Below are 163,949 nucleotides of genomic sequence, written 5' to 3'. Positions count from 1 at the left end.
TGGCGGAGCGGACGGGACTCGAACCCGCGACCCCCGGCGTGACAGGCCGGTATTCTAACCAACTGAACTACCGCTCCACATAATCGAGATTGCGCTGTATAACTAAATGGCGGAGCGGACGGGACTCGAACCCGCGACCCCCGGCGTGACAGGCCGGTATTCTAACCAACTGAACTACCGCTCCGAAGACCTTTTAGTTATACCATTGAAAGAGTGGCGGAGCGGACGGGACTCGAACCCGCGACCCCCGGCGTGACAGGCCGGTATTCTAACCAACTGAACTACCGCTCCACATCTTCAATGTTATCAGTGAGTTGACTTGGCTGTTGTTGCCCTGTCCCCTGACTGCGGCGCAGATAATACGTATTCCCCTATGTGGAGTCAACGCTTTTTATTAATAAAATTGTCATCTGCGGTTTGTTTGCCTGTTAAATAGGCATTATGTCGAAATAAAATTCAAACTGAACAAATTAGCGACGCCTTAAACTGAAGCGCTGGTCTCCCTGCTATTCCTTGTCAGCTTTTTCACGCTTTTTGAATAGCCCTAGCAGTTTTTTAAACCCCTTAGGTTCAGATTCCATAGTAAGGTCAGCATCGGTGGTTTCTCCCGATGGCTTTGCAGTACTATTTGCTTGCTTAGGCGCAGACGCCTTTTTTCGCATAATAATAATTACAGCAGCAGCGATTACTCCGATGAGCACTATAGACCCATTTACGGCCACCAGAATGAGGGTTAGCGTCCCATCATCCATTTCATCTTCTACCGAATTTGGCTGCATATCGTCTTGTGGCACTTCAGGTTGCGTTATTAAGGGTGCACTGCCATCAACGATAGGATCTTTTCCATTGATTAAAGGGTCTTCAACCTCAGGCTCGGCTGGTCCCTCTGCCACAAAACTATATTCAGGGACATCTAATATAAAATCGCGCCCATCCATTGTCGTGCCGTAAGCAGTGAGTTTTACCCTAAAAATTCCTTCTTCGTAGGCGACAATTAAGTGCTCTCGAGGATCCACACCGCCTTCTGTTAGCGAAAAATTCTGCATATCGGAATTAGGAAACTTCACTTTGCCATCGACTAGCAATGACTCGATGTCGACTAATTCACGGTCTACATCAATGATAATTTTATGATAGCCCTCTCCGCCTCCATCCATTTCAACATCAATAGACACGGGATTTTCATGTAAGACGATAAGTTCGCCTATTTGCTCGCGGGTGTACATTGGTGTGCTTACGCGAAAAATAGGCTTCCATTCACCAGCCGGTATTTTCAAGTTGAACTGGCCAGTAAAAACGCCATCTCCTGGTCGCTCATCCATCCCTCGCCCATCGTCTTTAAATGTCGCTATGCGCTGGTCATTTGTACCAAAGTTGCCGTAGTTAGGGTTATTGGTACTCTTAAACTCAATTTCTAAGTCGACGACATCTCTGAACTGTTTGTTTTCTATAGGCTTGCCGTTGTTGGTTAAATAGGCTGTGGATTTGAGTATTTCGCCGGCAAACAGCACATTCGGTAACGGCTCAGCATGAAGTTCAACATTAGACAAAACCATTACACGGCTTTGCGGTAATACTTGACCTACAGCTTGCCAAGGCCCGGGCACAGGATCTTTGATGGTGATCATGTCAAAGGTATCAGCGTCGTACCACTGCACCTTTTCTTCGTCGACGCGTCCTTGAAATAGCTTTGAACCATCGGGTCTAACCAGCACTACAGGGGCAGAACCGTACTCCCTAAAGAAAACCATGGTGATTTCTTTAACGTTATAGTCAACGCGAAAGCGGTTTTGTAACAGTTGAATGGAGTTGGTGTATTCATCACCAAGTTCTGTAAGAGGAGATGTATCTATTGTTGTGTTGCTTGATTGAGCATTTTGTACAGCGCTATCAGTAAGCTGCCTTGCAGCGTCGCGTTCGTCTTCTTGCGACTGAGCACCAGCGCTTAAGTGTATAAACAATGATAAAAAAATTACCCAATAAAACCACACTCTCACGCTACGCTGCTCCTGCATTGTTTGGCTATTTTAGTTCTGTTTGATTATGTTCTGCTAAGACACCTCTTCAGGCTGAGGACGCCATAAACATTTGCCACCCGCTTTTTCGACAATATCCAAGCGGGCCTCATGCTGTGTTATTTCATCGGCGGAGGCTTTAATAACCTTTAATTTATTTGCGCTTCGGTTAATTCTACGAATGGCAGTTGAGTCTGCGTCGCTGCCAGAGCTAGACGCCAGTTTAAGCTTGGTTTGCCCACCGGTCATCAACAGGTAAACATCTGCCAGGATTTCCGCATCCAGCAAAGCGCCGTGCAGGGTACGATGACTATTGTCTATACCATAACGCTTACACAATGCATCGAGGTTGTTCTTTTGGCCTGGGTGCATTTGGCGAGCAAGAGTAAGTGTATCTAGAACATCGCAAATTTGGTTAGTAATAACGCCTTTGGTAGACGCTTCCATGCCAAACTCGTGATCCATAAACCCAACGTCGAAGGGCGCGTTGTGAATGACTAACTGTGCCCCTTTGATAAAGCTCACAAACTCCTGAGCCACTTGAGAAAAGGTAGGCTTGTCGGCAAGAAATTCATTGGTTATACCGTGGACTTCAATTGCCTCTTGTTCAATGTGACGGCCCGGATTGATGTAAACGTGAAAGTGATTCCCCGTCAATCGGCGGTTAACAACTTCAACACACCCTATTTCGATAATGCGGTGGCCTTCTTTGGGGTCAATACCTGTGGTTTCAGTATCGAGAACAATTTGGCGCATGGAACCTCTACTATAATTACACTTTCATTTTTTGATAGTATATCAACCCCTTCGCAATCCGCTAAGGGAAAAGACAATATAAATTAAGCCAGTTAAATCAAAGGAAACGCTGTGGCTCAAAAGACCATTCATATATACACCGACGGCTCGTGCTTAGGCAACCCTGGACCGGGCGGGTACGGAGCTGTACTGATTTACAAGCAGCATAGAAAAGAGTTGAGCGACGGCTTTGCCCACACAACTAATAACCGTATGGAACTATTAGCCCCTATCGAAGCGCTTAATAGTTTAAACGAACCGTGCAACGTTGAATTAACTACCGACAGCCAGTACGTAAAAAACGGTATTAATCAGTGGATCCATAACTGGCGCAAGAACGGTTGGCGCACGGCAGATAAAAAACCCGTCAAGAACGCAGATTTGTGGAAGCGACTAGATGAAGCGGTAAAAAAGCATCAGGTAAACTGGCATTGGGTAAAAGGCCATTCGGGGCACCCTGAAAATGAGCGCTGTGACGACCTGGCCCGCAATGCGGCAGAAGCCAATCCAACGAAACCCGACGAAGGCTTCGTTGGCAATTAGATAAGCGTACTGCAAAGCTCATTTACCAAGAAAGAACCAACTTGCCCTGCGTATCGTTGTTTTCCAAACGCACGTGGGGTTCGCCGATATCTTCAATACTATAGTGAGTATCGATATTTACCCTAAGCTCTTTATTCTCAAAAGCGGGCAAGCATACGGTAGTAAAGTCACGAATTAGATCAGCTTTATAATCGTCGCTTCGATTTCTAAGTGTCGTGCCAATAATGGACGCCCTTTTACCTAACAGCATAGCCATATCGAGGTTATCAGCATATCTCCCTGCCAGCATCGCTAAGTAAACCACTTTTCCATCTTGCTTCAGTATTTTAAGGTTACGGTTGAGGTAGTCGCCACCTACCATATCAAGCACCATATCAACCCCTTCAGGCCAGACTTTTTTAAGCACATCATCAAACTGTTGCTGCTTATAATTGATAAGATACTCTGCGCCATTGCTTTCACACAACGAAAGCTTATCTTGACTTGAAGCCGTTACCGCACTGTGTACGCCCCAATATCGACAAAGTTGCGTGGCAGCCAGCCCTACACCGCTTGCACCGCCATGAATTAACGCCCGTTCAGCCGGCTTTACATGCGCGATTGTGCGCAAACACTGAAATGCCGTAAGAAACACTTCGGCCAAACCCGCGGCTTCAAAAAACGGCATGCCTTTGGGAATGGGCATTAAATGGGCTGGATTAACCATCACTTCAGTGGCATAGCCGCCACCTGCAACCAAACCAAATACTTCGTCACCTTCTTTAAATGCAGTAACGTCACTGGCAACCTCTGACACCACGCCAGCTATCTCTAATCCAAGAATATCGCTCTCGCCTGGTGGAGGTGGGTAATTCCCCTGGCGTTGCAAGGTATCCGCACGATTCACCCCAAACGCTTTTACGTCAACTTTTACTTTCCCTGGTGCTAGCGACAGCCCTTCACATTCCTTTACAACAAGTTCGCTTGGGCCGCATCCTTTTTCAAAATCGACATATCGCATAATTTACATCCAATCCTAGTCTTAAATTTTAATCGTAATTTGGCTACGTACTTTTATATCAAACAGTTTGGGTTTGTTTTGTGTTTATACCAGTCCGGATAGAGCATTTTAACTCTCGCTGAGTGGGTAATTATCTATGCAGATTGGTATTATTAACACAGAACTTATGAAATTGCGTATAATCGCGACCATTCTCATAAGCGAGTAAAATCGCTTAACTCTGTTTCACATTTATTAAATTAGTACGAGAGCCTTCATGTCAGCACAGGTCATATTACAGCCATCCAGAGACAAATCACTTCGCCGCAAACACCCTTGGGTATTCGAAAGCGCTGTGGCTGAACTAAAGGGCCGCGCGCGAGTTGGCGATACGGTAGACGTATTTGACTCTGAAGGCGACTGGTTAGGGCGAGGCGCTTACTCTCCAAATTCAAAAATTCGCGTTCGTATGTGGACATTTAAAAAAGACGAAAGCATTGATAACGGATTTTTCCTACGCCGTTTAGAAACTGCACTAGCCCTTCGCAAACGCTTGTTTGACCCAAACAAAACCAACGCGTTTCGCTGGATAGCGTCTGAAAGTGATGGCCTTCCAGGGATCACTATAGACCTATACGACAATGTTGCAGTACTTCAGCTTTTGAGCGCGGGCGGCGAAAAACACAGAGATAAGATAGTGTGGGCAATTACTAAGCTAATGCCTAATGTACACATATACGAGCGAAGCGACGTGGACGTGCGCAAGAAAGAAGGTTTAGAGCCTGTAACTGGTGTACTGCATGGTGAACCACCTATGCAAGTTACAGTAAAAGAAAACGGCATCAACATAGTGGTTGATATCGAGAACGGCCATAAAACCGGTTTTTACCTTGATCAGCGAGACAGTCGCGCGGCGGCTGCGCACTACGCGAAAGATGCCGACGTACTCAACTGTTTTAGCTACACAGGTACGTTTTCATGCTACGCACTTGCTGGCGGTGCTAAATCAGTGACTAACGTTGATGTATCTCAGCCTGCTCTTGATTTGGCTAAGCACCATGTAGCCATCAATGGTTTAGACGAAAACAAAGCCAATTACGTAAACCAAGACGTGTTTAAGGCACTCAGGGAGTATCACGAGCAGGGCAAACAGTTTGATATGGTGATACTCGACCCGCCAAAGTTTGTCGACAGCAAGGCAACATTAAACCGTGCTGCCCGCGGCTATAAAGATATCAATATGTACGGCATACATGCTGTTAAATCTGGTGGACTGCTGCTTACATTTAGTTGCTCTGGCCTTATGCCGGCAGATTTATTCCAGAAAGTTGTGGCAGATGCTGCACTTGATGCAGGTCGTACTATCAAAATTATCGCAAGGCTTAATCAAGCCTCAGATCATCCTATCATTGGCGGCTATCCAGAAGGCTATTACTTGAAAGGTCTAGTGTGTGAAGTCACCGACGACTAGCGATTAAAAAAGCGCCCTTTTTGATGTATAGGGCGCTTAACGAAATCAATTGAGCTAACATTACGTTGTGCGAAAAGCTTACGAAGGTAAATCCATCCCCCTAAGATGCAAAGGTTATCTCATTGTTAGAAAAGCGACTTGATAACTGTTGTGAACTGTCATCTGATTGTTCCTTTACAACACCCTCTTTTTCTTCAACTTTCTTCCACACCATCTCGTGAAAATAAAACGCCACGGTATTAATGGCTGGCTCAACCAACGCTACAGCACCGCCTACTACCACACTTCCTGTCAGTAAGTAGGCAACCGTAAAGGCCACTGAAAAGTGCATCACTGCAAAGGTCATCGTCTTTTTCATAGTCATCGCTCTCTCAAAATATTAAATCAGTTTGCTTTCGCATTAATGAGAATTATTAGCAATTAAGACTGAGAGTTAAAATAGAAAAAACTGAACGGCCTATTCGGTTTAGTATATGAAAGCTGAAAGACTGTTTTCAAACCACAACGGGCTGGTCAACATAGGAGTGTAAAGAAAGAAGCAACACCGCGAGGATGTCATTGCTGTAGACCCTGACGCTTTGTGCTTTTTAGTTAGACACGAAAAGGCGAAGCTTTTACCCCGCCCTAACACATTAGATTAGACTATTTCATCTGAGAAATTTCGACGCCTATAATACAGCTTGACTCGGATTCAGGTTCACAGCGCACAACAGTCGCTAATGCTGCCAAAGATGGGATTTGCGAACTAGATGACTCTATTGCAACACTCACTTGTGTACCCACCTCAATTGAGGGTTCATCGACTTCCAAAGACATACCTGTAGCACTGATATCTCTACACATTGCCTGCATGGTGCGGCTCGACTCATCATCAGTAATTTGCAACTGACAAGGCGAATTTACCATCATCCTGAAAAAATTTCGCTTATCGTCGTATCCCAACATGTCTACTTCTCCTGATTTTTAGCGTTACGCTGACGACTACATCTGATGTTATAGGGCGATGCCGGTAACTTGTCAATCGAACTGTATAATATTTATTCAACAATTATTAAAAGTGTACTTTGGTCTAATTTCGACTACCTTCCCACTTAAATCAACGACTCAGCCGTTTCTGCCCGCTGTTTTGTTTGCGATAACAAATATGTGCCCTCATGCCCTAGCCTAGCTCATTGATGCTACCTTACACCTAACGCCCTTTTTTAAAAGTCAGCAAGGTGCAAAGTAATACGCTTAGCCGAAATCGGGTAAGCCGTCCCAAGCTGCTGCGCAAACAACGAAACCCGTAATTCTTCTATCATCCAGCGCACATCATTAAGAGCTTGAGGTACTTTACCTTTGGGGTATTTGCTGCACGCCTTTTCCCATTCTTTAATCGACTTTTCTACCGTGACCTGATGCATTCTGTCTTTGTTGGGATCAATGGGGAGCTTCTCTAGCCGACGAACTAAACCTTTAATGTAACGATTCCAATCATCTAATCTGCTCTCGCCAATTTCAGAAACAAAACCAGGAAAAACTAACGATGCCAAGTGGGCTTTACAGTCACCTAGGGCGTTTATCATCGTCAGCGGTACATTACCTTTCATTTGCTTTTGGCACTGGTGCGCAAGGGTAAGCCCCTGCTCCACTTGCGTGGCAATTTCTAACACCCTGTCATTAATGTTTGCACGAGCAATCTCTAAACAGGCCTCAAAATCGGCTTTGCTGCGAATGTCGGTGTTATTGGTTTTGCAGTAATCACTGACAATGGCGTCGATACCCGCAAAAATACAGTCATCAATTAGCGCCTTCACTTGTCCAAATGGGTTGAAATACAAACCCAGTTTGGCTTTATTAGGTAATTTGCTTTGCAAATAATTAAGGGGCGACGGCATCGCGTTTTTAATCAATACATTCACGCCTTGCTTGTGCAGCACTTGGGCTTTATCCGCTTCTTCAATTAGCGCAATATCTACCTTATCGCCCTTTTGAACCAGAGCCGGGAACGCCTGAACTTCAAACCCACCAACTTTCTGCACAAAGGTTTCTGGCAAGCTTTCGAAATCCCACTGTTCGATGTTATTTCGCTCTAATTCCGGTGTTGCGGCTTTCTCAAAGGTTTGCTTCACCTGCCCTGCACACTGCTGTTTAAGCGCGTGCAGGTCGTCACCTTTGGCAATATCATCACCATTGTCATTAACTACTGCAAAGTGCATTTTTAAATGCTTATCAAGCTGATCTAAATTCCACTCTTCGCTTTCAATAATAACGCCTGTCATTTTGCGTAACTTATCGGTTACAGCTTCAAGCAGCGGCACTGGACGGTTGTTTTTATCCGTTTCACTGATATCAGCAAGGCATGCTTCAGCAAAGTTTGGCGCAGGCACAAAGTTACGACGCAAGCGTTTAGGCAAGGTTTTAATTAAACCCACAATGAGGTCGTGCCTTAGCCCCGGCACCAGCCAATCAAAACCTATATTGTCGACTTGATTGAGCACAGGCAGCGGAATCACCACAGTTACGCCATCGTCTTCAGCGTTAGGTTCGAAGTTATAGCGAAGCGGCAGCGTAATATTGCCTTGGCGCCATACATCAGGAAATGCGTTTGCTACCGACTGCCCAGGTTGCTGACGATATACGTCTTCTTCTTTAAACGTTAAACTGTCGTAACTTCCGTGTTGCTTAAACCACTTCTTAAACGCCGCGTCGTTATTGGCTTCAACCGGAATGCGCTTGGCGTAAAAGCTTACCAGTTCTTCATCATCGACTATCAAATCGCGACGACGGGTCTTTTGTTCAAATTCATCAGCTTGTTCAAGCAGCGCCTGATTTTCCTGTAAGAAGCTGTAATTGAGCTTAGTATTGCCCTCAACTAACGCTTCGCGGATAAATAGTTCGTGGCAAATTGGCGGGTCGATAAGGCTATAAACCTTCGCACGCTTCATCACTATGGGTAGCCCGAACAAAGTAACCTTTTCAAAGGCAATCACCGCGCCGCGCTTTTTAGACCAATGGGGCTCTGAATAGCTTCGTTGCACAACATGCTCGGCCAAAGGCTCTACCCATGTTGGGTCTATTTTTGCCACCATACGAGCAAATAGCTTAGAGGTTTCTACAAGCTCAGCTGCCATTACCCATTTTGGCTGAGATTTTGATAATCCCGAACCTGGGAAAATAAGAAAGCGCGAATTACGCGAGCCCATATACTCCCGTTCTTTATCTTTAAAGCCCATGTGAGACAGCAAGCCGCTGGCGATGGCTTGGTGAATAGCCTGATAGTCGGCTTCTTGTTTTGAAATGCCAAAGCCCAGCTCAGCAATAGACTTTTTAAGTTGGCTGACAATGTCCTGCCACTCACGCATACGTAAATAGTTGATGAAGTTTTGCTTACACCATTTGCGCAATTGGTTTTGACTGAGTGCGTTTTGCTGCTCTCTAAACGCCACCCACAAGTTGTAAAGACTGATAAAGTCAGAATCCTTATCGTGGTATTCGCTGTGCTTCTCGTCTGCTTGCTGGCGTTTTTCCTGTGGGCGCTCCCGCGGATCTTGAATTGAGAGCCCCGCTGCAATCACCATGACTTCGCTTAGCGCATTAGTGCGCTCGGCTTCAATCACCATGCGTGCATAGCGAGGGTCGATAGGCAAACGTGCTACTTGACGACCTAACGGAGTAAGCTGCATTTTGCCGCTTTGCTTGGTTTTCCGGTTATCTTTGCCTTTCGCAATAGCTTGAATTTCTTCAAGTAAACGGAAACCGTCGTTGATATTGCGGTTATCAGGCGGCTGAACAAATGGAAACGCAGCGATATCGCCTAACCCTAAAGCAAGCATTTGCAAAATAACCGACGCTAAGTTGGTTCGTAGGATCTCTGGGTCGGTAAATTCTGGGCGGCCTAAATAGTCATCTTCACTATAAAGACGAATACAAATACCGTCAGACACACGGCCACATCGCCCTGCTCGCTGATTCGCTGACGCTTGAGAGATGGGCTCAATAGGTAAACGCTGTACTTTACTTCTAGCGCTGTAGCGTGAAATACGGGCAAAGCCCGGGTCAATGACGTATTTAATGCCGGGGACCGTGAGCGAGGTCTCTGCCACGTTGGTGGCAAGTACAATGCGCCTACCGCTGTGAGACTGAAATATGCGGTTTTGCTCTGCCGCCGACAACCTCGCATACAGCGGAACAATTTCAGTGTTGCGATAATGCTGTTTGCTCAAAGCATCTTGGGTGTCGCGTATCTCGCGTTCTCCGCTTAAGAACACTAAGATATCGCCCGGTGCTTCACGCATTAGCTCGTCGACAGCATTTACGATGGCGTCGCTTTGATCAATATCGTCATCATTGTCTTCTGGCGCGTGGTAGCGAATTTCTACCGGATAGGTACGTCCGCTCACTTCGATAATAGGCGCATTATTAAAATGCTTAGAGAATCGCTCTGGGTCAATAGTAGCTGATGTTATGATGAGTTTTAAATCAGGGCGCTTATCTAAAAGCTGACGCAAATAGCCTAACAAAAAGTCGATATTAAGGCTTCGCTCGTGGGCTTCATCGATGATGATAGTATCGTATTGATTTAAAAAGCGGTCTTGCTGCATTTCAGCTAGCAGCATACCGTCGGTCATAAGCTTAACGTAGCTTCGCTCGCTTACCTGATCGCTAAAGCGAATTTTAAAACCCACCTTTTCGCCAAGCGGCGTGTTGAGCTCTTCGGCTATACGGGTGGCTACACTTCGCGCCGCTAATCGTCTTGGCTGGGTGTGGGCTATCATGCCGTTTACACCGCGACCTAACTCTAAGCATATCTTAGGTAGCTGCGTAGTTTTACCCGACCCAGTCTCACCCGCAACGATAACCACTTGGTTATTCGCAATCGCTTCTTTAATGTCTTCTTTTTTATCGCTAACCGGCAGCGGTGGGTATTCAACTTTGGGTAGGTTGTTCTTACGCCAATTACGCTTTTCTACCGATGCATCGATGTCGCCTTCAAGTTTTTCAAACTGCGCTTTTAAGCTTTCTTCGCTAACCGCGCTGTTACGTTTTGAAACTTTGGGATTAGCAGCTTTTTTCTCCGCGCCTTTTCCTTCAACACCCGATTTATCATTCACTTTTTGTGCAAGCTGCGTAATGCGGCGCTTCAAGCGAAATTTATCTGCGCTCAAACAATCATCTAGTTTGTTGTAAAGAGGTTTTATTGCAAGTGTTGAAGACAAAGTGACATCCTAAAGCGTGTTTCTAATCATCAATAAAATTCGGGCGGTGATCCTAGAAGATACCGCCCTAAAAAGCCAGCGTGTTAAGCGTTACGAGAATTTAAGCGCTTTGGGTTAATTCATCGTCTTGGGGCGTTTTAAAACGGGGAAAACCGAACCAAATGGCCGCCACACCAAACACGAAAATCAGCATGGGATACCAGCAGTACGGTGTAATAGCTAACGGTGAAATACCTACTACGGCCGCGGCACTTAAAAGCTGCGCACCGTAAGGGACTAAACCTTGGAAACTGCACGAAAAGATATCCAAAAGTGATGCGGTACGACGAGGGTCAACACCGTATTTTTCATTTAAGTCTTTAGCAATTGGACCTGCGGTAACAATCGCAATAGTGTTGTTCGCCGTTGTAATGTCCAAAAAGCTAACCAAACCAGCAATACTGAACTCAGCGCCTTTCTTTGACGTGACCTTACGAGTTAAGCGCTCGATTAACCATGTTATACCGCCGTTAGCGTGCATAAGCGCCACAATACCGCCTATGGTTATGGCGATCATCGCTAAGTCTTGCATCCAGCCCATCCCTTTTTGGATGCTCTGCATCATTGAAAGTGGCGTAAAGCTTCCTTGTAGCAAGCCTACTACGCAGGCACTGGCAATACCCACTGCAAGTACGCTAATGACGTTAAACCCTGTTAGCGCAAAAGCAATAATGCACAAGTAAGGCACTATGCGCCAAAAATCGTAGCTGCCGCCTTCAACGATGCCAGAAGTATCAACATCTACCATAAGCAGCAACGCCATGGTGACGCTGCATGCCGGCACAGCAACCATTAAGTTTGCCTTGAACTTGTCTTTTAGCTGAACGCCTTGGGTACGGGTTGCGGCAATGGTGGTGTCTGAAACAAACGAGAGGTTATCACCGAACATTGCGCCCCCCACCACAATACCCAGCGCCATTTCCACCGGCAGCCCTAAACTTGTGGCAAGACCTGCACCTATGGGCGAGAGCGCGGTAATGGTGCCCATAGACGTGCCCATTGAAAATGATATGAAACAGCAAATCAAAAAGAGGCCTGGCAGTATAAGCGCCGAGGGCACAAATTGTAGTGCCATATTCACCGTGGCATCCCGAGCGCCAATATCTATAGTCACCGCATAAAACGCACCGGCTAACAGGAAAATAAGCACCAAAAGAATAATGTTTTTATCGCCACCGCCTTTGCAAAAGGTTTGTACTTTTTCAGAGAAGCTGACCTTTTTCCCTTTCGGGTTTAAACATAGCCCATAGCCAGCGCTGATAAAAAACGCAACCAAAATAGGCATCGCAGTGATGTCGTTTGTAGTAATGCCGGTTACCACAACAAGGATCACAAAAAGCAAAATAGGCGTTAAACCTAGCGGGTTAGGTGCAATAGAATTTGGTGCAATGTCTTTATTTTCGTGCACAGAAAACTCTCTTTTTGGGTTTTATTGCCTGCTAGCAACAGTTTAAAGGCTACGCGGAAAAGCCACCTGCCGGTTGCGAATGCGTAAGAAAAAGCTTCAACGAAACCATATTTTGACGGTCTTGAACGGTGAAAAGCTAAAGCTGCAAAGGATAAAAGGTTTTTAAAGCATTGAAAAGAAATTTACTTTCCAATAATTAACTCATCTGCACTGTGCCAGACGCTACGATTAGATTTCGAGTTATTACACGAGTGAAGCTACAACCATTTAGCCGTAGAACGCGACTGCCGCCTAGCTATTTTTCATAGCAGTGTTGCATAAATGTTTGGCATAAGTGTGTGGCATAGCTCTGTTACGTAGAAATATGGACAGGCGCTATCAGTCATTCACGTTAAATTCTAAGCTCGCTAGGGGTTTTACCTGTAAGCCGTTTTACCGTTCGTCGAAAGTTAGGTAAATCGTTAATGCCCATTGCATTGGCCGCCGTCTCGTTACTCACTTTGTGCACCGAAAGAAGTAAAAGTGCATGATTGCGCTGTACTTCCTCGCAGAGCGCGCGATAGCTAGTGCCGTACTCTTTTAGTTTCCGCTTTAGCGTAGCCACACTGACGTTTAAGGTTTCCGCTAATTCAGGAAATCCGATATTTGCTGCCTGTGTGTTGGAGGATGCATAAACATAACGCCTCACAAAATCAGGCAAAGACAAACGGTTTTGCAATTCAATAGAAACCCCTTCTTTTTTTTGCGTTGCGCTATTACTAACGATACCTTCCAGAGAAACATGTGACTCAGCAGAACAATCCGACTGAGCTGTTAGCTCCAAAGGTTGGCGTAATACGTCTTTCTCAATGCAAATACTGTTAAAAGCGCGATTAAACGATAACTTAAGCCCAAGGTGGGTTTCGTAATCAGCAATATTTCTTGGTCGACTCTCGGTAAAAGAGAAAGATAAACGAATTCGCTTATTCGCTATACTTTTCATAAGTGCAACAACGCTTGCGAATGCCATTTCAATGGAGAACTGAAGCTGTTTGCTGCTTACCACTGTAAACTGAGGCACTAACATTATTTGGTCTGCGTTTTCAAAACGCTGAAACTGACAGAGCGGTAGGCTACACCACCGGTATGTTTGGCGTTGAGTCAGCTGTAAAAGTAGCTGCTCTACATTTTCACATGCTTTGAGCGCATTAAGTGGACTAGATAGCCACTGCGAGGCGAAAGCTCCCCCCAGCAAAAAACTAACGTCGCCGCCTCTCGCCTGGCTTTGAACATTCACTAACAGCGATGAATATTGATTTATGCTTAATAGTGATTGGTGTTGCAACGCATCTTCAAAAATTCCTGTACCGCGCAAGAGCTTATTTTTATTCGCGCCACGAGAGAGCGCCACATTAAGAGCTGCCCTCACTAACCAATACCCAACTATTACTTTATCTTGGCTAGACATCACTACATGAGCACTACCAGCACTATCGATGACATCCATGCCTAGCTCATTAGCGTCATCTTTTACAGTGACACCCATGTGAAGCATATCAGCATCGCTTTTTACAGAGACACCCATGCCAAGCTCTTTAGCATCATCTTTTAGAGAGAAACCCACTCCAGAAAGACGAGTTGAATGACGGTACTCAGCACCTGCAATTGCAGCTTCGTCCTCAGAGTCTCGTAGTGCGTTTAGTCTTGGTAACATTAAATCCATAAGTTACTCGCTGCAGGCATCTTCATTCATCTTCACCCGTTACCCCTACCAATTACTATCGCCAAATACACTGACCAAACCGGCCTAATTACGCTGCGCTACCATGGGCACGCTCAAGTTCTAAGAGCATGGTGTTAAGCACTGTCGCAAGGCGTTGATTAGGTAACAAAGTCACTTGAGTACTGCGAGCGGTAGTGTAAATAGCGTTTGCATTTTGGCTGTGTCTAAACGCAAGGTGCTGAATGCTCACTTTGATATCGTTGAGGATAACGTCAGCCTGCATGGGCGAGACGTCAGGTATAAGAATAGCAAACCTATCACCGGCATAGCGGCACGCTAAATCTTGCTGACGCAAATTCATAATCACCAATTGCGCAATATCGTGCAGATACCTATCGCCTTCTGTATACCCATGCTTTTGGTTGAACAAAGAGAAGTTATTGATATCGATAATGGCGATGACAGCTGACTTGCCAGACTGCTGTAATTTATTAATTTGTGTTTTCCAATACTCTGCGCGGTAAAGCTGAGTGATGGGGTCGATAGCATCGTGATCGCGAAAGTCCCATTCTCTGCGTCGTAATTGCAAGTTTAACGCGCGCTGCTCTAGGTGCCACTGATACAGTGCCGCGGTCATTACTACCATACCCACAGCCGCAGGATAAGACTCAATCATGCTAAGCCAATAAGCCTCTTCAGGATAATGAAAAAACTCATCCAAAAAATCTAAACTAACTGAAAATAGAAAGAAGCCGAGCCCTACCGTGAGAAGGCTCGTTACTTTACCTGGGGGACGGCTGGCAAGCGCAGCTAGCATCCACGCCAAAGTTAAAAAAGCAATGCTTCCCTCTCCCACAATATCGAGGCCTGATATCACGGTGCTTTCTTTTGCATTGCCAAACATAAAAGCTAAACAAACCGCTAACGCCACTACGCAAAATGTAAATGCTAGCCAAAGCTTGTGATGCCTAAATTGTGTTGAATTTGTAAAGGTAAACATAGTGCTCTCTTTGGAAATCTCTTGAATTGGATACATCACGCGTTAGTCCGGCCACCGCCAGCGCTCATAACAAAACGAGAGTCTTGCCCAAATCTGATGAAACTGTCGAGGGTCAGTTTGGCTCAGCAATGTGACATCTTGATGGCAGCGAACTTTAGGAGCATAAAAAAAGACACACAAACCAAACAAAATCAGTAATTTAAGCAAGGGTCAATTTAGCTCAGCCAATTGCAAATAGGCGACAATTACCGATTGTGTACCGCTTGTTCCATCAAATCGTCATATAACTGTCATGCAGGATTCTTAGGGTACTCATTCACTTACTTAGCACTTATTCAAAACGCCTTTTTACTGCTTAATTAATTGGAAAATAAATGAAAATTAAAACCGCGTACTCTTCTCTAACACTTGCCTGCATAGCGGCAATGGGCCTTAGTGTCGCTATACCTGCTTCAGCTGCTGATGGCGTAATTATCGGTTCAGTAAAAGACGCCGCACAGACGCGCAGCTATACCGGTGCTCAAATTAAGCTTAAAGAATTAGGACTGGTTACTGAAGCAGGCACAGACGGTACATTCCGGTTTCCCTCTATTCCAGAGGGTACTTACACGCTAGAAATTTCTTATCTTGGTGAGGAAACGGTTACGCAAGCGATAAAAGTGACGGACAACGGCATTGCGCGCGCAGCCGTGGAGTTTGGCGGCGGCGATACCATCGATGAAATCTTGGTACGTGGTCAACGAAGCGGTCAGGCAAGTGCCATAAACCAGCAGCGAACGTCAGATCGTATTTCGTCTATTGTATCCGCAGATGCCATTGGACAATTTCCAGACCAAAATGCTGCTGAGTCGTTACAGCGTTTACCTGGCTTGTCAATTGAGCGAGATCAGGGTGAAGGTCGTTTCGTCGGCATACGCGGTATCGACCCCAACTTGAATAACGTAACCATTAACGGCTTGAATATTCCCTCGCCTGAATCAGGCGTACGTTCAGTAGCCCTTGACGTCATTCCCTCTGAACTCATCCAAACGTTAGAGGTATCTAAATCGGTAACGCCCGATATGGACGGAGACGCCATTGGTGGTTCAGTCGCGGTGAAAAGCGTGAGTGCGTTTGATAAGGCTCGAGATACCGCGAGCGTAACCGTGCAAGCCAGTCAAAATGATTTACGCGATGAAACCAGTCCAAAGCTTTCTGGTACGTTTACTAAGAAGCTTTCGCCCGAATGGGGGGTGGCTGGCGCCATTTCCTACTTTGACCGAGATTTTGGTTCAGACAATGTTGAAAGTAACGGTGACGATGAGCTTGAGCAACGTCACTACACGATCACTCGCGAACGTTTGGGTAGTGCGTTAAATATCGATTTTCGTCCTGACTTCAACAACCAATACTTTCTTCGCACACTTTACAGTGAGTTTTCTGACGACGAATACCGTCAAGGTAATATATTCACGTTCGATGGCGAAGACTCAGAAATAGAAAGAGAAAGTAAAGACCGCTTTGAAAGTCAGAGTATTTTTACTGTGGCGTTAGGTGGTGAACACCAATTAGATACCTGGAAAGCAAACTGGCAGCTCGGTTATGCAAAGTCTGATGAAGACGAGCCAGATGCACTGTATTACGTATTCAAAACCGAAAATGACAGTATCGACGCAGACTTAAATACTATGCGTCCAACCGTGTCACAAAACGCTGATGCCATGGACTTATCAACCTATGAAGTCGATGAGATCAGCTTTGAAGATAACTACACGAAAGATACCGAAACCAGTATTAAATTCGACGCCGCCCGCCCCATCAACCTTGGTGGCTATATCGGTGAGTTAAAAATTGGCTCGAAATACCGAAGCCGAGAAAAAGACCGCGACAGCAGCATCGCTATTTTTGATGGAGAATTCGACGACCTAGACGCTTCGCAATTCGGAGCTGCCAGTCCAGACTACTCTCATGATGACTTTGGGCCTGGGCTTAATCGAAGTGAAATGCGTAACTACTTTAACGAAAACCGCAAGAGCTTGGAATTAGACAGCCTAAATTCTGAAGTAGAGTCTCGTGGCGCGACCTATGTGAATGAAGAGGATATTTTTGCCGCTTATATCATGGGCAGTGTAGATATAAATAAACTTCATTTGGTAGCAGGGGTTCGCTATGAACGTACTGACTTTTCTACATCGGGTATGCGAGTAGAGCTTGTAGAAAACGAAGAAACTGACGTAGAAGAAGTGGTAAATACGCCATGGGAAGCAGAGCGCGACTACGATCATTGGTTACCCAGTGTAAATGCCAGATACACTGTTTCAGATAGACTTCAGCTTCGCGCTGCCTACACCCAAACTATTTCAAGACCAAAGTTTGAAGATGTAGCGGCATTTCAAATCATCGAGAGCAAAACAGAAGAAGATGATGGCGTATTTGTGACTGAACGAGAGGCGGAAGTTGGCAACCCTCACCTTCAACCTTACGAAGCACAAAACGTTGATTTGTCGATTGAATACTATCCAGGTGACATCGGTGTAATTTCAGCAGGGCTATTCTACAAGAATATCGATAACTTCGTTGTGTATGCTGATGTTGCAGATACAACCGGTTGGGAAGGTTTTGAAGAAGTCATACAGCCAATTAACGGCGACTCTGCCGATTTAACCGGCTTAGAACTTTCTTGGGTGAAAGCTTTCAATAACGGTTTTATTGTTTCCGCTAACGCTACCTTTACCGACTCAGAAGCAACTACCTTCTTGGATGGCGAAAAATTTGAAACCCAGTTACCAAATCAATCAGACCGTATTGGCAACATCACCATTGGGTACGAAGCGAATGACTTCAGTGTACGTCTAGCCACCACCTATAAAAGCGACAATTTCGAAGAGATTGATGGTGACATGCTCAGATTTGAAGACGACCACGTACAGGTTGATTTCATGGCGCGCTACTACATCAACGACAGCATGCAGGTGTATTTCAACGGCATCAACTTAGGTGACGAACCTTTCTACAACTATTTCGATACGCGCAACCAAAACGCTCAGTATGAAGAATACGGCCGCACGTTCGAACTTGGCTTTACTTGGCAGCTTAACTAGGCAGGTATATCGAAAGTTAATTATCGGGTTTGAAGGCCGTAGGTAGTATGGCCTTCAAACCTGCTCTTAATAATCTGTAAGCCATGTTTTAGTCGATGCGCTATGCATGGTTTGATCTCAGTAAGTTTCAGGACAATAACAACAATGACCAATCAGCGTCACACCAAAACAGTTTTTAAAACCACAATTACCACAGCGGCACTTTCAAGCGTACTTTTGACGTTGTTCGGTTGCGCAGCCTCTCACGATACTAATACCAGCGCAGATACCAGTGCGAATATCAAGTTAGCGCACAGCGAAAGCCAGTTAGTAAAAGCAGAAAGCCAAAGCATCGCATTACCGCTAACAAAGCTAAAAAATGGTTTAGGCCTAACTCTGCACTACCAAACGCACGCCGACCATTCTAACACCCAAAGCGCTTACAAAGACGCTTACAAAGACACCCATGCTAACAACACTAGCAAGGACGCCCGCGCCAACAACAAACATAAAGTTTACGATGACACCCACGCTATCAACATTAATGTTAACGAACATAAGGGTATTTCACTAAGTAACTCTGAAGGAAAAAAACACTTCATTGCGGGACATTACACCTTAGCACGTGCCGAAGTTGTGGAATCTAATTCAAAACAATGGGTGTCTTTAGTAGTGTTCAATAACAACACCCAGTACATAGAGGTGTATCGCATTAACGCCGCGTCTCTTGAGGTTTACCAACCGCAAACCCAGTTGACCAAAGGTTCTGAAGCCATTTGTGCTACAACATCAAGCGCTGGCGAACTGCAAATTGTTAATATCGATGCGACAGGCACATTGAATCAGTATGAATTTTACAACGGGCGCTTTTTATCGCTTAGAGACTTTGCGATAGGTCCAGGCATTAAAAGTTGCGCGATAAATGCCAACACCGAAACGCTATACCTTGCTGACGAATTTGCCGGTGTGTGGCAATTAGATACCGATATTGAAAGTGAGCTAGCAAAAACCCTTATTTTTCACGATCAAGATGTGGCCATTGAAGGTGTAGCCACCCTATCTTCAACAACGGTAGATGGCGTGGATATCGCTGCCTGGGTGAGTCCGGATGCCAGCGGGATATGGCTCAAAGCACCATGTCTTACGCAATTTGTCTCGCTAATAAATACGGCGAACGAAAGTAACTCAGCAGATCGCCAATTAAAAGCAACCGACAAGTCTACTTCTATTCAGCCTGAATTCGTTCACCTGTCGTTAAGTGAAGAAGGCTCACACATTTCTCTTGTTGTTGACGATGACGAATCAGGCGACATGTTTACTGCCGAGCTTCCTTCAAAACTAAGTGCAGCTACACTTAATCGACAATGCAGTACCGATTTTAAAGCTACCTCGCTAAAAGAAAATCACATGGAGAAGGCGTATACAAATAACAGCGCATCCCAACATGCAAACCTCACTATCAAGGTTAAACCCGATGTTGAAACTGACCCTGTGGAAAATCATGGCGACGCTGCTGACGACCCTGCCATATGGGTCAACTCGCACAGCGCTTCACAAAGCCGCATAATCGGCACCGACAAAAAAGGCGCATTAAATAGCTATGACTTAGCCGGCAAGCTAGTGCAAAGCCTTCCTGTTGGCAGAGTGAATAACGTTGATGTGGGATACAAGGTATCTGTGGCAGAAACCAAAGCTCGGCAAAGCGATACGCCACTTATCGATATCGCAGTGGCATCAAACCGGTCGAATAACAGTTTGTCTGTATTTGAAATAGATAAACGCGGTCATATGACTCAGCTTGGCCACATAAGCACTACACTCAATGATATATACGGCATGTGTCTGTTTGTGTCAGGCGGAATAGCTCATGTATTTGCTAACGACACCAGTGGCCGCTTCGAACGATATAGCGTGTCTATCTCCCCAGACAAAGCTGTTGATGGACATTTAACACAGTCCTTTTCACTTCCCTCACAGCCAGAAGGATGTGTTGTGGATACTAAAACGAGCACGGCATACTTAGGTGAGGAAGGTGCTGGGATTTGGGCCTTGGATATTACTTCAAACAGCAATCAGCCTCAGTTCATCGCTGAGATAGAAGCCCCGGTAGAAGCTGATATTGAAGGGCTGGCTCTGTTTGATGTAGATTCACAAACTTACCTAATCGCATCGAGTCAGGGTAATAACAGCTATGCTATCTATCACGTACACACTGAGAACCCTGAAGTCTTGGAACTGATGGGGCTTGTTCAAATTACGGCAGATAAAGCCACGCAAATTGACGGCGTGTCGGAAACAGATGGGCTTGATGTAACCAACGCTAACTTGGGAGGAAGGTTCACCGAAGGGCTTTGGGTAGTACAAGATGGAAGAAACGTCATGCCTAGCGAGACCCAAAACTTTAAGCTAGTTGCTGGTGTGTCACTTAAAGATGCGATCAGAAAATTAGCGAGCGCCAAGCGCGAACGCCACTGACACATGTAACGAATAATACGAAAAGTGAATAAATAAGAAGGAGGCGTTAAGCAAGTTAACGCCTCCTTTCTGGTATATGATAAATGCATGGCGTCGCACTAGCTTCTGGCCGTTCTAACCCAGCGCCGCATCTTCATTCATTACGCAACCTGCAGCGCTAAATCCTACCAAGCTAAATAAAAGTGCGTTATCCCAAACAACGTCTAACCCGCGCGCTGGTATCCATCATTCAATTGAACATCAATAGCCCGTAGCACTGCCGTTCGATTAATTGAGCCTAACAGTACCCCGTCATCATCAACAATGGGGTAAACTCTCGGCTTTTCCTTTAACAGTAATTGGGCTAACTCTATTACCGACATATAAGGTTTGATAGAAATTACAGGGGTTTTCATGATTTCCCCTACTCTACAAATTTGTTCGCGATAGTAGCTTGACGCGATCATTTGAGCGATGCAGTCTTGCTCAGACAAAAAGCCCACCACTCTACCTTTGCTATCGAGTACCGGACCCCCACTCTGCCCACTGGCTAATAACACTTCGACAGCCTGCGCAACGGGCATATCGACATTAAGCTTCACTGGGTGAGTATTCATATAATCACTGACTTGCAACGATTCCATTTTCAATTCTCCAGCCGTGGCGCCTAATGTGACCGATACTGCGACTTAATTGGCGTTACGGCACTTCAATTATTTTTAACCACATGTGAAAGCAATTTTCCCCCACACTTTAAGATTAGACGTTTCGTTGCATACAAGCCAGCAGATTTAACATTAAAATAACAAATAGTTTTTCAGAGATTAGTCTTTGTAAATTGCCACTTTCACTTTACCATTTATGTCAACGCTAGCGCGGTACATACCCGCAGAATTGAACGGCATAGCGACGTTACCTTTAGCGTCAATAGCAATCACACCGCCATCGCCACCGGCTTTAACAAGTACGTCGTTAACTACAGTGTTCGCAGCGTCGTTTAACGTTAAACCCTGGTACTTCATTCGCGCACAAATATCTGCTGCCACGTTGTATCGAATAAAATATTCACCATGTCCTGTGGCCGATACCGCGCAGCTTTCATTGTCGGCATAGGTCCCCGCTCCAATAACAGGCGAGTCTCCAATACGTCCATACCGTTTAGCCGTCATTCCGCCAGTGGATGTTCCCGCGACAATGTTGCCCTCTCGGTCCAATACTACTGCTCCAACAGTGCCAAAGCGCTCATTGCCTTGCTGCGAACCGTAACCACTCGAGACCTGTTGCATACGTGCTTTCGCTTTATCTAAAGCCTGTTTGCGAAACTCGGTATCAAAAACGGTGTTGTCTACCTGTTCAAGGCCGTTTTCTTTTGCGTAATCTTCAGCGCCTCTCCCAGAAAGCATAACGTGTGGAGATTCATTCATTACCAATAACGCAGCCTCTATTGGGCTTCTTATTGTTTTCACCCCCGCAACAGCACCTGCATTTTTACTGCCGCCGTGCATTATCGACGCATCAAGCTCGTGCTCACCGTCGAAGGTATATACCGCACCTATGCCAGCATTAAACAATGGCGAGCTTTCAAGAATTTTGATGGTTTCTACTACCGCAACCTCACCTTTTTCACCTTTCTGCAACAACGCGTAGCCATGCTGCACCGCTTGGGTTAATACGCTTTTATAGTCCGCTTCTTTTTCTGGCGTCATCGATGATTTTAAAATGGTTCCTGCACCGCCATGAATAGCGATAGCTACGGGTGTTTTTCCTAATTGTTTGGAATCATCCGCTAATGCTGGAACACTCGTAATGGCAAACGATGCAGCAAGCGCGCCTATTGCATACAGTGCATGTCGAACTTTATTCGGCTGGCGAAAAATACGAGATGGGTTCAAAAGCTTTACTCCTAATAGCTACGTTTTACGTGCGCGCATAATCTGTGAGATGGTTTGAGTACAGATTTCTAGAATCAATTCAACGCGCTCTGTTGATGCGATTTTTACGCGACCTTAGACGTAAGATGACACAATTAGCTTAGGTAGGCTAGGCTACCTCGAGGATCTCTAAGAAAGTATTAAGATCATCGGTGATGGAAGGGAGTAGCGCTTCAGCGTCTTCCCACTTTTTCGCCTTTGACAATTCCCATAAGCTCTCAAAGTCTCGTTGTAACTGTACGGCACCAATATCTGCAGACATACCTTTGAGCTTCAATGAAAGCACCTGAACCTTTTCGAAGTCTCGACTATCAACAGCCTGCTGCAGTAATTTAAGCTTGTCAGGCGCGCTTCTGGAATACAGGTCGCAGACACGAGAAAATAGCGCTTTATCGCCCATTATCCGAGCAATGGCATCGTCTTTTTCCCAACATCCATCAAGCCCCTCTGAATTGTTTTCATCAACTTGAGTTTGATTGACGTTATCAATTTCAGCCTCCTTCTCCGAGCCCTCGCGAGCGGCAATATCATTAGCTATTTTCGCATTCTGTAACGCGGGATCTATTTCTACTCCAGCCTCTGTTCTTGAATCCGATAGCGTGTCGCAGTCCATTTCTTTTGAGATGGCACTCAACAAACTGTCAACCAGTGGAGGTTCGCTGGCAGTGATTCCGGTACTTGACCTCGTATCAGTATCGTTAAGCTCTGCACTTGCTAATGCCGTTATTTGATGCACTAACCATTGTTTCACTTTAGGAATAAGTACATCGGCCATGACAGGCTTTGTCGCAAAGTCGTCCATACCTGCCTCTAAACATTTCTCTTTTTCGCCGAGCATGGCATTGGCTGTCATGGCAATTATAGGTACATCTTTGTGCATCGCTCCTGCCTTACCTTCTCGTATGGCTCGGGTAGCGTCATAACCATTCATATTAGGCATCTGACAATCCATCAATATGCTGTGAATTCTGCGGCCTTTGCTTTCACATTTCGTCAAGAACGCCACAACTTCCTCACCATCGCTGCAGGTAAACAATTTAACAGGTAAACTTTCCAGCACTCCCTTCGCCACCTCGCGATTGATCATATTGTCATCAACTATCAATAAGTTGGCATTCTCAATAGACAATTGCTGCTCAGTATCGTCTGCTGCCTCTTCACCGTCTGAGATGTCCTCAGCTTTCCCTTTACCCGATGAGATATCTGACTGGTTTAATGTATATCCCGACAGCGCAGCGTCTAACCCTTGTTGGACAATTGCAAAACTCGACCTGAATAATGGCTTTGGCAAGTAAAGCGGCACAAGGTGATTGAAGTGGAAAGGTGTCCCTTCTAGTTTTTGAAGAATATAAACCACAGGTAACGAACCAGCGTCTTTAGTGGCAGCTTGTGCCTGCCATATATCATCTAGCTCACGAATGAGTGAACTGGCCTCATCCACAATAATGGCATTAAATTGCGTCCAAGGTACTGTTCCTAACTCAGAATGCTTACCTATTACTTGCGGCTCTGCACCGACGTGTAAGGCTAAACAACAGATGTTTTCCTCTAAAGGTGGATAACTTGCAGAAACACCGATTGTGATCCCGTTAAGCAGCATACTTTCGTTTTCCACCGCCATTTTATGCTCGAACGCGCTGTCGTAAGTTGTTTCAGGAAGTGTAACGAAAAATGAGAAGGTGCTGCCAATGTCAACTTCAGAGTTGAACGTAATGTCTCCTCCCATAAGCTGGCTCAATTGCTTGCAGATAGACAAGCCAAGTCCGGTACCTCCGTATTGGGTAGCAACAGATGCATCAGCCTGCGTAAACGCGGTAAACAGTTTGGGCTGATTTTCTTGTGCTATCCCTACGCCCGTGTCACATACGCTGAAATGAAGTTGTTGTGTCCCCGCATCTACATCACTTAACGATGCTTGTAGCTTTATATGCCCTTCTTCAGTGAATTTAATAGCATTGTTCAATAAATTACTAAGAATTTGGTTGATTCTGTGTGGATCTGAGTTTATTTCCACGGGGGGAAGACCTGTTGTGTCAACAAGAAGCTGTAGTCCTTTAGAAGCTGCTTTAACGGTAAAGACCTTGGCGATAGACTCGATAAGTGCAAGCGGGTCAAAATATTGATTATTAATATCAAGCTTGCCCGCTTCAATTTTAGACAAGTCGAGAACGTCGTTAATCAGCACGCTGAGATTGTTGCAGCTAATTTCCATCATGGAAACAAGCTGTTCAGCTTTCTCATTAAGGGGCTGACGCTTAAGTAGCGCCAACGAGCCAACTACCCCGTTTAACGGTGTTCTCATTTCATGGCTAATATTAGAAATAAAAGAGCTTTTAACACTGCTCGCTTTTCGCGCCTCTTGCGTCGCTTCAACAAGTTCTTTCGTCCTGCTTACCACTTTTTCTTCAAGCTTCAGGTTTACCCTTTCTATCGCGTCTTTTGCCTTGCGTTCGTCGGTCACATCTCTAATTACAACAGCAACGCCTGAAAACTGTGACTGTTCACCCCAAATGGTAGATGCGGTTATAAGTAGCGTGTGCTCTTCTTTTTCGTCATCGGTGTAAGGGGTTGTAAAGGTACTTTGCTTTCCGCCTTTGGTGAGAACCGATTCAAGCCCTAATAGAGAAAGCTCCTCAAATGACGAATAGTGATGATTTAAAATAAGCTGGCTTGGGATCCCAAAAAGTGACTCGGCTGCCATATTCCAACTTTTCACCACGCCAGCAGAATCTACGCTGAAAATCGCATCTTTAGATATAGCGATAATAGCAACGGACTCACCGCGCACCTTAGCCAGCTCAATGTTTTTACTGTTACTTCGGTGTACGAAGAGTAAAACGCTTACAAAAATTAGCGTAACTACCCCAATTACACTGTAAACGCTAATCCTCTTCTCATTGATAAGGGCTGCCACTTCTGACTGAGACAATGCCGTATGAAGAAAAAACGGGGCGGTTTGCTGATTTCCGTTTATCGTAAAAGCACGAGTGACCGTATACAAAGATGAGTTTGTCTGTGCGGTCTGTTTAATTTTAGCCCTGCCTATTTTCGAAGAGCTTTCGAACTCGCTCGCCCAATTCACCATAGGATTTAAATCTCTGGAGAAGGACTTATCACTGTCTGGATGACTGACAAAAAAGCCTTCACTGTCGGTAACAAATAGCAATTGATTGCCGACAAGCGTTTGTTCCATTTGCGACAGTAGAAACTGGGCGTTTACATTCATGATTATAAAACCATAACGCTCACCAGAGCTGCTGAAGATTGGAAGAGAAAGGCGAATAACGCTTTTATAAGGAAACTCGAGCTTCCCATATTCACGATTCAAATTGATATCTGAAATATAAAACTCGCCCTTATTGCGCTTAACACTCTCTATGAAGTAACTTCTCGCTGCTTTAGGTTGTAAATCGTTGTCCTTAACTACTAAAACACTTCCCCCGTTTCTTTCCACCCGAATAAACTCGCTTCCATCCTCATTGGCTTGAATGATTCTTAATTGGTCGACTTCTTCGTTATTTTCGATAAAAGCAACGAAAATCGTTTCTAGTCGCTGCTTCCACTGTTCCAACGTCGTACCGTCTTTGGGGTCTAGATTTTCATTTTCAGTCGCGCGGACGATGCCGCTTATAGGTGGTGTCTGATGTAGAAAGTTAAGCGCATTGATATACTTTCTCACCTGAGAGTTTGCAGCATTTTCAGCACTGGCGGCACTCTCTTCTAATGCCGTGAAAGTTTGAGATTCAGCCGTCGCTTTGATATTACTTTCGAACAAACCAACAACAAGTACAACAAGCACTGTTGCAAGTACTAACGCTAAGCCTAAAGTACTCTTAGCTTCACTGATGGATGAACTGGATTTAAGGAACGACAAACAGGCAATATCCGTATAAATTTTGATAACTTAAAGCTAGTCATCATTTTGTTAATGCGCAAGTTTCGCGCGATACATCAAAACGCAAAATACTCAAAAAAAGACAATGATTAACGCGTTTTTTTAAGTCTTGCCGATGGCTAACAAATAAATCACTGTTCATATTAACGCCAGCATTTGGTATTCAATTTCTCGCGGTGTACACTGCCATCAATATTTCTCTAACATCGCAATAGTGGTTATGCACGCACCTACGTTTTTGTGGCACGATTTTGAAACCTTTGGCACCAGCCCACAAAAAGATCTCCCCTGCCAATTCGCTGCAGTAAGAACTGATATGGATTTAAATGTGATTGGTAAACCCATAAATATCATGAGCGCCATTGCGAATGATTATTTACCACATCCAGAAGCGTGTTTGGTGACCGGCATAACACCGCAGCAAACCATTCGCGACGGTTCTAACGAAGCTGACTTCGCGGCGCGAATTTATCAGGAAATGTCGACGCCAAATACCTGTAGTGTGGGCTTTAATAGTATCCGATTCGACGATGAAGTTTCCCGCTACCTGTTTTATAGAAACTTTTACGACCCATATTCACGTGAATGGCGAAATGGAAATAGCCGTTGGGATATAATCGATTTAGCGCGAGCGTGCTATGCGCTGAGACCCGATGGTATTAATTGGCCACGCCGAGAAGATGGTGCACCAAGCTTTAAACTTGAGGCGTTAACTGCAGCTAATAATATTGGCCACGAAAACGCTCACGATGCTTTGAGTGACGTCTACGCCACAATAGCCCTTGCTAAACTGATAAAAGAAAAGCAGCCTCGCCTTTTCGATTATGCGCTGTCATTACGCAGTAAACACACGGTTATGCAGCAAATTGATCTCACTAAACCATCGGTATTGCTTCATATCTCGTCTAAACTCCCAGCCTCTCAAGGCTGTTGCACTTGGGTTATGCCTGTGGCAAAGCACCCAACCAACAACAATGCATTTATCGCTATTGATTTATCGCATGACATTGACAGTTTAGTGAATGACACACCAGAAGAGATTAGACAGGCGCTTTATGCCCCGGCAGATACATTTGACGATGCGTTAGAAAGACCAGGGCTTAAGCTCATTCACGTCAACCGCTCGCCGTTTATTACCACAGCTAAAGCAATGACAGAAGACAATGCCGCACGACTAGGACTGGATCGCGAGCGCTGCTTAGACAATTACAAAGTACTTGCCAGTATGCCCGAACTCGCCACTAAAATCGTAGATGTCTATGATGACGACATTCAAAGTGGTGAACTGGATATAGATCACGCGCTATATAGTGGTGGGTTTCTTAATGACGAAGACAGAAGGTGGTGTGAGCGTGTAATTGAAGCACAGCCCGATGATTTAGCCACTCTGAGTGAAAAAACACAGCACGAAGGGCTCAGAAAGCAGCTATTTCGATACCGCGCTAGAAATTATCCTAATACACTGACCGCAGATGAAATGACCAGGTGGCAGCATCATCGCCAAGCTCGCTTGACTGATTCAGCTTTTCACGGCTCAATCACATTAGAAAACTATATGATGCGGTTGGAATCATTGGCGCATGAACACAGCGACAATCCTGAGAAGCAGGCCATATTACGCGCACTTTACCAATATGCCGAAAACCTTTGACGGGCGTTTTAGAACGCCTTAAATTAGTAGATGAAAAAAAAATAGATAGGCCGAGAACAAGTCAACGTCAAGTAATCGATAGATGCCGCCGATAAAAAGAATACACGTGCGCAAGGGAATAAAGAAGTTATGAATGGCGTAACAATAAGCTTCGATAAATCAAGAACCTACATTAACTTACAGTTAAATCCGTCTGATTTCACGTCAGAAGTTGATAGTAGGGAAATAAGAAAGCAACTAGAGAGCGGTGAAACTAAGCGGCTGTATGTTTCTGAAAAAGCGTTAAAGTCGGCCTGTGATACAGCTAATCATTATTTTAAGACGGGTGATAGCACTGTTGTTCAGGAACGCATTGGCGAGCGCAAAAATGCTGAAATTGAATTTCGCATTCCCGAGGATGGGATGCAAGCGAACCTTGTGCTGACCACACCCTATGGCGGTAAACTTCCCTCATTAAGTACCGTTAAATCTCTAGCAGTAAAAAACAGAATCATACGTGGCTTAAGCACCAAAACCATTGAATCTATGCTTACCCAAGCAAGGCAGTCTCCTCCAGGCACAGTACTAGAGCAAATTGTCGCGAAGGGCCTACCAGCTAGAAATGGCAAAAACTCAAAATTTATTCCCCTGGTACCAAACGCACTTGAAAGGGTGTTAAAACCCCAGACGGGTGATGGCGAGCGCGTGGACATGCGTAATTTAGGCGAAGTAATTTGCGTTAAAGTGAACACGCCTGTGCTGAGAAGAACCGAGCCAACTCAGGGCCGTTCTGGCTTCGATATCAAAGGGAATAAAATTCCAGCCGTTGCGGGCGAATGGGTTAACTTTAAAATGGGCAGCGGCACCGTGGTGTCCGACAGCGACGCCAATTTATTAATGTCTGCAATTTCTGGTATGCCGAAATACCGAGACCAGATAATGAACATTGACGATACCTTCATTTGTAGCGGCGTGAACGTAGGCTCTGGGCACGTGAATTACGAAGGTGCAGTATTGGTAAACGGCGACGTTACAGAGAAAATGCAAATCAAGGCCGCTGGTGATGTAACCATTAACGGCTTTGTGGAGTCGGCGTATATCGAGTCTGGCGGCGACATCATCATTACCGAAGGCGCGATGGGAAAAGTTAACGATACCCAAGGTGAATTCCAATGCCAACTAGTCGCAGCCGGCAGTATCCACGTTCAACACGGTCAAGGCATTGATATACAATGTAGCGGTAATATTACCGTTGGTCGTCAGTTGGCGTATAGTCGCCTGCGTTGCGGCGGCGCAGTCATAGTTGGACAAATTGATAAGCCCATGGGAAATCTATTTGCTTGTGACATTATCAGCCAAGATCGCGTTGAAGCTGGCACTTTAGGCGCTGTATCTGGCAGTACGTTGAAAGTTGATTTTAGCCCGGGCTTTAACCAACTGTTAGAGCGCAAAGACTCTTTAGATGAATTGTTGAAGCAAATTCGCGAAAACAATCTTAAACACAAAGAAAAAATTAACCTTATTCAAGGTAAGAAAGTACCTAAAGAGCTTCAACGTAAAGTAGCTGAAGCGTTAGAGCTTTTTAATAATGAGAGCGCATTGCTGGAGTGGCTTGAAAACAAAGCCAACGATGTTAAAGCAGCAAAAGAAAACTACCAATCAGATATAAAACTTATCGCAAACAAACGTCTTTATCCGGGGGTCTCGGCGAAGCTTAATAACCGTAACTGGCGTTCTGAGCGAGAATACGACAGGGCGCAAATTCGTTACGATTCGCACCAATGGCACTACGACCCTTTAATTTAGCCGAACTAGTTCACTGAAGTTACTGTGCTACAGTTACGTTGCCATACCCTTGGCGCTTTGACTGGTACAGTGCCTTCATGGTGCGTTCAAACCACTCTGTGAATTCCTCAGACTCCCTGAGCTCAGATAAACCCATGGCCGTTTTAAAGCTCTCGACAAGCGAGTGATGGGTAGAAATGCAGTCTAACAATCTGTCTGCAAGGTTTTTAGCTGCGTTTAACTCGGTTTGAGGGCACAAGATAATGAACTGTTCACCGCTAAAACGCGAAACAACATCGACTTCTCGAACGGTATTTAGACAATTCGTTGCCACGGCTTTTAGCGCCTCTTCTTTAGCCGAGGGCTCAATTGAATCTCTGTCATCGCTTACAGGGGTTAGTTCGATAACAATTAACGAAGCCGTAGTGTGAAATCGATGGAAACGTGAGATTTCTTCTTCCGCACGCTGGATCATATGATTGCGGTTATATAGCCCAGTTACCGTGTCGTGAGCAGACAAAAAAGCAAGGGTCTTGTTCTTTTCTAACAAGGTTGCTTGTAACGCACCTATTTCCTCGTTTTTCTGGTTAATAATACGCTTGTAGCCGCTAACGTTTCTATTTCTAAAAGTAAAAAGCAAGAAAACTAAAATGACAATTGCGGTGCTCAAAACCATAACGACATAGTTACGACTATAGCGAACTTGGACATTATTCCACTGCTTATAAATTTCTACCTTTCGCGTTTCTGGGATACGCTCAATGGCAAAGTTAAGCTTGTCCACCAGGTGGCCATAGGTTTTGTTCACACCAAAAGCTAATGAGTCGAAGGGCTCGGCGTAACCAACAATATTGAGGTCTTTCAGCTTCAAATTATTGATGTGCATATTCACGCTCATTAATGAGCCCACCATTACATCAAACTCATCATTCGCCAGCTGCTTTAGCCCTTCTTCTTCAGACGGAATAAGCTTTAAACGTAACCCCGGATAGTGTCGTGAAATATATTCAACTTGGCGATAACCCTGAACAATCCCTACTACTCGATTTCCCACTCCAGCGTAGCCTTGTATCATTGGCATACCAGACTTAGCCACCAGCACATTGGGCGCTTCAAAATACGGCACACTAAAGTCGAGGAACTGCTTTCGATAGTCGGAAGTATTTAGCATGGGGATAACTTGGCACTTCCCCTGCTGAACGTACTCTAGGCTCTGTTGCCAGCTCTCAGTGGGCACTAGGGTAAACGTTAACTCAGATATTTCAGCAATAAGCTGCATATATTGGGCAGAAATCCCCACATGGATACCGTTTCTGATTGCTTCGTAAGGCGCCCAGTTAGGATCTATACAGTACGTTACATTATTAGATTGTTCAGATGCCGCCTTTTGACCAGCTTCTGCTTGTAGGAGCGCGCTAAAACAACTCGCTCCTACAAACAACATGGTACAAAGCAGATATTTTCTTATTTTTTTCAACTGCACACCCAAAACATGTGAAGATATCGATGACAACCGCGAAGTATTAAGCGTAAATTCAAAAATTGCAATTATTTAGCTGATAATCTCGCTTTTCAGCTAGGTAACGCTCTGTCTTTGCTGAAACTCATCGTTTTCATAGCGCTTTTCATTCATAATTTTGGTCAGGCTTGCCACCGCTTTTTCAATATCGACGAAACTTAAATACAATGGCGCAAAACCTATTCGCAGAATATTTGGTGCACGGAAATCTGCAATCACCCCCTCAGCGATCCAAGCTTGGCAAATGGCGTAAGCGTGGTCGTGCGCGAAAGCAAGCTGACTACCTCGATTATCGATGCTGGGGCTTACAATGGAAAACTTGTCCAGAAGGCCTGCGCGCTTGGCTTCAGCGATGAAAAATGCCTGTAGCTTTTTGGATTTTTCATCAATAGCTTTAAGTGATACATCTTCAAATACGTCTAATGCCGCATCTAAAATGCTCATTCCAACAATTCCTGGCGTACCGCACAAGTTTTGCTTCACGGAATTGTCGCCAGCGTAATCAGGAGAAAATGAGAAAGGCGAGCTGTGCCCCATCCAACCAGACAAAGGTTGTTGATACTGTGCTTGATGTCGTTTAGCGACATAGATAAACGCTGGCGCACCAGGGCCGCCATTTAGATATTTGTAGGTACAGCCGACTGCAAAGTCCACATTACATGCGTCTAGGCTGACAGGAAATGCTCCAGCACTGTGCGCTAAATCCCACAAAGTTAAAATGCCCTTTTGGTGGGCTTGCTCGGTAATGATTTGCATATCGAGTTTATTGCCACTTCTGAAATTTACCTGTGTCAGCATCAGAACGGCAATATCGTCAGTTAGCTGCGACCCAATGCATGCTTCGTCAACATAGCGAATACTGTAATCGCTGCCGAGTAAGTCAAGCAGGCCTTGCACCATGTATATGTCGGTAGGAAAATTATCGCGGGTAGTCGCTATTACCTTGCGACTTGGGTGCATTTTCAACGCCGCACTTAATACTTTAAACAGATTAATAGAAATGGAGTCACAACAAATAACTTGGCCACTTTTAGCGCCAATCAGGCCGCCAATCTTATCACCCACTATTTGAGGTAGATGGATCCACTGATGCTTGTTCCAGCTTGTAATGAGCCCCTTTCCCCACTGTTCATTGACAACTTCGTCAGCTCGCTGTTTGGCTGCCTTAGGCAGAGGCCCTAGCGAATTGCCGTCTAAATAGACCGTATTAGCGGGAAGCGAAAACGCCTGCGCCTTGTCACGGAGTGGATCTTTAATATCAAGTTGTTCAGCTGAAAAAACCTTATTCATCATGTTCACTAATAACCTCAAGTAAAGCATCAAAGGATGTTGATTCAGGGTGAAGCCAATCGAAATGGCCACCATTTTTAATTATTTTTTGGTTGGTTCCAGATAATACAGCGTGGCGCGCTGGCACAATACTATCAGCATCGCCTTGGAGTAGTGTAATTGGCAAACCGCCATGGGTTGGGCTTGGTGTCGCCCTTTGATACGCGGTTGGAACATTGTCAGGCGTTCCATTCATGAACTTCGCTGTAGCCGACTGGCAACTGTTATGGCCCATGGCATAGGACTGGATGTCCGTAATTGCTGCTAACCCGATAATCCGTTTTATGTTTGCGCGCGATAGGCTCAAGGATGACGAAGAAAGACGTTGCGCAGCAAGCAGAGCTAAGTGCCCACCAGCAGAATGCCCCGCAATGTAAATGTTGGTGTAGCGCCCTTCGTTCTCTATTCGTTTTAAGGCTGTACTTATTGCTTGTGTCACGTCGTCTAAACTACCGGGCCAGCCACCACCTTCATCACCTACACGCCGATACTCTGTTACGTAGACACCCATCCCAAGCTCTGCTAAAGCATGATACATCCCTTTCGCATGTTCGTAACCGTAGGCATTAAGCCAACACCCACCGTGAATAAATATTAACGCTTTATCAGCATACATTGCGTTCGCAGACAAACGTCCGTGCCAAGTATAAATCGTTTGTAATGGGTCATCGCCGTAGCTGAATTGTTCATCAGCTTCGCTTGTTGGCAAGACACCCAACGCTGAATAAGGTACCTGGCTTATTTTCTTGGGGTAGATAGCTGACGATTCACTGTTGGCATGGGCACTGTTGGCATGGGTGTCACCCGAAGTCTTTTTTTCTTCGTTAGTGTGGGTGTCTTCCGAAACAGCGTTGTTAGAAACATCAACGGTTGATTGAGTTTCGTGAAGCGCAGACAGAGTTAAGTCATCGTAGGTGTCTTCATTATTCGATAAAGAACGTGATTCCTCGTAGTGAGTGCCATTGTTACCGTGGGTGTCTGCGTAAGTCGAGTTTACTGAAAACGATGAGTCAGCTTGGACTTTCGCAACAAGCGTTAAAGTGGATAGCGCAACCGCAAGGGTTATAGAATTGATAACGTTAGTCACTGTCTTCATGCTTTTGTATCTTTCTTTATATTGAACCACAGAGCGAAATCAATGTGATTAGGCTCCGTGATTAAATATTTTACATATTAGCTATCTATAGTGGCTTAGAGCAGTGGCTTAGAGCATTTCAACGGCAAGCGCTACACCCTCACCACCACCAATACATAAAGATGCAATACCTTTGCGACCACCGCGTTGCTTAAGCGCGTGAAGTAGTGTTACCAAAATGCGTGCACCAGAGGCTCCAATTGGGTGACCCAACGCACAAGCGCCGCCTTTTACGTTTACTTTACTTTCATCTAGTCCAAGCTTCTTGACAGCCAACATGGTTACCATGGCAAATGCTTCGTTAATTTCGAAAAGATCGACTTCTTCTTTCGTCCAACCTGCTTTATCCAGCACTTTTTCCATAGCGCCAACAGGCGCAACGGTGAAGTTTTCAGGTTCAATAGAATTTGTAGCGTGAGCAACCACGCGCGCAAGCGGTGCTAGACCAAGTTCATTTGCTTTGCTTTCGCTCATTACAACCAGTGCCGCTGCACCATCAGAGATTGAGCTTGAGTTAGCAGCCGTGACCGTACCGTCTTTTTTGAAAGCCGGTCTTAGTGTTGGAATTTTTTCTGGGCGAGCGGAACCTGGGCCTTCATCGGTATCAACAACAGTATCGCCCTTACGAGAAGAAACTGTAACAGGTACTATTTCATCGACGAAAGTTCCGCTGTTTATTGCTTCATGAGCCTTGGAAAGCGAGCTTAGAGCAAACTCATCCATTTCACCGCGAGAAATATTTTCTTCATCAGCAGTATCCTGTGCGAAGCAGCCCATTGCTTTGCCGTCATAGGCATTTTCTAGACCGTCTAACATCATATGGTCAAGTACTTGACCATGACCCATACGATATCCCGTTCTAGCTTTAGGCAACATATATGGCGCATTACTCATGCTTTCCATTCCGCCTGCCACGACTGCTGTCGCACTGCCTGCTTTAATTAAGTCGTGCGCCATCATTACCGCTTTTAAGCCCGACCCGCATACTTTGTTGATAGTTGTCACACCTGCACTTAGCGGAAGCCCCGCCCCCAGTGACGCTTGTCGCGCTGGAGATTGACCAAGACCAGCAGGTAATACACACCCCATGATGACTTCATCAATTACAGAGACATCCATCTCTTCACAGGCTGCTTTAATCGCAACTTCTCCAAGTTTGGTCGCAGCAAGCGAAGATAAATTACCGTTGAAACCACCCATTGGTGTGCGCTTAGCCGCGACAATAACTACTGATTCGTTACTCATAACCGTGCCCTTAAAATTCATTAAAATTATAGAGTTAAGTGAAGAAAGCTACGTAGATGTATACAAAAGTAAACACCCCTAACAGCTACAACGTCTTGCCTTCACCATGAAAAATTGACGTTAGCAAAATGTTACTTTACCTTAACGTAAAATGTAATTAACGTTAACGTAAACCTGTACTAAGTATGTGTCAACCAAACACTACGTTTTAATATAGCGGTATATAAAACCATCTACCTTAAAACGATAGTGCTATTGCAATGACACCCAACCTACTACAGAGAATTTAATTACAAAGACACCCACGTCAAAACAAGGGTGTTAAACAGCGCTGAAATACAAGGTACGTGTAATGAGCAAGTACGACGACGAAACAACATATGCAATAGGCGAACTCGCTCGAGAGTTTGACATTACTCCTCGTTCAATTCGTTTTTACGAAGAACAAGGCCTAATGTCACCGTCAAGAACGGGACAAAATCGCGTTTATCTGAACAAAGATAGAGTGCGCTTAAAGCTGATCTTGCGAGGAAAACGACTAGGATTTTCCCTTGCTGAAGTCAAAACACTGTTCGACATGTACGACACCAACCCCAATTCGGCTATTCAGTTAGAAGCCATGCTCGAAATGACTGAACAGAAAAGAGCGGTGCTTAAACAGCAGCTAGAAGACATCCAGATGTTAATGACTGAACTGGATGATGTTGAAGCACGTTGCCGTGAAGAACTCGCAGAACTCAAACGAGGAAATATCGCATGAACACCTCCTACCCTACTTTAAATTTTGGACTTGGCGAAGACATCGAGATGTTACGTGATCAGGTCTATCAATTTGCACAAAATGAGATTGCTCCTCTTGCTGAACAAGCAGACGCAGACAACCAATTCCCAAACCAATTGTGGACAAAACTTGGCGATATGGGCCTATTGGGCGTTACAGTTTCAGAGCAATATGGTGGCTCTGATATGGGCTACCTTGCGCATACTATCGCAATGGAAGAAGTTAGCCGCGCGTCAGGTGGTATCGGTTTGAGCTATGGCGCGCATTCGAACCTTTGTGTTAACCAGATTTTTAAAAACGGTAACGATGCCCAGCGTGAAAAGTACCTGCCTAAGTTAGTAAGCGGTGAACACATTGGTGCACTGGCAATGAGCGAGCCCAATGCAGGTTCGGACGTTGTTAGTATGAAGTTGAAAGCTGAAAAACGCGGCGACAAATACATCCTAAACGGCAATAAGATGTGGATCACAAACGGTCCTGATGCACATACATTTGTTATCTACGCGAAAACCGACCCTAACGCAGGGCCAAGAGGGATCACAGCGTTTATCGTAGAGCGCGATTTCCCTGGCTTTAGCCGCGCACAGAAACTCGACAAACTAGGTATGCGCTCTTCTAATACCTGTGAATTAGTTTTCGAAGATTGCGAAGTACCAGCTGAGAACATTCTTGGCAAAGAAGGCGAAGGTGTTCGCGTACTTATGAGTGGCCTAGATTACGAGCGCCTTGTTTTATCAGGTGGCCCGCTAGGCATTATGCAGTCGTGCATGGATATCGTAGTACCTTACATTCACGACCGTCAGCAGTTTGGTCAATCAATTGGTCAATTCCAGCTAGTACAAGGCAAAGTAGCTGACATGTACACGCAAATGAATGCCGCACGCGCGTATGTCTACACCGTTGCACAATCATGCGATCGCGGTGAAACAACGCGAAAAGATGCTGCTGGCGCTATTCTTTACTCAGCGGAACTGGCAACCAAAATGGCATTAGATGCCATTCAGCTACTTGGTGGTAATGGCTACATCAACGAATACCCAACGGGACGCTTATTACGTGATGCCAAGCTTTATGAAATTGGCGCAGGAACGTCTGAAATTCGCCGAATGCTTATAGGCCGCGAGCTATTTAACGAATCGAAATAACACGGAGTTCTGGGTGGAAACAAACTTCGTTTGAAACAGGGAAAGCTTAGGCATTCCCTGTGTCATAGAAATTAGGAAGACACCCACCCTACTCTATTTAAAGTAGATTTAGAAACGCTGAACTTTATTAATAGGCTAATGAATTGCAAAGACACCCACCGCAGCGAAAGCGCTTAGCATGGGTGTCTTGCTAATCATCTTGCTAACTAGTGGCTAACGCGACAGCCGTCGCCTAGGCCCAACACAAGGAGGGGTTATGCCCGTTCTTCGCTCAAGTATAAATACTAAATCCGAAACATTTATCGCAAATGCTGAACACATGCAGGCTCAGGTAAATGATCTCCTCGAAAAAATCGAACAAATTTGCCAAGGTGGCGGTGAAAAAGCGGCGGAGCGCCACGTGTCTCGAGGAAAACTTCTACCTCGCGACCGAATCAACGCACTGATTGACCCAGACACGCCCTTTCTGGAAATAGGCCAACTGGCAGCATGGGAAGTCTATGAAGACTATGTACCTTGTGCCGGAGTCGTTGCCGGTATCGGTATTGTTGCAGGTATCGAGTGTATGATTGTAGCTAACGATGCCACTGTAAAAGGCGGGACGTACTACCCCCTTACCGTTAAAAAGCACCTTCGCGCTCAGACTATCGCAGAGCAAAATAACCTACCTTGTATTTACTTAGTAGATTCAGGTGGCGCTAACTTACCTCGCCAAGATGATGTATTCCCAGATAGAGAGCACTTTGGTCGCATCTTTTTTAATCAAGCGAATATGTCTGCTAAGAATATTCCTCAAATTGCGGTAGTAATGGGTTCCTGTACAGCTGGTGGTGCTTATGTTCCCGCCATGGCTGATGAAAGCATTATCGTTAAAGAACAAGCGACTATTTTTCTGGGCGGCCCACCGCTTGTTAAAGCTGCAACAGGTGAAGTTGTTTCCGCAGAAGAGCTTGGCGGTGGTGACGTTCATACTCGAATTTCGGGCGTTGCCGACCATCTCGCCAACAACGACCACCACGCACTCTCATTAGCGCGTAATGCTGTCTCCAGACTAAACCGAAAGAAGCCAGAATGCCTAGATGTGGCCGAGGTAAAACCTCCACGCTACGACACTAAAGAAATTTACGGCATTGTGCCTGCTGATAGTCGTCATACATACGATGTAAGAGAAATCATTGCGCGTGTTGTGGATGACTCAGACTTTGATGAGTTCAAACCGCTTTACGGCACAACCTTGGTTTGTGGTTTTGCGCGCATTTTCGGTTTCCCCGTAGGCATTGTGGCTAACAACGGCATACTTTTCGGTGAAAGCGCGCTTAAAGGTGCTCATTTTGTCGAACTATGCGCCATGCGAAAAATCCCTCTCGTGTTTTTGCAAAACATCACAGGCTTTATGGTCGGTAAGCAATACGAGCATGGCGGTATCGCAAAACACGGCGCAAAAATGGTAACCGCCGTTGCATGTGCGAATGTGCCAAAGCTCACAGTGCTTATCGGCGGAAGTTTCGGTGCAGGTAACTACGGCATGTGCGGCAGAGCCTATGACCCACGCTTCCTTTTCATGTGGCCAAACGCTCGAATTTCTGTAATGGGTGGTGAACAAGCTGCTGGCGTTCTCGCTCAAGTTAAGCGCGACCAAAAAGAGCGCTCAGGCGAATCATGGTCTGCAGAAGAAGAAAAGGCATTTAAACAACCTGTTATCGACACTTACGAAAAACAAGGGCATCCATACTATGCGTCTGCAAGGCTTTGGGATGATGGTGTTATTGACCCTGCGGATACTCGATTAGTGCTTGGCCTATCGCTTTCAGCGGCGCTTAACAAGCCTATCGAAGACACCCAATTTGGCATATTTAGAATGTAGGAGTGCAGGTAATGGAACAATCAGTTATTTACAGCGTAGATGAAAGAAACATTGCCACTGTTACTTTAAACAGAGCTGAAAAACATAATGCCTTTGACGACGAAATGATAAACGAGCTTACTCGCGTTTTTAAAAAAGCGGGGGAAGATAAAAGCGTTAGGGCACTAATCCTGAGAGCTGAAGGCAAAAGTTTCAGTGCAGGAGCCGATCTTAACTGGATGAAAAAAATGGCCAGCTATACCGAAGCGCAAAATGAAAGTGATGCACTTGCATTAGCAACCATGCTGCAGACGCTTTATAAAATGCCGAAGCCCACGATAGCAAGAGTACAAGGTGCAGCTTTTGGCGGTGCTGTTGGTTTAATTGCATGTTGCGATATTGCTATTGGAAGCAAGCTCAGTAAATTTTGCTTAAGTGAAGTTAAAATTGGCCTTATTCCAGCAACCATCAGCCCTTACGTGGTTGAAGCTATGGGCGCACGAGTATGCCGACGCTACTTCCAGACCGCTGAAGTATTTTCTGCGCGCAGAGCGAGACGACTTGGACTTTTGAGCGAATCAGTAACAGAAGACGAACTCGATAGCACTATCGACAATATTTTATCAAACATACTGAAAAACGGCCCCCAAGCAGTGGCGAAAGCAAAAGACTTAGTGCAATGGGTGTCTACGCAAGAGATTAACGATGCCCTTCTCACAAAGACGAGCAAACTTATCGCACAAGTTAGGACATCTCAAGAAGGTCAAGAAGGTCTGTCAGCCTTTTTAGAAAAGCGCAGTGCTTCATGGGTGGAGGTTAAGAATGATAAATAAATTACTAATTGCAAACCGTGGTGAAATTGCATGCCGCGTTATAAGGACAGCCAACGCTCAAGGTATAAAGACGGTAGCCGTTTACTCTGACGCCGACAAAAATGCCCTTCATGTACAAATGGCTGAAGAAGCTGTTTATCTAGGGCCATCACCATCGAAGGAAAGTTATTTACGAGGCGAGTTGATCATTGAGAAAGCGAAGCACCTTGGTGTGGACGCTATTCACCCAGGCTATGGCTTTCTCTCAGAAAATGCTGAGTTTGCGAATCTATGCGCCAAAAACAATATTATCTTCGTAGGCCCACCAGCATCTGCAATTGAAGCGATGGGGTCTAAGTCTGCCGCTAAACACATTATGGAAAAAGCAGGCGTTCCTTTGGTTCCAGGCTATCACGGCGACGATCAAAGTGAAGCGGTATTAAAAGGCGCTGCCGATGAAATGGGCTACCCAGTCCTACTAAAAGCCGCTGCTGGCGGTGGCGGTAAGGGCATGCGCCAAGTGTGGAGTGAAAAAGAGTTTTCTCAAGCATTAAGCGCAGCCAAACGTGAATCTATGGCGAGCTTTGGTGACGACCACATGCTGGTTGAAAAGTACCTGACGCGCCCTCGTCATGTTGAAATTCAAGTTTTCTGTGACACCCATGGCAACGGCGTATACCTTTTTGAACGTGATTGTTCGGTTCAACGCCGACACCAAAAGATTATTGAAGAAGCCCCTGCCCCCAATATGTCTCAGTCAGTGAGAGAAAAAATGGGTGAAGCGGCGATACTCGCGGCGAAAGCCATTAACTACGTCGGTGCGGGAACGGTTGAGTTTTTACTTGATGAAGACGATTCGTTTTACTTCATGGAAATGAATACACGCTTGCAAGTAGAGCATCCTGTGACAGAAATGATCACCCGTGAGGATTTGGTTCACTGGCAATTAACTATTGCCGAAGGAAAGCCCCTTCCTAAACAACAAAATGAACTTACGTTAACAGGACACGCATTCGAAGCGCGCATTTATGCTGAAGATCCAAACAACGAGTTTCTGCCTTCTACCGGCACGCTGTGCCTTTTACGTACGCCAAAAGAAAACGACGTAGTTCGCGTTGATACAGGTGTTGTTGAAGGTGATGAGGTAAGCGTTTTTTACGACCCTATGATTGCCAAGCTTGTGGTTTGGGGAGAGAACCGTGAAATAGCGCTCAAGCGCTTAATTAGTGCACTGGGTGACTACTACATCGACGGTGTAAGCACAAACATCGACTTCTTAAAGCGTGTCGCTACACACCCTGCGTTCGTTGCCGCTGAGCTTACAACTACGTTTGTGGAGAAACACCATGATTCGTTGTTTAGCGCGACAAGTAATGATGCAGCTAGCGATGACACCCAAGTAAACATTCCTGTGATGGCATTGCTTTCACTTTTAAATAGAAAAGTTTCTAGAAGCGATAAAACCCCATCTGTGTGGTCAACCGCCGGTGCGTGGCGCGCTAATGCAAATCATACAGAAACTCTCACCTTGCTTTGCAACCAAGAAGAAGTGCATGTTGGGGTCAAACACCAGCGTCACGGAACTGAAGATGCTTGGGAGCTATCTGTTGGAGACAATTCCTATAACGTTAAAGGCAAGCTGGTAGATAGTGCTTTGCATGCAACAATTAATGGGTACAAATCAACATTTACGTATTCAGATAATGATGGCGTGTTTACACTCTTCAACAAAGACACCCATGCTAAGTTCAGCCTAATCTCAGCATCTCTTGGTGATGATAACGATGATAATGGCGACGCTAATTTCAGTGCCCCGATGAACGGAACCATAGTGGCGCATTTGGTCGAAAAGGGTGTGTTGGTCAAAAAAGGCGAGCCTATACTAGTTATGGAAGCGATGAAAATGGAGCACAGCATCATTGCCCCGCACGATGGTGCAGTGGAAGAGTTCTTTTTCAATCCCGGTGAACTAGTTGACGGTGGCGCAACACTGTTGGCGTTCTCCACTAAAGAAGCTGCCGAGGTTTGATGTGATGTTTCCTAAAGAAGTGAGTATTGTTGAAGTAGGTCCTCGAGATGGCCTTCAGAATGAAAAGCAGGCCTTAAGCGCCGAACAAAAGATTGAACTTATTCAACTTCTTTCTAAAACTGGCCTTAACCGTATCGAAGCAGGAAGCTTTGTATCGCCCAAATGGGTGCCCCAAATGGCGAACTCGGATGCGGTTTTTAAGGCGCTTAGCCCCGAAGACAAGATTCATTATTCTGCATTGACACCCAACCTTAAAGGCTTGGAAGCAGCCATTGAAGCGGGTGCGAAAGAGGTTGCAGTATTCGGTGCTGCCTCTGAGTCCTTTTCACTAAAGAACATTAACTGCTCTATAAGCGAGAGCTTAAAGCGTTTCGAGGCTGTGTTTGACCTGGCAAGCGAAAACAAAATCAAAGTGAGGGGCTACGTTTCGTGCGTAATGGGGTGTCCTTATGAAGGTAAAATTTCACCTAGTGCCGTTACACAGGTGAGTAAGGAACTTATTGACATGGGGTGTTACGAAGTATCCCTTGGCGATACTATCGGCGTAGGTACACCAATGTCTACAAAACTGCTATTAGATGACGTCTTAAATGAGGTTGATGTCAGCAAAGTTGCCGCCCATTTCCATGATACTTATGGACAAGCGCTAGTGAATTTATACACTGCCCTTGGATATGGCATCTCTTCCATTGATTCAGCTGTTGCAGGACTTGGAGGCTGCCCGTATGCCAAAGGTGCAAGTGGGAATGTTGCAACTGAAGACGTCCTATATATGTTAAACGGTATGGGTATATCAACAGGTATAGACATGACGAAGTTGTTAAAAGCGTCTTCTTACATTTCAGAACTTTTAGGCCGCTCTCCCGTGTCGAAAGCAGCTAATGCGCTTCTAGCGAAATAAAAAACTGATGGGGGATGCGGTAATACGCTCCCTCTAAGAAAGACACCCACCCTAATTGTGAAGTTTCACTTGAAATCACCGTTTATGTAATGGGTGTCTTTATAAGTTTGTAGGCACAAACTCAAAAATACATTCTTTCACGCTCAGCAAGTTAGCTTTGCAATGGATGTCTCTCCAAATATTCATTACTTTTCATCGAAAAGTCTTACGTTGGGTGTCTCTTCTAAAACAAAACAAGTCCATCGGTCAGGTCACAACTCAATATTCTCAATGCTAAGGTCACACAATGACTAATTACCTTGCATTTATCTAACATGGCTCAAAGCAGAAAATCTCTCATTAGTTTAAAAGATACACCCTACTATCATTGTATATCTCGCTGCGTGCGCCGTAGCTACCTCTGCGGGTACGACCGAAACAATAGAGTTAGTTACGAGCATCGAAAATCGTGGGTAGAACAACGGCTGTTATTTTTGAGCCGGGTATTCGCGATAGATATTTGTGCTTACGCTGTTATGAGCAACCATGTCCATATCGTTTTATGCGTGAATAAAGAGGCAGCGCTCTCATGGTCATTACAAACTGTGTTACATCAATGGCATAAAATGCACAAAGGAACCGTACTTACTCAAAAGTTTATGAAGGGCGAGATCTTGAGCGAGAGTGAGTATGAGACAGTTAAAAGTACTGCTGATGTGTATAGAAAAAGGCTCTACGACATAAGCTGGTTTATGAGAAATTTAAACGAGTATATTGCGAGAAAAGCAAACGAAGAGGACAATTGTACTGGCAGATTTTGGGAAGATCGCTTCCGTTCACAAGCATTGCTAACAGAAAAAGCCCTACTGTCATGTATGGCATATGTTGACTTAAACCCTATACGCGCAAAGGTCGCAACGGACCTACAAGACTCATATCACACAAGCATTAATAAGAGATTGAACACGAATATTTCACAAAACAAGACAATAAAAGGGTTAATGCCATTAAAGAGCCACCAACGATGTAGAAACACTCGCAGCTTAGATTTCACATTGAATGACTATTGCGATCTTCTTAACCAGTCAATCGAACTGTTGCGCGACACCGATTTGACAGCCGCTCAAACGAGACCCATTCAACATGTAAAACCTCTTGGTGTATGCCAACATCATTGGCATCACATTATCAGTGATTTCGAAAACGTGTTTTCAGTCGCGGCAGGAGACGGTTCATCTATGCGGAAGTTCCAAGCAAATACTAAAAGAAAACGAATGGCCAAAATATCTTCGGCAGCGATATGTTTTGACTAAACCATTCTACTTCTCGTCAGGTAAGATAACAGTAGTGATAATTGCCAGTAACAGCATACCAGCCATAATATAAACCACTGAAAAGGTTAAAACAGGGGTTAATGCAGCGTAAAGTGCACCGAATGCTAATAAAATCATACCTATAGCCGTGTTTGAGAAGCCAACCAGCTCTGTTCTTTCATGGCCTTCTTTAACATCTAAACTATATGTTTTCCGTCCGGTTCTTACGCCAGCATGGGATACGGATAACAAGAAAAACAACAGTGCAGAGGTTACAATCGTCGTCGTTTGCAATGTAAGCAAACCAATGCATGAAATTATTGCGAGTAACCCTGAAATTTGAAGTGTTAACTTTGCGCTTTTGTCTGCAATCTTTCCCCAAATTATTGATGATAAAAGAGCAGCAGTTGCTTCGGCTCCTATATAAATAGGAAGCAGCTCTTTTACATCTCCATTTTTTTCTATCATAAAATAAGGCGCAACCAAGGCTGAGTGAACGAAAAGCCCTCTTACCAAAATGAATTTGTAAACCGTGGCGTCGAAGTCAATACTAAACGCTTTTTCCTCTTTACTACCCACATCTACCGTCGTTTTAACAGGCCATACACATATAAGGGTCAAAACAAATGATAAAAGACTCCCGCACAAGACTATCAGCAGCACGTTCGAAGAAAGAGAGCCGTCGTAAATTGTCAAAGGTATAGCTATAACAAGGGTGACCATGCCTGAAACGGTAGATGCAATTCCGATTAGGTTACCCCGCTCTCCTTTCTTAGCTACGTCAGCCTCCATATCTTTCACGGTAAGAGAACAGGCAGAGCGACCCAGGCTCAAGAAGACAAGGGAAATAAGTATCAAGGTACCCGCCAAGCCCCCTGAAAATGAAATGACCGCGAGCAGCATACAGAAAACTGAAAGCGTTTGTGTGAGCATACCGACACGCCAAACCAAGTGCCGCTGAGTATGTTTTCGAAGATAAATGCTAATAAGTACTTGAGGCAGAAGCGCGCCCGACTCTCTAATTGGAACCAGCCAGCCTATCATCCAAACTGGTGCGCCAATGCTAATAAGAAGTGCGGTCAAGGTTGTTTTAGCAGAGATCAGAAGGTCGGCTAGTTTATTAAGCGAAAGGCCTGTAATAAGTAAATTTTTTTGTTTCATGGAAGGTAAGCATGCACCGCAATTTGATTGAACATATACGGTGCACTTATTCAGTCAGATCAGAAAGTTGTATGCCCTACCCAGCGTTTTCGGCGAGTATTTTGAGATTTTCTAGACCCATTTCGAAATCAGGACCAATCATGCTGTCCATCATCAAAGCAAAATATTTGTTTATTGGGTTATTATCTACCGAACCTTCATCTCTCCAGGTTACAAGAGAACCATTTTCTGTAGGCTCAATTTCTACGACGCCCGATGAACCCATGTCAAAATCGGGAAAATATAATCGGTACATCACACGTCTGTTATGCTCTAGTTGCGTAATCTCCATTTCTCCATTTCCCTCGGTTTCACTTAACCACTCGGAACGCATCCCAATAGCTCTATCAGGCCCTGAATAATCAAGTTTCATATCAGGATCACGCTTGAACCATACGCCCCATTTCTTCCACTCTTTCAAATCAACGACATAGGGATATATTTCTGATGGCTGAGCATCAATATTAATTGTTCTTTCAACGCTGTAATCTTTAGGAATAAAAAAGCTTGTTGCGACAAATAATACGATAACAACACCTACGACCATTAAGAGTTTTTTTAACGCTCCCATCTGAGACTCCATAAAAGAATTGACCCTTCAAATATAACATTTAATTAACATTTGTCACTTAAAGATCTTTCTTGCTCATTTTACTGTTAGATAGACACCCATCCCGTCATGTTTAACGCAGTTGAAAGCAAATTTATACTCAACATAACTATTATGAGCCTTCTCTTTCGCGTTACCGAGAAAGGACACTCAGCAATAAAACCTTATGATGCATGAAGTAACCACTTCGTTTATCGAGCAAAGTGTAGACTAACTTTCTACAGTTTAAAAATGGGTGTCTACACAGTGACTTGCTTTGATCGAGGGTCTTTTCTGGATGCGCATGATGAAATTGAATTGTGTGTCTCGCTAATTTTTTTATCGTCAAATTTACTAAGTAACTAACTCATAGTAGCGATATAGTAGCGATGGGTGTCATGCTAAAATTTTAATTCAAGAATTCTATTCCAGAGTAAGAATAAGAGATAATGGTGGGTGTCTTTGTAAGAGCAACAGTTGAATGCCATTGGATGAGATTAAGGGAATTAGGGTGGGTGTCTCTGTAAGGGCGAGAGCCCCCCAACCTACAATTTTTTAAAAACATTTACCATTTCATCACAAAGCATGAAAATCGCGCTGTCATTCTAAATTATCTTGTGTAATATGGATTTAGGTTATCAAGAAAGCCTGTTCAATCAGGCCTATCATGCATAGCGCAGTCAATCGCAACACTTCGTTTTCTTTTTATATTTCTATCGATACACAGTTGTCGCTTTATTACAGGAGTTTATAGGAAATGGCAGATCAAAGTTCTCGTTACATCAGTAACCTTACTCGCGATACATATGCGCTCATCCTCGCGGGAGGTAAAGGTTCTAGACTACACGAGCTCACTAATTGGCGAGCCAAACCGGCACTTTATTTCGGCGGTAAATTTAGAATTATCGATTTCCCGCTATCAAATTGTGTTAATTCAGGTATCCGTCGAATAGGCGTGGTTACCCAATACAAGTCGCATTCTCTTATTCGTCACTTGGTTCGCGGTTGGGGTCATTTCAAAAAAGAACTTGGCGAATCTGTAGAAATCCTACCCGCTTCTCAACGTTTCTCCGACAGTTGGTATGAAGGAACCGCAGACGCGGTCTTCCAAAACATAGATATCATTCGTGATGAGCTTCCAAAATATGTCATGATCCTTTCGGGCGACCACATATACCGTATGGACTACGGTGATATGTTGGCCAAGCACAAAGAATCTGGTGCAAAAATGACGGTTTCATGTATGTCAGTGCCCTTGGAAGAAGCCGCGGGTGCGTTTGGCGTTATGTCGGTTGATGAAAACTATCGTATTAACGGATTTGAAGAGAAGCCAGCTAACCCGACTCCACTTCCTAATGACCCAACGCGCTGCTTAGCATCTATGGGCAATTACGTGTTTGATACAGAGTTTTTATTCGAGCAATTACGTGTTGATGCTGAAAATATGGGCTCGCAGCGAGACTTCGGTAAAGACATCATTCCATCAATCATCGCCGACCACCCTGTATACGCCTATCCTTTTGAGAAAAGTGGCGGAGACAACGCCTATTGGCGCGACGTAGGTACTATCGATTCATTTTGGGAAGCCAATATGGAAATGGTTGCTCCTGTACCTCAATTGAACCTCTACGATAGAAAATGGCCTATATGGACATACCAAGAGCAACTGCCACCAGCAAAGTTTGTTTGGGAAGACCACGACAGACGTGGTGAAGCGATTAACTCCGTAGTTTCTGGGGGCTGTATAATTTCAGGCTCTACACTTCGTTCATCTATTTGCTTTTCCAACGTACGCGTACATTCCTATGGCCTTATTGAAGACGCCGTAATTCTTCCTGATGTGGAAATTAAACGCCATTGCAAGCTGAAAAAGGTGATTATCGATCGAGGTTGTGTCATTCCTGAAGGTACTACAATTGGTTACGATCACGAGCAAGACAAGGCACGTGGATTCCGCGTATCTGAAAAAGGCGTGGTACTGGTGACGCGAGAAATGTTAGGTCAGCCCGTGGGTGGACTAAGCAAGCCTAGAAAGCACGACTAACTCATTTATCCTAATGTTATGGCGAGATTGATTTTGGCGTTAAAACGCTTAAATCAATCTACGTAATGTTTAATTCGCCTCATTACTCCACTGCGTTAAAGTACGCTCAATAAAGCTCGCTACCTGCTCAGGGTGTTCTAGTGGAAACATATGCCCACCATCGAGCACGCTATGCTCAATAGCATTATGCTTCAGAAGCCGCGAGTACATTTCTGGCTTACACACGTTACTTTTGCTTCCTGTCGCCAATACGGCCGGACACTTAAGCTTTCCTTTATATTTACCCAAATTGTGCGGAACATTGCGAAACAAATCTGCTTCTACTTCTGCACGAAATGTGAGCGAAATATTGTCCCCCTTCAAGGCGGTTACAGATTTTACATAATCGCGCACGCATCGTTTATCCATATCCCTAAACAATGCTTTGCTGTGAAAGTACGCCACCATATCGGTATTGCTTGGCCAACTGGTATTGCGTGTTTGCGCGAGTTTCGCTGGCGTAAGCTTGTTAATTAACGGCGTGTGTTTCGCGAATTTAAAAAAGTAACTTAACGGGCCGACAACAAGTGGCGGATCGAATAAAATGATGCCTCTGAACAGCTCTGGCGCTTCGCAAGCCGCCATGTAGGTAATTACAGCACCAAATGAATGCCCAATACCATACACGCCTCGCGGATCCTTGTTCTCTTTTTTTATATGCTTGATAAGTTCTTGAACTTGATTGCGCCAGTTACCATTCACAGGAAGCTGAGGATCGTGTCCGAAGCGCTCAACATGAAGACGGTGAAAGTGATCAGGTAACGCTGAAAACATCGCATTATAACTACCTGCCGGAAATCCATTTGCATGGGCAAAATGAAAACTCAACTCTGACGACGTCACCAATACACTCCTTTATACTTAAACAACAAAGGGGCTTTAAATCAGCCCCTTAGCATGAAAGTTCGATAATACTATAAGCCTCTGGCTTCTGCCATTTCCCAATCTTTTACAATCTTCGTGCTCGTCCATAAGAACACGGCAATAGAAAGCGCGTAAGGAACTACTAGGTAGATGAGTGCCTGTCTCAATGCCTCCGTCTCGCCTAAAGATGGCACCAATGCTTGGCTAATAATACCCGTCAGCGTTGGGCCACCGCCCAGCGCAATGATGTTCAATACGAAGAAGAACAACGCTGTCGACATGGCTCTTACGTTTATTGGAGCTAGTGTCTGTGCCATCGCAAAACTTGGCCCTAGGTATGAACCACTGGTGAATAACAACAGCGCCATGAGCCCTACTGATAACCACAAATCTTGCACTTGTAACGATGCATAAAATGCCGGCACACCAATAATAAGTGCGATAGCGGGCAATAACGCATAAGCTTTTTTATTGTGCTTACCCCACCTATCAGCAATATAGCCTCCTAGCCATACACCGAGCGCATAGGCGGTGCCATTGATAATGCCAAAAACGATTAGCAACTGTGTAATATCTAAACCCGCAAAGGCGCGAACGTAGTAATCAATTACCCACGTCGATATGGCATAGTTACCGAATGATCCAAAGGAAATACCCAGTGCCATTCCCCACCACGTCGGAATTTTCAGTAGCATCTTGAGGGACGACTTTACACTCGGCTTATTCGCATCATCTGCGCTTGGTAAAGAGACCGTTCTGGCAGGTTCCTTGACCGTGAGCTTAAGCAAAATAGCCAGTAACACCCCTGGAATACCCACGCTGTACATTACCGTTCGCCAGTCGGCAGAACCGCCCTGTAAAAAGAACGCTGATGCAAAAAACGCAAGCATGACGCCAAAAGGAATACCTAAAGAGTATATTGCGAGCGCGCCCGCGCGTTTTTCTTTAGGGAATAAGTCAGAAATAATACTGTGGGACGGTGGACTACCACCCGCTTCACCAATGCCGACACCAATACGTGCTATGGCAAGCTGCATGTAATTGGCAGCTAACCCAGATGCAGCGGTAAATCCACTCCAAAGTGTTAGAGAGATCGCAATGATATTAACGCGGCTGTACCTGTCGGCAAGCCATGCAATTGGGATCCCCATCACGGTATAAAGTAGCGCAAAGTAGATGCCTTTAAGCCACCCAAGTTGGGCGTCATCTAACCCCAAATCGGCTTTGATAAAAGGAGATAGAATCCCAATGATTTGCCTGTCTATAAAGTTAAAGGCATACACCAAGGTTAATATGAATAGAACGTAATTCCGGTAACTTCTAGATGCTCCTGCTTCTGCAGCGGGAATACCTTCAACGTGAGTATGGGCCATAACAGTCCTTTTGAGTGACAATAGCCCAGTCTATGCATTAGGCAAAAAAATAAACAACTAATTGTTACTTATTTGTTAACATAACGAAAATTTCTAACTGAGGCTTTTCGTTCTATAGCGCTTAAGGTACGATGACAAACACTTAACTCATCAGACCAGACAAGCAAATATGACAGTAGATGAATTGCTCAATATTCCTCAATTATCTCAAACTTCGGAAAACACATGGAAAGTTGATGGACTAGTTATCCCCAAGACGTGGGGACAGGGACGAACTGCGTTTGGAGGAATTTCTGCCGGTATGCTTTACACCGCAGTAAAGCAGCAAGTCACCGATAACCGCGTGCTGCGCTCTTTTACCACTAACTTTGTTGGTCCCCTATCTCTTGAAATGCCTTTTTCTATCGAAGTAACGCTACTTAGAACAGGGAAAAATGTCTCTCAGTTCACTGCTCATGCTATTCAAGACGGCAAAAGCTGTGTTTTTTCGCAAGCCTGTTTTGGTGTTGCGCGTCAGTCAGGTATTCAAGTTGAGAATACAGATACACACGACATGCCTCAGCCGAATAAAGCAAAGTTCATCCCGCAAATACCTAAAGTTACGCCTAAATTCTTACGCTATTTTGATTTGGCAATTGAAGATGGCGGCATTCCATTTACGCGCAGAAAAACCAGCCATTATCACGGCTTTATGCGCTTCAAGCAGCCCCCCGAAGCCATCACTGATGCACATATCATTACTATGATCGACGCATGGCCACCTACACTTTTACAAATGATGAAGCTTCCGGCACCAGCCAGTACAGTAAGTTGGAACTTGGAATTTATCCATCCTCACAAGCCGGTAAGCCCGACAGACTGGTTTGCTTATAAAGCTCACACAAGACAAGCTGCAGATGGTTATGGCCATACTGAAGCGACGATTTGGGATAAGGATAATGAAGTGATTGCCATCAGTAGACAAACCGTAGCGATTTTCGACTGATCGCTACGGCATTTCGAAAAGCACGTTATAAACGTTACATTAATACAACATAAACGCGTTAGGGTTAAACAAGGAAATCACCGAAATACACTGCAGATTGGTTATATCTAGCGCGTCTTCTAAATCTTCGCGATTAAGCGACAATGCCTCATGCAATTCTGGCTTTAAGTTGTGATAACTCGGGTAGATCTCAGGGTTAACGTTATCGAGTGCCAACACATACGAGAGTTGTAGAATCTTCTCATCTGTAGAAGCAGACTCCTCCTCTTCTTTGTGGATACTGGCAATTGGCGTATAAATGGAGCTTGGAATATCCCACTTTTCAATTAATCTTGCCGATAATTCCGCATACGTGAACCCTAGCACTCCAAATTGAAGTTCAGCAGGACTTACTCTGGTGTTGAATGCCTGACAACGGGTTGCCGACTCAGGCAAAACCGAAACGGTTACCAGCTCGCCTATGTTGTGAAGCAGCCCCGAAACAAAGAGTCGCTCAGGCTCACGAATATTGCGCATATCCGCAAAGTACTTTGCCAGAAGACCGCACGAAACACTTTGCTCCCAAAACTTGTCGAGATCGATACGTTGACCGTCTACATCACTGAATGCTTGGCTTACGCCATAAGCCAGTGCCAAGTCGTAAGTGGAGCGAGTCCCCACTACCTGGATGGCTCTTGTGACGGTGTCTATTTTATTAGGAAAACGATAGAGCGCTGAGTTTGCTACTCTTAGCAATTGCGTTGCCAATGACGGATCGAAAGCAATAATATCGCCGATGTCGTCAATGCTTGAAGCTTCATCATCCATACAAGCTTTAAGTCGAGTTACCGAATCAGGTAAAACAAAGAGGTTTTCCGCTTTCGAAACTAATTCATCTAAATTCATTCGTGCACTCTCTTTCATGCCGCCTTTGTCAATATAGCGTTGAAGGCACCTCCATTCGCCTTGTGTCCATTAAGGTATAGGCACAAAAATGTAGTTGGTCAATAAGTATCAACTAGTAAAAAAGTATGATTTCTTTACTAATCATTAAGTTAACCTGAATCCTTCATAAGCCGTGATACCGCGGGGCTCATTTTCAATTTGAAAATCTTGCTTTACGCTGAACATCAACAATTCACGCAACGCCGCTGATACGCACTGCCCTCGTGTATTCAGCGCATCTCTGGAAGGCCTGTATTATAGCTTTTTGCCCCTTTTTACATACAAATAATTCTAATACACAGAAAAACTTAGGGTAATTACCTATAAGAATTAGATTTTCTAAGGAACACTTGCTTTTGTAATGACCAATTCAAATTTATGGTAGTATTTGCATACTATTCACTATGCCCTTGATGGCAAAATTCTTAAAGCAAAAGTTGTAATCCATCCATGTTAAATGTCGCTGTTATCGGTTATGTGTGGCCTGAGCCAAATTCTTCGGCCGCGGGCCAAAATATGTTAGCTATTATTAAACGTTGCTTATCTGCCGATTTCAATGTGACATTTCTGACCGCTGCCACCGATAGCGACCATAAAGAAGACCTTACAGCATTAGGCGTTGATGTGCATTCTGTGGCATTGAATTGTAGTTCTTTTAATAGCCAAATAGCGCATATAAAGCCTGACGTTGTTATATTCGACCGCTACATGACAGAAGAGCAATTTTCCTGGCGAGTAAAAGAAGCGTGCCCAGATGCACTTCGAGTTTTAAACACTGAAGATTTGCACAGCCTGCGTCAGGCTAGGCACGAAGCGGTAAAACAGGACAATGATGCTCGCCTTGCTCAGTTAAATAGCGAATTGGCGCAAAGAGAAGTTGCAGCAATACTAAGAAGCGACCTTACATTAGTAATTTCAAAACGAGAAATGGCGCTTTTGACGGAACATTACGGTGTACCTAGAGCGCAGCTCCAATACCACCCTCTTGTTGTAGGAAAAACGCCCCTCGTCACGCTTCCTTTTGAGGAAAGAGCGCACTTTGTTCATATTGGAAACTTTCGCCATGCGCCTAATTGGGACGCGGTTCTGCAACTTAAGCAAAGCATATGGCCTGAGATAAGAAAAGCGCTACCCAAAGCAGAATTGCACATATACGGCGCTTACCCGCCTAAAAAGGCCACCCAACTGCACAACGAAAAACAAGGCTTTTTGGTAAAAGGTTGGGCTGAAAATGTGGAGTCTATAATGTTGAGTGCAAAGGCGCTGATCGCTCCTTTACGATTTGGCGCAGGCATTAAAGGCAAACTAATTGATGCGATGCGCTGCGCTACTCCTAGTATCACCACGTGGGTAGGTGCAGAAGGTATCACCTCAACCAGTTCAATCACTGCTAATAGCAATATACAGGAAATCGATGCTCCAAAGCAGCTAGCGCAATGGCCTGGTGCGCTTTGTAGCGCGAATACAACTGACGCAGCGGTTATTCAAGACTACGTCAGACAAGCTGTGGCACTTCACAATGATAAGTCTACGTGGGATAGCGCTAGTAACTTAACGGCGACAATACTTAGCTCATTTGAAAGCGAACAGCCAGAAGTGCCGTTAATTGAAAGAATCATTGGTTTAAAACAGTCGCTTAACACGCATAGAAACGGTTTATTTATGCAAAGCTTGTTGTGGCATCAAACACTGACAGCGAGCAAGTACATGAGCCAGTGGATTGAAGCAAAAAACAAATAACGGCAGCCACTAGTTTAGCGGCTAGATGCTCTTTAATTTAGCTATTACAGATTTAATCCCGTTTCCACGGGACTGACTTAAGTAGCGTTCCAGCTGACAGCGAGACAAATATCTCTCAAAGTCGAATTCACTGCGCTGCTGCGGGGTTAACTCGTTTGCTTTTTCTAACAATACTGCAAGCACGCCGCGAATCACTTTGCTAGGCGAGTAAGCCATCAAACTGCCTTGTTCGTCAGAAGTGGCGAGCCATACCGGACTTTCACACCCTTCTACTTCTGTTTCAGCCAAACGTTTTTCCGCTGGAAGCGGGACAAGCGATTTACCCGCAAGCATCAGTGTACGAGTAAAATCGTCCCATCCTTTCGCGTTAGCCAATGATGAAGCCAGAGGAAGCAAAGTTTCGAGAGAACTCATGATCTCTATACCTTGCTTAATTTCCGCTAAGCTCTGAGGCTAAGTCATCTGCAGTCATAACTAGGTTTTCAACATCACTCGTGGTGGGGAACATTACTAGCTCAACGCCATTCTTATCAAGGCCTGGCAACCAAGTTTGCATAAACTCATCGAGTGTAATATTCACGCATTGACCTTCAATTTCGTTTATATCTACAAACTTTTGAGCTAAATCGTGATGCGGGAATACTGGTAGCTGAACGCTTTCACCACCTTCAAACATCACAAAACCTTCACTACCTTGCACCATCCAAATTTCATTTGCTTTTGCAATATAGCTCACTACAAGCTCTTGTCGGTCTTCTGCACTTAGCTTCATCGCTTGCTCGATAACCGCATCACTTAATTTGTCTGCAACTGTTTCTGGAAACACGTTATTTCACCTATCTCAAATTTTGCGGCAAGTATACCTGCCCCAGTAATAGGCGCAATGCAATAAGCGTTAAAAAAGTCCCCTCGGCTAACCCACTTACAAAGACACCCATCCATAGCTCTTCTTCATCATCAAAAACATTATTAAGAAGACACCCAAGTTTACCCCTGAAATTACGGGAATCACTCCCGGTTGTAACTCGATCAGCCATTACATTATTAACATTGACATTTTTCGCCCGTTACGAAGACACCCATGATAAAGTTAGAGCAAATCATCCAACGCTGTGAAAGCTTAAACGCAAAGACCTTTACCTCATGCGCAATCTATTTACTGCTCTTAAGCAAGACACCCATGCCAACCACGCTATCTTGGAAAATACCTTTCCCTTCTCTATGTACCACAAAGATAGTGACTTTAACCATGAGGCCTATCTTGCCATCCTTAACATCATGAGGGTGTTTCACCAAACAACAGCAGCAACCGTAAAACAGGCTGCACTCCAGACCCCTTCCCTTAGCCGCATCGCCTCAATGCTCAATAGCGAAGTTGTTCTACTAGCGCTTAACAATGACACCCACGCGTTGTCGTCCGCAACACTGTCTGCTCAACAACGTTACAATGACACCCATGCCAAGCTCGAACCTACTACAAGAATAAAAAACAAAGATGAGCCAGTCTTAAACGCCCAGGCTATCGCACAGTTAACTCCTTGCTCCAATTCAACCACCAGCCATGCCATCGCAGCCATCTATGTATGGTTGGGCTCATCAATGGGCGCCAACATTATTGTTAGGCGGTTACAAGCCATGACGTTAGATATTCCTACCGAGTATTATCAAGCGATGGCGGGATGTGCCAAAGCATGGGTGTCTTTCAAACAAGAAGTAGAAACACTCTTACCCGAGCTCGGCCTAGATAATGAAAGCTTTGTTAAGAACGCGGTGCAAGACGCAAATGCTTGGTTTGAGTTCTTGATTTCACTCGGTAAGCGCACGGCACCAAATGACACTCCCTACCATGAGGCAAACGTGTGATTAAGGGATGACTAAATTTATGCTAATGACGAGCTTTTATACACAGCGATTTCACCATTAGCTATAAATAAACTTAATCTAGCCAATCGACTGAATGCATTAATATAGTGGCAAAACGTCGTTAAGTGGCCGTGCAGTTTCTGGTAAACTCTGGCCAAATTCGAAGCAACCACTAAAAAAGCATGAAAGTAATCTCATTTAATATAAACGGTATTCGCGCTCGTCTACATCAACTTCAGGCGGTTATCGACGCACACCAACCCGATATTATTGGCTTACAGGAAATTAAAGTTCACAACGAACAGTTTCCGGTAGAAGCCGTTGAGGCCATGGGCTATCACGTTTATTTCCACGGACAAAAGAGCCATTACGGCGTTGCTTTTTTGGCGAAGAAAGAGCCGCTTTCTGTGTCGATGGGTTTCCCAACAGATGACGAAGACGCCCAACGTCGCATGATTATTTTAAAAACCACCGATGATGCTGGCGAGCCCGTTACCGTTCTAAATGGTTACTTCCCTCAGGGCGAAAACGAAAAGCATGAAACCAAGTACCCAGCTAAGCGTAAGTTCTACAAAGACTTAATGACTTATTTAGATGATAACCACACACCAGATGACAATGTAATTGTTATGGGCGATGTCAACATCTCTCATACAGACTTGGACATTGGCATTGGTGAAGACAACCGCAAACGTTGGCTGAAAACTGGAAAATGCAGCTTCTTGCCGGAAGAGCGTGAGTGGTTGAACACAGTAATTGACTGGGGCTTTGAAGATAGTTTTCGAACACTCAACCCAGAGACAAATGACAAGTTTTCATGGTTCGATTACCGCTCAAAAGGATTCAACGATAATCGTGGCCTTCGCATAGATTTGATTTTGGCAACAAAACCGCTTCATGCAAAACTACATGACGCCGGTATTGATTATGAGCTAAGAGGCATCGAAAAGCCGTCTGATCACGCGCCTATTTGGGCTGAGTATAAAGGATAAACAGTACTAAATACTGCTCCCCGCCATTAACTAAGGAGTAAAAGTGAGTTCACTACAACTGCTAGCATTGCTGATTTACGGTGTATTTTTACTCGGTGCGGTCAGGCATGTGGACTTTACTCATTTTGCGAGTAACAAGCAGCAGCAACACCTTATTTTTGGAACTGCTGCTTCGCTTTTCGTTCTCTGGTTGTTTAAAGCAGGCATCTTCGAGGGCCTAGATGTTCATTTTCTAGGCCTTTCAGTGTTGACATTAATGCTCGGCTTTAGAAATGCTATTATTGCATCGTTTATCGCGCTATTAGGCGCAAACGCAGTCGGCTACGGAAGTTGGGAAAACTTTGGCGTTAACGGGCTACTCGGCACCGTTCTGCCTATTGGCATAACCTATCTATTTTATATGCTTTCTTTTCACCGTATCCCTCGACAACTTTTCGTGTACATTTTTGTTTGTGCCTTTTTCCCTGCCGCTCTTTCTATTGCATTAAAGACGCTAACGCTCGGTGCGTTTTATTATATTGAGGGTACATACACTTGGGACATCATTTTTGACAACTACGTTTTGCTTATACCACTTTTGGTCTTTCCTGAAGCTCTGTTAAACGGTATGGCGATAACGCTTTTAGTGATCTACCAGCCAACGTGGGTTTATACCTTTCACGACAAGTTTTACCTCGATAATTAAGTTCTCTTCAACACAGTTACTGTAACTCGTGTAACTCTTCAACTAATGTTTAATAAGCTTTTCCTAATTTCAATCTATTATTAAAGAGTATGGTTGAGTGGTAAAGGCCGAATGTATATACAAACATTTTCGTTGGAGTGTAACGACGCACCTAGTATGGCGTCCGAAATAGATAGGTTATTTAGTGAAAATACACCTTCACTCGTTATTGGCTACGGCAATGCAGACTTACCTTTTAACGAGCTTCAACATGGCCTTAGCGCGTTTACCGCGCCTTATTTCATTTCCAGCTCTTGTTTAGGAGCGCTACTTTGCGACGGCAGTACCGTTGACGCGGGGTGCCAGTTAGCGCTTTTTTGTGTGAATGACGATGGTGGAGCCTACGACGTTGGAAGTGCAGACGCCTCCTGCTACAGTGCCTTTGAAGCTGGCGCCATCGCGTTACAAAATGCGCTAAACAATGCGGGAAGACCTTATGAAAGCCCAGCGTTAATTTGGTGTGCGTTGCCGCCAGGAGAAGAAGAAAGAATACTTGAAGGTTTCGCCAGCATTGTAGGGACTCAAGTTCCTATTTTTGGTGGTTCAATGGCAGACAACACGGTTTCAGGCGACTGGACAACCGTTACAAAAGATGCGTGCGGACCACACACTGTGGTAGTTGCAGTTATGTATCCCTCTACTCCATTAGGGGTGAGTTATAGCTCAGGATACAAGCCAACCGATACCCTATTTAAAGCAACGAAAGCGAAAGGACGCCAACTACAACAGCTTAACAATAGCGGTGCAAGCACCGTTTATAACAAAGCGACCAATAACCTTATCGCTCAACAGCTATATGGCGGTCAAATTTTAGGACTAACATCGTCAGCACCGCTAGGCAGACCAGTAGAATTAGACAACGGTGCGGTGAATTACCTTCTGTGCCACCCCGATTCTGTCGATGAAAGTGGTGCACTACATGTTTTTTCAGAAGTAGAAGAAGGTGAAGAGTTGGTGTTGATGGAAGGTAGCATTTCTAGCCTTACGTCTCGTGCAGAGCGTGTGATAAACAATGCGGTTATGTTGCTGCCCGAAAATAGAAAGCCTGTTGGCGTACTAATGATTTACTGCGCAGGATGTCGCTTGATGGTTGGAGACGAAATTAATTTCATGCTGAATTCGCTGCAAGAAAAATTTCCAGCATTACCTATTTGCGGCCCGTTTACTTTTGGCGAGCAAGGGCGCTTTTTAGATGGCAAGAACAGACACGGCAACCTTATGATATCAGCGGTAGTGTTCTCTCAATGAATAAAGATTACGAAAATGTTTTAGAAGATCTAGCGCTTGTTTACCGCCTTAAACAGCAGGCTGAGGCACATAAGAAGGAAAGCGATGCTTTGCTAGAAGGCACTCGTGTGTTACTTACCGCAGAGGACGAACAAGACCTTTATAAAAAAATGTTTAGTGTGTTCAAAGGACTATATAATTATCAAGTTTGCTTTGTTCTCGAGAACGAAAGCGCTGGCAAAATGAGGTGCATTAACAGCACCCATCCACCGCTACTTAACACCGTATGGCAAATCGATGACACACTCTCCCGCGCGGTTAAAAGTGAACCCATAGCACTATTCAACATCAAACAGCAAGCGACGTGGCAACGCCACCTATCCTTATTCGACACGCCCGTCACCTCTGTACTTTATTGTCCATTTAAAGTACATCAGCAACACGCAGTTATTGTGTTTTGCCATCAAGCACTGGGTTATTACACCCAAGAATTTGTGGATATGGCTAACAGATACCGTACCTTTACCGAGCAAATGGCCATGGGGATGCAGGCTAAGTTAATGGCGCTTGAAACGGTGAGGTTGAAAGAAGAAAAAGCCATTGTAGAAAAAAGCCTTATCGATTCAGAAAAAATGGCATCGCTAGGTTTGCTTGCCGCTGGTGTTGCCCATGAAATTAATAACCCTGTTGCTTTCATTAATAGCAACATTCACTTTTTACGGAACGTGCTGCCTGCGCTATCGCAAATGCAAGACATCGTCTTACAATTGGCGGCTAGCGCAACCGACGATGAGAGGCTGAAGGTAGCTGAAGCTGCGAAACAGTGGAAGGTTGAAAATAAGATTGATTCATTAAGCGACGAAATTGCAGATATTTGCAGCGAATCAGAGGAAGGCCTAAATAGAGTTACAGACATTATCACCAGTCTTCGCTCTTTTTCCCACGATGCAGATATTCCCGATGATGAAACCGTAAACGTGAACGACTGCATTGCTCACGCCTTGCGATTAGTAAACAGTGAATTGAAGCACCGAATAAAGATTCAACAGCACCTAAGCGATGTGCCTTTAATTAAGGGAAAAACAGGAAAATTAAACCAAGTATTAGTCAATTTATTCGTAAATGCTGCGCAAGCGATGGAAGATGGCGATAAATTAACTATTTCTTCGTTTGAAGAAAAAGATCACACCGTCATTACGGTAAAAGATACGGGCTGCGGTATAGAAAAGCATGCCCTTCAAAAGCTCTTTGAACCGTTTTACACCACCAAACCAACCGGCAAAGGCACTGGATTAGGACTTTATATCTCGTTCTCCATCGTTGAAGCGATGGGGGGAACCATTAGCGTAGAAAGTGAAGTAAACGTGGGCACCACATTTACCCTATCTTTTCCAACAAAGTTGGAAGATAAAAAAACCGCACAAGCGTGCGGTTTAGATACGTTTGACAGCAACTCCTAGTCGCTTATATCAAGCAATTACTCACTACTTTTTGAACAAAATGTCCATAACGTCAGCCAGCTCGCCTTTGCCTTCACGAATTTCTTCTTCCGACAAACCCGCAATTTCATGAGGGAAAACTAGCCATTCATCACTTTCGTTAACGTAATAATCTGGCACGATGTCTGTTGTGTTGTTTTGCGGCTTGTACCACGGACATGCAATGCGAATATCTTTAGGCATGTTCAAACGCATTAGTTTATTAATTTGCTTAATAAGTGCATCTACGCTGCGGCCTGAATCGAAAACATCATCAACAATCAACAACTTGTCATCAGCATTCGCGTTTTCTACCAAGTAGTGTAATCCGTGTACACGGATCTCTTTCGATTGTTTGTTTATTCCGTAGTAAGACGATGTACGTACTGCGATATGGTCGGTTGACGTATTCTTAAATTCAAAGAATTCTTGAACCGCGATACCAATGGGAGCACCACCACGCCAGATACCAATAATAAAGTCAGGGCGAAAGCCGTCTTCATACACCTTTGCCGCTAGGCGAAAGGAATCCTGTAGAAGCGATTGCGAGGTGATAAAATTCTTGTTCATGACGTCTCACTGGGCAAAATTTAAAAGACCGCGAGTATAGTGAATTTTGCACTAACTTGCACGGTAAATTCAGCGATTTATTCGTTTTGGAGCGCTTGCGATGGTGCAATTTTCATCGCTTTGCGCGCTGGATAAACGCTGGCTAAAACACACAGTAGCAAAGACAGCAAAGCAATGCCTGCAATTTGTACAACGTCCATTTCAATTGGCAGCCCTCTACCGTCTGCCGCTAAGGCTAACGGCGACCCGATAAGGTCCAAAATGTTATTTAATTGGAGCGTAATCACTACGCCTAATACTAGACCAATGCCTGCGCCTTTAATGCCGTTAAACAAACCGTTTAACACAAAAATCCACATTACTGAACTGGGTAACATACCTTGAGTTTGGAGTACTGCGATATCGCCTTGTTTTTCCGTTACCACCATTACCAGTGCCGAAACGATATTAAATGCCGCTACCGCGATAATAAGCAGCAACATGAGTGTCATCATGTTCTTCTCCATCTTGACGGCATCAAATAGCGGCCCCTGACGCTCACGCCAAGTCTTCATATTATTTACAGAGACACCCACCCTATCGGTGAGCGCGCTAACAACTGCTTGATAGTTAAAAGCGTCATTTAAAAAGAGTCGAAGCGATTGTTCGCTACCTTTAGGATCTCGCATTAAGCGGTTCACATCCTTAAGATTCATATACATCACTTTGTCATCCATCTGCGAGCCCATATCGAAGACACCCACCACGGTTACAAGCCGTTGACTTGGCATTCTTCCAAAAGGTGTATACACACTTGCGCCTGCCACCATAACCCGCAATCGGTCTCCAACCCGCGCTTCAAGTTTAATGGCAAGTGAGCGCCCAATAATGGCAGCAAAACTCCCCTCAGTTAAATCGCTAAATCGCCCCTGTTCCATGTGGCTTGCTACCAAAGTGTGCTCAATCATTACTTCAGGTTGAACACCGTGAACCTGAACACCACGCAAGTCCGAGCGAGACTGCACTACTGCTTCAGCTTCCCTGTAAGCCATAGTGGCAACAACGCCTTCGATGGGTGTCTCGCTAATTTCTTTTAAAGTCACTTCCTGCGTTTTTTCTGCAGTTTGCGTGGGTGTCTCTGTAATTGCGTTTTCGTTGGATGTCTTGCTAGGGTTCTCGCTTATGATGGGTGTCTTTGTAATTTCAATATGAGGGACAATGCCTAAGATGCGCTGTTTTAGTTGACCTTCTAGGCCGTTCATAACAGACACAACGATAATCAGCGCCATCAATCCCAGTGCAATACCGGCCACTGAAAATCGATTAATAAATGAAACAAAACTGGTTTGGCTTGCTTTGTTAGACTTGGCATAACGATAAGCAATGAATGCAGAAAGAGGATAAAACATAGCGCCTTGCTTTTCAGTAATACGGTAATCTGCCTTATGTTTAGCTATGCTTAATGAATGAGAAATTCAGATAAGTAGCCCAAAGACGAGATGACGGGTTAACCCCAAAATAGTAAAGTGAGTATACTACGTGTGATCGGTATACTACTTATAAGTTACTAACTGCACAAGAATTAGTGGCAGAGGAATGATGTGAGCGAACTTAGCCTAGAACAAAAAAAAGCCCAATTCGATGAATATTTTTCAATCGCACATCGCATAAACGCCAATATGCGCCCGTTAGGTGAAGACGAAGTAGTGCCTGATGAAGAAAACTTAGAGGAGTCGATGCCGTATGCATTTCGCATTGCCAGCGAAATGGCCGCTATTGAAGCACAGGCAATTCGTCCGCTTCGCAATCTAAGTGATCATGCTGAGTCGCTGGCTGACTACTTAAACCATCAGTCTCGAAAAATTGACTTGATGATGTCGTTCGTTTTGCACCAGCAAGACGAGCCAGAGTTTCGCTTCAAAACCGTAAAGCTCGGTGGTGGCGGTGTGGTCATCGAGTCAAAAGAAGCATTGGATGTGGGCGCCAAAGCGGAACTTAAACTTTTCTTGGATGCCGAAGCTGCAGCAATATTTTGTTTTGGCGAAGTAATTACTTGCGAGCAAGTAGAAGACCGTTACCATATCGCCTTTATTTTTAACACCATTCGAGAGCAAGACCAGGAGCTTTTAGTTCGCGCTAGCTTGCATATTCAAACGCAACAGCTAAGAAAGCGGGCAAAAGAAAAAAAAGCGGGATCTGAATAGACCCTAACATCAGTATATAAGCCGTAAAATTCATCTTGCACTTAAAAAACAGGACGTCATGACAGCCACTTTATTATCGCTTCCATTACCTGCGCCTAAAAAAGAAGCCTCATCACAAGATCACAAACACTGGGGCCAACTTCAAGGCAGCAGTGCCGCACTATGTATCAGCCAAGCACTCAGCCAATACAAAGGCCCTATTGTACTGATTACCGCCGATACACCGTCGGCAATGAAGCTCGAAAAAGAAATAGCCTTCTTCTTAAGCGATAATACAAAGCATACACCTATTACTCTGTTTCCAGATTGGGAAACACTGCCCTACGATTCGTTTTCGCCCCATCAAGACATTGTTTCTCAGCGATTAGAAACCCTATTCCGCTTTACACAGCAAGGCGAAGGCATATTCATAGTGCCTGTTAACACGTTAATGCAGCGTTTAGCCCCTACCGATTATTTAGCAAAGTATTTGCTTATGCTAAACAAGGGCGACACCTTAGATAGAGATCAGTTCAGACGCAATCTCGAGCAAGCCGGCTACCTGCATGTTAGTCAGGTAATGAGCCACAGCGAATTCTCGGTGCGCGGCAGCATCATCGACCTTTTTCCGATGGGAAGCGACCAGCCATTTCGAATAGACTTGTTTGATGACGAAATCGACTCCATTCGCTATTTCGATACTGAAACCCAACGCTCTGGCGAGGCTGTTAACGAAATTCGCTTGCTACCAGCACGAGAATTTCCTACAGACAAAGAGGCAATCACGCTTTTCCGCCAGCAGTTTTTAGAAAAGTTCGACGCAAACAATGCATCTGAAAGCGTATTTTCTCAGGTAAGCAAGGGCACCATGCCGAGCGGTGTGGAATATTATCTTCCCCTCTTCTTTGAAAAAACCGCTACGCTTTTTGACTATCTTCACCCTAAAAGCCTGCTATTACTTCACGGTGATGTGCAAGACGCCAGCGAGTTTTTCTGGGCCGACGTACAAGAACGTTACGAGCAGTATCGTTATAACTTAGCCCGTCCACTGCTTGCACCAGACGAGCTGTTTTTACCTATAAATGAGCTATTTGGTGCCATAAAACAGTGGCCACGTGCATCCCTTTCCAGCAAGGTACTTGAAGAAAAATCAGGTACTAGCAACCTTCAGTGCGAAAAGCTTGATGATATTGCGATTAACTCGCAGAAAAAAGTACCTGCTGAAAGACTCATTAAAACGGTAAATCAAGCCACTGACAACGGGGCTAAAGTACTGTTTTGTGCTGAAACCCAAGGTCGCCGAGAGGGCTTGCTTACGGTACTTGCCAAAGCCGGCATCAAGCCAAAGATTGTTGATAGCTTTAGCGATTTTATCGCAAGCCACGACGCCATTGGCATTACCGTGGGTATGGTTGATAACAGTTTCCGCTGGCAAACTCAGGAAGGCGAGCTGTTATTCATTACCGAAACCGAACTATTAGGGCAAAAGGTAAGCCAGCGCCGCCTTCGCGATAAACGCACTGCCACCGACGAAAGCGCCATTATCCGTAACCTGGCCGAACTTTCTATTGGTCAGCCTGTGGTGCACCTCGATCACGGTGTTGGCCGTTATTTGGGCCTTCAAACGTTGGACGCGGGCGGCGTAGCAACCGAATATTTGTGCATTGAGTATGCCAAGCAATCTAAGCTTTACGTGCCTGTGGCGTCGCTTCACTTGATTTCACGCTACACTGGTGGCGATGCCGACAGCGCACCAGTTAGCGCCTTGGGCTCAGACGCATGGACAAAAGCCAAGCAAAAAGCCGCCGAAAAAGTTCGTGACGTAGCGGCTGAGCTTTTAGATGTATATGCCCGCCGCGCAGCCAAGCCAGGTTTTGCTTACAAAATAAATTGGGATGACTACCAAGCCTTCTCAGACAGCTTCCCCTTTGAAGAAACACCCGACCAAGCCCAAGCCATCGCTGCGGTTATGCACGACATGGGCAGTCCATCGGCTATGGATCGCCTCGTTTGCGGTGACGTAGGTTTCGGTAAAACCGAAGTTGCCATGCGCGCGGCCTTCCTTGCTGCTAATGCTGGTAAACAGGTGGCTATTTTGGTGCCCACTACCCTACTTGCGCAGCAACATTACGAGAACTTCAAAGACCGTTTCGCGGCATGGCCGTTTGAAATTGAAGTCATGAGCCGTTTTGTAAGCGGTAAAGCGCAAAAATCTGTGGTTGAGCGGATCGGCGAAGGCAAAGTAGATATCGTAGTAGGCACACATAAACTGCTGTCTAGCGATATTAAATATAAAGACTTAGGCCTTGTGATCATCGACGAAGAACATCGCTTTGGCGTGCGTCAAAAAGAGAAACTTAAGTCATTACGTGCCGATGTTGATATCCTTACCCTAACGGCAACGCCTATTCCTCGTACGCTTAACATGGCGTTATCAGGCATGCGCGACTTATCGATTATTGCCACAGCCCCGGCGCGTCGTTTATCAATTAAGACTTTTGTGCAGCAGCGTAATAAAGCCGTTATTCGCGAAGCCATTATGCGTGAGATACTGCGCGGCGGTCAGGTTTACTTCCTTCACAACGAAGTGGATAGCATTGCGCGAACGGCCGAAGAAATCGCTGAAATCGTTCCCGAAGCCCGTATTGCAGTGGGTCACGGCCAAATGCGCGAGCGTGAACTTGAAGGCGTAATGAGCGACTTCTACCACCAGCGCTACAACGTACTTGTGTGTACTACCATCATTGAAACAGGTATCGACGTACCAAGTGCGAATACCATTATTATGGATAGAGCCGACCATTTAGGTTTAGCGCAGCTGCACCAGCTTCGTGGTCGTGTGGGTCGCTCGCATCATCAAGCGTACGCCTACTTATTAACGCCTCATCCAAAGCGCATGACCAAAGATGCAGTAAAACGTTTAGAAGCAATATCGCAGCTTGAAGATTTAGGTGCAGGTTTTGCGCTTGCTACCCACGATTTAGAAATTCGTGGTGCCGGTGAGCTGCTAGGCGACGATCAATCGGGGCAAATAGCGAGTATTGGTTTCAGTTTGTATATGGATATGCTCGATAAAGCCGTTAACGCGCTTAAAGAAGGCCGAGAGCCATCATTAGACGACGCGACCTCGGGCCATACCGAAGTTGAACTGCGTATTCCAGCCCTATTGCCTGAAGACTATATTGCCGACGTTAACACTCGCCTATCGCTATACAAACGTCTGGCCAGCTGTACGTCCCAAGACGACATTGATGAATTCCAGGTAGAATGTATTGACCGCTTTGGTCTATTGCCAGAGCCAGCTAAAAACTTAATAGAAGTGGCTGAAATTAAACTAAAAGCCCAGGCGTTGGGCATTCTAAAAGTAGACTTGTCGGCCCAAGGCGGTACCATAGAGTTTAAAGAAACCACTAAGGTTAACCCAGGCTATATTATTAGTTTGGTGCAAACCAAACCAAACACCTTTAAGTTTGAAGGAAGCCAAAAACTGCGTTTGGTGAAAAAGACCGAAACAGCTAAAGAGCGCATCGCGTTTATTAGCGATATTATTGCCGATTTTGCAAAGGAGTCGCGGTAACATGAAGTTATCTCGCTGGTGCCCGTTAGTTGCATCAATAAGCGCCGTTCTCTTAACGACAATTTCAACTGCAGCTAACGCCAATGACAACTGGTGGTTCGATGTGGAAGTTATTGCGTTTAAGCGCAACGTGGCACTAACTGAGTTAGAAGAGCAGTTTTCTTTGGCTGACAACTTGTCAGCCCCTCGCGCTCAGGCAGACATCATCAGCGATATCATCTCGCCTGATATAAGCTATCTAAAACAAGGGTTAGCCGTTTGCGGCGCTGATACCTCGGTTAAGTGGCCTAGCAACGGACTTTTGAGCGTGCCCGCAAAAGATGTAGATTTTTTGTCGCTGCCTAAAGATAACAGTGCGCAGTACGGTGACATGTCTCCTAGCTCTTACTCTGAAGAAGCGGGCTATGGATATAATGAAACATCCGGCTTAACAGCCAATGAGCCATCTCCTACACCAGACGTAGCGAGTCAGGCACAAAGCGAAACCATTGATGGCGATGAGTATGGCGCTACTTATTCTTCAACAGACTCCGAGTATAGCGTTAGCCTTGACTACTCAAATGAGGGGATCATCACTGACGACGTCACACCCGCTCCTGATGCTGCAACCATCGCCAGCTATTGGACGTCATTCTTCGGTGTAAAAGATTCCTCACCTGTCACGGTGCCTGTATTTAAGTACTGTGAAGAAGCGAAGCCATGGCTTAGCGCTGAGGTAACCACTGCACTGAACGTTGTTGTTCCAGGCGACGACGAACTAAACTCAGGCGTTTCGATAAGCGAGAGCAAGTCTAGAAGCAGCGCGCTTCAACCTGTAATCGTATGGAAGGTGAATCAGCCGGATAATAGGCTACCCGCTCCAGCAAGTTTACCTATTATCATTGAAGGACACGACTGGCCGCTTGCGTCAAAAGCGCATCTGCTTACCAGTAATCAGCAAGCACTGTCTTCAATTTCTCGCCAAATACGTTCTAATCGCGAGCTAGAGCGTTTGTTTCACGCAACCTGGCGTCAGCCAGTTATGTTTGGTAAGAACAAAGCTTTCAACGTGCGTCTTTATGGTGGGCAAAACTACGCGCAGCAGTTTGACTTGAACGGTGATATGCGAGCTCCAAAACACGTTGATAATGTAAACAATGAAACTGACGATTCCGCTCCAGAGTTTGGTTACGGCTCCACCGCCGCTCTTACTGATAATGATGCTTATAAAAACACATCGAGCACAGATGAAAACAGCCTAAGTGGTGTAAGTACTGCTTTTGAAGCTGATAAAACTGCAGCGCATGGCACTGATCAATTTCTTGCTGTTTCAGATATTTTTGCCGATTTGGACCGCCGTTTGTCAAACCCACAGGCTATAGAGTATGGCGCATTTAAAGCGCTTGATACGCCGATGATTGTAGAGCAAGGTGAAGATGACACTACCGATGCTTCATTAAGAACCCCCATTTGGGAAATTGACGGCACTATCAAAGTATTTCTTAAATATATCAACCGCGTACCTTACCTTCATGTAGATGGCGAGATGTTTTATCGCCAGCCGGTACCAATGAGCTACTTCAGCAGTGAAGATGACAGCACTGGTAATGCTGCTAAGCCCCGTCAGGCGACATCAACAGCGTACAAACTGGTTTCAGTTCCGTTAGCTGAGCAAAGACGTGTAATCAGTACGCAACTGCATTATTTCGACCACCCGCTGTTTGGTTTTGTAGTACAAATTCGTCGCTACAATCGCCCTGACGTTAGCGAGTGATTTGAGTAAACGCTTAGTGTAAGTGCTTTGGTTTTAAAGGCAAAAAAACAACATTTGCGATTGATAGAGAGATATAGGTTTTTATGAAGATTTACACTCGCACTGGTGATAAGGGCAGCACGCAAATTTACGCTGTCAAAGCCGTTCGTGTAGATAAGGATGATTTAGTAGTACAAAGCTACGGTGATATGGACGAACTCAATAGCCATATCGGACTACTAGCAGCGCATGTTACTGACAAACATAAGCCAATGCTCCAGGATATTCAGCGCAACCTGTTTCAAGCTGGCTTTGCTATTTCAGCAAGCTCAACGCTGACGCAAACTGATATTGAGAACCTAGAAAGCCTTATAGACAATATTACCCGTCAAATGCCGCCTAATACGTCGTTTGTACTGCCTGGCGGAAGTAAGGCTGCTGCGCAGGCTCATGTTTGTCGTGCTGTGTGCCGCCGAGCTGAACGTGCTGTCATTAGCCTATCTAAACATTATGACGTGCCAGAAGTTGTACATGCTTATTTAAATCGCCTGAGCGATTTTCTCTTCACTTTTGCGCGATTTATGAATGTAGAAGCTGGCGTAGACGAAGTACCAGTATAAGCAAACGGCATTAAAAAACAGAAAATGAAAAACGGTAGTTATAAAAACTACCGTTCGCTTAAACGCTTCACCAGCTCAACCGCACTGTCGTATTTATCATTAAGCCCTACTGGCATAATACGATCGTAAAGCGCCATAACGCGCTCTTGCTTTTGTAAATCGTTGTGAGACGGATTAGCAAAGCGCATTTCCAATCCATCAAGGATAGTCTCAGCCCCTTTCGGATTGTTGCACGCAAGTACCATGTCGCAACCTGCTTCCAGCGCTGCCTCAGCACGCTCAACGTAACTTCCCGCAACACTTGCGCCGTGCATAGACAAGTCATCAGAGAATACTGCGCCGCCATAGCCTAGATCCTGTTTAAGGATATCCTGCAGCCATTTAGTTGAGAAACCCGCAGGCTTATCGCACACCTGATTATAAATAACATGGGCAGGCATAACGCCATCAAGCAACGCACGCTCAATTAAGCGTTCAAAGACCACCATATCGGTACTGCGTATCTCATCAAATTCGCGTTCATCGACGGGTAACGCTACATGAGAATCTGGCGCTACACTGCCATGCCCAGGAAAGTGCTTTCCAATAGCTGGCATATTTACAGCTTTTAAACCTTGGATTAAATGAGCGGCAAGGCGAATAACGTCGTCTGCATTGTCTGAAAATGCCCTGTCACCAATAACTTGCGATACACCATTTATATCAAGCACCGGTGCAAAGCTAAAATCGATGTCTAAGGTTTTAAGTTCATAAGCCAATACTAATCCACACGCTTTTGCGTATGCAGCACTTTCATCTTGATGCTCTGACTGCCTTAAAATATCGCCCATTGCAGGTATGGCAGTAAAGCCTTCACGAAAACGCTGAACGCGGCCTCCTTCATGATCGACGGCGATCAGTACTGGACGCTTTGCAAAGCGTCTTATATCTTGAACCAGCGCAGAGAGCTGACGTTTATCATGATAGTTGCGGCTAAATAAAATAACGCCACCCACTACTGGATGTGTTAACTTTTCCTTTTCTTCAGGCAGAAGTTCTTCGGCCTGACAATCCAACATTAATGGCCCCACGGCACCGCCTTAGTATGTGTCATAAAACATCACTTCAATTTTGCAAGTTCTGTGGTTAGGATAGAGAAAAATAGGGAGTTTTACACGTGATAAATTGGTTCAAGTGGTTGGTTTTAAGTGTTTTAGCACTGCTTTTTTTAACGGTACTGGGATTGTACATCTCGCTTCGTATGAGTTTGCCCGCACTTGACGGAAATAGCGCCACCTATCACGTAAACGCACCTACTGAGCTAAGCCGTGACGAACTAGGCCAAGCTGTTATTAAAGCTAACGATATTTACGACGCAGTCTATGCACTGGGTTTTGCGCATGCTCAAGATCGCTTTTTTCAAATGGATTTACAGCGCCGCGCCGCATCGGGTAGTTTATCACAATGGGTGGGCGACATTGCCCTAGATATCGATAAGAAAGCCCGCTTTCATCAATTTGAGAAACGAGCAAAAGCCGTATTCGATAACCTTCCCTCAAAACAACAAGAACTACTTGTACGTTACGCCCACGGCGTAAATGACGCATTGTCTGAGTATACGTTGCCACCTTTTGAATACCTAGCTGCAGGCGTTGATATAAAACAATGGCGCCCCACCGACAGTATTCTTGTGATTTACAGTATGTATTTGGATTTACAAGGTAGCCAAGTAGAGCTTGATTTAGCAAGAGAGGCATTGCTTTCAACATTTGGGAATGATGTATACAGCTTCATTACTCAGCCGAGTAATTATCAGGCAGCGCTTGATGCCAGCGAGATACCACTGCTTGAAGCACCTATTCCAGAGTACCCTGCATCGCTACGCCCAATTACTCACTCACCAGAAGATAGTAATGGCGAGAGCATTAAGCAAGAGCCTGAAGACGCGACTACTCAGTACTTAAACGATAACGACAATACTGCGATCGCCCGTGCACAATATAACGGTACTGAGCTTCCTGATATTGGTAGCAATAACTGGGCGGTGACCGGGAGTCACACCACGACAAGCGCAGGCCTTTTAGCAAACGACATGCATTTAGGCTTGCGGGTTCCCATCATCTGGTATCGCGCCCAGCTTAACTATCAAGAATCGGGCAGCGATGTACAAGTAACCGGGGTTTCCCTGCCGGGTATTCCCGGCATAGTTGTAGGCACCAACGGCCATATCGCTTGGGGTTTTACCAATGCAAATTTAGACAATGTAGATTGGATTGAACTAGGCGAATCGACGGCCACAAGTACGGTAACAGAGCGTATTCCTTTACCTGATGGTGAGCACACATTTGAGTTTGAAGTAAGCTCGTATGGGCCAGTGAAAGAACTCAATGGCAAGCGCTATGCGCTTAATTGGGTAGCGCATCATCCGTTTGCTGCGAACTTGGGAATAATAAACTTCGGCAATGCAAAAAATGTCCAAGCAGCGATAAAGATGGGCCAACGCATTGCTATTCCCACGCAAAACCTCGTGATTGTTGATGAAAGCGGCAATGCGGCTTGGCTTCCTGGCGGCGCAGTTATGGAAAGGCAGCAGGCTTCATTCACTGCTATAAAAGAACAAGAAGCAGTAAACACACCACCAAAGCGCGCATCAAAGCTTCCCATGGTTTTAAACCCCGATATGGGAAGAATATGGACTGCAAATGCTAGAGTAATTTCGGCTGATGACTTCAAAGTCTGGGGCGACGGTGGTTACGCGCTAGGTGCTCGCGGACAACAAATAAGAGACCGTTTATTTGAAAAAGACACCTTTACTGAGACTGACTTTTACGCCATTCAGTTAGATAATCATGCCCGCTTTCTTATTCCTTGGCAGCACCTTTTGTATGGGCTGCTCAATATGCAAGACATTGAATTTAAACCCGACCTCGCTTACCTAAACACATGGGACGAATGCGCATGTGAAGATTCGGTTGGCTACACGTTAGTTAAGCACTTTAGGCAGGAAGTGGTACAAACCCTTTTTGGAGGCGTACTTTCAACGTTAGACCAACAAGGTGTAAACAGCCGTACACTCTTACGTGGCATTGAACCTGCTGTGTGGCAACTTATTCATAGTCAGCCTGACTCTTGGCTACCTAACGATACTGAAAGCTTCGACGAGCTACTTGTAGACGCTTACAGGCGCGCCAAACACAAGCTGTTAGACAAGTATTCACCAGCAGAAGCTAATATGGAAACATTAGCCTGGGGCAAGGTGAACGCACTTTCTGTTAAACATCCATTTGCTGATCAAATTCCTCTAGTTGGTGATATGTTAAACATGCAACAAGTAGAAGGTTTTGGTGATACATACATGCCTGCTGTACAAGCACCTAGTTTTGGTGCCTCTGAGCGACTATTTGTCAGCCCTGGCCATTTAGAGGATGCCATTCTAACACTACCTGGCGGACAATCCGGCCACCCACTGTCAAAATTTTTTACAACTGGCTTTAACGACTACGCAACACACGCAGCTACTCCTCTGCTGCCCAGCCAGCCGATACGCAGCCGAACATTTTACAAAAAAGAGGTTGAATGACACCTGCAATCACTTTGCTTACTAAAAAGCGTATCGCTCACAGCATTTTAAAATATGAACACGACGCAAATGCGGCGTCATACGGGCTAGAGGCGGTTGAAAAGCTAAACCTTAATGCGGATACCGTTTTTAAAACATTGGTAGTGAGTACAGACAATAACAAGCTTGCCGTGGCCGTGGTCCCTGTAAACACCAAACTTAGCGAAAAGAAAATGGCTAAAGCGTTAGGCGTTAAAAAGGTAGAAATGGCGCAAGCAAACGCGGTAATGGTTGCAACAGGCTATGTGTTAGGTGGTGTAAGCCCTTTAGGGCAAAAAAAGCGCTTAGCGAGCGTTATTCATTACAGCGCTGAAAATCTGCAAACTATTCACGTAAGCGCTGGAAAACGAGGATTGGAAGTGGCACTCGCCCCTTCTGATCTAGCTACGCTCACTAGTGCTAAGTTTGCAGATATTTCAGTAGATTGAACAAAGATTGAGATAGAGCGTTACTTGGCTACTTGCTAGCCTGGGCTAACCATTGCTCACGTGCTTCTTTAAGCGCGGCTTCATCAGGCTGCTCGCTTCCTGAAATAGCGACAGCAATTTGTTGAATGATAGCGTCACGCTTTTCAATCAGCGCATCAGTACGAGCAAACAAGTCCTTGGCTTCCGGATACTGCTCTTTAAGCGTTTCTACCTCTTCCAACGCATAATAACGCGCTTCAAACGCTTCGTTGTACAGCTGGCGTTTGGCATTAAAAATTACGTAGTCTTTAGCGGTCTCAGAATTAAGATAATCCATATCTTCAGATGACAGGTTGGCAGCCTGCCCTACTTCACGGGCTTGTATCATCCAAGAATCTACTACTTCGATATTCCCATCTTTCACAGCCTGCTTAACGCCTTCCTGCAAATCGCTAGCGTGAAGAATTTCCATGACTGTGATTAGCGGAACTTGCGCTGCGTCTTGGTCTCGTTTGTCTGCATCTAGCGACAGATAAGCAAACCATGAAAACGTAGCAGCAACAATAATAGCAAGAACGACAAGTGCTTTCTTCACACTTTCCTCCAAAGAAATTGCATATGAAAACCAGTGCGACGGCACTGTATAAAAGAAGCAATACAAAAAGAGCGAGAGACCCCGCTCTTTTTCAGTATTGTAACGACCTAAAGATTATTGGTCGACAGGTGCAGAGTTTTCAACTCGGCTTTTCAATTTTTGACCCGGGCGGAATGTAACCACACGACGTGCTTTAATTGGAATGTCTTCACCGGTTTTTGGATTGCGGCCAGGACGTTCATTTTTATCACGCAGGTCAAAGTTGCCAAAACCTGACAGTTTTACTTGCTCACCAGATTCCAGAGCGCCTTTAATCTCTTCGAAAAAAAGCTCTACCAGATCCTTCGCATCACGCTTGTTAATGCCTAGTTTCTCGAATAGGTGTTCAGCCATCTCGGCTTTGGTCAATGCCATAGTTTACTCTCTTAACGCGGCCCCAAACTCAGATTCCAGACCTTTAACCACAGTATCTACAGCTTGCTGAATCTCAGCTTCTTCCAAGGTTTTATCCGGATCTTGTAAATGAAGTGACAAAGCAAGGCTCTTATAGCCAGGCTCAATTCCCTTGCCTTTGTACTCATCGAACAAGTTTAGAGCAACTAGTTGATTTACGCCAATATTTTCTATGTAAGAAAGAACATTCCCTACACGCACTTCATCTTTAACCGTAATAGCAATATCACGGCGATTCGATGGGAAGCGCGATACTGGTACGGCTGACGGTAACTTGCGATCAGTAATGGCATCTACCACTAGTTCGAACACAAATACACGGCCGTTAACACCAAGCAATTTAGTGAACTGCGGGTGTATAGCACCAATATAGCCAACTTCTTCATCATTAAGCAAAATTTTTGCCGTCATGCCAGGGTGTAACGCACTGTGTTGCCCTGTAACGAACTGGAACTCACCGGTTCTGCCTGTAAGTGCCAATAACGCCTCAACGTCGGCTTTTGCATCGAAGAAATCAACCGGGCTGTCGCCCAAGTCCCAATGTTCTTCATTACGACGCCCTGCTACTACACCACCAATTACTTGCTGTTGCAATACACCATTTGGCGCATCTTGTTGAGGAATAAAGCGTAATCCGGTTTCAAACATGCGAACACGTTGTTGCTGACGCTTCTGATTATAAGCAGTAGCACCAACTAATCCCGGCCATAAACTTACACGCATTACCGACATATCAGATGAAATTGGGTGTGGTAACACCATACCTTTTACGTCTGGGAATAATGCGTTTTGAATTTTAGGGTCTACAAACGAATAGGTAATTGCTTCATTGTAGCCACGGCTTAGAAGCAATGACTTCATTGTGTTTAACGGAAGCTTGGCTTCTTGCGAAGGCAGCATTGCCAACGTCGCTTTTGGTGCCACGTTTGGAATGTTGTTGTAACCGTATACGCGCGCAATTTCTTCAATCAAATCTTCTTCAATTGAAATATCGAAACGATAGCTTGGCGCAACCGCTTCCCAGCCAGCTTCGGTTTGCGTTACGTCTAAACCAAGGCGGTTTAGCATTTCGGTTACTTTTGCATCGTCAATGCTAATGCCTAGTACGCGAGACAAACGTTCGCGACGAAGCGTAACCGTAGCCTGCTTGGGTAGCTTGTCTTCAGCCACTGCTTCAACAACAGGGCCAGCTTCACCACCGCAAATTTCTAGTACCAGTGCAGTAGCGCGCTCCATGGCTTTACGCTGAAGCTGTGGGTCTACACCACGCTCGTAACGGTGCGACGCATCGGTATGCAAACCGTACTGACGGGCACGGCCCATAATCGCATCACGGCTAAAGAAAGCACTTTCAAGTAAAATATCTTGGGTTTCGGTGGTAACACCAGAATGTAAGCCGCCGAAAATACCTGCCATAGCTAACGCTTTGTTGTCATCAGCGATAACTAAAGTATTGCTTTGTAACTTAGCTTCGGTTTCGTCAAGTAGCGTAAGCGTTTCGCCTTCTTTTGCCATACGCACGTTAACGTTGCCTTCAATGCTAGCAAGATTAAACGCGTGCATTGGCTGACCAAGCTCTAGCAATACAAAGTTAGTCACATCAACAATAGGGTCGATGCTGCGAATGCCGCAGCGACGCAGCTTTTCAACTAGCCATAGTGGCGATGCTGCTTTAACGTTAACACCCTTAACCACACGGCCCAAATAGCGCGGGCATGCGTCATCAGCGCTTAGCATAATTGATAATTTGTCATCAATAGTTGCGTCTACCGCTGCTACTTCAGGTTCGCAAACGTCAAGGTTATTAAGCACGCCAACTTCACGGGCAATGCCGCGAATACCCAAGCAGTCTGCACGGTTTGGTGTCAGGTCAACTTCGATTGCGTTGTCATCAAGTCCAAGGTAATCGCGAATGTCTGCGCCAATAGGTGCATCGACTGGAAGCTCGATAATACCATCGTGGTCGTCGCTAATACCTAGCTCAGAGAAGCTACATAGCATACCGAATGACGGCTCGCCGCGAAGCTTTGCTTTCTTAATTTTAAAGTCGCCTGGCAATACAGCACCAACAACAGCAACTGCTACTTTAATGCCCTGACGGCAGTTAGGCGCACCGCAAACGATATCAAGTAGCTCATCGCCACCTACGTTTATTTTAGTTACGCGCAGTTTGTCGGCGTTCGGGTGCTGACCACACTCAACGACTTCACCTACTAGCACGCCTTTAAAATCGCCTGCTACTGGCTCAACACCGTCTACTTCAAGGCCAGCCATGCTCAACTGTTCAGACAGCTCATGTGCCGACAGCGACGGGTTAACCCACTCTCTTAACCATTTTTCACTGAATTTCATGTGTACTCTCTGCCTTAGTTGAACTGCTTAAGGAAACGAAGATCGTTTTCAAAGAACGCGCGTAAGTCGTTAACACCATAACGAAGCATAGTTAAGCGCTCTACGCCCATACCAAAGGCAAAACCTGTGTACTCTTCTGGGTCGATACCTACCGCTTTAAGTACATTTGGGTGCACCATGCCGCAACCCAATACTTCAAGCCACTGACCGTTTTTACCCATAACGTCTACTTCAGCTGAAGGCTCAGTAAACGGGAAGTAAGACGGACGGAAGCGAATTTCTAGTGACTCTTCAAAGAAGTGATGTAAGAAGTCGTGCAAGATACCTTTAAGATCGGTAAAGCTGACATTCTTATCAACCATCAAACCTTCCACTTGGTGGAACATCGGCGTGTGTGTTTGGTCGTAGTCGTTACGATACACGCGGCCTGGCGAGATAATACGCAATGGTGGCTTTTCCGCTTCCATAGTACGAATTTGAACACCAGAGGTTTGCGTACGAAGCATCATGTCTGGGTTGAAATAAAAAGTATCATGGTCTGCACGCGCGGGGTGATTCGCAGGAATGTTCAGCGCGTCGAAGTTGTGAAAACCATCTTCAATTTCAGGGCCAGTTTTAACTGAAAAGCCAAGCTCGCCAAAGAAAGACTCAATGCGTGCAATCGTGCGGCTAACCGGGTGTAAGTTTCCTGGCTTTTCTGTGCGACCAGGCAAAGTTACATCTACTGCCTCTTCTGCTAGCTTCTTGTTAAGCTCTTCAGTGCGTAAAAACTCACCTTTAGCAGAAATAGCTTGCTGAATAACCTGTTTAGCTTGGTTAATCTTTTGGCCTGCGGCAGGACGTTCTTCGTTAGATAACTTTCCAAGCCCTTTAAGTAAGTCGGTAAGTTTACCTTTCTTACCCATGAATTCGACCCTAACTTGGTCTAATGTGGCTGCATCTTGTGCAGCGTCAATCTGGCTTTGTGCCTGATTGATAATAGCGTCAAGCTCCATGTTTTCCTCAATTTACATGATGACTGCATGGCCAAAGCATAGGAAGAATTATTCTGCGCGCTAAGGCTTGCCTGAAATAAAAGCGGTAGTTTACACGAGTGACTGACATTACCGCTACCCTATATAGCTGATAATGGCTAATTTTTATCTCAGCCTTAAAAATTCTATTCTTCACATCACATTTTTAAAAACGTCATACAAACGATACAGACTAAAGCTAATCTAGCTAAGTGAGTCAAAAAGTGTGGCTTCATACTTGCATTCACAAAGAACTTAAATGATAAGCACGGGTATTGTCAGAAATTATTAAGACCGCACTCAACCATGCTTTAAATCTTGCACTTAACAATATTTCTTTCAAACACTTTATAGAAGCGCAACATAATGAAATTTAGGGAAGACATTAATGCTCTGCGAGCGATAGCCGTTATATCTGTTGTTATTTTTCATTTTAATCATAAATGGTTACCTGGTGGCTTTGCAGGAGTAGATGTATTTTTTGTGATCTCTGGTTTTTTGATGACCATGATTATAATTAAGGGCATTGAAAGAGAGAGTTTTTCGACTATTGATTTTTACAAAGCTAGAGTACGAAGAATTATCCCGGCTCTAGCCGCACTTTGCTTCTTTTTAATAGTCATTGGGCTATTTTTACTTCCACCAATTGACTATCTAAACTTAGGCAAGCATTCAGCAGCGAGCTTAACTTTCGTTTCGAACATTGTGTACTGGACGGAATCAAATTACTTCAACCCTGACTCTAACGAAAAATGGCTTCTTCATACATGGAGCCTCTCCGTTGAATGGCAGTTCTATCTAATTTATCCACTAATTTTAGTCTTTTTGAGAAAGTTTCTATCGATACACAAAATCAAAGTACTCATTTTAGTTACCACCATTTTGGCATTTTGCTTTTCGATATTTGTTACTGCGAAATCAAGCAGCGCAGCATACTTTCTTTTACCTACTAGAGCTTGGCAAATGCTAGCTGGTGGATTGGTTTTCCTATACCCCATTGCAATAAAAGATAATTTCAAAACTCCGCTACAGGTAACTGGCTTGTTTTTAATTGTCTTGTCATTTTTTGTTTTTTCTTCTTCAACACCATGGCCTGGATACGCATCGATAATGCCGATTGCGGGGACGTGTGCAGTGCTTATAGCAAACAACGGTAACTCTCAGCTTGTTAGCAACCGATTAGCTCACTTATTCGGCAAGTGGTCATACTCTATTTATCTCTGGCACTGGCCAGTGGTAGTAGCTGGATATTACTTTGAACTAGGGAGCTATTGGTGGGTTATTGGCATGCCTTTATCGGTGTTTCTTGGCGCTCTTAGCTTTACATTCATCGAATCTAAGACTTTAAAAGACTACCGACTTGAAAGAGCAAGGTATTGTCTTCAACCATTGCAGTTTGCTTTTCTATCTATGGCTTTTGGGCTATCTATTTTCTACACGAATGGATTCTTGTTTCGCCTAACTCCAAGTAATCAACTACTCGTTCAATCAGCAATAGAAGCAAAAGAGGACTGGAACTACCCAGAAGCGAATTTGGAAATAGCATCCCTAAAAGTGAGATTTATTGAAGGTAATTCTGATAAAAACATCTTAGTTTTAGGAGCGAGTCATATAGAGCAGCTCTATCCATATATTGAAAGTTTAGAAAACGAATTCAATGTTTACTTCCTCACTCAGAGCGGTTGTTTTGTAACGCCGTCGATGAAAAATCCAAAATGGAATTGCAACAACTTACAAGACTACAAAAAGTTAGTCGAAAAAGTTAAGTTTGAAAAAGTAGTAACATCGTTCTACAGCTTCGACTCATATCTTCCGCGAGAGAGAGTTGAGCGTGAGCGAGAAAAGAACATTAGAATTAGCGAATACGATGAGTTCATAGCTTTTTTGAAAGAAAAAATAAGATACGTTTTTGTGTTAACTGGTGAGCCTAAAGGAATAGAGTTTGACCCTATAATAGCAGTTCGAAAAAACCTACCAAGCAGCATACCTGAAGCTTCAGTCCGCTCGAAATATGCTGAACATGAGGATGCTCTCAGAAAATTAAAGCAAATAAATGATATCGAAATAATCGATCCAATAGCACATTTATGCAAAGAAGGAGTCTGTAACACGAGAGACGAAAAAAGAGGCTTTTTCTATCGAGATAATAATCATATGCGCCCATGGTACTCGATACAAGAAAATGTCTATCTAGAGCCCATCTTTACAAAACAGCAAAGCTATATAAAGGCAAGTAACCCATAAAAATTTTATAGATTTTAAATAGATAGTTGCCTTGCTGCTTTGATACATTGCTAGAAAAAGTACGATGGGACTTAAGCTGACAATTTTTTGTTAAAAACAGTGAACTTGAGTTTTAAGCGGTCATCATATGTGAAAGCACTAAACAGAGTTTAGTTGGTCTTATAATAGGTATATTTGAAAACGCATTGGGTATAATGCATCGTTTTACCAATAGCTCTAGATAGGCTTTCCAGTTTTTATAAGCTTATGCACGCACTGTGGACCGACATTTTCACTTTTAATTAAATCGGGGTCGAGATTCTCTAGCTCGTAATCGCAACCTAATGTAAAGATCTAATTCCTTACCTTGTTCCGTAAAACAACTCATATTACCGTTATCTATGTTGTAGCTGTTTTACTTCTTCAATTTTATCAATAATAGGGACATACGATGAACTTATTTAACGTAAAGTTTCTGCGAATTCGTTCTGTCTTCATAGTCTTAGTGTCTATATGCGTACTATCTTGTTCAAGTGTGCACCAAAACACAGCTCAGCAAAATCATGTAGGTCAGCCAGGTGAGATTTTATACGACTACCTTAGTAAAAATATCAATGACGAAAATGATGTTCGGTCACTCTTAGAGAGTTATGAAGGTCCTGACAAGACAAAATTGTATGTCAAAAAATTTCACTCAGAAATTGCCATCCTCTACGCCCAAGATATTCTCTCTCCTTCTTACAAAATTACGGAAAAGGAGAAGAACGCTCGCTTTTTAAGTATTAACACTGAACAGGCTACCGCGTTATTTGCTCTATATCCCGTTGATACTGCAAAGTGGATGAGAACAATTTCAAAACATTCCACATTAACCCAGAACGAAATTTACGAGTCCGCTATAGCAGCAGGCCTCGACCCTTCTGTAATTTTCGCAGCCTCGGCCTCTGGATTTATAAACACTGCAACACCGTTGATTAACTCTGTCGGGATGGTTATTTACGGGCAGGATGAAGATAGCGTAGCTAGCGTACGCTTTAGAGAAGAAGATGACACACATTGGCGAAAAGGCTTGGATTTATCTTGGGAACCAATTCATGGAGCTTTCGCAGGCAGCATTGTGTACCTCAATGCCGACACAACTTACTTTATCGAAGTCGCCGTAACCGATTCGAATGGAAATGTTGAAGAACATAAGTTTCAAACTAAAACAAAGCCAAATTCCCCCCCTATCGATCCAGATAAAATCTATTATCTATCAGAAATATATTCAGGGGGTCAGCTTGACTTAGAAGCGCTAAATATTCAGGGTGCTGCAAACGGTTATGCCAAAATTATTGGCGATGGTCCAGTGATCGAAGCAGGTAACGACGCGCTTTCTGCAGTAAATATCGGTAACAATTCGTATATCATGCTAGAGAACTTGACGGTAACTGGCGGGGAACGGTACGGCATTTTTGCCAAAAAGGCCCATCATATTTGGATTAAGGGATGCAATGTCTCTGGCTACGGCAGAAGAGCTAACGATATAAGAGATGGGATTGCTTATTCAAGCACTACTAGTAGCTCTCCGATTAACTACGACTCTGGGATTTATTTAGAGCGTAGCGGCATTGCTGTGATTGAAGAATGCGAAGTGCATAGCCCTAATTTGTCCGCGAATAGTTGGCAGCATGGGCACCCAAAAGGTGCAAATGCACTTCAAGTTTGGGCATACCACGATAGTGATTTGTATAGAGGCGAATTCATAGTAAGAAACAACCGGTTTTATGGCTCGCATGAACACAGGTTCAACGACGTAATTGAAGGAAGAATGAATACCGAGCGCCGTGGTGGCTTTGTCAAGAATTCCGCTATTTACGGTAATTATCTTGCTTATGCCAACGATGACGTAATAGAGATAGACGGCGGTCAGCAAAATGTATTGGTTTATAACAACGAGATTGAACAGGGGTATGCAGGTATCAGTATTGCACCGAATACACTTGGACCAAGCTATATTTTTCACAATCACATTCACAATTTGGGCGATGAAACAGGTAAGGAATGGACCGCTATAAAAGCGGGAGGCTTGATTGCCAAGCCCGCAGGAAGAACATTTATTTTTGAGAACGTAATTGATGTTGAACGAAACGGCATCGCTGCATCTCGTGTAAATGGTGACACTACCTTCTGGGTAACCTCTAAAAACAATATTGTTTTCACTCAAGATTCTGGTAATTCAGCAGGGTATTGTATTTTTGACAAAGAAAAATATATAGGAAGTACTAGCATTAATGACCTATGTTTCAACCAAGATACGTTAGACGCCAGATACGAATTCAATTTTGAATATCTTCAAGAGCATGCTTATTCAGATGATATTGAATACATCGAGTCTTTAAAAAGCGTTGCTTCCCCTAAACTATTTATTTCAGATGAATATCAAATCCCAAACTTTTCAGGAACGATTGGACTACAGCTAGTAACTGAAAAACCCGAGGTTACCTGGGAGCTTAATCCAAATGATGCTGTATATGAAGAACTAACAAGTCAATATGAGTACGGTGCAACAATTATCACAGCTGAAAGCGCTATTACTCTCACAGGCAACAATTGGCAGATTTTTCCCATAGATTATGAATTGACAGGCAATTCGATGATAAACCTTGAACTAGCCATAGAAGGAAGCGCAGAGATAATCGGAATTGGATTTGAAACAGATAAAGATGTAGACAGCAACCGAGTAGTTAGATTTGTCGGCAGTCAAAACTGGGGGATAGATGGCACTGACAGCTTTAGCGGTACGAGTAGTCGAGTTTCGTTCCCCATAGGGAAACACATTACAGGCCAAGTAAACTACCTCGTCTTGGTTTTAGACAATGACAAAGTTAAACAGTCCACCAACTCATCACGTGCAATTTTTAAAAGTATCTCAATCACCGAGAATTAGAAAAATAAATGATTAGACTATTATTTTTACAGGGAATAACTTTAGGGTAAAACAAGCTTTTGGGGATAATGAAATCATCATGAAATATATTAGTCATATCCTCTCATATGCTGCTTCATATAGGTTAGATTGACCAAACATCTAAAGTGTATATTTGGGTCTAATTTTTGCTTCTAAATTTTAGAATTAATTTTGAAAATAATCGGCTTTTTAGGGACGAGTGTGAATCAATTTATTAAAAAGAAAGTGACTAATTTGTTGGAAGGTTACCCAAAAGTGTTTTTTTGCCACGTTCCAAAGTGTGGGGGGGTATCTCTATCTGATGCGATATATCAATCTCTTTATCCAAAAGTTTTTAAAGCTTCTCGATTTGTTGGAAGTATAGATTTAAAAGGGAGCAAAATTTGTAGCGAGATATTAGATATCGATATGATGTTAGCAAGAGAAGCCCAACTGATTAATTTTCTGCACTATAAGAATCAAGTGTATGTAACCGGTCATTGTAGAGCTAGACCTGAGGTTACTCAGCAATTTCATAAAAATTGGAACTTCATCACTATTCTGAGAGAACCAAACAAACGCTTTGTTTCTGAATATATTTATAATCGCTTCAAACAGTCTTCATGGGTTAAAAGCGAGAGTGAAATATCTGCATACTTAACGTCTGAAAAAGCGAAGTTATCATGCACTACTTATGCTCGTTTTTTCTCGCATTTTAATGACCCTGAAGAGATTCTGGCGAACAAGGATGAAGCGGCTAGTTCAGCTATAGAAAACTTAAAAAGATTTTCTAGTGTAGGAATCTTAGAAGATTTAGAAAGCTGGAAAACAAAGTTTAATAAAAGTTTTGATACTAGAATTACTATAAGCAGCAAAAATACGACGCCAAATAGCGAAGAGGCAAATAAGATCTATAACGATCCAAACATAATGGAATGTATAGACGAGCTAAATGAGGTAGACCAGATTATTTATGAGGCAGTGAAGAAATGGTAAAAAAGCGCTAGCGTGGATTTACGCTGGCTCCTTTTTATAGACGAAACTTAAAATATCTTCTACAAAAAACTTGAAAGGTTCCTGATTCCTTTTAACCTTCACTTACATTTGATATGAACAAGGCATAAACAACGCTCTTTATGCTACGACACCCTCAACTCTTAGTCGATGTATTTTTGAAGAAACAACTGTAACGTAGAACGTAGTGATCTCAAATAAAAACGCCCGATGATTAGCACCGGGCGTATTCTCTATTTTCGTTATTTATAGGCCATTTGCGCACCTATAATTTTAAAAACGACTATCTTATTTTTCTACGTAGCGCACCGACGATTAACAGAGCTAAACCTGCAAAGCCAAGGTGGCTTGGCGCTGGAACTTCTGTAATCGCTGCAGTTTGGCAAACGAGTACATTGTCACAAATTTCTACGTTAGAAAACGAGGCGAATGAACCTGTTTGATTTTCATCGTTATCAAGGACAAAAATGATTCTGTCAAACGTACCTGTGAAAAAATCGCCAATATTTAATGAATAGTTTACGATTCCGTCACCTACTGAATAATTTCCGAAAGCGTTTAACGGGTTTTCTCTAACTATCTTGTTAAGTTGTGAACCACCGAAAAAAGCAAACGAATCAATTTGTCCGTACGTGTAGGTATCATTATTGTCAAAACCAATACCGTACAATTCAGCATTCAAGCCTGACGCTTCGAATGAAAATTTAAGAATAGAGCTACTTGTGATGGTAACGTTCATTAGAATATCAATCCAACGGTTTCCACCTAGCTCCAAAGTGGCGCCAGAGTTACTCGACAACAATGTACCTGAGCTATTATCCTGACTCGCGTATCCTGAGGCAGAGCCAACTTCATTATCGAAGTTTATAAAAGCAGCGTTTGCGGCACTTGTAAATAAGACGACTGACGCTATCAATGCAGCTTTAAAAAACAATTTCATACAACTACTTCCTTTGATAATTTTGGGATAGAAGCTTCCGCAGCTTTCTACACACCAATCATGCATTAATTGCGCCAACATTATAACTCTTAAATTACAGAGACTTAGAGAGCGCAGTTTCAAAACTGTAAAATATAGTGACAGTTTGTTTATCTTACTTAAACGAAAGACTAATCATATTTCTTGCACGTGACTTTTCATTTTCTACAGCGCAGTGAACCTTTCCACGCACGTTGACCAAGTCTGCCAAACAATTATCCACTTTATTAATAAGTGAACCGTCTACCAATTCCGATAAATGAGTACCAAACGTTGGAAGGCCTAATTGATTCATAATACCCTCAGATTTGTGCTCGTAGTTAAGCGCAAATGCTGGAGTTCCGAAGTTCATAGAAATGATAGCACTGTGCAACCTGGTTCCTATGGTAAGCTGACACTTAGAAAGAAGTGTACCTAACTGTACGTCATTCAACTCATCCAAAACAACTTTGAATTTTTCTGGAAAATCTATTTTCTTCTGTACTCTTAACGCAACCATCCTGTCGTCTTTTTGATAGCCATCAATACCAGTGCAAGTAGAGCACGCGAGTATGTTGAACCCTTTTCTGATTAAGTGGTTACAAATTTCTGCATACTTATCTTCGTAAAGGTCCTGTGATATTCCTAACCTCTTATCAAATGGTTTTAACTCCCTGAGTGTTATGGCTATCGTATTTTCTGATTCTACAAATTCAATAAGTGCAGCGTTCTCAATAGCAACATGATTGCTTCTCACTAACCATGCAGTATCCGCACCTTCATAGTAACTCCTAGGAAGCTCAAACTTTTCTTCTAATAGGTCTTTACTCACTGACTCTCTTAGTGCAAGTACTTTGGCACGATTGAAAACCAATTTTGATACATCACAAAACTCCTTATTCTCAAATGGTCCTACAGAGTGCCCTAATATGAGTAATGGTGTGCCTGAAGCCAGAGTACACAAAGCATGATAGAACTGCCCTACCCCGTAAAGATCTACGAAGAACGACCCTCCAACTTGAATAACATAGTCATACTCTTTAAGAGACTTTATGTAATCCTTAAACTCTTGAGGTAATCTTGTATCTATCTTCGTACTCTCTGCCGAATTGACAAGATGCTTTTTTAACGTTGACTTGTAAATTCGATTCTGTAGCTTTGCTTTCAAGCCACCTTTGAAACGCTGATACTTGTAAATCCAATCGAAAATGAAAGGTTTCCCTAGTAAAAACTCTGAGCTAACTGGAAATCGAGACATCACATCAACGTTCGCACCTGGCTGTTGCTCTTCAACCTCCTCAATTAACCCACGAATGATCGCACCATCACCTCGATTACCGCATGTATGATTACCAATTATGAGAATTTTCATTTTATTAAACCGTTTTTAATTTTAAAATTTCTAGCAAGCGCGTCTGAAGCTTTCGAGCATTGAATTCGTCGTCTACTTTGCAGCGGGCATTCTTTCGAATAATGTTGAGATTTTGATTTTTGCTAATCTCGACAATTTTCCGACTTATAGCCCCACTGTCTTTTTCGGGAACTAAGAAGCCAGACTCGCCATCTGTAATTAATTCAGGAATACCACTGTGAACTGTGGACAGGACGATTACTCCACTTGCCATGGCTTCCATAAGTGACACCGGAATACCTTCCATGTCGCCAGATGAATCACGAACGGATGGAAGCAAAAATAGGTCAGTAGATTTGAGCGAGCTCGCTACTACGCTTGAGGGCTGTGCACCTTTGAATATGACTCTATGTCCGTTTGGATGATTGTTAGCTTTATTGCGAAGCTCAGGAAGTAATACGCCATCACCAATAATTGTATAGCGGCACTCTAAAGGACACATTAATACTGCTTCGATAGCAAAATGTAACCCTTTCTTTTCGGTAGCTCGCGCAACAGAAAGAATTGAAAGAGGGGTGGAAGCAGCTTTTTCATTGTAAGAAAAACGATCAACATCAACGCCCATGTGAACTACTTCTATTCTTGAAGGCGCCACACCTAGACTCACTAGTTTTCTTTTCCAATGTTCACTGATGGGAAGTAATTTACCACCTAATTTACCGTAGAGCTTTTCCCAAATAGCTAGCTGATCGTATCGGCTGATTTCGTAGCCGTGAAATATCGTAAATAAATTGTCACACTCGATGAGTTCTGCTTTAACGAGATAATCAAAAATGACACCATTACTCCCAAAATGGGCAACACAGTTATCGATTTTGATGTCTCTTGACTTTAAAAACCAAACAATACACATCAAGTCTTTTGCTAAAAACTTGTTTCTTCTTATTAGAAAATAGAAAAACAATTTAATAAGCCTAAATCTCTTTGGCGAACACAAGCAATAGAGGAAGCCAAATAGCATATATAAGTAGGAGGTTTTATCGTGTTCAGAGGGCAAAATAGACGTTACATTTACCTGCGCACGAGTTCCAAAAACCTCCGTAGCCACGTCATTATCATTCTTTATGGGGTTCACGGCCAAAACATGAACATCCACTCCCTCTGTCACCAAATCTTTAACTTGATTTAAAACGAATGTTTGAGAAAGAACCGGAAAGCTCCTTACAAAAAAACAAACTTGCTTAGTGCCAGACATTTAAAACCCTTTTATTCGCTGAACAGAACTTTTTACTTCTGAATATTGGAAATATAAAACTAACGCAACAGCAACTGTAAAGGCAGCAACAGAAGTCTCTTGCATGAACCACAAATCAGGTATTAAAGGAACCAAGAATATGTGGAATACCGCGATTGGAATAGAAAAAGCAAGCACAACAATCAACATACTTCTCAACGAATATGAAAATTCAACACCCGTTATGTATTTAACAAAGTAAAAATTAACAATAGGAAATAACGTTACTTGAAATACAACCATTGAAAATACAAGCGCTTCAACACCAAACATAGAAGAAATATATATAACTAGCGCATTGGGGATCATCACGTAAATATTCCACAAAAAGTTACGCTTAGTATGCCCTGTAGATTGGACCAATGGCCCTACAAGATTAGAGGAAGCAACTCTAATAAACCAAAAGCCCGCGAGTAACGAAAGTACCAAACTATATTGAGCGTACGAGTCTCCAAAAAATAGTGTCGCTACTAATTCAGATGCAACAATCACGGGCACGTAAATAAACGCTAAAACAAACAATTGTAAGAAGTAGATATCTTTATAGACTCTCTGAAATTTTTCGTTGTTCTGTTTGACTTCAGCAAACGCAGGTAATGCCACTTTACCTATAATTGGTTGTAGCGCTTGTGCAGGTCTACTGGCTAATTGTTTGATGACGTGATAAACACCCATCTCACTACTTGGTAATGTAATAGCAAGAATCATTACATCGAGTTGCTTTCTAACAATGTTTATCGCTTGAGAACCAAAATCAAAAATGCCGTAGTTGAAAGCCTCTTTAAATATTCCTGTATTAGCAGATAACGAAAGGTTCACAAATTTTCCCAAAAAGAGCATGAAACCCAACAATTTAGCTACTTGATAAATGATAATTGCACCTACTAAGCACAATAGCTCAAGCTCAGGAAATGAAATTGCAAAACTAAATGATAAAAGCTTTGCTGCTACATCAATTTGCGCAATGCTTTGATGCTTAAAGTGCTTCATACCGACAGCTTGATATTGTGACGATAGCGATGAGACTACAAGAAGCAAAGTTGCCAGTCGAAGCTCTTGTATTATAGCTTCGTAACCAAGAGCACTAGCTATATAAGGTGTAAGCAGATATAGAAGAACACTAAAAATTGCGCCAATTATTAAAGCAAGATAATAAATCGCATTACTCGTTTGTTGGTCCGCATCTCGCTTAAAAATAAGAAAATTAGAGATGCCGCCAAGCGCAAACGCAACAAAAACTTCAATCACCATATTAACTACGGCGAATTGTCCAAAAACTGAGGGCGCTAATATCCTCACGAGAAACGCAAGTTGTACCATCGTCAATACGAGATTGACCAACGTTGCAAGTGTTGTCCATGAAGTAGCGCTTACTAATCTGCTCAACGTAAATAATTCCTTCTATTAGCTTCTAGCACTTTGTTTTCCACCAGCGAGCTTTAAGATTTCAGAAAGTGAAACGAAAAAGATTGACGTTATAACCCCAAATACCGAAATTCTTTCCTTAAACGATGCATTGCTGGTGAAGAAGACTATGAGGGTTCGCTTTACGTAAAGTTTGATGGCATCCCAAGTGAGCTTAATTGATTTAAATTTTTGTTCTGTCTTATCCCAAGCTCCACCGATAACACGCCTTCTTTTCTTTAGTATTTCAGATTTATTTCTAGCTGGGTGCTTTACGAGAGCTTCACTACAAAATACAACTCTTAAGCCTGATTGAGTGAGGCGTTTGGCCATGTCGTGATCGCCGCCAGATTTAACTTTCGCGTTAAAGCCTCCCAAATGTAAAAGATCTTCTCTTTTGGAAAGCCAGTTTGCCGTTATGCAAACTCCTTTCTTGGCATAGGCCTCTTGGTCCATAGAGAAAAAGTTCTCGTACGCTATCGATGCTTCATCAACTTCTTCATCCTCATCTTTAAAAAAGTGAATATCGCCAGCTATGACACCAAAATCTTTTTGTTTTTCTGCGCAATTAACCAATTCTTCTAACCATTTTTCGTCTGGGACGCAATCTGCATCAGTAAATGCAACATAGCCCCCTTTGGCTATTGACAAGCCTTTGTTTCTAGCAGCATAAGAACCAGGCGCAAATTCCTGTATCGCCGTGATCCCGTCAATTTCTGAAACGACCTTGAAAGTGTCATCATTAGAGCCATTATCAACGATAATTATTTCGAAAGTGTCTTTAGCAAAATGCTGCGCTTTCAGCGCGTTTACACACTTAACAATTCTTCGAGCGTCGTTCCAAACAGGAACTATCACTGAAACTTTAATTTTTGAAGTCATAAGAACCACGTAGAAAACTGAGATTTACATTCAAATAGACGGAACTATTGCAACGCTAAATAGACATTGGCTTGTTAAGTACTTTACGCTTGACGGCATTATAGAAAAAAACAATTGTTGCCTTAAAACCAGCAACCTTTAGTGATTTAAAAACCCAAGACAGTTTTTTGTTTTTATGCTTTAGAGAAAACAATATTTGATCACTTACGCGTTTATTAAACCAATAGTCGCCCAGAAAATCTTTGTGTTTATAGGCTGACCCAAGTCTTTTATCTATGTCAGCAGGCTTCATTTTTCTGACTTTTGCGCCAATTCCGTCTTCATTTTGAAATCTATAAAGGAAAAGCGGTTTGGGAATATTTACAAATGTGATGTTTTGTTGAAAAAGTCGAACATACATGTCCCAGTCTTGACCGTTATTTAGCGACTCATCAAACGTATTTTTAAGTAGAAGCTGTCGTTTAGCGCTAAACCCACTCATTCCACAGTAAGTGTTTCCTCTTAACAATGAAGGCTTGCTCACGAGAATATCCTTATTGACAACAATAACGTCTTCTTTCCCCAATTGCTTGAAGCCGGTCACGACCGCTTCTGCCCCACTCTGATAAACTTCTTGCAAAGTCTTCAGGTACTCTGGCAACCAGACGTCGTCATCATCGAGAAACGCAACAATATCACCCGTAGCATACTCGACACCTAAATTTCTGGCTTTATTTGCTCCACATGAAATATTTTGTCGATAGTATTTAGCTGCTGTTGAATCAACTATAGGCATCGCGCTTTTATAAGAAACACTTGAATTATCATCGATAATGATCACCTCGTGTGGTGAGCAGTACTGATTTTTAATGCCCTCCAAGGCTTCTATTAAAAACTCTGGGCGATTAAAAGTGGTTATGACTACTGATATTTTCATACTCATGCTTTTTCATCCCCGGAGTCTGTTCCCTTCATTAATGTTAACGTTTTTTCTGCTATTCGATCCCAGTTAAACTCATGTAAAAACGCTTCTTGATTGAGATTCAAATTTAGATTCTCTAAATCCGTGAGTTTTTTTGATAACGCGGAAGTATCGCCAACAGTGAAATAACTGTCCTGAGCGGCAACTATATCCTTATTTGGCAAAATATCGCTTAAAAGAACAGGGGTTCCTGCACTTATAGCTTCCAACGCTACTATTGGCAGTCCCTCGTGGTATGAGGGTAGAACGAATACTCTCGCATGCTTGTATAAAGCCTTAAGTTCATCGCCAGATCGACGGCCTGCAAACAAAATGTTTTCACTGGCCTGTTGTACAAGGGAGGAGGCGTATTCATCTTGATGATCTGCTTTACCAACAATAACGAGTTTAAGTTCGCTATCAGAAGCTTTGTAAGCGGCTATAAGGTCATGAAAGCCTTTTTCTGGAACTAGCCTCCCTACTGTCAAAATGTAGTTTTGTGATGATATGTTGAGTTCTTTTGGAAGTGCACTCGCAGAAATTGAGCCAGTGAATGATGGCAACATTCCGTTAGGCACATAGTTAATTTTTTCAGAATGCTTCGGAAACTGCTCTTTTAATCGTTGTGTTAATGTTTTACCCACTACAAAAATTTTGTTTGCGAAAAGAACTCCCATTTTTTCGCCAGTTCTAAGCATAAACTTCGCAAGCCCATTCCATTTCTGTCTGTCATAGTCGGCGCCGTGATGTGTAACGACCACTTTCATCCCAAGCAGTCTCGCTAAGGGTGTGAATAACGCAGGTCCAATAGCATGAAGGTGAACAACATCTGGATTAACAAATATTCTTGCGTACAAAATCGCTAAAAACGTGTGCATGAACGTTTCTAAAAACTTGTGCTTCAGTGTCCAAACACTTCTTACATCAACTCCTTCAAAGTTGTACTGCTTTTGGCTAACGTAGGGGGAGCGCGCAATAACTGTTACAGAAACATCGCTTTTCGTTATCCGCGGGTACAACTGCTGACAATGAGACTCAATGCCTCCCATAACATCTGGTATTCCCCGTAACCCTATCGCGCATATCTTCATATTACCTTACGAACCTCATGATTTAAGTTTCTGTCACGTTTATTAGCGTGTATCGACCTTTTAGTCGTCGCTAGTGCGAAAACGACACTAATCAAAATAGCGAAGAAGATTAGCCCCTCAATGTTCCACAGCGGCATGGTTGCCATATTCATTATGAAAAAACCAATAACAGAGAAAGCTACTATCTTAGATAAGCCCCTGTTGGCGATATTAAACGCTTGCTGTAAGCAAAAAGCGCACATAAATATAAACGCGGAAAAGCCGATAACACCATATTCATAAAGGTTTGAAACGTATGTGTTATGTGCATATTTTGCAAAGACGCCCTTCCAAGAGTCGGGACCAAAACCGATCAATTGATTAAGCGCTCCAGCGTTATTGTAAGCATCGATGTACTGACTCCAAATGAAGACTCGAGCGGACATGATGTCTTTTTCTGCCTCACTGAAATAGATAGGCGATTTAAAAATGATATCTAAGTTGCTTATTAGAAGACCAACGTCTGAAAACCTTTCTCGCATAGTGAAAGAAAGCACCATGAATGCCAAAACAATAGCCATAGTTACAATGCTCAGCACAGGAACCTTTTGCGAGGGCTTTAAACGCTGCTCAACCAGTGTGAAATAGAAAACTGCGGCTATCGGCAATATCGTGAGTACTGAGGTTCGATAGTTTACTGAGATGAGAAGAATTACAGATAAAGAGAACAAGCTAGTTCTAAAACGAATTGAGTTCGGTTTCGTCAGCCCAATCACAAATATAAAGCTTACTATAATCATTGAGAAAGCCGCTTCGTGATTATAGCCCCCTATGAAACTGGTAGAGCCGTCAGCTTCAGCTGCTTTTGCATGACCAAGCAAAATAGATAAAATTTGTAATGTTACGGGCATGAAAAATGGTACTAAAAGCTTCCTAAAGGTTTCGTTCTGACCTTGCATTCGAATAGAAAGGAATAGCGCTCCAGTCAAAACTAAGAAATAACACCATTTAACCAGTACGTTTATGGCGCCTGGAATCTGCATATTTACAAACCCACTTACTGCAATTGCAATAAAGAACAAGTAAAAAGGAAACAATTTCCTTAAAGTAAAAACAGCAAACGGCAGGAAGAAAAGCCCTAACCCAGCAACAGAAATACTGGAAAGTGCATTAATAGAAAAACCTGCGATAAGAGAAGGATACGTAATCGTATGAAATGCTGCCAAGAAAAACCTTAGCCATATTGCGCAAATCGCAAACGCTAGGTATTTATTACAATTGCCAGTGACAGTACGATACACCAGAATGAAACTGATCAGGCCAACGACAACTTTTAACCCTTCGAACATGCTTATTTACAAACCTTATCTATTATTGCAACCACCTTCTCCTGGAAGGCTTGGTAAGAGAATTGCTGTGCACAGCTTCTACTTTTGGCTGCATAGGAAGTGCGAACGCTGTCGTTTTCGAGCAGTTTTAAAGCGCCGCAAACACCCTGAACGTTATTGAGTTCACATAGAATACCGTTTTTCTCTTCGCTAGCACCAGATACGTGATAAGGATATTTCTCAGCAAGAATTTCAGCGGGACCTGATTCACAGTTAGTAGCGACTACGGCTTTCCCTAAGCACATTGCTTCAACGATGGCATTGGGAAAACCCTCTGCATTTGATGTGCTAACAAAAAATTCGGCGCTGCTTACATAAGGGTATGGGTTAGATTTAAACCCCAAGAAATGAACTTTGTCACCTACCCCCTGCTCTATTGCGAGGTTTTTCAGTTTAAGCTCTTCATCACCTACTCCCAGAATAACAAGGTTTTCTGAGATATTTGCTTTAGCGTAAGCGTTGATTAAAAGTGAAAAATTCTTGTTCTTTACTAATCGCCCTACACCAATAATGTAAGGTTTAGCAGGGAGGTCTAATACACTCTCCTCGGCCTGTTCCTTCAATTGTTCAATATCGTAGGGGTTATATAACACAGTTACTTTGTCTTTCGGCACTGCATAATTTTGGATTAAATCGGCTTTTACACCTTCAGAAACAGCCACTACGCTATCGGCTTTATTATATAGCAATCTAACAAGTAATCGGCTCACCTTATCCTTTAAGCCACCTGACAGATGGCTGGTAGTATTAACCCTTTCACTAATAATTGATTTGAACCCTAAACGCTTAGAAAGCGCGACGTTTAGAAAATTACTTCGCGTTAAGAAACTGAATACATACTCAGGACCAATCTTTTCCAAAACAGGCTTTAGCTGTCGATAACCCTCGACTAGGCTCCCCTGAGAGTCCAGTACAGTTTTATCGACGAACGCCGGGCATTGATGAGATTCAGGGAGATCATCCAAAAGAATAAGATGGACGGGAATCGTTTTTTCTTCGAAATAAGATCCCATTATGGTTAATAGTTTAACCATAACTCGTTCAGCGCCGCCGCCTTCAAGTGAATTTATGATAAACACCGCTGGACGCGCTGAGTACTTCATGAAAGTTCCTTTTCGTTGTAATAAAACTACAAGCAGTTCTAATGATATCAGGTGTTATTGATATTCGTACATGGTTTCCGCCCTTCAATGCTAAATGATGGCAAGTGCTTATCGAAGCTTTCGAGGGCGGTACATGATTTGCCTAGCTTATAAGAAACACGAATTATGCCAATTATGATCACTTTTGAGTAAAAGATAATTCAATTAAGCAAAAACCTTTCAAGTTATCACCAAGTTTGCCATCATATCGCAATCACAGGTGAGACAGCGTACAACGTTGTAGTGAAACATTTTTTACATTCGCCTTAATCTATTGCATAAAGTATCCACGGCTTGCACCAAAAAGAACGCTACGTCACGCGAACACAGAACACAGTCAAACTCCGCAGTTTAATTACTGCTTTTCGCGCTGGCGTTATTATGATGTCTTGCGTATTTGTCGTCGCGTCCGGTATTGCTCAACAAAAAACGGTCTTTACCGAGCAGGTTTATAAGCGGATTAATGACGTATATGGCAGTAACGCTGCCGAAGATGTTGCTGATTGGCGACAACTGATCGATGAATTACAACAAGAGGCGATTGATGAAAAACTCTATTCTATCAACCGCTTCTTTAACCGTTTCGATTTTGTTGACGATCTTGTTCACTGGAACGAAAAGGACTACTGGGCCACCCCGATAGAGTTTATTGCCACTGGCGCAGGCGACTGCGAAGACTACACCATTGCGAAATATTTCTCACTCATTGAGCTAGGTGTACCAGAAAGTCAATTAAGGCTTATGTATGTAACGGCATTAGAATTACGTCAACCTCACATGGTGCTAGCTTATTATGAAACGCCTACCTCAGTACCTTTAGTTTTAGACAATATTAATCGGCGAATTTTACCGGCGAATAAGCGCAGAGACTTATCCCCTATTTACAGTTTTAATGGTAATGGATTGTGGGCTGCGAAAGCGATGGGAACAGGCCGCAAGTTGAGAGGTAGTGGCCCAATGAAAATGTGGGACGACATGGTAGAGCGACTAGACCGCGTAATGTACGGAGATAAAGAAAAATAATGAGACTATCTACCCAATTAAGTACGAGCTTAGCCATTTTTTTGGTTTTAGTATTTGCTGGCTCTTTCATTATAAATGTAAAGCTAACTCGAGAATATGTAAACGAACAACTAGCGACTCACGCTCAAGATACAGCAACGTCTTTAGGCCTTTCCATCACGCCTTACATTGGCGAACCCAACGGAATAATTGTTGCGGAGACTATGGTAAATGCCATTTTTGACAGGGGTTTCTATCAGTATATTACGGTCTCTGACATGGAAGGTAATTTACTGATTGAGCGTAAAAACCCAAATACTCAAGATTCAGTGCCTGCGTGGTTCACTAATTTAGTAGAAGTCACACCACCCGTTCAACGAACTGAATTAAACGACGGCTGGACCCTGGCCGGAGAGCTAACAGTCCAAAGCCACCCAGGGCTTGCAAATGAAACGCTTTATGAAAGTGTCAAACAAAGTGCCTTTATGTTTTTTGCCGCGTTCGTTGTAGCCTACATCGCGTTGCTTTTCATAATTACCGCTATTACAAAACCGCTTAGAATTGTGGTTCACAAGATTAATGACATTCAAAACCAAAAGTTTTCTCAAATAAACTATAAGCCATTTACCCAAGAGCTTACATTTATCACTCAAGCAGTGAATAAGCTGTCTTCATCTGTAGAAGGGATGTTTAAAGAACTTTCCCAAAAAGCAGAACACTTCAAGGCGCAAGCGTACGAAGACAGCCTTACGGGCGTTCAAAACAGAAGTGCCTTCACTCGTCACATGAACGCTTTATTAAGTTCGACAGCCCATTCAGATGAAGGTTATTTAGTTATAATACGATTAGCGCACCTCAACGCTATTAATACTTCTCTCGGAGCCCAAGAGGGCGACAATTACGTTACTTCAGTTGCCAACATTCTTAAGCAGTTCTCCAGAGAGTCGGCTGAGACTACACACTTATTCAGGCTATCAGGCGCCGACTTTGCACTAGTCACTGAAGCCATATCAAAGAGAGAATGTTCAAATAAAATCGAAGATTTAAGTGAAACTCTCGTACATTGCAATCCTCTCAAAGACGGAATTCGTTCGGTGTGGATGGGCGTGGCGCAATTTAGCGATAAGCAGTCTTTTTCCGAAATTATGGAAAATGCTGACAGCGCGCTTATGGCTGCAACTAAACAAGCTAATGGATGGCAATTTGCTTCAGAACTCTCTCATATACACAGTAATACTGCATGGAGAGAGAGGCTTAATGTGATATTGGAGCAACAGTACGCTGACATGCTGATACAACCTGTCATGAGTATTGCAGAAAACACTCCCTCATATTTTGAGGCTTTCGCACGCTTCAAAGACAAAGAAAGCGGCAGTGTTATACCAATGTCGCAGTTAATCCCCGCTTCAGAACGATTGAACCTTATTCCAGAGGTCGATAAGTTGGTAGCAACCCTCGTTTTTAAAAAGCTTTCTCAGGCAAAATGTGATGTGGCCATTAATATTGCAAATGCATCTCTAGCTAATTCCCATTTCAGAACCTGGCTAGTTGCACAATTGAACCAAAACACGGCACTTTGCACTAAGTTGGTGTTCGAATTCGAAGACTCAGCACTCATTCACCATAAAGATGACACCATATCTTTTTGCAAGACTCTAATGACATTAGGCTGCCGCGTAACAATTGAGCACTTTGGAGAAAATCTTGCATCACTTGCAGGATTGAGGGCTATTCAGCCTCATTTTGTAAAAATTTCCGGCAAGCTTACGAAAGATATTCACACAGATAAAGATAATCAGTTGTTTGTAAGTAGCTTGTTGAGCATAGCTCGAGGATTAAATATCAACGTAATTGCTGAGCTTGTTGAGAATGAAGCAGAGTCAGTGGCATTAACTCAACTCGACGTTGCTTATCAGCAAGGTTTTTATTTCGCAAAGCCTACGCTTTGGCAAAATTAAGTTACTTAGCCGAAAAGTCGTATAACAAAGTGAAGACCTAGCACGCTTATTTGTTATACAATGATTACTAATGGTGTTAGCAAGACGCTGACCCGACGTTTTATTTAAAAGGATAAGCTATGCGTAGCAACGTTATTTTATCTCTACTTTTGATTGCACTGGTTGTGCTAACGCCTGTTTCTTCAGCGCAAGAAAATAGCGCACCGGGCACTCAAGTAAGAACGTTACTTGTTAATGAACTTGATAACGGAGCGAATATACAAGACGCCGCAAATCAAGTTAGTCAGACTGTAATCAATGAAGGTCTTTACTTCGATGCTGCAGGCACTGCGTATTTATCTGACAACCAAGATTCATTTGAATCTGTAGTAAGTTTACTTAACGAAAATGCCACAGGGTTCGAATTAGCCATCGCTGGATTTACACAATTTCCAGATCAAGCATCTCAAATCATAACGATTACTGTTTTAATGTTTCCTGAGAGTGCAAGCGAGATCTACAATATCGCTCTTCAAATGCAGGTAATTAGTGAAGACGATGCACTGCTAGCAGTTATTAATGCTGGTGTAGATCCAAGCACATTAACAGCTACTGCAGCAGGTGGAACGGGCAATACGTTTTCTCCGCTTGGTGTCGGTACTGGGGCAGCGGGTGCAGGTGGTGGTGATACAACAATTTCTGCCAACTAACCAAAACGTAACTGCTTAAACTTTAACTATTTTTGTTGTAGTTGTTTATGGTTAATGTTCTGAAAACCGAAAAGTTTCTTTTCGGTTTTCTTTTATTCACTTTGTTCTGGCTTCCTCTGTCGTTGGGCGCAAACCGCCCGTGGGCGTGGGCGCTGATGCAAATGTCGCTGTTTTCAATTGGCGGCACCTTGGTTCTGCTAAACACTTCTCTACTTCATCAACTCTACACAAAGTATCGAACATTCATTATTCTTTGGGTTATTTTTCTTGCTTGGCAGCTTATCAATATTGTTCCTCTACCCTTTGCGCTGGTCGAGGCTATAAGACCTGAACGTGTAAGCTACCTCTTAAGTGAGCAATGGGGTAACCAAGAGAACGTTACTTCAAAGTGGCTATCTTTGAGTTTTGATGTAGGTCAGAGCGACGTAACTTTCTTCAAATCTCTTGCCTATTGTTTTCTATTTTTCATCGCATTAACCCTTGTCAATTCAGCTAAGCGTTTGCGATACATCCTTATAGTCATTAGCGCAGCTGGCATATTTCAAGCTATCTACGGCGCACTAGAAGTACTTTCAGGTATTAAGTACAGCCTGGTGTTCAAACAGCCGGTTTCGCACATCGCGACTGGCAGCTATATTTACAAGAATCATTACGCAAATTTTCTAATGCTCTGTTTGAGTGCCGCAATCGGGTATTTAATAGCGAGTTTGCATCAAGACAACACCACCAGTAAACGAGAAAGGCTGCGAAGGCTGGTGAAGTTTTGGCTAAGTAACAAAGTACTATTTAGAATAGGCATAATTATAATGGTGATTGCGTTAGTCATGTCCCGTTCTCGAATGGGTAATAGCGCTTTTTTTATAGCCATGACAATTACAGCCACGCTCGGCTTGATTTACTTTAAGCCCCGTCAAAAAAGCTATATCACTTTGTTTATCAGCATGCTGATTATCGATATTTTGTTAGTCAGTAGTCTTTTTGGCCTCAAGCAAGTGCAACAGCGCTTAGAGCAAACGAACTTCGCACAAGAAAGCAGAGATGAAGTAATTACAGACGCACTCCCCCTATTAGGTGAATACGGACTAATAGGTACCGGAGGTGGAACTTTTTACACCGTTTACCCTCAATTTCAGAGTGAAAGTATTCAGCACTTTTACGATCACGCACACAACGAATATCTTCAATTTAGCATTGAGTTTGGTGTCGTAGGTGCCTTTGTTCTTGCTCTGCTAGTGCTGTTGTGTACTAAAAATGCTCTTAGCGCCGTTCGAAATAGACGCCACCCTTTACCCAGAGGCACCGCTTTTGCAAGTATTATGGCAACTATCGGCATGGCTTTGCACAGCAGTGTGGATTTCCCTCTACAAGCACCAGCAAATACGGCTATATTTATTGTTCTTTTAGCATTAGGAGCGCTAAGCAGAGATATTTCTATGGGAAGGCAATCACATAGATAAACTGCTTAACTCAATTTTTTCTCGATCGTTTTATCGTAAAAGGACGCAGTGTGGTTTTAAAAATTAAACGCCCCGTTAGAGAAGAGCCTAACGTTCAACACATGCTTGAGCGTATGCCGAAAAAAGTAGCTGACTCATTCTCTGATGAACAATTATCTCATTTAAATACTGCGCTTGCGGGAAGACGTTGGGGTAATCATAAAGTGGATGTTAGGGGCACCATTAGCCTCCTACGCAGCCGCTATTATTTCGTACTGTTAGCTGGAACAGATAAACGAGATTTATCCAGAACTGAAAGTAGAATTGGCAGAATTGCTATGGCAGCAACTGTTGCGCTTTTTTTCTGCGTATCGTTAATACTTGGTTTGGTACTTCTTTATATCCTCAAAAGTTGGTTAGGAATAAACCTTTTCGAAGGATTTTCACTGGGGCTTTGGGACTGGTTGAAAGGAAAAAGTTAATTTCGGTCGTTTTTAGTCGTATGTCACGCAATTAGGTATACGCTTTTTGACAGGGTAACTCGAAGTATTCAACCAACGACACACTACTTCCTCTGCGCTATGCTTTTGGATAGCTTCTAAAACAAAGTTTCTGCTAAGTGGATTTTGAATCCCTAAATCTAAATGGCGCTTTAATAGATCTTTCACTTTTACGTAATGCACTGAGCGTGCGGCAAACATGTCTAAGCCATATTCTACGATAAATTTGTGCACTATGGCATCTTGTGCTCCCACATCAACGGCACGCGTTACATAATCATAGAATGCACTATCTAATTCTCTCTGTTTCCACTTAACTGACGCTAGCCCTATCCAACTGCCGCTCCAATTCGGTCTTAGCTCTAGACTCTTTTCGTAGGCGGTAAAGGCTTGGTATAAATTCCTCGTCGAATCAAAAGCTGCTGTTTGAGTGTCGCTCGACACGCCGGCGTCACCCACACTATATGCTTTCCATTCAAATAATTGCCCTTGTACTTGATAGTAGAGTGCGTTTTTCGGGAAATAACTAAGCGCTGTTTCTATTTTATTTAGAGCTTGCTCTATCTTCTCTGTGGTCGCACGCTCAGGCCTTTGCTGCCACATATCAATGTTATTCTTTACGCTATAGTACGCATTACCCGCAATAAAAAGCTGCACACTCCACACTAAACTCCATAACGCCAAAAGCGCTAAGATCCATTTAAGCGCTGTACTAAAAATTTGTTGGTTGTGAAAGCTAGCGAGATTAAACGCCTTCATTAAACACCTTGCCTAAGTGCTTTACCTATAATTTCACCAGGCTTGTTAATGAAAACGTCTTGAGCGAAGACCCTATCGAAGGCGGCGACAACGTCAAACGCATCTCTCATGTCATTAGGCCGTCGTACTAAATCATGGGTATCAGAGGCAACGACATGAAATGCTTTTCGCTGCATTAAACTTAGTGCAAATTGTGCTACGTTGTCTCCAAATCGCCCCGTCAAAGCGCCAGCGGTAACTTGAAACAAACACCCTTGTCGCTGAAGCCAGCTAAATTTAGTTGGCTCTGCTAACAACTCCCGATTTCGTTCTGGATGCGCTATAAGAGGTTGAACGTTATTTCTTAATAACCATTTAACTAGGGTCTCAAGCCCCTGGGGAACATGGCTATGAGGCATTTCAAGCAGAAGTATTTTTTTATCGCTTAATTCACCGATGAATGGTAGCTCCCCTTGTTTGAACCAAACGGGAATAAGCTCATTCACTCTCACTTCAGCTGCATAAGAAAGTGTTAGGGGAATCGCCGCTGTTTTGACAGCTTTCACAAACTCGTCAAATACAGGCTTTATTGTACTATGAGAATTGTCGAAGTAGCCTTTATGGATATGTGGCGTGCAAACCATATGACTTACGCCACAGTCAACAGCTTGCTGTGCCATTTCTAAGGCGATATCTAAAGACCTGGCACCGTCGTCGATGCCAGGCAATATATGGCTATGTATATCTATCAATAATTACTGTTAGCTGTCTTTATGACTCGTATAACCGTATTGGTCGTAGAATCCAGCATACCTTTGTGCTGCACCAGATTTACGTAAGTCTACTTGATTTAGCACTACCCCATCAAGACGATGACCAACTTGAAGGAATCGAGACAAACCATTATTTATTAACTTCTCACTGGTACTGTCTGCACGAACTACGTATATTACAGAATCACATGAGTTTGCAATAACCATAGAGTCACTAACAGCTTGAGTTGGTGCAGTATCAACAACAACGTATTTGTACTGGGTCTTGAGCTGGGCGATAAGTTCGCCGAAGCCTTTGTCAGCTAGCAATTCTTGTGGATTTGATGGGATAGTTCCTGCGGATAATATATCTATCTTAGATTCTTCATCCTGCACTAAGCATTCATCAAAAGTATGTGATTTTAAGATTAAGTTCGCAACACCGGGCTGGTAATTTGGAATGCCAAATTGCTTGCCAACGCTAGGACGACGTAAGTCGGCATCAATCAGTATGGTCTTATCCAGCTGCCCCAAGGCAAACGCTAAATTAATCGAAACGGTAGTTTTACCTTCTTTAGGCACGCTCGATGTAATCATTATGGCCTGCTGCTCTTTATCTAAATTCAATAATGATAGGCTAGTTCGCAGGGTACGAACCGACTCTGCAAATTGATGCTTTTTACCATCAAAGAACGAACGAATTGGTAAGTCAGTCTTCTTCTTGTGTGGAAGCCATGGGATAAGACCCAACATACGCTGTCCAAGTTTACGCTCAACATCTTCAACCGAACGAATACCGCTGTTGAGGGTCTCCATGGCAATGGCCAAGAAAACGCCAAAGCCCATACTAAAAACAAAAGCGGCACCTATTAACAGCTTTTTGTTAGGTTCTGAAGGCGTATATTTGGGTAACGCCGCGTCGAGTACTCGAGCATTTGCTGACTCAAAGCCGCCCAGCTCATCAGTTTCCTTCAAACGAGTAAAGAAAGAGTTGTAAAGCTGCTGATTAATATCAACTTCACGTTGCAGAGCTCGCCGCTGGTTGTCTAACGCTGACAGTGAACGGAACTCAGCTTTCGCTTGCGCGACTTCTTGCTCTAGCTGTACAACGCGGTCTTCCGACACTTCGTATTGCGTTGTAATACTCGTTATCAAATCTCTAATCTGACTACTCAGTGTTTCCCGAATAGAAGAGAGCTCTGCATTCGCAGCAATCATTCTAGGGTGTTTAGGGCCATAAACTTTACTCAGTTCGCTCACGCGCGTCATCGCCTTTGCTTCGTCACGTCGAACATCTCTGATGGTTGGGTGATTCAGTACTTCAGGAAGACGCGCTATGTCTTCTAACGATACATCGTTGCGCGTTTGTCTATAGATAACAGCATTCAGCTTAAGTGCGGTTTGCGCATCGAGTAATTGCTTGCTCAGCTGCTCTAGCTCATCGGCCGCTAAGCCTACTACACCATCTATATTAACAACTTGATTTTGTTCATAAAACTTAGCAAGATTGCGTTCAGCCACAGTAAGCTTTTGCTTGAGGCCTTCTAAGCTATCTGTAAGAAAAGACGTTGCTTTTGCAGTCATATCAAGCTTAGCCTGCAGATAGTTTTCAATGTATACGTCTGCAACTGCGTTAGCTAGTTCCGCTGAAAGTGTAGGTGATTCAGTAGTAATGGTTATTCTCATTACTTGCGTATTGTCGACCATTTCAACGGTAAGTGCGCTCATTAAGAGTGAAGTAGCTTTGCGCTTTTTAGCCGCTAAAATTTGCTCTTCAGTTAAATCTTTAGGCTCTTCCTGCGGAAGAAACGGTAAAGCTTCGACTATCCTAGCTTTTAGTTCATCGAATAGACTAGGGCCCTCATCAACTGGCATAAACTCTTCGTTATTATAAAGCGATAAGCTTTCAACCGTGCGTTCTGCAATTTGACGGGATTGCAGTATTTCAAATTGCGTTTGCATATAGTCCTTTCGCTTTGTATCAAGACCATATACTTCTTCTATTGAAACAACATTCGCCTTTTCTGCCTCTACCAAAATAGTTGTAGTAGAAGTGAACATGGGCGTCATACGCATGACTAACAATGCAACTAAGATCGTAAATGCAATTGCTAATGATACAATTCGAAATGCGTAACGCTTAATAATTCCCAAATAATGAGCAATGTCGATGGTCTCATTTTCAAACACACCAGCATTGAACTCTTCCCTGCCATTTACTGCCATTTTATTTCCTGCACGCTACGTAATTTAGAAGAAACGCTGATTGATGGTGATAATATCACCAGGCTGAATCATATCGCTCACGGTTACGGTGAATTCGTTTGTTCTGCCGTCCTTTTCACGAATTATGGTAATTTTGTCGCGGGCCGCTCGCTCTGTGTAACCGCCGGCTAATGCAGCCGCTTTATTAACAGAAAGGCCTGGTTGATATGGATAGCCGCCCGGCCTTTTCACTTCACCATCAATAAAGAAGGGCCTGTATTCAACGATAGCTACTGAGACAGAAGGGTTAACCAAATAATCCCCTAGCAAGCCATCATAAATTTTCTTTTCGACTTCATCGGCTGTTAAGCCAACCAATTTAATTTCTCCTAGGAATGGATAATTGATTGTACCGACATCAGGTAGACGTACTTCCATAGAAAGATCATCTTGGCCAAAAACACTGATTTTTATTCTGTCACCAGATCCAAGTTGATACTGACTCATGCTCAAGTTTCCTTCCTGAGCGAAGGCAGAGCTCGTAACAAAAATTAAAAATAAAAATACTGTTTTAATCATCAAATGTTGCTTCACAACGTAACCTCTGCGGAAATTCCTACAACATTTCGGTCATAGCCAATTGAATCGCGGTTACTTTCACGATCTGCCAACTGATAGAATAGGGAAAAAGACAAGTACCTACGAGCCTGGTAATTTAATGACGCCATGTAACGCATCAACTCGTCATCCCTATTTTCAATGCCATCTTCATCAAGAATGTACTCGTTTGTTTCACGCGTTATACTAATTGAAGAGCTTAACCGGCTTAGCCACTCGTGATTCCACGCCGCAGTGTAATCTCTACCTCTTATGAAATTACCTTCTCCGTTGGTTTCCCTAGTGTCTGCATTCGTAGAAAATCGAAACGTAGAATATGAAATAGGCTGCCACTCTATACCGACTTCCCAATCAGTTCCATAGAAAGTACTTCTCGTAGCGGCATCGAAATCTTTTTCTTTATAACCCACTTTTGCAAAGCCAGTAGTCGCTGCCGTAGATTCCCATCTAACACCAAGTAAAACTCGAGTTTCGTCACTATCTCTAGTTGTAATACCCGTCTGGTTGTCATACCTCACAAACGTTTGCGTTACATCGAGCAGTGCTGTTGTCGCAGAGCCAATACGATAACCCAATTCAGCGCCGACTTTGTTTTTTACCCGATCTCTAATCAAATAGGCTTGTTCACTTCGATCATAATCTAACGTCTCACGGTTTGCTTTTAGCGTTACTACTCCATCTGATGTAACAGCACCGTAGGAATACTCACCGCCAAAAGAAGTACTTTTGTAACGGTCAGGTGTTGTGATGGCTGTACCTAGTCCTAAAGAAAAGCCAGTACCGCGCTCTTCATGTCCATCTTCGTATTGGGCAATTGCATTAACTCTATGCCTACTATTTAGTTCATATTCTCCTGATGCTTCAATAAAGTGGTCTGTATAGTCATCAGCGCTGCTTGAAAAAAATACACCTCTTTCTAAACGATAGCCTACTTGGAACGGATTGCCGTCAATCTGTGTAGCAGCAATTAACTCTGGAGAAATAGTCGCTCGCCAACTATAAATTTCAGGATCGTCATCTCGGGCATAAGCTACGTTGTCAACATACGCCATCGAAGACGTAAATGAAGGGATCAAATCAAATTGCCCAGCTTGAATTCGACCAGCCTCTTGGGCAAATAGAGTCGGTGTGGCGCAAATTACCGACAGAGCTATTATGCTTTTGGTCCTTTTTAACATGTTATTTCCTTCCTACGATGGCTTGGGTGTATTAAAACAGTGCATTATTTCGATATAGCGCTTTCAAATACATCCTTACGTAAACGCTATAAACCGCGAAACAGCCGGAATATGTGTAATTCTTACAAACTAAACAAGGTGAATGCCTTAATAGTTCATGGATAATCAATGTCGAGCAATAGGCGTGCCGCTTTTGCTTTACTAGGCTGTGAACATTACTAGCGAACACATTAGAGCGAAAGTCAATTTGCTCTGTATTGTTTGACTCAACAGTCAGTTAACAAAGTACTGCAACTTATACTTAGGTATTGTTGCATCTATATGTCCAAGGCTGCAAATGCGGTATATGCTATCTTATTTATATTGTTCATGAAAAGCGCTAGCGCCGTATTCTACTCATTTTGCACCAAATTAGTACGGAATGAACTTTGTTTTTGTAATAAAATTACAATATCCATATAATACGCTGTCGTTAGAGCACTTAAGCGTTAGACGTGAAAAATTTCAACGCGAATATAATCAGCACGTTGTGATTATTCATCTTAAGCCCATAAAAATGGGCATAGTATTTGCCTAACTTCCATAAGTCGTCTTCGCTATTCTTCTTAATTCATGGCTTAGCCTGTTTTTGTTGTCGTTAGTTTTGGCTACAGGCTTCACTTTTTCACTTAGAGATTACTTAAATGGACAATAGAGTAGAATCTAACAAAGCACTTAAAGCTCACCCGGTTGAGTCTAATACTAATGGTGGTTTGGTAGTCAGGAACCAAAGCGGTTTTTCAACCATTTACAGACTCATTGATCTTTCGCTGGTAACGATTTTGTATTATTCGGCAGCAGCGTATTACGGTACCCAGATAGATACCACCAGCTTAATTCTTCTTTTTGTAAACGTTATTTGCTTTCAAATTTCTGCCGAAGGCGTTGAGTTATATCGGTCGTGGCGTGGGCACAGAACGCCTGAAATGCTAAGAGCGGCTGCAATCACTTGGACATTAAGCGTTCTCGGTACCATGTCGATGGGGTACTTTTTCGTTCAAGAAATAAAAACGCCACCACCTGCAATATTGCTTTGGTTTGCATCTTCGTTTGTCGTTTTGATTCTGTGGCGCTTTGTTATGCGCAAGTTTCTCTTCCGCATTCGCAAAAGCGGCTTGAACACACGCCGTTCTATTATCATTGGTGCTACTCATTTAGGCGCGAATGTTGCTCTTCAGATACAACAGAACGAACATTTAGGTATTCGCTTTAACGGTATTTATGATGACCGTGAAGCAGAACGTCTCCCTCATGAGATGCAGGGGGCTGTGCTCGGCAATATTGAAGAAGCCATTGAAATGGCCAAGCGCAACGAAGTTGATTACATCTACATAGCATTGCCAATGAGTGCAGAAAATCGCATTCGTGCAATTCTTGAACAGTGCAGCGATACCACTGCTAACGTTTATGTAATTCCGAACTTCTTTATGTACAACTTGCTTAACGCTCGCTGGCAAACCGTGGGTAATGTACAGGCACTAAGTGTATATGACACCCCTTTCCAAGGCGCCAGTGACGTATTGAAGCGGTTTGAAGATGTTGTATTAAGCAGTCTGATTTTAATGTTGATATCCGTTCCCATGTTAGCAATTGCGGCCGCAGTTAAACTCACATCTAAAGGGCCAGTCATTTTCAAACAAAAGCGTTACGGATTAGATGGTAAACAAATTACGGTTTATAAATTCCGGTCTATGACTACGCAAGACAACGGAGCAGTTGTTAAGCAAGCAACGAAAAACGACGCGCGTTTAACCAAAATAGGTGGTTTCTTAAGACGCACATCGTTAGATGAACTACCTCAGTTTATCAATGTTCTGCAGGGTCGCATGTCAATTGTAGGCCCTCGCCCGCACGCGGTTGCTCACAATGAGGAATATCGTAAGATCATCACAGGTTACATGCTGCGGCATAAAGTTAAGCCTGGTATTACAGGTTGGGCACAAGTGAATGGTTTGCGCGGTGAAACGGAAACCACGAACAAGATGGTACAGCGTGTAGAGTACGATTTAGACTATATACACCGCTGGTCTATTTGGTTCGATATTAAAATTGTATTCATGACTGTATTTAATGGATTCATTAACAAAAACGCATATTAGAGACTAGTGTGTAACAATCTGAAAAGGCGACTCTCACAGTGTCGCTTTTTTGTGTCTGAAATACACCATCAAAATGCATCACCACCTCGCTGAGCATTGGATTGTGGTATCGGGCAGTGCCAATGTGACTATTGATGACAATACTCAGTAAGTAACAGAAAACGAATCTGTCTATATCCCAATCGGTGCAGTACACGCACTAGAAAACCCCGGAAAAATCCCTCTAGAGCTTATAGAGGTGCAATCGGGTGCATACCTCGGCGAAGATGACATCGTAAGGTTTTCAGACCGCTATGGGCGTGTAGAGAAAAAGTAATAGCACTAGTACTAAGTTAGCGAATATAAGCAGAGCTTTGGCTCTGCTTTATTGTGTTTAAAATTCCACATGTAGAAGCCCCTCTTCTCTTTTGTTCTTTGAGCATGAAAAACTAGAGTAAAGCTAGAGAAGGCGCGCCTTTTCTAAAGATACTCAACAAGTGGATATTAGAAGGACGTTGTTAAACAATGGACTAAACAAGTTTAAAACAAAGTCTGAACCCCAAAAACGAAAAAAGGCGAGCATCCTGCTCGCCTTTTTCCGAAAGAACTTAAACTTAATTAGTTAATAATTAAGCTAATGCGCCTTTAGCCGCTTCGACTAGTGCGCTGAAAGCTGCTTTGTCATGTACTGCGATGTCGGCAAGGATCTTACGATCGATTTCAACAGACGCTTTCTTCAAACCGTTAATGAAACGGCTGTATGACATACCATTTTGACGAGCAGCAGCGTTGATACGTGCAATCCATAGTTGACGGAATTGACGCTTGCGCTGACGACGGTCACGGTAAGCATATTGACCAGCTTTAGTTACAGCTTGTACCGCTACGCGATATACACGTGAACGTGCGCCGTAATAACCTTTTGCCTGCTTGAGGACTTTTTTGTGACGAGCACGTGCGATAGTGCCGCGTTTTACTCTAGCCATTAATCAGTCTCCTAAGTCTTATACGTAAGGCAACATGCGCTGAACCAATTTGGTATCAGAGTCATGAACCAGTTTTTTGCCACGAAGGTGACGTTTACGCTTAGAGCTCTTCTTAGTCAGAATGTGACGTAAGTGAGACTGTTTGCTTTTAAAGCGGCCAGAACCCGTTTTCTTAAAACGTTTGGCGGCACCGCTTACAGTTTTCATTTTAGGCATTGCTAAAACTCCGCATTGTTTAATATCGGTATTTTTCGTGTTGCAGTCACTTCATACCGGTTAATGTTTAGCAGCAAGGTGTTTAAGGGTGCAGATTCCTTAAAACTTTAGACCGTTACTACTTCTTATTTGGGGCTAGCACCATGATCATCTGACGGCCTTCCACACGACGTGGGAAAGACTCGCATGTAGCGATATCTTCTAAATCGGTTTTAACGCGGTTTAGTAGATCGATACCGATGTCTTGGTGCGCCATTTCACGACCGCGGAAGCGGATCGTAACTTTGGCTTTATCACCACCTTCAAGAAAGCGACGCAGGTTGCGCAGTTTGACCTGGTAATCGCCTTCATCAGTGCCAGGGCGAAATTTAATCTCCTTGACCTGAATTTGCTTCTGTTTTTTCTTCTGCTCTTTTTGAGCTTTACTTTTTTCGAAGAGGAATTTGCCATAGTCCATAACTTTACAGACTGGCGGCTCGGCATTCGGACTGATTTCTACTAGATCTAGGCCCGCTTCTTCTGCGTTACGAGTAGCTTCTGCTAGAGAAACCACACCAACCTGTTCACCGTCTTTGCCAATTAATCTTACTTCTCTGGCTTTAATCTCATCGTTAATGCGGGCTTTGTCGCCCTGAGCCTTGTTGTTAGCGCCTTTAATGTGCTATTCCTCCAAACATTTAATTCTTTTGTCTGCTTTTGGGAGGTCGGTTGACCCAAAGTAAAACCAAAAGCAGACACCTTAATTGTGCATTATACACAATTTGCTCAACTACTTAATCGTCTTTTCAACAACTTCTTGTTGAGCCATGGCAATAAAGTCTTCCAGGCGCATTTTGCCTAGGTCGTCACCGCGACGAGAGCGTACTGCTACTTCGCCCGCTTCCATTTCTTTATCGCCCACAACTAGCATATACGGAATACGCTTCAAAGTGTGCTCGCGGATTTTAAAGCCGATCTTCTCATTTCGCAAGTCAGACTTTGCTCTAAAACCTAATTCTTGCAGTTTTTTTACACAATCTGAGGCATATTCAGCTTGTTTGTCGGTAATATTCATTACCACAACCTGCTGAGGTGCCAACCAGAGTGGGAAGAAACCTGCAAATTCTTCGGTCAATATTCCAATGAAGCGTTCTAGTGAACCCAAAATAGCGCGGTGAATCATAACCGGCACTTTGCGTTCGCCATCTTCTGCTACATAAGTAGAGCCCAAGCGACCTGGCATTGAGAAATCTAGCTGTACGGTTCCGCACTGCCATGCACGGTCTAAGCAATCGTGCAGTGTAAACTCAATTTTTGGCCCGTAGAACGCACCTTCTCCAGGCTGATAATCGAACTCGATGTCATTAGCTTTAAGTGCATCTGCAAGCGCAGCTTCTGATTTATCCCAAATCTCGTCAGCACCTACGCGCTTTTCCGGGCGAGTAGACAGCTTAACTTTGATATTTTCGAAACCAAACGCAGCGTATGTCTCGTACACCATCTTAATACAGCCACTCACCTCTTCTAGGATCTGTTCTTCAGTACAGAAAATGTGAGCATCGTCTTGCGTAAAGCCACGAACACGCATTAGACCGTGTAGTGCGCCCGATGGTTCGTTACGGTGACAGCAGCCAAACTCAGCCATACGAAGAGGCAGGTCGCGGTACGATTTCAAACCTTGGTTGAAAATCTGTACGTGTCCTGGGCAGTTCATTGGCTTAACGGCATATTCACGCTTTTCAGATTCAGTCGTAAACATGTTTTCAGCGTACTTGTCCCAGTGACCTGATTTTTCCCAAAGCGAGCGGTCCATCATTAATGGGCCTTTAACTTCGTCATAATCGTATTCACGAAGCTTCTTACGCACGTAGCTTTCTAGCTCGGTGTAAATTGACCAACCGTCGTTGTGCCAAAACACCATACCCGGCGCTTCTTCTTGCCAATGGAAAAGGTTTAGGGCTTTACCAATTTTACGGTGGTCACGCTTTTCAGCTTCTTCTAAGCGCTGTAAGTAAGATTTAAGCTGCTTCTTATCTGCCCACGCAGTACCGTAAATGCGCTGAAGCATTTTGTTGTCGCTATCGCCACGCCAGTAAGCACCTGCCACTTTCATCAGTTTGAAGTGATGGCAGAACTTCATGTTTGGCACGTGAGGGCCTCGACACATATCTGTGTATTCTTCGTGGTGATACAGTGCTGGACGGTCGTCCTTGCTGATGTTCTCATCAAGAATTTCCATTTTGTAGCTTTCGCCGCGCGCTTCAAATGCATCGCGTGCTTCTTGCCAGCTAACTTTGTTCTTAACCACGTCGTAATTAGTTTTAGCCAGTTCAAGCATACGCTTTTCTAGTTTAGCTAAATCTTCCTGGGTTAGGCTTTCTTCCATATCAACATCGTAGTAGAAACCGTTGTCGATAACAGGGCCGATAGCCATTTTGGTGTTAGGCCAAAGTTGTTTGATAGCGTGACCTAACAAGTGCGCGCAACTGTGACGAAGAATTTCTAAACCTTCATCGTCTTTTGCAGTAATAATTTGAAGTTGTGCGTCCGCGTCAATCATATCAACGGCGTCAACTAACTCACCGTTTACTTTTCCTGCAATGGTTGCTTTGGCTAAACCAGGGCCAATATCATTTGCAACATCTAGTACAGAAACAGCGTTATCGAAAGCGCGTTGGCTTCCATCAGGAAGGGTAATTACAGGCATTTTAATTCCTTTACAGTGGTGACGCCTACTCTGCGCCACATGCATATTTTTGAAAATTTAATCGTGCTTTATAGCACTCGAAACTTGCTTTATTTGAAGCGACTAAAGTACAGCATAAAAATACAGCGCATTGGTACTGCAAAACTGTATACGGGTCGAACTTACTGAGTTTTCTCAGTATTAAAGCAAGTTGTGGATTATAACCAGTGTAGGGGCAACTTCAATATCGAAAAGCCTTTATTGGCTAATTTGTGAAGGTTTGATTTCGTTTAGGAAGATTTTGAGTAGGAATTTATGCATTTCACCGTTTTTATCCCATACTTTAGTGTAAGGCGATAAAGGTTGCTGGACTGGCTCTTCGCTGGTGTTCTACTGTGTCATAGGAAAGTAGTCACTCAACACTCCAATCGCCTTGAAAAAAGCATTAAAACAAGCAGAGCGTGCAATATGTGGCATTTTATCAGCGAGCATATTTCAGATGAAACCCAGCAGTTTTTTAGCTGCCAAAAAGCCGAACGAGTAAGTGGTGGAGATACACACGAAAGTTACATCATAAAAGATACGACCCATCGCTACTTTGTTAAAACCCGCAAATATGATGATACTCAGCAATTATCTCATGAAGCCGAAGGACTAGCGGCCATCGCTAACACGCAAACCATTGCTACCCCGCGAGTCATTTGCCATGGAATTACAGCCAATGAAACGCCTAATATGGAATATTTGGTACTTTCTCACGTTCGATTTATTGAACCCACTGATAATGACTATTTCATTTTAGGACAGCAACTCGCTGCACTTCATTCGGTTAACGCCTACACCAGCTATGGATGGCCGCATGACAATTACATTGGTGCCAGTGTACAAACCAATGGAAGAATGGCGTCTTGGGCTGACTTTTTTGCAGAAAAACGGATTGGTAGTATGCTAGAACGCTTGGCATCAATTGGTACATGGAAAAGCGAAGATGGCAATATAGACGATATTATTACTCGAATAAGACATCTCTTGAGCTTACATCAACCCCACCCTTCACTACTTCATGGCGACTTGTGGGCTGGCAATGCAGGCTTTAATAAAAAAGGACCGGTGTTATTTGACCCCGCTGTGTATGTTGGCGATGCGGAAACCGACCTTGCCATGGCCGAATTGTTTGGTGGCTTTCCCCAATCATTCTTTGAGGGTTACCATCAACACACCCCAATTGAAAAAAATTACCGATTAAGAAAACCAATTTACCAGCTTTACCATATTTTAAATCACGGGTTATTATTCGGCGCGCATTACATTACGCAAGCCAAACAAATAATAGATGACATTTACAAGCGTTGATGTAACAAACAAATTCGCTTGCATTTGTTGCCCATCAGCCGTTTTACCTGCGGATTAAGAAAGAAAGCACCGCAAACTGTAAATAGATATAAGTCGATTTAAAATAGAGAGTAGCTTTTATTATGACAAACTCAGGCCCTGTAGCACTCATTACCGGGGCAGCAAAGCGAATTGGCGCCGCCATGGCGTGTCAGCTTCATAGCGAAGGCTATCGCGTTATTATCCATTATGGGCATTCTAAAGAAGAGGCACTTGCACTGGCTGAAAAGCTAAATAGTCAGCGGGAGGACTCTGCCACCTGTCTCCAAGCCAACCTTTGTAATTCAGACGAAGTAAGTGCACTTGGGCAACGAGCATTAGACATTTGGGGTCAGATAAACGTTTTAGTAAATAATGCTTCTAGTTTTTACCCCACTCCGGTGGGCGAAATTTCAGAAGACGACTGGGTATCTCTGATAGGCAGTAACGTGAAGGGGCCATTGTTTTTGTCACAAGCATTGGCACCAGCATTAGCGGTAAGTAAAGGCTGCATTATCAATATGGTCGACATGCATATCGACCGTCCACTCCCCAAACACAGTGTTTACCTGATTGCTAAATCCGGTCTTGCCTCACTAACCCAATCGTTAGCTATAGACTTGGCCCCCAACGTTCGCGTAAATGGTATTGCGCCAGGGGCAATTTTGTGGCCAGAACGGGAAATGGACGAGGACGAAAAAGACAAACTGATATCGAGTATTCCACTGGGTGAACTAGGTACACCAAATGATATTGCTAAAACATTGTCGTTCTTGGCATCGGCCCCTTACATCACTGGACAAATCATTTATGTCGATGGCGGGCGCGGACTTCATACTGGAGCCTCCGCGTGAATATTTCCCTAGTAAAACCATGGCACCCAAAAGTTTCACAACTAAGAAACGCTTGCCGCGCTGGTGTCATCAGCGTTGCCATGTTTGCTTTGCTAGGCTGTTTTGGCGGAAGTACCGTAAAGCAAAGCATTGACGATTACGCCGCACGACTCTCGCGTGTACTCGATACGCCCCTCCCCGATTCGTTTAACGATAAGATTACCACCCCGCTTCCCAAACTTGCAGACTCCGCCACGCTTAAACACGCTATTGAGGGCGTGAATATAAACCTGCGTGAGTTTTATGCGCTGCAAGATTGTGAGTTAGGCACAGTGGTTGCCGAACGCAATACGTCGCTAGGAAAAAGTCAGCTGCCATCACAGCGGCTTGTTTATGAGAGCAAGCTGCTTAATGTACTCAGAAGCTGTGAAGCAGCGCTCACGAAAGAAAACGAGTCTAACCAGAGAAACGCGGCACTGGCAGCAACCATCTCATCGTGGCGTGAACAAAAGACACAAGACTACAGTAAAACGTGGGCAAACCTAGTCCAAGGGAGCCAAGAGTTGCGTCTGGCGCTTAACACACCTGAACGTCTTTTCTCAGTTGAAAATAATAGAGATGCACTTTCTAGCGTAAACGCGCTTTATTACATCAACAGCTTAAGTAACAAAGAATTGCTCTTGAGCGATATGTATTCTTCCAATACAGCATCGAGCGATACAGAAACAGAGGCTACGAATGAAAATAATAGTGAGAGTATTATTGAGAGCAGCGAGCTTGAACAACAGTTAAAAATTATACGCTCAGCCAGGTTACCCGCTACACTTTGGCATACACAACAAACCTTAACGCAAAACCTCTCATTGCTTACGGATATGCTTGAAACCGAGCTTGATGCTGTAAGCTGCCCAGAAGGCCGCGCTAGCGACAAAGCAAAAATATTGCGTAATGTATTCTATCTTTTTTTTATTGAGGAAATACAACCTGTAGGAAGTTTGGTAAATCAATACCATTACAAACTAGCCCCATTGTGGGAAGACTGGCTTGCGCAGCCGTCGCTTCACGAGGAATTCAAACGCTACATCAGGCAACAGTCACAAGACGGATTCAACCAATACAGCAGCGCCATGAAAGCGCATGTCAACTTATGGCAAGGATTCCTTGGTAGATGTAATCTATCGCCCGTCGCGCCTGTTTAATAGCGCGACGAGCAAATCCACAAGCCCAGCTTTTGCTGAACATCTCCTCACTTCTGGCCAGCTTTGCTGCAGCACGTTCAATATGTTCGGTTCCCTTCTAGATTTGAAAAGAGGGCAAATGACACATTCCAATAATCCTTCACATAACAAATGTTAAAGAATATTTTCTCCTGCCTCAGGGTCTCTCGAATTCCGAGCCTGCTCTCGTATCTCATGGGCTTCGGAAGACACATCATCATTAATTTTCGATTCTTGTGGACGCGTATTTCCAGCCCCTTTAGCACTTGACCTTTCGTTTCGATTTTCTGTGGTTCCACTATTCTTTTCGCTATCCAAGCTTTTTACGTTCTTTTGGCCTGTAGTTATTTCACTTAACTCATTTGCTTCATTTTCAGAAGGACGAGCGCTTGAAGCGTCTTTCTCGGAAGCCTGGTAAATATGCATACCCTCAGGGAAAATGCGCTCTCTCGCATCATCAGGCATACTGATATTCGCCTCTAAGAAGGCCTGAGTGATTTTACGCATCAGCACCGACGCCATTTTTAGTACACTCGTTTTCTCTACATCCACCCAAAAATAAACCTTGATGTTGTAGGTCGAGGGGCCTAATTCGTCGATAAGAATTTGCGGTTCAGGGTCGATTAACACATTGTCTTGTGCTGACGTAATTTCTTGCGCCATCTGCTGTGCGTGTTGTATGTCAGCATCGTAACCCACGCCAATAACAAACTGACCTCGCATTAGCGGGTTGGCCGTAAGGTTTTTGATTACCCCTTTGTAAATAGTCGCGTTAGGTATTTGAATATGGTTGCCGTCAAAATCCACCAGCGTTGTCGCACGTGCCGTTACTTTCTGAATGATGCCGGTGAAATCGTTGATTTGTACGATATCCCCTATCCTAAAAGGGCGTTGAATAGTAAGCAGTAGGCTTGAAATAAAGTTCTCGGCGATGTCGCGAAAGGCGAAACCAAGAATAAGCCCCACCACACCTGTACCACTCACCACCGCGATTGCAAAACCAGTGAGCCCAGCTAAGAACAAAAATAGATAAATACCGAGTAAAATTAAGACTAAACTGACACTTCTTTGAATGACTGAGCGCAGCAGTGGAGATGTGGTCGTACGGGTTAACGGTTTAACTAAAACCTTGGCAATATATGGCGCTAAAAGGATAAACGCCGCCATGATAACTAAGCCTAGCGCCAACCCCGGTAATCGATAAACAAAGTTCTCCCAAAGCTGAGAGAGTAGCGACTGTGCACTTGATAAACTGCTTATTGCGCCACCTTCGTCACTTTGTTGAAGCAAAGTTTGTATGAAAGGTTCGCTGTCGGTTTGTGGGAAAGAAAGCCCCGCTCGCTTATTTAAAATAGAGGGTTGTAATATTTGTTGCGCACTGAACATCACCTCACTCCTTGGCGTTCATGTGTTTCGATTTTTAATACAAATAACTACGACGCGATAACTAAATAAGATCCCAGCCCGATGGTAAATAAAAAACTGCCCCATATAGCGTGTTCTATAACCACCACGGGCGTCGAATTAGTTTGCATATACCGATAACCGAAAATGCCACCGCCAATCCAAGAAATGACTACAGCAATCCAGTTACCGTACACTAAGTGGGCTAAACCAAATAAAAAAGTGCTTAAGGCCCACCTTGCATACTTCGAAGGCAGTATTCGCTTGTAACGGTGGAAAAAGTACGTTCGAAAAATGATCTCTTGCGGGATGACCGACACTAACGGATAAATCAATAATGTAGCTACCCACATCCATGGCTGGTTCATAGGCCAATGTAGGAACAATTCCGGTTTAAAAAAGTAAACTACCAGCGCCAGTAAGCTCGCCCAAGGCAAAAATAACCTTAGCGTACTTTTTAAATGCGTTCGATAGTCTTCCCAATGCCACAATTTAATGCGTTTAAATTGCTTATCTGCTAACAAGATAGCTAAGCAACAAAGTCCCATAACACCTAAAATAGGCATGAGATAATTTGCAAAATGCTTTATCCAGTAGAGAACGGCAAAGGGAATCACCACAAAGAGCAAGATCAATTCAGACCACAGCTTTGCCACAACTCACCTCTTTCTCTCGATCATGCTAGGTTCGCTGATCGATTCCCCAAACGTTTTTACTAACTAGAATCGATGCTAAACCAACAAGATAATTACCAACCGATGACACTTTTGTGAATTTTTACGGTTTATGTCTATGAAAGTGTAGTGCCAATTTGCAAAGCATGAGTGATTAATTAAGTGCTACTTTAGCCCTATGCTTTACTGCACATTCGTAACTCTCTATATAGATAAGGTTTTTTAAGAGCAGTGGAAACTTGTAAGCGTTTTTTAGTAATAAGCAACAACGCTCATTATAGTGTTCTACTTCAATAATCGGCTTCGAAAAACCTATTTTGAAGTACGTGAACGCGTTGAATTCAGGTAGTGTTTGTATATCGCACAAAAGTCGTGAAATAATTGCATAAGATGTATAAGGCGATACCAATGACAAAAAGTAGCCCTAGCGACGTTTTACAGCAAATTGAAAACCACTATGCCTCTTTGTCCCCTTCGGGCAAGGCTATTGCGCATTATATTCAGCAGAATCCTATCGCAGTATTAAGTCAATCTACTTCTTTAATTGCAGAAAAAACGGGGACGTCAAAGGCCACAGTCAGTCGCTTCTTTCGCCAGCTGGGTTTTGACTCGCACCAGCAAGCTAAGGAGGCGCTTGTTCAGCTACGTGAGCAAGGCGTGCCTGTTGTAAGCCCTTCAAGTGGTGTACTTCAGCATGAGAATGATAGTAAGAATTTGGCCAATACATTTGATAGCACTTCCTCAGAGGCGTTGACAGATATTGCTAAGTTGCTGGCATCAGCAGGCCAGGTCACCTTGATTGGTTTTAGAAACGCCTACCCCATTGCACTTCATTTTAGGCAGCAGCTCAAACAAATTCGTGCGTCGGTCCGTGTGCTTCCTCAGCCCGGTCAAACACTTAGTGAAGATATTATCGACCTAACCGAAAATGATCTTGTCGTACTTTTTGGTTTTCGTCGTAGAACCCGTCAATTCAAGTTTGTTTTAAATAGCATTAAACACTGTAAAACCGTATTAATTACCGATCCAACGGGCCAAGGATATCGTCACGATGTCGACCACCTGCTGGTTACCCACATTGGCAGTGACTCGCCTTTTGATAGTTACGCGGCTCCAATGAGCCTGGTTGCATCACTGTGTAACCTTACCTACGAAGTATTAGGAAGCCAGGCCGCAGACCGCGTCGACGCTATTACTGACATCTACATTCAAATGGATGAACTAGAAAGTCCAAAGCGTTAACCCTTCCCACAGAACACTTTTTAAGCAATACTATAAAGAGAGCGGATAGCAGAGAATTGTTATTTTGCAAGCGTAAAGGGAACTAAAGCGCTTAAAAATGGGTATAAGTATTAATTCACAACGCTTATTTTGGGTTTTAATGCATAAAAACGTACCTGTTAATTTAATTTCAATGCTAAAAGCGTGTGGTTGGAGTTGATATGGATAAAACGCAAGTAGTCATGGAAGAAGCTAACGGTGTGCTAGACTTTTGGTTTGGAGAACTCTCCCCAGAGCAGTGGTTTAAGGAAGATGCAGCACTAGATAAAACGATCACTTCGCGATTTTCAAAATTGCGCGCAGCAGCCATAAAGGGCGAGTTGTGGCCTTGGCGAGCGACGGCTACCGGTCGTCTTGCCGAAATAATTCTTCTCGATCAATTCTCGCGAAATATTCATCGCAATGACAAAGATGCATTCAGTGCAGACAGCATGGCTTTGGTTCTTGCGCAAGAAGCGGTAAGTGTTGAAGCCGATAAGGTACTTACACCGCAGCAGCGCGCGTTTCTGTATATGCCGTTTATGCATAGTGAATCACTCGCAATCCACGACGTCGCATTGGAACTATTTTCACAAGAAGGCCTTGAAAGAGAATTCACCTTTGAAAAGCGCCATCAACAGATAATTGAAATGTTTGGCCGCTACCCTCACCGCAACCGAATTTTAGGGCGCGAGTCGACACCAGAAGAAATTGCATTCCTAAAGCAAAACCCTCAAGGCTTTTAGCAACTTATTTAGTGTTTTTTAACGATTTACTCAGCGCTTTACCAATTATGTAACTCACAGAAAATAATGTACGTACTAAAATGCCCAATGAAGTAACGTTCGTTTCTCTTGACTTTTTAATGAAACAGTTGTTTCATTAATCTAAAGACGAATAAAGAAACAATAACGAATAAGTAACGCGCTGTGAGCTCTCCTTTTGTACTGAAGCCCTGTGATGCCAAGTTCACACAGGCAATTAAAAACCTAGAAATCGCATTCAGTCTTGACGGTAGTGTTAAAGATGACGCATTTTCGGCGTCAGGAAAAGCGCTGAATCAGGCAAAAAGTCAAAGTAAATTGCCGCTTAGCGGATTAGGTCTGGCAGTAAAAGATTTGTTTCACATTGAAGGATTGCCAACCGCAGCAGGAAATCCTGATTGGTTAGCCACACACGCGATTCCGAAAAACACAAATCGTTGCGTAGCAAAGATGCTTCAAGCGGGTGCCGCGTTCAAAGGCAAAACCATCACTGATGAACTTGCCTACAGTTTACACGGGCAGAATAAGCACCACGAAACACTGGTAAATCCAGTGGCACCAGCTCATATACCTGGTGGTTCTTCGTCAGGTTCAGCGGTGGCCGTTAGCGCGCACCTTGCCGACATAGGGCTTGGCACCGACACCGGCGGCTCTATTCGCGTACCGTCTAGCTATCAAGGGTTATGGGGGCTTCGCACCACGCACGGCGTTGTGGCCTGCGACAATATGGTGGCACTTGCCCCGTCGTTTGATACCGTGGGCTGGATGACACGCGACCTAAACACGCTGACTAAAGTTGCCAATGTCTGCATAGATAGCGCAACACAAAGTGAAATATCAGGTTCGCCTCGATTTGGCATAGCAGCGCATTTATTTGAGCAGGCCGCTCACAAATCGCTGTGCAAAACATGGCTTGCAGCGCTGGCTGATAACAACGACTGTATTGTATTGTCAGAGACACAGCTAGATTTAAAAACCTTACAAACTGCCGCTACCTTTCGTACCTTACAGGGCAATGAAATATGGCAGCAACACGGCGAATGGATTGAATACACTCAACCCGATATCGCCAAAGATATAATGTTGCGCTTGAATTGGTGTAAAACCATAACAACGCAAGAAGTAGAGCAAGCTAAAGCGCAACAATCTGTGGTAATCAATCATTTAAACACGCTGTTTGAAGAAATAGATGTATTGATTATTCCCACGACACCCGGTGTAGCACCTCGATGTGATGCCGATGAAACAACGCTGGCAAATGATAGAAACGCTCTGCTCGCACTCACGGCGATAGCTGGGCTTGCGGGATTACCCCAACTTCATTTGCCGTTGTTTACCCTACACAACGCCCCATGCGGATTATCGCTAGTGGGCAAAAAAGGCAACGATCTTGCACTTCTCGCGTTAGCAAAAAAGCTAACCACTCGCTAAACGTGTAAAGCGCGCCTGTTTTTTTAAGTTGCACTTAAAAAAAGCATTAGCGCCCTATCGCATTCAAGTTGAAACTAGAAAGCGGAAGTAAGACCTAAGCGCCCGTCATTTTGCCTGATTTGGGCTTAACCTGACTGCGCGGTTGCCGAGTTTTTGAAGGAATTAAAAATGAGTGAAAAACCAAATATAGCGTTTACTGCCCCTCACTTTGCGGCATCGCAAGTGGGCTTAAACATATTAGAAAAAGGCGGCACCGCTATTGAAGCTATGGTAGCTGCTGCAGCCTCTATCGCGGTTGAATACCCGCACATGAATGGCATGGGCGGTGATGGATTTTGGCTAATCAGTGAACCTGGTAAAAAGCCGATTGGCATTGATGCATCTGGCGTAGCAGCAAAGGGCGCGACACCTTCTTTCTACGAGGGTAGCGATGCCATACCGAGTCGAGGCGGAAAGTCAGCATTAACCATGGCAGGCGCAGTTGCTGGTTGGCAAGCCGCGCTTGAATTAAGTCACAAATGGCAAAGCGGTTTACCGTTAAGTACATTGTTCGATACGGCGATCAGTCAAGCTAACTGGGGGATTGAAGTTACCCAGAGCTTGGTGGATGCCAGCAACAAAACCTTTGACGAGCTAAGTGCGGATGAAAATTTCGCTCAGTTTTTGATTAAGGGGAAAGCCCTTAAAAAAGGTAAAATTTTAAAGCTAACAAAGCTCTCTGAAACTTTGAAGCGTTTAGCAGAAAAAGGGTTAGATGATTTTTATCACGGTGAGTTAGCTTCACAGCTGGCTGAAGACTTAGAAGCAGCCGGCTCTCCTATTCGTCTTGAAGATTTCAATAATTACAAAGCGACAATTGTTGAGCCATTGTCAGTATCCACCAGCAAAGGCAAGCTTTATAACTTGCCGGCGCCCACACAAGGTGTGGCGTCGCTCATTATTTTAGCCCTGTACGACAAAGTTCAGCATTTGGGCAGCACCGATGCTGACATGGTGCATTTACTTATCGAGTGCACAAAACAAGCTTTTATTGCGCGTAACGCGAACGTAACCGACCCATCTCGTACGCCTGTTAGTCTTCAAAGCCTGTTAAGTGACGATGTGCTTGATGAAATGGTGAAGAACATCTCATTAGATAAAGCACTTCCTTGGCCCCATGAAGCCAAGCACGGCGATACTATTTGGATGGGTTGCTGCGATTCTGAAGGCCGAATGGTGAGCTACATACAGTCACTTTACTGGGAGTTCGGCTCGGGCGTAGTGAGCCCGCAAACAGGCATTGTGTGGAACAACCGTGGCACTTCGTTTTCACTCGATCCAAACAGTAACCAATATTTGGCGCCAGGCTTAAAACCATTTCACACACTTAACCCCGCTTTCGCTGAGCTTGTTGACGGTCGACGAATGAGCTATGGCACCATGGGTGGTGAAGGTCAGCCTCAAACCCAAGCGGCGCTGTTTGCTCGTCATGTGTACCACGGCCAACCTATCGCCAAAGCAATTTCCCTAGGCCGTTGGCTACTTGGTAGAACATGGGGCGATCAGAGTCACAACTTAAAAGCAGAGCGAGATTTAGTTGAGTATGTAGGTGAGAGCTTACTGGCACGGGGCCACGATATGGTGACGGTAGATCCTTGCAACGAACTCATGGGTCATGCTGGTGCAATCATTCGCGACACAGAAGGTACAGTGAGTGGCGCAAGCGACCCAAGAAGTGACGGCAAAGCCTACCTTGGACACCGCTAGTTTATTCGCAGTGGCTAAGACGCAGCACTGACAAATAGTTAAACCAATAAACGTTAAAGAGAAAGAAATCACATGCAGTTTTTAATGGATAACCTAACGGTTATATTATCGCTTGCGGGAACAGGCGTGTTCGCAGGCATACTAGCAGGAATGCTTGGCGTAGGTGGTGGCATTGTTATTGTGCCGGTACTGTTTTTCTTGTTCCAAGCCCTTGGTGTGTCACCTGAGAGCGCAATGGTTATAGCCACGGCCACGTCATTGGCAACCATCGTTCCTACTTCAGTAAGCTCTATTCGTGCTCATCACAGTAAAGGCAATGTAGACTTTGCATTGCTAAAAGCGTGGGCAGTATTCATTCTAATTGGCGTGCTTGCCGGAAGCTATGCGGTGACGGCGGTTAACCCGACGTTCCTTACCTTACTGTTTGGCATTATTGCAACCTTGTCTGCCATTAATATGCTTATTGGCAAGAAAGACGCGCTATTTAAAGGGCTACCGGGCCGCGCGGGTCAGTCGATTATGGCAACCTGCATTGGGCTATTCAGTTCTATGGTAGGCATTGGTGGCGGTACGTTAACCGTGCCGACTCTCACATTTTGTAACTACCCAGCACACAAAGCGGTGGGCACCGCTGCTGCAGTCGGTTTAATTATTTCGCTTCCAGCGGCGCTTACGCTGCTATTTGTTGGTTCCACTCCTGTTGATGCGCCCTTTGCTACGTACGGCTATGTAAACTTGCTGGGGTTTGTCTGCATTGTTCCACTCACCGTGTTATTTGCGCCTGTCGGAGCAAGCATAGCCAACAAGCTAGACGCTGGCTTACTTAAGAAAATCTTCGCCGTTGTTCTCATCATCACTGGCTTGCGCATGCTAGCGCAAGTGCTTATCTAGGAGTGCCCACATGTCTAAAGAAGCTTCTAACAGAACGTTTGCTCCACTATCCCCGCCGCCTCGCTTGCTAATGGGCCCGGGCCCAATTAACTGCTACCCCCGTGTGTTAAGCGCCATGTCTACCCAGTTAGTAGGTCAATATGACCCTGTAATGACTGGCTACATGAACGAGGTGATGCAACTTTACCGCGATGTTTTCAATACGAAAAACCAGCAAACCTTCTTGGTTGACGGTACGTCGCGCGCTGGAATTGAAGCTGTATTGGTATCGGCAATTGAGCCAGGCGATAAAGTCCTCGTACCTATCTTCGGGCGTTTTGGGCATTTGCTTGCTGAAATTGCAGAGCGCGCCGACGCTGAAGTTCACACCATTGAAGTGCCGTGGGGCGAAGTGTTTACGCCTGAACAAATTGAAAAAGCGATAAAAGACGTAAAACCAAAACTGCTTGCCATTGTTCAAGGGGATACGTCCACCACCATGCTGCAACCGCTTGCAGAAATTGGCGCGATTTGTGAAGCAAACGATGTGTTGTTTTACTGCGATGCAACAGCGTCAGTAGGTGGGAACCCGCTAGACGTTGATGCTTGGAAATTAGATGCGGTGTCAGTTGGCCTGCAAAAGTGCTTAGGAGGCCCATCAGGCAGTGCTCCTATTACACTAAGCGACAAGTTTGTTAAAACCGTGCGTACCCGTCACCACGTTGAAGCCGGCATTCGCGATGCTCACCATGAAGCTGCGCGTGGCCCTAAAATTCGTTCTAACTACTTCGACTTGCCCATGATCATGGATTATTGGGGCGAGGAGCGACTAAATCACCACACCGAAGCGGCCAGTATGCTCTATTGCGCCCGTGAATGCGCGCGCCTGCATTTAGAAGAAGGCCAGGAGAACGTGATTGCTCGTCACAAAGTAGCGGGCGACGCCATGCTAGCCGGTATTCAGGCCATGGGACTTGAGCCCTTCGGCGACCTGAAACACAAAATGTACAATGTTGTAGGTGTTCATATTCCCGAGGGTCTTCATGGCGAAGAGGTACGCGAAACCTTACTTCTGCGTTTTAACATTGAAATAGGCACTAGTTTTGGTCCGCTAAAAGGAAAAATTTGGCGCATTGGCACTATGGGCTATAACGCCAGAGAAGATGCCGTGTTACATACCCTCCAGTCCCTTGAAACTGTGCTTCGTATGCAAGGGTTTGCGCTACCTGCGGGTAAAGGGGTAGATGCTGCGCTTAGCGTTTATGCTAAGGCTAAAGCGGCGGGAGTCGCGAATGGGTGAATTCGCAGAATTTGCTGAATTAGCTACGCAAGTCATGGCAAGGTGCGAAACATTAGGCACCTTAAGCCAGGACCCAGCCTGTTTAGACAGGCGCTATTTGACCGAACAACACAAGCTTGCAAATCAACTCGCCTCAGGGTGGATGATTGAAGCCGGAATGACCACCTGGCAAGACGCCGTTGGCAATATATGGGGGCGCTATACATCAAGCGTGCCCAACGCACCGCGATTAATTCTAGGCAGCCACCTCGACACTGTGCCTAACGGCGGAAAGTACGACGGCATGCTAGGCGTGGTCGCCGCTATTTCGCTGGTCGCTATGTTTGACGGCACGCAAACCAAGTTCCCTTTTCATATCGATATTGTGGGTTTTTGTGATGAAGAAGGCACGCGATTTGGCACCACCCTTTTAGGAAGCCGCGCGCTCACCGGTAAGTGGCAAGAGCAATGGCGTCATCTAAAAGATGAAAATGGCGTGAACTTAGAGCAAGCCATGACGAACTTCGGCCTTAATTTCGACGCAGTAAACAGTGCCGCTATTTCCCGTACCGACATTTTGGGTTACATAGAACTTCACATTGAACAAGGCCCTGTTTTAGAGCAAGAAAATCTGCCTGTTGGCGTTGTCAGTGCTATTGCTGGTGCAAAACGTTTTAATTTTTCAGTAGAAGGCATGGCGGGTCACGCTGGCACTGTGCCGATGTCTATGCGACGAGATGCGTTGTGCGCAAGTGCAGAGATGCTATTGGCTGTAGAGAGCATAAGCTTGCAGCGTCCGGGCGTTGTAGCCACGGTAGGTAAAATTGAAAATGCGCCAAACGGCGTTAACGTCATTTCTGGTCGCACACGTTTTTCTCTCGATATCAGAAGCGAAGATGATGAATTGCGAGATTCTGTATTGGCAGAAATATTGCAAAAGTTTGATGCCATTGCGCATGCAAGACAAATAACGCTAACACGGGAGCAAACCCACAGCGCGCCCGCGGTACATTGCGATAGCCAACTGAAAGAAGCGCTAGTTCGAGGCGTAAAAGAAAGCGGGATTGAGCCGAGGGTACTTGCCTCGGGCGCAGGTCATGACGCCATGGCTATTGCTGATATTTGCCCTGTGGCCATGCTATTCACACGTTGTAAGGGCGGAATAAGTCACCACCCTGCAGAATCTATTACCATTGATGACGTGGCCGCTAGTTTGTCAGTACTTTATAAAACCATTAGCAAGCTCAAGCATACGTAATGGTTAAATCAGTAAAGTTTCAATGAAGGGTTAATAATGAAAATAACAAGGATTTACAACGATGAAGCAGGCAAAAGTCACTTTGGCGAAGTGGAGATTGCGCTAAAAGACGGCGGTCCCATCGGCATGCTTTCAGAAAAATTTGGAGCCGATAAGATCATTTTTCGCGAAACGCCTGCAGATTATGATTTTAAGTGGCATCCAGCGCCGGCGCGACAACTCCTTTTCATAATTAAAGGGCGTGCTGAATTTACGGTGTCTAACGGTGAACGCCACGTGTTTGGAGCAGGTGACGTACTATTGCTAGAAGACACAGAAGGCGAAGGCCATTGTTCCCGCGCAATGTACAATGAAGTACGCCACTCAATTTTTGTGACGTTAGATGAAGGCGTAGCCCTATAAAACGACCGTTCGCACTGCTCTGAAAAAATGCGCTAATTTAGCGCATTTTTTTGTTTAGGCACCAAAATGGGGCTTACGAATTGCCTAATTATTTGATCCTGACCCAAATCTACATAAAAAACACTTTAAAACAACAACTTAAAAACACATCACCAAGCAGACCAACTGGTCAATATCTTGCAACCATAGAGCAACTATTGCTAAGAAAAATTGCTCATGTCATTTGTTGTACGAACCCTGTTCATTTTGTCTTTATCCTTTGTTGGTCTTTATTCCGCCGCAAGCCCCTTTCCTACTGAAGAAGACGCAAACAGTTGGTTTAAGCAATATACTCAGTCATTGACCGATTCACAGACCTATCAACTACTTAAACAGTTTCCAAAAGGCGGTGACTTGCACCATCACTTATCAGGCTCGGCGTACGGCAAATGGTGGTATGAGCTAGCAACTAATCAAGCACTAAACGGCGGCTATCAGTACTTCACTAAGATAAATCATAGCGAGTGTGACTCGGCGCCGTTGTTTCATACTATTTCTAACACTACCCACTCTAAACTAACGAAATGTAAGCAAAAGCAATATAAAGCGCTGAATGCCCTAAGTAACAAAGAACAAGAAGCGTTTATCCATAGTGTTGAACTTGACAAGCCAGAAGAAGGTCGAGAGGAGTTTTTTGAGTTTCACTGGCAGCGTTTAAGCGAGCTTACTCAAAACCCCTATATTACAGCGCAGGTTCTGCTTAGAAACATGCAGCTGTATCAACAAGAAAATGTGCGCTATTTAGAAACGCAAATGAACGTTAGGTTTATGAATCGCGCAGATGGGAGCCGCTTTCCCCCTGCTGAAGCGCTCAAAGTTATTACAGACATGCTCGATAGCGAACCAGCGAAAGCTACTGGTGTCACCGTTCGTTTTCAATATGCCTTGGTTCGTTTTACTGACAACATTGAAGCTCAACTAGACTGGATCTTCAAATTCGTAGACGCCAATAGAAAATGGTATGTAGGGATAAATTTGGTTGGCAGGGAGGACGATCCCCGAGGTCAACCCACGCGCTTTTTAGCGCCCATAACGAGACTTAGAGCTCAATATCCAGCCATTCGCCTCTCCTTTCATGCAGGTGAATCTGAGCATGCAGATACCAATATTCGCGACACCTTATTGTTAGGCGCAGAGCGAATAGGCCATGGCATTAATCTGCTAAAAGATCCTTCAACGTATTTGCTCATGCGCCATAACCGCTATTTGATTGAAACCAATTTAATTTCAAACCTAAAGTTGGAATACATCGATGATTTGAGCGCTCATCCCTTTCCTCAACTTTTAAGAACCGGTGTACCCACTGCACTTTCAACCGACGACCGAGGGATGTGGGATGCCACACTCACAGATGAATATTACCTGGCGTTTACCCAGTTCAATCTAAGCTGGAGTGAGCTAGTTACATTAAGTCAAAACAGTATCAAGTACAGCTTTTTACAAGACGAGAAAAAAGAGCAACTACTTACTGAGCTAAACCGAGATCTAACACAGTTTTTAGCCTTAATAGCGGAAAACGCTAACCAAATACCTTCTGCAAACAGCAAAGTACAACCTCTTAACAGCAACGTGGAACGCTACAGTGATTTCATCTGCGAGTTTGCCGCCTCGGTCTGCACCAATGAAGGAAATAACAAGGAAATAACAAGGAAATAACCATGTCTTCAAATCACAGCGAACTACTTTACGATTTACATGATAGTCCGGCATTTCTTCCTTCACTTACCGCGGCATTTCAGCATTTACTTGCAAGCTTTGTCGGTGTCATTACGCCGACTCTTATTGTTACATCAACACTGGGCCTTACTGAATACACGCCTTATCTTATCAGTATGGCCTTGTTTGTAAGCGGCTTAGGCACGGCAATTCAAACAAAGCGTATAGGCCCGGTAGGCAGTGGATTGGTAGCCATCCAAGGTACCAGTTTTGCGTTTATTAGCGCGTTGATACTGGCAGGAAATCAGGTCAAGGCGGATGGAGGAACACCCGAGGATGTTCTGTCTTTGTTGTTTGGATTAACTATGGCGGGTGCCATGGTCGAAGTGGTGTTTAGTCTATTTGTACATAAACTCAAACGTATCATTACACCATTAACTACAGGAATTGTGATAACCGCTATTGGGCTAAGCTTGATAAACGTAGGCATGACTGACCTTGCGGGCGGCTTTCACGCGGCTGACTTCGCCAGCACAGAAAACTTAGCCGTCGGCCTTGGCGTGTTGCTCATTATTGTTTTCTTGAACGCCTCAACAAATCATTGGCTGCGTTTAAGCGCCATCTTTATTGGTATGGCAATTGGCGCAACCTATGTTGGCATTACAAAAGGATTAGATTTCAGCGGCCTTGCTGCGCTTTCTGTCGTAGCGATCCCCACCCCTTTTGCCTTTGGCATTGCATTTGATATCACTCTCTTTTTACCTATCGCGCTCATCTATTTGTTTAGTGCAATAGAAACGGCCGGCGACTTAACCGCAAATAGCCTTTTCTGTAAGCAGCCTGTGAGCGGTCCGATTTATCTTGCAAGAGTGAAAGGCGGGATTTTGGGCGACGGCGTTAATTCGTTACTTGCTGGCATGTTCAACACCTTTCCAAATACTACATTTGGCCAGAATAACGGGGTTATCCAATTAACCGGCATCGCCAGCCGTAAGGTCGGCTTTTTTGTTGCAGCGCTATTCGTTGTTATTGGGTTCTTCCCCATTGTAGGTGGTGTGCTGCAGGCTATTCCCAAGCCAGTTCTTGGCGGTGCTACTCTGGTTATGTTTGCCATGGTGGCCGTGGGTGGCTTAAAGCTATTAGCCAGCTACGCACTTGATAGGCGCAGTAGTTTGGTGACAGCGTGTGCGCTAGGTATGGCGATTGGTGTAATGATGGTACCAGAAGCCCTTTCTGAATTGCCTTCATGGCTTGAAAATATCTTACTTTCCCCAGTAACCTCGGCCGGCCTTACCGCCGTCATCCTTGATTTAACCTTACCTGGAAAAAAGCCCCTTGCTTCCCCACACGCTAGTGCACAAAAAATTGAAAGCAGCACTGGCGTTGCTCAGGACAACCCTGCTTACGAGCCTATTCACAACCCAAAGCCAGAAAGTAGCCGTAGGGCGCCGAAAGTACTCAATGAAAAAGCCTTTGTAAACCATGAGGCTGTTAAGCACTCAGCACACTCGACATCCATTTTAAGTATAGACGGACAACCGGGCGTAACCTCTGCTCTTTTTAGTGCAAAAGCTCGCTAAAAATCACCGTAAAAGTGCATGCATTCATGCGATTAGGTTTATTTACATAAAAATAACAACATAAGAACAACATTATATATTTTTATCCCTATAATTCAGCAACTTAAGAAGAGGTTAAAAGTTGACCAACTGGACAAGTAGTTGGCACTCATCCTGCTAACTCTCTTGCCAATAATAAAACGCATAAAAAAATGCGTGAATAGAGCCCTAAAAAAGGGCAACTAAAAATAACGAGGAAACCATGAAAAACACTACATTCAATTTATCTCCTCTAGCAAAAGCTTTTGCAATGACTACCGCGGTCGCGCTATCGTCGCAAGCTTTTGCTCAAGAAGAGACAGAGGTTAAAGAAAAAGACGTTGAAAAAATTCAGGTAACAGGATCCCTTGGGAGCCTTCCTGGTCAAGACGTTGAGTCAGTTTTTGGCTTTGGCAAATCTATTCTCGAAACGCCTCGCTCAGCGTCCACGATTTCTCAAGAGCAAATGGAGCGCTTCAACGTTTCAGACATTGATGAACTCGTCGCGTTCGCACCAGGTACATTCACACAGTCGTTCTTCGGTGTTGCAGGCTCTCTGGATGTGCGGGGCACGCCCGGGGAAACTTACTTCCGCGGTGTTAAGCGCTTAGACAACCCAGGTAACTACCCTACGCCTATTGGCGCGTCCAGCCGAATCGACATCGTTCGTGGTCCGGCATCACCTATTTACGGCCCATCAAAAATTGGTGGTTATCTGAACTTTAATCCCAAGTCTGCCCGTGCGTCATCGGGGCAGTATTTAGATGCACCAACAGGCGCGTTGTCTTACACAACGGGGTCGTGGAACAAAAGCATTTTAACTGCAGAAGTTGGCGGACCGACTAGTGTTGCCGGTAAAGAAATGGGCTATTACATATACGGTGAGCTAGAAAACTCTGACAGTTACTACGAGAATACCCAGACTGATCAAACCGTACTTCAAGCATCATTTAATATCGATATTACCGATAATCTTCGCTTTGAATTTGGTGGTATGTACCACGACTACGATGGTAACCAAGTGGCCGGCTGGAACCGATTAACTCAGGAGTTAGTTGACGACGGAACCTATATTACAGGTACGGCTCAACCATTAGATACGGACGGCGACGGTCAAATCAGTCACGAAGAATATGCTGAAGTCGCAGACTTGGTTTCACCGTTTATTTTCACGCCAGCTGTCCCATTAGATTCGGTTACAGGCGACTTTTTCGATCCTTTAATGGCATTACAAAACCCAGGTACCACGACCTTAAGTGGTAGCCAAACTTTGGTAGCGCCTGATGACCAACTTGGTAACGAAGCCATAACGCTCTACTTCGACACCATTTACTACACGGATAATTGGGAAATTCGCAACCAGCTTTTCTATGATGCATACGACAACATAAACGAAAATGCTTATGGCTTCTCACAATTCCATGACAGCTGGGTTATAGAAGACAAACTAATTTTTGCGACAGAATATGAGAACGACGGACTATTAGCGCAATTTCAATTTTCTCCATCTGTACGCTATACCGACTTTGAGCACGGCGATGACTTCACTTACGAGTTCTTTAATCGTCGCGACCTAACCATGCCGTCTTCAGCGCTCGATCGCCGCCTTTTGTCTACCCGCTCGGGTAAAAACTACGACAACTATGACGTAGGTAATTACTTAGACTTAGGCATTGCTGCAATGACCGATTTAACTTGGGACTGGGGTTTAAACTTAGTACTAGGTTTACGATACGACACTATTGATATTGAAAGCACATCGCGCACGGATTTACTTCTGGGTGCTACTGGAGATGAAACACCTGTTTATGCTGAAGAAACCGTAGATGGATGGTCTTGGAACGCTAGTATTTCATATGAATTTGAATTTGGCCTTATTCCTTATATCACTGCAGCAGAGCAAGCTACCCTTGTTGCAGGCCAGGGCGCCGAGATTGGTGTTGGCCAACTCAATCAACCTGGTGGTGGCGGTGCGTTCGACACCTCTGAGCTGATGGAATACGGTATTAAAGGTTCTCTCGTTGACGATACACTCTATTTTGCCCTTTCATTCTTTGAGCAAGAGCGTACCGACTTCAATACACAGAATACGGTTACCAACAACACAACCAATAACGAAGGCACCGAATTTGAACTTCGTTGGGTAGTCAATGAGAACCTTGTTGTTTCTGCTGGCTATACAAATATAGAAGTTATCAACTTAACTGCACTTGCCAATGGAAACCAATTTGGATTCTTAGGTGCTGACGATTTAGTTGCTCTTGATGATCCTTCGTTAATTTTTGGCGGGAACGTAGTAGGTCTTAACCTTGTTGGTGAAGGAGAAACAAACTCTGACGGACGAAAGGCCGGTATTCCTGAAAATATTTACACGCTGACAGCAACATATGACTTCCAAAATGGTTATGCTGCCAACGTGAGTATTGTGGATGTGGATGAGGTCGCGTCTGGCTACTCAGCTGCAGTGACACTTCCAGCCTACACGTTAGTCAATGCTGGCTTGTCATATCAGGCAGAAGATTGGTCGTTAAACTTAACCGTTAAAAACTTAACTGACGAGCGTTATTTCCGCTCTAACTTCCCTGATCTATTTGGTAGTCAAATTGTACTACCTGAACTACCGCGTCACTGGAATGCTAAATTTACTTACTCATTCTAAGTTCGCATACTCTTTGAGCGTGGTCGTGCTTCATGTGTAGATTGAACGTTCGACACACGCTCTCAGGCCTGTAAGTTTTTTCGATAAGAAGCCCAGTTTGATTATGCTGGGCTCTTTTTTAGGAGTACTAAATGCATCTTTCTTTTTATCCACTGCTTAAACAAAAACGGTCTGCCTTTTTCAACGCTTTGCTTATTTTGGCTATGTTTTTGGGTTTCTGTAGCAGTAGTTATTCTGCCAATGTTAAAGCCAATGACGCTAAGCCGCCAATGAAAGTGAAGGTTGTTGTAGTAAGTATGTTCGAAATTGGCAACGACGAAGGCGACGCGCCTGGTGAATTTCAATTGTGGAAGGCTCGCCAGAAACTCACAACCCAATACCCTTTGCCTCATGGCTTTCACGATATTTACGCCAATCCTGATACAGGTGTAATCGGTATGGTTACGGGAATGGGCATTGCGCGCGCTTCAGCAGCAATAATGGCACTAGGTCTTGATCCTCGCTTTGATTTATCCCAAGCCTATTGGTTGGTCGCTGGGATCGCGGGAGTCGACCCAGCGGATAACACCATTGGAAGTGCAATTTGGACCGATTATGTAGTCGATGGCGACCTAGCACATCAAATTGACGCTAGAGAAATTCCGTCTCAGTGGAGTACGGGTTATTTCCCCCTCTTCACTCATGCGCCCTTTGAAAACGCTGACGCTGTAGACGTAAACAACAGCCCAAATGGCGAGGTGTACGCGCTGAACTTACCGTTAGCAAAGTGGGCCTATTCGTTGACAAAAGACACCAAGCTTTTAAACAACGAAGCGATGGATGCACTGAGAGCCAAGTACACCAACTCAGCTAATGCGAGGGCACTTCCCAATATATCTATGGGTGCGCATTTATCTGCATCTACCTTTTGGCATGGCGAAAAACTAAATACGTGGGCAAACGATTGGGTGGCATACTGGACGCAGGGCAAAGGAAATTTTGTTACCTCGGGCATGGAAGACTCAGCAACACTTCAAAGCTTGAGCTACTTGGACAATGCAGGGTTAGTCAATAAAGACCGCTTACTTATTCTTAGAACGGCGAGCAATTTTACCATGCAGCCACCATCGTTGAGCGCTGCGGAGAACCTAAAGTTAGAGAGTTCTGGCGATGGATATGCAGCAATGGGAGCCGCTATAGAAGCCGCCTATAAAGTCGGCTCACAGGTTACAGACTATATTGTAACGCATTGGGAAACCGTAAAAGATACACCCCCTTCAGCGGAATAAACGCACTTTAACCTCTACGCTGTTACTGATTTAGCATTTAGTGCATGGCGCACCTGAAGGGTAACGTCATTTTGTACCACGGGCTTGGCAAGAAAATCGGCCATGCCCGCATTGCTACAATTAGTTTTATCTTCAGGTGTAGTATTTGCCGTTATAGCCACAATACGGCCGTGCTTGGGCAATAAGTTTTCTTGGACAATAATCTTAGTCGCACTTACCCCATCGAGTACTGGCATAGCGCAATCCATAAAAATAATGTCGTATTTTTTAGCTCGGGCCATTTGAACGGCCACTTCGCCATTTTCGGCTTCATCTGGAAGGTAATTAAACTTCTCTAGCATGGATGCAAGCACGAAACGGTTTATATCGTTGTCATCAACAACCAAAACGTTAAGAGGAACGCTAAGCAGGTCTGAAGAGAGGACAACGTCACTCTGCTTTTCTTTATCTAAAACTGCCATTTCTACAGGTATAGCAATATCGAAACAGGAGCCTTTCCCTGCGCTTGACCGCACTTCAAGCTCGCCATCCATTTTGCCAACAAGTTGATTGACGATAGACAACCCTAAACCGTTTCCATTTAACTCTTCAGAGGCACTGGCGGTGTCGTTTTGAAATGGTCTAAAAATACGTGACAATATTTCATCACTCATGCCCACACCAGTGTCTTCAATTGACGCAAGTAAAATAGGCACATCGCCTTGATGCTTTAACGTAACTTGCACCGAAATATACCCTTTTGGCGTAAATTTAACCGCGTTCGATAGTAAATTTGTAATGACTTGACTGATTCGGGCGGCATCTCCGTGAACATAAGTGTTTTCGTCAAAAGACAGCACCGCGTAAAGCCTTACGCCTTTCTCTGCACATTTTGTTTTAAATACATCCAGGATATCCTCAATTAACGAACGCGCACAAAAATCGCTATATTTTAGTGAGAATTCGCCGTTAATGATGGAGGTGTAATCCAAAACATCGTTTATAAGAGACAATAAGCGGTCTGCGCTATGAAGCGCCACATCCGCTTTGCGCATTCGCACATTTTCTTTATTTTCGAACTTGAGCGCCTGCAGCATGCCGGTAATGCCATTAAGCGGCGTCTTTAACTCGTGGCTTATACGGGATAACAACATGCCACGTTCTTTAGACGCAGCTTCGGCTTCTCTTCTTCTCTCATCCAATTCAAGTCTAAGTTGCACCGACTTGTTTACGTTTTGGCAAGTCCCAAACAAACGAATACACTTTCCGTGCTTCATCTCAGCCATGCCGTGGGTTTCTATCCAAACTGAATTACCTTTGGCGGAGACAAGTTCAAGCGTTGCACTCCACGGTTCACCCGTAGCGACCGTGTGGGAGACAATGCGGTTTATCTCATCTCTATCAAACCCCTCTTTGTAGAAGTTGATAGCTGTTTCTAATGTGGGTACAAAGTCTTCTGAGACTTCGTGAATAAGCCGAGTTTGTGAAGACCAGCTAAGTGCATTAGTGGTCAAATCAACTTCCCATGTGCCTATGTTCGCTACACTTTGTAACTTTTCGTACAACGTGTTTTGATTGGTCTCTGCTTTTTCGAGATGAAACTTATCCAACATCACGCTCAGGCAATCGTCTAACAGCGACAGCTTGTCGAGGTTTACCGACTGTTCCGGGCACGCATTAATAAAGACTAAGCAGACTTGGCTTCCATCTAGGGTATGAACACGGCCTCGAATGTATTTTTCGGCATTAAAATAAGTAGAAAACCATTGTTTAAATGCAGTAGAACACTTAGCGCTGTTTACAGGGAAACAGTTGTCTACAGGCACACAGGTAGAGAAAGAAGGGACCGACTTAAAGTTGGGTGCATACGCCGACGAAGCTTTAACCAATATATTAACTGTCTCTTCGTCCAGCTGTAAAAGTAAACCTTGAAACACGCCAAACGAATCGCAGCCTCGCTGTACCAAACTGGTTAGCGATGCCTTCAACTGGTGTTCCAGTTTCACATTCAAACTCGATTGTTCGTCAAAATAAACCATGGTTCGCTACCCAAGCGTAAAGACCACAAGATTCTTGCCGCTTTGCTCGATTCATGCACAGCGGCCCCGCATTTATAATGATAGCTTGGGATTTGAATACGGGATATTAAACAATAGGCTAGAAATTCTATTTTTATGATGGGAAATTGGGCTGTGGCCTCAGCCCTTGGCTTGGTTTCGCCCTAATTCTTTTGCTTCAAACAGTGAAATGTCAGCGTCTTCTATAAGCGCAGCCACATCGTCTTCAACCACATCCGTAGCTTTCCAAACTGCAAAGCCTGCACTTATTGATACGCGGTTTTCTATCCCTTTACCATGTGGAATTCTTGCATTGGCGACAGCCTCTACAAGCTGATGTGCCACTAGCTTTGTGCCCTGATGGTCGATATAGGGGAGGACGACTAAAAACTCTTCGCCGCCAAAGCGAATAACGGCATCTTTCGGCCGTTTAACCGTGTCCGATACAATTTGCGCCACTTTTTGAAGACAAATATCGCCTTCGAGATGCCCGTACGTATCGTTGAAAAGCTTAAAATAATCGATGTCGATCATTATTGCTCCAACTGTACCTTTGTCTCTCGCAACTTGCTTAATAAGTAACGGAATTTCCTTGGTTAAATACATGCGATTGTACAAACCCGTTAGCTGATCGTGAAATGTCATCATTTCAAGGAATTCGGTGCGAAGCTTATTTTGCAGATGTGTTTTGATGCGATGCGTCAACGTAGAAGCGTTAACCGGTTTCATGACAAAGTCTGACGCCCCTACTTCCCAGCACGCATTTTCACTCTCAATATCCATTGTAGACGTAACGAAAATGACAGGGATATGATTCGTTTCAGGCGAGGCTTTTAAGGCTGTGCAAACGTCTAGACCATCAATATCTGGCATATTCATGTCCAGCAGAACTAAATCCGGCAAATTTGCTTTACAGTAAGATATGGCTTCTTCTCCCGACTCGGCTGTAGCACAGGTAAACACCGACTCTAGGATGGATTCAAGCAGCATACGACTCATCGGCTCATCGTCCACAATAAGTACATTACACTCTGCGTAGGGTTTTATTTCATTTCGATTCATCGGGTACTTTTATTGTTACTACACCAAGGTGACCATTCTCGCTTCCGTTGTTTCTACTTTTACAATATCAAAGTAATAACAACGTTTTACGCAAGTCTAACACCTTACATCCAAATTTGTATCGAAAAGTCAGCTAGTTTGCTTCCAAGTAGGTATGGTTCGAAAGACAAGGTTATAAAGAAGGTCTATCGATAGCGTTCTGCACGCCGTCTAGTGAACCTCACGCAACTTGGCAATCATCGATGAACTTTGTGAAGAAATCCGCCATCCCCATAGGGCGACACATAAAATACCCTTGCCCTAAGTGGCATCCAAGAGCTTTGAGCGCAGCAAAGTGAGATTGGGTCTCTATACCTTCGGCAACAATGGTTAACTCTAAGCTTAATGCTAAATGCACTATTGCCGTTACGATATCATGTGCCTGCTGTTCTTTATCCATATCAATAACAAAAGAGCGATCTATCTTTAGCACATTCAATGGGAACTGGCGCAAATAAGAGAGACTTGAATAGCCCGTACCAAAATCATCCAACGCAATAGTAACGCCCAATGAAGCCAAGTCGTTCAGGATATCTCGGGTTTGTTCAAAGTCGTGCATTAGGGCTGATTCTGTTACCTCCAATTCTATAGACGACGCGGCGATACCCGCTTCGTTGATAATTTCAGCAACTTCTTTTGCGAAGCCTGGGTTTGAAAGCTGTTTAGCAGCTACGTTTACCGCCACTTTGAAGTCTTGCCCCAATTCGTTGCATCTAGCGACAAACTCACAGCTTTTTTGCAAAACTTGCTTACCTAATTGATGTATTAGCCCAGTCTCTTCTGCCAGCGGGATAAACTCATCAGGTCCAATAACTTTACCATTCTCGTCGAACATTCTGACTAAGCTTTCCGCACTTAGTACTGCACTATCGTCAAAGTCATACTTAGGCTGTAGGTAAATGGCTAGACTGTCGTTCTCTATGGCATTTCTAAGCTTTATCTCCATCTCCACACGATGATGCATGGCATGCTGCAGGTCTTTTGAAAAGAAACTGAAAGTGTCTTTGCCTTTTGATTTAGAGCGGTACATGGCTGAGTCTGCATGGCGCATCATCTCTTCCGCATTAACAGCATCTTGGGGATATAGGCTAATTCCAATGCTTAAGCTAAGTTGATGGGCCTTACCGTCTATATCAATGGGCTCTCTGCCCGCCTGCAAACACGCCATAGCAATACTGTCTGCACTGTAGCCCGAACCAATTTCAGTAAGTAAGCAGGCAAACTCATCGCCACCCACGCGGGCGAGCGTAGCGCTTTCTCCAACAACCTTTGCAAGGCGCTTTGCAATAGACGCAATAATATAGTCGCCGACTTGATGCCCAAGGCTGTCATTGAGGTATTTGAAATTATCGATATCGATTAACAGTAACGCTATGCTTTGCTTAGAGGTAAAACAACGAGTGATAGCTTGAACAACTCTATCGTGCAGCAGAACTCGGTTTGGCAGGCCCGTGAGCTGATCATGATTGGTTAAATGTGTCATCTTTACTGCCATTTCAATGGCTTCTGACACATCTTGGAAAACGATAACCGCGCCAGACAGATGGCCATCCTCATCAATGATGGGCGACGCTGTATCTTCTACCCTGAATACTTGATTGTGTCGGCTTACCAGCGTGGCGTTATAAGACATAGCTACCGGGCGCATCACTTCTAGTGCGTAAAGAGCGGGGTTTAAAAGGCGCTCATTTGTCGAGGCATCTCTTAAATTCATAACCTCATCGATAGGTTTGCCAAGGGCTTCAGTTTCGCTAAATCCGGTTAACCTTTGCGCTACCGGGTTAATAAACGTTACATCCCCTGCTGCGTTAATTGAAATAACGCCGTCAGCTATTGATTTGAGAGTAATAGCAAGCTGCTTTTTCTCTGCTTCTAATTCGTGATTAACACGAGCAAGCTTCGTTTTTTGGTCCTGAATAGTGAGATGATTTCTAACTCGCATCTGGCACAACCCAATATCAATGGGCTTGGATATAAAGTCTATGGCACCTAACGACAATGCCACATGTTCATTTTCTGGATCGCTATGGGAAGTGACAAAGATTACTGGAATAGCAGCCGTTTCTGGACACGCTTTTAACTGCTTGCAGACCTCAAAGCCAGATAGCTCAGGCATGCTTATATCTAGAACAACCAAATCAGGAAGTTGTGCTTTTATCACCGAAAACGCATTCGCGCTTTGCGAGACCGTAACAACCTTTGCTAGAGATTCTACTGCACTTTCTAATAACAAGAGTGTTGTTGGTTCATCGTCAATGATGACTACTTTCTGTGTCTCATTATCCATGAGAAATACCACACTGTGAAACTAATGACAGAATAAGTATCGCCCGAGATACGTAAAAAAAAATTAGTCTTTCGTCTAGGTTTTGCCGGTTTATGAACCGTTGTATGCTAAGCGGCTGAACTTGCTGTTTTTTGTTTAGAACATTTATTGTACACTGGCATAACGCTTCAATTACGGTGGCACATATGGACACATCTAACTCAAACGATACGCCCACTCGAGAACAATTATGGAACCGCGATGCCGCAATAAGCAGGCTAGGTGGAAATGAGGGGTTACTGAACCGTATTGTTGAAATGTTCCTTGCGCAAATAGAACAAAAACAACAAGCTCTTCAAAGTGCAGCGACCGCATTAGATGTTGAAGCCGTTAGATTCAACAGTCATGCTATGAAAGGTGTGTCGGGCGATGTAGGTGCCGATGCCATTCGGGAAAAGGCATCGTCTATTGAAAACAAAGCCAAGCAAGACGATTTAAGCGAAATCGTTCAAGACATCACGGAATTAGACAATTTGATTAAGCAAACTATTGCAGTCATGCAATCGTAAAATCACATTAGCTTCTCGCATTAATCGCCAGAAGCTAACGCGACTATCTTCCACTCCTCACCTTGCTAGGGCCTGTTGACCTTTGTTGTACATTTTTGCAGCGGTCTGTGTGCCATCTAGACAAGGCGAATGTTTGACGGTTTAGTGGTTCTAAATCGAGAACATTCAACGCAGTATAGATGGCACAAAGGCGCTGCCCGAAGGGGTCGTTATGGAAGCCTTTTACTCTTTGTCACAGTCCTTTAACTTAGCCCGCTAGGCTTGCAGGACTGTTTCGCGATTAAAAGGCTTCCATTTAGACCAAAATTCGTACACCAAAAGTCAACAGGCCCTAGGCTGAAAGAACCTTTTCAACAAGCTGGTTTTTCTGCTCCTGCGGTAAAAAACTTGCCTTAAAGCTATTTGCTACCAACGTACGAACTGTTTTTTCATCAATACCCAGCGACTGGTGCAACGCTTCAAAATTGTCATTTAGGAAGCCACCAAAATACGTAGGATCATCAGAGTTAACCGTGACCAGAAGCCCAGCATCAAGAAGCTGGACAATATTGTGGTCTTTCATATCATTTATCACACACAGCTTGAGGTTACTTAACGGACAAACAGTGAGTGGAATTTGTCTTTTTTTCAAGAGATCCATAAGCGCCTCGTCTTCTTGGCAGCGCACACCGTGGTCAATACGATCAACGTCCAATAGCTCGATGGCTTCCCAAATGTAAGATGCCGGTCCTTCTTCTCCAGCATGGGCGACAATTTTAAATCCCAGCGCTTTGGCTTTTTTGAATACGCGTTCGAATTTTGACGGCGGATGACCAAGTTCGGAGCTATCTAACCCTACCGCTGTAATGTGCTCGTAATAAGGCTCTGCTGCAGAAAGCGTATCGAAGGCAGCATCTTCTGGCAAATGGCGAAGGAAAGACATGATTAAATAGCTACTGATACCGTATTCATCTTTTGCTTTTTCCATCGCCTTCAAAAAGCCTGGCATGAAAATATCGAAACCTATGCCACGCTCTGTATGGGTTTGCGGATCAAACATAATTTCTGTGTGGACGATATTGTCCTCATGACACCGCGTTAAGTATTCCCACATTAAAGCAAAGAAATCATCCTCATCGCGAAGCACGCCCGCCCCTGCATAATATAAGTCAAGGAAGCTTTGTAGATCTTCAAAGTTATACGCCGCTTCTATCTCTTCCACGCTAGCATAAGGAAGTGATACACTGTGCTTTTCAGCTAGGCGCCACATAAGTTCAGGCGTTAAGCTACCTTCTATATGCAGATGCAGTTCGGCCTTTGGAATGTTTTTAATTATTGATGACAGCGACATGGCCCCTCACTTATTTGCACCACAACAATGCAATGGCATTTAATTGGTGCGTAATAGTTTATCTTTAATGCTATCTGTAAACGAGTTCTATTGCTCATTTAGGTTTTGTTTGCGGTTTTTTTGACTTCATCTATGTTGATTACTAACCGTTTGGCTGGCTTTGTGCTGCCTGGCTAGTGACCTTGAGTCACGCAATGGCTATTAGTTAGTCATTGTACTGAAAAGTAAGTTAGCACAAAACACACCAACAAGTTGACTAATTGGTCAGTTTATTGCTTTCAACGCACAAAACACACAATGAAATACTAACAGAGAACTCTTGATGTCCAACAACGTAATCGAACGGCTATTTAAGCTGCAGGAACACGGAACAACAGTAAGAACAGAGATCATTGCAGGACTTACTACGTTCGCAGCCATGTCTTATATACTCGTGGTGAACCCAGGTATTCTTGGGTTAAGTGGCATGCCCGTAGAGGGCCTAATTACAGTGACAGCAATAGCGGCGTGTATTGGCACTTTAATGATGGCGCTAATGACTAACTACCCTATTGCGTTGGCCCCAGGCATGGGCTTGAACGCCTTTTTCGCGTTTACCATTTGTCTTGGTCGTGAAATCCCATGGGAAGCAGCGCTTGGTATTGTTTTCTGGAACGGCATTCTCTTTTTACTCCTTTCTCTCACCGGAGTTCGAACCAAAATAGCCGAGTCTATACCTCCTTCTCTCAAAATCGGCGTGCAGTGTGGCATAGGTTTGTTCATTGCCTTTATCGGCCTTAAAAATGCGGGGCTGATTGTTGATAATCCTGCAACCTTCGTACAGCTTGGCGACCTTTCTGAGCCAGCAGTAATGTTAGCGCTCATCGGCATTATCTTTACTATCGTTCTTATGGTGAAACGCGTTACAGGCGCTATCTTAATCTCTATCGTAACACTCACCTTAATTGGTGCTTTTATCCCCACTGAAAACGGTATCTTAACTGCAACGCCTTCTGCTGTAGTTGGCATGCCAGAATCTATTTCAAACACCTTTATGGCAATGGACTTTTGGTACCCAATTGATCACCTTGCGGAAACGTGGGACCTCATTTTCGCACTTATGTTTGTGAACATGTTCGATACTATTGGCACCTTAATCGGCGTATCTCGAAAAGCCAATCTACTTACTCCCGAAGGCAAGCTACCGAAAATTGGCTCAGCAATGACAGCCGATGCATCAGCGAGTATTGCTGGCGCATTAGTGGGTACATCTCCAGTAACTAGCTATGTGGAGTCCGCTACAGGAGTATCGGCGGGCGGCAGAACCGGACTTACCGCAGTAGTGGTTTCAATCTGCTTCTTACTCTCGCTATTTTTAACACCGCTCATGAAAGTTATCCCGCTAATGGCCACTACGCCAGCGCTATTGATGGTAGGTATTTTAATGATGGAATCTATTCGACAGGTTGATTTCGACGACTTAGGTGCGTTAGCCACTGCTTCTGTTGCACTTATCGCCATGCCGCTCACATTCAGCATAAGCGAAGGCATTGCCCTTGGTTTTATTACTTATGTTGGCATTAAGGTAGGTACGGGAAAATTTAAAGAAGTAACACCGCTCACTTATGCACTGGCGATTGTTTTCTTATTACGATACTTATTGGATTTAAAATAATTCAACGGCGCTTATTGCGTGCCTGTAAGTTAACGCTTTAGATACAAAAAAGGTGGCTTTCAACGCCACCTTTCTTTTTAAACTAGGCAAGTGAAAAAGATATACGTTTACTTCAATCCATCGTAAGTGAAGGTAACGGCTTTATCACCCATAAATACGATTTTAACGTGCTTACTGTCTTCATTGCCCCATGTACATGCCATGGTACCCATTGTTTTTCCGCAGTTGTCAGCTGACCCTAGAATTGCTTCAACTTCGTCCTGAGACATACCCATTTCTAATTTATCGTAGTTTTCTTTAGTCAGCTTTGAGCATGCTGTCAGCGCTAGCGCCCCAAGGGCAATAATGGCTAGTTTTGTTTTCATGGTTTTGTCCTTTATTAAGTGAAGGCGATAGCGCTCCATTTGTTTCACTTTCGTCTCTTCACTTTACTGTACTTCAAATATAGTAGGCGTACTGTAAACGCTACGTACGCAGCTTGTCACCACCATCTTTAGGATGAAGCTCCAACCAGTGACGGGCAATTTGCTCTCGTGTCGCTAGCCATACTTTATCATGAGACTTAACGTACTCGATAAAGCGCTTAAGTGCGGCGAGTCGAGCAGGCCGTCCTATTATGCGATTATGAAGGCCGATAGATAGCATCTTGGGCGCTTCTTCTCCTTCTTCATACAACACGTCAAACGCATCTTTTAAGTAGGTGAAAAACTGTTCCCCACTGTTGAAGCCCTGAGGCGTGGCAAAGCGCATATCATTGGTGTCTAACGTGTACGGCACCATCAATAACGGCTTACTGTAATGGCAATCGTAGTAAGGCAAGTCGTCAGCATAAGAATCGGCGCAATATAAGATATCGTCGCGCTCTGCAATCAACTTCAGCGTATTCGGACTCGTTCTTCCTGTATACCAACCTACAGGTTTACTGCCTGTTAACTGCTCATGAAGAATAATCGCCTCATCAATTTGTTTACGCTCTTGCTCTTCGTCCATGTCTTGATAATGCACCCAGCGCATGGCATGGCTGGCGATTTCCCAACCTGAATCCATCATGGCTTTTACGGCGTCAGGGTGTCGTTGCATAGCCATAGTGACGCCAAACACAGTAACAGGAATGTCGTATTTATTAAGCAAACGGTGTAAACGCCAAAACCCTGCACGACTGCCGTATTCGTAAATAGACTCCATGCTGAGGTGGCGATCTTTGTACGCTTGTGCGCCGATAATTTCCGATAGGAATATTTCCGACGCCTCGTCACCATGAAGCACGCAATTTTCGCCACCTTCCTCGTAATTTAATACGAACTGAATCGCGATTTTTGCGTCGCCCGGCCACTTTGCGTGAGGTACATGTTGACCGTAACCAACCAGATCACGAGGGTAAACAGACTCTGTCATGCTACACCTCGAAGTTTTCTGGCACAGATAACCCACAGCCACCGAGCACGAGTTTTACCACTTGTTTTGTAGCGTCTTCAAAATCTGATTTTGTCATCTTTTTACCGCGTAGACGGGTTATTTGCGCAGAGAAGTCAGCATAGTGCTGGGTACTAGCCCAAATAGTGTAAAGCAAATATTCACCTTCAACAGGTGGCAGTTTGCCGGCCTTTACCCATGCATCAATAACCGCAAGTCGCCCTTTCATCCAAAGCGCATGCTCTTCATCAAAGTAGCCACTTAAGTTTTGTGCACCATTGATAATTTCCATCGCAAAGATCTTTGAGGCCATTGGATGCGTTCGCGACACTTCCATTTTCTCGGCGATATAATTGGCGAGTACCTCGGCTGGGTCGTCTTCTACTGTGGCTTTATCAAAACGTGAGTTCCACAGCGAGAGGGTTTCTTCTAGTACCGCTACGTAGAGCTCTTGTTTTGTTTTGAAATAATACAAAACGTTAGTCTTAGGAAGTCCTGCTTCATCAGCAATTTTTTGTACTGCTGTGCCTTTGAAGCCAAACTGTGCAAAACATTTTTCAGCGGCTTGGAGTATTTTTCTTCTGTTCATAGCGCCAACGCCAGCGTCAGCACTTTTTACCTTCATCATTATTATTAAAATTCCTTTGCAATCTACTTTGCAAGCGCACGGGCAGTATAAATGCTGCATGCCTTTTCGATAGGTTAGCATTTATTGCCGACGAGTTGCTATGCTCTTATAGATCATACATACCCTATGCAGGGAGTGTTAACCATACTAAAACACGAATTACGCGAATAGTTCAAAACCTTGCACGAATCTTGCCTTATTCTTTATTAACAAATCGACGTAGTGCTTAGCAAAAGAAAAATAGAAAGGTATCACTTCTTTTTTTCCAATCAAATTTGCGCAAAATCATGGCCTTTTAGAACTCGGCCTTTTTTTATAAGCAATAAATTGACCAAATGGTCTACTTTTATTGAAAAAATACAGCTATATTAATGAATACAAGAATGAACATAACAAGAAGGTGTGAGTATGATTCGCTTTCTAATAAATAACGATGTCGTTGAATTAAATGAAGCGCGGGCCGACCTCACCCTTCTACAATTTATTCGCGAACATCGCAAAAAAACAGGCACAAAAGAAGGCTGTGCAGCAGGAGACTGCGGTGCATGTACCGTAGTACTTGTGGAACCAGCCTCCTCAAATAGCGCTGCAAAACTTAATTATCGAACAGTGAATAGCTGCATCACGCTAATGAGTGCAGTTCATGGGAAGCAGCTTTTATTTGTTGAGCATTTGAACGATGGTAAACACTTACACCCCGTACAGCAGGCGTTAGTTGATCACCATGGTTCTCAGTGTGGCTTTTGCACACCTGGTTTTATCATGTCGATGTTTGCCTTATATCACAGCAATACAAAACCAAATCGCGACGATGTGCTGCACGCTTTATCAGGCAACTTATGTCGCTGCACAGGCTACCGCCCTATTATCGATGCTACGATGGAGGTGTGCGAACAAACACCTGTTGATCAATTCACTGCACGCCAAGCTGCCACCCTTTCTACATTGCTATCATTATCTGGTGAGAAACCCACTGGTACGGGAAATATCCATACGCCAACGTCTCGCGAAGAACTGAAGACTCTGATTCAAGCGCATCCAACTGCACAGCTAGTCGCTGGCAGCACGGATTTAAGCCTTCAGTTCACGCAACAGCTAAAAGATGTAGAAACGCTTATCAGTATGACGCATATTGATGCACTAAAACAATGCACTAAAAGCGAGCATTCTCTTATTCTTGGTGCAGCTGTACCGCTAAATGATGCGGCACCTTTATTACTAAATGCATTTCCGCAAGTGGCTGAGCTTGTTACCCGATTTGCTTCGTTGCCTATCCGCAATCAGGCTACCATTGGCGGTAACGTGGCTAACGCTTCCCCTATTGGTGATATGCCGCCGTTATTACTCGCATTGAATGCCATACTGCATTTAGATAACGGCGAGAGCGTTCGTATGATCCCAATTAGCACATTCTTCACAGGCTATCGCGAGACCATGCTGGCGAAAGATGAATGGATAAGTGCAATAGAAATACCATTGAAACAGCCCAATCAAGCATTAGCTGCATATAAGATATCGAAACGATTTGAAGATGATATTTCTGCAGTATGCGCCGTATTTAATGTCACACTCGACAACGGCAAGGTAGAAGCCATTAACAGTGGCTTTGGTGGTGTGGCAGCAGTTCCGTCAACCTGCAATGCGTTAGAAAACGTTTTGAAAGGTAAGCAGTTCGCTAGCAACGAATGTTTAACGTTGGGCAAACAAGTCTTATTCGATGCATTTTCACCTATCGATGATGTGCGCGCTACAGCCCAATACCGTAAAACTGTTTTAGCTAACCTGTGGCATCGCTTCTGGTTAGAGAACCAAACAGCAAACCAAATTGAAACACGGGTGGTGCAGCATGCGTAAGTTAATTGATGCCCCTAATCCACTGCAACAAAACGACAAGCAAAGTGTCGTTCATGTATCTAAAAAACACGAGAGCGCAACACGCCAAGTACAAGGCAGCGCAAACTATGTTGACGATGTTATTGAACCTCAAGGCACTCTTTATGCTGCAGTTGGTGTAAGCCAATGCGCAAAAGGTACGATTAACTCGATAAATCTTGACGCTGTTCGCCAAAGTGAAGGCGTTGTAGATGTGGTTACGATTGACGACGTGCCTGGCCATAAAGATATTGGACCTGTGTTCGAAGGCGATCCGTTACTTGCTAATGGCGAAATCAAATTCTTCGGTCAGCCTGTATTTGCAGTGCTTGCCACTTCGGTAAACCTTGCCCGACAAGCTGCGCTAAAAGGGAAAGTAGAGGTGAGTGAAGCCAAACCTATACTTAGTGCCGAAGCTGCCCACCAGCAGCAAACGTTTGTGCGTCCCCTACATCGGTTTGGCCAACATACTGACCGCGTTGAAAGTACATTTGAAAAAGCGATCCACCAAGCACATGGCACGCTCAGTATTGGTGGACAGGAACATATGTACTTAGAAGGACAAGTGAGCCTTGCGATCCCTGATGAAGAAGATCGCATGAAAATCTATACGTCTAGTCAACATCCCAGTGAGGTACAAAAACTCGTTGCCGAAGTGCTCGATGTAAAATTGCACCGTGTAATGGTAGACATGCGACGTATGGGCGGCGGCTTTGGCGGAAAAGAAACGCAAGCCGCGCAATGGGCCTGTATAGCGGCTCTACTGGCATCGCGCAATCAATGTGCGGTTAAGCTTCGCTTACCACGCTTCACCGATATGCATGTTACTGGCAAACGTCACCCGTTCGAAAACGAGTTCGACGTGGCCTTTGACGAGACAGGTAAAATTGAAGCCACCCGCATGACAATCAATGGTATTTGTGGGCACTCGCCTGATTTATCTGACGCCATTGTCGATAGAGCCATGTTCCATGCGGACAATGGTTATTTCTTAGGTGATAGCGACATTGTTGGCCACAGATTGCAAACCAATATGGTATCGCACACCGCTTATCGAGGCTTTGGCGGACCGCAAGGTATGATTATGGCTGAAGCCGTGATTGATAAAATTGCCCGTGCTATTGGCAGCGACCCCCTATCGGTAAGAAAACGAAATTTATACGGCACCACGACAGGTAGTTTTACCCCCTACGGAATGAAGGTAGAACATAACCTTCTGCCCGATATGATTGCCGAGCTAGAAGAAACCGCTCAGTATTGGCAGCGCCGTGAAGCTATTGCAGCATTTAATCGCGAAAGCCCGGTGATTAAGAAAGGTTTAGCGCTAACGCCTGTTAAGTTTGGCATTTCATTTACCGCGAAGCATTTAAACCAAGCTGGCGCTTTAGTGCACATTTATACTGATGGTAGTATTCAGGTGAACCATGGTGGTACTGAAATGGGCCAAGGGCTTCACACCAAAATAGGCCAAATTGCAGCCAATGAATTTGGACTAGATTTGGATATGATTGAAGTCACTGCAACACGCACTGACAAAGTACCTAACACTTCACCAACAGCAGCTTCAAGCGGCACTGACTTAAACGGAAAAGCCGTACAAAATGCATGTATTACGCTAAAAGCCCGTTTGGCCGAGTGCTTTGCCAAAAGCTTAGGTCTAGAGGACCGCGCTGGCGACGTGCTATTCATTAATGAGCACGTGGTATTGGATGAGCACAAAATTACCTTTACCGAGCTTGTGCAGCAAGCGTATTTTGCTCGTGTATCTTTGTCTTCAAGCGGTTTCTACAAAACCCCAAAATTACAGTATAACCGCGACACCGGTGAAGGCCGTCCGTTTTTCTACTTTGCCTACGGCGTTTCAATGAGTGAAGTCTCTGTCGATACACTTACCGGTGAATATACGGTAGATAAAGTTAACGTCCTCCACGATGTTGGCAACAGCCTTAACCCTGCCATTGATATTGGCCAAATAGAAGGCGCGTTTATTCAAGGTATGGGTTGGCTTACCACAGAAGACCTTAAATGGAATGAAGCGGGTAAGCTGATAAGTGAAAATATGGCGACCTATAAAATTCCAGCTATTGGCGATACGCCAAAAGAGTTTAATGTGAAGCTGTTTGGTAGAAAGAACGCTGAAGACAGCATTTACCACTCAAAAGCGGTTGGCGAGCCACCATTTATGCTGGCTATTTCAGTGTGGTGCGCCCTTAAAGACGCCATATCTAGCCTATCTGGCTACACAGTTGATCCGCAGCTAGATACACCAGCCACACCAGAACGGGTGTTAAATGCAGTAAGTGCTATGCAGCAGTCGTCCAGTCGAGGCGGTGTTTTATGACACTCACGGCAGCAAAGTCATCTCGCGCGCCCCAATCATTTCGTGCAACAAACTGGTATGAGGGAATAGCCGAATGCCAAGCGCGTAATGAAGGCTATGTGCTTGTGACTGTGGTTGGCACTGCAGGCTCTACGCCTCGTGAACCCGGTAGTAAAATGGTGGTTACCGCTTCACAGAGCATCGATACCATTGGAGGCGGGCACCTTGAGTTTGATGCCATTGCCCGCGCACGAGAGTACCTTGCAAAGGGCGAAGCATGCACTGAACTTCACAGCTACCCGTTAAGCAGTTCTTTAGGACAGTGCTGCGGCGGCGCAGTAAAGGTGCTATTTGACGTGTGTAACGTTCATCAGCAGCACATCGCCATTTTTGGTGCTGGCCATGTTGCAAAAGCATTGGTGCCTATTTTGGCTCAATTGCCTGTACGCATTTCGTGGATAGACAGTCGCGAGGAACTGTTTCCATCGTCTTTGCCTGCCAACGTGCACAAAGTCGTGGAAGAAGCACCAGAGAGCGAAGTTAGACACCTTGATGAGAACAGTTGGCTGATTATACTCACCCACGATCATCAATTGGACTATCGCATTACAGAGCAGGCGTTAAAGCAACCTTCCCTCCCCTTTGTTGGGTTAATTGGTTCAGACACCAAAGCAAAGCGCTTTATTACCAAGCTGACTCAACGTGGGTTTGACGACAACGCGCTGGCAAGGCTATTTACGCCAATAGGTAACCGAGATATCCCTGGCAAGCAACCAATTGAAGTCGCCGTTTCTATATCTGCGCAAATTATCGAGCGTCTTCATGTAAAAGAAGTAACGGCAGGCAACAGTAGCAAAGACAGTGAGAAACCCGCTACAGCGCTTCACAAAGAAAAGGACACCACCAGTGACACTTAAAGAATTAAATACGCTAAGCGCTGAAGAGGCGTCTTCTTGGTTTGAGCAATGCTGCGCGGCGAAAACCTGGATTTATCAAATGGTAAAAGCACGCCCCTACAGCGACAAGGACGCACTTGTTAATCAAGCGAAGAGCGCGTGGGCCAAATGCAGTGATGACGACTACCTTGAAGCTTTTACGGCACACCCCATGATTGGCGACGTTGATTCGTTGCGCAAAAAGTTTGCAAATACCAAAGCCATTGCTGCGGGCGAGCAGTCGGGTACAGCCAGCGCGTCCGAGGCCGTTTTACACCAGTTAAAAGAAGCCAATCACGCCTATTTAGACAAGCACGGGTTTATCTTTATTATTTATGCCACCGGTCTTTCTGCGCAGACTATGTTAGAAGCATTACAAGCTAGGCTACCCAATACCACACAGCAAGAGATTACCAATGCTGCTGCAGAGCAAATAAAGATAACCCTATTGCGTATTAACAAAGCGCTGGATTAACCCCCGTATTTTCAAAAAAATGGTCAATACGCATTGAATAGTTTTTAAGGAAAACAGTATGAATACGCTTTCTAGCCACGTACTCGACACTACATTAGGTAAGCCAGCACAAGGCATTGCCCTTACACTTACACTACCTGACGGTAGCACCCTTTCGGGTGAAACGGATAATGACGGGCGTTTTAACAACTGGGGCGTTGAAGACGGTTTTGCCGCAGGCGTTTATACCCTGCGCTTTCACTGCAAGCCTTACCTTGTAGAAACGCATGGCAAAAGTTTCTACCCACACATTGATATTACATTTGAACTTGATGAGAATGGCGGCCATTATCATGTGCCACTTCTTATCTCTCCATTCGGTTTCAGCAGCTACAGGGGCAGCTAACAAACATGCAGCTTTTTCGTGCAAGCATTGCGCACTTTCCTAACCAAACTACACAGTTCGATAATGACATCGCTATATTCAAAGACGGTGGTTTGTTAGTAGACAATAAAGAAATAAAAGACATTGGCACATTTGAAGAGATAGCAAAGCGCTACCCGGCTGCCACTGTGACAGATTTTTCAGGCAAGTGGATTTTGCCAGGTTTAATAGACAGCCACCTGCATTATCCGCAAACACAGAGCATAGCTCATTATGGCGAACAGCTGTTGAGCTGGCTTGAAAACTATACGTTTCCCACAGAAATGCAGTTTGCTGACAGTGAACACGCTAAAACCATTGCTAACGTATTTTTGCGCCAATTGCTAAAGAACGGTACTACCACAGGTTTTGTTTTTACTACGGTTCATAAAAGCAGTAGCCACGCATTATTTAGTGCAGCAAGCGAAATTGATATGGCAATTGTGGCCGGTAAAGTATGTATGGACAGGAATTGCCCTAGTGCGCTTAATGACTGCGCCGACACAGCACAAGCTGACAGTGCACAATTAATTGAAACTTGGCATAACAAGGGCCGCAACCGCTATGCGCTAACGCCCCGTTTTGCGCCAACCAGTACTGAAGCGCAGCTTGCTGCATTAGGGGAACTTGCCAAGCAGTATCCCGACGTTTTCATTCAAACACACTTGTCTGAGAACTTAGACGAGATTGCATGGGTGAAGAGCTTATTCCCTAAAGCGGACGGCTACTTAGATGTATATGACACCTACAGCCTTGTGCGTGAACGTGCGGTGTTTGGCCATGGCATTCACCTTACGCCTAACGAATGGGCACGCTTAGGCGAAAGCGGCGCTACGGTGGCCTTCTGTCCGACATCTAACCTGTTTTTAGGAAGTGGCCTTTTTGATATGACCGCAGCGCGTGCTAACAAGGTCCATGTGGCCATGGCCACCGATGTGGGTGCAGGCACTACGTTTAACATGTTTAAAACCTACGGCGATGCATACAAGGTTAGTCAATTGCGCAGCGAGCCCATCAGCCCGTTAGAAGGCTTTTATCTTATGACCCAAGGCGCGGCCGTAGCTCATGCGCTTGATCATGAAATAGGCAACTTAAACCCAGGCACCACCGCTGACTTTATCGTTGTTGAGCCTAGGTTTGACGAATTGACACAATTGAGAATAAAAGAAGACGCGGACTTTGACGATGTGTTTTTTGCCTTGAGTATTTTAGGTGATGACCGCGCTATCGACCAAACGTGGATAAGCGGCACCTGCCGCTATAAAAAAGAACATCATTAATAACAGGCTGCTGTAGGGCCTTTGGGCCCTAAATAAGGAGAACAATAATGCCGTGGCTAGATTGGATAAGTTTATTTGTACGTTGGTTCCACGTTGTAGCGGGTGTAGCGTGGATTGGCGCGTCGTTTTACTTCATTTGGTTGGATAACAATCTACGCACGCCACCTAAATGGAAGCAGGATAAAGGTATCAAAGGCGACTTATGGGCTATTCACGGTGGCGGCTTTTATGAGGTCGCAAAATACGCCTATGGCCCAGAGAAAATGCCAGAAACACTGCACTGGTTTAAGTGGGAAGCCTATACCACGTGGTTATCGGGCTTCGCACTACTCATAATTGTTTATTACTTTGGTGCTAGCGCTTATCTTATCGACCCTTCGGTAAACGCCATGTCACCGACCACGGCAATATCTTTAGGTTTAGGGTTAATCTTTGGCGGACTAGCCTTATACGAATTTGCTTGTCGCAGCCCATTGGCAAAATATCCACTTGCCTTCGGTATTGGATTAGTCGCGCTTGTTTGTATTGTCAGCTACCTGTCTACCCAGTGGTTTAGCGGTCGCGGTGCCTATATTCACGTTGGTGCGCTTATTGGCACTATCATGGCAGGGAATGTCTTTTTCAACATCATGCCGAACCAGCGCAAAATGGTAGCAGCTGTAGCCGATAAGAAAGATATTGATCCTACTTGGGGTGCGAGCGCTAAATTGCGTTCGGTACACAATAACTACTTTACGCTGCCTCTGCTGTTTATCATGATTTCAAATCATTACCCCATGACGTATCAACACCCGCAAAATTGGCTGGTACTCATTGCGATAATGGCCGCTGCCGCTTGGATACGTCATTTCTTTAACTTGCGTCATGTGGGCATCACTAAACCAGGTATTTTAGTGTCTGGCGCAGTCGCTATGCTAGCAATAGCGCTATGGGTGTCATGGCCTCAGTCGCCATCACATACATCGAATGAAGGACATGAAGATGTGAGCCTTGTCGATGAAGTAGGTAAAAAAGTAACGGCTAACAATGCAGTCGCCCAAGCGAGTTCTGAAGTAAGCAATGAGCGCGTAGTAAGCTTAATTACAACCCATTGTGTGGGTTGCCACTCGCGCACGCCAACCGACGATATCTTTAAAGTCGCACCTTTAGGCGTAATATTAGATACATGGGAAGATATTGAAAGGTTTGCGCCACAAGTGGTTCGAAGAACCACTGTGACCAAAGACATGCCATTTTTAAACAAGACAAAAATGACAGACGAAGAGCGTCAGGAAATAGCGCGCTGGTTCGCTCAAAGACAAAAATAGAATGGCGAAAGCGATGTAGATATCGAGTCTCAGGAATAGCTGTCTACATCGCTTTATCAATCGCGGTTAAAACTTGCTGATAACGCTTTTTTCCGTACATTACCTCATCGGCCTTATCTAGCCATTCCTGCACGGTTTCAATCCCTTCGCTCCACTCAACCCAGCCAACACTGAAGCCAATTGGTACTACCTTATTGCCATCTACATTAACTTCAAAGTCGCTTTGGGCAACCCTATTAAAAAAAGCTTCCGTTTCCTTTTCACCCGTGCCATAGAGCAAGATGACAAATTCATCTCCTCCAATACGACCGAATCTATCACTATCACGCAGCAAACTACTCATTCTTTCAGAGAACTCAACAAGCGCCTTGTCTCCTACCTTGTGACCATATTTATCGTTAATTTCTTTGAATTTGTTTAAGTCTATATAAACAAGCGTTGACGTTTGTTGGCCACGATCCATACGAGAAATTTCGTCACTTAACTGGCTAAATATCTCTCTCCTATTGGCAAGTCCAGTGAGCGAGTCGGTTTTCGACAGGTGCTCTAATTTAGTGACGGCGCTCATCAGAGCTTGTTGCTGCGTTTTCTCTCTTGTTATGTCGTCGGCCGTACCTAAAATAAGCGACTGCATTTCACGGTCGTCAAATATCAAGCTTCCGCGATCGTGAAGGTACTTCACTTCGCCTTTCGAGTCGTATATACGATATTGAATATCCCAATTCTGCAAAGGGCGTTGACTGAACAGTTTTAACACCCGTGCTTTATCATCTTCATGTACATGATCAATAAAGCTCATAGGGTTACAGTAAAGTTCGTACTCGTTGCGACCGAATATGTTTGAATAGCCATCGTTAACGTATTGCAGTTTAGACAAGTCTGGCGTCGCCACCCATATAAACGTTCTATCAGAAAATGCGCTAACAATTTTGCTAAACAAGGCATCAACTTGAAAGAGCTCAGACTGGATGCGCTTTTTCTCGTCGATATCTTCCACAATAGAAATAAAATAGTCTGGGTTGCCGCGCTGATCTCTTACTAAAGACACTGTTAACTTCGCCCAAACTTGCTCGCCATCGCGCCTTACATATCGCTTTTCAATCGCATAGTCATCGATATCACCTGCCATCAGGCGCTCTAAGTAACTTAGATCTTCATCAAGATAATCTGGCGCAGTTAATTCTTGAAAGGTTAACGTCGTTAGTTCTTCGTCAGAATATCCTAAAAAATCACACAGTCGCTTATTTACACGTATAAAGCTTCCATCCACGCTTACGTGAGCGAGCCCAACAGGACAAAAGTGAAAAGTTTTTTCAAACATAGGGCATCGCCCCGTTCGGTAATTGCATTCCGTCGCCTCAAGAGGTGGCACTCAAAGGATAATGAGCACCCTTTTATACTTTAGTATAAATCATTATAGATTAACTTTTTTCATTCGCTAAAAAATGCATCTAAGAAAAAGGCTTAGATAGCGTCTAACTGCGACATAGCGGTAAAAGGCATTTGATGGTGGAGATTGCTTTTCACCTGAAAAAAGTTGCTAGTCAGCTTTAAACGCTAACCATTACTCCGTTAGTTGCCTATGTTAGCGTTTTTTCTCAATAGGACAGTAAAATGATCGAGTTTTCAGTCGTAATCTATTCTCAACCAAACCAACAAGATGCACTTTTAGACGCATTGTTACCCTTGGTTAAATCAAGCCGAGAAGAAGTCGGCGCAGTGATGTATGACCTACATGCAAGTGAAGAGGGTGTATTTGTTATTACGGAGAAATGGCAATCTCAGGATGCCCTTGATGCTCATGAAGCTACTGAACACTTTGTTGGTTTCCAAGAAAAAGCCGGAGAGCTTGTTGAAAAAGTACTTCGATTACCGCTAGTGTCGGTCTAGCTCTTTATAAAGCAAATGCGGTGAGATAAATGCTCACCGCTAGCGGTATTTAATCGTTCGTGTGGTTTTCAGACCAGACTCTTAGCTGTTCAAGAATATCTAGCGCTGAGCGCCCAAACTCGGTGAGACTATAAGCAACCGCAATTGGACGAGAGTCGATAACGTTGCGGATCACCATACCGTTGTTTTCCAGCTCTTTAAGGCGCTGATCGACCATCTTCCGGCTGGCGCCGCCAAGCATTCTACACAGGTCGTTAAATCTAACAGGCTCATCTTTGAGATGATAAATAATAGAACCCGTCCACTTTCCACCAATTAGGCGCATTCCACGCTCTATAGCACAAGGCTCTGTGCACGTATTTAGAACGGTTTTTCTACCCTTAGCGTCTGTTTTTATTTCACTTTCCATCTATTTTCCTAAAAAAGCCACCTAGTTACTAAAAGTATACTAATTGTTTGTTTGAACAAGGTAACTAAAATAGACCACATAAGCAAGTTTGGCCTCTAGGATACCTTTAGTTAATTAGTCTAACTCCAATTCGAAAGGTTCATTCGGGCGTCTATGGAGTGAGCGGTTATTAAAGGGAGAGCCAACGCGGCCAGATTTTAATAATACCAATTAAAACAGGCAAAACAGACCGTTCAAACCAAGTACAGCGCCTTGGCGAGAGCATATTAAACATTAACTTCACGGTGACACAAACCATGATTGAATTTACGTTAAATGGAAAAAGAGTGCAGACAGATGCTGCATCAGATACGCCTCTCGTTTGGGTAATACGCGATGAATTTGGACTAAAAGGTACCAAGTTTGGGTGCGGTGTAGCGATGTGTGGCGCATGCACGGTACATATTGATGGTAACGCTATTCGCTCTTGCTCCTATCCCGTTTCGTTAGCTAAAGATAAGAACGTAAACACTATTGAAAGCTTCAACAACGCGCATCCGCTGCAATCTGCTTGGGTAGAAGAGCAGGTTCCTCAGTGTGGCTATTGCCAGTCTGGCCAAATCATGCAAGCAGCGACATTGCTAGATAGAAATCCAAACCCGAGCGACCAAGATATTGTTAATCACATGAGCACCAATTATTGCCGCTGTATGGCTTACGCGCGCATAAAAAAGGCGATTAAGCGCGCTGCAACGTCTTCTGTTCAATACTTTGATCCAACCGCTTCATCAGAAGGGGAAAACGCATGAGCATGAAAAATATCTCTCAAGAAAAGAAAGACATGATCAACTTATCTCGCCGGTCTTTTATGGTGGGATCAGTGAAAACGTCTTTATTCATGGCATTTGGTGCTGCCGCTATTCCATCCCTGCTGTCGGCGAAAGAAAGTATTGAAGCCAAACAGTTTTCTCCAAATATTTGGTTTGAAATGGATACAGATGGCAACGTTACCGTCAACATAGCCAAAGCGGAAATGGGTCAGCATATCGGCACTCCAATCGCTAGAATCTTGGCTGATGAGCTTGAGTGCGACTGGGAGAAAGTGTCTATAGTTCACGTTGATACAGACCCGAAATGGGGCTACATGGTAACAGGCGGCTCTTGGTCAATTTTCCATACTTACAAGCCAATGTCTCAGGCGGGCGCCGCTGGCCGCATGGTGTTAATTGATGCAGGTGCGAAGCTACTTAGCGTGCCTGCTGATAGTTGTAAGGCAGAAAAAGGCTTTGTTATCTCAGGTAACAAGAAAATTAGCTATGGCGATATCGTAGCGAATGGCAAAGTAGACAAAACATTCAGTGCAGATGAGCTTGCTGAATTGCCAATTAAACCGGGTAAAAAACGCCACCTTATCGGTGTTAACGCAGACTACAAAGCACTCGACATCCCACCTAAAACTAACGGTACTGCGGTATACGGTATTGATGTTGAAGTGGAAAACATGCTTTATGCACGACCCATTCTGCCTCCGACTCGTTATGGCAGTACAGTAACAAATGTCGACGACAGTAAGGCTAAGAGTCTACCGGGATATAAAGGTTATAAAGTGCTTACCGATCCGAGCGGTACCATCGAAGGCTGGGTTACTTTATTGGCTACAGACTACCCTACTGCGATTAAAGCCGTTGATATGGTGAAAGTCAGCTATAACGCCGGTAAAACCGCTAATGTTTCTGAAGCGGATATACAAAAAGAAGGCGAAAGAATTGTACGCGATCGAAAGGAAGGCACCGTTTTTGTAGACGAAGGAAATATAGAGCTGGCGCAAACAAAAGCGGCACAAGCCATTGAAGCTTTATACACCACAGCGACTGCCAATCATTTCCAGCTAGAACCACTTAACGCCATTGCTGAATTTAAAGGTCGTAAATGGCATATACATACGGGTAACCAGTGGCAGAGCCTAACACTTCCTACTGTAGCTAAAGCCGCAGAAGTGCCAGAAAGTGATGTGGTCCTTCACCAGTATTATCTTGGCGGTGGCTTTGGGCGACGCCTTTTTGGTGATTGGGTTGTTCCAGCTTTGCTTACAGCTAAAGCTGCTGGCCAGCCAGTCAAACTGGTGTTCATGCGCCCGGATGATACATTATTTGATCAACCCCGCTCTGCCTCTACTTCACTGTTTAATGCGTCGTTCGATGAGAATAATCAGTTTTTAGGCATGGAGCATGCGCTTGCGGCAGGCTGGCCAACACTAAAAATGGCACCAGGATTTCTAGCACCAGGGGTAAACGGTGAAGGGAAAGTCGATATGTTTTCGGCATCTGGTGCCGACCACTGGTACACCATGTCTCACCATCGCGCACGCGCGGTTAACAATAAGGTAGCGCAAGATACGTTTACGCCAGGTTGGCTGCGTTCGGTAGGTCAAGGTTGGATTGTATGGGGCTTAGAATCGTTTATTGACGAAGTGGCAGTGAAAGCCAACAAAGACCCCGTCGACTTCAGACTTGCTATGTTAGACGGTAAAGGTAAACAAGGGGGCAAAGCGCCTGAAAGTGTCGGCGGTGCCACACGACTTGCCAATACGCTTGAAATTCTTAAGAAAAAGACTGCGAGTGTTGAACTTGGTGCTGATGAAGGCATTGGCTATAGCGTAAGTGCGGGACAAGAACGTACTATGCCAGCTTGGCTCGCGACTGCAGCCCATGTTCACGTTAATAAGCGCACTGGAAAGATAACGGTTAAGAAGTTATGGGTTGTGTCTGATGCTGGTATTGTTATTCATCCAGATGGCGCGATGGCACAGCTTGAAGGTTCACTGCTGTGGGGACTGAGCTTGGCACTGTTTGAACATAACGAAGTGAAAAACGGTCAGGTTTCAAAAACAAACTTACATACCTACCTTCCTCTACGTATGAACGATGTCCCAGAGATGGATATTGAACTTGTTGAAAGTGAGGAGTTTCCAGTAGGACTGGGTGAACCAGGCGTTATTGGTGTCGCGCCGGCTATCGGCAATGCCGTGTACCAAGCTATTGGTGTACGGCTACGTCATTTGCCCATGCTTGCTCAACACGTTACCGCAGCACTAAAAGCATGAGGGCAGTATGATGAAAATGATAACAGTCCTATTAATTGGTGCTCTCTCATCATTCGTCCTGAGTGGGTGTATTGCAAATAAAAATGACGATAGCGACCATAATAATTTGACCGCTAGCACTTCAAAAGCAGCTAAATCAACACCTGCTTTTGAGGCTTATCAGCAAGATCCTAACCCAACGACAGCATTTAACTACTTGTTCGATGTAGCAACACATCCACGGTGTGTGAACTGTCACGGTGTTATTGAAGATGGCGCTCACCGACCGACAGTGGGCGACAACAGCGTCCCCCACCCTATGAACATTACCTCTGTGAATAACTTGAAAATGGCGGTGCAAGATGGAAAGTTTGTTCAGGTTGGCGAAACGCACCCCGTAAACTGCCGCGGATGTCACCAAGATGAAAATGCGCGTGAACCCGGCAGGCCGCCTGGTGCAGCAAACGACCTTATGCCAGGTTTCGTGTGGCACATGCCGCCTCCTACCATGATTATTGGCAGCGACATGACACCCTCAAAATTATGCAACAATTGGTTAAACCCACGTTTGAACTCTTTTCTTGCTCAACGTGGGGGAAGAGATGACATGAAAACGTTTAAAAAAGAATTTGAGCATCATGTCAGTGATGATCCATTAGTGAGATGGGCATGGAACCCCGGCCCAGGCAGAACACCTGCTCCTGGGACACATGCACAGTTTGCTAAGGCAATGTCGGTTTGGATTAACGGCGGCGCACCTTGCCCGACAGAAAGTTAAGTTAAAAAAGTCTTTGCCAAAAATGAACAGCCCGCGTTTTAAGCGGGCTGTTTAACGAACGAACTAGGCACAACTTGTTTAGGCGAGATTAGAAATGGTAGTGAGCACTTAATACAAACGATTCTGAACCAGGGTTCGTGTCCCCTAGCCCGCCGTTAGAAATGTGGCCAATTTCAGCTTCTAGCGAAAATGATTCAGAAAAATTGTAGAGTCCGGAAAGTGATGAATAGAATTCAATGGTGTCGCCTAAATTTTCAGATTCATCAACAATGCCCGCTTGAAAGGCAACGCGTACTGAAAAGTCATTGTATTTGTAGACGTCTTTTGCCAACCCCGCAGCGAAATAGTGTTGGCCTTGATCTGCGTTTACCAAGAGAACTGTTGGTCGAATTCCGTAAAATGATTCGAGCGGTTTGTGAACATAAGCCACATGCAATGCGTAACGGTCTGCGTCATCAAACAAGTTCCATACCGCAGCCCCAGCTTTAAGCTCACTTCCATGCGGCAGGGCTTGAGTAGAGAGAGAAACAAGGGGAGAAAGTAAAGATAATGCAAGTGCGAGTGTTTTTACTGGTGTTTTCATGTTTATACTGTCCTAGGGCCTGCTGACCTTTGCTGTACAATTTTGCAGCGGTCTGTGTGCCATCTAGACAAGACGAATGTTTGACGGTCTAGTGGTTCTAAATCGAAAACATTCAACGCAGTATAGGTGGCACACAGGCGCTGCCCAAAGGGGTCGTCATGGAAGCCTTTTACTCTTTGTTACAGTCCTTTAACTTAGCCCACTAGGCTTGCAGGACTGTTTCGCGATTAAAAGGCTTCCATCTAGACCAAAATTTGTACATCAAAGGTCAACACGCCCTAATCAAAAGTTAAAAATAGTGTTCCGTCGACGCTTCTATTAGAAGCTGTTTTTATACGTGAGTACATAATGGTAATCAGGTTACTTTTTTCAACCTAATAAATATTAGTAACCTTATAACTTTGAGGAAAAACACATTCTTATTTGCTCTAAACGTACAGATTGAATTAATGAATAACCTAGGGTCTTTTGACCTTTGCCGTGTTTTGCACATCAAAAATCAACGGCTCCTTATAGCTCAACGAGAGCTGGCTGTAGCACTGAGTAGAAATGTATGACTGACGAGAACATCATTGAAAGCAATGTAGAGAGCACTAAGAAAAGTAAGAAAGTACTGGTTCTCTTTGCCCACCCCGCGCAAACCCGTTCAGAAGTAAATGTGCCGCTTTTTCACGAAGCAAAAATGAATAAACACGTTACTGCTGTTGACTTGTATGCAGAGTATCCAGATTTCAATATTGATATTGAACGGGAGCAGCAGCGTTTAATCGATCACGATGTCGTTGTTTTTCTGTTTCCACTTTACTGGTATTCCACACCTTCAATCTTAAAAGAATGGCAAGATTTAGTGTTGGAATATGGTTTTGCCTATGGGCATGAAGGCACTGCACTTAAAGATAAATTATTTCTTTGCGCATTAAGTGCAGGCGGTAAGGAAGAAGCCTATCAAACTGATGGCTTTAATCATTACACCATCAGGCAACTGCTCCAGCCTTTAGAGCAAATGGCTCAGATCACGCACATGACCTACATTGCTCCTTTTGCGATCTTTGGCTCTCGTACTGCGCAAGAAGAGCATCGCGTTGCTGAACATAGAGGTAAGTGGATAACCTTGCTAAACAAATTGACCACTAACACCCTGAATCTAGAAAAAGCAAAGCACATCGAGAATCTCGCAGACCTTTGTACATCGCAAGGAGAGTAACGTGACTGGCTATTTCTTATATGCATTTATCTATCTGGTCGCCGCCGTAATTGCAGTGCCCATTGCGAAGCGTCTTGGATTAGGGTCTGTACTAGGCTATTTAATAGCCGGGCTAGTGATTGGCCCGATATTCGGCCTTGTTGGTGACGAAACTGTTGCCATTCAACATTTTGCTGAATTCGGTGTAGTCATGATGCTGTTTTTGGTTGGGCTAGAACTAGAGCCTCGCTCGCTGTGGGCGATGAAGTCAAAACTAATGGGATTGGGCGGACTTCAGTTAGCGTTAACCACCGCCCTTATCACAGGCGTAGCCATATTGCTTGATCAGCCTTTTAGCATTGCCCTTACAATAGGCCTTATATTCGCCCTTTCTTCCACTGCCATTGTTTTACAAACGTTGCAGGAAAAAGGGCTGCAAAAAACGGAAGGAGGCAAAAGCGCTTTTTCCGTGTTGCTGTTTCAGGATATCGCGGTTATTCCCATGCTTGCGCTTATCCCCCTCCTTGCCATACCCGAACTGGTCGAAGCAGGAAATGCACATGGCGGCGATACAGGGTCACACGATAGCTTTAATTTAGTTGACGGGCTTGCCCCTTGGGCTTCAGGTCTTGTGATCATTAGCTCAATTGCCTTTTTAACCATTGGAGGACACTACTTAAGTCGCCCCTTATTTAAGTTTGTTGCTGCGTCGGGTTTACGGGAAATTTTTACCGCCACAGCGCTCATGCTCATTATAGGAATTGCAGCACTAATGGGACTTGTAGGTCTGTCTCCCGCCCTTGGTGCATTCTTGGCCGGTGTAGTTTTGGCAAACAGTGAATTCAGGCATGAACTTGAAGCTAATATCGAGCCGTTTAAAGGCTTATTGTTAGGCCTCTTTTTCATAACGGTAGGCGCAGGCATTAACTTTTCCGTACTTAGTGAGAGCCCAATGCTAATAGCAGGGCTAACCGTAGCTGTTATGCTTGTGAAAGCCATTGTGCTGTTTATCATCGCCTTAATTTTTAAAATAAAAGGCACTAACAAATGGCTATTCACATTAAGCCTTGCTCAGGCGGGTGAATTTGGCTTTGTGCTATTAAGTTTTGCCTCGCAAAACTATGTGCTGCCCAACGACATTATTTCTGTACTTTCTCTTGTTGTGGCTATCTCTATGTTCTTAACGCCAGGGCTTTTCATTCTTTTCGACAAAGCCATCATTCCGCGCTATAAAAATGCAAAATCACAGCGTGATGAAGATGTTATCGACGAAAAAGGCACTGTGGTCATTGCTGGTATAGGTCGTTTCGGGCAAATTATTAATCGGCTGTTAGCAGCCAATGACGTTAAAACCGTTGTGCTTGATATTCGTTCAGAGCAGATAGATCTTTTCAGGCGCTTCGGCAACAAAGCGTACTTTGGCGACGCATCTAAACCTGACATATTACATACCGCAGGGGCGCACGAAGCGTCTTTATTAGTTATAGCCATTGACGACAGAGAAACAGCTGCAGAAATGGTGAAGTACGCCAAACACGCCTTTCCTAATGTCAAAGTGCTTGCCCGTGCCTTTGACCGTGGTCATGGCTACCGCTTGCGCCAGCTGGGCGCAGATTTTGTGGTATCTGAAACGTACCACAGCGCTCTTGAGATGGGCGCAGAGGCACTTCGCTCACTCAATATTCACCCTTTCCAAGTTGAGCGACAAAAAATGGCCTACAAAAATATTGAGTCTCAACAAAACGATGTGCTGTATCACGCATGGGCAGATGACGCGAGTGGCGAACGGGTAGACAACAATTACCTAAAACTGTTCAGCGAACTAGAGTCGCTAATTGAAGATGCCTTGAAAGCCGATTTACACGACAAACATTCAAAGATGCGTGGCTGGACTCCACCGCCTAAAGGATATGCTGAAAAACTAGCGCCCGATGAGAAACCTGATTAGGGTGAATTGCGAACTAGCCGGCGGTACTTCGAGAGGGTAATTGTCTGATAGTGACCGGACACCCACGAATATTTATGGGCGGTAGCATACTATCGCCTTGTAAAAATAAACAAAAAGCTGATCGAAAAGGGAAAAAAGCGCTATAACCTGTATGTATATCAAACTTGTCGTATATTGGCTTTTTATCTTTCACGTTCAGAAGTTGACACGCGCCTTGTACAAGATAACCCATTGCCTTAGTGGGAATAAAAAGTGGTTTATTTAAATGGAGAGTTACCATGTTGTCTGAAAAAAGTCTCTTTCACAGCTTAGCCCTGCGCACTGTGATGGTATTTACTGCACTCGCTGGATTAAGTGCGTGTGAGGAAGCCCCCACGCCACCCAAGGCAGTCTCATCAACACCGGTAACGCTTTATAAAGTGCAGCACTCGGACGAAACCATCGCCAAATTCCCGGGGCAAGTGGAAGCGGCTGAGTATTCAAACCTTTCGTTTCGCATCGGCGGCAAACTCCAAGAACTCAAAGTAAAAGCGGGCGAGGAAGTTAAAGAGAACCAGCTTATCGCTAGACTTGATGATAGAGACGCGAAAGCACAGTTAGCCACCGCTCAGTCTCAGTTTGACGTGTCATCGGCTATGTTTGAACGTATGGAGGCTTCCGTTGAAAAAGGCGCGGTAAGCCGCTCTACTTTTGATGAAGCGAAAGCCAATTTTTTAGCCGCTAAAGCCAGTCTGACCAACGCACAGGACCAGCTAAGCTATACGGAGCTTCGCGCACCGTTTGCGGGGCTTATTGCGTCTGTTCCTGTTGAAAATTACCAAGTCATTGTACCGCAACAAACCATTGCCGAGCTTCATATGCCGGGTGCAATCGACGTTACGTTTCAATTGCCAGAGCAAAAAATGCGTATGATTGATCGCTCACGAGCCCGTGAAAATCGTACATCTGAAATGGCATGGGTGAGCTTTTCAGGTATGCCAGACAAGCGATACGCGGCCATGTATAAGGATCACGAAAGCACCACGCGACAAGGCGAGCTTAGCTATGAGGTAACAATTACTCTGCCAGAACCAGACGACATCAATGTTCTAGCGGGCATGAGCGCCACCGTATTACTTGATATGTCGAAACTTATTGAGTCTAACGCAAAGCTTTGGCTAGTACCTTTTGGTGCGGTGGTTACCGACAATGCAGATCCAGACAAAGCGATTGTATGGCGTTTTAAGCCCAGTGATAGTGACGCGACGAAGGGCACCGTAGAAGCAGTAGAAGTAATGATTACGCGCGGTATTTCCAACGGTCTGTTAGTTGAAGGCCCGCTAAACGACGATGATAAAATCGTTGCTGCTGGAGCTCATCTTGTAAAAGAAGGCCAAGCTGTTACGGAGTGGACGAAAGAAGGGGGCCTATAAGCCATGGTCGAGTATTTTTTTCGTCAAAAAGTAATTAGCTGGATGGTCGCCATCATCTTGGGTGTTGGCGGCATTGTGACTTTTCTTGGCTTAGGTCAGCTAGAGTTTCCCGAATTCACCATTAGAAATGCTCTGGTTATTACTCAATACCCAGGGGCAACGCCTGAGCAAGTTGAGGAAGAAGTTACGCTGCAGCTTGAAAAGGCGATTCAGCGTATACCCAATGTGAAACGAATCAGCTCAGTAAACATGGTTGGGCTATCGCAAATTACCGTTGAGCTTAAAAGTAGTGTTCAGGCCAAGGACCTAGAGCAATACTGGGACAACTTGCGCCGTAAAGTGGGCGATGCACAAGCATCACTGCCACCTGGCACCAGCACCTCGATTGTAAATGATGATTTTGGTGACGTTTTTGGCCTGCTGCTTACCCTTAAAAGCGAAGACTACTCCCTTAAGCAAATGGAAGACTTTGCAGATTTAATGCAGCGAGAGATCCAGCTTGTTGATGGTGTAAAAAAGGTGTCGATTGCCGGTACCGTTAATGAACAGATTATTGTGTCGTTAGATCACGATAAAATGAAAACCCTAAACGTTTCTGCAGAATCCATTGCTGGCCTTTTAACCGCGCAAAATGTAGTGGGCAATGCGGGTTCGAT

Annotated in this window: 128 protein-coding genes, 3 tRNA genes and 1 pseudogene (1 of these 132 only partly in view); 69 read left to right on the top strand and 63 right to left on the bottom strand. The window is 44.2% G+C overall.

The window, feature by feature from the left end:
* The 5 genes from AC0J2X_RS14610 to dnaQ all read right to left on the bottom strand — a co-directional run bounded on the left by AC0J2X_RS14610 (nucleotide 1) and on the right by dnaQ (nucleotide 2,771).
* Nucleotides 1–77: transfer RNA gene (locus AC0J2X_RS14610), tRNA-Asp, on the bottom strand.
* A 30-nt stretch (nucleotides 78–107) separates the two neighbouring features.
* A tRNA-Asp gene (locus AC0J2X_RS14605) sits at nucleotides 108–184 on the bottom strand.
* Between the two features lie 30 nt (nucleotides 185–214).
* Nucleotides 215–291: transfer RNA gene (locus AC0J2X_RS14600), tRNA-Asp, on the bottom strand.
* Nucleotides 292–506: 215 nt separating this feature from the next.
* On the bottom strand, nucleotides 507–1,997 hold the full coding sequence (locus AC0J2X_RS14595) for a TIGR03503 family protein (protein WP_278711854.1): 1,491 nt from the start codon (nucleotides 1,995–1,997) through the stop codon (nucleotides 507–509).
* 54 nt (nucleotides 1,998–2,051) lie between these two features.
* Nucleotides 2,052–2,771, bottom strand: coding sequence for a DNA polymerase III subunit epsilon (gene dnaQ / locus AC0J2X_RS14590; RefSeq protein WP_014976297.1), 720 nt, complete (start codon nucleotides 2,769–2,771; stop codon nucleotides 2,052–2,054).
* Nucleotides 2,772–2,882: 111 nt separating this feature from the next.
* Between dnaQ and rnhA the strand changes: the two genes are divergently transcribed.
* Entirely contained in the window at nucleotides 2,883–3,353 is a 471-nt protein-coding gene (rnhA, locus tag AC0J2X_RS14585) for a ribonuclease HI (protein ID WP_014979088.1), read from the top strand.
* A gap of 22 nt (nucleotides 3,354–3,375) precedes the next feature.
* Here the strand turns inward: rnhA and AC0J2X_RS14580 are convergent, their stop codons facing one another.
* On the bottom strand, nucleotides 3,376–4,353 hold the full coding sequence (locus AC0J2X_RS14580; RefSeq protein ID WP_069944145.1) for an NAD(P)H-quinone oxidoreductase: 978 nt from the start codon (nucleotides 4,351–4,353) through the stop codon (nucleotides 3,376–3,378).
* Between the two features lie 256 nt (nucleotides 4,354–4,609).
* On the opposite strand from AC0J2X_RS14580, the gene AC0J2X_RS14575 reads away from it, so the two are divergent.
* Complete coding sequence (locus AC0J2X_RS14575; RefSeq protein ID WP_278711855.1) at nucleotides 4,610–5,803, top strand: class I SAM-dependent rRNA methyltransferase; 1,194 nt, start codon at nucleotides 4,610–4,612, stop codon at nucleotides 5,801–5,803.
* 100 nt (nucleotides 5,804–5,903) lie between these two features.
* Here AC0J2X_RS14575 and AC0J2X_RS14570 read toward each other — a convergent pair whose 3' ends face one another.
* From AC0J2X_RS14570 to AC0J2X_RS14545, 6 genes are all read right to left on the bottom strand, one after another.
* Nucleotides 5,904–6,161 (bottom strand): DUF2061 domain-containing protein, encoded by a 258-nt coding sequence (locus tag AC0J2X_RS14570; protein ID WP_014976293.1) that lies wholly within the window; start codon nucleotides 6,159–6,161, stop codon nucleotides 5,904–5,906.
* Between the two features lie 284 nt (nucleotides 6,162–6,445).
* Complete coding sequence (locus tag AC0J2X_RS14565) at nucleotides 6,446–6,748, bottom strand: PilZ domain-containing protein (RefSeq protein ID WP_014949177.1); 303 nt, start codon at nucleotides 6,746–6,748, stop codon at nucleotides 6,446–6,448.
* Nucleotides 6,749–7,005: 257 nt separating this feature from the next.
* Nucleotides 7,006–11,001, bottom strand: coding sequence for an ATP-dependent RNA helicase HrpA (gene hrpA, locus AC0J2X_RS14560; protein WP_278711856.1), 3,996 nt, complete (start codon nucleotides 10,999–11,001; stop codon nucleotides 7,006–7,008).
* Nucleotides 11,002–11,101: 100 nt separating this feature from the next.
* Nucleotides 11,102–12,448, bottom strand: coding sequence for a Na+/H+ antiporter NhaC family protein (locus tag AC0J2X_RS14555; protein WP_472996166.1), 1,347 nt, complete (start codon nucleotides 12,446–12,448; stop codon nucleotides 11,102–11,104).
* Between the two features lie 391 nt (nucleotides 12,449–12,839).
* On the bottom strand, nucleotides 12,840–14,150 hold the full coding sequence (locus AC0J2X_RS14550) for a helix-turn-helix domain-containing protein (RefSeq protein ID WP_014976290.1): 1,311 nt from the start codon (nucleotides 14,148–14,150) through the stop codon (nucleotides 12,840–12,842).
* Between the two features lie 88 nt (nucleotides 14,151–14,238).
* On the bottom strand, nucleotides 14,239–15,150 hold the full coding sequence (locus tag AC0J2X_RS14545; protein WP_014976289.1) for a diguanylate cyclase domain-containing protein: 912 nt from the start codon (nucleotides 15,148–15,150) through the stop codon (nucleotides 14,239–14,241).
* Between the two features lie 374 nt (nucleotides 15,151–15,524).
* On the opposite strand from AC0J2X_RS14545, the gene AC0J2X_RS14540 reads away from it, so the two are divergent.
* Both AC0J2X_RS14540 and AC0J2X_RS14535 read left to right on the top strand, forming a co-directional pair.
* Entirely contained in the window at nucleotides 15,525–18,230 is a 2,706-nt protein-coding gene (locus AC0J2X_RS14540; protein ID WP_472996165.1) for a TonB-dependent receptor, read from the top strand.
* A 144-nt stretch (nucleotides 18,231–18,374) separates the two neighbouring features.
* On the top strand, nucleotides 18,375–20,684 hold the full coding sequence (locus AC0J2X_RS14535) for a phytase (RefSeq protein WP_472996164.1): 2,310 nt from the start codon (nucleotides 18,375–18,377) through the stop codon (nucleotides 20,682–20,684).
* A 203-nt stretch (nucleotides 20,685–20,887) separates the two neighbouring features.
* On the opposite strand, the gene AC0J2X_RS14530 is transcribed toward AC0J2X_RS14535, so the two are convergent.
* From AC0J2X_RS14530 to AC0J2X_RS14520, 3 genes are all read right to left on the bottom strand, one after another.
* On the bottom strand, nucleotides 20,888–21,307 hold the full coding sequence (locus AC0J2X_RS14530) for a CBS domain-containing protein (protein WP_014949170.1): 420 nt from the start codon (nucleotides 21,305–21,307) through the stop codon (nucleotides 20,888–20,890).
* A 180-nt stretch (nucleotides 21,308–21,487) separates the two neighbouring features.
* Complete coding sequence (locus AC0J2X_RS14525) at nucleotides 21,488–22,555, bottom strand: isoaspartyl peptidase/L-asparaginase family protein (RefSeq protein ID WP_472996163.1); 1,068 nt, start codon at nucleotides 22,553–22,555, stop codon at nucleotides 21,488–21,490.
* 148 nt (nucleotides 22,556–22,703) lie between these two features.
* A complete protein-coding gene (locus AC0J2X_RS14520) occupies nucleotides 22,704–26,468 on the bottom strand; it encodes an ATP-binding protein (RefSeq protein WP_472996162.1) in 3,765 nt (1,254 codons plus the stop codon).
* 241 nt (nucleotides 26,469–26,709) lie between these two features.
* Here AC0J2X_RS14520 and sbcB point away from each other — a divergent pair, with 241 nt between their 5' ends.
* A complete protein-coding gene (sbcB, locus tag AC0J2X_RS14515) occupies nucleotides 26,710–28,140 on the top strand; it encodes an exodeoxyribonuclease I (RefSeq protein ID WP_061485649.1) in 1,431 nt (476 codons plus the stop codon).
* Between the two features lie 129 nt (nucleotides 28,141–28,269).
* Nucleotides 28,270–29,925 (top strand): FapA family protein, encoded by a 1,656-nt coding sequence (locus AC0J2X_RS14510; protein ID WP_014976276.1) that lies wholly within the window; start codon nucleotides 28,270–28,272, stop codon nucleotides 29,923–29,925.
* 19 nt (nucleotides 29,926–29,944) lie between these two features.
* Here AC0J2X_RS14510 and AC0J2X_RS14505 read toward each other — a convergent pair whose 3' ends face one another.
* The 4 genes from AC0J2X_RS14505 to AC0J2X_RS14490 all read right to left on the bottom strand — a co-directional run bounded on the left by AC0J2X_RS14505 (nucleotide 29,945) and on the right by AC0J2X_RS14490 (nucleotide 35,132).
* Nucleotides 29,945–31,348, bottom strand: coding sequence for a diguanylate cyclase (locus AC0J2X_RS14505; RefSeq protein WP_039227064.1), 1,404 nt, complete (start codon nucleotides 31,346–31,348; stop codon nucleotides 29,945–29,947).
* A gap of 132 nt (nucleotides 31,349–31,480) precedes the next feature.
* Nucleotides 31,481–32,716, bottom strand: coding sequence for a kynureninase (gene kynU / locus AC0J2X_RS14500; protein ID WP_472996161.1), 1,236 nt, complete (start codon nucleotides 32,714–32,716; stop codon nucleotides 31,481–31,483).
* Complete coding sequence (locus AC0J2X_RS14495; RefSeq protein WP_472996160.1) at nucleotides 32,706–33,848, bottom strand: alpha/beta hydrolase family protein; 1,143 nt, start codon at nucleotides 33,846–33,848, stop codon at nucleotides 32,706–32,708. Before AC0J2X_RS14495 ends, kynU begins: the two co-directional genes overlap by 11 nt.
* 108 nt (nucleotides 33,849–33,956) lie before the next feature.
* Nucleotides 33,957–35,132, bottom strand: a complete 1,176-nt coding sequence (locus tag AC0J2X_RS14490) for a thiolase family protein (RefSeq protein ID WP_014949162.1) — start codon at nucleotides 35,130–35,132, stop codon at nucleotides 33,957–33,959.
* 352 nt (nucleotides 35,133–35,484) lie between these two features.
* On the opposite strand from AC0J2X_RS14490, the gene AC0J2X_RS14485 reads away from it, so the two are divergent.
* The 7 genes from AC0J2X_RS14485 (at nucleotide 35,485) to AC0J2X_RS14455 (ending at nucleotide 43,935) form a co-directional block, all read left to right on the top strand.
* Nucleotides 35,485–35,892, top strand: a complete 408-nt coding sequence (locus AC0J2X_RS14485; RefSeq protein ID WP_014949161.1) for a MerR family transcriptional regulator — start codon at nucleotides 35,485–35,487, stop codon at nucleotides 35,890–35,892.
* Nucleotides 35,889–37,058 carry an isovaleryl-CoA dehydrogenase gene (locus AC0J2X_RS14480; RefSeq protein ID WP_014949160.1) on the top strand — a complete coding sequence of 390 codons (1,170 nt, stop codon included), beginning with the start codon at nucleotides 35,889–35,891 and terminating at the stop codon, nucleotides 37,056–37,058. Before AC0J2X_RS14485 ends, AC0J2X_RS14480 begins: the two co-directional genes overlap by 4 nt.
* A 256-nt stretch (nucleotides 37,059–37,314) precedes the next feature.
* Nucleotides 37,315–38,922 (top strand): carboxyl transferase domain-containing protein, encoded by a 1,608-nt coding sequence (locus AC0J2X_RS14475; protein WP_472996159.1) that lies wholly within the window; start codon nucleotides 37,315–37,317, stop codon nucleotides 38,920–38,922.
* An 11-nt stretch (nucleotides 38,923–38,933) separates the two neighbouring features.
* The gene (locus tag AC0J2X_RS14470; RefSeq protein WP_472996158.1) at nucleotides 38,934–39,734 is read left to right on the top strand and encodes an enoyl-CoA hydratase/isomerase family protein; all 801 of its coding nucleotides are present in this window, start codon (nucleotides 38,934–38,936) and stop codon (nucleotides 39,732–39,734) included.
* The gene (locus AC0J2X_RS14465; protein WP_472996157.1) at nucleotides 39,724–41,742 is read left to right on the top strand and encodes an acetyl/propionyl/methylcrotonyl-CoA carboxylase subunit alpha; all 2,019 of its coding nucleotides are present in this window, start codon (nucleotides 39,724–39,726) and stop codon (nucleotides 41,740–41,742) included. The genes AC0J2X_RS14470 and AC0J2X_RS14465 overlap by 11 nt, the downstream gene beginning before the upstream one ends.
* Nucleotides 41,743–41,746: 4 nt before the next feature.
* A complete protein-coding gene (locus AC0J2X_RS14460) occupies nucleotides 41,747–42,643 on the top strand; it encodes a hydroxymethylglutaryl-CoA lyase (protein ID WP_081333979.1) in 897 nt (298 codons plus the stop codon).
* Nucleotides 42,644–42,957: 314 nt separating this feature from the next.
* Entirely contained in the window at nucleotides 42,958–43,935 is a 978-nt protein-coding gene (locus AC0J2X_RS14455; RefSeq protein WP_472996156.1) for a transposase, read from the top strand.
* Nucleotides 43,936–43,941: 6 nt separating this feature from the next.
* Here AC0J2X_RS14455 and AC0J2X_RS14450 read toward each other — a convergent pair whose 3' ends face one another.
* Nucleotides 43,942–45,096, bottom strand: coding sequence for an MFS transporter (locus AC0J2X_RS14450; RefSeq protein WP_156078240.1), 1,155 nt, complete (start codon nucleotides 45,094–45,096; stop codon nucleotides 43,942–43,944).
* 76 nt (nucleotides 45,097–45,172) lie between these two features.
* Nucleotides 45,173–45,706 carry an SRPBCC family protein gene (locus tag AC0J2X_RS14445; RefSeq protein WP_014976267.1) on the bottom strand — a complete coding sequence of 178 codons (534 nt, stop codon included), beginning with the start codon at nucleotides 45,704–45,706 and terminating at the stop codon, nucleotides 45,173–45,175.
* Nucleotides 45,707–46,481: 775 nt separating this feature from the next.
* On the opposite strand from AC0J2X_RS14445, the gene glgC reads away from it, so the two are divergent.
* Nucleotides 46,482–47,768, top strand: coding sequence for a glucose-1-phosphate adenylyltransferase (gene glgC, locus AC0J2X_RS14440; protein WP_014976266.1), 1,287 nt, complete (start codon nucleotides 46,482–46,484; stop codon nucleotides 47,766–47,768).
* 69 nt (nucleotides 47,769–47,837) lie between these two features.
* Here glgC and AC0J2X_RS14435 read toward each other — a convergent pair whose 3' ends face one another.
* Both AC0J2X_RS14435 and AC0J2X_RS14430 read right to left on the bottom strand, forming a co-directional pair.
* Nucleotides 47,838–48,650, bottom strand: coding sequence for an alpha/beta fold hydrolase (locus AC0J2X_RS14435; RefSeq protein ID WP_014976265.1), 813 nt, complete (start codon nucleotides 48,648–48,650; stop codon nucleotides 47,838–47,840).
* 71 nt (nucleotides 48,651–48,721) lie between these two features.
* Entirely contained in the window at nucleotides 48,722–50,044 is a 1,323-nt protein-coding gene (locus AC0J2X_RS14430) for a spinster family MFS transporter (RefSeq protein WP_014949150.1), read from the bottom strand.
* A 169-nt stretch (nucleotides 50,045–50,213) separates the two neighbouring features.
* On the opposite strand from AC0J2X_RS14430, the gene AC0J2X_RS14425 reads away from it, so the two are divergent.
* The gene (locus tag AC0J2X_RS14425; protein WP_039227081.1) at nucleotides 50,214–51,029 is read left to right on the top strand and encodes an acyl-CoA thioesterase; all 816 of its coding nucleotides are present in this window, start codon (nucleotides 50,214–50,216) and stop codon (nucleotides 51,027–51,029) included.
* Nucleotides 51,030–51,068: 39 nt separating this feature from the next.
* On the opposite strand, the gene AC0J2X_RS14420 is transcribed toward AC0J2X_RS14425, so the two are convergent.
* A complete protein-coding gene (locus AC0J2X_RS14420) occupies nucleotides 51,069–51,914 on the bottom strand; it encodes an HDOD domain-containing protein (protein ID WP_014976262.1) in 846 nt (281 codons plus the stop codon).
* A gap of 489 nt (nucleotides 51,915–52,403) precedes the next feature.
* On the opposite strand from AC0J2X_RS14420, the gene AC0J2X_RS14415 reads away from it, so the two are divergent.
* A complete protein-coding gene (locus AC0J2X_RS14415) occupies nucleotides 52,404–53,693 on the top strand; it encodes a glycosyltransferase (RefSeq protein WP_472996155.1) in 1,290 nt (429 codons plus the stop codon).
* Between the two features lie 21 nt (nucleotides 53,694–53,714).
* Here the strand turns inward: AC0J2X_RS14415 and AC0J2X_RS14410 are convergent, their stop codons facing one another.
* Complete coding sequence (locus AC0J2X_RS14410) at nucleotides 53,715–54,107, bottom strand: SufE family protein (protein WP_075176384.1); 393 nt, start codon at nucleotides 54,105–54,107, stop codon at nucleotides 53,715–53,717.
* 16 nt (nucleotides 54,108–54,123) lie between these two features.
* Nucleotides 54,124–54,519 (bottom strand): DUF2750 domain-containing protein, encoded by a 396-nt coding sequence (locus AC0J2X_RS14405; RefSeq protein ID WP_039227089.1) that lies wholly within the window; start codon nucleotides 54,517–54,519, stop codon nucleotides 54,124–54,126.
* 317 nt (nucleotides 54,520–54,836) lie between these two features.
* Here AC0J2X_RS14405 and AC0J2X_RS14400 point away from each other — a divergent pair, with 317 nt between their 5' ends.
* From AC0J2X_RS14400 to AC0J2X_RS14380, 5 genes are all read left to right on the top strand, one after another.
* Entirely contained in the window at nucleotides 54,837–55,556 is a 720-nt protein-coding gene (locus AC0J2X_RS14400; protein ID WP_472996154.1) for a heme oxygenase-like domain-containing protein, read from the top strand.
* 182 nt (nucleotides 55,557–55,738) lie between these two features.
* The gene (gene xthA, locus AC0J2X_RS14395) at nucleotides 55,739–56,548 is read left to right on the top strand and encodes an exodeoxyribonuclease III (RefSeq protein WP_014949143.1); all 810 of its coding nucleotides are present in this window, start codon (nucleotides 55,739–55,741) and stop codon (nucleotides 56,546–56,548) included.
* Nucleotides 56,549–56,591: 43 nt separating this feature from the next.
* On the top strand, nucleotides 56,592–57,233 hold the full coding sequence (locus tag AC0J2X_RS14390; protein WP_049586496.1) for an energy-coupling factor ABC transporter permease: 642 nt from the start codon (nucleotides 56,592–56,594) through the stop codon (nucleotides 57,231–57,233).
* A gap of 111 nt (nucleotides 57,234–57,344) precedes the next feature.
* Nucleotides 57,345–58,520 (top strand): FIST signal transduction protein, encoded by a 1,176-nt coding sequence (locus AC0J2X_RS14385; RefSeq protein ID WP_472996153.1) that lies wholly within the window; start codon nucleotides 57,345–57,347, stop codon nucleotides 58,518–58,520.
* Nucleotides 58,517–59,959, top strand: a complete 1,443-nt coding sequence (locus AC0J2X_RS14380) for a sensor histidine kinase (RefSeq protein WP_014979053.1) — start codon at nucleotides 58,517–58,519, stop codon at nucleotides 59,957–59,959. Before AC0J2X_RS14385 ends, AC0J2X_RS14380 begins: the two co-directional genes overlap by 4 nt.
* A 24-nt stretch (nucleotides 59,960–59,983) precedes the next feature.
* Here AC0J2X_RS14380 and AC0J2X_RS14375 read toward each other — a convergent pair whose 3' ends face one another.
* Together AC0J2X_RS14375 and AC0J2X_RS14370 are read right to left on the bottom strand one after the other, a co-directional pair.
* Nucleotides 59,984–60,547, bottom strand: a complete 564-nt coding sequence (locus tag AC0J2X_RS14375; protein WP_014949139.1) for a phosphoribosyltransferase — start codon at nucleotides 60,545–60,547, stop codon at nucleotides 59,984–59,986.
* Nucleotides 60,548–60,624: 77 nt separating this feature from the next.
* Nucleotides 60,625–61,935 carry a lipoprotein-releasing ABC transporter permease subunit gene (locus tag AC0J2X_RS14370; protein WP_472996152.1) on the bottom strand — a complete coding sequence of 437 codons (1,311 nt, stop codon included), beginning with the start codon at nucleotides 61,933–61,935 and terminating at the stop codon, nucleotides 60,625–60,627.
* 192 nt (nucleotides 61,936–62,127) lie between these two features.
* Here AC0J2X_RS14370 and AC0J2X_RS14365 point away from each other — a divergent pair, with 192 nt between their 5' ends.
* The 4 genes from AC0J2X_RS14365 (at nucleotide 62,128) to AC0J2X_RS14350 (ending at nucleotide 68,638) form a co-directional block, all read left to right on the top strand.
* The gene (locus AC0J2X_RS14365) at nucleotides 62,128–62,730 is read left to right on the top strand and encodes a PilZ domain-containing protein (RefSeq protein ID WP_014976255.1); all 603 of its coding nucleotides are present in this window, start codon (nucleotides 62,128–62,130) and stop codon (nucleotides 62,728–62,730) included.
* A 58-nt stretch (nucleotides 62,731–62,788) separates the two neighbouring features.
* Nucleotides 62,789–66,286: a transcription-repair coupling factor gene (gene mfd, locus AC0J2X_RS14360; RefSeq protein ID WP_281715245.1), complete on the top strand. Its 3,498-nt coding sequence runs from the start codon at nucleotides 62,789–62,791 to the stop codon at nucleotides 66,284–66,286.
* A 1-nt stretch (nucleotide 66,287) separates the two neighbouring features.
* Nucleotides 66,288–68,039 carry a CsiV family protein gene (locus tag AC0J2X_RS14355; RefSeq protein WP_472996151.1) on the top strand — a complete coding sequence of 584 codons (1,752 nt, stop codon included), beginning with the start codon at nucleotides 66,288–66,290 and terminating at the stop codon, nucleotides 68,037–68,039.
* Nucleotides 68,040–68,122: 83 nt separating this feature from the next.
* Nucleotides 68,123–68,638, top strand: a complete 516-nt coding sequence (locus AC0J2X_RS14350; protein WP_472996150.1) for a cob(I)yrinic acid a,c-diamide adenosyltransferase — start codon at nucleotides 68,123–68,125, stop codon at nucleotides 68,636–68,638.
* Nucleotides 68,639–68,685: 47 nt separating this feature from the next.
* On the opposite strand, the gene nagZ is transcribed toward AC0J2X_RS14350, so the two are convergent.
* Nucleotides 68,686–69,696: a beta-N-acetylhexosaminidase gene (nagZ, locus tag AC0J2X_RS14345; RefSeq protein ID WP_014949133.1), complete on the bottom strand. Its 1,011-nt coding sequence runs from the start codon at nucleotides 69,694–69,696 to the stop codon at nucleotides 68,686–68,688.
* Between the two features lie 98 nt (nucleotides 69,697–69,794).
* Between nagZ and AC0J2X_RS14340 the strand changes: the two genes are divergently transcribed.
* Together AC0J2X_RS14340 and ybaK are read left to right on the top strand one after the other, a co-directional pair.
* Complete coding sequence (locus AC0J2X_RS14340; protein WP_472996149.1) at nucleotides 69,795–72,197, top strand: penicillin acylase family protein; 2,403 nt, start codon at nucleotides 69,795–69,797, stop codon at nucleotides 72,195–72,197.
* Nucleotides 72,194–72,664, top strand: a complete 471-nt coding sequence (ybaK, locus tag AC0J2X_RS14335; RefSeq protein ID WP_156078231.1) for a Cys-tRNA(Pro) deacylase — start codon at nucleotides 72,194–72,196, stop codon at nucleotides 72,662–72,664. The genes AC0J2X_RS14340 and ybaK overlap by 4 nt, the downstream gene beginning before the upstream one ends.
* 28 nt (nucleotides 72,665–72,692) lie before the next feature.
* Here the strand turns inward: ybaK and AC0J2X_RS14330 are convergent, their stop codons facing one another.
* From AC0J2X_RS14330 to pheS, 4 genes are all read right to left on the bottom strand, one after another.
* On the bottom strand, nucleotides 72,693–73,238 hold the full coding sequence (locus AC0J2X_RS14330; RefSeq protein ID WP_156078230.1) for a hypothetical protein: 546 nt from the start codon (nucleotides 73,236–73,238) through the stop codon (nucleotides 72,693–72,695).
* A gap of 114 nt (nucleotides 73,239–73,352) precedes the next feature.
* Nucleotides 73,353–73,652 carry an integration host factor subunit alpha gene (gene ihfA, locus AC0J2X_RS14325; protein WP_014949129.1) on the bottom strand — a complete coding sequence of 100 codons (300 nt, stop codon included), beginning with the start codon at nucleotides 73,650–73,652 and terminating at the stop codon, nucleotides 73,353–73,355.
* 3 nt (nucleotides 73,653–73,655) lie between these two features.
* Entirely contained in the window at nucleotides 73,656–76,043 is a 2,388-nt protein-coding gene (pheT, locus tag AC0J2X_RS14320; protein ID WP_348671096.1) for a phenylalanine--tRNA ligase subunit beta, read from the bottom strand.
* 14 nt (nucleotides 76,044–76,057) lie between these two features.
* Nucleotides 76,058–77,038, bottom strand: coding sequence for a phenylalanine--tRNA ligase subunit alpha (pheS, locus tag AC0J2X_RS14315; protein WP_012518127.1), 981 nt, complete (start codon nucleotides 77,036–77,038; stop codon nucleotides 76,058–76,060).
* Between the two features lie 384 nt (nucleotides 77,039–77,422).
* Between pheS and AC0J2X_RS14310 the strand changes: the two genes are divergently transcribed.
* From AC0J2X_RS14310 to AC0J2X_RS14300, 3 genes are all read left to right on the top strand, one after another.
* Nucleotides 77,423–79,300: an acyltransferase family protein gene (locus AC0J2X_RS14310; RefSeq protein ID WP_462555460.1), complete on the top strand. Its 1,878-nt coding sequence runs from the start codon at nucleotides 77,423–77,425 to the stop codon at nucleotides 79,298–79,300.
* A 430-nt stretch (nucleotides 79,301–79,730) separates the two neighbouring features.
* Nucleotides 79,731–82,208: a right-handed parallel beta-helix repeat-containing protein gene (locus AC0J2X_RS14305; RefSeq protein ID WP_472996148.1), complete on the top strand. Its 2,478-nt coding sequence runs from the start codon at nucleotides 79,731–79,733 to the stop codon at nucleotides 82,206–82,208.
* Nucleotides 82,209–82,430: 222 nt separating this feature from the next.
* Nucleotides 82,431–83,204: a sulfotransferase family 2 domain-containing protein gene (locus tag AC0J2X_RS14300; RefSeq protein ID WP_334039525.1), complete on the top strand. Its 774-nt coding sequence runs from the start codon at nucleotides 82,431–82,433 to the stop codon at nucleotides 83,202–83,204.
* A 301-nt stretch (nucleotides 83,205–83,505) separates the two neighbouring features.
* On the opposite strand, the gene AC0J2X_RS14295 is transcribed toward AC0J2X_RS14300, so the two are convergent.
* From AC0J2X_RS14295 to AC0J2X_RS14255, 9 genes are all read right to left on the bottom strand, one after another.
* Nucleotides 83,506–84,162 carry a hypothetical protein gene (locus AC0J2X_RS14295; protein WP_334039524.1) on the bottom strand — a complete coding sequence of 219 codons (657 nt, stop codon included), beginning with the start codon at nucleotides 84,160–84,162 and terminating at the stop codon, nucleotides 83,506–83,508.
* Nucleotides 84,163–84,316: 154 nt separating this feature from the next.
* The gene (wcaK, locus tag AC0J2X_RS14290; RefSeq protein ID WP_462555455.1) at nucleotides 84,317–85,552 is read right to left on the bottom strand and encodes a colanic acid biosynthesis pyruvyl transferase WcaK; all 1,236 of its coding nucleotides are present in this window, start codon (nucleotides 85,550–85,552) and stop codon (nucleotides 84,317–84,319) included.
* Between the two features lie 4 nt (nucleotides 85,553–85,556).
* On the bottom strand, nucleotides 85,557–86,786 hold the full coding sequence (locus AC0J2X_RS14285) for a glycosyltransferase (protein ID WP_462555453.1): 1,230 nt from the start codon (nucleotides 86,784–86,786) through the stop codon (nucleotides 85,557–85,559).
* Entirely contained in the window at nucleotides 86,787–88,211 is a 1,425-nt protein-coding gene (locus AC0J2X_RS14280) for an oligosaccharide flippase family protein (protein WP_334039521.1), read from the bottom strand. It abuts the gene before it with no gap.
* Nucleotides 88,212–88,229: 18 nt separating this feature from the next.
* Nucleotides 88,230–89,111 (bottom strand): glycosyltransferase family 2 protein, encoded by an 882-nt coding sequence (locus AC0J2X_RS14275; protein WP_462555450.1) that lies wholly within the window; start codon nucleotides 89,109–89,111, stop codon nucleotides 88,230–88,232.
* Between the two features lie 55 nt (nucleotides 89,112–89,166).
* A complete protein-coding gene (locus tag AC0J2X_RS14270) occupies nucleotides 89,167–90,027 on the bottom strand; it encodes a glycosyltransferase family 2 protein (protein WP_334039519.1) in 861 nt (286 codons plus the stop codon).
* Nucleotides 90,028–90,029: 2 nt separating this feature from the next.
* Complete coding sequence (locus AC0J2X_RS14265) at nucleotides 90,030–91,142, bottom strand: glycosyltransferase family 4 protein (protein ID WP_334039518.1); 1,113 nt, start codon at nucleotides 91,140–91,142, stop codon at nucleotides 90,030–90,032.
* A complete protein-coding gene (locus tag AC0J2X_RS14260; protein ID WP_334039517.1) occupies nucleotides 91,139–92,470 on the bottom strand; it encodes an O-antigen ligase family protein in 1,332 nt (443 codons plus the stop codon). Before AC0J2X_RS14260 ends, AC0J2X_RS14265 begins: the two co-directional genes overlap by 4 nt.
* A 2-nt stretch (nucleotides 92,471–92,472) precedes the next feature.
* Nucleotides 92,473–93,612 carry a glycosyltransferase gene (locus AC0J2X_RS14255; RefSeq protein ID WP_462555447.1) on the bottom strand — a complete coding sequence of 380 codons (1,140 nt, stop codon included), beginning with the start codon at nucleotides 93,610–93,612 and terminating at the stop codon, nucleotides 92,473–92,475.
* A 333-nt stretch (nucleotides 93,613–93,945) separates the two neighbouring features.
* Between AC0J2X_RS14255 and AC0J2X_RS14250 the strand changes: the two genes are divergently transcribed.
* From AC0J2X_RS14250 to AC0J2X_RS14230, 5 genes are all read left to right on the top strand, one after another.
* On the top strand, nucleotides 93,946–94,674 hold the full coding sequence (locus AC0J2X_RS14250) for a transglutaminase-like cysteine peptidase (RefSeq protein ID WP_334039515.1): 729 nt from the start codon (nucleotides 93,946–93,948) through the stop codon (nucleotides 94,672–94,674).
* The gene (locus tag AC0J2X_RS14245; protein ID WP_462555444.1) at nucleotides 94,674–96,611 is read left to right on the top strand and encodes a bifunctional diguanylate cyclase/phosphodiesterase; all 1,938 of its coding nucleotides are present in this window, start codon (nucleotides 94,674–94,676) and stop codon (nucleotides 96,609–96,611) included. The genes AC0J2X_RS14250 and AC0J2X_RS14245 overlap by 1 nt, the downstream gene beginning before the upstream one ends.
* A gap of 119 nt (nucleotides 96,612–96,730) precedes the next feature.
* Nucleotides 96,731–97,300, top strand: coding sequence for a hypothetical protein (locus AC0J2X_RS14240; RefSeq protein ID WP_014949109.1), 570 nt, complete (start codon nucleotides 96,731–96,733; stop codon nucleotides 97,298–97,300).
* A gap of 47 nt (nucleotides 97,301–97,347) precedes the next feature.
* Nucleotides 97,348–98,757: an O-antigen ligase family protein gene (locus AC0J2X_RS14235; RefSeq protein WP_472996147.1), complete on the top strand. Its 1,410-nt coding sequence runs from the start codon at nucleotides 97,348–97,350 to the stop codon at nucleotides 98,755–98,757.
* A gap of 50 nt (nucleotides 98,758–98,807) precedes the next feature.
* The gene (locus tag AC0J2X_RS14230) at nucleotides 98,808–99,218 is read left to right on the top strand and encodes a hypothetical protein (RefSeq protein ID WP_014976227.1); all 411 of its coding nucleotides are present in this window, start codon (nucleotides 98,808–98,810) and stop codon (nucleotides 99,216–99,218) included.
* A gap of 12 nt (nucleotides 99,219–99,230) precedes the next feature.
* On the opposite strand, the gene AC0J2X_RS14225 is transcribed toward AC0J2X_RS14230, so the two are convergent.
* The 5 genes from AC0J2X_RS14225 to AC0J2X_RS14205 are packed head-to-tail and all read right to left on the bottom strand — an operon-like array spanning nucleotide 99,231 to nucleotide 104,727.
* Nucleotides 99,231–99,995 carry a VpsP family polysaccharide biosynthesis protein gene (locus tag AC0J2X_RS14225; RefSeq protein WP_472996146.1) on the bottom strand — a complete coding sequence of 255 codons (765 nt, stop codon included), beginning with the start codon at nucleotides 99,993–99,995 and terminating at the stop codon, nucleotides 99,231–99,233.
* A complete protein-coding gene (locus AC0J2X_RS14220; RefSeq protein WP_039227148.1) occupies nucleotides 99,995–100,726 on the bottom strand; it encodes a tyrosine-protein phosphatase in 732 nt (243 codons plus the stop codon). Before AC0J2X_RS14220 ends, AC0J2X_RS14225 begins: the two co-directional genes overlap by 1 nt.
* 9 nt (nucleotides 100,727–100,735) lie before the next feature.
* Nucleotides 100,736–102,952: a GumC family protein gene (locus tag AC0J2X_RS14215; protein WP_069944101.1), complete on the bottom strand. Its 2,217-nt coding sequence runs from the start codon at nucleotides 102,950–102,952 to the stop codon at nucleotides 100,736–100,738.
* A 24-nt stretch (nucleotides 102,953–102,976) separates the two neighbouring features.
* Nucleotides 102,977–103,510 (bottom strand): polysaccharide biosynthesis/export family protein, encoded by a 534-nt coding sequence (locus AC0J2X_RS14210; RefSeq protein WP_039230079.1) that lies wholly within the window; start codon nucleotides 103,508–103,510, stop codon nucleotides 102,977–102,979.
* Nucleotides 103,511–103,521: 11 nt separating this feature from the next.
* Nucleotides 103,522–104,727: an outer membrane beta-barrel protein gene (locus AC0J2X_RS14205; protein ID WP_039230080.1), complete on the bottom strand. Its 1,206-nt coding sequence runs from the start codon at nucleotides 104,725–104,727 to the stop codon at nucleotides 103,522–103,524.
* Nucleotides 104,728–105,410: 683 nt separating this feature from the next.
* Between AC0J2X_RS14205 and AC0J2X_RS14200 the strand changes: the two genes are divergently transcribed.
* Nucleotides 105,411–106,865 (top strand): undecaprenyl-phosphate glucose phosphotransferase, encoded by a 1,455-nt coding sequence (locus tag AC0J2X_RS14200; protein WP_069944100.1) that lies wholly within the window; start codon nucleotides 105,411–105,413, stop codon nucleotides 106,863–106,865.
* Between the two features lie 58 nt (nucleotides 106,866–106,923).
* Nucleotides 106,924–107,181: pseudogene (locus tag AC0J2X_RS14195) on the top strand (cupin domain-containing protein); the annotation flags it as partial.
* Nucleotides 107,182–107,473: 292 nt separating this feature from the next.
* Here the strand turns inward: AC0J2X_RS14195 and rplT are convergent.
* The 4 genes from rplT to thrS form a co-directional block, all read right to left on the bottom strand.
* The gene (gene rplT, locus AC0J2X_RS14190) at nucleotides 107,474–107,830 is read right to left on the bottom strand and encodes a 50S ribosomal protein L20 (RefSeq protein WP_012518092.1); all 357 of its coding nucleotides are present in this window, start codon (nucleotides 107,828–107,830) and stop codon (nucleotides 107,474–107,476) included.
* Nucleotides 107,831–107,848: 18 nt separating this feature from the next.
* Nucleotides 107,849–108,046: a 50S ribosomal protein L35 gene (gene rpmI, locus AC0J2X_RS14185; RefSeq protein ID WP_012518091.1), complete on the bottom strand. Its 198-nt coding sequence runs from the start codon at nucleotides 108,044–108,046 to the stop codon at nucleotides 107,849–107,851.
* A gap of 118 nt (nucleotides 108,047–108,164) precedes the next feature.
* On the bottom strand, nucleotides 108,165–108,704 hold the full coding sequence (infC, locus tag AC0J2X_RS14180; RefSeq protein WP_071814473.1) for a translation initiation factor IF-3: 540 nt from the start codon (nucleotides 108,702–108,704) through the stop codon (nucleotides 108,165–108,167).
* Between the two features lie 111 nt (nucleotides 108,705–108,815).
* Nucleotides 108,816–110,732 carry a threonine--tRNA ligase gene (thrS, locus tag AC0J2X_RS14175; RefSeq protein WP_014976220.1) on the bottom strand — a complete coding sequence of 639 codons (1,917 nt, stop codon included), beginning with the start codon at nucleotides 110,730–110,732 and terminating at the stop codon, nucleotides 108,816–108,818.
* 447 nt (nucleotides 110,733–111,179) lie between these two features.
* Between thrS and AC0J2X_RS14170 the strand changes: the two genes are divergently transcribed.
* The 3 genes from AC0J2X_RS14170 (at nucleotide 111,180) to AC0J2X_RS14160 (ending at nucleotide 114,114) form a co-directional block, all read left to right on the top strand.
* Entirely contained in the window at nucleotides 111,180–112,064 is an 885-nt protein-coding gene (locus tag AC0J2X_RS14170) for a fructosamine kinase family protein (protein WP_069944099.1), read from the top strand.
* A gap of 122 nt (nucleotides 112,065–112,186) precedes the next feature.
* A complete protein-coding gene (locus AC0J2X_RS14165; protein ID WP_069944098.1) occupies nucleotides 112,187–112,936 on the top strand; it encodes a pteridine reductase in 750 nt (249 codons plus the stop codon).
* Nucleotides 112,933–114,114 carry a DUF3080 family protein gene (locus AC0J2X_RS14160; protein ID WP_069944097.1) on the top strand — a complete coding sequence of 394 codons (1,182 nt, stop codon included), beginning with the start codon at nucleotides 112,933–112,935 and terminating at the stop codon, nucleotides 114,112–114,114. The genes AC0J2X_RS14165 and AC0J2X_RS14160 overlap by 4 nt, the downstream gene beginning before the upstream one ends.
* A 153-nt stretch (nucleotides 114,115–114,267) precedes the next feature.
* On the opposite strand, the gene AC0J2X_RS14155 is transcribed toward AC0J2X_RS14160, so the two are convergent.
* Both AC0J2X_RS14155 and AC0J2X_RS14150 read right to left on the bottom strand, forming a co-directional pair.
* Nucleotides 114,268–115,518, bottom strand: coding sequence for a mechanosensitive ion channel family protein (locus AC0J2X_RS14155; protein ID WP_069944096.1), 1,251 nt, complete (start codon nucleotides 115,516–115,518; stop codon nucleotides 114,268–114,270).
* Nucleotides 115,519–115,565: 47 nt separating this feature from the next.
* On the bottom strand, nucleotides 115,566–116,192 hold the full coding sequence (locus tag AC0J2X_RS14150; RefSeq protein ID WP_014976215.1) for a CPBP family intramembrane glutamic endopeptidase: 627 nt from the start codon (nucleotides 116,190–116,192) through the stop codon (nucleotides 115,566–115,568).
* Between the two features lie 426 nt (nucleotides 116,193–116,618).
* Here AC0J2X_RS14150 and AC0J2X_RS14145 point away from each other — a divergent pair, with 426 nt between their 5' ends.
* The 12 genes from AC0J2X_RS14145 (at nucleotide 116,619) to AC0J2X_RS14090 (ending at nucleotide 132,440) form a co-directional block, all read left to right on the top strand.
* Nucleotides 116,619–117,452 carry a MurR/RpiR family transcriptional regulator gene (locus AC0J2X_RS14145; RefSeq protein ID WP_069944095.1) on the top strand — a complete coding sequence of 278 codons (834 nt, stop codon included), beginning with the start codon at nucleotides 116,619–116,621 and terminating at the stop codon, nucleotides 117,450–117,452.
* Between the two features lie 200 nt (nucleotides 117,453–117,652).
* A complete protein-coding gene (locus AC0J2X_RS14140; protein WP_069944094.1) occupies nucleotides 117,653–118,216 on the top strand; it encodes a DUF924 family protein in 564 nt (187 codons plus the stop codon).
* A gap of 183 nt (nucleotides 118,217–118,399) precedes the next feature.
* Nucleotides 118,400–119,665, top strand: a complete 1,266-nt coding sequence (locus AC0J2X_RS14135) for an amidase (RefSeq protein ID WP_069944093.1) — start codon at nucleotides 118,400–118,402, stop codon at nucleotides 119,663–119,665.
* A gap of 168 nt (nucleotides 119,666–119,833) precedes the next feature.
* A complete protein-coding gene (locus AC0J2X_RS14130; protein WP_069944092.1) occupies nucleotides 119,834–121,411 on the top strand; it encodes a gamma-glutamyltransferase family protein in 1,578 nt (525 codons plus the stop codon).
* 72 nt (nucleotides 121,412–121,483) lie between these two features.
* Nucleotides 121,484–122,302 carry a sulfite exporter TauE/SafE family protein gene (locus AC0J2X_RS14125; RefSeq protein WP_069944091.1) on the top strand — a complete coding sequence of 273 codons (819 nt, stop codon included), beginning with the start codon at nucleotides 121,484–121,486 and terminating at the stop codon, nucleotides 122,300–122,302.
* 10 nt (nucleotides 122,303–122,312) lie between these two features.
* Nucleotides 122,313–123,581, top strand: a complete 1,269-nt coding sequence (locus AC0J2X_RS14120) for a pyridoxal-phosphate-dependent aminotransferase family protein (protein WP_069944090.1) — start codon at nucleotides 122,313–122,315, stop codon at nucleotides 123,579–123,581.
* Nucleotides 123,574–124,818 carry an allantoate amidohydrolase gene (locus AC0J2X_RS14115; RefSeq protein ID WP_472996145.1) on the top strand — a complete coding sequence of 415 codons (1,245 nt, stop codon included), beginning with the start codon at nucleotides 123,574–123,576 and terminating at the stop codon, nucleotides 124,816–124,818. The genes AC0J2X_RS14120 and AC0J2X_RS14115 overlap by 8 nt, the downstream gene beginning before the upstream one ends.
* 36 nt (nucleotides 124,819–124,854) lie before the next feature.
* Complete coding sequence (locus AC0J2X_RS14110) at nucleotides 124,855–125,220, top strand: AraC family ligand binding domain-containing protein (RefSeq protein WP_014978987.1); 366 nt, start codon at nucleotides 124,855–124,857, stop codon at nucleotides 125,218–125,220.
* A gap of 216 nt (nucleotides 125,221–125,436) precedes the next feature.
* Nucleotides 125,437–126,915, top strand: coding sequence for an adenosine deaminase family protein (locus AC0J2X_RS14105; RefSeq protein ID WP_472996144.1), 1,479 nt, complete (start codon nucleotides 125,437–125,439; stop codon nucleotides 126,913–126,915).
* A 2-nt stretch (nucleotides 126,916–126,917) separates the two neighbouring features.
* Nucleotides 126,918–128,495: a uracil-xanthine permease family protein gene (locus AC0J2X_RS14100; RefSeq protein ID WP_472996143.1), complete on the top strand. Its 1,578-nt coding sequence runs from the start codon at nucleotides 126,918–126,920 to the stop codon at nucleotides 128,493–128,495.
* A 241-nt stretch (nucleotides 128,496–128,736) separates the two neighbouring features.
* Nucleotides 128,737–131,172 (top strand): TonB-dependent siderophore receptor, encoded by a 2,436-nt coding sequence (locus AC0J2X_RS14095; protein ID WP_252118200.1) that lies wholly within the window; start codon nucleotides 128,737–128,739, stop codon nucleotides 131,170–131,172.
* Between the two features lie 131 nt (nucleotides 131,173–131,303).
* Entirely contained in the window at nucleotides 131,304–132,440 is a 1,137-nt protein-coding gene (locus AC0J2X_RS14090) for a purine nucleoside permease (RefSeq protein WP_472996142.1), read from the top strand.
* Nucleotides 132,441–132,454: 14 nt separating this feature from the next.
* Here the strand turns inward: AC0J2X_RS14090 and AC0J2X_RS14085 are convergent, their stop codons facing one another.
* From AC0J2X_RS14085 to AC0J2X_RS14075, 3 genes are all read right to left on the bottom strand, one after another.
* Nucleotides 132,455–134,458, bottom strand: a complete 2,004-nt coding sequence (locus tag AC0J2X_RS14085; protein ID WP_472996141.1) for a PAS domain-containing hybrid sensor histidine kinase/response regulator — start codon at nucleotides 134,456–134,458, stop codon at nucleotides 132,455–132,457.
* Between the two features lie 159 nt (nucleotides 134,459–134,617).
* Nucleotides 134,618–135,538: a diguanylate cyclase gene (locus AC0J2X_RS14080; protein WP_069944084.1), complete on the bottom strand. Its 921-nt coding sequence runs from the start codon at nucleotides 135,536–135,538 to the stop codon at nucleotides 134,618–134,620.
* A 220-nt stretch (nucleotides 135,539–135,758) separates the two neighbouring features.
* Entirely contained in the window at nucleotides 135,759–137,864 is a 2,106-nt protein-coding gene (locus AC0J2X_RS14075) for a two-component system response regulator (RefSeq protein ID WP_472996140.1), read from the bottom strand.
* Nucleotides 137,865–138,049: 185 nt separating this feature from the next.
* On the opposite strand from AC0J2X_RS14075, the gene AC0J2X_RS14070 reads away from it, so the two are divergent.
* Nucleotides 138,050–138,412 carry an Hpt domain-containing protein gene (locus tag AC0J2X_RS14070; protein WP_039227191.1) on the top strand — a complete coding sequence of 121 codons (363 nt, stop codon included), beginning with the start codon at nucleotides 138,050–138,052 and terminating at the stop codon, nucleotides 138,410–138,412.
* A 331-nt stretch (nucleotides 138,413–138,743) separates the two neighbouring features.
* Here the strand turns inward: AC0J2X_RS14070 and AC0J2X_RS14065 are convergent, their stop codons facing one another.
* Nucleotides 138,744–139,742 (bottom strand): adenosine deaminase, encoded by a 999-nt coding sequence (locus AC0J2X_RS14065; protein WP_472996139.1) that lies wholly within the window; start codon nucleotides 139,740–139,742, stop codon nucleotides 138,744–138,746.
* A gap of 322 nt (nucleotides 139,743–140,064) precedes the next feature.
* Between AC0J2X_RS14065 and AC0J2X_RS14060 the strand changes: the two genes are divergently transcribed.
* Nucleotides 140,065–141,396 (top strand): NCS2 family permease, encoded by a 1,332-nt coding sequence (locus AC0J2X_RS14060; protein WP_472996138.1) that lies wholly within the window; start codon nucleotides 140,065–140,067, stop codon nucleotides 141,394–141,396.
* Nucleotides 141,397–141,503: 107 nt separating this feature from the next.
* Here the strand turns inward: AC0J2X_RS14060 and AC0J2X_RS14055 are convergent, their stop codons facing one another.
* The 3 genes from AC0J2X_RS14055 to AC0J2X_RS14045 form a co-directional block, all read right to left on the bottom strand.
* Nucleotides 141,504–141,761 (bottom strand): hypothetical protein, encoded by a 258-nt coding sequence (locus tag AC0J2X_RS14055; protein ID WP_014949075.1) that lies wholly within the window; start codon nucleotides 141,759–141,761, stop codon nucleotides 141,504–141,506.
* A gap of 100 nt (nucleotides 141,762–141,861) precedes the next feature.
* Entirely contained in the window at nucleotides 141,862–142,791 is a 930-nt protein-coding gene (puuE, locus tag AC0J2X_RS14050; protein WP_202942471.1) for an allantoinase PuuE, read from the bottom strand.
* Between the two features lies 1 nt (nucleotide 142,792).
* The gene (locus AC0J2X_RS14045) at nucleotides 142,793–143,437 is read right to left on the bottom strand and encodes a TetR/AcrR family transcriptional regulator (RefSeq protein ID WP_014949073.1); all 645 of its coding nucleotides are present in this window, start codon (nucleotides 143,435–143,437) and stop codon (nucleotides 142,793–142,795) included.
* A 408-nt stretch (nucleotides 143,438–143,845) separates the two neighbouring features.
* Here AC0J2X_RS14045 and xdhA point away from each other — a divergent pair, with 408 nt between their 5' ends.
* The 7 genes from xdhA to AC0J2X_RS14010 are packed head-to-tail and all read left to right on the top strand — an operon-like array spanning nucleotide 143,846 to nucleotide 152,029.
* Nucleotides 143,846–145,291 carry a xanthine dehydrogenase small subunit gene (gene xdhA / locus AC0J2X_RS14040; protein ID WP_472996137.1) on the top strand — a complete coding sequence of 482 codons (1,446 nt, stop codon included), beginning with the start codon at nucleotides 143,846–143,848 and terminating at the stop codon, nucleotides 145,289–145,291.
* Complete coding sequence (gene xdhB, locus AC0J2X_RS14035) at nucleotides 145,284–147,650, top strand: xanthine dehydrogenase molybdopterin binding subunit (protein WP_472996136.1); 2,367 nt, start codon at nucleotides 145,284–145,286, stop codon at nucleotides 147,648–147,650. The genes xdhA and xdhB overlap by 8 nt, the downstream gene beginning before the upstream one ends.
* Nucleotides 147,647–148,546, top strand: coding sequence for a xanthine dehydrogenase accessory protein XdhC (gene xdhC, locus AC0J2X_RS14030; RefSeq protein ID WP_472996135.1), 900 nt, complete (start codon nucleotides 147,647–147,649; stop codon nucleotides 148,544–148,546). Before xdhB ends, xdhC begins: the two co-directional genes overlap by 4 nt.
* Nucleotides 148,536–149,039 (top strand): 2-oxo-4-hydroxy-4-carboxy-5-ureidoimidazoline decarboxylase, encoded by a 504-nt coding sequence (uraD, locus tag AC0J2X_RS14025; RefSeq protein WP_472996134.1) that lies wholly within the window; start codon nucleotides 148,536–148,538, stop codon nucleotides 149,037–149,039. Before xdhC ends, uraD begins: the two co-directional genes overlap by 11 nt.
* A 58-nt stretch (nucleotides 149,040–149,097) precedes the next feature.
* Nucleotides 149,098–149,424 (top strand): hydroxyisourate hydrolase, encoded by a 327-nt coding sequence (gene uraH / locus AC0J2X_RS14020; protein WP_014976192.1) that lies wholly within the window; start codon nucleotides 149,098–149,100, stop codon nucleotides 149,422–149,424.
* Nucleotides 149,425–149,429: 5 nt separating this feature from the next.
* Nucleotides 149,430–150,722, top strand: a complete 1,293-nt coding sequence (guaD, locus tag AC0J2X_RS14015; protein ID WP_039225686.1) for a guanine deaminase — start codon at nucleotides 149,430–149,432, stop codon at nucleotides 150,720–150,722.
* A 47-nt stretch (nucleotides 150,723–150,769) separates the two neighbouring features.
* Entirely contained in the window at nucleotides 150,770–152,029 is a 1,260-nt protein-coding gene (locus AC0J2X_RS14010) for a urate hydroxylase PuuD (protein WP_321825312.1), read from the top strand.
* A 43-nt stretch (nucleotides 152,030–152,072) separates the two neighbouring features.
* Here the strand turns inward: AC0J2X_RS14010 and AC0J2X_RS14005 are convergent, their stop codons facing one another.
* The gene (locus AC0J2X_RS14005) at nucleotides 152,073–153,350 is read right to left on the bottom strand and encodes a diguanylate cyclase (protein ID WP_110287928.1); all 1,278 of its coding nucleotides are present in this window, start codon (nucleotides 153,348–153,350) and stop codon (nucleotides 152,073–152,075) included.
* Nucleotides 153,351–153,643: 293 nt separating this feature from the next.
* Here AC0J2X_RS14005 and AC0J2X_RS14000 point away from each other — a divergent pair, with 293 nt between their 5' ends.
* On the top strand, nucleotides 153,644–153,919 hold the full coding sequence (locus AC0J2X_RS14000) for a putative quinol monooxygenase (RefSeq protein WP_014949064.1): 276 nt from the start codon (nucleotides 153,644–153,646) through the stop codon (nucleotides 153,917–153,919).
* 49 nt (nucleotides 153,920–153,968) lie between these two features.
* Here the strand turns inward: AC0J2X_RS14000 and AC0J2X_RS13995 are convergent, their stop codons facing one another.
* Nucleotides 153,969–154,328: a winged helix-turn-helix transcriptional regulator gene (locus AC0J2X_RS13995; RefSeq protein WP_014949063.1), complete on the bottom strand. Its 360-nt coding sequence runs from the start codon at nucleotides 154,326–154,328 to the stop codon at nucleotides 153,969–153,971.
* 296 nt (nucleotides 154,329–154,624) lie between these two features.
* Here AC0J2X_RS13995 and AC0J2X_RS13990 point away from each other — a divergent pair, with 296 nt between their 5' ends.
* Genes AC0J2X_RS13990 through AC0J2X_RS13980 form a run of 3 tightly spaced genes read left to right on the top strand, consistent with a single transcriptional unit; the run spans nucleotide 154,625 to nucleotide 158,167 of the window.
* A complete protein-coding gene (locus tag AC0J2X_RS13990; RefSeq protein ID WP_014976187.1) occupies nucleotides 154,625–155,116 on the top strand; it encodes a (2Fe-2S)-binding protein in 492 nt (163 codons plus the stop codon).
* On the top strand, nucleotides 155,113–157,410 hold the full coding sequence (locus AC0J2X_RS13985; protein ID WP_472996133.1) for a xanthine dehydrogenase family protein molybdopterin-binding subunit: 2,298 nt from the start codon (nucleotides 155,113–155,115) through the stop codon (nucleotides 157,408–157,410). The genes AC0J2X_RS13990 and AC0J2X_RS13985 overlap by 4 nt, the downstream gene beginning before the upstream one ends.
* A 7-nt stretch (nucleotides 157,411–157,417) precedes the next feature.
* Entirely contained in the window at nucleotides 157,418–158,167 is a 750-nt protein-coding gene (locus AC0J2X_RS13980) for a hypothetical protein (protein WP_131136279.1), read from the top strand.
* 88 nt (nucleotides 158,168–158,255) lie between these two features.
* Here AC0J2X_RS13980 and AC0J2X_RS13975 read toward each other — a convergent pair whose 3' ends face one another.
* Nucleotides 158,256–158,750 carry an acyloxyacyl hydrolase gene (locus AC0J2X_RS13975; RefSeq protein WP_472996132.1) on the bottom strand — a complete coding sequence of 165 codons (495 nt, stop codon included), beginning with the start codon at nucleotides 158,748–158,750 and terminating at the stop codon, nucleotides 158,256–158,258.
* Nucleotides 158,751–159,303: 553 nt separating this feature from the next.
* Here AC0J2X_RS13975 and AC0J2X_RS13970 point away from each other — a divergent pair.
* The 4 genes from AC0J2X_RS13970 to AC0J2X_RS13955 all read left to right on the top strand — a co-directional run.
* Entirely contained in the window at nucleotides 159,304–159,954 is a 651-nt protein-coding gene (locus AC0J2X_RS13970; RefSeq protein WP_472996131.1) for an NAD(P)H-dependent oxidoreductase, read from the top strand.
* A gap of 1 nt (nucleotide 159,955) precedes the next feature.
* Complete coding sequence (locus tag AC0J2X_RS13965) at nucleotides 159,956–161,881, top strand: monovalent cation:proton antiporter-2 (CPA2) family protein (protein WP_472996130.1); 1,926 nt, start codon at nucleotides 159,956–159,958, stop codon at nucleotides 161,879–161,881.
* Between the two features lie 278 nt (nucleotides 161,882–162,159).
* Entirely contained in the window at nucleotides 162,160–163,293 is a 1,134-nt protein-coding gene (locus tag AC0J2X_RS13960; RefSeq protein ID WP_039225671.1) for an efflux RND transporter periplasmic adaptor subunit, read from the top strand.
* 3 nt (nucleotides 163,294–163,296) lie between these two features.
* Nucleotides 163,297–163,949, top strand: partial view of an efflux RND transporter permease subunit gene (locus AC0J2X_RS13955; protein WP_049588794.1) — the start only. Its footprint extends 2,395 nt past the window's final position; only the first 653 of its 3,048 coding nucleotides appear in the window; its start codon is at nucleotides 163,297–163,299; its stop codon lies off the right edge, out of view.

Source organism: Alteromonas sp. R7 (assembly GCF_055755235.1).
The sequence above is the reverse complement of the archived record's forward strand: the minus strand, read 5'-3'. Positions and strand labels throughout refer to the sequence as shown.

What these genes read in the sequence shown, in the direction of transcription:
- AC0J2X_RS14535 (WP_472996164.1), top strand. Translation starts at nt 18,375, where the DNA reads ATGACCAATCAGCGTCACACCAAAACAGTTTTTAAAACCACAATTACC.
- wcaK (WP_462555455.1), bottom strand. Translation starts at nt 85,552, where the DNA reads ATGAAAATTCTCATAATTGGTAATCATACATGCGGTAATCGAGGTGAT.
- xthA (WP_014949143.1), top strand. Translation starts at nt 55,739, where the DNA reads ATGAAAGTAATCTCATTTAATATAAACGGTATTCGCGCTCGTCTACAT.
- AC0J2X_RS13960 (WP_039225671.1), top strand. Translation starts at nt 162,160, where the DNA reads ATGTTGTCTGAAAAAAGTCTCTTTCACAGCTTAGCCCTGCGCACTGTG.
- AC0J2X_RS14455 (WP_472996156.1), top strand. Translation starts at nt 42,958, where the DNA reads ATGGCTCAAAGCAGAAAATCTCTCATTAGTTTAAAAGATACACCCTAC.
- AC0J2X_RS14305 (WP_472996148.1), top strand. Translation starts at nt 79,731, where the DNA reads ATGAACTTATTTAACGTAAAGTTTCTGCGAATTCGTTCTGTCTTCATA.
- glgC (WP_014976266.1), top strand. Translation starts at nt 46,482, where the DNA reads ATGGCAGATCAAAGTTCTCGTTACATCAGTAACCTTACTCGCGATACA.
- AC0J2X_RS14530 (WP_014949170.1), bottom strand. Translation starts at nt 21,307, where the DNA reads ATGGAATCGTTGCAAGTCAGTGATTATATGAATACTCACCCAGTGAAG.
- AC0J2X_RS14490 (WP_014949162.1), bottom strand. Translation starts at nt 35,132, where the DNA reads ATGAGTAACGAATCAGTAGTTATTGTCGCGGCTAAGCGCACACCAATG.
- AC0J2X_RS14265 (WP_334039518.1), bottom strand. Translation starts at nt 91,142, where the DNA reads ATGAAGATATGCGCGATAGGGTTACGGGGAATACCAGATGTTATGGGA.
- AC0J2X_RS14430 (WP_014949150.1), bottom strand. Translation starts at nt 50,044, where the DNA reads ATGGCCCATACTCACGTTGAAGGTATTCCCGCTGCAGAAGCAGGAGCA.
- AC0J2X_RS14165 (WP_069944098.1), top strand. Translation starts at nt 112,187, where the DNA reads ATGACAAACTCAGGCCCTGTAGCACTCATTACCGGGGCAGCAAAGCGA.
- nagZ (WP_014949133.1), bottom strand. Translation starts at nt 69,696, where the DNA reads ATGTTGGATTGTCAGGCCGAAGAACTTCTGCCTGAAGAAAAGGAAAAG.
- AC0J2X_RS14415 (WP_472996155.1), top strand. Translation starts at nt 52,404, where the DNA reads ATGTTAAATGTCGCTGTTATCGGTTATGTGTGGCCTGAGCCAAATTCT.
- AC0J2X_RS14550 (WP_014976290.1), bottom strand. Translation starts at nt 14,150, where the DNA reads ATGGATTTAATGTTACCAAGACTAAACGCACTACGAGACTCTGAGGAC.
- AC0J2X_RS14205 (WP_039230080.1), bottom strand. Translation starts at nt 104,727, where the DNA reads ATGTTAAAAAGGACCAAAAGCATAATAGCTCTGTCGGTAATTTGCGCC.
- AC0J2X_RS14045 (WP_014949073.1), bottom strand. Translation starts at nt 143,437, where the DNA reads ATGATGAAGGTAAAAAGTGCTGACGCTGGCGTTGGCGCTATGAACAGA.
- pheS (WP_012518127.1), bottom strand. Translation starts at nt 77,038, where the DNA reads ATGGAGCTTGACGCTATTATCAATCAGGCACAAAGCCAGATTGACGCT.
- AC0J2X_RS14005 (WP_110287928.1), bottom strand. Translation starts at nt 153,350, where the DNA reads ATGTTTGAAAAAACTTTTCACTTTTGTCCTGTTGGGCTCGCTCACGTA.
- AC0J2X_RS14095 (WP_252118200.1), top strand. Translation starts at nt 128,737, where the DNA reads ATGAAAAACACTACATTCAATTTATCTCCTCTAGCAAAAGCTTTTGCA.
- sbcB (WP_061485649.1), top strand. Translation starts at nt 26,710, where the DNA reads ATGCACGCACCTACGTTTTTGTGGCACGATTTTGAAACCTTTGGCACC.
- AC0J2X_RS14400 (WP_472996154.1), top strand. Translation starts at nt 54,837, where the DNA reads ATGCGCAATCTATTTACTGCTCTTAAGCAAGACACCCATGCCAACCAC.
- AC0J2X_RS14545 (WP_014976289.1), bottom strand. Translation starts at nt 15,150, where the DNA reads ATGTTTACCTTTACAAATTCAACACAATTTAGGCATCACAAGCTTTGG.
- AC0J2X_RS14140 (WP_069944094.1), top strand. Translation starts at nt 117,653, where the DNA reads ATGGATAAAACGCAAGTAGTCATGGAAGAAGCTAACGGTGTGCTAGAC.
- kynU (WP_472996161.1), bottom strand. Translation starts at nt 32,716, where the DNA reads ATGATGAATAAGGTTTTTTCAGCTGAACAACTTGATATTAAAGATCCA.
- AC0J2X_RS14465 (WP_472996157.1), top strand. Translation starts at nt 39,724, where the DNA reads ATGATAAATAAATTACTAATTGCAAACCGTGGTGAAATTGCATGCCGC.
- AC0J2X_RS14445 (WP_014976267.1), bottom strand. Translation starts at nt 45,706, where the DNA reads ATGGGAGCGTTAAAAAAACTCTTAATGGTCGTAGGTGTTGTTATCGTA.
- AC0J2X_RS14210 (WP_039230079.1), bottom strand. Translation starts at nt 103,510, where the DNA reads ATGATTAAAACAGTATTTTTATTTTTAATTTTTGTTACGAGCTCTGCC.
- rpmI (WP_012518091.1), bottom strand. Translation starts at nt 108,046, where the DNA reads ATGCCTAAAATGAAAACTGTAAGCGGTGCCGCCAAACGTTTTAAGAAA.
- AC0J2X_RS14105 (WP_472996144.1), top strand. Translation starts at nt 125,437, where the DNA reads ATGTCATTTGTTGTACGAACCCTGTTCATTTTGTCTTTATCCTTTGTT.
- AC0J2X_RS14110 (WP_014978987.1), top strand. Translation starts at nt 124,855, where the DNA reads ATGAAAATAACAAGGATTTACAACGATGAAGCAGGCAAAAGTCACTTT.
- AC0J2X_RS13995 (WP_014949063.1), bottom strand. Translation starts at nt 154,328, where the DNA reads ATGGAAAGTGAAATAAAAACAGACGCTAAGGGTAGAAAAACCGTTCTA.
- AC0J2X_RS14505 (WP_039227064.1), bottom strand. Translation starts at nt 31,348, where the DNA reads ATGTTGTTTGTAGGAGCGAGTTGTTTTAGCGCGCTCCTACAAGCAGAA.
- AC0J2X_RS14225 (WP_472996146.1), bottom strand. Translation starts at nt 99,995, where the DNA reads ATGAAGGCGTTTAATCTCGCTAGCTTTCACAACCAACAAATTTTTAGT.
- AC0J2X_RS14200 (WP_069944100.1), top strand. Translation starts at nt 105,411, where the DNA reads ATGGACAATAGAGTAGAATCTAACAAAGCACTTAAAGCTCACCCGGTT.
- AC0J2X_RS14285 (WP_462555453.1), bottom strand. Translation starts at nt 86,786, where the DNA reads ATGTCTGGCACTAAGCAAGTTTGTTTTTTTGTAAGGAGCTTTCCGGTT.
- AC0J2X_RS14310 (WP_462555460.1), top strand. Translation starts at nt 77,423, where the DNA reads ATGAAATTTAGGGAAGACATTAATGCTCTGCGAGCGATAGCCGTTATA.
- ybaK (WP_156078231.1), top strand. Translation starts at nt 72,194, where the DNA reads ATGACACCTGCAATCACTTTGCTTACTAAAAAGCGTATCGCTCACAGC.
- AC0J2X_RS13985 (WP_472996133.1), top strand. Translation starts at nt 155,113, where the DNA reads ATGAGCATGAAAAATATCTCTCAAGAAAAGAAAGACATGATCAACTTA.
- AC0J2X_RS14580 (WP_069944145.1), bottom strand. Translation starts at nt 4,353, where the DNA reads ATGCGATATGTCGATTTTGAAAAAGGATGCGGCCCAAGCGAACTTGTT.
- AC0J2X_RS14510 (WP_014976276.1), top strand. Translation starts at nt 28,270, where the DNA reads ATGAATGGCGTAACAATAAGCTTCGATAAATCAAGAACCTACATTAAC.
- AC0J2X_RS14370 (WP_472996152.1), bottom strand. Translation starts at nt 61,935, where the DNA reads ATGTTTTATCCTCTTTCTGCATTCATTGCTTATCGTTATGCCAAGTCT.
- AC0J2X_RS14420 (WP_014976262.1), bottom strand. Translation starts at nt 51,914, where the DNA reads ATGAATTTAGATGAATTAGTTTCGAAAGCGGAAAACCTCTTTGTTTTA.
- AC0J2X_RS14495 (WP_472996160.1), bottom strand. Translation starts at nt 33,848, where the DNA reads ATGAAGACAGTGACTAACGTTATCAATTCTATAACCCTTGCGGTTGCG.
- AC0J2X_RS14540 (WP_472996165.1), top strand. Translation starts at nt 15,525, where the DNA reads ATGAAAATTAAAACCGCGTACTCTTCTCTAACACTTGCCTGCATAGCG.
- AC0J2X_RS14480 (WP_014949160.1), top strand. Translation starts at nt 35,889, where the DNA reads ATGAACACCTCCTACCCTACTTTAAATTTTGGACTTGGCGAAGACATC.
- AC0J2X_RS13990 (WP_014976187.1), top strand. Translation starts at nt 154,625, where the DNA reads ATGATTGAATTTACGTTAAATGGAAAAAGAGTGCAGACAGATGCTGCA.
- uraH (WP_014976192.1), top strand. Translation starts at nt 149,098, where the DNA reads ATGAATACGCTTTCTAGCCACGTACTCGACACTACATTAGGTAAGCCA.
- AC0J2X_RS14080 (WP_069944084.1), bottom strand. Translation starts at nt 135,538, where the DNA reads ATGAATCGAAATGAAATAAAACCCTACGCAGAGTGTAATGTACTTATT.
- AC0J2X_RS14460 (WP_081333979.1), top strand. Translation starts at nt 41,747, where the DNA reads ATGTTTCCTAAAGAAGTGAGTATTGTTGAAGTAGGTCCTCGAGATGGC.
- AC0J2X_RS14450 (WP_156078240.1), bottom strand. Translation starts at nt 45,096, where the DNA reads ATGAAACAAAAAAATTTACTTATTACAGGCCTTTCGCTTAATAAACTA.
- AC0J2X_RS14130 (WP_069944092.1), top strand. Translation starts at nt 119,834, where the DNA reads ATGAGTGAAAAACCAAATATAGCGTTTACTGCCCCTCACTTTGCGGCA.
- AC0J2X_RS14000 (WP_014949064.1), top strand. Translation starts at nt 153,644, where the DNA reads ATGATCGAGTTTTCAGTCGTAATCTATTCTCAACCAAACCAACAAGAT.
- AC0J2X_RS14350 (WP_472996150.1), top strand. Translation starts at nt 68,123, where the DNA reads ATGAAGATTTACACTCGCACTGGTGATAAGGGCAGCACGCAAATTTAC.
- AC0J2X_RS14260 (WP_334039517.1), bottom strand. Translation starts at nt 92,470, where the DNA reads ATGTTCGAAGGGTTAAAAGTTGTCGTTGGCCTGATCAGTTTCATTCTG.
- AC0J2X_RS14145 (WP_069944095.1), top strand. Translation starts at nt 116,619, where the DNA reads ATGACAAAAAGTAGCCCTAGCGACGTTTTACAGCAAATTGAAAACCAC.
- AC0J2X_RS14075 (WP_472996140.1), bottom strand. Translation starts at nt 137,864, where the DNA reads ATGGATAATGAGACACAGAAAGTAGTCATCATTGACGATGAACCAACA.
- AC0J2X_RS14170 (WP_069944099.1), top strand. Translation starts at nt 111,180, where the DNA reads ATGTGGCATTTTATCAGCGAGCATATTTCAGATGAAACCCAGCAGTTT.
- AC0J2X_RS14065 (WP_472996139.1), bottom strand. Translation starts at nt 139,742, where the DNA reads ATGTCGCTGTCATCAATAATTAAAAACATTCCAAAGGCCGAACTGCAT.
- AC0J2X_RS14570 (WP_014976293.1), bottom strand. Translation starts at nt 6,161, where the DNA reads ATGAAAAAGACGATGACCTTTGCAGTGATGCACTTTTCAGTGGCCTTT.
- AC0J2X_RS14485 (WP_014949161.1), top strand. Translation starts at nt 35,485, where the DNA reads ATGAGCAAGTACGACGACGAAACAACATATGCAATAGGCGAACTCGCT.
- AC0J2X_RS14100 (WP_472996143.1), top strand. Translation starts at nt 126,918, where the DNA reads ATGTCTTCAAATCACAGCGAACTACTTTACGATTTACATGATAGTCCG.
- AC0J2X_RS14355 (WP_472996151.1), top strand. Translation starts at nt 66,288, where the DNA reads ATGAAGTTATCTCGCTGGTGCCCGTTAGTTGCATCAATAAGCGCCGTT.
- AC0J2X_RS14235 (WP_472996147.1), top strand. Translation starts at nt 97,348, where the DNA reads ATGGTTAATGTTCTGAAAACCGAAAAGTTTCTTTTCGGTTTTCTTTTA.
- AC0J2X_RS14240 (WP_014949109.1), top strand. Translation starts at nt 96,731, where the DNA reads ATGCGTAGCAACGTTATTTTATCTCTACTTTTGATTGCACTGGTTGTG.
- AC0J2X_RS14155 (WP_069944096.1), bottom strand. Translation starts at nt 115,518, where the DNA reads ATGTTCAGTGCGCAACAAATATTACAACCCTCTATTTTAAATAAGCGA.
- xdhC (WP_472996135.1), top strand. Translation starts at nt 147,647, where the DNA reads ATGACACTCACGGCAGCAAAGTCATCTCGCGCGCCCCAATCATTTCGT.
- xdhA (WP_472996137.1), top strand. Translation starts at nt 143,846, where the DNA reads ATGATTCGCTTTCTAATAAATAACGATGTCGTTGAATTAAATGAAGCG.
- AC0J2X_RS14245 (WP_462555444.1), top strand. Translation starts at nt 94,674, where the DNA reads ATGAGACTATCTACCCAATTAAGTACGAGCTTAGCCATTTTTTTGGTT.
- guaD (WP_039225686.1), top strand. Translation starts at nt 149,430, where the DNA reads ATGCAGCTTTTTCGTGCAAGCATTGCGCACTTTCCTAACCAAACTACA.
- AC0J2X_RS14060 (WP_472996138.1), top strand. Translation starts at nt 140,065, where the DNA reads ATGTCCAACAACGTAATCGAACGGCTATTTAAGCTGCAGGAACACGGA.
- AC0J2X_RS14475 (WP_472996159.1), top strand. Translation starts at nt 37,315, where the DNA reads ATGCCCGTTCTTCGCTCAAGTATAAATACTAAATCCGAAACATTTATC.
- dnaQ (WP_014976297.1), bottom strand. Translation starts at nt 2,771, where the DNA reads ATGCGCCAAATTGTTCTCGATACTGAAACCACAGGTATTGACCCCAAA.
- AC0J2X_RS14125 (WP_069944091.1), top strand. Translation starts at nt 121,484, where the DNA reads ATGCAGTTTTTAATGGATAACCTAACGGTTATATTATCGCTTGCGGGA.
- AC0J2X_RS14115 (WP_472996145.1), top strand. Translation starts at nt 123,574, where the DNA reads ATGGGTGAATTCGCAGAATTTGCTGAATTAGCTACGCAAGTCATGGCA.
- AC0J2X_RS14215 (WP_069944101.1), bottom strand. Translation starts at nt 102,952, where the DNA reads ATGGCAGTAAATGGCAGGGAAGAGTTCAATGCTGGTGTGTTTGAAAAT.
- AC0J2X_RS14055 (WP_014949075.1), bottom strand. Translation starts at nt 141,761, where the DNA reads ATGAAAACAAAACTAGCCATTATTGCCCTTGGGGCGCTAGCGCTGACA.
- rplT (WP_012518092.1), bottom strand. Translation starts at nt 107,830, where the DNA reads ATGGCTAGAGTAAAACGCGGCACTATCGCACGTGCTCGTCACAAAAAA.
- AC0J2X_RS14470 (WP_472996158.1), top strand. Translation starts at nt 38,934, where the DNA reads ATGGAACAATCAGTTATTTACAGCGTAGATGAAAGAAACATTGCCACT.
- ihfA (WP_014949129.1), bottom strand. Translation starts at nt 73,652, where the DNA reads ATGGCATTGACCAAAGCCGAGATGGCTGAACACCTATTCGAGAAACTA.
- AC0J2X_RS14425 (WP_039227081.1), top strand. Translation starts at nt 50,214, where the DNA reads ATGACAGTAGATGAATTGCTCAATATTCCTCAATTATCTCAAACTTCG.
- AC0J2X_RS14575 (WP_278711855.1), top strand. Translation starts at nt 4,610, where the DNA reads ATGTCAGCACAGGTCATATTACAGCCATCCAGAGACAAATCACTTCGC.
- AC0J2X_RS14270 (WP_334039519.1), bottom strand. Translation starts at nt 90,027, where the DNA reads ATGAAAATATCAGTAGTCATAACCACTTTTAATCGCCCAGAGTTTTTA.
- pheT (WP_348671096.1), bottom strand. Translation starts at nt 76,043, where the DNA reads ATGAAATTCAGTGAAAAATGGTTAAGAGAGTGGGTTAACCCGTCGCTG.
- AC0J2X_RS14380 (WP_014979053.1), top strand. Translation starts at nt 58,517, where the DNA reads ATGAATAAAGATTACGAAAATGTTTTAGAAGATCTAGCGCTTGTTTAC.
- AC0J2X_RS14375 (WP_014949139.1), bottom strand. Translation starts at nt 60,547, where the DNA reads ATGAACAAGAATTTTATCACCTCGCAATCGCTTCTACAGGATTCCTTT.
- AC0J2X_RS14410 (WP_075176384.1), bottom strand. Translation starts at nt 54,107, where the DNA reads ATGAGTTCTCTCGAAACTTTGCTTCCTCTGGCTTCATCATTGGCTAAC.
- AC0J2X_RS14120 (WP_069944090.1), top strand. Translation starts at nt 122,313, where the DNA reads ATGTCTAAAGAAGCTTCTAACAGAACGTTTGCTCCACTATCCCCGCCG.
- AC0J2X_RS14090 (WP_472996142.1), top strand. Translation starts at nt 131,304, where the DNA reads ATGCATCTTTCTTTTTATCCACTGCTTAAACAAAAACGGTCTGCCTTT.
- AC0J2X_RS14085 (WP_472996141.1), bottom strand. Translation starts at nt 134,458, where the DNA reads ATGGTTTATTTTGACGAACAATCGAGTTTGAATGTGAAACTGGAACAC.
- AC0J2X_RS13970 (WP_472996131.1), top strand. Translation starts at nt 159,304, where the DNA reads ATGACTGACGAGAACATCATTGAAAGCAATGTAGAGAGCACTAAGAAA.
- AC0J2X_RS14275 (WP_462555450.1), bottom strand. Translation starts at nt 89,111, where the DNA reads ATGACTTCAAAAATTAAAGTTTCAGTGATAGTTCCTGTTTGGAACGAC.
- xdhB (WP_472996136.1), top strand. Translation starts at nt 145,284, where the DNA reads ATGCGTAAGTTAATTGATGCCCCTAATCCACTGCAACAAAACGACAAG.
- mfd (WP_281715245.1), top strand. Translation starts at nt 62,789, where the DNA reads ATGACAGCCACTTTATTATCGCTTCCATTACCTGCGCCTAAAAAAGAA.
- AC0J2X_RS14295 (WP_334039524.1), bottom strand. Translation starts at nt 84,162, where the DNA reads ATGAAATTGTTTTTTAAAGCTGCATTGATAGCGTCAGTCGTCTTATTT.
- puuE (WP_202942471.1), bottom strand. Translation starts at nt 142,791, where the DNA reads ATGACAGAGTCTGTTTACCCTCGTGATCTGGTTGGTTACGGTCAACAT.
- AC0J2X_RS14010 (WP_321825312.1), top strand. Translation starts at nt 150,770, where the DNA reads ATGCCGTGGCTAGATTGGATAAGTTTATTTGTACGTTGGTTCCACGTT.
- AC0J2X_RS14255 (WP_462555447.1), bottom strand. Translation starts at nt 93,612, where the DNA reads ATGAAGTACTCAGCGCGTCCAGCGGTGTTTATCATAAATTCACTTGAA.
- AC0J2X_RS14565 (WP_014949177.1), bottom strand. Translation starts at nt 6,748, where the DNA reads ATGTTGGGATACGACGATAAGCGAAATTTTTTCAGGATGATGGTAAAT.
- AC0J2X_RS13980 (WP_131136279.1), top strand. Translation starts at nt 157,418, where the DNA reads ATGATGAAAATGATAACAGTCCTATTAATTGGTGCTCTCTCATCATTC.
- AC0J2X_RS14070 (WP_039227191.1), top strand. Translation starts at nt 138,050, where the DNA reads ATGGACACATCTAACTCAAACGATACGCCCACTCGAGAACAATTATGG.
- AC0J2X_RS13975 (WP_472996132.1), bottom strand. Translation starts at nt 158,750, where the DNA reads ATGAAAACACCAGTAAAAACACTCGCACTTGCATTATCTTTACTTTCT.
- thrS (WP_014976220.1), bottom strand. Translation starts at nt 110,732, where the DNA reads ATGCCTGTAATTACCCTTCCTGATGGAAGCCAACGCGCTTTCGATAAC.
- AC0J2X_RS14385 (WP_472996153.1), top strand. Translation starts at nt 57,345, where the DNA reads ATGTATATACAAACATTTTCGTTGGAGTGTAACGACGCACCTAGTATG.